Here is a 200278-nt window from a genome sequence, read left to right on the forward strand (position 1 = left end):
GTACGACGAGACCCGCGAGCCGGGTCTGAGCCCCTCACCGTTGTTCGACGAGCAGATGATGAGCGGTCGCGACTTCACGGACACGTCGGCCTGACGTGCCCCGGCGCAACCACCGCAAGGATCGGCCCGAGCGGCCGGACCTGTCCCGGTTGCTCGACGTCGGCGTCCGGATCGACAGCTACCTCGGGCAGCGCTGGAACGTGCGGTCGGTGCGCGGCAACAGCAACGGCCGGGTGTATGTGTGTCCGGGCTGTCAGCAGCAGTTGAGCAGTGCCCTCGCGCATGTGGTGGTGTGGCCGGCCGAAGGGCTCGGTGATCTCACCGACCGGCGGCACTGGCACACGCCGTGCTGGACGGCGCGGGACCGACGTCCACCGAAGGGATCGTGGCGCTGAGCAGTCCCCGGTGTTGAGCATCGTGATGGCGAGGGCGATGAAGGCCGGTGTTCTGCGGTCCATGCGCCGAGGATGGCCTGTTGCCTACTGGTACACGGTGAACGCCACCCGAAAGTCCGCAGAAATCGCGGGTCGAGGCGTGCGCGCTGCGGACGCTCAGTGGGACGTGTGCTCGACGAGTTCGACCAGCACGCCACCGGCGTCCTTCGGATGGATGAAGTTGATCCGCGATCCGGCTGTGCCACGGCGTGGCTCGTCGTAGAGCAACCGAAGCCCCTTGTCCCGCAAGGCTTTCGAGACAGCTTCGACGTCCTTGACGGTGTAGGCCATCTGCTGGATACCCGGGCCGGAACGATCCAGGAACCTGCCGATGCTGGAGTCGGGGGACAATGGCGCGAGCAGCTGGATGTGCGCGTGCGGCGCCTGAGGGTCGCCGACGGTCATCATCGCTTCGCGGACGCCCTGTTCCTCGTTGGTTTCCTCGTGCGCGAGGGTCATCCCGTAGGTGTCTCGGTAGAACTCGATCGCGGCGTCGAGGTCGGGCACCGCGATCCCGACGTGGTCGATGGCTTCGAACAGATGCGACGGCAGCGAATTCATGGCTCCAGACTATGGTGGAAGTCACGGCTCGGAGGCCTGATTGCGCCGAGCCGGCAAGGGCGCAGCTGACGCGAACGCCTCATCCATCAACGTCGCTGGAAGTGAACTCGAATGACTGCTGTTGACGACGCTCGTACGCCGGTCCTCGTCGCCGGTGCCCGTACCCCCATGGGGCGGCTGCTCGGCTCGTTGAAGGATTTCTCCGGATCCGACCTGGGCGGTTTAGCGATCAAGGGTGCGCTGGACAAGGCCGGTGTGTCCGGTGACCAGGTGCAGTACGTGATCATGGGCCAGGTCCTGACCGCCGGAGCCGGTCAGATGCCGGCCCGTCAGGCCGCGGCCAAGGGTGGCATCCCGCTGACCGTGCCCTCGCTGACGATCAACAAGGTCTGCCTGTCGGGTGTCGACGCCATCGCGCTCGCAGCACAGCTGATCCGTGCGGGCGAGTTCGACACCGTCGTCGCGGGCGGCCAGGAGTCCATGAGCCAGGCGCCCCATTTGCTGATCAAGAGCCGCGAGGGCTTCAAGTACGGCGACGTCGCGATGAAGGACCACATGGCCTACGACGGTCTGTGGGATGTGCTGACCGACCAGGCGATGGGCAACCTGACCGAGTCGGCCAACACCGCCGACCAGGAGTTCTCCCGCGCCGAGCAGGACGCGTTCTCCGCGCGCAGCCACCAGCTCGCCGCCAAGGCCTGGAAGGACGGCTTGTTCGACGACGAGGTCGTCACCGTCTCGATCCCGCAGCGCAAGGGCGACCCGATCGAGTTCAAGAACGACGAAGGTGTTCGCGCCGACACCACCGAGGACTCACTGTCCAAGCTGCGTCCGGCGTTCAGCAAGGACGGCACGATCACGGCCGGATCGGCCTCGCAGATCTCGGACGGCGCGTGCGCCGTCGTCGTGATGAGCAAGGCGAAGGCCCAGGAGCTCGGTGTGAAGTGGCTGGCCGAGATCGGTGCTCACGGCGTCGTCGCCGGTCCCGACTCCACCCTGCAGGCGCAGCCCGCCAACGCGATCAAGGTCGCGTGTGAGAAGGAGGGCATCGCGCCGTCCGACCTCGACCTCATCGAGATCAACGAGGCGTTCGCCGCGGTCGGTCTCGCGTCCACCAAGCAGCTCGGTCTGGACGCCGACAAGGTCAACGTCAACGGCGGCGCGATCGCCATGGGTCACCCGATCGGCATGTCCGGCGCGCGTATCTACCTGCACCTGGCGCTCGAACTCGCCCGTCGGGGCGGTGGCGTCGGTGTGGCCGCCCTCTGTGGCGGCGGCGGACAGGGCGACGCCCTGCTCGTCCGCGTCCCGGAGGCCTGAGTTTCGCTGCGGGACAAGAGGATTCGTCGATGAGTCGTCGTCAGGTCGACGTCCCTTCGTTGGTGGAGGCGGCCCGGGGTGGATCTCCCCGGGCCGTCGCCCGTCTCATCACGCTGGTGGAGAACGCCGACCCGCGATTGCGGGAAGTGATGGCGGCACTCGCACCGCACACCGGCAAGGCGCGGATCATCGGTCTGACCGGCTCGCCGGGAGTGGGCAAGTCGACCACCACCAACGCGCTGGTGCGGGCGTTCCGGATCCGCGGGCAGCGGGTCGGGGTGCTGGCCGTCGATCCCAGTTCGCCGTTCTCCGGCGGTGCGCTGCTCGGCGACCGCATCCGCCTGGTCGACCACGCACTCGACCCCGACGTCTACATGCGTTCGATGGCCAGCCGGGGTCATCTGGGCGGGTTGTCCTGGGCGACACCGCAGGCGCTGCGGGTGCTCGATGCTGCCGGTTGCGACGTGATCTTCGTCGAGACGGTGGGCGTCGGGCAGAGCGAGGTCGAGGTCGCGGGCCTCGCCGACAGCGTGTTGGTGTTGCTCGCACCTGGCATGGGCGACGGGGTGCAGGCCGCGAAGGCGGGAATTCTGGAGATCGGCGACGTGTTTGTCGTCAACAAGGCCGACCGGGAGGGTGCCGATGCGACGGTGCGCGACCTGCGCCACATGATCAGCCTCGGCGACCGCACCGAGCCGGGTTTGTGGCGTCCGTCGGTGGAGAAGCTGGTGGCCGAGAAGGGCACCGGAGTCGACGATGTCATGGCCGCGCTCGACAAGCACCTCGCGTGGTCGAAGGAAAGCGGAGAATTGGGGCGGCGTCGCACCGCGCGGGCGCGTTCGGAGATCGAGCAGATCGCCCTACGTCTGGTGCGGGCGCGGATGGCGCGGCCTGGCGAGGGCGGCGATCTCGACGACCTCGCCCAGCAGGTGGTGGCCGGCACGACCGACCCCTACGTCGCAGCCGATCGATTGATTGAGAACTTATGACTGACAACGGAATTCGTATGACCATCAAGCCAATGATCCTCGTGGTCGCAGCGCAGTACGCCGAGGTGATGGAGGGGGAGTTCTCCCGCTACAAGCGTGACTATGAGGTGGTGGTCGTGCCGACCCTCGCCGACGGGTTGCGGCAGGCACAGCGGGCGATCGCGTTCAACGGACAGATCGCACTCGTCGCCGCGGAGTCCTCTCTCGCCGACACCCCGGGGCTCGTCGCGCTCGACTGCATCCACGCGCTCAGCCCGACGGTGAAGCGCGTGCTGCTGCTCGGTTGGGGCGAGTTCCGACACACCCGCACGGTGGTGCGCGAGGCTATGGCCGCCGGACGCTTGGACACGCCGTTGACCGTGCCGCGCGGCGTGCGCGACGAGGAGTTTCACACCGCGGTCACCGAGTTGCTGTCCGACTGGGCATGGACCTCCGCCGGCCCCGTGGTCGCGGCCGTCGAACTCGTCTCGCCGCCCGACATTGCGGCGCTCGGTCGGTTGCGTGACTTCTTCGATCGTCAAGGCGTGCCGACCCGCACCTCCAGTCCCGACAGCGAGGTCGGGCTCGAGATCATCGAACAGCTGCGCAGCACCGGCCACGAGGGTGAGATCGATTACCCGCTGGTGAGCTCACCGTTCGGCGGGCTGTCTCAGAATCCCACCATCGCGCAGGTCTCGACCTACTTCACCGACACCTCGACCGACCTGTCCGCCGAGGTGTTCGACCTGGTGATCGTCGGCGGCGGCCCGGCCGGGCTGGCCGCCTCGGTCTACGGTGCGTCCGAAGGTTTGCGCACGGTCGTCCTCGACTCCGATGCCATTGGCGGACAAGCGGGTTCGAGCTCGATGATCCGCAACTACCTCGGCTTTCCGCGTGGCATTTCCGGCATGCGGCTGGCGCAGCGGGCCCGCACCCAGGCATCGCGCTTCGGCGCCGACCTCCGGTCGGGTTGCCGGGTCAACGGCGTCGAGCTCGGCACCGACGGATCTCCGCACGTGCTGCTCACCCCGCAGGGACGCGTGCGTGCGCGGGCCCTGCTGGTGGCCTCGGGAGTGAAGTATCGCCGGATGGGTGTGCCTTCGATCGACGATCTCGTCGGGCTCGGTGTCCACTACGGGGCGGCCACGTCGGCGGCGCGCGAGTGCGCCGGCGGTCACGTGGTCGTGGTGGGCGGTGGCAACTCGGCCGGTCAGGCCGCGGTGCATCTTGCGAAGTTCGCCCGCGTGGTCACCATCGTGGTGCGTCGCGCCGACCTGACCGAGACGATGTCCGACTACCTCATCCGTGAGATCGAGGCCAACCCGCGCATCAAGGTCGCCGGCAACGCCGAGGTCGTCGATGCCGGGGGATCGGGCCACCTGGAGTGGCTGCGCATTCGCAACAACGTCACCGGCGAGGAGTTCACCAAGGAGGCTTGCGGGCTGTTCATCCTGATCGGGGCGCACCCCTGCACCGACTTCCTGCCCGACGAGGTGGCTCGCGACGGCGCCGGTTATGTGCTCACCGGACGCGACGTGCCGATGGATACCTGGCGAAACGGCTGCCCGCCGGCGCCACTGGAGACCACCGTTGCGGGTGTGTACGCCGTCGGTGACATCCGATCCGGTTCGATGAAGCGGGTCGCGTCGGCCAGCGGAGAGGGCGCGGCTGCGGTGCCGTTGGTGCACGAGTACATCGCGACGGTGTCCGAGGGATCGATCTCCGGCGACACTTCTGTCGATGACACTGCCGACATGGTCGGCGCGGTCGGAACGGTCGGAACGGTCGGAACCACCGCCTGACCAGAGCACGGTGTGCGCGTGCCGGCAGCAGCCGCGAGGTTCTGCCGGCACGCGCACAGGTCCGGTGCTGCTGTTCGCGCCGGCCAACAACGGCACGCTCAGCGCCATGCTGAAGAACGCGCTCAACGAACTCGACCTCGACGACGCCGCCGTGCACGACACCCTGACTCGCACGCTCGTAGCGCTGGAGCAGGCGGCGCGCAAGGTGGTCGCCGCGTGAGCCCGCCTAGAGTGAAGGGATGCTCTTCGCCTTCTCCGTCGCACCGTCCACCACCGACGACCCGAACGGTTCGGTGAGCCGCGCCGTCGCAGACGCGCTCGCGGTCGTTCGCGACTGCGGCCTTCCCTATGAACTCGGGTCGATGTTCACCACCATCGAGGGGGAGTGGGACGAATGCATGGACGTGATCAAGCGTGCCACTGAAGCCGTCATGGCCACCAGCCCACGAGTTGGTCTCGTCGTCAAGGCCGACCTCCGGCCCGGCCACACCGGCCAGATCACCGCAAAGGTCGCCCGCGTGCAGCAGCATTGGGCGGGCGACGGATGAGCCTTTCGGAGTACCAGATCCGGCGTCCCCGAATGACGGACGCGGACGCGCTGGGCCGGGCACACGTCCAGATCTGGCGCGAGGCGTATCGAGGGCTGATGACACACGAGGCTCTCGCGGCGCTCGATCCAGGCACGCGTGCCGACCGCTGGCGCAGGATCATCGAGACCACGCCGCCGCAGCGTCGCACGTTCGTGGCCGAGCACCGGGGCACTGCAGAGCTGGTCGGCTTCATTACGGTCGACGAATCCCGCGACGAGGATCCGCCCACGCCGTTGGAACTGTGGGCGCTCAACGTGGTTTCGGCACACCACGGCACCGGCGTCGCTCAGGCTCTGGTTGATCGGGCGCTGGGGCGCAGGGCCGCGCATCTCTGGGTGGTCGACGGCAACCACCGCGCGCAGGCGTTCTATCGCCGCAACGGTTTCCGCGACGACGGCGGCCGCAAACGCGATGACGACCTCGGGGTCGACCTGATCAGGATGTCGCGTATGTGAGGCAGTTCACCCAGAACCCACTACAGACGTAGAAGGCGCCTTAGCATCGGATCATGAAGGTGGATCCGAAGTTCGCGGTCCGATGGTCGTTCGAGCATGCGCTGCCTCGCAACCTCGTGCGCGTCGCGGCCAAGCGCGGGGATCTGCAAGCGCGCCTGTTCTTCGCTGCCGAGCGGCACGAGACGGCCGCACTCGCCGACATCTTCGCCGAGGTGCAGGCCAGTGGGCCGATGGTTCCGACGCGGCTGGGCTACATCACCGCCGATCACGCTGCGGTTCGAGAAGTGTTGTCCTCCAACGATGTCCGCACCGGCTTTCCGCTGAACACCGAGACCCGCACCGGGCGCCTCCTCGACTGGGCGAAGATCGACTTCCTGCACCCACTGCGTCCGCCCTCCTTACTGGCGACTGAGCCGCCGGACCACACGCGCTACCGCAAGCTGGTCACCCGCGTCTTCACGGCCCGCGCCGTCGAAGCCCTCCGCACCCAGGTGCAGCAGATCGCCGACGATCTCCTCGACGATCTCGAGGGTCGACCCGAGGTAGACCTCGCTCAGGATTACTGCGCCAAGTTGCCGGTGATCGTCATCTCGCAGATCCTCGGCGTGCCGGCGCAGGATCACGACTACGTACTGAAGCTCGGCACCGGGGCCGCTCCCAGTCTGGACTTCGGGCTTTCCTGGCGGGCTACCCAGGATGTCGAGGCGGCTCTGCAGGAGTTCGACGCCTGGCTCGACCAGCACATCGAAAGATTGCGCAGCAGTCCCGGCAGCGACCTCATGAGCCAACTCGTCGCCGTCCGCGACGAACAAGGGGCCCTCAACGACATTGAGCTGAAGTCGACGGCCGGCCTCGTCCTCGCTGCGGGTTTCGAGACGACCGTCAATCTCATGGGCAACGCCATTGCCCTCTTCGAGGACAACCCGGCCGAGTTGAGGCGACTGCGCGAGGAGCCGCAGCTGTGGCCCAACGCTGTCGACGAGGTGCTCCGGATCGATCCCCCAGTGCTGCTTACCGGGAGAAGTACGTTGCGCGACAGCGAGATTGCGGGAGCCAGAACTCGACCCAACCAGCTGATCACGGCGGTGCTCGCCGGAGCCAATCGTGACCCGAAGGTGTTCGTCGACCCCGACACGTTCGATGTCGCGCGCGAGAATGCTCGCGATCACCTCTCCTTCTCCGCCGGTCGGCACTTCTGTCTCGGCGCGGCGCTCGCACGGATGGAGGCCGAAGTCGGTCTTCGCTCGCTCTACGAGCGTTACCCTGGCCTCCGCCTCCTGTCGGGACGGGAGCGGCGCACGACTCGAGTCTTACGCGGATTCGAGCATCTGCCGGCAAAAATCGGGGCGGCACAACGGAGTTCGAACTCGCTCAGCGCGACACCTGTGTGATGACGACACGAGCGTGACCCAGCCGTGATCGACTTCCAACCGGTTGGCGGAGACGAAGGTGCCTGCGTCGTCGTGACCACGCACGACCCGCAGGCCGTCGCAGTGGCGGACGTCGAGATCCACCTTGACGACGGACGGATGGAGTGGATCCGCGGGATGCCCATCTGATCGGCACCTGTGGATCGGTCACAATGGGCGCATGTCCAACAATCCGCTCAACGCTGCCGCTCTGCGCGGCGCGGTCGACCTGTCCGCTCTCGCCAAGCCTGCTCGCCCGGCGGCACCGCCCGCCGGCGCCCCGACCTCGGCAGCGGGCGGCTCGTACGTCGTCGAGGTCGATGACCGTAGCTTCAACGACGCCGCCCAGCGCTCGATGCAGGTGCCTGTTCTGCTCGCGCTGTGGTCCTCGAGCCAGCCGCAGAGCCGTGCGCACGTCGACGCGCTCGCTGCGATCGTGAACAGCTACGGCGGACGGTTGCTGCTCGCGGTCGCCGACATCACGCAGGCCCTGCAACTGCGTCAGGCCCTGCAGGTGCAACAGGTACCGATGGTGCTCGCGATCATCGGGGGTCAGCCGCTGCCGTTGTACGTGGGGGAGCAGTCCGACGAGAACGTCCGCGCGGTGCTCGACCAGGTGTTGCAGGCTGCCCAGCAGAACGGCATCACCGGTCGCGTCCAGGGCGCTGCAGATGCTCCCGAGCCGGACGATGCCGAGGAAGAGCACCTGAACGAATATCACGAGAAGGCGTACGAGGCCATCGAGACCGGTGACTATGACGCCGCTATCGCCGCCTATCAGGCTGCGCTGCAGGCGAATCCGGACGACGAGGACGCTCGCCTGGGAATGGGTCAAGTGACCCTGCTGAAGCGCACCGAGGGTGTCGATCTGCAGCAGGCACGGGCTGCTGCCGCCGACGCTCCGACCGACGTCGCCAAGCAGACCACGGTCGCCGATCTCGACGTCCTCGGAGGTCACATCGAGGACGCGTTCGCTCGGTTGATCGACCTGGTGAAGGCCACCTCCGGCGACGAGCGCAACCAGGCCCGCGAACATCTCATCGGCCTCTTCGATGTCGTCGGTGCGACCGACCCGCGGGTGAAGAAGGCGCGCACGTCGTTGATGTCGGCTTTGTACTGATCGAGCCCGAGACCCGTGCCCACGTTTCGGCTGCCCGACCCCGACCGACGCTGGTCGCAGGTCAGCCTGGACGCGGGCCCGGTCGGGGGGCCGTGCCGGTTCGTCGACGGAGGGTGGGAGCGCACGGTCTCGCCCGACGGAATCCAGCGGTTGGAGTTCGCCTTCGGCGTCGGACGCCGCGGCAGGAGGGTGCTCCATCCGGACTACGACGTCGTCGAGACCGACTTCGGTCCGCGTTCGGTGTGGCATCGCAGCGACTACCGGGAACCAGGTTGGTTGAGCGCACCCGCGACACCCGGACGGCTGACGACGCTCGAACTCCCCAGCGCCCTCGCCGCCCCTCTCGCGGTGCGAATGTGGACACCGTCCGGACTGCGGTCTCGTGACCCGGCGCCGGTGCTGTGGTGCCACGACGGCTCGGGCTATCTCGACCACGCCCGGATCGACCGATGGGCGGGGTCGCATATCGCCGCAGGCACCCTTCCCGCATTTCGGATCGTGCTCGCCGACGCACCCCGCCGGATGCAGTGGTACTCCGGTTCGCCCGGTTACCTGCGGACGGTTCGACGCGCGCTCGGCGCGCTGCAGGAACGCTTTCCCAGCGACGCGCCGGTAGCCGTCGCCGGCGCCAGTCTCGGCGGGCTCACCTCGATGCTCGTGGGCATGCGTGATCCCCGCGTCGGTGTGGTGTTCAGCCAGTCCGGATCGTTCTTCGACGCACGGATCGACAAGAGCGACAACGCATTCCGCTGGTTCGACCGCATCACGAGGGAGGTCGCCGGCATCAGCGCGACCACCGTCCGCAACGATCTGCACATCGGGATGGTCTGCGGTGCCCGTGAAGGCAACGAACGGCTCAACACGCGACTCGCCCTCGGGCTGATGAACAGCGGTTGGGACGTGGCGTACGAGAGGTTCAACGACCTGCACAACTGGACCGCTTGGCGCGACAGTCTCGACCCGATGCTGCCGAACCTCTTGCGCGAGGCGTGGAGTGCGGTTGGATGACACACGTGTCAGGTGAACGCGTCGAACTCCAGGTCCCCGGCACCGAGGAGTCACTCGGTGTGATCCGCCATGGCCACTTCGGTCGTCCCGTGCTCGTCTTCCCGAGTGAGGCCGGCCGGGCGGAGGACTTCGCGAACAACGGCATGGTCGCGGCCGTGCAGGACCTCGTCGATGCCGGGCGGGTCAGCTTCTTCTGTGTGGACTCCCTCGACGGGTGGAGTTGGTCGGCCGACGAGCACCCCACCGAGGAACGTGCGCTTCGCCACCAGGTGTACAACCGGTGGTTGGAGCAGGCTGTGCTGCCCTACATCGAGCAGCAGCTCGGCACACGGCTGCCGATGATCACCGTCGGTGTCTCGATGGGCGCCTTCCACGCGGTGCACTTCGCACTGACGCACGCGCAGGCGGTCAGCCTCGGCATCGGACTCTCGGGCAACTACGACGTCACCACCTGGCACGGGTGGGGCGAAACCGGTGACGCGACGTACTTCGCGAACCCGATGCATTACGTCGCCGGTATGGAAGGTGAGCATCTCGACTGGATCCGGCAGCACGCGTCCGTGCTCCTGGTCGTCGGGGAGGGCCCCTTCGAATGGCACCCGACCCGGTCCCTTCCCTCAACCCGTGAATTCGCCGAACTGTTGGAACGCAAGGAAATTCCCCACGAGCTTGATGTATGGGGCCACGACAGCGCCCACGACTGGCCCTGGTGGCAGAAGCAGTTGGCCCATCACCTGCCCCGCTTCTGCTGACCACCGCCTCGACGAAGGAGACATCGAATGTCCGAACACCTCATCGGTCTGCTGCTCGGCGCGGAAGAGGACTGGCCCCAGGCGTTCGAGGAACTCGTGCGCCGGGTCGGCCCGATCACCGCACCCGACGGGACGACGCACGACATCCGCACGGAGCGAATGACGATCGAGCCGTTCAACCTGCGCGATCGTCCGCGCACCGACCTCGTCATCGACCGGCTCGCGCACTGGTACTACCACCCGCGCGAGTGGCTGAAGAAGGTCGCGCTGATGGACGACGTCTACCTGATGAACAGTCCGTTCACCTTCCAGGCGATGGAGAAGCACGCGGCGTACTGCGCGTTGATGCGCATGGGGATGAACGTGCCCGAGACCGTCCTGGTGCCGTACAAGAACCCGCTCGACAACGTCCGTTGGGCGTACACGTCCAGCAAGTACAACCGGTCCTTCGACCTCGACTCGGTTGCTGCCGAACTCGGTTACCCGATGTTCATGAAGCCGTTCGACGGCGGTGCCTGGCGCGGTGTGTCGATGATCCGTGACGAACGCGATCTGCACGCGGCGTACGACGAGTCCGGCGAGATGCTGATGCACCTGCAGAAGGCCGTCGACGGTTACGAGGTGTTTGCCCGGGCGCTCACCATCGGGCCGGAGACGATGGTGATGAAGTTCCGGCCGGACGAGCCGATGCACAACCGCTACGAAGTCGCCTACGACTTCCTCTCGCCGGAGGTCGGCGCCGAGGCCCGCACGATCGCGCAGACGGTCAACGCGTTCTTCCGCTGGGAGTTCAACAGCTGCGAGATGTTGGTCAAGGACGCAGTCGTGTACCCGATCGACTACGCCAACGCCTGCCCGGACGTCGCGATCACCTCGCTGCACTACTACTTCCCGTGGGCGATCAAGTCGCTGCTGAAGTGGTCGATCTTCTGCATGGTCACCGGGCGCAAGGCGAAGACACTGGTCGACACCGAGCCGTGGTTCGAGGTCGCCGACAAGGATGTTCCGTACAAGGCGAAGTTGGAGCGCTACCAGCAACTGGCCGACGAGCACTTCGAGACCGAGAAGTACCGCGAATTCTGCGAGCAGAGCCTCGGCCACGTCGATGAGATGGTGCTCGACTGGGTGCTCTCGGACGACTTCGACCGGCTGCTGGTCGAGACGGTCAAGTCGACCTACCCGCCGCACGAGCACGAGAAGTTCCTCGGCCACTTCCGCGGGCTGACCGGTCTGTGGGCCAAGGACGAGGCCAAGATCCTCGGCTGATCTTCGCGAGCCCACTGATCGGGACCGAATCTACTGAGCCCACTCGGTGGGTTCGGCCGAGAAGTAGTAGGTTCGCGGGCGCTCCCGTCAGTCGGTGTCGGCGACGATGAGTGCTTGGTCGAGATTACGCAGGATCGTGGTGACGGCCATCGCATTCGACATCGTGCTGGTGTCGAGCCACAGCCCGAGGCGGCCGGTCTGGTGCTCGAGGACGTTCCAGTGATCGAGCGTGGTGAGACCGTCGTCAGGAATGCTCTGGTCGCGCACGGGTGATCGCTCCCCAACGACGTCAGCACAGGGATGCAGTACGACCAGATGGACCGGTTCGGGTTCGGCGAGCTCGAGGAAGTCGTCGAGACGGTCACCGATGATGTCGTCGGCGATCACCGCGTCGAATCCCGCGGACCGGTAGACGTCGGCGAGGGTCAGGGCTCCGGCGTACCGCAGCAGCAGCTGCTCGATCGCTTCGATGCTCGGTGGCTCCGTGATCACTTCCTTGCCGCTGACCACGGTGTCGCCGATCAGGTCGCCGCCGACGAACACCGCTTTGGGCAGTGCCTTCGCCAGCGCCCGTCCGACGGTGGTCTTGCCGGCACCGGGGATGCCGGTGATGACGAACAGGCGTCCTTGCTCACTCACGTTTCCAACCATTCCAGTACCGAAAGTCCTCAGGCTCGCGGGGGTGACCCGCGAGTTCTGCGGACTTTCGCTCAGGAGCCGAGGGCGGCATCGACGATCTGCTTGGCCTCGTCCTGCACCCGCTTGAGGTGGTCGGCACCCTTGAACGACTCGGCGTAGATCTTGTAGACGTCCTCGGTGCCCGACGGACGCGCGGCGAACCACGAGCTCTCGGTGACGACCTTGAGTCCTCCGATCGCCGCACCGTTGCCCGGGGCCTCGGTCAACTTTGCGGTGATCGGCTCTCCTGCAACGGAATCCGCAGGGACGTCGTCGGGGGAGAGGGCCCCGAGCTTCGCCTTCTGCTCACGATCGGCCGGTGCGTCGATGCGCTCGTAGGCAGGTGCGCCGAATTTCTCGGTGAGCTCGGCGTAGTGCACGCTGGGGCTCTTGCCGGTGACAGCCTGGATCTCCGAGGCGAGCAGCGCCAGCAGGATGCCGTCCTTGTCGGTGGTCCAGACGGTGCCGTCCATGCGCAGGAAGGACGCACCGGCGGATTCCTCGCCACCGAAGCCGACGGAGCCGTCGAGCAGGCCGGGCACGAACCACTTGAAGCCGACCGGCACCTCCCACAGGGTGGCACCGATCGACTCGACGACGCGGTCGATCATGGACGACGACACGAGGGTCTTGCCGACCCGGTCGCTCTTCCAGTTCGGCCGCGCTCCGCCGTAGAGGTACTGGATCGCGACGGCCAGGTAGTGGTTCGGGTTCATCAGCCCGGCGTCCGGAGTGACGATGCCGTGCCGGTCGGAGTCGGCATCGTTGCCGGTGGCGATGTCGTACGTGTCGCGTTGGGCGATGAGGGACGCCATCGCGTAGGGGGAGGAGCAGTCCATGCGGATCTTGCCGTCCCAGTCGAGCGTCATGAACGGCCAGGCCGGGTCGACGTCCGGGTTGACGACGGTCAGGTCGAGACCGTGGCGTTCGGCGATCTCGGACCAGTACGCGACCGACGCGCCGCCGAGCGGGTCGGCGCCGATCCGGATGCCGGCCTTGCGGATCGCTTCGATGTCGATGACGTTGGGCAGGTCGTCGACGTAGGTGCCGAGGAAGTCGTATCCCTTTGCGGCAGAACGGGCGTCGGCTGTGCGGCGCACACCGTCGAGGCCGGCCTTCAGGTAGTCGTTGGCGGCTGCGGCGATGACCTTGGTGGCATCACTGTCGGCGGGTCCACCATGCGGCGGGTTGTACTTGAAGCCGCCGTCGGCGGGCGGGTTGTGCGAGGGCGTCACCACGATGCCGTCGGCCAGACCCGGGCCTGTGGTGCGACCGCCGTTGGCGCGCAGGATCGCGTGGGAGACAGCGGGGGTCGGAGTGAAACCGTCGCGGTCGTCCACCAGCACCTCGACGTCGTTCGCGACGAGCACCTCGAGCGCCGTCGCCCACGCGGGTTCGGACAGACCGTGGGTGTCACGGCCGATGAACAGCGGCCCGTCGTAGCCCTTGTCTCGGCGGTAGTCGGCGATCGCCTGTGTGGTCGCGAGGATGTGCGCCTCGTTGAACGCACCCTTCAGCGACGACCCGCGGTGCCCGGAGGTGCCGAACACCACCTGCTGGTCGACGTTCTCCGGGTCAGGCGACACGTCGTAGTACGCCCGGACCAGAGCGTCGATGTCGGTCAGATCCGAGGACTGGGCAACCTGGCCCGCGCGTTCGTGGCTCATGCCTTCAGTCTGTCAGCCGTGCGCCCGTGTGTGCGGGCGCACGGCCGACGTCGTCAGGCCGATCAACCGAGGCGGACGTGTCCTGCCGGCAGCGGACGCGGCCGAGACCGAACCGAAGCCGCCACCGTGGTACCCGAACAGCGGCTGCGTGCCGCCGGCGGGACAGGTGCATTGAAACCCCGGGGTTATGGCCGGGTGTGCCGGCTATCCGACATCGGTGGACTTCACGGACGTCGTCCCGGAGTCGTCGAGGTTGTTGCCCTCGGTGGGTTCGGGTTGGGAGATCTGGTCGACCTGGACGGACTCGGAGTCGTCGCCCGAACCGACTACGGCTCCGGCCACCAGCTGCGCGCCCTCGTCCGCTGTCGTCACCGGTTGTGTGTCATCGGCCACGGTGCGCTGTTCGGTGGCGTCGTCGGCGTCCGCCGCGGGAGCCACGAACCACAGCGTCGACAGCGGCGGGAGGGTGATCGTCGCCGAGTAGGGCAGGCCGTCGAACGGTTCTTCGGTCGCCTCGACGGCACCGAGGTTGCCGCGCCCGCCGCCGCCGTAGTGAGCGGCATCAGTGTTGAGCACCTCGCGCCAGATCCCCTTGCGGGGCAACCCGACTCGCTTGTCGGCGTGCTCGACGCCGGAGAAATTGGTGATCGCCAGCAGGACGTCACGCTCCTGCTCGACACCGCGTCCCAGACGCAGGTAGGAGTAGGTGTTGCCCGACTCGTCGTCGGCATTGACCCAACGGAAACCCTCGCCCTTGTTGTCCTGGCCCCAGAGCGCTTCGTGCTCCTTGTAGACGCGGTTGAGGTCCTTCACCAGGGCGTGCACGCCCCAGTGAGCAGGCTGGTCAAGCAGCCACCAGTCGAGGCTGCGGCCGTCGGCCCACTCCGACTCCTGTGCGAACTCCGAACCCATGAACAGCAGTTGCTTGCCGGGGTGGGCCCACATGTGGCCGAGCAGTGCCCGCAGGTTCGCCAACTGCTGCCAGCGATCACCGGGCATCTTGCGCAGCAGCGAGCCCTTGCCGTGCACGACCTCGTCGTGGCTGATCGGCAGCACGAACTGCTCGCTGAACGCGTACACCAGACCGAAGGTCAGCTTGTGGTGGTGATGACCGCGGTTGATCGGGGCCTCGGCGAAGTAGTCGAGGGTGTCGTGCATCCAGCCCATGTTCCACTTGAACCCGAAGCCGAGGCCGTCGGCGCTGGTCGGCTTGGTGACGCCGGGCCAGGAGGTCGACTCCTCGGCGATCATCACCGTGCCCGGCACACGCCGGTACGCGGTCGCGTTCGTCTCCTGCAGCAGTTGGACTGCTTCGAGGTTCTCGCGGCCGCCGTACTTGTTCGGGATCCACTCGCCGGGATTGCGCGAGTAGTCGAGGTAGAGCATCGAAGCCACACCGTCGACGCGCAGACCGTCGGCGTGGAACTCCTGCAACCAGAAGATTGCGTTGGCGACCAGGAAGTTGCGCACCTGCGGGCGACCGAAGTCGAAGATGTAGGAGCCCCACTCGTTGTGCCAGCCCTTGCGGGGGTCGGGGTGCTCGTACAGCGCGGTGCCGTCGAACTTCGCCAACGCCCACTCGTCGGTCGCGAAGTGACCTGGCACCCAGTCGAGGATCACGCCGATTCCGTTGCGGTGCAACGAGTCCACCAGGTATTTGAAGTCGTCGGGCGAGCCGAAGCGGGAGTTCACGGCGTAGTAACCGGTCACGTGGTAGCCCCACGACGGCGGGTACGGGTGCTCCATCACCGGCATGAACTCGACGTGCGTGAAGCCGAGGTCCTTGACGTAGTTGACAAGGTGCTCGGCCATGTCGCGGTAGCTCATGCCCTGACGCCATGAACCCAGGTGCACCTCGTAGATGCTCATCGGGCCGTCGTGCGGGTCGTTCTCGAGGCGGTGCTCGAGCCACTGTTCGTCCTGCCACTCGTAGTGCGAGTCGACGACGATGGACGCCGTCGCCGGAGCGGTCTCGGCCTGCTGCGCCATCGGGTCGGACTTGCTGCGCCAGACGCGGTCGGCGCACAGCACGGAGAACTTGTACCGGGTACCCGCACCGACACCGGGGACGAAGATCTCCCAGACACCGGTGCCGCCGAGTCGACGCATCGGATGGGCGTAACCGTCCCACTGGTTGAAGTCGCCGATCACCCTGACACCCAACGCATTCGGGGCCCACACGGCGAACGAGGTACCGGTGACCTTCCCGGCCGGACCGTCGTAGGTGCGAACGTGGGCACCGAGGATGTTCCAGAGTTCCTCGTGACGGCCTTCGCCGAGCAGGTGCAGGTCCATCTCACCCAGCGTGGGCAGGAAGCGGAACGAGTCGTCGGCGACGTGCTCGACGCCGTCCTCGTAGGTGGTGACGATGCGGTAGTCGGGTTCCTGGTCGCCGTCGATGCGCGCCGACCAGATGCCGTCGGTGTCGTGCTCCATCGGGACGCGCGAACCGTCCTCGAGTTGTACCTCGACGGTCCTCGCGAGCGGACGCAGCGCCCGGACGTACACACCGTTCTCATCGCGCTGACCACCCAGGATGCTGTGCGGGTCGGTGTGCACGCCACGCAGCACCGCCGCTGCGGCGTCGGGGTCGAGGCGCGGCGGGGCCGGCCGATCGACGGTATCGGTATCGGAGTTCACAGCAGTCTCCTCGCTGTTGATGACGGACGCGGTGCCGTCGGCGGGCGCGGCCGAGTCGGTGGAGTTGTCTGCGAGCAGACGGTCGAGCGCGCCTACCGGGATCGGCAACCAGGTCGGACGGTTCTGTGCTTCGTAGAGCACCTCGTACGCGGCCTTGTCGGCCTCGAAGACGGTGACGAGCGGCGCGTGATCGGCCAGGCGGACACCGGACGCTTCTTCATAGCCGGCCAGGAACGCGTCCCGGCAGGCGGCGGCCCAGTCGGCCCGGTCACCGTCGACGGAGGCGGCGGCGTAGTCGAACGAACGAAGCATCCCCGCGACATCGCGCAGCGGGCAGTCGAGGTTGTTGCGGTCGCGCAGCGGACGTAGTGGCTCGCCCTCGAAGTCGAGCAGCACCCATCCGCGGTTCGGTACGTCGAGCACCTGGCCCAGGTGGTAGTCGCCGTGAATACGTTGCAGCGCAGGCCAGTTCGCGTCCTTCGCGCTGTCGAGCAGTTGCTCGAAGCGAGCACGGTGCCGGTTGATGTCGGAGTGCACGCGCGCCGCGACGTCGAACCGGCGGCGCGTCTCGGCGACGACCGATTCAGCCCGCGCCGGAGTGACCGTCGCGGTCGGCATCGCATCGGCGAGCACGGTGTGCACCTCGGCGGTCGCGACGCCCAGAGCCCGGGCGTTCGCCGACCAGTCGGTGCCTGCCTCGGCGGCCTCGAGTGCCTCGCGCCACGCGTCCCGCACGTCGGGCAGGAATTCCTGCACGAACGCCAGGTGGCCGGCGGCGTGGCCGGTGCCGATCGTGTTGTCCGGCCACTGGCCGGTGAGATAGCCGATGGTCGCGGGCACCCGATTCGAGCCCTCGGCGGAGATCGCCGATTGCAACACGACGTCCGGGTTGAGGCCGTCCTGCAGCACGCGGAACAGCTTCACGATGACGGTGCGTCGATCGCCGGCGCGGTCCTCGGTGTCGATGATCATCGAGGTGTTCGACTGCTCACCCGACAACACCTTGGTGCGGACCACGGTCGGCATCCTGCGGCCGCGAGTACCGCTGCCCTGCACCCGAACCGACGCGGGCAAGACACCCTGCGGACGATCCTGCGTGCCCTCCTCGAACTGCACATCGGCGTGCCGGCCGCCGGTCACGATCGTTTCCAGCAGCGCGGTGACGAACACCGGGTCGTTGCAGCCGTCATACACCCAGCGCGTGCCCAGGGTCGAGTGTTCGGTGGTGCCGACCAGTGCGCGCTCTGCACCCTCCAGTGGGGCGCCACGGTAGGTCAGCGGCACCTGGAACAGGGTCGGCTGGGCACCGGAGGTGTCGAGCACCAGCGACACCTCGACCCCGACCTCGCCGGCAGGATCGTCGAAGCGATAGCTCCCGATCACCGACAACGCAGGCGTGCCGGATTTGCCTGTGTACCAGCGCTGCTCGCCGATCCAGGCCTCGATGAGTTCGTTCTTCGACGGCTCGAGGGTCGCCTTGTGCAAGATGGCCATCAGGTATCAGTTCACTCGCTTCCGACAGGGCGCAGCGACAACCAGAAGAAGTCGCGTGAGCCCAGGGTGAAGGTGGCGTTGCCGTCCTCGCCGACGACCGGGAAGTGCGCGCCGCCGAAGAGGTCACGCAGTCGGGCCCCGGCGAACTCCGAGCCCAACTGGATGGTGACCCACTGCGGACTGGACGACAGGTTGTTCAGGCAGAGCACCGAACGGATGGAGATCTGGTCGTCCGGGTCGTCCTCGGCAGCGATCGTGCGGGTGAACGCCAGCACCGTGTCGTTGTCGGTCTCGCGGACCACGAAATCGCCCAGACCGAACACCGGGTACTGCGCGCGGATGGCGAGCATCTCGCGCACCCAGTGCAGCAGCGAGGACGAGTGCGCCATCTGCGCCTCGACGTTGACATTGTTGTAGTGGTAGACCAGCGAGCTGATCACCGGCAGGTACAACTTGCCCGGGTCGGCGGTGGAGAAGCCGGCGTTGCGGTCGGGCGACCACTGCATCGGGGTGCGGACGGCATCGCGGTCGTCCAACCAGATGTTGTCACCCATACCGATCTCGTCGCCGTAGTACAGGCATGGCGAGCCCGGCAAGGACAGCAGCAGTGCGTGGATGAGTTCGATCTCGGCGCGGCTGTTGTCGAGCAGCGAGGCGAGCCGTCGCCGGATGCCGACGTTGGCGCGCATCCGCGGGTCGGGGGCGTACCAGCCGTACATCGCGGCCCGCTCCTCCGGCGTCACCATCTCCAGCGTCAACTCGTCGTGGTTGCGCAGGAAGGTGCCCCACTGCGTCCCCTTGGGGATGGGTGGAGTCTCGGCCAGCACGTTGATGATCGGCGTGGCCTTCTCCTCCCGCAGCGAGTAGTACAGCCGCGGCATCACGGGGAAGTGGAAGCACATGTGGCACTCGGGTGCTTCCTCGGTGCCGAAGTAGTCGACGACCTCGTGCGGCATCTGGTTCGCCTCGGCGAGCAGCACGCGTCCGGGGTACTCGGTGTCGACCATCTTGCGCAGTTCGGCGAGGAACTCGTGGGTCTTCGGGTGGTTCTCGCCGTTGTGGCCCTCCTCCTCGAACAGGTAGGGCACCGCGTCCAGTCGGAACCCGTCGATGCCGAGGTCCATCCAGAACCGGACGATGTCGAACATCTCCTCTTGCACCTTCGGGTTCTCGAAGTTGAGATCCGGCTGGTGGGAGAAAAAGCGGTGCCAGAAGAACTGGCGGCGCACCGGGTCGAAGGTCCAGTTCGACACCTCGGTGTCGACGAAGATGATCCGTGCCTCGGTGTACTTGTCGTCGGTGTCGGCCCACACGTAGTAGTCGCCGTACGGACCTTCGGGGTCGCTGCGTGAGGCCTGGAACCACGGGTGCTGGTCGCTGGTGTGGTTCATCACGAAGTCGGTGATGATGCGGATGCCACGGGCGTGCGCCTGCGAGACCAACTCGGTGAACTCCGGCAGCGTGCCGAACTCGGGCAGGATCGCCTTGTAGTCGGCGATGTCATAGCCGCCGTCGCGCAACGGCGAGGCGTAGAACGGCGGCAGCCACAGGCAGTCGACACCCAGCCACTGCAGGTAGTCGAGGCGGTTGAGGAGACCGGTGAAGTCGCCCGATCCGCTGCCGGTGGAGTCGCCGAAGCCGCGCACGAGCACCTCGTAGAAGACCGCCTTGCGGAACCACTGCGGGTCGTGCTTGAGGCCGGGCTGCTGCAGGTTGAATCCCTGGACGCTCATCGTGCTCAGTACCTCCGCAGCTCGATGATGTGGACGGGTTCGGCGTCGACGCCGAGGCGGACGAAGTTGTGCTCACCCCAGTGCCAGTGCGCGTCGGTGATCAGGTCGTGCGCCGTGAACGCCTCGCCCTCGTGCAGTCCCAGCGCCTCGAGGTCGAGGTGCACCCAGGACTCGCGGGTGGAGTGCGGGTCGAGGTTGGCGACCACGATCACGACGTCGTCGCCGCGCTTCTTGGAGAAGACCATCAGCGAGGAGTCGTCGACCTTGTGGAAGGTGATGTTGCGCAGCCACAGCAGGCTCGGGTGATCGCGGCGGATCTGGTTGAGCCGGGTCAGGTAGGGCGCGAGGGTCTGCCCTTCCTTGGCGCCGCCGGGCTCATAGTCCTCCCAGTGACGGTTCTTGAACTCGTACTTCTCGTTGTCGATCTGTTCCTCGGCGCCCGGACGTGCGACGTGTTCGATCAACTCGTACCCGGCGTAGATGCCGTACGTCGGCACCAACGTCGCGGCGAGCGCGGCCCGCAGTTTCCAGGCGGTCGGACCGCCGAACTGCATGTACGGGGTGAGGATGTCGTGGGTCGTCGGCCAGAACGACGGACGCATGTAGGCCGCCGCGTCGCCGGCAAGCTCCTCGACGTACTCCTGCAATTCCTCGGGTTCGTTGCGCCAGGCGTAGTAGGTGTAGCTCTGCTGGAAGCCGATCTTGCCGAGCGTGTGCATCATGGCCGGACGCGTGAACGCCTCGGCCAGCCAGATGACGTCCGGGTGGTCCTTGGCGACGTCGTCGATCAGCCACTGCCAGAACTCGACCGGCTTGGTGTGCGGGTTGTCGACCCTGAAGATCTTGACCCTGTGGTCGATCCACACCTGCATGACGCGGCGGATCTCCGCGTAGATGCCCTCGGGGTCGTTGTCGAAGTTGAGCGGGTAGATGTCCTGGTACTTCTTCGGCGGGTTCTCGGCGAACGCGATCGTGCCGTCGGCGCGCGTGGTGAACCACTCCGGGTGCTCGGTGACCCATGGGTGGTCGGGGGCGCACTGCAACGCAAGGTCGAGCGCGACCTCCATGCCCTGCCGCTCCGCTTCGGCGACGAACGCGTCGAAGTCCTCCCACGTACCCAGGTCGGGGTTGAGGGCGTCGTGCCCGCCGTCCTTGCTGCCGATGGCGTACGGCGAGCCGGGGTCGTCCGGACCGGCGGTCAGGGTGTTGTTCGGGCCCTTGCGGTTGATCGACCCGATGGGGTGGACGGGTGTCAGGTAGAGGACGTCGAAGCCCATCGCGGCGATCGCCGGCAGGCGCTTCATCGCGGTGCGGAAGGTGCCGGTGCGCCACTTGCCGGTGGCCTCGTCGAACTCCGCGCCCTCCGAGCGCGGGAAGATCTCGTACCAGGCGCCGGCCAGAGCGCGCTCCCGCTCCACCCACCAGGCGAATTCGCGACTGGGGGAGACGGCGTCGCGCAACGGGGTGCGGTGCATTGCCTCGACGACTGCCGGGTCGGTGCCCGCGGCCAGACGCTCGCCGGGCTCCTTGGACTCGTCGCGCAAGGTGGTGACGGCGTCCTGCAGGAGGGTGCGGTCGGCGTCGTCATGGTCGAGCTTCACGGCGCGTTCCAGCACGCGCGCACCTTCCTCGAGCATCAACTCGACGTCGACGCCGGCTGCGACCTTGATCGTCGCGTCGTGTTCCCAGGTGCCGTACGGGTCGCTCCAACCCTCGACCCGGTAGCTCCACCAGCCGGGGCGGTCGGCGCTGATCGTGCGGACCCAGTGGTCGAGACCGGGGTTGGTGCAGCGCATCGGAAGCAGGGTGGTCTGCCCGTCGGGATCGGTGATCGCGACGGACGCGTTGACGGCGTCGTGGCCTTCGCGGAAGACCGTCGCCTCGACGTCGAATTCCTCGCCGACGACGGATTTGGCGGGGAACGCTCCGCCCTCGACGGCGGGTTTGATCCCGATGACCGGAATGCGGCCGATAGGGGACTGGGGCTGGGTTGTGGTGGGTGCCGAAGTCACCGTCCGAACCTATCGGAAAGGCCCTTCACCAGTGCTGGTGAAGGGCCCCTCCATTCGGCCTGTTCGGGCCGTCTGCTCAGTGCGTGGACTCAGACGTTCCAGATCCGCTCGCGGTAGTCGCGCATCGAACGGTCGCTGGAGAAGAACCCGGTGCGCGCGACGTTGAGGATCGCCATCCGCGTCCACGCGTCGGAGTCGCGGTACGCCTCGTCCACCCGAGCTTGGGCGTCCAGGTAGGACTGGTAGTCGGCCAGTGCCATGAACGGGTCCTGGGTGAGCAGGTTGTCGACGAACTGCGCCGCGAGCCGGCGGCCGCCGCCGGTGAAGTGGCCACTCGCCAGCAGGTCGATCGTGGCGCGCAGGTTCTCGTTCGACTGGTAGTAGGACTCCGGGTCGTAGCCCTTCGCCCGCAGCTCCTCGACCTGCGGCTCGTCCATGCCGAACAGGAAGAAGTTGTCGTCGCCGACGAGTTCGCGGATCTCGACGTTCGCGCCGTCGTCCGTGCCGATCGTCAGCGCGCCGTTGAGGGCGAACTTCATGTTGCCGGTGCCGGACGCCTCCTTGCCCGCGAGCGAGATCTGCTCGGACAGGTCGGCGGCCGGGATGAGCTTCTCGGCGAGCGTGACGTTGTAGTTCGCCGGGAAGGCGACCGACATGAAGTTCTTGACCCGCTCGTCGGCGTTGATGGTCTGTGCGACGGAGTTGATCAGGAAGATCGTCTCCTTCGCGATGTGGTAGCCCGGCGCCGCCTTCGCACCGAACACGAACGTGCGCGGGACGACGGTCTCGGTCGAGACCCGTCCGGAAATGATGCCGTCGTACATCGAGACGATGTGCAGCAGCTTGAGCGACTGACGCTTGTACTCGTGCAGACGCTTGACCATCACGTCGAGCATCGCGTCGCGGGGCAGGTCGAGACCGTCGCGCGCCTTCAACAGGTTGTACAGGCGCTCCTTGTTGGCCTGCTTGACCTGCGCGAACTGCTGACGGAAGTTCGGGTCGTCGGCGAACGGCTCGAGCTTCTTGAACTGCTCGAGGTCGGTCACCCAACCGTCACCGATCGCGTCGGTGACCAGGTCGGACAGCTTGCGGTTGGCGAGGAATACGAAGCGGCGCGGTGTGACACCGTTGGTGACATTGGTGAACTTGTCCGGCCAGTAAGCGGAGAAGTCGGGGAGCACCTTGTCGCGCAGCAACTGGGAGTGGAGTTCGGCGACACCGTTCACCTTCGAGGAGCCGATGGTGGCCAGGTAGGCCATCCGCACCGAACGCTCGGGGTGCTCGCTGATGATCGACATGCGACGAGTGCGCATCTCGTCGCCGGGGAAGGCTTCGGCGACTTCCTCGAGGAAGTTCTTGTTGATGCGGTAGATGATCTCCAGGTGGCGCGGCAGCAGCTTGCCCATGAGCTCCACCGACCAGACCTCGAGGGCCTCGGGCAGCAGGGTGTGGCAGGTGTAGGCGAAGCACTGCCGGGTGATGTCCCACGCGTCGTCCCAGTCGAATCCCTTGATGTCGACCAGAATCCGCATCAGCTCGGGGATCGCGATGACCGGATGGGTGTCGTTGAGCTGGAAGACGATCCGCTCGGGCAGGTGATGCAGGTCGAAGTCCTGCGGCAGCGTGTTCTCGATGAAGTCGTGCAGCGAGCACGCGACGAAGAAGTACTGCTGCTGCAGGCGCAACTCCTTACCCTGCGGGGTGGAGTCCTCGGGGTAGAGCACCTTGGAGATGTTCTCGGCGAAGGTCTGCGAGCGCACCGCCTCGGCGTAGTCGCCGGAGTTGAAGATCTGCAGGTCGAACGCCTGGGTGGCCTTCGCGCTCCACAGACGCAGGGTGTTGACCGTGTGGTTGCGGAAACCCGGAACCATCTGGTGGTAGGGGATACCGAGGACGTTCCAGCCCGGGATCCAGCGCGAGCGCTCGCGGCCCTGGTCGTCGGTGTACTGCTCGGTGCGGCCGCCGAAGTCGACGCGTACCTGGCGCTCGGGGTGCGGGAACTCCCACGGGCTGCCGAGCGAGAGCCAGGAGTCTGGCACCTCGACCTGACGGTTGTCCTCGAAGGTCTGGCGGAAGATGCCGTACTCGTAACGGATTCCGTAACCGATGCACGGCACGTCCATCGTGGCGAGCGAGTCGATGAAGCAGGCTGCGAGCCGGCCGAGACCACCGTTGCCGAGGCCGGGCTCGATCTCTTGTGCACGCAGGTCGGCGATGTCGATGCCGCACTCACGCAGTGCTTCCGCGGCGATGTCCTGCAGGTCGGTGGCGAGCAGGGCGTTGCTCAACTGTCGACCGAGCAGGTACTCCGCCGACAGGTAGCCGACGGTCTTGGTGCCACCCTCGCGGCGCTTGGCTCCGGTGTCGAGCCAATCGGCCATCATGTACTTACGCACCGTCTTGGCCAGCGCGATGTACTGGTCGTTGATCGTCGAACGCGACAGCAGGACGCCCTGACCGAAGTTCAGTTCCCGCAGAAAGTGGTTGACGAAGCGCTCCACCGTGGGAGTCGGTGACTGCACCGCACCGGTGGCGATGTCGCTCAGCACCGGCAGGGTCGGACCCACCCGGTGCACGTCGGTGGTGGGCGACTCGTCGCTCGCGTACTCGTTCTTGCTGACGTCGGTCATGACAGGTGCTGCTCCATCGATCGGCTCCGGTGAACGGCGTACCGCTCGCTGCTCGCACGCGTGCCGGGGCACACGCAACGCGTCCGCAGCATAGCGACGGCGACTGAACTTCCCACAGCCCGAAACCGTGCGTCGGCAGGTGATTCTCGTCTCGCGGACATCGGCGGATTCGGCGCGTTACCGCGGTCTTCGTACGATGGCTCGGTGTTCCTGCCCCTCAGCTACCTGCTCGGCGCTGCGCTACTCGCGCTCGCCGGGTACGGCGCCTTCCTGACCGCTCGCGGACGTGCGATCGACAACGCACTGTTCTATCTGCTGTGCGCGGTCGAGGTGCTGATGATCCTTGCGCTCGTGCTCGGGTTGGTCACCTGGAACGAGGCCGATGCGCAGATGAACAAGGGTGTGTTCGCCGCCTATCTGATCGGGATGGTCATCGCCACTCCGATCGCCGGGTTCTGGGCCTTCGCTGATCGTGAAACCCGTTGGGGCACTGGCGTTCTCGTGGTTGCAGCGACCGGGTTGCTGGTCATGACCGTGCGGCTCGTTCAGTTGTGGGGCGGTTATGCCGCGTAGTCGCACGAACGCCGGCCCGGGACGCATCCTGGTCGCCGTCTACGGCGTCTTCGCGCTGGCAGCCACGGGGCGCTCGATCATGCAGGTGGCCCAGAGTTGGCCCGACCCGCCGCTTCCTTACCTGCTGTCGGCGCTCGCGGCAGTCGTCTACGTCATTGCGACTGTCGCGCTGGCGATGGGCGACCGGTTGCGTCTCGCGCTGGCGACGATCGGGTTCGAGTTGTTGGGTGTGCTCGCCGTCGGTACGTGGAGCTACCTGGACGCGGACCGTTTCCATGACAAGACCGTGTGGTCACATTTCGGACAGGGTTACGGCTACGTCCCACTGATCCTCCCCATCCTCGGCCTGCTCTGGCTGGGTTCCTCCACGCGCTCCTCCATACGCTCGGCCGGCGGGTCGCGGTCAGTTTGAGCCGTTCTCGAACCGCCCGGTTGAGCCTGGAGCATGACGAAGGCTTGTACTGAGCTGTCGCTTCACCGCTGGTTGAGCCATGCGCCCGACGGAGGTTTGTGCTGAGCTGTCGCTTCACCGCTGGTTGAGCCATGCGCCCGACGAAGGAGGGCGCATGCGCCGAAACCCGGTGACCATGATCGGATTCCTGACCACCCGGGACTGATTCATGAAGCGTCGTGCACGGAGTCTGGGTAGGTGATGTAGGTGCGGCCGGTGCGGGAGGTCCAGGTACAGACTCCGTCGTCGCTCATGTGGTAGTCCCAGTGCTTCTTCGTCTTCGCGTCGTGATGGTGACGACAGAGCGCGGCGAGGTTGTGCCCGACGGTCGGCCCCTGCGGCCATTCGATGACGTGGTCGATGTCGCACCTGATGGCGGTCCTGGTGCACATGGGGAACCGGCAGGTTTGGTCGCGTTGCTGCACGAACTCCCTGATCCTGGGCGTGGGCTCGTACGCCGTCGTCGAGGTTTCACAGGTGACTCCGGTGTCGGCGTCGACCAGTGCTCGGGTGAGGCGGCGACCGAACTGGTCGATCAACGCGTCGAGCACCTCGGGTGGGATGAACCCGATCCCGGCGATGCGTGCCCACCCGGTGGTGTAGCAGTGGTCCGATTTCCTTGCTGTTGAGCCGGATTCGGGACCGGAAGCGCCGGAAGCGCCGGAAGCGCTGGGGGTACTGGGGGTGTTGGTGGGCTGGTCGGTGGTGTTCGGGCCGCGTGGGGACGTGGCGGACTGTCCGGGTGGTGGTGATCCGTCGTCCGGGGACGCCTCGGGCTCGTGTTCCACGTCGTCGGTGGCACGTTTGGTGGCCGTCGCAGCCTGTTCCTCGCGTTCCTCGCGTTCCTCGCGTTCCTCGCGTTCCTCGCGTTCCTCGCGTTCCTCGCGTTCCTCGCGTTCCTCGCGTTCCTCGCGTTCCTCGCGTATGACAGGGACCTGGATGACGACCTGGTAGGAGATGTCGGCGCCTTGTGTGACGAGGTCGTGCAACGCGCCGAGGCGCAGTTGTCCGAGTGTCGGCTTCGATTCGTCGGGGTCGTCACCCTCGGGTGGGTTCTTGGCGCGTTGATCAGCCAGTTGGTCGACGGCTCCGTAGATGCGGGCGATCTGGTCGGCCGGGCCGATGGCGCACAACTCGGCCATGCCCGGGATGTCGCAGGGGCGAACCCAGACACCGGTGGCGTCTTTGGCTTCCTTCTGGCGGGTCTTCTTCGCGGCTTCTTTTTCCCATTGGGTCACCAGTGCGCGCGCGGCGCTCTTCACTTTGAGGTAACCCCAGGTGTCGAAGCCTTTGGTGTCGAGTAGGTGTTGCTCGACCCGGCGGGAGGTTTCGGGTGAGGCGTTCACCAGCTCGGAGGCAACGAGGCTGACTTTCCAGTACGGGATCGAACCCTCGACCGCCGCAGCCAGCAGCCCGGGTGTTTTGGTGCACGCGTCGATGGAGTTGCTCATTTTGCTCGACGCGGTGCGGGGAGCCATCTGACACGCAGCCGCCAGGTCGGTGTCGGCGAACGACGCCTGATGACCGAGCGCGTGCTCGACCTTCGCCGTGACCCCGGTGTCGGAATCGACCAGTTCTTCATCGATCGCTGCGTACCTGGCCATGGCCATGGCTTGGACGGCTTGGGAGATCGATGCCAACTGCGTGGAACCGGTCACTGCTTTCTCGAGCATGCGATGGTTATCGACGTCGACGGGTCGGGCGGTGGCGATGTCGCCGGCGTTGTGGACGGCGTCTGCGTGCAGTCTGTGGAACGCGACCTGCGACATCTGAACCGCGAACTCCAGGACCTCCGACGGCGACCCCAATGCATCGACCAGTTGCTTCAACAAACGCTGCTTGCGTGCCGAGATCGATTCCAGCAGAACGAATTCCACCGGAGACTCCGGTTCGTAGAACTCGTAGCTGATGCCCATGAAGAAACTCTAGGCGGGACCACCGACAACCTCCGTCGGCCGGTTTGCGTAGGGCGCACGGGACAGAACTTTGCCAAGTTCTTACCTGTGGAGATCTTCCGTCCCAGGGCAGGAGGTCGCACGATGCAAGGGCTGTTCTTGCTTCTGGAGGTTCTGATGACGGCTCGATTCATGCGCACCGTTGCGCCCCTTGTTGCGGCGTCTGCTGCGTGCGGACTGTTGGTCGGCTGTGGGGGTGGATCCCCGGAGGCGGAGTCCAGCCCGCCGTCGTCGACGACCACCTCCGCCGCGTCGCCGACGACCTCGAAGACCACGTCGACATCGGCGACGCCCACCAGTCAGACCAGCAACGCGACCTACGCCGGCGCGCCCGGTGTGCCCGAAGCTGCGAAGCACAAGACGGACGCCGGCGCGATTGCGTTCGCGACGTACTACAACGACCTAATCAATGACCTCGGCCTGAAGCCGATGAAGGCAGTCCTTGACCCGCTTGCGAATGACACATGCAAGACGTGCCGCGGGCACGAGGAGACAATCGACTCAAACGTCGCCAAGAAGAATCGTTTCGACGGGACGCAATTCATTCTCAAGCGAGCCTATAAGCGGTCGGATGGAACCATTGGGCTCGTCGTCGACCTACCAGCGGTCAACATTGTGGATTCAAGCGGCGCGATTGCGCAGGAGTTCCCCAAGGAACCGAGACAGTCCCGGGTCTTCCATCTCGGATGGAGCAAGTCGGGCTGGCGGGTCAACGAGATTCAATACGATCTGACGGTCACATCATGAGGAGCATCGCACGGGTCCTCACCGTCAGCGCCGTCGTGCTCGGCACACACGCCTACGCCGCACTCGACCCGCTGCCGGCAAGCGCAAACGGACCTGGGTGTCGTAACTGTGCTGTCACGGGAGGGGGAGCGGCCGTTGGCTTGTCTCGTCAAGAGGCCGCCTCGTTACCTCCCAAGAAGAAGGCGACATTCGTCGAGGCAGGCAAGAAGGTGACCAAGGAAGTGCCATACCAGTACGTCACGCTCCTTGCCTGCGGGAACAACAGCCCGGTCGGTCAGACCGAGATCGGGTGCACAGTGGCGTACGAAACCTGCCAGGGCGCAAACGTCGAAGGGCCCTACACGCGGATCTACCGCAAACTGTTGAGCCCCGACGCAGCTAGCTCGAACGTGTGGGAGAACGTCGGCACGACGTGCTTCCCGACGGCGGTCCCGAATGCGGTGCAACGTCCGCGCTTGACGTTGGCGATGATTCGCAGCCAGTGGGAGCGCACCCAGTTCGCGAAGCCGACCGTCTCGATGCAGCCGATCGGTGGGAAGACGCTCGTGACGTTGCCGACGTTCTTCCAGTTGGTCTATCCAGCAACGGGATTCCAGCCGAACGAGATCAACACCGTGAACCTGCTCGGCCATCAGGTGCGGATCAAGCCGACGTTCAAGCACAACGTGTTCAGCTACGGCGACGGCGGTTCGAGTGGTCCGACGCAGTCCGGTGGCGGTGTGTACCCGGACGGCGACATCAAGCATGCATACGACAAGTCGGGCACCTACGTGACCAGTGTCTCGACGACCTACGGCGGCCAGTACTCGGTCGACGGCGGCGAGTGGGCGGACATCCCGGGATCGGTGACCGTGGCCGGACCGAGTTCGCAGATCCAAGTCGTGACGACGAAGAATCAGTTGGTGAACAACTAGGCCGTCCGCCCGGGTTCGCGTGAATCTGACGTGGTCTCGATCGCGGCGCTCGCCCTGGGGGCTCGCACCTACTCGACCGGCGTGTGGTGAATCAGTAGGCCGTCCGCCCGGGTTCGCGTGAATCTGACGTGGTCTCGATCGCGGCGCTCGCCCTGGGGGCTCGCACCTACTCGACCGGCGTGACCCGGGTCTCGCACCTCGAGCGACCCGCTTCGGAGGGTGCTGCTCAGCGGGAGGGTGCCTTGAAGATCGCCAAGGACGCAGCGCGCATCGGGTAGCCGGCGCTGTGCTCGATCGTCGTCGACGGGATGTCCGCCGGGTTGTCGATCGCGCTGTCCCACAACAGTTCCCATGCGTGCCCACTCGAGCTCGACGGTAGCGAGATGGTGGCGTGGTCGCAGCTGCCGTGCAGCACCAGCAGCAGGTTGTCGTCACCGATGTTGTCGCCGTCGAAGAGTGCCTGCACTGTCCGCGTCGATCCGTCTGCCCAGGCATCCGAGGTCATCGCGGCGCCGTCCTGATCGAACCACCGCAGCACCGGCGACGAGCCGGTGTCGTGGTCGGGCAGGAACTCACGTTGACGCAGTACCGGGTGCGCGGCACGCAGGGAGGTCAGATAGGCGGTCGTGTCGATCAGATCGCGCTGCCAGGGCTCGAATCCCCAGTCGAACCAACTGATCTCGTTGTCCTGGCAGTAGGCGTTGTTGTTGCCGCCCTGCCCGCGTCCGAACTCGTCGCCGCCGAGCAGCATCGGCACTCCCGCACTCAACAGCAGCGTTCCGAGCATATTGCGGACGACCCGTCGGCGCAGCTTCTCGGTCTCCTCGTTCGCGGCCGCATGCCCCTCCACCCCGAAGTTCCACGAGAGGTTGTGTTCCGAACCGTCGCGGTTGCCCTCGCCGTTTGCGCCGTTGTGCTTGGAGTTGTACGCCGTCAGGTCAGCGAGTGGGAAGCCGTCGTGAGCGGTCACGTAGTTGACCGATGCGATGGGGGAGCGGGAGCCGAAGGTGTCCTGCGAACCGCCGATGCGCATGGCGAGTTCAGCGACGCCGTGCCCGGGGTGGCCTGCGGCATCAGCGGCGAGGTCACGCAGCCAGAAGGTGCGGACCGCGTCCCGGAACTTGTCGTTCCAGTCGGCCATCGGGTGCGGGAACTGACCCGTGCGCCAGCCGTGCGAACCGATGTCCCATGGCTCGGCGATCAGCTTCACCCGGCTGAGCACCGGGTCGGTGCGCAGGGCCATCAGGAACGGGTGGTCGGGGTGGAAGGAGTCGTCCCGCTCACGCCCGAGCGCGACCGCGAGATCGAATCGGAACCCGTCGACATGCATTTCGGTGACCCAATAACGCAGCGAGTCCAGCACCATCCGCAGCGGCGTCTCGTGCGTCATGTCGATCGTGTTACCGCACCCGGTGACGTCGACGTCGTGACCACGCGAATCGAGACGGTAATAGTTCGACTGGTCGAGACCACGCCACGAGAGGGTGGCCCCGGTCGAAGCTCCCTGCTCGGCGGTGTGGTTGTAGACGACGTCCAGGATCACCTCGATACCCGCGCGGTGCAGCAGTTTGACCATGCCCTTGAACTCATCGATCGCACCCTGCGGATCGGACGCGTACGCGTACCCGGCGTGCGGGGCGAAGAACCCGAGCGTGTTGTAACCCCAATAGTTCGACAGCCCGAGTTTGACCAGGTGCGGCTCGCTGGTTGAGGCGTGGATCGGCAACAGCTCGATCGCGGTCACGCCCAGCCGCTGCAGATGGTTGATCGTCGCCGGGTGCGCGACTCCCGCGTAGGTGCCCCGAAGTTCCTGCGGCACATCAGGATTCAGCATCGTCAAGCCGCGCACATGTGCTTCGTAGATCACCGTGCGATCCCAGGGCGTGAACAACTGAGAGTCGCCGTCCCAGTCGAAGTGGTCGTCCACGATCACATTGCGCGGCATGTCCGGTGCGCTGTCGCGGTCGTCCCGCACTGATCCGTCGCCGCTGAACGCCGCGTCCACTTCGTGCCCGAAAACGGTCGGATTCCAACGGACTTCTCCGTCGACCGCGCGGCCGTACGGGTCGAGCAACAACTTCGAGGGGTTGTAGCGCAGACCCTCCTCGGGTCGCCACGGACCCTCCGCCCGGTACGCGTAACGCGTCCCAGGCCCGACCCCGGCCACTGCACCGCACCAGACGCCGCCGCGGTGCCGGGTGAGCGGCACGCGTGACTCGGTGCCCGACTCGTCGAAAAGACACAGATCGACCCGCCAAGCGCGGTCCGCCACGACGGCGAACTCGGCGCCGTCGGCTGTGAGAGTGACCCCCGGGGCTGCTGGTGCATCGAGTGAACGTGGGACTGAAGCGACCGGTCGGGTGGGCATGAGGGAAAGCCTACGGTCGACTACCGTGGCGACCATGACTGATCCCACAGCACTGCCGAACTTCCCGACGTCCGGAAACCAGAACGGCAACCCGTCCGAGCCCCAGGCTCAGGAGGGTCAGCCCACGTTTGCCGGCCCGAACGACGAGTCGCCCGCGCGTGACCGCGTCGTCGAGGCACTGCGCTCGGTCGGCCTCAACCCCGAGGTCGACGAGGACGGCGACGTCAGCTACCTCCTGCCCGCAGGCGAGGACGCCCCTGAGGGCACCCCCGAGCAGCAGCTGTTCGTGCGCGCGATCGACGGCGAGCCGGCCATGATCCGCGTCTTCGGCCAGTGGCAGATCGGCGACGACGTCCCGGCCGACCTCAACAAGCGTCTGCTCGCGGCGAACGACATCACGCTGAGCCTGAACATCATCAAGGCCGGCATCGCCAACGGCAACCTCGTCGTCACCGGCGAGCACCTCATCACTCCCGAGTCCGACCTGCCGATGTTGCTGCAGTCGACCACCCAGATGGTGGTTCACGCGGTGCAGATGTGGCACCAGGCCGCCACCAGCGATGGTCCGCACGCGGCGACCGGCGGCGAGGGCGACGGCCTGAACGGTCAGGCCCGATGACCGCGTACGGGGAGTTCGTCTCCACGCAGGTCGACGGCGGCATCGCGGTGCTGCGTATCGACCGCCCGAAGATGAACGCCCTGAACGAGGAGATCCAGGAAGGTCTCGCGGCGGCCTCGCTCGCGTTGACCAAGGACAACTCGGTCCGTGGTGTCGTGGTGTACGGCGGCGAAAAGGTCTTCGCCGCGGGCGCCGACATCAAGGAGATGCGCACGGCTTCGTACGCCGACATGGTCAAGCGGGCCGGACGCCTGCAGGATTGCTTCGCGTCGATCGCCGCCATCCCGGTGCCGACCGTGGCGGCGATCGCCGGCTACGCCCTCGGAGGAGGATGTGAACTGTCCATGGCGTGCGACTTCCGGGTTGCGACGAACGACGCCAAGCTCGGTCAGCCGGAGATCCTCCTCGGACTGATCCCGGGTGCGGGCGGGACGCAGCGTCTGACCCGTCTGGTCGGTCCGGCGAAGGCCAAGGACCTCGTCTTCACCGGCCGCATGATCGACGCCCAGGAGGCGCTCGCGATCGGCCTCGTCGACGAACTCTGCGAGCCCGGTGACGTGCTCGGTGCGGCCAAGGTCAAGCTGAAGCCGTTCGTGAACGGTCCGGCGATCGCACTGCGCGCCGCCAAGGCTTCGATCGACCAGGGCCTCGAGGTCGACCTGCAGACCGCGTTGCGCATCGAGAGCGCGCACTTCGCCGGTCTGTTCGCGACCAAGGACCGGCAGATCGGCATGGACTCGTTCGTCGAGAACGGTCCGGGCAAGGCGCAGTTCACCGGCGAGTGACGCCGGACGCAGCGACGCTGCAGCAAAGGCTCCACGAAGGGTGGTGCCGCACCCGCCGCACGGCGAGGTTCGGCACTACCCTTCGACATGTTCGGGTGAGAAAGGAATCCCAAATGACGATCAAGCAGTGGAACATCCCCTCCGACTGGCAGGAGCCGTTCGTGGCGAAGCTGACGGAGCGCGGAGCGTCCGGAACGGTCGTCAACACGGCCCTCGAGGCGATCGACGACAAGTGCAAGGCCACGGGCGAGGAGCCGCTCGCGCTGTTCGGTGAACCGCGCGCCTACGCCGAGAGCGTGATCCTGCCCGACACCAAGGCCGCGTCCCGATCGCGCACCAAGGCAATCGCTTTGGCCCTGCTCGGACTTCTCGGCATGTTCCTCACGCTGTGGGGCTGGGCCGCGATGCAGAAGGACACCGACAAGCTGATCGGCATGTCGCCCGTCGTCATCTTCGTGATCGGCGCGCTGCTGTGCCTGGGTGCCGCGATCGCGGATGCCCTGCTCGGTGCCAAGGCCGACGTCGTCCACGGCGCGCCGCAGAAGGGTTCGGCGCTGCTGCTCAACAAGCTCGGGCCGTGGATCATCGTCGCTCTCACGCTGGTGGGCATGCTGCTCATCTGGGTACGCAACAACTGAACGATCTGACGCAACCCCGATAGTTACCTGCGGGTAACACGGGGTTAGGCTGAAACCAGTCCCATGCGGTTGCCCGTGTCTGCGGCACCGCCCAACACGACAGAAGGACGCGCATGAACATCGTCGTATGCGTCAAGTACGTGCCGGACGCCCAGGGCGACCGCACGTTCGAGGACGACAACACCACCGACCGCGACGGCGTCGACGGTCTCCTCTCGGAGCTCGACGAATACGCGGTCGAGCAGGCGTTGCGCATCGTCGAGGCCGGTGAAGGTGAAGTCACCGCTCTCACCGTGGGTCCCGAGGGTGCCGCCGAGGCGCTGAAGAAGGCGCTGCAGATGGGCGCCCACAAGGGTGTTCACGTGCTGGACGACGCGATCGCCGGTTCGGACGCAATCGCCACCTCGCTGGTGCTGGCCGAGGCCGTCAAGAAGATCGGCTCGCCCGACATCGTGATGACCGGTGTGTCCTCGACCGACGGCGTGATGGCCGTGGTCCCGGCGATGCTGGCCGAGCGACTGGGCCTGCCCCAGGTCACCCAGCTGTCCGAACTGTCGGTCGCCGACGGCAAGGTCACCGGCCGCCGTGACGGCGACATCGCGTCCGAGAACCTCGAGGCATCGCTGCCCGCCGTCGTCGGCGTCACCGACCAGACGGACGAGGCGCGTTACCCCTCGTTCAAGGGCATCATGGCCGCCAAGAAGAAGCCCGTCGAGACATGGTCGCTGGCCGACCTCGGCGTCGACGCGGGACAGGTGGGCCTGGAGAACTCGTGGACCAAGGTCGTCGGCGCCGACAAGCGTCCGCCGCGTGAGCAGGGCACCGTTGTCACCGACGAAGGTGATGGCGGCAAGAAGCTCGCCGAGTTCCTGTCCGCCCAGAAGTTCGTCTGATCAGTCACGAGACAAGGAGATTCGTCATGGCTGAAGTTCTCGTCCTGGTCGACCACACCGATGGCACCGTCAAGAAGACCACCGCGGAGTTGCTGACGATCGCACGTCAGATCGGCACCCCGTCGGCCGTGTTCGTCGGCAGCAACGTCGAGGCCGCACGTCCGCGTCTGGCTCAGTTCGGCGCTGAGAAGGTGTACGTCATCGACAACGCCGACGTGCAGGACTACCTCGTCGCACCGCTCGCCGAGGCCCTCGCCGCCGTCGTCGAGCAGGCGTCCCCGGCTGCTGTGCTGCTGCCCTCGACCCCGCACAACAAGGAAGCCGCCGCGCGACTGGCGATCAAGACCGGTTCGGGTCTGATCACCGATGCGGCTGCTGTTGAGGTCGACGGCGACACCGTCACCGCAACACAGTCGGTGTTCGCCGGCTCCTACACCACCAGGTCGCAGGTGACCAAGGGCTTGCCGATCATCACCGTGAAGCCGAACATCCTGCCGCCGACCGCGTCGCAGGCCGGTGCGGCCGTGGTGAACGTCGACGTCCAGGTGTCCGACGCCGCCAAGGGCGCGAAGATCACCGACCGTCAGCCGAAGCAGAAGTCGGGTCGTCCCGAACTCACCGAGGCCGCGATCGTGGTCTCCGGTGGTCGTGGCACCGGCGGTGACTTCGGTCCGGTCGAGGGGTTCGCCGACTCCCTCGGCGCTGCCGTGGGTGCCTCGCGCGCCGCGGTCGACGCCGGTTGGTACCCGCACTCCAACCAGGTGGGTCAGACCGGTAAGCAGGTCAGCCCGCAGTTGTACGTCGCTGCCGGCATCTCCGGTGCGATTCAGCACCGCGCGGGCATGCAGACCTCGAAGACGATCGTCGCGGTCAACAAGGACGAGGAAGCGCCGATCTTCGAACTCGTCGACTTCGGCGTCGTCGGCGACCTGTTCCAGGTGCTGCCGCAGGCCACCGAAGCGGTCAAGCAGTCCAAGAACTGACGCGCAGGTCGAAGCGCCCGTCCCGGAAACGGGGCGGGCGTTTTCGCGTCACCCGACGCCGGATACGGTCGCGTCATGGTCGACATCGAACGGCGCGGCGGACTCATCCTCACCAATCACCGGCTCGAGGTCCCGCTCGATCACGACGACCAGTCGGGTGCCACCATCGAGATTTTCGCCCGGGAGATTGCCCTACCGGACGCGGCCGACAAGCCCTATCTCGTCTTCCTTCAGGGAGGACCGGGTGGCGAGAGTCCGCGGCCGAGCACAGACCCCGTCGGTCCAGGCTTCGTCGAACGCGCGGTCCGTGACTACCGACTGCTGCTGCTCGATCAGCGCGGCACCGGATTGTCGACTCCTGTGGATGGCCTCGAAGGGATGAGCGCGCAGGAGCAGGCCGACTACTTGGTCAACTTCCGTGCCGACTCGATCGTGCGCGACTGTGAGGTGCTGCGCGAGCACCTGTTGGTCGAGCAGTGGAGCCTGCTGGGGCAGTCGTTCGGTGGGTTCTGCTCGCTGCACTACCTCAGCCGTTCTCCGGACAGCCTGCGGGAGGTCTTCTTCACCGGGGGCATCCCGCCGGTCGGCATGCCGGTCGACGAGGTCTATGCCGCGACCTACGAGCGCACCGCGGAACTGGTCGAACGTCATTACGCCAGGTTCCCCGGCGACCGTGACGCAGTGCGCCGGGTCGTCGAGCTCTGCGACGTCGGGGCGGTGAAGCTGCCGGACGGAACATCGTTGTCGGCCAGGCGTTTTCGGCAGATCGGTAACGGGCTCGGCATGTCATACGGCTCGGAGCAACTGCACTACCTGCTCGAGCGTGACCCGCGATCACCGATGTTCGGGGCCGTCGCTTCGGCCATGCTCCCGTTCCCGTCCTGGACGCCCATCTACACCGTGTTGCACGAGGCCTGTTATGCCGACGGGGGAGTCACCGGCTGGTCGTGCGAGCGGGTGATGCCGTCGTCCTACCGGGACGACACCACCATGCTGACCGCCGAGCACCCGTTCCCCTGGCTGTTGGACGAGGTGTCCGGACTGCGACCACTGAAGGAGGCGGCCGATCTGCTCGCCGCCCATGAGTGGCCGCAGCTGTACGACGCCGACGCATTGGCGCGCACCGACGTCCCCTGCGCGGCTGCAATCTACTACGACGATCCCTACGTACTGCGCGAACACTCAACTGCCACAGCGCAATTGCTGCCGCGGATGCATCCGTGGATCACGAACGAATATCTGCACGACGGGTTGCGCGCCGACGGCAGAGTGTTGGATCGACTGATCGAGCTGGTGAAGAAGGGGTGAGCCTCAGCCCGTCGCAGTGCTGCTCGACGGCACCGGGCCAGACGACGAGGCAGACGACGAAGGTGACTTCGACGCACTCGCCCGCGGCTTCAGCGTCCAGGTCGCGGTGACCTTCCGGTCACTCGGTTCAGGCATGTACAGCAGTTTCCAGCCCGCCACCTCGGAGCCCTTCGGCGTCCAGAAGACCAGGGTGTAGCGCTTCGGCTTGTCCGTCTCCACGAGGTCGCTGGTGAGGTTTTCGCCGTCGCTGCCGAGTTCGTTGTAGCGGCAGAGATTGCCCTTGTCGTCGATCAGCTGGAACTGATTGCGTTCGATGTAGCCGACCGACCCCTTGGCGGCGACGTAGAGGCTCACCACGACTCCACGTACATCGTTCGGCTGGTTCGGTCCGGGTTTCAACTCCCGGCTCCAGGGTGTGCTTGGCGTGATCGTCAAGGAGATCGGGTCGTCACCGGTGGTGAACGGCTTGTAGAACTCCTGATCCTTCGCACCGGCGAGCTTGATGCCGGACCGGTTCGTCGAGCAGGTGTTGACGGTGGCAGGCGACGGCGCGGATCCGTTCCCGGACCAGGACGCGATCGCTTTGGGCGATCCCGGTTTGTCGACGTAGTGGACGGCGTAGTCGGAGAGGTTGGCCTCCGCAGGGACGATGAACGCGACGACGCCCGAGACCACCTTCGACTCATCGACCTGGCTCACCTGAAGGGCACCACGCAGCGGGTTGGTTGCCGGCTGGGCGCATCGCTGACCGTCAGGATCTGCCAGGACGAACGATTCGGGGTGCAGGGCGAACACCCCGTTGGTCTGGACGCGGGCGCTGACCTTGATCTGAGCGATCCGATATCCGTCGGTGGGTGACGCGGTGGTGCTCATCGCCGGCTCGGAGACCTGCGTGCGGAGGGCGCCGCTGGATTCGACCGCGACCGGAGCGTCGAATGCCGACGTCTTGCCGCCGAGGCTCGGAGCCTCACCCGAGGAACAGGCGGCCGCAGGCATTGAGTCCTGGTCGGTGGTCCCTGATTCCTTCGAATCGTCCGACCGGAACGTGCATGCGGACATCGTCAGGGCAGTGGTCAGGCTCAACGCGAGCAGGCGGGGGCGGACGGTCATTGGGCATGTTCCTCGGCTGTTCCGGTCGGGGTGCGTCAAGTCTTGCAAATGGGCGGGCGTGCGCGGGAGTCGGACCACCCCGGGATCGGACGTAAACTCGTGCGGGTGAGCCAGAACGTCTACGCCGACCACGCCGCGACGACGAACGTCCGCCCGGAGGTCGTCGAAGCGGTGGCCGCCCAACTCAGTGTGGTCGGCAACGCCTCCTCGTTGCACTCCGCCGGGCGGGCAGCCCGTCGCGTGGTGGAGGAGGCCCGGGAACAGATCGCGGAGGCCATGGGGGCTGCCCCGTCCGAGGTCGTGTTCACCTCAGGTGGCACCGAGAGCAACAACCTCGCCGTCAAGGGTTCGTTCTGGCATGCCACCGAATCCGATCCGCAGCGCACGACGTTGATCATCGGCACCACCGAGCATCACGCCCTTCTCGACCCGGTCGAGTTCCTCGTCGATCGGGGAGCGGATGTCGTCTGGTTGGAGGTCGATCGTGAAGCGGTGCCCAGTCCTGATGGTCTGCGGGCCCTGCTCGAGCAGCACGCGGAGTCCACGGCTCTGGTGTCGGCGATGTGGGTCAACAACGAGGTGGGAGCCATCGCGCCCGTTCCCGAGCTGGCCTCGGTCGCAAGGGAATTCGGCGTCCGATTCCATACCGACGCGGTGCAGGCGGTAGGGCACGTTCCGGTCGATTTCGCTTCCAGCGGCGTCGACATGCTCAGCCTCTCGGGCCACAAGTTCGGCGCACCTCAGGGCGTCGGTGCCTTGCTCGCACGACGTGACGTCAAGCTCACGCCATTGACGCACGGCGGGGGACAGGAACGTCAATTGCGTTCCGGCACGCTCGACGTGGCGAATGTCCGCGGTCTCGCCGTTGCCCTCACCGCGGCCGTCGCGGAACTCGATGTCGAGGCGAAGCGGCTCGCCGGCCTGCGCGATCGACTGGTCGAAGGCGCGCTGTCGCTCGACCTGGGCATCGCTGTCAGCGGACCGTATGCGCCCGGCGACACCGACCGACGCCTTGCCGGCAACGTCCACCTGCGCGTACCTGATTGCGACGGCGACTCGCTGCTCTATCTGCTGGACGCTGCGGGCATCGAATGCTCGACCGGGTCGGCGTGTCAGGCGGGTGTTCCACAGCCGAGCCACGTCCTGCTCGCGATGGGATTCCCGGAAGCCGAGGCCCGTGGGGCGCTGCGGCTCACGTTCGGCCACACCAGCACCGACGCGGACGTCGACGCGATCCTTGCGTCACTGCCGGCGGCCGTCGACCGCGCCCGACGTGCGCACCACTCCGGACGGGTGCGCTGATGCGGGTCGTCGCAGCGATGAGCGGTGGTGTCGACTCTGCGGTCTGTGCCGCGCGAATGCTCGATGCCGGCCATGACGTCGTCGGCGTCCACCTCGCTCTGTCACAGTCCGCTGCGACCTTGCGGGAGTCGGCTCGTGGCTGCTGCACGATCGAGGACGCGGGCGACGCAAGAAGGGTGGCCGACAAGCTCGGCATCCCGTTCTACGTGTGGGACATGGCCGACCGGTTCCGTGAGGACGTCGTCGAGGACTTCGTCTCGGAGTACCGCGCCGGTCGCACACCCAACCCCTGCCTGCGGTGCAACGAGCGGATCAAGTTCGCTGCCCTGCTCGACAAGGCCCTCGCGCTCGGGTTCGACGCCGTGGCAACCGGTCACTACGCGCGCATCGTGGACGGGCCGAACGGACGCGAACTGCACCGGGCGGTCGACATGGCCAAGGACCAGTCGTATGTGCTCGGGGTTCTGGACGCCGACCAACTCGCGCACTCCTTCTTCCCGCTGGGCGACACCACCAAGCCGGACATCCGCAAGGAAGCGGCCGAGCGCGGCTTCTCCGTGGCCAAGAAGCCGGACAGCCACGACATCTGCTTCATCGCCGACGGTGACACCCAGGGTTGGCTGACCTCGCGCCTCGGCGCCGCGACCGGACCGATCGTGGACGAGTCCGGCGAGGTCGTCGGTGAGCACGATGGTGCTTTCGCTTACACGGTGGGCCAGCGTCGCGGGCTCGGCCTGAAGGTGCCGCGAGCAGACGGCGCCAAGCGCTATGTCACCCAGGTCGACCCGTCGTCCAACACCGTGTTCGTCGGCACCGAGGATCTTCTCGGCGTCGACGAGATCCATGGCAGCCACACCCGCTGGCCCGGCCCCGCACCGATCGGTGAGGTCAGGCTCGGTGCCCAACTGCGCGCTCACGGAGAGGAATTCGCAGCAACAGTGCGAGCCGAGGGGGATGAGATCGTGGTCCGGTTGGACGAACGAACCCGTGGTGTGGCCCCCGGACAGTCCGTCGTGCTGTACGAAGGCACACGCGTCGTCGGGTCGGCGACGATCACCCGTACGGGCAGATCGACCCGCTGACAAGGTAATTGCGCCGATGTGGGATCCGCACACCGGTTGAGTACGTCGGTACCCTTGGCGCGAACATCCGTCGGAGGGGGAGCAGGACAATGCCGAGGAAGTCGATTCTCACCATGGCCGTGACCGCGGCTGTGCTGTTGGCCGGTTGTGGTGGTGACGACGGCGGGCCGACCGTCGTGCCCAACTCCGGCTCGCCCTCGACTTCGAGTGAGTCCAGCACCTCCACAGCTGCCTCGTCCGCCTCGTCGTCATCGAGCAGTTCGACGCCCAGTTCGACGCCCAGTTCGACGCCCAGTTCGACGTCGTCGGCGCCGGCCGAGCTAGCGGTCGGCGACTGCTTGATGTACAGCACCTACGAGAAGGTGGACTGTTCCCGGCCGCACGACATGGAGGTCAGCGCGCTCGTGCCGAACAAGGAGTACGCGAACGACCTGGTGAAGCGGAACGCCCTGCGCAGCTACACCTGCCTCACCGAGGCGGCGAAGTACACCGGCGGTCCGGGATACGGCACGCGCTTCCTGAGCCAAGGCATCTCGGCGTCGAAGGATCCGAAGTCTGCCGAGCGCATCGCCTGTGTCGTGATGCTCTACAACGAGACCGATACCGGGATCGAGAAGGTGTCCAGATCGGTCAAGAACGCGGTCAAGACCGACGGGTTCGAGAAGTATCAGTTGTGCACCTCGCTGCCACCGAGCGGCGACAAGGTGAAGATGGTGCCGTGCTCCCAACCGCACGTCGCGGAGTCGATCGGCGGATTCATCACCGGCAAGTTCGGTGACGCCTACCCGGGCCTGGACAAGCACAACGCGAACATGCTCAAGCAGTGCCGCCCGTACGCCCAGCGTTACCTGGGCGCCCAGCGACGAGACATCGTCGCCTCGCAGAACAGTTCACCGGCTTCCGGTTGGAAGCGTGGACAACCGATCACCGCCTGCTTCGTCGAAACCGTCGGCGGTGTCAAGGTCACCAAGTCGATGAAGGGCATCGGCAACAAGCCCCTGGGGAGTCTGAAGTGATGCGTATGCGAACTCATGCAAGGGCGGGCCTGGCTGCTGCCGCGATGTTGACTCTGTCCGCCTGCGGCGGAGGGGACGCACCGACGATCGGAACGGGACCCGGCACGAGCGGTAACGGTGGTTCGCCGACTTCTGCGACCTCGACGGCGCCGTCGTCGCCCGCGTCGCCGACGGCGTCGTCACCCACCTCGTCCTCGCCCACGTCGTCCTCGCCGACCTCCGAACCGCGCACGTTCGCCGCCGGTGATTGCCTGGAGTCGAGTCGTGACCCGAAGAAGGTCGACTGTTCGCAGCCGCACAAGCTCGAGGTCACCGCAGTGGTGCCGAACTCCGAGCACACCGGTGACCTGGTCAAAAGGGCAGCGTTGCGCAACTACACCTGCCAGGGCGAGGCACCGAAGTACACCGGTGGCCCGGCATTCGGCACGATCCTCATCTCCGACCAGGTGGGCACGTCGGCCGACCCGAAGTCGGGCGAGCAGTTCGTCTGCCTGGTGGCCAAGACGACCGCAGACGATTCGGGATACGAGTCGGTCCAGGGAAGTCTGAAGGGGATCGTCACCAAGGAGGGTCTGGCGAAGTACGCCTTCTGCACCACCGACAAGGCGAGCGGCGATCCGGGCAAGATCGTCCCGTGCACTCAGCCGCACGTCTCGGAGTCGTTCGGCGGGTTCCAGAACACCCCGTTCGGCCCGTACCCGGGTGAGGACAAGATGAAGAAGACCGCCCTCGACAAGTGTCGGCAGATGGGTAAGGACTTCCTGGGCTCCACCCGCGGCGACATCGTGATCTCGCAGAACAGCTCCGGCCCGAACCCGTGGGCCAAGGGCACACAGTTGACCGCCTGCTTCGTGCAGACGGACGGCACGAAGGTCACCAAGACGATGAAGGGCATCGGCAACAAGCCACTGTCGTCGCTGAAGTAGCCTCGTTCGCGTGACCAACTCCCCGGCGTTCAGCGCCATCGGCAGCATGCCGGGCACCGACGTCCGGGAGACGGTCCGCGTGGTGCGAGACCTGTTCGACGGCAACGGTATTCCGTTCCTGCCGGAGCTTCCCGCACGCGGCCCGGGTGCCGACATGATCGGACGTTCTGCGGCGCGACTCGCCGGCCTCGGTGTCGATCTGCAACCGTCCGGCTGGCGACTCACCGATGCGAACGGTCTCGACGCCCGTCGCGCCCAGGCCTTTCTTCGCGAGGACCTCGATGAGTTGGCGGAGGCGTTCGACGGGTACGAGGGCCCCCTGAAAGTGCAGTGGAGCGGACCCTGGACGCTCGCCGCCTCGGTATCGTTGCCGCGCGGCGAACGAGTGCTCACCGACCGCGGTGCCACGCGGGACCTGCGCGAATCCCTGTCCGAGGGCGTCCGTAGCGCGCTCGCCACGGTTCGGCGTCTGGTCCCCGGCGCGCAGTTGATCCTGCAGTGGGACGAGCCGTCGTTGCCTGCCGTGCTGGCCGGGGCGCTGCCGACCGCGTCCGGTTACGGCAGGGTGCGTCCGGTCGACCAGTCGGTGGTCGTGGACGGGCTGTCGGCTCTCGTCGCTTCGATCGAGGACGTCGCCGCCCAGGTGCTGCATTGCTGCGCGCCCGGAGTCCCGGTGCCGTTGCTGCGCCGAGTCCACGGGCTCGATCTTGCCGTGGACACGTCCCTGGTCAAGCCCAGGCAGTGGGACGGGGTCGCCGAACTGGTCGAGTCCGGACGTCGGTTGTGGGCGGGTGCCGTGCCCGCCGACGGTTCGGTCACCAGGCCCGAGCAGATCAGCGATCCGCTGGTGCGCACGTGGCGCTCGGTCGGGCTCACCGGAGCTGACCTGCGCACGACGGTCCTCACGCCCGCCTGCGGGCTCGCCGGCTCGAGCCCGGAGGCGGTTCGGGCGTTGTTCAAGGTACTGGCGCAGGCAGCTGAACGGCTCGGCGAGGAGTCGGAGAGCCTGTCGGGGTCCTGAGGCAGGATTGGGCTGTGCAGAACGAGACCGACGTACCCGAGGCCGCCCGCCACGAATGGACCGAACTGGTCGAGCAGGTCAACGACCACCAGTTCGCCTACTACGTCAAGGACGCACCGACCGTCAGCGACGCCGACTACGACCGGCTGCTGCAGCGGATCGAAGCGCTGGAAGAACAGCACCCGGTCTTGCGCTCGCCTGACAGCCCCACGCAGCGGGTCGGCGGCACGTTCAGCACCGAGTTCGCCCCGGTCAAGCATCTCGAGCGGATGCTCAGCCTCGACAACGTCTTCTCCGAGGATGAACTTCGCGAATGGCTCGCGCGCGCCGAACGCGAAGCCGGCGGCGATATCAACTTCCTGTGCGAACTCAAGATCGACGGCCTGGCGATCAACCTGCTCTACGAGGACGGCGCGCTCACCCGGGCGACCACCCGCGGCGATGGCACCACGGGTGAGGATGTCACGCTCAACGCCCGCACGATCGATGGAATCCCGTTGCGGCTGAAGGAAAACGGTGACGCGCCGATGCCGAAGGTGGTCGAGGTGCGTGGCGAGGTGTTCCTCCCGGTGCAGGCATTCCAGCAGCTCAACGCCGACCTCGTCGAGCAGGGCAAGCCGCCGTACGCGAACCCGCGCAACACCGCAGCGGGCTCCCTGCGTCAGAAGAATCCGAAGGTCACCGCGTCCCGGCCGCTGCAGATGTTGGTCCACGGCATCGGCCATCGCGAAGGCTTCACGATCGAGCGGCAGAGTCAGGCGTACGACCTGCTGCGAGCCTGGGGGCTGCCGGTCACCGAACGTTCGAAGGTGGTTGCGACGCCGGACGAGGTCGTGCAGTTCGTCGAGTACTACGGCAAGCACCGCCACGATGTCGAACACGAACTCGACGGCATCGTCGTGAAGGTCGATGAGGTGCCGGCGCAGCGCGCGCTGGGCAACACCTCCCGAGCTCCTCGCTGGGCGATCGCCTACAAGTACCCGCCGGAGGAGGTCAACACCAAGCTGCTCGACATCCGGGTGAATGTGGGTCGCACCGGCCGGGTGACCCCGTACGGCGTCATGGAGCCGGTCAAGGTCGCCGGGTCGACCGTCGAGATGGCGACGCTGCACAACGCCTTCGAGGTGAAGCGCAAGGGCGTGCTGATCGGCGACACGATCGTGCTGCGCAAGGCCGGAGACGTCATCCCGGAGATCCTCGGCCCGGTCGTCGACCTTCGCGACGGGTCGGAGCGCGAGTTCGAGATGCCCACCGAATGTCCTTCGTGCGGAACGACATTGGCGTACGAGAAGGAGGGCGACAAGGACATCCGCTGCCCCAACTCCCGCATGTGCCCGTCCCAACTGCGCGAGCGGATGTTCTCCCTCGGGTCGCGTGGTGCGTTCGACATCGAGGCGATGGGTTGGGAGGCCGCGATCGCGTTGACCGACCCGGAGCACGGGCGTCCCGACGACGCGTCCGACGAACCCAGCAAGCCGGTGCTGTCGTCCGAAGCAGGCCTGTTCGACCTGTCGGTCGACGACCTCGCCGACGTGCAGGTGTGGCGCCGCCGCAAGAAGGCCGGGGTCGAGCAGCCGGCAGCCAAGGAGCCGTTCTTTTTCACCAAGGCGACGAAGGCGAAACCGGCCGCGCCGCGAGCGACAACCGACAAGCTGTTCCAGGAGTTGGAGAAGGCCAAGCAGCAGCCGCTGTGGCGGGTGCTGGTCGCATTGTCGATCCGGCACGTTGGGCCGACTGCCGCGCGGGCGCTCGCGACCGAGTTCGGATCGCTCGAGGCGATCCGGGATGCGGACGTCGAAGCGCTGTCGTCGACGGAGGGCGTGGGTCCTGTCATCGCCGAAGCGGTTCGTGAGTGGTTCGACGGCGAGGGCAGCGACTGGCATCGCGAGATCGTCGACCGCTGGGCGGCAGCTGGGGTGCGGATGGCCGACGAGCGCGACGAGTCGATCAAGCGGACGCTCGAAGGGCTCACGGTCGTGGTCACCGGTTCGCTCGACGGGTTCACCCGCGACGGCGCCAAAGAGGCGATCATCGCTCGCGGTGGCAAGGCTGCGGGGTCGGTGAGCAAGAAGACCGACTACGTCGTCATCGGTGCCAACGCCGGGTCGAAGGCGGCGAAGGCGGAGGAACTCGGCGTGCCGATCCTCGACGAGGACGGCTTCCGCGAACTTCTCGAGAACGGTCCGGCACCCGCCGATGCAACACCTGATGCCGAGCCCGATGGAGAACCCGATGGCGACTGACATTCGGTTCGACGACGCGCTGCAGCACATCGACCTCGCGCTCGATGGCATGTGCGTGACGCTCAAGCAACTCGGTGACGACCTGGTCAACCAGCGGCCCGATCTGCCCGGCGCCAACTCGCCCTACGTCATCGCGGCGCACTGCTGCGGCGTCATGGAGTACTGGGGCGCGCTCGCCCTCGCCGGCCGCTCGACCGATCGCGACCGCGACGCCGAGTTCGCTGCGTCGGGCACGGTCGCCGAGGCGGTCGCGCTGGTGCGACGCCAACGCGCCCAGCTCGAGCGCGACCTCACCGATTTCGACGGCGCGGCGGGGTCGGTCGCCGAACTGCGCCGCGACCGGTACACGCCGGCCCAGCTGGCCGCCGTGCGCACCCAGGGCGGCGTGCTGCTGCACATCTACGAAGAGCTCGCCCAACACCGCGGCCACCTCGACATCACCGCCGACCTCCTGGCCGCCGGTCGATGACCCGTCCGGTGCTGCGCACCGAGCGCATCGAGTTGCGTCCGATGCGTCCGGAACACCTGCCGTTGCTGCACCACCTCGACTCCGATCCGGAGGTGATGCGCTACCTGCTCGGCCGCGCACGCAGCCCGCAGGAGACCGACGACTTCTAGGGCCCGCGCCGCGCCGACACCACGGGCGAATCGGTCGGCCTGGGCTGGTGGGTCGGCCTCGACGTCACCGGCGAGTTCCTGGGGTGGTGGGACATCGGCCGCAGCTCCAGCGACCCGGCCGAGCCGGTCGACACCGTCTCGGCGTCGATGGGGTGGCGGGTGCCACGCGCCCGATCGCGCCAGGGATTCGCGTCCGAGGCGGCCCGCGAGCTGCTGCGCCACGGGTTCGAATCAGTTGGCCTGCAACGGGTTACGGCCGAGACGATGGCGATCAACGCCGGTTCGCGTGGCGCGACGCGCGCCATCGGCATGCGTCATCTCAGCACCGAAGTCCGCGAGTGGCCCGACCCGATCCCCGGATGGGAGCAGGGTGAGGTGATCTACGGGATCACCGCGCAGCAGTGGCGCAACTACACCCTCTGAACGATCGACACGCGTGAGGCGACCCGGGTCACGAGTCGTAGTAGCCGAGATTGCACACGAGGTAGAGGTTCTGAACCTGTGAGCTCATCGGCAAGCCTGCGGTTGCCCCCGGTGGGCGGTGCGCGTTCTGGTAGTTGGACCAGGCTCGGAGCTGATCGCGGTACGCCCGGCATTCGGCAGCACTGCTCTGTTCGCTTGGGGCGTCCGGAAGGGCTGGTCCATCGACGGCGAACCCATTCGCGTCACGGCGTGCACACGGATCGATGACCAGGTCGCCGACCGGTCCGGGGTAGGTCTGACAGCCTGCTGCCGGGCGGCTGGTGGCAGGGGTCGTCCGTGAGCTTGGGGTGACTCTCACTGTGCTCTGAGTCGCGGTCGGCGACGGCCGGCGGGTCGAGGTAGACGAACTCGGGCGCAGCGTCGACGTGGAACTTGAGCGGCTGTCCGAGTGCACCGACGTTTGCGTTGCCGAACTGGTGCCTGAGCTGGTTACGGTCGACGGCGGCGACGGTTGATTCTGCGCAGCAGTGGAGGACGGGACGGAACTCACGCTTCCTTGCTGTGGCGCTGGTGTTGAGCACCCCACAACGATGAACACCGACGCGAGGGCAACAGCTGACCGCGGCCCGAACCTGCGAATCCCCTTGATACTCACGTCAAGAGCCTAGTCCGGGTGTGGGCGGCGACTCGCCCGGCTTCATGTCCAACGGAGGCATTGGACGACACGACGACCAGCGCATTGTGCGAGACGGTCAGCGCTCGATGGCTACACGTCGGCTGTCATCTGCGGTCGGTGCTCGTGACAGGCTCGCGGGGTGCTGCACTTCACCGACTACGACACCCGGCTGGCGGCGTACGCCGCGGTCGTCGACGACAACGACCGGATCCTGCTGAGCTATTGGAACGGGGAAGGCCGGTTCACGCCGTCCTGGACGATGCCGGGCGGCGGGGTGGAGTTCGATGAGGACATCCCGACGGCGATCGTGCGGGAGGTCTACGAGGAGACCGGGTTCGCGGTCGAGCTGGGGGAGTTGCTGCTGGTCGACACCTGGTTCCGCGAGGAGGGCGAGCGCGGGCGCCCCTTCAAGGCCGTGCGCGTCGTGCACCATGCCCGCATCACCGGCGGCAGCCTCGGCACCGTCGAAGAGGGGGGCAGCACCGACGAAGCCCGGTGGTTCCCGATCGCCGAGGTTGCGGGTTTGGAGCGGACGGCGCTGGTCGACGTCGTGATCACCGCGCTACGCGGCGGCCGGCCCGACTGAGACAGCCGCGCCGGCCACCCGCGAAGCATTGGCGCGCCGACTCAGGTGATCGTCACGTGACCGCGACCGTCCTGCTGGCGTGCCGCGACGATGCTGTCGCGGCCGGCCTGGCCCTGCTCGAGCACCACGGAGAGTTCGTCGGCGCCGATGATCGTCAGCGGCACGATGTCGACCGGCCCGTCGGCCGTCGCCACCTGAGCGGCGCGCCCGGCGGCAGGGATGCCGATGAGTGCGCCCGCGGTGCCGTGCTCGGTGAGCAGGGCATCGGGGATGTCGGTGCCGTCGAGCGGCAACTCCATCGACGCGACGCCGTACTGCCTCAGGTGGCCGCTGATGCCCTGCGTGTTGGCGACGTTCTGGGCGAAGTTCTCGATTGCGGCGAACATCCAACTGCCGCGAAGGTCTTCGAACTGCGCGCCCACCAGGGCCGGCGACTCGATGTAGACCTCGCAACCGAATCCGGGTCCGGTGCCGTCGGGGGACCGGTCGGCGAGACCGTCGGAGGCGATGATCACCGTGTTCGGCGTGCGCACCACGCGGTAGGCCTGGCGGGTGTTGGGCCAGGCCGGGGCCCCTTGGAACATCGGGTTGATCAGGTAGGTGATGACGTCATGGTCGACGTCGCCGATCTGAGCCCAGTAGTCGTCGATCTCGCGGTGACTCCCGTCGTGGTCAAGGTCCCCAGCGGCGTCTGCCGCATTCGCTTGCTGCGCCCCTGCATGGTCGTCCTTCTTCTTCCGGCCGAACAGGCCCATGAGCATGCCTCTCTCGTTACGGGTTGTTATCCGTTGTGTGCGACCCGAGCCTAGGTCGGCTCGATCGAGCATCGGGCCTACGCTGCGGTGGTGACTTCTCCCGACGACGACGCAGCATCGGGGGTCGACGGTTCCCAGCGGATCGATCCCGATGACCTCGCCGCGGCGCTTCGGGTGCTCGAGCACCTGCCCGGCCTGCCCGCGGGACACCCCGACATCGAGGCGGTCAAGCGCGCCTCGCAGCGGATGTTCAACCGGGTGCGCAAGGCCCGACGTGCCGCCGCGCGACAGGAACGGCAGGCGCCGCTACGAGCAGCCGACGAGGAAGTGCTCGCGGCGACGGCAACGGGTTCACCGATGCGCATCGACGACGAGACGAACGGCATCCTGCTGCAAGCCGACGAGCCGGGAAGCGTTGCAGGACAACTGAATTTCCCGCGGGGTTGTTACATCTGTCACGCGAAGTACACGCAGGTCGACGCGTTCTACCACTGGCTGTGTCCTGCCTGCGCGGCGAAGTCGCACGCCAAGCGCGACCCCCACACCGACCTTCGCGGCAAGCGTGCCCTACTGACCGGGGGGCGGGCCAAGATCGGCATGTACATCGCGCTCATGCTGTTGCGCGACGGCGCCGACCTGACCATCACCACCCGGTTCCCTAAGGACGCCGTCCGCCGGTTTCGGGCGATGCCCGACGCGGACGACTGGATCGACCGGCTCACCGTCGTCGGCATCGACCTGCGCGACCCGGCCCAGGTCGCCGCGCTCGCGCAGGAAATCGCTGCCGCCGGCCCGCTCGACATCCTGATCAACAATGCAGCACAGACGGTGCGGCGCAGCCCCGGCGCCTACTCCCACCTGGTCAACGCCGAAACCCTTCCGCTGCAAGACGATTCGCGGCTGCCGACACAGATCACCTTCGACCGCACGAGCCAGGCGCACCCCGCGCAACTGGTCAGCTCCCTGGCCACGGACGCGGTCGCGCACCACGGCAACGACGACACCCATCACGAGGCTGCGGCGCTCGCCGCCGCGGAGTCGGCACGGGTGCTCTCGGCCGGAAGCGCCAGCCTCGAGGCCTATCTCGCGGGCACGGCGGTCGACGCCGGGGGTCTGCTGCCCGATCTGGCCACGAGCAACTCGTGGACCGACACCGTCGACCAGGTCGAACCGCTGGAACTGCTCGAGGTTCAACTGTGCAATTCGGTCGCACCGTTCATTCTCGTGTCGCGGCTTCGGCCGGCGATGCGGGCCGCGGTGGAGGCGGGCGCGCGCCGTGCCTATGTCGTCAACGTCTCCGCGATGGAAGGACAGTTCGGGCGTCGCTACAAGGGCGCTGGCCACCCGCACACCAACATGGCCAAAGCCGCGCTCAACATGCTCACCCGCACCAGTGCGCGAGAGATGTTCGACACCGACCAGATCCTGATGACCGCCGTCGACACCGGCTGGATCACCGACGAGCGCCCGCACGACCAGAAATTGCGCATTGCCGGTGAGGGTTGGCATGCGCCGCTCGACCTGGTCGACGGCGCCGCTCGGGTGTACGACCCGATCGTGCAGGGGGAGCGGGGCACCGATCTTTACGGCGTGTTCTTGAAGGACTTCGAGCCACACGACTGGTGATGCGCCTTTGTGGAGCCTGGAGGCCGACCTGAGCACGCAAGACAGCGCCCTAGACTGATGCCATGCCTTCGCTGTCCCGCGACGAGGTCGCGCACGTCGCCATGCTTGCCCGCATTCAGTTGTCCGACGCCGAGCTCGACAAGCTCGCCGGCCAACTCGAACAGATCGTCGGGTTCGTCGGGCAGGTGAACGACATCGCGGCCGACGACATCCCGCCGATGTCGCACCCGCTGCCGCTCACCAATGTCACCCGTCCCGACGAGGTGCGCCCGAGCCTGACCCAGCAAGAGGCGCTCTCCGGTGCGCCCGCGTCCGACCTCGGCCGCTTCGAGGTGCCGCGCATCCTTGACGAGGACTGAGCGAGCGCTCCACCCGAGATCACCGACCTGCCCAGACCGTCACGATTGGTTCTGACTTGACCGACATCATCACCTCGACCGCGGCCGAACTCGCCGCCGCGCTCGCCCGCAAAGAGCTCAGCGCAGTCGAGGTCACCCAGGCCCACCTCGACCGCATTGCCGCCGTCGACGGCGACGTGCACGCCTTCTTGAACATCGACGCCGAGGGTGCGCTCGACGCCGCCCGCACCATCGACGAGCGCCGCGCCGGTGGCGCCGAACTCCCGACCCTCGCCGGGGTGCCGATCGCCGTCAAGGACGTCGTCGCCACCAAGGGTCAGCCGACGACCGCCGGATCGAAGATCCTTGAGGGCTGGATCCCGCCGTACGACGCCACGCTGGTGTCGCGGTTGCGGGCGGTCGGCATGCCGATCCTCGGCAAGACCAACATGGACGAGTTCGCGATGGGTTCCTCCACCGAACACTCCGCCTACGGCCCGACCCGCAACCCCTGGGACCTCGACCGTATCCCCGGCGGTTCGGGTGGTGGCTCCGCGGCCGCCGTCGCTGCTTTCGAGGCGCCGCTGGCGATCGGCACCGACACCGGCGGATCGATCCGTCAACCCGCGTCCGTCACGGGCACCGTCGGCACCAAGCCGACCTACGGCGGCGTGTCCCGCTACGGCCTCATCGCGCTGGCGAGTTCGCTGGACCAGGCCGGCCCCTGCACCCGTTCGGTGCTCGACGCGGCGCTGCTGCACGAGGTCATCGGTGGCCACGACCCGCTGGACTCGACTTCGATCGACGCACCGGTCCCGCCGGTCGTCGAGGCCGCCCGCCGCGGTGAGGTAAAGGGGATGCGTGTCGGCATCATCAAGGAGATCTCCGCAGACGGTTTCGCGCCGCAGGTGAAGGCGCGCTTCGAGGAGTCGGTGAAGCTGCTCGAAGAAGCCGGCGCCGAGATCGTCGAGGTTTCCTGTCCCTCGTTCGAGAAGGGCTTGGCCGCGTACTACCTGATCCTGCCGAGCGAGGCGAGTTCGAACCTCGCTAAGTTCGACGCGATGCGGTATGGCCTGCGCGTCCCGCCGAACGGCGTCGACAACCCGAGCGCCGAGCAGGTCATGGCGGCCAGCCGCGACGCCGGCTTCGGCGACGAGGTCAAGCGCCGCATCATCCTGGGCACCTACGCGCTCAGTTCCGGCTACTACGACGCGTACTACGGCCAGGCGCAGAAGGTGCGCACGCTGATCGCGCGCGACTTCGCCGCCGCGTTCGAGAAGGCGGACGTGCTGGTCACCCCGACGGCGCCGACCGTGGCGTTCAAGATGGGGGAGAAGCTGGACGACCCGATGGCGATGTACCTCAACGACGTCGCCACCATCCCCGCGAACCTTGCCGGGATCCCGGGCATGTCCATCCCGAACGGCCTCGCCGAGGACGGCCTGCCCAGCGGGTTCCAGATCCTCGCGCCGGCGACCAAGGACGAGCGTTTGTACGAAGTCGGCGCCGCATTGGAGCGAATGCTGTTGTCGCAGTGGGGCGCTCCGATTCTCACGAAGGCGCCGGCACTCGGCGGAAAGGCGGCGAACTGATGAGCGCCCACGTCGATGACGTCGTCGACTACGACGAGGCGATCGCCACGTACGACCCGGTGATGGGTCTCGAGGTGCACGTCGAACTGAACACCAACACCAAGATGTTCTGCGGCTGCGCGACCGGGTTCGGCGCCGAGCCGAACACCCAGGTCTGCCCGGTCTGCCTCGGTCTGCCCGGCGCCCTGCCCGTGGTGAACGAGAAGGGCGTCGAGTCAGCCATCCGCATCGGCCTGGCGCTCAACTGCGAGATTGCGCAGTGGTGCCGCTTCGCCCGGAAGAACTACTTCTACCCGGACATGCCGAAGAACTTCCAGACCAGCCAGTACGACGAGCCCATCGCGTTCAACGGTTACCTCGACGTCGAGTTGGAGGACGGCACCGTCTTCCGGGTGGAGATCGAGCGCGCCCACATGGAGGAAGACACCGGCAAGGCGCTGCACGTCGGCGGTTCGACCGGCCGCATCCAAGGTGCTGAGTACTCGCTCATCGACTACAACCGGGCCGGTATCCCGCTGATCGAGATCGTCACCAAGCCGATCACCGGCGCCGGTGAGCGTGCGCCGGAGATTGCCAAGGCGTACGTCTCGACGCTGCGTGACCTGATCAAGGCACTCGGGGTCAGCGACGTCCGGATGGAGCAGGGGTCGATGCGCTGCGACGCCAACGTCTCGCTGATGCCCAAGGACGCGGATAAGTTCGGCACTCGCACCGAGACCAAGAACGTCAACTCGTTGCGTTCGGTCGAGCGTGCGGTGCGTTACGAGATCAGCCGGCACGCAGCGGTGCTCAACTCCGGCGGATCGATCCTGCAGGAGACCCGCCACTGGCACGAGGACACCGCAGTCACCACGTCCGGTCGACCGAAGTCGGACGCGGAGGACTACCGGTACTTCCCCGAGCCCGACCTCGTACCGGTCGCGCCGACTCGCGAGAGTGTCGAGCAGTTGCGCACCACCCTGCCCGAGCCGCCGGCCCAGCGTCGCAAGCGTTTGCAGAAGGACTGGGGCTACAGCGATCTGGAGATGCGCGACGTGTTGAACGCCGGCGCCGTCGAACTGATCGAGGAGACTGTCGCCGCCGGTGCGTCACCCGCCGCCGCCCGCAAGTGGTGGACCGGCGATCTCGCACGTCGCGCGAACAACGAGGGCAAGGCCGTCTCCGACTTCGGCGTCACCCCAGCTCACATCGCCGAGCTCGACTCGATGATCAAGGCCGGACGTCTGAACGACTCGATGGCCCGCCAGGTCATGGAGGGCGTCATCGCAGGCGAGGGTTCGCCGACCCAGGTCGCCGACGCCCGCGGACTCGAACTCGTTCAGGACGACAGCGCTCTCGAAGCCGCCGTCGACAAGGTCATCGAAGCCAACCCGGACGTGGCGCAGAAGGTGCGCGACGGCAAGGTGCAGGCTGCCGGTGCGCTCATCGGTCAGGTGATGAAGGAGATGAGGGGTCAGGCCGACGCCGCCAAAGCGCGCGAGCTGATCATCTCCAAGCTCAGCTGAACGCCGATTGCATTGTTGCGCCCGGACTCTCGCGGTCCGGGCGCAACGCGTTTCAGCGAACGCTTCGCGCGATAGCGTCGGGCCGTGACCGAGAAGAGCGCAGCCCGCACTGTCGTCAGCGTTGCCCAGCAGGACTGGGCCGACCAACTGACCGACCTCGACGGAGTCGAGTTGGTCGTCTGGGACATGAAGGACGCGCCACCGCGGGACGACATCGAACTGGTCGTGCCGCCGTACATGTCCAACCCGAAGCGACTCGAGCACCTGTGTGAGCTGCCGAGCCTGAAGGCTGTGCAACTGGCGACTGCTGGGTTCGAGCACGCCCTGCAGTACCTACCGTCCGGCGTCGCTCTTGCCAACGGCCGAGGCATTCACGACACGTCCACCGCCGAACTGGCGATCGGGCTGGCCATCGCCTCGCAACGGGCGATCCCGGACGCCGTCCGCGCGCAGCAGTCGGGGCAGTGGCTGCGGCTCGCCGACCGACCCTCCCTGGCCGACCGGAAGGCGTTGGTGATCGGCTACGGCTCCATCGGACGGATGCTCGTCTCCCGCCTGCAGGTGCTGGAGGTCGACTGCACCGTCGTGGCGTCCAGGGCGCGGGCCGGCGACGACCTGGTGGATCGGGTGTACGGCATCGACGAGATCGATCAGCTGCTACCGGCGGCCGAGATCGTCTTCCTGATCCTGCCCATGACCGACGCCACCCGGCACCTCGTCGACGACGAGTTCCTTGCCGCACTCCCCGACGACGCGCTCGTCGTCAATGTCGCCCGCGGGGGCATCGTCGACACCGACGCCCTGCAGCGTGCCTGCGCAGCCGGCCACGTCCGAGCAGCGATGGACGTCACCGATCCGGAACCCTTGCCTGCGGATCACCCCCTGTGGACGACGCCCGGCGTGCTGATCACACCGCATGTGGGCGGTGCGACGACGGCGTTCACGCCACGGTTGATTCGGCTGCTGCGCAGGGAGATTTCTCACTTCATTGCCACAGGTGAACTCAGCAACGTCGTGGTCGTCGGCGACTGAGACCGTGCAGAACGACCGACGCGACCACGTGCTGCGCGTGGTGACAGCAGTGGGCTGGATCGCACTCGTGCAGGCACTTCTCTTCGCCGGGTTCGTCCTCCTGCAATCGACGCCACAGACGCCGTCACTCGTCGTGGTCTCGCCGAGACACACCTGGGCCGGGTACGTCGCCAACCAGATCAACACCGTCGACGGACACCCCGTCCGGGCTTATCTCGGTGGCACCGAGGCCGATGCCTTGGCGGACCTTCGGGCTGACCGTACCCAAGGCGTCCTGCTGGTCGATCCGACCAAGCCGCAGGACTCGCTGACCGTGAGTTCGGCACAGGGGGTCGAGGCGACCGCAGCAGTGCGTGTGGTCGCCGAGGCGGTGCAGCGGGCGTCATCACGCACTGTCGTCACAGCCGACATCACGGCGCCGTCGAGGGAGGACCACGCGGGACGGCACGGGTACCACCTGGCACTCTCCTGGTTGTTCTGCGGACTCGCCTTCACTCTTGCCGTTCGGCGCGGGCACGAGTCCGTTCACGGACAGCTGAGGGGCGTCGCGATCACCCTGGTCGCGGGAGCCCCGGTGGTTGCTGTCTCGGTAGGAATCGCAGCACTGACGATTCCGGCGTGGGTTCAGGACGCGCTTCGCCTGTTCGTCATCGGTACCGCAACCTTCGCTGTTTCGGCACTGCTTGCCCGGGCAGCGCTCGCCCTCGCGGGTCCCGCCGGCCTGGTCGGGTGGGCACTCGCGCTGACGTTCGTCGCCGCCAGTCCGAGCCGAGCGGGTGCCGAAGGGTTCGGACGCGCCGATGTGCTCTGGCAGCCGATCGGGCCGTGGACACCTCCGGGGCTCGCAGTTTCCGGCGTCCGGCAGGTCGTCCAGCTCGGCGAATCATTGTCCGCATCGCACTGGGCGGGCTTCGTCTGGTGGGCGGCGCTCGCAGTTCTGCTCTGCGTGATCGGCTCTGCGAACCGTCCGGGTGCCCACCGGCACGGACGCAGTGACATGCTCTAGCCATGACCACGGACCGCACTCTGATCCTGATCCGTCATGCCAAGGCCGAACCCCACGGTTCGACCACCGACCACGAACGCTGCCTCACCGAGCGTGGCGTCCTGGACGCCCGGGCGGTCGGCGAGTGGCTTCGCGAGAAGTCCCTCAGCCCCGACTTCGTGTGGTGTTCCACATCGACCCGGACGCGCGAGACCTGGGCTGCGATCGTCGAGGCCTCCGGCGTCGGACCGATCGTCGACCATGAACAACGCATCTACGACGCCTCGCCGCGAACGCTGCTGGAGGTGCTGCGCGAGACCCCCGAGAACGCGCACTGCGTCGCTCTGGTCGGCCACGCGCCGGGCGTGCCGGCGATCGCCGCCGCGCTGACCGAGGCAAACGCCGCCGTCGACTTCGTCGACCACTTCGCCACCAGCGCGGTCGCCGTCCTCCGCATCGAGGGGGAGTGGGCCGACCTCGCCCCGGGCGCCACCGAACTCGCACAGGTCTTCGTCGGGCGCGGGTGACCAGCGTCACCCGATCACTATGTGAGACGACCGTCTCACATAGTTGACGGTCGTCCAGGTCGCGGACGAAGATCGACACATGGCACGGATTCTCGTACTTCCCAAGCGCGTCAGCTGACTCCGGTCGGTCGACGCGCTCACCCTCACTGCCTTCGGGCCGGAGGGTTTTTTTCATGTCCGAGTCCGAAATGACCGAACACACGCAGAAGGTGGTTGCCGTGACAGACACCACGATCCGACCCGCCGTTCGACCGGGACAGCCTGTTCCGTCGCCGGCCCAGGTAGCGGCTCGCGTCCCGCAGGGCGTCCAGGAGATCGCTGATGTGACGGGCGCCCAGGCCCTCGTCCTGGCACTCGAAGCGGTCGGTGTCGACACCGTCTTCGGCATCCCGGGCGGAGCGATCCTGCCCGCGTACGACCCGCTGCTGGACTCGGTGAAGGTGCGCCACATTCTGGTGCGTCACGAGCAGGGCGCCGGCCACGCCGCGCAGGGTTACGCGTCCGCAACCGGTCGCGTCGGTGTCTGCATGGCGACCAGCGGGCCCGGTGCCACCAACCTGGTCACCCCGATCGCGGACGCCTACATGGACTCGGTCCCGATGGTCGCGATCACCGGTCAGGTCAACTCGGCGGTGATCGGTACGGACGCCTTCCAGGAAGCCGACATCCGTGGCATCACGATGCCGATCAGCAAGCACAACTACCTGGTGACGGACGCGGACGAGATCCCGCGGGCGATTGCCGAGGCCTTCCACGTCGCCAGCAGCGGCCGCCCCGGTCCGGTGCTCGTCGACATCACCAAGGACGCCCTGACGGCCAAGACCACCTTCCGTTGGCCGCCGGTCGTCGACCTGCCCGGTTACCGTCCGGTGACCAAGCCGCACCACAAACAGATTCGCGCCGCGATCGAGTTGATCCGGGCCGCCAAGCGTCCGGTCTTCTACGTCGGCGGCGGTGTGATCCGCGGCGGCGCAGCCAAAGAGTTGCGAGAACTGGTGGAGCTCACCGGAATTCCGCTGGTGACCACGCTCATGGCTCGCGGCGCTGTGCCCGACAGTCATGACCTGCATCTGGGAATGCCCGGCATGCACGGATCCGTCTCCGCGGTGACCGCGCTGCAGAAGTCAGATCTGCTGATCACCCTCGGCGCCCGCTTCGACGACCGCGTCACTGGTCTTCTGGAGTCGTTCGCGCCCGAGGCGAAGGTCATCCACGCCGACATCGACCCGGCCGAGATCTCCAAGAACCGAGTGGCCGATGTGCCGATCGTGGGCGACTGCAAGGAAGTCATCAACGACCTGCTCGAGATGCTCAAGGCAGTCGACGGACCGATCGGTGATTACGACGCCTGGCGCGAGCGCACCACCACGTGGAAGCGCGATTTCCCGCTCGGCTTCATCGAGCCGGACGAGGACGGCGCCCTGGCGCCGCAGTACGTCATCGAGCGTCTGGGTGCGATCGCCGGCCCTGAGGCGACCTACGTCGCCGGTGTCGGTCAGCACCAGATGTGGGCGGCGCAGTTCGTGCAGTACGAGCGCCCCAACTCATGGCTCAACTCCGGGGGCCTGGGCACGATGGGCTTCGCGGTGCCGGGCGCGATGGGTGCGAAGGTCGCCGAACCGGAGCGCACGGTGTGGGCGATCGACGGTGACGGCTGCTTCCAGATGACCAACCAGGAGCTGGCCACCTGCGTGATCAACAAGATCCCGATCAAGGTCGCGATCATCAACAACAGTTCCCTCGGCATGGTGCGCCAGTGGCAGACGCTGTTCTACGGCGAGCGATACTCCAACACCGACCTGCACACTGCCATCGGTTCGCGGGTGCCCGACTTCGTGAAGCTCGCGGATGCCTACGGCTGCGTCGGCCTTCGCTGCGAGCGTCCCGAGGACGTCGACACCGTCATCCAGCAGGCGATGGAGATCAACGACGTTCCCGTGGTGATCGACTTCGTCGTCGAGCGGGACGCGATGGTGTGGCCGATGGTGCCCGCCGGCGTGAGCAACGACATGGTGACGATAGCGCGCAGCATGGCGCCGGTCTTCGACCGTGAGGAAGAGGGCGAATGATGTTCGGCGGCAACCTGATTCGAGGAGAGCACTGATGGCGCGCCACACACTCTCGGTGCTGGTCGAGAACAAACCGGGTGTGCTCGCGCGCATCGCCGGGTTGATCTCCCGACGCGGCTACAACATCGACTCGCTCGCGGTCGGGCCGACCGAGTTCGAGGAGATCTCCCGGATGACCGTCGTGGTCGATGTGGAGGAGCAGGCGCTGGAGCAGGTGACCAAGCAGCTCAACAAGCTCATCGAGGTGCTCAAGGTCGTCGAACTGGAACAGGCGGCCTCCGTGCAGCGCGAACTGGTGTTGATCAAGGTGCGCAGCGACGCCGCCACCCGTAGCCAGATCCTCGATATCACCCAGATGTTCCGGTGCAACGTCGTCGACGTCACCACCGACTCGGTGGTGCTGGAGGCGACCGGCACGCCGGAGAAGCTCGGCGCACTGCTGGGCGTGCTCGAACCCTACGGCGTCCGCGAGCTCGTGCAATCCGGTCTGGTGGCCGTCGGACGCGGTGGACGGTCGATCACCGACCGTGCCCGCAAGGCCGGCTGAGTTTCCGAAACCCCAAGAACTTCAATCGAATTCGCAACAAGAGGAGAACCAGAAGTGGCTGACATGTTCTACGACGAAGACGCTGACCTGTCGGTGATCCAGGGCCGCAAGGTCGCTGTCATCGGTTACGGCAGCCAGGGGCACGCACACGCCCTCAACCTGCGCGACTCGGGAGTGCAGGTCGTCGTCGGCCTGCGCGACGGCTCGAGCTCCGCGGCGAAGGCACAGGCCGAGGGCCTGACCGTCCTGCCGGTCGCCGAAGCCGTGAAGCAGTCCGACTTCATCGTGATCCTCGCCCCCGACCAGGTGCAGCGCCGTCTGTACGCGCAGGAGATCCAGCCGAACCTCGCCGAGGGTGCGGCGCTGCTGTTCAGCCACGGCTTCAACATCCGCTTCGACTACATCAAGCCCGGCGCCGACAACGACGTCCTCATGGTCGCCCCGAAGGGACCGGGGCACCTGGTGCGTCGTGAGTACGTCGACGGCCGCGGTGTGCCGGTGCTCCTGGCGGTCGAGCAGGACGCGTCCGGCAAGGCGTGGGACCTCGCCAAGTCGTACGCGGCGGCGATCGGCGGCCTGCGTGCCGGCGGCATCAAGACCACGTTCACCGAAGAGACCGAGACCGACCTGTTCGGTGAGCAGGCAGTTCTCTGCGGTGGCGCCTCGCAGCTGGTGCAGTACGGCTTCGAGACCCTCATCGAGGCCGGTTACCAGCCCGAGGTCGCCTACTTCGAGTGCCTGCACGAGCTCAAGCTCATCGTCGACCTCATGGTCGAGGGCGGCATCGCCAAGCAGCGCTGGTCGATCTCCGACACGGCCGAGTACGGCGACTACGTCTCGGGTCCGCGCGTCATCGACCCGCGGGTGAAGGAGAACATGAAGGAGGTCCTTGCGGACATCCAGAACGGTGCCTTCGCCAAGCGCTTCATCGACGACCAGGATGCCGGCGCGCCGGAGTTCAAGCAGCTGCGCGAGAAGGGTGCTCAGCACCCGATCGAGGCCACGGGCAAGAAGCTGCGCGGCTTGATGAGCTGGATCAAGGACGGCTCGTCCGACTCCGACTACGTCGAGGGCTCGGCCGCACGCTGATCAGCACGGCATGCACTGACGGTCCACGTCGTGAAAGCGGGCTTCCCACCATCGAACCCGTGAGTAGCATCGGTTCTCGTCCCACCGTCGATCACGGTGGACGAGGCTGACCGGCCCGGCGAGCGCGCAACCCCGCACCGCCCGGACCTCGCACTACGTGCATTGACACCGCTGCCCCCGCGGGCAGGCGATATTCCGAGGGTTGATGAGAATGACCGAAGAGCAGATGGACGCACGCCGCGCACTCCAGGAGTCGATGGACCTGCGCGACTGATCCGAGAATCTCTCGTGAGGACCGCCCCTCGCCCCACACGGGCGAGGGGCGGTTCTCGTTGCACTCCAACTATCGGAATATGAGACACGCGTACCACCATGCAAGACGCCGATCTAGCATGTGGGCATGAGTGAGACGGGCAGCCGGAACGCCACTGCGGACACCATCGACCTGGCCGTCATCGGCGGGGACGGCATCGGCCCTGAGGTCGTGGCCGAAGGTCTCAAGGTGCTCGACGCGGTCTCCGAGGCCAAGGTGGCCCGCACCGAGTACGACCTGGGCGCGCGCCGCTGGCACGCGACGGGGGAAACGCTGCCGGATTCCGTGCTGGAGGAACTGCTCGGCCACGACGCGATCCTGCTCGGTGCCATCGGCGACCCGAGCGTGCCGAGTGGAGTGCTCGAACGCCAGTTGCTGCTGCGCATCCGCTTCGAACTGGACCACCACGTCAACCTGCGTCCGGCCAAGCTGTTCCCCGGCGTCAAGAGTCCCCTGGACGTGAATTCCGTTGCGCCGCAGGGCATCGACTTCGTCGTCGTCCGCGAGGGCACGGAAGGTCCGTACACCGGTAACGGCGGCGCCTTGCGCGTCGGCACACCCAACGAACTGGCCACCGAGGTGAGCGTCAACACCCGTTTCGGCGCTGAGCGCGTCGTGCGCGATGCGTTCGCGCGGGCGCAGGCTCGTGAGCGCAAGAAGCTGACCCTGCTGCACAAGCACAACGTGCTGTCGTACGCCGGGCACATGTGGCGCCGCACGGTCGAGGAGGTCGGTGCCGAGTTCCCCGACGTCACCCACGACTACGCCCATATCGATGCAGCGATGATCTACCTGGTGCAGGACCCGTCCCGGTTCGACGTCATCGTCACCGACAATCTGTTCGGCGACATCGTCACCGACCTCGCGGCGGCCGTCACCGGCGGTATCGGGCTGGCGGCGTCCGGCAACATCAACCCCGACCGCAGCACCCCCTCGATGTTCGAGCCGGTGCACGGTTCGGCGCCCGACATCGCCGGCCAGGGCAAGGCCGACCCGACGGCGACGATCCTGTCGGTCGCGATGCTGTTGGAGCACCTCGGTCGCACGGACGAAGCGAGGCGCATCGAGCACGCGGTCGCGGCCGATCTCGCCTCGCGAGGAGACCAGGTGCGCTCGACCGCGCAGATCGGCGACACGATCACCGCGTCGCTCGCCTGAGGCCGATCGTCCGCGATGCTGGCGGCGGCGTAATCTGAGTCACACCCACACGTCTTCTCCGCCGGCCCATCACAGCGCGGCGAACCTGCAGGAGGATCCTCGATGTCCTTGTCGTTCAGTTCCAACCCCCGTCAGGACCGGGCGAGCGTCGCCGATCGTGCTGCGATCCTGGCGAACCCCGGCTTCGGCGACCACTTCAGCGACCACATGGTGCTGGCGAAGTGGAGCCAGGACGAGGGCTGGCACGACGCCGAAGTGACCGCGTTCGGCCCGATCCAGATGAGCCCGGCTGCTGCGGTGCTGCACTACGCGCAGGAGATCTTCGAGGGCATGAAGGCCTACCGGCACGCCGACGGCTCGGTCTGGACCTTCCGTCCCGAGGCCAACGCTGCCCGATTCGCCCGCAGCGCAAAGCGATTGGCGTTGCCGGTGCTCCCGGAGGAAGACTTCGTCGACTCGCTCAAGGCGTTGGTGCAGGCCGACGTCGACTGGGTGCCAGAGGCGGCGGACGGCGCGGAGACCTCGCTGTACCTACGTCCGTTCATGTTCGCGTCCGAGGCCTTCCTCGGGGTTCGCCCCTCGAAGGAGGTCACCTACTGCGTGATCGCCTCGCCTGCCGGGTCGTACTTTCCCGGTGGCGTGAAGCCGGTGTCGTTGTGGATCTCCAACGACTACGCGCGCGCCGGCGAGGGGGGCACGGGCGCCGCCAAGTGCGGCGGCAACTACGCATCCTCCCTGGCCGGTCAGTTGGAGGGCATCGCCGCCGGATGCGACCAGGCGGTCTTCCTCGACTCCTCGACGCATACCTATATCGAGGAACTCGGCGGCATGAACCTGTTCTTCGTCTACAAGGACGGCCGCATCGTCACTCCGGAACTGACCGGCACCATCCTCGAGGGAGTGACGCGCAGTTCGATCCTCGAACTGGCCAAGGACCTCGGCCTCGAACCCCAGGAGCGTCGCATCCCGATCCAGGAGTGGAAGGACGGCGCCGAGTCCGGCGAGATCACCGAGATCTTCGCCTGTGGCACCGCTGCCGTGATCACTCCTGTCGGCGAACTCAAGTGGGACGGTGGCTCGTGCGACCACCGCGTCGAGGGGCACAGGGACGAGATCGCGATGAAGATCCGCAAGACACTGCTCGACATCCAGTACGGACGCACCGAGGACACGCACGGCTGGATGACCCGTCTCGCCTGAGTACCCACGTCGGTCGAACCGGTCACAGATCATGCATCTGTGGCCGGTTCGCGCGTCTCGTACGGGAAGGTGGGCGACCGCATCGCGAGACGGCGGACCCACGGCGTGGACACCGCTGCCTGGACGTCGGCATGATGTCTGCATGGCAGTCATGGGACACGCGGTCACCTCCGCCCTCATTATTTGCTAGCGCGTCGAGCCCGGCTCGACGCGCAACCTCCCGTTACCCCGGGAGGTTTTTCGTTTGCCGGGCCACCCGCACCCGGAAGCGAAGCGGAGAGCCGGGGCTCGGCCAGACCACCAAGCCGAACGCACCGACGAGGACCGATGATGAGCGCCTTCCACGTCTACGACACCACCCTGCGGGACGGTGCCCAACAGGAGGGTCTGAACCTCTCCGTCGCCGACAAGCTCACGATCGCCGGGCTGCTCGATGACCTGGGTGTCGGGTTCATCGAGGGCGGGTGGCCGGGGGCGAACCCGAAGGACACCGAGTTCTTCAAGCTGGCCGCAGCCGGCGAGGTGCTGTTGAGGAACGCTCTGCTGGCGGCGTTCGGGTCGACCCGGCGGGCACACGGCAACGCTGCCGACGACCCTCAGGTGCGGGCGCTGCTCGATGCTCGGACGCCGGTCGTCACCATCGTCGCCAAGTCGCACGTACGGCACGTTCAGGATGCGCTGCGCACCTCGCTCGAGGAGAACCTCGCAATGATCCGCGACACGGTGGCGGTGCTCGTCGGTGAGGGTCGGCGAGTGTTCGTCGACGCCGAGCACTTCTTCGACGGTTACCTCGCCGATCCCGCATACGCATCCGACGTCGTCTGCTGTGCGACGGACGCCGGAGCCGAGGTGGTGGCGCTGTGCGACACCAACGGTGGGATGCTGCCCAGCCAGGTGTTCGAGGTCGTCCAGAAAGTGCAGGACGCCACCGGCGCACAGCTCGGCATTCACTGCCACAACGACACCGGCTGCGCCGTCGCCAATTCGATCGCAGCAGTCCAGGCCGGGGCGATGCACGTGCAGGGCACGGTCAACGGGTACGGCGAACGCACCGGCAACGCCGACCTGATCACGGTGGCGAGCAACGTCCAACTCAAGCTCGGGCGCGAGGTGATCGACCCCGACCGGCTCCGGAACGCGCTGCACCTCAGCCACGCGATAAGTGAGATCACCAACATCGCACCGCAGGGGCGCCAGCCGTACGTCGGAGCGTCCGCGTTCGCGCACAAAGCCGGACTGCACGCGTCCGCGCTGCGGGTCGACCCCGATCTCTACCAACACATCGACCCGGCGCTCGTCGGCAACTCGATGCGCACCCTGGTCTCCGACATGGCCGGGCGGGCGAGCATCGAGCTGAAGGGCAAGGAACTCGGGTACGACCTGTCCGGCAGGCCTGACGTACTGGCTCGAGTCGTCGAACGGGTGAAGGCGCAGGAACAGGAAGGGTGGACCTTCGACGCCGCCGACGCCACCTTCGAGCTGCTGCTGCGCGAGGAAGCGTCCGGCGAGCGGGTGCAGTACTTCGACACCGAGTCGTGGCGGTGCATCATCGACTCGTCGCCCGGTGACCTGCCCGCGCTGGCCGAAGCGACGGTGAAGATCCACGCTGCGGGGGAGCGGCACGTGGCGACGGGGGAGGGGAACGGTCCCGTCAACGCGCTGGATCACGGTCTGCGAGAAGCACTTTCGGCTACCTACCCCGAACTGGCGTCCTTCGAGTTGATCGACTTCCGGGTGCGCATCCTGGACGCGGCCACCGGTACGGACGCCACCACGCGCGTCCTCATCGAGACCCGCGACGCCGACCGCACCTGGACGACCATCGGCGTCGCTCCAAACATCGTCCATGCCAGCTGGCTCGCTCTTGTCGACTCCTTCAGCTACGGCTTGCTCAAGCGCGGGGTTGAGCCGAGGTAACTCGAAATGCACCAGGTGACTGCGTATACGGCGTTCCCTCCTGCACTTCCCGTCACCTCGATGCCGGCTGTGGGCAGCCGTGGTCTGGAACAACGGTCGGACGTGGGTCGATCTCCCGGTTACGATTCGACGATTGCGCGCACGGGTGCGCACCAAAGGGAAGCAGGAACCTCCAGCACCGCGAGCAGGCGCTGACGCAGGGGACGGGCGCGGTCGGCGAACGCTCGCTGCTGGCGGACGTACTCGGCCTTCCCTTCAGGGGTCTCGACGGCTACCGGGGTGTGGCCGAGGGACGTGACGTCGTATGGGGAGGCTCGCATGTCGAGCAGGCGGATCTCGCGGGCGAGGTCGAAGCAGTCCATCACCAGTTCGCTCGGCACGAGCGGGCTGAGTTTGAAGGCCCATTTATAGAGGTCCATGCCCGCGTGCAGGCAACCTGGTTGTTCGAAGTTCGCCTGTGAATTACGTTCGAGCACAGCCGAGTTGCGAGGAACGGCGTCCGGGGTGAAGAAGCGGTAGGCGTCGAAGTGGGTGCACCGCAGATCGTGCGAATCGACCACGTCGTCGGTGCCGGCATGCCCCAGACGAAGGGGCAGTTGTGCGTGGCGCACCTCGTCCGCGGGCGTGCGGTAGGCCATCGCCCACTCGTGCATCCCGAAGCACGACAACTGCATCGGACGCTCCGATGTCACCGACAGCAGCCGGCGAGCCAACTCGAGTACCTCGCCCTTGCGCTCGATGAACGCGGGCACGTCGACGGACGCGCCCCCGTCGTCCACTCGGTAGAACGCCCAGTCGGACCGTTCCTGAGCTCCGCCCAGGACGACTCCGGCGCCCGGGTGCCACACACGCAGGTGCGAGGGCTTTAACGGGTAGTACTGGAAGAGGAAGTCGTCGATGGGGTGCTTCAGACCGCGATCGCGGCGGTGAATGTGTGCGGCAACGGAGGCGTCGACCCGCCGCTCGTGGGCGAGCGAGCGGGCTCGCCAGTCGTCCTGCGAGAGCACCTGCGCCACGCGAGCACGGTAGTCGGGTGCAAACGCAGCGGGAAATCGGAGCCGGGAAACGTCCGACGTGGCAGAGTGAGCCAGATCACACCCCGCTAGGAGAGCACCCCCATGAAGCGTTCCATCGCACTGTCAGCAGTACTCGCCGTCGCCGGATTCACTGCCGCACCGGCCGCATCCGCCGGAGCAGACAATCCGCACGCGTCGTCCGGAGCCTATGTGGCACTGGGGGATTCGCTCGCGGCCGGCTACCAGCCGGGGCTCGGCGACAACAAGACCGGAGGCTACGTCGGCGGCGTGTACGCCAACCTGCGGGACAAGTACCGCGGCGCCAAACTCGTCAACCTTGCCTGCAGCGGTGAAACCAGCACGGGCATGATCGCCGACGGCCGGTGCACCTACCCGGACGGCCAAAGCCAGTTGGAGGCTGCCGTCGATCTGATCCGGTTCCAGAAGGGCAAGGTCCGGCTGATCACGCTCAACATCGGTGCCAATGACGTCCAGCGGTGTGTGAAGGGCGGTGCTGTCGACATGCCGTGCGTCCAGGCCGGACTCACCGCCGTCGCTCGCAACCTGCCGCAGATCACCACCGCCGTCCGGGCCGCGGCCGGCGCCCAGACCCAGATCGTCGTCCTCAACTACTACAACCCGTTCCTCGCGGCCTGGGCCGCCGGCAACCCGCAACTCGCGCAACTGTCGACCATGTTGCAGGGGCAGCTCAACGCTTCGATCTCGTACGCGGCCAAGGCCGCCGACGCGAAGGTCGCCGATGTCGCGACGGCGTTCCGCAGCACCGACTGGACCCCGACGGCCTCCGGTGTGCCGACGAATGTCGCGGCGATCTGTGCGCTGACGTGGATGTGCAGCAAGACCGACATCCACGCCAACGACGCCGGCTACGCGTTGATGGCCTCGACGGTCAACCCGCTGGTGGTGGGCCCGATCCGTCCGGCGACGGCGTCAGTAGGCTGAGGGGGTGCGAATCTGCCGATACACAGATGGTGAAGACCCCTACTTCGGACTCGTCGACGGGGCGGGCGAGAAGATCGCCCAGATCAGCGGCGACCCGCTCTACACCAAGATCGAACTGACCGGAGTCACGACGACGGTCGACCGGGTGCGCCTGCTTGCACCGGTCATCCCACGGTCGAAGGTGATCGGCATCGGCCGCAACTACGCGGCCCACGCACAGGAGATGGGCGCCGAGCCGCCGAAGGAACCGATGATGTTCCTCATCCCCAACACCGCCGTCATCGGCCCGGACGACCCGGTGGTCATGCCGCCGCAGTCCGAACGGGTCGACTATGAGGGCGAAGTGGCCGTGGTCATCGGACGCATGTGCCGCGACGTGTCGCCCGAAGAGGCTGCGAAGTCGATCTTCGGCTACACCTGCGCCAACGACGTCACCGCGCGCGATCTGCAGAAGTCGGACGGTCAGTGGGCCCGGGCCAAGGGGTTCGACACGTTCTGCCCGATCGGACCGTGGATCGAGACCGACCTCGACCTGTCGGATCTGCGGGTCCGCACCCGGCTGGACGGCGAGACCGTGCAGGACGGTACGACGGCCGACATGATCCACGACGTCCCGACGCTGATCTCGTACGCATCGCAGGCGTTCACGCTCCTGCCCGGTGACGTGATCCTGACCGGCACGCCGGAAGGTATCGGTCCGGTGCAGCCTGGTCAGCGCGTCGAGGTCGAGGTGCAGGACATCGGCACGCTCGCCAACCCCTACGTGCGTCACTGAGCCGTCGGCCCGTGGTCATGCTGTGACCATTTGCACGTCGACCTGATTCGGCACTGTCCGCGCCCGGCCCTAACCTGGTTCGGTGTCTGGCGCACCCATCGGGATCTTCGACAGCGGCTACGGCGGTTTGACCGTCGCGCGCGCTGTGCTCGATCAGTTGCCGCACGAATCGATCGCCTACCTCGGCGACACCGCGCGGGCACCCTACGGACCGCGTCCGATCGCGCAGACCCGTGAGTACGCGCTGCAGTGTCTCGACCGGCTGGTTGCGCACGGGGTGAAGGCGCTCGTCATCGCCTGCAACACCGCGTCCGCCGCCGTGCTGCACGACGCGCGCGAACGCTACGACGTGCCGTTGGTGGAGGTGATCCGCCCCGCGGTCCGCCGCGCCGTGAGCGCCACTCGCACCGGCAGGGTCGGTGTGATCTCCACGAAGGGCACCCACCAGTCCGGTGCCTACCTGGACGCGTTCGCCGCGGCGCCCCATCTGCAGGTGCGCTCGCAGCCGTGCCCGCGGTTCGTGGAGTTCGTCGAGGCCGGCATCACCGGTGGTCCCGAACTGCTCGAGGTCGCTCGCGGATACCTCGAACCACTGCAACAGGACGGCGTCGACACCGTCGTCCTGGGCTGCACCCACTACCCGTTGCTGACCGGTGTCATCTCGTACGTCATGGGTGACGGGGTGACTCTGGTGTCGTCCGCCGAGGAGACCGCCAAGGACGTCTACCGCGTGCTGGCCGATCGCGACCTGCTCGCGCCGGCATCGGACGGCATGCCCGGCCTGTCGTTCACCACGACCGGAGACCCTGAGGAGTTCCGCCGCTTGTCCAAGAGGTTCCTGGGGTTGCCGCCCGAGTTCGACGACGTGTTCGAGAACAACTTCCATCAGGTGGGAGTGACCGGATGAGGCTCACCATCATCGGCTGCTCCGGTTCCTTCGCCGGCCCGGACTCTCCGGCGTCCAGCTACCTGGTGCAGTCCGAGCACGAGGGACGCACCTGGAACCTCGTGCTCGACATGGGCCCTGGTTCGCTCGGCGCGCTACAGCGGCACATCGAACTCGACGCGATCGACGCCATCGTGATCAGTCATCTGCACCCTGACCACTGCCTCGACCTGACCGGACTCTTCGTCGTCACCAAGTACCACCCGACACGTGGCCCCCTGCCGCGCGTGCCGGTCTACGGCCCGCAGGACACCGCCGCGCGCATGTCCCGCGCGAACGGGGTGACGCTCTGCGAGGCAGCCGACCCGCACGGCATGGACAGCGAATTCGATTTCCGCACATTGGTTTCGCTGGACGCGTTCCAGGTCGGCCCGTTCACGATCACTCCGCACCGGGTCAATCACCCGGTGGAGGCGTTCGGCTTCCGCGTCGAGGCCGACGGCAAGGTGTTGGCCTATACCGGCGACACCGACAGCACCCCTGATCTGCTGCCCCTGCTGCGTGACGCCGACCTCGTGCTTGCCGACTCGGCGTTCTGCGAGGAGCGCGATGAGGTACGCGACATCCACCTCACCGGACGGCGCGCGGCCGAAGCTGCCGTGGCCGCAACCGGAGTCCAACGCCTGATGCTGACCCACATCCCGGCCTGGAACGACCCGGAGGTCTGTCGCGCCGAGGCAGCGCAGGTCTGGCTCTCGAAGGTCGAGCTTGCCGTCTCCGACGAGGTCCACGACATCTGAACTGCCTTGCGTCGCGGCCGGGTTCGGGCTTGGCTGAACACATGGTCCGTTACCCGAAACCCCTGCAGGCCGGCGACACGATCGCTGTGACAGCGCCGTCCGCCGGGTGCGAACCTCGCCACCAAGGTCGGCTCGACTTCGCGCTGAAGTGGTTGCGGGACAAGGGTTTCGAGGTCATCGAGGGCAATTGTCTGCGTGGTGGCACGCAGGTCAGCGCACCCGTCGCGGAGCGCGCCGCAGAACTCAACGCCTTCCTCACCGACGCCTCGATCAGCGCGGTCGTGCCGCCGTGGGGAGGGGAGACGTCCATCGACCTGATCGACCTGCTCGACTACGACGCGATCCGTGCCGCCGAACCGACTTGGCTGGTCGGCTTCAGCGACACGAGTACGCAATTGCTCGCCGTGACGTTGCGCACCGGGCTGGCCACCCTGCACGGGCACAATCTGATGGACACTCCGTACGACCTGCCGCAGGGATTGGCGCCGTGGTGGGTCGCGGCGGCGACGCCTGCCGGCGGCACGTTCACTCAGCACGCCGCGACCCACCGGCGTCCGCCTGGTTTCGACGACTGGGAGAAGGACCCGACTCCCACGACGATGCCGCTGAACGTGCCGACCTCGTGGAAGGTGCTGCACGGTCCCTCGTCCTTGGAGATCAGCGGACGGTTGATCGGCGGCTGTGTCGAGGTGTTGTCGCCGCTGGCCGGAACGGCGTACGGCGACGTGCGGGCGTTCGGCGAGCAGCACGCGTCCGATGGTCTGCTGGTCTATCTGGAGGTCTGCGAACAGGGCGCCTACGACGTCGCCCGCGCGCTGCACGGGATGCGACTGGCCGGCTGGTTCGACAACGCCAACGCCGTGCTGCTGGGGCGCACCTCGGCTCGGGACGCGCAGTACATGAGCCAGCACGACGCCGCCATCGACGCACTCGCCCGACTCGACATCCCGATCATCGCCGACATGGACTTCGGCCACGTGCCGCCGTACATGTCGTTCGTTAACGGCGGGCTGGCGACCGTCACGGTGGACGCCGGCCGACGGAAGATCTCGCAGACGCTGCGGTGAACGCGTGATCCGCGCGGCGTTGCATGCCGTTGGGTGTCCGATGGCTTGCGTCCTAGTCTGGAGCGCATGACCGACGCCACTCCTCAGACCCGACACGACGGCCGCGCGAACGACCAACTCCGCGACATCAAGATCACCCGCAACTGGCTCGACCACGCCGAGGGCAGCGTGCTCATCGAGTTCGGCAAGACCCGGGTGCTCTGCGCCGCATCGTTCACCGAAGGTGTGCCGCGTTGGCTCAAGGGCCGTGGAACCGGGTGGGTCACCGCCGAGTACGAAATGCTGCCGCGCTCGACGAACACCCGCAGTGACCGCGAATCGCGCAAGGGCAAGGTCGGCGGCCGCACACACGAGATCTCCCGGCTGATCGGACGCTCGCTGCGGGCGATCATCGACACGAAAGCGTTGGGGGAGAACACGATCGTGCTCGACTGCGACGTCCTCCAGGCGGACGGTGGTACCCGCACCGCAGCCATCACCGGGGCGTACGTGGCCGTGCAGGACGCGATCGAGGACGCCCGGGCGAAGGGCCTGATCGCCAAGAACGCGCAGCCGCTCACCGGATCCATCGCCGCCATCAGCGTCGGCGTGGTGAAGGGCGTTCCGGTCCTCGACCTGGACTACCCGGAGGACTCCACCGCCGAGACGGACATGAACGTCGTGATGACCGGTGCCGGTGGCTTCGTCGAGGTGCAGGGCACTGCCGAGGGTGCACCCTTCGACCGCGACGAACTGAACGCGCTGCTCGATCTCGCCGCCAAGGGCATCGGCGACCTCACCCGTCTGCAGCAGGAAGCGCTGGACACGCCCGCCCGCGAGCGTTCACGATGAGCGACCTGGTCCTCGCGACCCGCAACGCCGGCAAGATCGCCGACCTGCAGGGGCTCATCGACTCCGAGCCCGCGCTGGACGGGCTGCGCGTGGTGGGAGTGGGAGATTTCCCCGAACTCGAGGACGTTCCGGAGACCGGGCTGACCTTCATCGAGAATGCCACCCTGAAGGCCAAGTACGCGACCGAGAAGTTGAATCTGCCTGCGGTTGCTGATGATTCAGGAATCTCGGTGGACGTGCTCGGCGGCTGTCCAGGTGTGTTCAGCGCGCGCTGGGCAGGACGTCACGGCGACGACCAGGCCAACATCGACCTGCTGCTCGCGCAGACCGCCGACGTGCCGATCGACAAGCTGATCGCTCGCTTCGAGTGTTCGGTGGTGCTCGCGATGCCGGACGGTGCGTTGCACTCTGCCACCGGGGTCGTCGACGGACGGCTCACCAGAGAGCAGCGCGGCACCAACGGGTTCGGGTACGACCCGATCTTCGAACTGCCTGACGGCCGTACGTTCGCCGAGTACACCGCAACCGAGAAGCACGCCGCCTCTCACCGCGGCCAGGCCTTCCGTGCGCTGGTGCCCACCCTCGTCCGGCTGTTCACCTGAGACGATCGCGCAGCGGGTGCGCGACCGCAGCGTGACGCGGCGCTACGCCGACGACTGGGAGCGGACGGTTTCCAGCTCTTCAACCAGATCTCATCGCTTGGCGCGTATGTCCTGGCCGCGTCCACGCTGCCGTTCATCGCTCGCAAGCGAGTCTGCGTCGGGGACCGAAAGTGCGCGAGGGGGGACTCGAACCCCCACACCCGAAGGCGCCAGGACCTAAACCTGGTGCGTCTGCCAATTCCGCCACTCGCGCAAGCGCACCAAGACTAGATCACCGGAATCCCTGCGTGGATTCCGCGCAGGTAGGAACATGCGTCGATCCAGGAGGTGCGCGGATTTCTGCAGGACGCGGCTCAGGCCAGCTTGAGGGCCTTCTTCAGGGACGCGACGTGGCCGGTGGCCTTGATGTTGTACTTCGCCAGTTCGACCTTGCCCTCGGGGTCGACGACGATCGTGGAGCGGATGACGCCCACGACGGTCTTGCCGTAGAGCTTCTTCTCGCCGTAGGCGCCGTACGCCTCGAGCACCGACTTGTCCTCGTCCGACAGCAGCGGGTAGGTCAGCGACTCCTGCTCCACGAACTTCTCCAGCTTGGCGACAGGGTCGGGGGAGATGCCGACGACGTCGTAGCCGGCCTCGGCCAGGCCGGCGAGGCTGTCGCGGAAGTCGCAGGCCTCCTTGGTGCAGCCGGGGGTCATCGCGGCCGGGTAGAAGAAGATCACCAGGTGGCGTCCGCGGTAGTCCGACAGTGACACCGATCCGCCTTCACTGGACGGCAGGGTGAAGTCGGGTGCGGGATCCGACATTGCGAGACGAGTCATGGGGTCCTCCGAACGTACTGGCGGGTCTGTCTGCGTTATCGTCTCAGGCAGTCCACGAACCTCAAGGAGTAACCCCATGGCCGACAAGCCGGCACCGAAGAACGCCAAGGAGATCGAGGCCGAACTCCAGGCGTCCCGTCAGCGCTTGGCAAGCACCATCGACGAACTCGCCTTCCGCGCGCAGCCCAAGGAGGTTGCCAAGCGTCAGGTCGAGGGACTCAAGCTGAAGGCCAACGACATGACCCGCACCTCCGACGGCGACGTCGCCGAGGACAAGGTCGGCAAGATGGTCGGCGGAGCCGGAGCGTTCCTGCTCGTGCTCGGCCTGCTGCGCCGTCTCCGTGGCTGAGGAGCACAAGCACAACCTTCCGATTCGGATGCTGCACGACCGTCTGCTCGTCAAGGCGGACGGTGAGGGCGGCGAACGGCGGTCCGGTGGCGGCATCGTCATCCCGGCCACCGCGGCGATGGGCAAGCGACTGGCCTGGGCCGAGGTCGTAGCCGTCGGGCAACACGTCCGGCAGGTGCAGCTGGGTGACCGGGTGCTGTACGACCCGGACGAGAAGGCCGAGGTCGAACTGCAGAGCCGCACGTACATCCTGCTTCGCGAACGCGACCTGCACGCGGTTGCGGCCCAGCGGGTGGACGACGGATCGACCGGTCTCTATCTGTGAAAAAATGACTGCGGGGCAACCGAATCGGTTGCCCCGCAGTCATTTCGGTTCAGGAACCGAGCACCTCGGAACGCGCGTCGATGAACGCCTGGACGCAGGTGCGCACGTCGTCCTCCGAATGGGCGGCGGACAGCTGGACGCGGATCCGGGCCTTGCCCTTCGGGACGACCGGGTAGCTGAATGCGATCACGTAGACGCCACGCTGCAACATCGCATCGGCGACCTGTGCGGCCTGGCGCGCTCCGTCCTCGCCGGGGAACATCACCGGGGTGATGGGGTGCGAGCCGGGAAGCAACTCGAAACCGGCGTCGGTCATCAGCTCACGGAACAGCTCGGTGTTGCGGCGCAGCTGCGCGCGTCCTTCGCCGGATGAGCGAGCCAGCTCCAGTGCCCTGCGCGACCCGGCGACCACCGAGGGTGCGACGGCGTTGGAGAAGAGGTACGGACGAGACCGCTGGCGCAGCAGGTCGACGATCTCCTGGTGTGCGGCGACGTAGCCACCGGAAGCGCCACCGAGGGCCTTGCCGAGGGTGCCGGTGACGATGTCGACGCGGTCGATCACGCCGCAGTGCTCGTGCGTGCCGCGTCCGCCTTTGCCGACGAAACCCACGGCGTGCGAGTCGTCCACCATGACCATCGCGCCGAACTCCTCGGCCAGGTCGCAGATCTGTTCCAGCGGCGCGTAGTAGCCGTCCATGGAGAAGACGCCGTCTGTGACGATGATCACGCGGCGCGCGTCCGCGTCCTTCGCCGCCTGCAGCTGGGTGCGCAGATCGTCCATGTCGGCGTTCTGGTAACGGAACCGCTTGGCCTTCGACAGGCGGATGCCGTCGATCAACGAGGCGTGGTTGAGCTCGTCGGAGATGATCGCGTCCTGCGCCTCGAACAACACCTCGAAGATGCCGCCGTTGGCGTCGAAGCAGGAGGAGTAGAGGATCGCGTCGTCGGTGCCGCAGAAGTCGGCCAGTTCGCGTTCGAGGTCGCGGTGCTGGGTCTGGGTGCCGCAGATGAAACGCACGCTGGCCATGCCGAAACCCCACTCGTCCAACGCTTTTCGCGCCTCAGCGACAACGTCGGGGTGGTCGGCGAGACCGAGGTAGTTGTTCGCGCAGAAATTCAGTGCCTCGCCGGCCGTGGTGGCGACGTGGGAGGACTGCGGGGTGGTCAGTTCGCGCTCGCGCTTGGTGAGTCCGGCGTCGTCGATCTCACGCAACGACGCGCTCAGCTGGTCCTTGATGGCGTACATCTCAGCTCCAATCCATGATGACCTTGCCGCAGTTGCCCGATCGGGCAACTGCGAACGCGTCCTGCCATTGTTCGGCGGGGAAACGGTGGGTGATGACCGACTGTACGGCGCGCTTGAGTTCCGGGGAGGTCGAGAGCATCGCGCTCATCGCGTACCACGTGTCGTACATCTCGCGGCCGTAGATGCCCTTGATCGTGAGCATGTGTGTGATGACCCGGCCCCAGTTGACAGCGAAGTCGTCACCGGGTAAGCCGAGCATCGCGATGCGTCCGCCGTGGTTCATGTTGTCGATCATCTCGGCCATTGCCTGCGCGTTGCCCGACATCTCAAGGCCGACGTCGAAGCCCTCGCGCATGCCCAGTTCGCTCTGGACGTCGGCGATCCGTTGCTGCGCCACGTTGACGACCCGGTCGGCGCCGACGCCGCGGGCCAGTTCGAGGCGGTAGTCGGAGACGTCGGTGACCACGACGTGCCGTGCGCCGACGTGCTTGGCGATCGCGGCCGCCATCACGCCGATGGGTCCGGCGCCGGTGATGAGGACGTCCTCGCCGACCATCGGGAAGGACAGTGCAGTGTGGGTGGCGTTGCCAAACGGGTCGAAGACAGCACCGAGGTCGGGATCGATGTCGGCCGGCTGCACCCACACATTGGACGCCGGGATCACGACGTAGTCGGCGAACACGCCGTCGCGATTGACACCAACGCTGTTGGTACGGATGCAGACCTGTCGCCGGCCGGCGCGGCAGTTGCGACACTCGTTGCAGACCACGTGGCCCTCACCGGACGCACGCTGCCCGACGGTCACGCTGTCGACGCCGGGACCGATCCCGACGACCTCGCCGTAGAACTCGTGGCCGATGACCAGCGGCGGTTTGACGATCGAGGACGCCCAGTCGTCCCACTGCTGCAGGTGCAGGTCGGTGCCGCACAAACCTGCTCGCAGCACCCGGATCTTCACCTCGCCGGGGCCGACGGTGGGTTCTGGAACGTCGATGAGTTCAAGTCCGGGGGCTGCCGATGTCTTGGCCAATGCACGCACGTTCGGCCATCTTGCCAGGAAGTGTGATGAAGACAACAGCGGCGCGTCGTGGGTGTCCACGCACACTTGCGGCGTGCGCGAATAACGACGAAGGCCAGGCAGATTGCCTGGCCTTCGTGACTGGTGCGCCATCAGGGACTCGAACCCCAAACCCGCTGATTAAGAGTCAGCTGCTCTGCCAATTGAGCTAATGGCGCAACGAGGAACAACATTACCCCACGGCCCGGGCCAGTGTGAAATCGGTTGAGCGCGGCCGGTTGCAAGCGCGCGCTCGCCGTGTCGCGACCAAGTGCCACCGGGCGCGAATGCCCGCGCGGCCCCGATTCTCGGTAGGTTCCCTGGTAGTAACTGTCTGCCTCGGAGGACCTGAAACCCATGACCGTCCTGCACGACGAAGTGATTGACCGGCCGTTCGACGAACCCCCGGAGTCACCCGCCAAGCCCGACTGGAAGGTCGCGTTCTCCCGCGCCCGCTCGAAGTTCTCCCAGGACGGCGGCACCGACGCCGCGGCGGCACTCACCTACTACGCGATGCAGTCGCTGTTCCCCGGCCTCATCGCGGTCATCTCGCTGCTGAACATCTTCGGCAACGGCAAGGAGACGACGCGCAAACTGGTCGAGTCGATCGGCCGGATCATCGGCAAGAGCCCCGAGGATCTCAGCGCTGTCACGAGCTTCATCGACAACGTGCAGGCGACCCCCGGCGGTGGCGTCGCCCTGATCGTCGGTATCGGTGGTGCGCTGTGGTCGGCGTCCGGTTATGTCGGTGCGTTCAGTCGTGCGCTCAACCGGATCTACGCGGTCGAGGAGGGGCGCTCCTTCCTCAAGCTCAAGGGCACCCTGCTGCTGGTGACTGCCATCGAGATCGTGCTCATCGTGCTGGTCATGCTGTCGCTCGTGCTCAGCGGTGGCGTTGCCAAGGAGGTCGGCAGTGCGATCGGCCTCGGTGACACCGCAGTGATGGTCTGGGACCTCGTGAAGTGGCCGTTCGTGGCGCTCGTGGTGATCGGCATCATCTCGATGCTCTACCGCACCACCCCGAACGTGCGACGTGCCAAGGGCAACCGGCTGTTCAGCTCCGGTGCGGTGGTCGGCTTCGTCGTCTGGGTGCTCGCGTCGCTGGCGCTCGTCGCCTACATCGGCTTCACCCAGGGCGCCAGCTACCAGAAGACCTACGGTGCCTTCGCCGCCGCGATCATCCTGCTGCTGTGGCTGTGGATCACCAACATCGCGCTGCTGTTCGGTGCCGAGCTCGACGCCGAACTCCTGCGCACCCGCCAGTTGAAGTCGGGCCTGCCCGCGGAGCGCCTCATCCTGCTGCCCGCCCGCGACACCGACGGCATCGACAAGAAGATCGAGAAGGACGAGAAGCAGGTCGCCGACGCGATCGAGCTGCGAGTGAACTCCGGAGGAAGCATGGACGCCTACACCGGCCGTGACAATGCCGAGACCGCCACCGCGCGCGACTTCGGGCTGGCGATGGGTCCGAGCCAGCACGGCAAGGTGGGCAACGGCTCGGCGCCGGTCGACCGTGAGCCGGCTACCGTCCTGACGCGACCCACGCGCACCCGTGAGTCGATGCCGACCGACCCGAACGACGCCGCCGTCTACGTCCAGAACTCACGTGACGCCCGTCGCGAGGAAGCGTTGATCGCCGCCGCGCAGGAGCGCAAGGTGCGTGAACGTAAGACCGCGCAGGAGGCGAAGGTCAAGAAGAAGCAGGCCGAGAAGGAGAAGGAGCGGCGCGAACTGGAGAAGGCGCACAAGGACGCCTTGCCGTTGGCCAAGGAGTGGGAGGCGGTGGACGCCGTGCGCGCGCAGTTCGCCCCGCGTCCGAGTGCCGAGCGCGACCGCATCCTGGCCGAGCGCGAGTCCCGTCGTCAGGCTTTCAAGGTGGAGCAGGCGGAGGCGAACGCAGCCAGGGCGCAGGAGGCACGCGAGAAGAGGGCGTTCGAACCGACCGCCGAGAGCAAGGCGTTCGTTCCGGGTGAGGCGGAAGGGCCGCAGGGTGCGCCCCCGGCGCCGAGCGTGCTGGAACAGCAGGTCGCCACGGAGCGGGAGAAGCGACGCAACGACTGGTACGCCGCTCGCGGACTCTGACCGCGACAGGCACGAAGAAGGCCCGGTGACGATTCGTCACCGGGCCTTCTCATATGGGGTGAGTGACGGGACTTGAACCCGCGACCACCGCGACCACAACGCGGTGCTCTACCAGCTGAGCTACACCCACCATGCAGATGCCGCCTACGTGAGGCAGCGCGGACTATCCTACCTGCTCTCGGACAGTGCTTCTGACCAACCCCGGCTCAGCCGGATGTGGTCTCGCTTTCGTTCCCGACGACGTGCTTGGCGGCCAGCGCGCGGGCCGTCTTGGAGTCCGGCCCGGGCTGGGGTACGAACACCGCCTCGCGGTAGTAGCGCAGTTCGGCGATGGACTCGGTGATGTCGGCCAGGGCGCGGTGACCGCCGCCCTTCTTCGGCGCGTTGAAGTACGCGCGGGGATACCAGCGACGCGACAACTCCTTGATCGATGACACGTCGATGAGGCGGTAGTGCAGGTGGGCGGTCAGTTCCGGCATGTCGCGGGCCAGGAACGCGCGGTCCGTGGCCACGGAGTTGCCGCCGAGCGGCCACTTGCCGGCTTCCGGGGCGTGCTGGCGGATGTACTCCAGCACCTGCTGCTCGGCTTCGGCCATCGTCACGCCTTGGTCGAGTTCGTCGAGCAGCCCACTGCTGGTGTGCATGTCGCGGACGAACTCGTTCATCTGCTCGAGCGCGGTCGGCTCGGGCTTGATGAGGACGTCGATGCCGTCACCGATCTGGTTCAGCTCGAAGTCGGTGATCAGTACCGCGACCTCGATCAGGGCGTCCGCCTCGAGGTCGAGGCCGGTCATCTCGCAGTCGATCCAGATGATGCGTTCGTTGCTTGTCTTGTCCTCACTCACACCCTGCAGCCTAGAGCCGCACGAAGCCGATCGTCGGTAGGGTCTTCGCCATGGGGATCCTGCCGGACAGTGTCCGGACGCTGTCCAGAGCGGAGCTCGCACACCTCAACGGACGGCGTCCGCTACTGCGTCGCGCCATCTCCTGGACCATCGGGATCGTCTTCTTCGGGCTCTGCCTCGCTGTGGTTCTGGCGAGTCTGCACGCTCAATCCGGGCTGACCGCAACGGTTCTGGGCATCGCGACAGGTTTTGTGGTGCTCGGCATCGTCGTACCGGTCTTCCTGTGGCTCGACCGGTTCGAACCCGAGCCGTGGGGAATGCTGCTGTTCGCGTTCCTGTGGGGGGCGTGCGTCGCGACGGTCGGTGCCGCACTGCTCAACGACATCGGTGGCTACCTGATCGGGGCGACGGCGGAGAACAACGCTCCGGTCGCCGTCTTCGTCGCTCCGCCGGTCGAGGAGGCCCTCAAGGGTCTGGCACTCATCCTGCTGATCGTGTTCCGCCGCAAAGAGATCGACGGCATCGTCGACGGAATGGTCTACGCCGGCCTGTGTGCGGCCGGCTTCGCGTTCGTCGAGGACATTGTCTACCTCGCCAACGGCTATGCCGACTCCGGTGAAGAGGGCCTGTTCGGCACGTTCATCGTCCGGGTGTTGATGAGTCCGTTCGCGCATCCAATGTTCACCATCTGCATCGGGATCGGCGTGGGGATCGCGGCCACATCCCGCGGATTCGCCATGCGCGTCCTGCCGCCGCTCATGGGCTTCGTCTGCGCCGTCATGTTGCACATGGGATGGAACGCGCTCGCGATCCTCGCCGAAGAGGGCTGGCTGCTCACCTACGTCCTGGTGCAGGTGCCGCTGTTCTGTGCATTCGTGGCTCTCTTGGTGATCGCCCGGCGCCGGGAGTCGGCCAGGATCGGCGAGCAACTGTCGGGATACGTCGACAGTTCGTGGCTGTCTCCGCCCGAGGTACGGATGCTCGCGTCCATGTCGGAGCGCCGGTACGCGCGTGCCTGGGCGAAGTCCCACGGTGGCAAAACGCTCGAACTCCAGATGGAGCAGTTCCAGGACATCGCGAGCGAACTGGCCATGCTGCGGGCCCGGATCAACCACGGCGACCACGGACCCGACTCGTTCGCGCGTGAACACAAGCTGCTCGAAGCGCTGTGGATGTTGCGTCGCCCGTTCCTCGGCACACCGCTCTACCGGCATTACGAGTGGACGCCGATCGGTCGCCCGCCGATGCGCACCCCGCTGCGCTGACCGCGTCCATCGGTGGGTCGGTCTAGACTTCCCGCCGTTGCCCCCTTAGCTCAGCTGGATAGAGCAAGGGCCTTCTAATCCCTAGGTCGCAGGTTCGAGTCCTGCAGGGGGCGCCATCCGCAGGTTGGTCCATCGGTGTGGGCGTCCGGGGTCGCAGCGGACTCTAGACTCCTACCCGTGAGTCAAGTCCCTGATCCGTCCCGATTGCCTGCCGCTCTCGACCAACTGCGAGCAGCCGTCGAAGGGACGCACTTCCCGTTGGAGACCCCGCGTGCCGAGCAGGCCCGTGCCGGTCGTGGTGATCTGCTGAATCAGTTGCGCGACTACATCATTCCGCGCGCCAACTCCCTCGACGCGCCCTTGCTGGCGGTCGTCGGTGGGTCCACCGGCGCGGGCAAGTCGACCCTCGTCAACTCGATCGTGGGGGAGACCGTGACGACGCCCGGCGTGCTGCGACCCACCACGCGTGCATCGACGCTCATCCACCACCCCGACGACGCGCACTGGTTCACCACCAAGCGGATCCTGCCCGAGCTGGCCCGGCTGACCGGCGACTCCGCCGGAGCCCACGACCCCAACACGCTGCGACTTGTCGCCAGCGTTTCGGTGCCGCGTGGACTCGCGCTGCTGGATGCGCCCGACATCGACTCGGTCGTGTCCGCGAACCGTGACCTGGCCCGGCAGCTGCTCAGCGCCGCCGACCTCTGGATCTTCGTCACCACCGCCACCCGCTACGCCGACGCCGTGCCGTGGGAGTTGCTGCAGCAGGCGATCCACCGCGGGACGTCGGTAGCGGTCGTGCTCGACCGGGTGCCGATGGACGCGATGGAGGAGGTGCGTGCCGACCTCGCCGGGATGCTGATGGAGCGCGGACTCGGTCAGTCGCCGGTCTTCGCCGTTGCGGAGTCGACGTTGTCCAAGACCGGCATGCTTCCGGTCAGCGAGGTGACTCGCATCCGCGGGTGGCTGAGCTCCCTCGCTGCCGATGCTCACGCCCGCAGCATCGTCATCCGACGCACGCTCGACGGCGCGCTGGACTCCTTGAACGAACGCGGTCGGTCATTGCAGTCGCTGTCGCAGGAACAGCGTTCTGCCGCAGACGAATTGCGTCAGGCTCCGCAGCAGGCGTACTCCGCAGCGCTCGATGGCGTGAAGGAAGGCGTCCAGGACGGTTCGTTGCTGCGTGGCGAGGTGCTCGCGCGTTGGCAGGAGTTCGTCGGCACGGGAGAACTACTGCGCCAGCTCGAAGCAGGCGTCGGGCGCATGCGAGACCGGGTCGTCGGAGCACTGCGTGGACGCGGGCGTGCCGAACCCGCCGAGAACCTCGGCGAGGCGTTGCATTCCGGCGTCGCGGCTCTGCTGGTCAACCACGCGGAGACTGCGGCGATCGCCTCGGCGCGGGCTTGGCGCACCACTCCCGGCGGGGCGCCGATCATCGAGAAGCATCGCGAACTGGGCTCTGCGTCAAAGGGATTCGGAGAGCAGGTGGAGCGTGCGGTTCGCGACTGGCAGGGCGACGTGATGGACATGGTGCGTGAAGAAGCAGGTTCGCGGCGCACCACCGCACGGTTCCTCGCCTTCGGTATCAACGGCATCGCGGTCATGCTCATGCTCATCTCGTTCTCCGCGACCGCCGGCCTGACCGGGGCCGAGGTCGGCATCGCCGGTGGATCGGCGGTGCTCGCGCAGCGACTGCTCGAAGCGATCTTCGGTGATCAGGCGGTGCGCACGCTCAGCGCGAAGGCGCGTCGCCTGCTCCTCGAGCGCACCACAGAACTCTTCGAGGCCGAGGAGCAGCGGTTCGAGAAAGTGCTGTCGGATGAGATCGGCCAGGCGTCCACGGACGACCGGATCGGCCCGGCGCTCGCGGCAGTGAAGGCGGCACGATGAGCCCCGATCTGTTCAAGCGGAAGTCTGGCGGCGTCGTCAGCAACGAGGCGCTGCAGCAGCGTGGCAAGGCGCTGGAGACAGCGATCGAGCACGGCGGTGAGCGACTCCCGGCGTCCAATGTCGCGGTTGTTCGCGACCTGGAGCGCAAGGTCGCCGAACGCAGTGGCATTGCCGGTGGACGCACGGTCGTCGCACTTGCCGGAGCGACCGGAAGCGGCAAGTCCAGCCTGTTCAATGCGCTTGTCGGCGAACCGGTTTCGAGGATCGGTGCACGGCGTCCGACCACCTCTCAGGCCGCCGCTGCGGTCTGGGGGGAGGATCCGTCCGGTCCGCTGCTCGACTGGGTCGGGGTGGGAGCCCGGCACCAGGTGCCGCTCGCCGCACCGACCACCGGGACGCTCGACGGTCTCGTGCTGCTCGATCTTCCCGACTTCGACTCCAACGTCATCGCGCACCGGCACGAGGCCGACCGCGTCCTGAAGCTGTCGGATGTCTTCATCTGGGTCACCGACCCGCAGAAGTACGCCGACGCCGTCCTGCACGACGACTACATCCGCTCGATGGCCGGCCACGCGGCGGTGACGATCGTCGTCCTCAATCAGATCGACCGGCTCAGCCGCGAGGCGGCCAAGGCCTGCATCGCCGACCTGGAGAAGCTGCTGGAGCGTGATGGTCTGAGCGGGGTGAAGGTGCTCGCCACCTCGGCCGCCCAGGGCATCGGCCTGGACGAGCTGCGCACCACCCTGGGAAAGGTCGTCGCCCACCGCAATGCCGCCAACCAGCGGCTGGCGGCCGACCTGCGTGTGCAGGCGGTCGAGTTGCGCAAGCACGTCGCCGACACCGAGCCCGAACTCGGGCGCAAAACGGGTGACGAACTCACCGATGCCCTCGCCAAGGCCGCGGCCGTGCCGGTCATCGGTCAGGCTGTCGAACGCGACTACCGGCAGCGCGCTGCTGCGCACGGCGGGTGGCCGTTCACCCGGTGGGCCAACAAGCTCCGCCCGGCGCCGCTTTCTCGCCTGGGCCTGGACAAGGTCGCCTCGCAGCTGACCCGGTCCGAGGGGCAGCGTGCTCTCGGCCGTTCCTCGCTGCCGCCCGCCTCGCCGGCGGCTCTGGCGGCGGTGGACCTGGCGACTCGCCGGCTCGGTGAGCGGGCCGCCGAGGGGCTCCCGCAGCCTTGGGCGGACGCGGTGTACGACGCCGCTTCGCCGCAGAACGACGACCTACGCGACTCGCTCGACCAGGCGGTGATGGGTACCAAGCTGCGCGATCGCGACCCGGTCTGGTGGACCGTGTTCTCGATGCTGCAGTGGCTCTTCGCGGCGATCGCCCTCGCCGGTCTGCTGTGGCTGCTGCTGCTGGCAGGTCTTGGCTTTGCTCAGATTCAGCTCGATGTGCCCACGTGGGGCTGGATCCCGATCCCGGTGCTCATGCTCGCGGGCGGGCTCCTGCTCGGGCTGTTGCTTGCGGTGCTCTCGCGTTTCCTGGCCGCCAAGGGCGGACGTCGTCGGCGCGCTGCCGCCGAACGCCGCCTGCGCGACGCAGTGTCCGAGGTCGGTGAGATCAAGTTGGTGGCGCCCGTGCGAGCCGTGCTCGCCGAGCACCGGGCGACTCGCGAGGCGCTCGACCAGGCGGCACGCTGAGTTCTCCACAGCCCACGATCGAGGCCGCCGTCGTCCACACCCGGACGGCGGCGGCTTTCGCATCCCCGCGCCCGGGACGAAGGTTCGACCAGGCCGAACGGTCGGCCGGCAATCCTCGAAGGGAAGAACCATGGGCAACCACGCAACTGTCACCATCACCGGCAACCTCACCGCCGACCCGCAGGTGCACGACTTCGACAGCGGATCGCGCAAGGCGAGGTTCGCCGTCGCGTGTACTCCGTCGACCCGTGACAAGGAGACGGGCGGGTACCGCGACCTGTCGACCACGTTCTACGACGTCGACTGCTGGAACCACCTCGCGCAGAACGTCATGAGTTCACTGCACAAGGGCGACCCGGTGATCGTCACCGGTCGAATCAGTGTCGACTCCTGGCAGGGCCAGGACGGCGGCCAGCGGCAGAAGGTCGTCGTCACCGCGTCCACCGTCGGGCATGACCTCAGCCGCGGCACCGCCCAGTTCCGACGTCCCCAGCGGGAGGAGCCAAGCGAGGTCGGACAGGAGCAGATGCAGCGCGAGGGCGTGCCGGCCTGACCACGGGTGCGGCTCTCGATTGGGAGGGCGCCGCGCCCACCGATAGCCTGACGGGCATGGCTGAGTTCATTTACACCATGACCAAGGCGCGCAAAGCCGTCGGCGACAAGGTCATCCTCGACGACGTGAGCATGTCGTTCTTCCCCGGCGCCAAGATTGGCGTCGTCGGCCCGAACGGCGCGGGCAAATCGACCATTTTGAAGATCATGGCCGGACTCGACCAGCCGTCCAACGGCGAGGCTCGCCTGTCGCCCGGTTACAGCGTCGGCATCCTGTTGCAGGAACCGCCGTTGAACGAGGAGAAGGACGTTCGCGGCAACGTCGAAGAAGGCATGGGTCAGATCAAGAAGGATCTCGACCGCTTCAACGAGATCTCCGAGGAGATGGCCCAGCCCGACGCCGACTTCGACTCCCTCATGGAGGAGATGGGCAAGCTCCAGGAGAAGATTGACAACGCCGACGCCTGGGATCTCGACTCCCAGATCGAGCAGGCGATGGACGCCCTGCGCTGCCCGCCGCCGGACGCTGACGTGACCGTGCTCTCCGGTGGTGAGCGTCGCCGCGTGGCACTGTGCAAGCTGCTGCTGTCCAAGCCCGACCTGCTGCTGCTCGACGAGCCCACCAACCACCTCGACGCCGAGTCGGTCACCTGGCTGGAGCAGCACCTTGAGGCCTACCACGGTGCCGTACTCGCCGTGACTCACGATCGGTACTTCCTCGACAACGTTGCGCAGTGGATCTGTGAGGTCGACCGCGGTCGCCTCTACCCCTACGAGGGCAACTACTCCACCTACCTGGAGAAGAAGCAGGAACGCCTGCAGGTGCAGGGCAAGAAGGACGCCAAGCTCGCCAAGCGTCTGAAGAACGAACTCGAGTGGGTTCGCTCGAACGCCAAGGCCCGCCAGACCAAGAGCAAGGCTCGTCTGGCGCGCTACGAGGAGATGGCGGCCGAGGCCGACCGCACTCGCAAGCTCGACTTCGAGGAGATCCAGATCCCGCCGGGCCCGCGGCTGGGTGCCCAGGTGATCGAGGTCAAGAACCTCAAGAAGGGCTTCGGCGACCGCACTCTCATCGACGGACTGTCGTTCACGTTGCCCCGCAACGGAATTGTCGGCGTCATCGGTCCGAACGGTGTCGGAAAGACCACCCTGTTCAAGACGATCGTCGGCCTCGAGGAGCCGGACGGCGGAGAGGTGAAGGTCGGCGACACCGTCAACATCTCCTACGTCGACCAGAGCCGCGGCGGCATCGATTCGGAGAAGACCCTGTGGGAGGTCGTCTCCGACGGGCTCGACCACATCCAGGTCGGTCAGGTCGAGATCCCGTCACGTGCGTACGTGTCGCAGTTCGGTTTCAAGGGCCCCGACCAGCAGAAGAAGGCCGGCGTGCTCTCCGGTGGTGAGCGCAACCGCCTCAACCTGGCGTTGACCCTCAAGCAGGGCGGCAACCTGTTGCTGCTCGACGAGCCGACCAACGACCTGGACGTCGAGACCCTCGGTTCGCTGGAGAACGCGCTGCTCGACTTCCCGGGCTGCGCCGTGGTCATCAGCCACGACCGGTGGTTCCTCGACCGCGTCGCGACGCACATCCTTGCCTACGAAGGCGATGAGGAGAACCCGGCCAAGTGGTACTGGTTCGAGGGCAACTTCGACTCTTACGAGGAGAACAAGATCGAGCGCCTCGGTGCCGAGGCGGCTCGTCCGCACCGCGTCACTTACCGCAAGCTGACCCGCGACTGACCTCGAGTCAGCACAACGAGCGCCCCGGAGCCACACGGTTGCGGGGCGCTCGTTTCGTCCGGGGTAGGTTCGTGGGACTCACGGCGCCGTCAGCGATCGAAGGCGGGCGGCAACTTCCTCGACTCGGCCTCGGGCTTCGACTTGAATGCCTCGCTCACGACCTGTGGGTCGACGTCGGACCGGGCGGCACGTAAGACGTCTGGCTCAAGGACGCAGACGAACTCGATGCCGCTGTCGGCCAAGGCCGCTGCACGCCCGAGCAGGCGCATGCAATCTGGTCGATCGGCGAACACGCGGTGCGCACCATGATCGAACCGTTGGCGGCACCGATGTCGCGGCCCTGGCACGAGTGGCTGCCGTCGGAGCAACTCGACCGACCGTTGGCGCTGCCCGATACCGAGATCGTTCGTCGCACCAGATGACTTACCGGCTGAGTCGGCGGCTCAACCCAGATCGTCGAACGAGGGCGGTAGACGACCGTTCCCGCAACGACGTGTCCTGTCGGTCGTACCCGCTGAGCAGGTAGACCTGGGCCGCCTCGCGTGGAGCCCAGTCGGGGATAGGCCAGGGCGAGTCCGTGTCGCCGGCGAAGACGAACCCTCGGTTGCCGTAAAAGGTCGGTGATCCCTCGAGCACGACCAGCGGCGTCGAGAGCAGCCTTGATCAACGTCGAACCAATGCCGTGCTGCTGATGGGATGGCAGTACGGCGAGCGGCGAGAGCATGAGGATCTCGCGATCCCCGTGTTCGCCACGGACCCAGCAACCGTCGATCATGACGTGGCCGACGATCTGGTCGGCCTCGACGGCGACCAGCGCCATGTCAGGTCGGTACTCGCTGCCGGTGCGGATGCGATCGACCAGGTCGGCCTCGGCATGCGACTCGAATGCCTCGGTCACGACCTTCCGAATCGCGGGGAAGTCGGCTGGGGTCTCGGGTCGGATGATTATTGTCGAACTCCTTTGAGCCAGAATCGCTTCCGAGTCATTGTGATCGGTCCCCCAGAACTTCGTCGGTGGAGGTCGAGCAGTCGATCCTGGTACCAGTCGACGCTGAAGTCGTCGGGTGTCTCCCATGGCACGAGTTGCAGGTAGGCGAGCAGCGCTGCGACATCTTCGAATGTGTAGACGCCGACGTGTTCGGCTCCGTCGATAACAGAGAAGCCGGCGTCCTGCAGTTCTTCTCGGAACTGTGCGAAGTTCACGTGGGGGAGGGCGCCAGTCTGGCCGAACCACCCGCCGATCTCCGCGCACTCGTCGCCGCCGACCTGCTGGGTCAGCACGGTGCCGCTCGGCGCAATCACGCGTGCCAACTCATGAGGCGAGTACGACTCGTGGCGGTTGAGGACCAAGTCGAAACGGTCGTCGGCGAACGGCATTCGCACCGAGTCGACGTCCTCGTCCGGCGCGCCGTACTCGATGACCTCGATGCCGTGCGGGGCGAGATTGCGCTGTGCGACAGAGATGTTCGGCTGCCAACCCTCAGTAGCGGTGGTGTCGGCGGGAAGAAGATCGGCGAACCGGAGGAGGTACTCGCCACCGCCGGTCCCCATGTCGAGCACGTGCTGAGCGTTGCCCAGAGCTTGACGGTACTGAGCGTCGAGATCCCACGGCTCCTGCGACTCGGTCATCCGGTCATCCAAGGAGGAGAAGTCCCAGCCCTCGGGTTGGTCGCGTTCTTCGGCTCGCCAGCGCTCCAGTAGTTGCTCTTCCACGGAGCTTGTCTATCAACCACAGATCTGAGCCGCGAGCGATATTCCGGACGATGGCGTATCCGCCGACCGACCCCGCGGCCGACTTCCATCCCCCTTGTTGTTGGCGAACGTCAAGGCAAGAGAGGTTGTCGGTGGTCCCGCCTAGAGTCTTCTCATGGGCATCAGCTACGAGTTCTACGAACCGGTCTCACCGGTGGAATTACGTTCTGCTGCAATCGCTTTCGGACCCGAAGCAGCGTTTGTTGAACCAGCTTCTGAACGTTTTGGGGTCACCCGCGGAAGTCCTGACGTTCGCGAACCGGATCTCCCGTGAAGCGTTTCACCGGCTCGAATCAGACGCCGTGCGCAACGCCGGGTCCGTCGCCACCGCTCGGCCTGTCGATGTCGATGACATGCGGCTGTTGGAGGAAGCCATCAAAGGCTCCACCCAGTTGGCATCCACCTCACAAGCCGTGCAGGCGATGGCCATGGCTCGGTATGCCGCGATCGATGAAGAGCTGGTCGATTCCGACACCGGTGTCACCGCGAAGGTCGAACACCCGCTCGGTCACCAGGCACCGTTCGCCGACACCGACCTGGCGGCTGCGTGTCAGATGGCGCCCCGCACCGCGTCGAGCAAGATGAGCAACTCCATCGATGCGTGCACCAAAACGCCCGGGCTGCTCGCCGCGGCGGTCGAGGGTTCGATCCCGTACTGGAAAGTCAGCCTCGTTGCCTCCGAGTTGGTGAACGCCTCACCCGAGACGTCCCACCGGGTCGATCAGCACCTGCTCGACACCAAAGGCTTCAACACCTGGGGTTACCTGAAGGTGAAGACCGCGGCGCGGGCACTGGTGACCCAGTGGGAAGAGGAAGCGGCGAAGAAGACCCGCCAGAAGGAAGCCAAAGAAGCCACCGGTGTGTGGGTGCGTCCCTGCGACATGCCGGGCATGGCCGAGTTGTGTGCCGTCGGCCCGGCCGACCAGATCGCCCGCATCTACGGAGCGGTCGACCAGTTGGCTGATCAACGCTCGAAGAACCCGACCGCAAGTGAGGGCAGCGAGACCGGTGAGTCGAGGCCGACGCTCGGACAACTGCGCCTCGGCGCGTTGCACGACCTCGTCACCCAAGGTGCTGACGTGACCTACCAGGTCGTCATCCAAGTCCCTGTCGTGCGCGAGGAACAGGCTGCGACGGCAACGAAACGTGCCACCGACGACGCGGAACGCGAGCCCGAGGCGTCCCCGGATGATGGTTCACCACCACCCGGACAGTCCGCCTCATCCCCGCGAGGTCCTGACCATTCCGGAGCGCCCGCCGACACTGATGGCACCGAATCCAGCTCAACAGCACGCGAAGCGGACCACTGCTACACAATGGGGTGGGCACGGATCGCAGGGATCGGGTTCATCCCACCCGAAGTCCTCGACGCGTTGATCGAGCAGGTCGGTTGCCGCCTGACCCGGGCACTGGTCGACGCCGACACCGGAGTCACCTGCGAGACCTCGACAACCGCCTATGAACCTACGCCGCGGATGAGGGAGTTCGTGCAGCAACGCGACCAGACCTGCCGGTTCCCCATGTGCACCAGGGCCGCCATCAGGTGCGACATCGACCACGTCATCGAATGGCCCCAAGGACCGACTGGCGGTCAGAACCTTGCCGCGCTCTGTCGCCACCATCACGACGCGAAGACCAAGAAGCACTGGGACTACGAGATGAGCGACGACGGAGTCTGTACCTGGACCTCCCGCACGGGCCGCACATATGTCACCTACCCCGACTTCGTGCACGACGCTTCATGAACTCAGCCCGTGCGGTCGGGTAGCCGTTCACGGTCACCGGGTTTCGGCGCATGCGCCCTCCTTCGTCGGGCGCATGGCTCAACCAGCGATTGGCGACAACTCAGCACAAACCTCCGTCGGACACCTGGCTCAGGCAGCGATTCAGCGACGGCTCAGTGCCAGCCTTCGTCCACCCGCAGGGCCCTCTCCGAGCGGCACAATGGGGACGTGCTCACCGTCCACATGCCGCTCATCGAGACCGGCTCGATCCGACTCAGACAATTCGCACCCAAGGATTCGCCGCTGGTCGCGTCAGTGAGCGATGATCCACTGACAGCCGGATCGCCGGCTGATCACCGGTGGCGCAGACGGTGCTCCAGGTTGGCCTTGACCGACGGCCACTCGTGAGCGAGCACCGAGTAGACGACGGTGTCGCGCAGCGCCCCGTTGCGTTCCACCTTGTCGGCGCGCAGGACGCCGTCGAGCCGCGCGCCGAGTCGCTCGATCGCGGTACGGGACTGCTGGTTCGACCAACTGGTCTCGTAGCGCACTGCGGCGCAACTCAGAACGTCGAAAGCGTGCGTCATGAGCAGCAGCTTCGACTCCGGGTTCGTGCCCGAGCCATGGGCCGATTCACGATTCCACGTGTACCCGATCGACAGTCGCGGTACGTCGTGCCGGATGTCGTAGAACGAGGTCATGCCCAGAACCGCGTTGTCCTGCAACCGAACTGCAACGAACGGAACCATTGTTCCGGCATCCCGCATCGCCAACCGTTGCTCGATCATCGGCGCGACACCGTCCGCGGCGGGGGCGGACGTGTACCAGCGGTCCCACATCTGACCGTCCTGCGTCGCCTCCACCAAACCGTCGTGATGATCGAGGGACAACGGTTCGAGCCGTACCAGGCGTCCGGTCAGCGTGACGGGTGACAGATCCATGTCGCCGATTCTCGCAGCGGACTTGACCCTCACGCGACGTCAGCCCCGGAAGGTCGCCGAGCAGCGCTGGGGCGACGCGCGCAGCCGGTCCTTGTGGCGGTTACGAGGCGCGCCGGTTTTGCCTGCTTCGCTGTGGCGTTGCAGGTCGCGCTCCGGTCGTGAGCACGTAGGCTCTGTGCCTCAGTCGGCCTGGTCCATCGGTCGCCGAATGCCCCAGTAGGTGTTGTTGGCTGCGAGCAGGAAGACCAGCAGGCCGACCGCGAGCCACCAGGCCATGGCTGAGAGGTGGAAGCCGAGGCTGTAACCGTCGAGGTAGACGACGCTGCGAACGGCGTCGACTCCTGCACCGTTCGGCAACCACTGACCCATGAAGCGCCACGGCTGGGGAAGGACCTCGTAGTTGAAGGCCCCGCCGGCGGAGGGGTTGCCCAACACAACGAACAGCAGGATCGCGATCCCGACGCCGACAACGCCGAAGACTGCCTCCATACCCATGGTGAAGATCGAGGCGGTCGCCGACAGCAACATCCCGATCGCGGCCAGCTGCCAGTAGTGGCCGGTCAGTGCGCCGAGCCACTGGTCGACGATCAGGGTGCCGAGTAGTCCGGCAAGCACCGCGTAGACCGCGCACAGCGCCAGACGCCACAGCATGCGCCGGAAGTTGCGGGCCTTGCCGCCTCGGCTCAGACCCACTAGTGAAGCCATCAGGTAACCGCCGACCAGCCAGCCGGTGACCAGGTAGAAGCCGGTGATGCCACGGCTGTCTCCGGGTTGCACCGGCGCGATGTCCGTCATCTGTACCGAGCGCCCCTGCTTGGCGGCCACCTGCTGGAAGATGAGCTCGACTGCTGCCGCGTTCGATGATCCGGCGGAGGACGCGACCAGAAGGGTGTCGGTGTTCCCGTCGGGGTTGAACAGGTAGACGCCTTGGCGGCGCCGTTCGGTGAGCATCTTCTTCGCGGTGGCCAGGTCGGTCTCAGCGTAGGCGTACACCGGCTTCCCGGGGATCGCGTTCAGTTGGTTGGCGACGTAGGACTGCCAGTTGTGGTCGGAGATCACGCTGACCTGGAGTCCGTGCGGCTGCTGCTGGTGGAAGGCGCCCACATAGGAGGCGATGAAACCCAGGTGCAGGAGGAAGGCTCCGATGATGAGCCCGAGAGAGGAGATGCCGAAGATGTCGCGCAGACGCTCACGGACCGGTTCGTCGGCGCTCCGTTCGTAGCCCGGACGGGGGCCGTCGGTAAGGGCCGGCGACGACCCCGCCGGCGACGTTTCCTTCGGTGGTGCGTCGCCCGCGTACTGGGTGTCCTCGCCCGGCACCTGCTCGTCCTCGTCGGGGGCCCGGTGTCGGGGGGTCTGGTCAGGGGTGGGGAGCTCAGGCATGGGTGCTCGATTCGTTGCGGGGCAGGCAGGCTTCGATGAGACGTTCGACCCGTTCGTCCATGTCGTCGGCGCGGATGATTCGCCGGTCGCGTGCCCGGTTGGCTTCGAACAGGACACCCGCGAACAGCATGGTGGCTGCCTCGGCGGCTCGTGTGCTTCCGGCTTCAGCAAGTAAGCGGGCCATCGCCGCTTCAAGATCGGCGACGAGGGAGAGCACGGCTTGGCGGTGGGGGCCGGGCTGGCCGAACAGGAGTTCTCGGGCCACGGCGACCGTTGTCGCCGGCTCACGCAGTGCGATGTCGACGAATGGTGCGAGCAGGTGTCGCAGCGCACGTACAGGATCGCCTGGCGGTGCCGACTGGATCGTCGAAGGTACGAAGTCCGACCAGCGGTCGGCGGTGACCATCATCAAGAGTTCGGCCTTCGTGGCGGCGTACGTGAACAAGGTTCCGATAGCGATGCCGGCGTCCTGTGCGACGTGGGCGACGGTCATCCGGTCGTAACCGTGTTCGGCGAGCTGCGCCTGCGCAGCGACGAGGATCGCGGCACGCTTGCGGGACGTCGCTGCTTCACGGCGCCCACCCGGAACTGGGTTACTTCGATGCGGGGCCTGTGTAGTCGACGTCACCTTCTGATCATACGCCAAAAGCAGTAGCGCACTCAGAAATGAGTTCGCTCAGTTTGAGTGATGTTGGAGGAGGAGGCCATGCACCACAGCAGCGGGAACTAGGAACCTCCGCCCGGCCGCAACCGCCGGAGGGGGCCGAGAACCGCCGCGTGGGGATCGTGGGTGCCGGGTCGGCGCCCCTGTCCAGTGCGGTCTTCATGATCCGTGATGGCGGGGTTCGCCCGTACGCCGCCTTGACCCCACACAGGTCGGGCGTTTGCTGCGTGAATCAGGCCTCATCCAAGCAAGCGGCCGGAGCGACCAAGCGTCAATCTCCACCGCAGCACATCCCACCAGCGGACCCTACCCGCTGGTAGGCTCGCCGCGTCCACCGCAAGGAGAAGGAGCCCATGGCAGAGCGCACCCGCACCCCACTGAACGAACGTCCAGGCTTCCACCACGTCGCCGCCGCCACCTGGCTGCTCATCGACATCGGTGCCTTGGTGATCCTGGTGGGCATGCTGGCCATCTTCCAGCCGCAGAAGGGCCTGCTACCCGACCCGGCCTGGCTGACTGACCCGATCGCCGGTTGGGTAATCGGTAACATCCTCGGGATCCTGGCCTACAAAGTCGTCTTGAAGCTGCACCCGGCCGCCATCGCCGCAATCGCGCTGATTGCCGTGGCACTCTCGCCGCTAGTGTTCGTGAAGTACACCGCCATGGGCGCCTTCATCGCCGGCCTCGCGATCGGCATCGCCGCCGGCAGCCTCTACTGGCGCGCGCACAAGGACGCCCCGGCGACGCTGCTCTGATCCCGTATGCCGGCAGTGGGTGCGTGACGCGATCGAGGCAAATGCAGTCCGCTGAGTTGCGTTCGAAATCGAAAAGGCCCGCTGCACCAGAGCGGGTCCTGTCGACTTCGTCAGTCCTGTTTCAGGCGCAACATGCCCTCCTGCGCGACCGTGCATAGCAGCGTCCCGTCGATACCGTAGAGACGACCCATGCCCAAGCCGCGCCCACCGGAGGCCGACGGCGACTCCTGCTGGTAGAGCAGCCATTCGTCGATTCGCCCGGGACGGTGGAACCACATCGAGTGGTCCAGGCTGGCTGCGCGCAGGCGCGGGTCCGACCACACCAAACCGTGCTTGCGAAGCACCGACTCGAGCAGCGTGTAGTCGGAGGCATACGCCATCACGGCGGCGTGGATCAGCGGGTCCTCTGGCAACTGCGTGATCGTCTTCATCCAGACGTTCTGCGCCGCGTACTTCTGTCGGCCCGGTTGGAAGAACAGCGCCCCCTCGACGGTGCGGACATCGATCGAGCGACTGCGCCAGTGGTCGGCCACCGGGTGGTCGATGCCCTCGAGCTCCTGCGGCGTGGTGCGCACCCGGTCGGGTTCAGGCACCGATGGCATCTCCGACTGATGTTCCAGCCCCTCGGCCGGCACCTGGAAGGACAAGGTCGCCGACAGCAACGTCTGACCGTTCTGCATCGCGTACACCCGGCGGACCGAGAACGACCGCCCGTCGCGCAAGTTCTCGACGGCGAAACTGATCGGCTTGAGCGAGTCACCCGGGCGGATGAAGTAGGCGTGCAGGGAGTGGATGGGGCGCTCGTCGAGCCCGGCGTTCGCGCGGATGGAGAGACCCGCGGCCATGACCGACTGAGCCAGCACCTGACCGCCGAATGCACGCTTGTGTGGAGTCTCCTGGCTGCGACCGACGTACAAGTCCATCTCGTGGCTGTGGTTGTCGTCCGGGTCGGTGGACGCGTCCAGCGGGCCGAAGCGCGTGGTTCCCTCGTGCTTGAGGTCGAGTACATCGAGCAGGTCCGCGACGGCGTCGAGGTCAGGGGTGTCGCCGGAAGAAGTCACGCCGACACTCTAGCGACCCACGGGTAGGGCACTTGCGATGATGGACCCATGCCGAAACGTCCGTACTACATCGACGTGCCGTTGCGCTGGTCCGACATGGACGCCAACCGCCACGTCAACAACGTCCAGTACCTCCGCCTGCTGGAGGAGGCGCGTGTGCTCGGCATGCGCGACTGGTTCGGCGATCTCGGCCACGACAAGCAGCCGTTGCTGGTGGCGCGCAGCGAGATCGACTACCTGCAGCAGCTGCCGTACCGCGGTCCGACGATCACCATCGCGATGTGGGTGTCGCGTATCGCGGGTGCCTCGTTCGACCTCGCCTACGAGGTGCTCTCCTGCCGCGACGAAGACGCAACCGTGTATGCCCGCTCGGAGGGAACGCTGGTCACCTTCGACGTCGAGACCCAGCGACCCACCCGCATTTCGCCCGAGATGCGCGCCGACCTGGAGACATTCTTCGGTGATCCGGTGCCGATGAAGCGCCGCACCCGATGACCACGCTCCACTTCGAGGATCAACGATCGGCGGACGACTTCGCGACCTTCATCCGGCGCGCATTGCGTGTGGCCCCCGATGGTGCCCTGCGACTGCAGGCCTCCGGCACGGTGCTGGCGTCCTGGGTCGAGGTTCTGCCCGGACGCAGTCTCACTCATACCGGACTGACCCTGGGCCTGCGGGTGCAGCGGCTCACCCAGCCCGCCGACCTCGACATCGCTGTGGCGCTTGTTTCCGTGCGCGACCGTCTGGCACGCGGTGTCGAGACTGTGTTTTCCGTTCCGCCGCAACAGGTTTCGGCGCCCTGGCTGGGTATCTCCGCGCCTCGATCAGGCTGGGAGCCCGCAGCGACCATCGCCGTCGCGCGCCTGCAGGAGATCGCACGTGAGGGCATCGCCGAGGTCGCCGCGGGCACTCCGGTCGTCGCCGGTGCAGCCGCGGTCGCGAACCTCCGCGAACGCGTGTGGGGACGTGTTCCAGAGGAAGGCATGCCTGCGGGCGCAGCGTTCGCCGCCGACGCGCTCGGCTTCCTCGTCGGTGACGAAGCCTCGTGGCATCGGTGCGGTCGGTGGGGACGCCTCAGCACCCCGGCAGGGTTCGTGCTGACCCGCTGAAACGAAGAATCCGCGCGAACCGACGGGGGTCCGCGCGGATTCCGAGGCGGCCGGTCAGGCGGTGAACCAGACCGCCGTGTCCGTAGGCAGAGTGGTCGTCACGCCAGGCTCGCTGGACACCAGAACCGTTGCGCCAGAAGAGAGTTCGAACGGCTCAGAGCCTAGGTTGACGGCGACGTAGGTCTGCTCGGCGCGGCACTCGACACGGAACATGACGGTGTCGGCGGGGGAGTCGAGCTCCACGATCGAACCCTCACCCAGGTCCCGCTCGCGACGGATACGCAGCAGCGTGCGGTAAAGCTCCAAGGTGGAGTCCTCTACGCCGTCCTGCTGGTCGACGGCCAACGATCCGTAGACCTCCGGCTGCGGCAGCCAGGTCTCACCGGTGGTGTTGAAGCCGAACGCGGGTGAGTCCTTCTCCCAAGCCATCGGGACGCGGCAGCCGTCGCGGCCAAGTTCCTTGCCCCCGGTCCGCGCGAAGGTCGGATCCTGACGGAACTCGTCCGGCATCGAGGTGTGGTCGGGCAGGCCGAGTTCCTCACCCTGGTACAGGTACGAGCCGCCCGGCAGGGCCAGCATCAGCGTCGTCGCGGCGCGCGCCCGGCGCAGACCGACAACCGCGTCCGGCTGCTCGTCATCGGCACCGATCCCGTTCGGACGCGGGCGCCCGATCGGCAGACCTAGGCGACTGGCGTGACGCACGACGTCGTGGTTGGACAGCACCCAGGTGGTCGGTGCGCCGACGCTGTCGTTCGCCGCGTACGACTTCTCGATCACGTCGCGCAGGTCCTCGGCGCGCCAGGCACCCTGCAGGAAGTCGAAGTTGAAGGCCTGGTGGAACTCGTCCGGGCGGACGAAGGCAGCCGCGCGCGAGGGCGGGTCGACCCAGGCCTCGGCACACATGATGCGGTCCTTGGAGTCGTCCCCGGTCGTGTTGTACGAGTCGAGGATCGCGCGCCAGTCGCGGTAGATCTCGTGGACGCCGTCCTGGTCCCACATCGGCGGGTGCTGCTTCTCCATGTCGGTCAGGTCGAGCATGTTCATCGCGCCGGTCCAGTCGGGCAGACCCTCTTGCTTGATGAGGCCGTGCGCCACATCCACCCGGAAGCCGTCGACGCCGATGTCGAGCCAGAACGTCAGGATCGACTCGAACTCCTCGCGCACGCGCGGGTTCTGCCAGTTGAAGTCGGGTTGCTTGGGGTCGAACAGGTGCAGGTACCACTGCCCGGGCTGTCCGTCGGCCTCGGTGACACGGGTCCAGGCCGGCCCACCGAAGACGCTCTGCCAGTTGTTCGGCGGCTCTTCTCCGTTCTCGCCCTTGCCCTCGCGGAACATGTAGAGATCGCGCTCGGGGGAGCCCGGCGCTGCGGCCAACGCGGCCTTGAACCACTCGTGCTCGTCGGACGAGTGGTTCGGCACAAGGTCGACGATGATTCGTAGGCCGAGCGAATGTGCTTGGGTAACAAGGCTCTTCGCGTCATCGAGCGTGCCGAAGATCGGGTCGATGTCGCGGTAGTCGGCGACGTCGTAGCCGGCGTCCGCCTGGGGGGAGGTGTAAAACGGCGACAGCCAGACGGCGTCGATACCCAGATCACGCAGGTAGGGCAGGCGCGAGGTGATCCCCTTCAGGTCGCCGACGCCATCGCCCTTGGCGTCGGCCCAGGAGCGGGGGTAGATCTGGTAGATCACCGCGCTGCGCCACCAAGCGGAATCGGTGGCCCCGCGGTGCAGGGTGGTGCCGGTCTGAGACAGGTCGAGCTTGGCGGAAGTCACGGTCATCAAGTTTGGTCCTCGTGCGGCCCCTGACACAAATCGGGGCCGCTGGTCAGGCCTGGGAAAGGCCGGTGACGTCCGGGCGATCCTCGGGTGCGTTCACCAGGGAGTAGGCGGCCCGCGTGAGGTAATCGCGCAGCAGGTTCTCCAGTGCGGGTTCGAGGTCGAGCGTGTCGACCGCGTTCATCATGTGCAGCAACCAGCGGTCGCGCTGGGCCGGAGTGATCACGAACGGCATGTGCCGCATCCGAAGCCGTGGGTGGCCGCGCTGCTGCGAGTAGGTGGTGGGACCGCCCCAATACTGTTCGAGGAACATGCGCAGTCGCACCTCGGCGGGGCCGAGATCCTCCTCGGGGTACATCGCGCGCAACTCCGGGTCGTCCGCGACACCCCTGTAGAACTCGTGCACGAGCTTGTGGAAGGTGGCTTCGCCACCCATGCGTTCGTAGTACGTCGTCTGCTCGGTCACGCCGCCAGTCTTTCAAACCGCGGTTTGCGATCCCGCAGGGGAGGCAGCACGGCTCAGATACCGGCACCCGCCGAGTACGGCGGCAGCGCAGGACCGCGGATGCCGGCTGCGTCCAAGGCGTTCTTACTGCGCTCGCGCACCTCACGGGACAGCGCGTACTGTTCGCCCGGCACGGTCTTGGCGATGATCCGTAGCGTCACGACGCCACCGCTGACGGACTCGACACCCGCGACCTGCGGTTCCTCGAGCAACACCTCTTTCCACGGGGATTCGTCGTCGATGGTGCGGGTGACGGTGCGCAGTGTGTCGAGAGCCTTCTCCACCGGCTGGTCGTAGGCGATCGGGATGTCGATGAGCGCGACGGCCCAGCCCTGAGACTTGTTGCCAATACGGATGATCTCGCCGTTGCGGACGTACCAGACGACACCGGCCGCGTCGCGCAGCCGGGTCACTCGCAGCGTGACCTCCTCGACCGTGCCGATCGCCTCACCGGTGTCGATCACGTCGCCGACGCCGTACTGGTCCTCCATGATCATGAAGATCCCGGACAGGAAATCCTTCACCAGGCTCTGTGCCCCGAAGCCGAGGGCGACACCACCGATGCCGGCCGAGGTCAGCAGGGGAGCGAGCGGCACGCCCAACTCGGCCATGATCGTCAGCGCGGCGATCGTGAAGATGAGGACTGTCGAGATCGATCGCAACAGTGAACCGACCGTCGCCGCGCGTTGTTTGCGTCGCTCGTTGTCCAGGCCGGTGGCCTGCCGCAGCACCCGCGTCGCGCGTCCGCTCGCCGTGACCCGTTCGGCCGATCGTTGCTCCATCATCGCGGTCACCTTGCGGATCGCGCGGTGCACGACCCAGCGCAGGAACAGCGCGATCACGACGATCCCGGCGATCATCAAGGGAGTGCCGAGGAGCCGGTCCCAGATGCTGACCGGCAGTTGGTCGCTCACGGTGAAGTCGGGCATGTGGCCAAGTTTCGCAGGAGGGCGAGACAAGGTTCCTCCGGCTCCGCCGGGCGTGCGAAACTTGCGGCCATGTCCGACGCCCCGTCCAGCACGCTCATCGACCTCGCCCGCGCCTACGGCGTCGCCACCGACTACTGGGACTGGAAGGGCAACCACGTCCAGGTGTCCGCCCACACCATCAGCACCGTGCTGAGCGTGTTCGACGTGGACGCATCCGATGAACAGTCCGCCCGGGCAGCGCTTGACCAGCGCGAACTCGAGCCGTGGCGCCGCGTCGTCCCACGTGTGATCGTCCTGCGCGAAGGCTGGACGCCGTGGGTCGCGTTGCATACGGCCGACGGGGCGCCCAGCGAGGCAAGGCTGCGGTTGGAGGACGGGCGCACTCGAGAGGTCGCCGTCGTCGAACGGTTCGTCGAACCGCGCGAGATCGACGGCGAGATGGTCGCCGAGACCACGATCGAACTGCCCGGCGACCTGCCGCTCGGTTATCACGAACTGATCGTGTCGGTCGGACAGAAGCCGGTGGACGACGCAGCGCCCGCCGCGGAGTCCGTAGCGACGACCGACGGGGCGAAGGCCACACCCCGCCCGACGCAGGAGCACCGCGCGCCGGTGATCGTGACGCCGGAGAAGGTCAGCCTGCCGGCCGCGCTGGAGAACGACAGCGTGTGGGGTCTGATGACCCAGCTGTACACCGTGCGTTCCGAGCGTTCGTGGGGCATCGGCGACGCCGCCGACCTCGCCGAACTCGGTACCTGGGGCGCTCGCCAGGGTGCCGACTTCGCACTGATCAACCCGGTGCACGCCGCCGAACCGGTCGCGACGATGGAGCCCTCGCCGTACCTGCCGACCTCGCGCCGCTTCGTCAACCCGATGTACATCCGGGTCGAGGAAGTACCGGAGATCGGTTACCTGTCCGCAGCCGAACACCAACTCGTGGAGTGGCACAGCGACGACGCCCGCCGGTTGAACAAGCTCGCTCAGCTCGACCGTGACGGCTCCTGGGAGGCCAAGCGGGCCGCCCTGCGGATGATCTTCCGTACCGAACGCACGCACCGCCGCGCTCGCGAGTTCGAGGAGTTCGTGACCCGCGAGGGCCAGGGCCTCATCGATTTCGCCACCTGGTCGGCCATCGTCGTCGACCGCGGGTTGCCCTGGGAGACATGGCCGCAGGAGCTACGCGACCCACGCAGCGAGGCCGTTGCTGCCGAGCGGGAACGTCTGGCCGACGAGGTCGAGTTCCAGTGCTGGTTGCAGTGGATCGTGCAGAGCCAGTTGACCGATGCCCAGCGGGAACTGCGCGCCGCCGGCATGGGTGTCGGCGTCGTCCACGACCTCGCAGTCGGCGTGCACCCCGGTGGCGCGGACGCCTGGGCGCTCGGAGACGTGCTCGCCCACCAGGTGAGCGTCGGCGCCCCGCCGGACGACTACAACCAGATGGGGCAGGACTGGAGCCAGCCGCCGTGGCGCCCGGACCGCCTGGCCGAACTCGGGTACGCGCCGTTCCGCGACATGCTTCGCACCGTGCTGCGCATGGCAGGCGGCATCCGCGTCGACCACATCCTCGGACTCTTCCGTCTGTGGTGGGTGCCGCGCGGGGAGTCCCCGAAGAACGGCACCTACGTGCGCTACGACCACGAGGCGATGGTCGGCATCCTGGCGCTCGAGGCCCAGCGCGCCGGCGCCGTCGTGATCGGCGAAGACCTCGGCACGGTCGAGGACTGGGTCCGTGACTACCTGCTGGAGCGCGGCCTGCTCGGCACGTCGATCCTGTGGTTCGAGCGCAAGGACGGCTCCGCTCCGCGTGCCCCCGAGACCTATCGGTCGCTGTGCCTGGCGAGCGTCACCACGCACGACCTGCCGCCCACCGCCGGGTACCTGCAGGGAGAGCACATCGCGGTGCGTCACGAACTTGGTCTGCTCACTCGTCCGTTGGAGGAGGAGATCGCCGAGGACGACGCTCAGCGCGAGGCAGTGCTGTCGGAGTTGCGCGAGCGGGGTCTGCTCAAGGAGAAGGCCGGCATCGAGGAGCAGGTCGACGCCCTGCACAAGTACCTCGCATGGGCACCGAGCAAGATGCTCGGAGTCTCGGTGAACGACCTGGTCGGTGACGTGCGCACGATCAACCAGCCGGGTACCGACGAGGAGTACCCGAACTGGCGTCTGCCTCTTGCAGACGGCAACCACAAGCTGGTCACGCTGGACGAGGTGATGATCAGTCGTCGCGCCAAGCGACTGATCCGATGCGTGAACCACCGCGACGCCGAGCCGCAGAACTGACCGCACGAAACGCACGGCCCCGCTCCGATCGGAGCGGGGCCGTGCGTTTCGTGCGATGGATCAGAGCGTAGCGTCGTATGCCTGCGCGGTGAGGGCCCGCTGGACGTCGTCGCGGTGCTCGGTCACCACACGCACCAGACCGGCCGGCGCGGACGCGTTCTCGTCCAGCCATTGCTGAGCTGCACCGAGCAGATCCGGCGAGGTCAGCGACACCGGGAACGCCAGGTTGGCGATGCTCTGACCGATGTGGAACGTTCGGTCTGCCCACATCGAAGTCAGCATGGCGAAGTACTTGTCCGCATAGGGGGCGAGCAGTTGCCGGTCGTGCACCCGCTGCAGACCCTTGCCGATCGCCTCGATCGTTTGGTTGGGCAGACCCGGAGTCTCGACCAGCTTGCTCCACGCCTCGGCCTTCGCCTCGGGGGTGGGCAGCGCCGCCCGCACGAGGGCGGCCCGTTCCTTGCCGCTGGCGGTCGCGTCCTTCTGCTCCTCGGCGGCGATCTCGTCCTCCTGCGCGGCCCCTGCGGCGGCGAGTGACGTGAGCAACGACCAGCGCAGATCCTGGTCGATCGCCAGGCCCTCGAACGACTCCTGACCCGACAGCAGACCTCGCACCAACGCGACATCGTCCTTGGTGGACGCGTACGCGGCGAACGCCTCGGTGAGCTGCAACTGGGCGTCCGAACCAGGAGCTGCCTGGGACGCGGCCTCGCGCAACGTGGCGGTGACGTGCGCACGCACCTCGTCCTGCGCGTCCGGGCTGATGTACAGCTCGGTCAGCTGGCGCAGCACGGTGAGCATCATCCGCAGGATTCCCGAGTGGGTCTCCTTGCCGACGAGCACCTGGAGCACCGAGACGAGGTCGCGGCCACGCAGCTGCGCATCACGCGTCATGTCCCACAGGGCACCCAGCACGAGCGCGCGGGGGAGTGAGTCGAACCCTTCGGGCTGCTCGATCACCGCCGCCATCGACGCGTCGTCCAGGCGGATCTTGGCATAGGCCAGGTCGTCGTCGTTGAGCAGGATCACGCCGGGATGCGTCGTGCCGACGAGTGCGTCGACGCTCGTGCTCGCGCCGTCCACGTCAACCTCGACGCGGTTGGTACGAACCCACGAATCGCCCTGGCGCTCATAGCAACCCACAGCGAGGCGGTGCGGGCGCAGTGTCGGGAGCTCCTCGGTGGCCGTCTGCTCGATGACGAAGGACGAGATCGTGCCGTCGTCGCCCGTCTCCAGCTTCGGAGTGAGGGTGTTGACGCCCGCGGTCTCCAGCCAGAGCGCCGACCACGCCTTCAGGTCGCGGCCGGAGGCGTCCGCAAGTTCTGTCAGCAGGTCGGGCAGGGTCGTGTTGCCCCACGCGTACTTGGCGAAATAGGAGCGCAGACCCTGCACGAACCGGTCGCGGCCGACGTACGCGACGAGTTGCTTCAGCACGGACGCACCCTTGGCGTAGGTGATGCCGTCGAAGTTGGACTCGACGTCCTCGAGGTCGCCGATGTCGGCGACGATCGGGTGGGTGGAGCTCAGCTGGTCCTGGTTGTAGGCCCAGGTCTTCTCCAAGATCGAGAAGGTCGTCCAGGCCTCGTCCCATTCGGTCGCTTCCGCCTGGCAGACGGTGGACGCCCACTCGGCGAACGACTCGTTGAGCCACAGGTCGTTCCACCACTTCATGGTGACCAGGTCGCCGAACCACATGTGCGCGAGTTCGTGCAGGATCGTGAGCGCGCGGCGTTCGATCTTCGCGTCCGAGACCTTCGAACGGAAGATGTAGATCTCGTTGAAGGTCACGCAGCCGGCGTTCTCCATCGCCCCCGCGTTGTATTCGGGGGTGAAGATCTGGTCGTACTTCTCGAACGGGTACTCGCAGTCGAACTCGTTCTCGAAGAACTCGAATCCGCGTTTGGTGCAGTCGAACACGTTGTCGGAGTCGAGGAACTCGCTCAACGACCTGCGGCAGTAGATCGCCAGCGGCACCTCGCCGCGACGGGTCGAGACGCTGTCGCGGACGACGTCGTACGGGCCTGCGACGAGCGCAGTGATGTAGGACGACATGACCGGGGTGGCCCCGAACGACCAGGTTGCGGTCGGGCGCTCGTTGCCGGAAGGGTCGCGCCAGGTGTGCTCGGCGGGCTGCGGTTCGGGGGTCGGCTGGTTGGAGACGATCTGCCAATGGGCGGGCGCGGTGACGGTGAAGCGGAACGTGGCCTTGAGGTCGGGCTGATCCCACACGGCGAACATCCGGCGGCAGTCGGCGACCTCGAACTGGCTGTAGAGGTAGACCTCGTTGTCGACCGGGTCGACGAAACGGTGCAGGCCCTCACCGGTGTTCATGTAGGTGCCGGTGCCTTCGACCCGCAGCCGGTTCTCGCCGGAGCGCACCGTCAACGCGATGCGCGCACCGTCGTAACTGCCGGCGGCGTCGAGCGATTCGCCGTTGAGTTCGAGGCCGGTGACGGTGCCGTCGACGAAGTCGATGAAGGTGTCGCCGTCCTGCTCGGCGGTGAAGACCACCTCGGTGACGGATCCGAACGTTTTCTCCTCGCTCGTCAGATCGAGGGTCACGTCATAGGACGCGACGTCGATCAGTGTCGAGCGGCCCTCGGCCTCGGTACGGGTCAGGTTGGTGGTTGCCACCGATGAACTCCTTCGTGGGGATCCGGACGTGAGCACTTCGTCGGGCGCACGCGGACGACATGCTCCCACGCGGGCGTCCGACGCGTTTGGCAGGATGAGCACGTGACTGACACCGACGCCCCGCAGGGCGGCCGAAAGACGGCCGAGATGTTCTTCGATCCGATGTGCCCGTGGGCCTGGATGACCTCCCGCTGGATGATGCAGGTCGAGCAGGTCCGTGACGTCGACGTCACCTGGTCGGTGATGTCGCTCAGCGTCCTCAACGAGGGCCGCGATCTGCCGCAGAGCTACCGCGAGATGCTCGACCGCGGGTGGCTGCCGGTGCGAACGGTGATCGCCGCCGAACTCTCGGTGCCGCAGGACGAGCGGAACGACGTCCGTAAGAAGCTGTACGACGCGATGGGTCAGCGCATCCACCTCGAAGGCCGCGGACGCGACGAGAAGGACCTGCGTCAGGTCTGCGTCGAGGCGCTCGAGGACGCCGGTCTGCCGGCCGATCTGATCGACCGCGCCGAGAACGTCCCCGGTGACGAGGTCGACCAGGCGTTGCGTGCTTCGCATCAGCGGGCGATCGACCTGGTCGGTGACGAGGTCGGGACGCCGGTCGTGGCGTTCGAGGGCGTCGCGTTCTTCGGCCCGGTGGTCACCCCGGCACCCAAGGGCGAGGCCGCCGGCAAGCTCTGGGACGGCTGCCTGCTGGTCGCCGGCACGCCCGGCTTCTACGAACTCAAGCGCACCCGCGACGCCGACCCCGACTTCAGCTGAAAGAGAGAGAAGCCTCATGCGAGTTCACATCGGTGGCGACCACGCCGCCTACGAGATGCAGCGCGGCCTGGTCGAATGGCTGGTCGAGCAGGGCCACGAGGTCGTCGACCACGGTCCGGCGCAGTACGACGAGCATGACAACTACCCGGTCTATGTGCTGCGCGCCGCCGAAGGTGTCGCCGCAGACCCGGGATCGTTGGGCATCGTGCTCGGCGGGTCCGGCAACGGCGAGCAGATGGCGGCCAACAAGGTGAAGGGCATCCGCGCGGCGCTGTGCTACTCGACGGAGTTGGCGCAGCTCGCCCGTGAGCACAACGACGCTCAGATCATCTCGTTGGGTGGACGCTTCCATACCCAGGAACAGGCCCAGGCGATGGTGAAAGTGTTCCTCGAGACGCCGTACGCCGGAGTTGCCCGTCATCAGCGGCGCTTGGACATGGTGACTGCGTATGAGAACAGTGGAGAGTTGCCCGCCGAGGACTAGCCCGACACACCCGCACGGGTGCTTGGCGGGAGGGCAGGGTACGCCCCTCGCGGCTCGATGGGGGAGAAACGGGTATGGATTTGTCCAACTTCATTTCCCTATACATCGCCGGACGGTTAGCGTTGCGGCATGGGAATCGAGCAATCGCTGTCACCGGGACTGTCGTCCCGGCCGATGCGCTGGCTCCTGCGTCGGCAGCGGACGGCGGCACCCACCTTCGACCTGCCACGCTCGGCCTGGATCATCACCGCCGCAATCGTCACGATCGCGACTTTCCTGGTGTTGTTGTTCGAGGTTCGTCCCGACTACAGCTACGGCCTCTTCCTCCCGCCGGTGCTCGCGAGCGGTCTGATGCTCAGTGGCCGGCTCATGGGGGTCGCGCTCGCTTATTGCTGTCTGGCGTTCGTCCTGGTCGCCTTCATCCGCACCCCCGACCTCACCGAGCGTGCGGCCACCAGCGCGATCGCGATCGGCGTGACCGCCGCCATCGTGGCGGCCCTGGACCGCACCTGGACGCGCAGCAGCGGCATCTCCCACCAGGTTGCGGCGACCCTGCTCACCGACCTGCGCCAGCGGCACGAGGTGCAGACCCACATGCCCGACCTGCCGCCGGGCTGGAGTCTCGACAGCGCGGTGATGCCCGCTCACGACGAGGCGTTCTGCGGCGACGTTGTGGTCGGTTGCGAGGTCAGCGGAGTCTTCAATGCTGCGGTGCTCGATGTGTCGGGCAAGGGCTCGACCGCCGGATCCCGGGCCGTGTTGCTCGGTGGCGCTGTCTCCGGTCTGCTCGGTGCCCTTGAACCGTCCCGCGTCCTGCCCGCCATCAACGACTACCTGGTCCGTCAGGGCTGGACCGACGGTTTTGCGACCGCGACCCACGTCGCCGTCGACCTCGCCGACGGTGCCTTCTCGCTCGGTTCGGCCGGGCATCCTGCCGCCGTGCAGTTCCACGCCGGCACCGGACGCTGGGAAGCGATGACCACTGAGGCCGGGGTCGTCCTCGGCATCATCGACCACCTCACCGAGCGCGACTATCCCCGGGTGCGCGGGCAATTGCTGCCCGGCGACATCCTGGTGCTGTTCAGTGACGGCGTCGTGGAGCACAAGGACGTCGACATCTCCCAGGGCGTCGACCGCATGCTCGGTCATGCGGAGCGCGAGATAAGTTCCTCGATCGTGGGCTCGGCCAAGCGCATCTGCCAGACCGCCCGGGCCGGCGAGACCGACGACCGCACGGTCGTCGTCCTGCGCCGTAACTGACACCTCTCGCCGACTTCGGTTCGGCGGCCTTTCCGGCCGTCGATTTCGCCCTTGTGTGCGGCAATGCGCGAGTTATCGACAGTTGCGCACGCTATGACCTGCGCGACCGTCGATAACTCGCGCATCTAGTACAGGCGAAGCCCGGACGTCGGGGTAGCCGGATTCGAACCGGCGGCCTTCCGCTCCCAAAGCGGACGCGCTACCAAGCTGCGCCATACCCCGTATCGGTATGTCTGCCGACCGGTTTTTGCTGCGGTCGGCAGAGTAGGTAGGCTAACCCCTCGGTACATCAGACCGGACGTCGGGCCGCCCGACGCGAAGGTCGCCGGTGTTCCGTGCGGGCGTAGCTCAATGGTAGAGCCTCAGTCTTCCAAACTGATTACGCGAGTTCGATTCTCGTCGCCCGCTCCAGTAATGAGCGAGACCGTTCCCAACCCTTTGGAGTGCCTGTAGTGAAGAGCGCCGTCGAGACCCTCAACCCGACCCGGGTCAAGCTGACCGTCGAGGTGCCGTTCGAGGAGCTCAAGCCGAGCCTGGACGCCGCGTACACCGCGATCGGCAACCAGGTTCAGATCCCCGGCTTCCGCAAGGGCAAGGTGCCGGCCCGGATCATCGAGCAGCGCTTCGGCCGCGGTGCGGTCGTCAGCGAGGCGATCAACGAGGCCCTGCCGAACTTCTACGCCCAGGCCATCGAGGAGAACGACCTGCAGCCGCTGGGTCAGCCCGAGGTCGACGTGACCGGCGCTCCGACCGAGGGCGACGACCCGCTGGTCTTCACCGCCGAGGTCGACGTGCTTCCCGAGTTCGACCTGCCCGACTTGTCGGTCATCAAGGTCGAGGTCGACCCGCTGAAGGTCACCGACGAGGACGTCGACGCCGAGGTCGAGGCGCTGCGTGAGCGTTTCGGCACCCTGAAGACCGTCGAGCGCGCCGCCACCAAGGGCGACTTCGTGACGATCGACCTCAAGGCGTCCATCGGTGACGAGGAGATCGACAGCGTCGAGGGCATCTCCTACGAGGTCGGTGCGGGCAACATGCTCGAGGGCATGGACGAGGCACTCGAGGGCCTGAAGGCCGGCGAGTCCAAGGACTTCACCGCGGCGCTGGCCGGTGGCGAGCACGAGGGTCAGGACGCGTCCTGCACCGTGACGCTGCAGGCGGTCAAGGAGCGCGAGCTGCCCGAACTCGACGACGATTTCGCCCAGCTGGCCTCCGAGCACGACACGATGGACGAACTGCGTGAGCAGTTGAGCCAGCAGGCGGAGAACTCCAAGCGTTTCCAGCAGGGTGTGCAGGCGCGTGACAAGGTGCTGGAGCACTTGCTCGAGAATGTCGACATCGCGTTGCCGCAGAGCATCATCGACGCCGAGGTCAACAACCACCTCGAGGGCGAAGGCCGCATGGACGACGACGAGCACCGCGCGGAGGTCGACGAGTCGACCCGCCGGGCGCTGAAGTCACAGATCCTGCTGGACAAGATTGTGGCGCAGGACGACGTCAAGGTCTCCCAGGAGGAACTCATCGAGTACCTCATCATGTCGGCGCAGCAGTACGGCATGGACCCGAACACCTTCGCGCAGGCGCTCGACCAGCAGGGCCAGGTGCCGCAGGTGATGTCCGAGGTCGGTCGGCGCAAGGCGCTGGCGTCCGTCCTGGAGAAGGTCGAGGTTGTCGACACCGACGGCAACACCGTCGACCTGAACCAGGAGATGGAGGTCGAGGACGACTTCGACGGCGAACTCGGCGGCAGCGACGAGGACGACGTCGAGACGGAGACCGAGACCGAGACCGCCGATGTTTCGACCGAGGTCGAGGACGAGGGCACGAAGGACGCCTGATCAGGCTCCGCACGATCCACTGCGCGAACACCGTGTGAAGGCGCACGAGCACCCGCTCGTGCGCCTTCGCCGTCCCCGGGGCGGACCGACCGAAAAATGTGCGGACGGCGGCTCTTGCGCTCAGGGCGAACAAGGGTCCGGGTCGGGACGAAACCGTCGGTGGTGCGCGTTAGGGTCGAGTGGAAGTGGACATCGGTCCCGTAGGAACGACAGAACGAACAGATGGAGTAACGATGACGGAGCGCAGCAACGCGCCGGTCGGCACGCCGGTCGGCATGGCCACCCAGCCGGTCGCCGGCCTCGACGACCAGATCTACAACCGGCTGCTCAAGGAACGCATCATCTTCCTGGGCTCGGACGTTCGCGACGACAACGCGAACGCCATCTGCGCGCAGCTGCTGCTGTTGGCGGCCGAGGACCCGGAGAAGGACATCTGGCTGTACATCAACAGCCCCGGTGGTTCGGTGACCGCAGGTATGGCGATCTACGACACGATGAACTGGATCCCCAACGACGTCGCGACCGTGGCGATGGGCCTGGCTGCCTCCATGGGCCAGTTCCTGCTCTCGGCCGGCACCAAGGGCAAGCGCTACGCCACCCCGCACGCGCGCATCATGATGCACCAACCCTCCGGTGGTATCGGCGGTACGGCCTCCGACATCCGTACCCAGGCCGAACTGCTGCTGGGCATGAAGAAGGAACTCGCCGAACTCATCGCCGAGCACACCGGCCAGTCGGTCGACCAGGTCGAGAAGGACTCCGACCGCGACCGTTGGTTCTCGGCCCGTGAGGCCAAGGAGTACGGCTTCGTCGACCACGTCTTCGAGCGTTCGGTCGACGCCCCGGGTGAGGTGCAGGCATGAGCTACTCGATGAATCCGCTTGGAGCACAGATGAATTCGAACAACCAGGGCGGGCTCTACGTGCCGCCGAGCAACCGCTACATCCTTCCGCAGTTCGAGGAGCGCACCTCGTACGGCATGAAGCGGTCCGACCCGTACAACAAGCTGTTCGAGGACCGCATCATCTTCCTCGGCGTGCAGGTCGACGACGCGTCCGCGGACGACATCATCGCCCAGTTGGTCGTGCTGGAGAGCCAGGACCCCGACCGCGACATCCTCATGTACATCAATAGCCCGGGTGGTTCGTTCACCGCGCTGACCGCGATCTACGACACGATGCAGTACATCCAGCCGGATGTGCAGACCTTCGTGATCGGTCAGGCCGCCTCGGCTGCCGCCGTCCTGCTCGGCGCGGGTGCACCGGGCAAGCGGTTCGCACTGCCGAACGCGCGCATCCTGATCCACCAGCCGGCGATGGAGGGCTCGGGCGGTACGGCCTCCGACCTGGAGATCACCGCCAACGAGATCTTCCGGATGCGTGACTGGCTGGAGCAGACGATCGCCACGCACACCGGCCGTTCCAAGGAGCAGGTCGAGCGTGACATCGAGCGCGACAAGATCCTGACCGCCGCCGAGGCCAAGGAGTACGGCCTCATCGACGAGGTGCTGGCTTCGCGTAAGGCCTCGCTTCAGCCGTGAGCGCCCGGTGATGGTGCGCACGTGACGTGAGGGTCCCGATCCCGGGTGGATCGGGGCCCTCAGCGTTAAGCCCTCGGCGGACACGCGTGACGCGACGCCCGACACCGGGGTTCAATGAAGGTGGATGTCGTAGCCAGCAGGTAGCGTCGTCCGAGTCATGCGAACCAAGGACGCATGACGAGTCGAGCAGGGAGAAGGAAGCGCGTGGCACGTATGGGAGAGAGCAGCGATCTGCTGAAGTGCTCGTTCTGCGGAAAGAGCCAGAAGCAGGTCAAGAAGCTCATCGCCGGACCGGGCGTCTACATCTGCGACGAGTGCATCGACCTGTGCAACGAGATCATCGAGGAAGAGCTGGCCGAGACCAGCGAGCTGGGCCTGGAGAAGCTGCCCAAGCCCAAGGAGATCTTCGAGTTCCTCGAGCAGTACGTCATCGGTCAGACTCCCGCCAAGCGTTCGCTGGCCGTCGCGGTCTACAACCACTACAAGCGCATCCAGGCCGCCGAGCAGGCGCCGAAGAAGGACGCCGACGGTGTCGAGATCGCCAAGAGCAACATCCTGCTGATCGGCCCGACCGGGTGCGGCAAGACCTACCTGGCGCAGACCCTCGCCCGCATGCTCAACGTCCCGTTCGCGATCGCCGACGCCACCGCGCTGACCGAGGCCGGTTATGTCGGTGAAGACGTCGAGAACATTCTGCTGAAGCTGATCCAGGCCGCCGACTTCGATGTGAAGAAGGCCGAGACCGGCATCATCTACATCGACGAGATCGACAAGGTCGCCCGCAAGAGCGAGAACCCCTCGATCACCCGCGACGTCTCCGGCGAGGGCGTGCAGCAGGCGCTGCTGAAGATCCTGGAAGGCACCAGCGCCTCGGTGCCCCCGCAGGGCGGACGCAAGCACCCACACCAGGAGTTCATCCAGATCGACACCACCAATGTGTTGTTCATCGTAGGTGGAGCGTTCGCCGGCCTGGAGAAGATCATCGAGAGCCGCGCCGGCCGGCAGGGCCTGGGCTTCGGCTCCGAACTGCGTCAGGCGTCCGACCCGATGTCCAGCTTCGCCGAGGTGCTGCCCGAGGACTTGATGAAGTTCGGTCTGATTCCCGAGTTCATCGGGCGTCTGCCGGTCATCACCACCGTCGAGCCGATCGACCGCGACGGCCTGGTGTCGATCCTCACTGAGCCGCGCAACGCGTTGGTGAAGCAGTACCAGAAGATGTTCGAGATCGACGGCGTCGAGTTGGAGTTCACCCCGGACGCGATCGAGGCCGTTGCCGAGCAGGCGAACCTGCGGGGCACCGGCGCTCGCGGCCTGCGCGCGATCATGGAAGAGGTGCTCATGCCGGTCATGTTCGACGTCCCCAGTGACGACGACATCGCTCGTGTTGTGGTCACTCGTGAGGTCGTGCTCGACAACGTCCTGCCGACGATCGTGAAGCGCGAGCCCCGCAAGCGCACGCAGCGCAAGGAATCTGCCTGACAGACAACGAAATCGGCCCCCTCGAGATCCATCTCGAGGGGGCCGATCTGTTTGGTCGCGTGGCGGACTCACTCGAAGTAGACGGCCACGCGGCGTCCGCGCGCCTCGAGCACCTCGACGTCCACCTCGTACACCTCACGCAGCACGTCCGGGTCGATGATGAGTTCGGGGGAGCCCTGCGCGAGCACCCGACCGTCGCGCATCGCGATGATCTGGTCGCAGTAGGCGGCGGCGATGTTGATGTCGTGCAGCACAACGACGACGGTCTTGCCGAGGTCGTGCACCAGTGACCGCAGGCGTTGCATCATCGCGACCGCGTGCTTGATGTCGAGGTTGTTCAGTGGCTCGTCGAGCAGGATGTGTGGGGTGTCCTGCGCGAGCACCATTGCGATGAACGCGCGTTGTCGTTGGCCGCCGGACAGCTGGTCGAGGTAGCGGTCGCGCAGGTCGACCAGATCGGCGAAACGGATCGCCTCCTCGACGTGGCGGTGGTCCTCGGGGCGCAGGCGTCCCTTGCAGTGCGGGAAACGTCCGAAGCGGACCAGATCGGCGACGGTCAGCCGCGCGGTGAGGTGGTTTTCCTGCCGCAGGATCGACACGACCTTGCTGATCTCGACGTTGGGGCTGTGCTGCACGTCGAGCCCGCCGACCAGGGCGCGCCCGTCGGTGGGCTTCAGCAGACGCCCGGTCACCGACAGCAGCGTCGATTTGCCCGCTCCGTTCGGACCGACGAGCGCCGTCAGGCGACCGTCCGGGATCGACAAGGACGGGACGTCGAGCACGGTGGCCTCGTCGTAGCGGACGGTGAGGTCGTGGAGCTCGATCACAGGCGGACTCTCCTCATGAGCAGGTAGATGAAGTAGGCGCCGCCGATCAGATTGATCACGACCGACAGCGGCGCGCCGAAGTTGAGGACACGGCTGACCAGCAACTGACCGAACACCGTGGCGCAGATGCCGACCAGCATCGCGCCGAGGATCAACGGACCATGCCCGGGGGAGGCGACGACCTGGCGGGCGATATTGGCGACGATCAGGCCGAGGAAGGTCATCGGTCCGACCAGTGCCGTGGAACTGGCGACCAGCACGGTGATCACCGTGAGCGTCAGGCCGACGACCAAGCGGTAGCGCAGGCCGAGGATGATCGCGCGCTCGGTGCCGAGGTTCAGCAGGTCGAGGTACTTCAGCAGTGGAACGCATGCCGCCACAGCCACGGCGGTGAGGACTGCTGTCACCTTCAGCACCGACTCGTCGGCCGTACTGAAGGAGGCGAACATGATGTCCTGCACGGTCAGGAAGTCGGTGGGGGACAGCATCCGGGAGGCGAAGGACCCCAACGAGGAGAACAACGCGCTGCACACCATCCCGATGAGCACCATCACCACAAGGTTGCGCCCGGAGACATGCAACAGCAGTCCGAAGATAACCACGCCGAACAGGCTCAACGCTGCGGCATTCAGAACAGTCGTGGTGACCGGTGACATGCCGACGAGCGTGTCGGTGCCGAGCATCAGCACGATCAGCGTGCCGAGCAGCACGTACAGCGCATCGAATCCCATCACTCCGGGAGTCAGCAGGGGAGAACCGGCGAGGGTCTGGAAGAGAACGGCCGAGACACCGCACGAGACGCCGGCGATGACCAGGGTCGCGAGCTGGCGACGGCGCAGGTCGAGCGCGTAGGAACTGGCGCTCGGCAGGTCCCAGAACTGGTAGACCGCGACGGCGGCAACGGCGACGGCCGCCAGAACCAGGAGTCCGGTGTGGATCCGACGGCGGCGGGCACGCTCGAACTCGGTGACGATGGGCCGGTCGGCAGGTGCGTGATCGGCAGGGCGCGTGGCGGTCGTGGTCATCGCAGGTCACCTCGCGCAGCCCGCAGGATCAGCACGATGAACACTGCGGCACCGATGATGCCGGCGATGGTTGCGAACGGCACCTCGTACGGGAATCGCACCAAGCGTCCGACCAGGTCGCAGGCCACGACAAAACCGGCGCCGGCCAGCGCGGTGATCGGCAGCACGCGTCGGACGTTGTCGCCGAGCATCATCGAGACGATGTTCGGCACGATCAGGCCGAGGAAGGGGATCGCCCCGACGACGACCACGACGAGCGCGGCCATCATCGAGACCACCACCAGGCCGATGTACAGGACGCTGCGGTACTTGACGCCGAGGTTGGTGGCGACGTCCTCACCCATACCGACGACGGTGAAGCGGTCGGCGAACAAATAGCCGATCGCGCCGACGGCGAGCACCAGGTAGAGCGGTTCGTAGGTGCCTTCGCGCAGCGACGAACCGGCGCCGGTCGTCCAGAGTTCGAGCATCTGCATCAGGTCGGCCTGGTAAGCCAGGTAGGCACCGACCGCGCCGAGGACACCGCCGTACATCATGCCCACGAGCGCGACGGTGAGCGTGTCGGCCCGGCTCAGGGTCTGCAGCAGGAAGAGAAATCCGATGGTGCCGATGATCGCGGTACCGATCGCAAAACCCATCTGCGCCAGCAGGCCGGCGGACGGGACGAGGAGCGCGCTGGCGATGACGCCCAGCACGGCGGCCTCGACGGTGCCCGAGGTACTCGGTGAGACGAAGCGGTTGCCGGTGATTCGCTGCATGATCAGACCCGCGACCGCCATAGCGGCACCTGCCAGCAGCAGCGCGACCAATCGAGGGATGCGCGAGACGCGCAGGATTTCCCACTGCGCGGCGTTCGGGCTGAAGACGTCGAGCGGGCCGACGCCCGCGACGCCGACACCGAGCGACAGTGCGCTCAGGACGACGACCAGGACGCCGGCCACGGACACCGGGGACGGACGCAGCGAACGACCCTCCCCGGACGCCTTCACTGCGGTGGCCGAAGCGCTCACAGCACCTTGGTGAGGTCGTTCGCAGCGGCGATGTAGGACAGCGGCGTGTCCGAGGCGAGGTACCAGGAGAAGCCGTCGACGGTGGAGATCTTCTTGTTCTTTGCGGCGTCGGTCTTGTTGACCAGCCCGGAGTTCAACACGTCGAGCGCGGGCTTGCCGGGCTGGCCGATCGCGCGGCTGCGGTCCAGCACCACGATGCGACTCGGGTTGTACTTCAGGAAGAACTCCTGGTTGATCTCGTCGCCGTGACCACCGTCCTTCTTCAACGGTGCGTTCACCGGCTTGAATCCGAACTCGGACCAGACGGCGCTGAAGCGCGAGCCGGGCCCGTACGCGCCGACCTTCCCGCCGGAGACCTGGACGAACATCGTCGTGCCGCCGGCCTTGGCGGCCTTGGTCTTGACATCACTGATCGACTTGTCCATCGCGGCGAGGTTCGTCCTGGCCTGCGCGGACTTGCCCCAGATGGAGGCGAGCGTCTCGTAGCGGTCGGCGATGACCTCCATGCGCTGCTTCGGGTCATCGGTGCGCACGGACATGTCGATCACATTGGGAGTGATCTTGCTCATTTCCTTCAGCACCTTCGCATTACCCGAACGGCCACCGATGATGATCAGATCGGGCTCGAGTTCGGCGATGCCCTCATAGTCGGGTTCGAACAGCGTGCCGACCGTCTTGACCGACTTCAGCGGCGTCAAGTCGGTGGGTAGTTCACCGTTGGCCTTCGGCAGGGCGGCGATCGGCACACCGAGCTGGGTCAGGCTGCGGGCGACGCTCCAGTCGAGGACGACGACCTTGCCGGGGTTCGCGGCGACCTTCACCGAACGCCCCTGAGCGTCCTTGACGATCACCGTGCCGTTGGCCTTGTCGGCGGAGGTCGCGGAGTTCTGGCCGGTACCGGCGGCAGTCTCGGTCTTCTTCTCGGCGGACGCAGAGCCGCAGGCGGTGAGGACCAGGCCGAGTGCGGCGGTCAGGGCGATGGTGCGGGCTGAGCGTGAAGCGGAGACGAGCACGGGGAAACCTTTCCGAGGCTGCATAAGGTGCCTAAGGTAACTAAGGCGCACCTAATCGTCCAACCCGGGGGTCTACTCGGCCGGTCAGTCGGTCGGGACGTGCGTACGTGCGACGGCGACGAAGGTGGCGGCGATCACGAAGAGTCCGAGCGGCACGAGCCAGCCGGCCGATGGGCGCGGTGCGCCGGTGGCGAGCAACACCAGGGATGCGCCCGCTGCGACGAGAGCGCTCGCTGTGAGGGTACGAGTGGCCCAGCGGTTCAGCACCGGTCTCGCGATCGACGTCTGATCCGCGCCACCGGTCGCCAGCAGGAAGCAGCACTGGAACCCCAGCAGGCACAGCGCCGCGGGCAGGCTCCACCAGGTGTCGGGGGCGAAACCGGCGGAGACCCAGGTCCAGACGGCGGCCAGACCGAGCAGCCCGACGGAGGCGCCGGTGGTCTCGAAGGCGGTGACCCACGCTGCCACGGCGAGAGTGATCAGGGGTATGGGATCGGGTGCTCCGCCGAACGAGGTGACAGCAGCGAACAGCGCGACGAACATCCACGCCGTCAGGTGCGCGATGCGGCGATCCCGGTGCATCGACGCCCATCGGGACAGCAGCCGGCTCATCGGGCAGCCGCCCGCGCGGGAGGTCGCCGAGCCAACCGGCGCATGACATCGTCCAGCGTTCCCGGCCCATGCCACGCGACCACCGGCACTCCGCGACGACGCAGGGCATCGATCTCCATCTGCCGCTCGAGAAGCCGGATCCTCATGGCGATCAGGTGTCCCGGGTCCTGTACTGCGTCGAGTGGTTCGGTCGGCAAAGTGTCGACGACCACGATGGTGAGACCGCGTGCTGCGAGGGTGGCCGCGACGGTCGAGGCGAATTGACCGAGCAGCGGCGACATCATGACGACCGTGGCTCCCGACGGAATGTTCCATCGCAAGCCGGACGCATCTCGATCACCGAGCCGGCCGGGGTTCACGGCGCTGAGCAGATCGAGCACACGGCGATGGTGCTGCAGACCGAGGGACGGCCGCAGATTCAACGGTCGTTCGCTGCCCACCACTCGCAGCCCGACCCGGTCACCCTGGCGCAGGAAGAACTCGCTGATGCCCGCTGCCGCCCGCAGGCCGGTGTCGATCGTGGTCCCTCGCGACCGGTCACCGAAGTCGACCGAAGCGTCGACCACGAGATGGACTTCGGCGTCCTGTTCGGCGTAGTTGGTGCGACTGTGCAACGTGCCCGTGCGAGCGGTCAGCGGCCAGTGCACCGAGCGCAGCCGGTCTCCCGGCCGGAACTCGCGCACGTCGGCGAACTCGGTGCCGGAACCGGGACGACTCGAACGGTGCAGGCCGACGAGGCCGATCGGATGTGGCACCGGGGTGCGACTGTCGAAAGCCTCGGCACGGGGCAGGGCTCTCGCTTCGAGCGGCGGTAGGTGGAGCGCACCGAAGCGGTAGGCGCCCCACGGTGACGAGAACTGAACGTGGACGCCGCCGACCCACACCGGGCCGGTTCGGCTCGGCCACCAGGTCAGCTCGATCCGGTGGACGTCCGCCAGGGCCGATGTCACGGATTTGTCCCAGCGCACCCGTGCCGTCCGGTCCGTCTGGACGGTCCACGACTCCGCGCCGTCCAGACCGCGCGCTTCGACGATCAACCTGGTGCGCTCGGCTTCGGTCGGGGTCGTCCGTTCCAAACCATGCCGGACCGTCGGTCGGGACCTCGGGCGGGTGGCGATGGACCACGTGCTCAACACGATGAAGGGCAGACCGAGGACGAGCAGATCGGCTCGGCGGAACGCGACAGCGGCTGCGAGCAGCACGCCTGCCCACAGGATCAGCTGCAGCAGCAGCGAACTCGGCACCCAGCGGGTGGGCTTGTCCTCAGCCATCGACGCGGGCGGGTGCGACGGTCACGGAAGGCGCCGGAACGCTCGACAGCAATTCGTCGACGATGGTCGACGTGGACAGATTCGACATCCACAGCTCCGGGCGCAGATTGATCCGGTGACCGAGTACGGCGGGGGCGATGGCCTTGACGTCGTCCGGGGTGACGAAGTCCCGGCCGCGGATCACCGCGATCGCACGCGAAACGAGCATGAGCGCCAAAGATCCTCGGGGTGATGCACCGATGAGGACGTGCTGGTGGCTGCGGGTCGACGAAGCGAGGTTCACGCAGTATGCACGGACGGTGTCCTCGACGTGAACCTGCTCGACGGACCGTTGCATGGCGAGCAGGCCGGCCGGGTCGGTGACGGAGTCCAGGACGGTCGCCTCCTGTTGGCGTTTCATCCGCCGGGTGAGGACCCCCAATTCGTCTGCTGCAGAGGGGTATCCGAACGAGACGCGGGTGAGGAACCGGTCGAGTTGTGCCTCGGGCAGGGGATAGGTGCCCTCGTACTCGACGGGGTTCGCGGTCGCGAGGACGTGGAACGGTTCCGGGAGGGGGAAGGTGCGTCCCTCGACAGTCACCTGGCGTTCCTGCATCGCCTCCAACAGCGCAGCCTGCGTCTTGGGTGGCGTTCGGTTGATCTCGTCGGCGAGCAACAGTCCGGTGAAGACGGGGCCGGGTCGGAAGTCGAAGTCGCTTCGGGACTGGTCGAACACGAACGACCCGGTGAGGTCTGACGGCAACAGGTCGGGTGTGAACTGCGCACGGGTGAAGTCGAGACCCAGCGCCTGGGCCAGGCTGCGGGCGGCAAGAGTCTTGCCGAGTCCGGGGTTGTCCTCGAGCAGCACGTGCCCACCGGCGAGGACGGTCGCCAGCACGGTTTCCAGCGGACCACGTTTGCCCACGACCACCTCTTCGACCCGGTCCAGGAGGCGGCCGGCAAGATCCGAGGTCTCGGCGACGGTGAGGTGCTGGGTCATAGTTGCTCGATTCGATCGACGATGGCGTTGAGGTCGGCGCGGGTCAGGCGGGGCGGGGGATCGGACTCCAGGTAGGCGCGCAACTCCTGGGGGAGTTCCTTCGACGAGACGAACTGTGCCCCGGAGGGATTGATCCGATGCTCCACCACAGTGCGCAGTGACCGTTGAAGGTTTCGATCGGCGTGCCCGACCCGGTGAGTCTTGGCGGTGACGTCGCAGCAGAGGTTGTGCAGGGTGAACAGGCGACCCTCGTTGCGGGTGGACGGTTCGTAGCTCTCGTCCCGAGTGTGCAGGTTGTTCGTGATCGACCACCCCTCTCGCACATCGCGGACGTAACCGGTGCAGACGGCGATCACGATGCCGCCCGCGATGAGCGCCGGAAGGTTCGCCGGGGTGTCGAACACACGCAGCACGGCCCAGAAGCTCGCACCGAACACTGCGCCGATCGCGATGCGTTTGAGCCAACGCCGGAACTCGGGCTCATTCACGGGTCCCGACCTCTTCTCGCGCTCCGAACGAGTGCTGGATTCGGTCCAGGGCGTCCTGCGCAGCGAGGCGGTGTTCGTCGGTGAGTGGGTGGTCGGAGAACCGCGCCTCGCGGTAGAGGTCGGCCAGTTCGTCGAGTGCGTCGTCGTCGACATCCAGGTCGGACATCACCCGCTGCATCACATCTGTGGCCGTCTCGGACGGGTGTGCCTGCAGTCCGAGTGCCGCGACCCCCTCCAGGAGGGCCGTCCAGCACGCGATCACCGCGTTCGAGGGGGTGTCGGTGCGCAGCAGCTCCCGGCTCCGGTTGACCGTCTCCTCGATCGCCGCTTTGCTGTCCTGCTCCGGCTCCGGAACGGTGCGCTCCCAGCGCAGTCGCAACAATGCACGTACCCCGAGCAAAAGCAAGCACAACAGCGCGATTGCGGCGGCCACGACGATCGCCTTGATCACCCATTCGGTGAAGGCCAACGGGGTCGAGTCACCGCCACCGGCCATCGGCGGTTTCGGGATGTCGGTGCGCGTCGGCGTCTGTCGGGGCTGCCGCTCCGGGCGACTGCCGGTAGGCGTGCCGATGACCGGGTCACCGGTGGAGACAACCGCAACAGTGGCCAACCCGAAGACCGCGGAGGCGACCAGCACGGGCACCATCCACGGCGCGCGCGCTTCCCGTCGACTCATGCACCGACCCTATGCGTCACGTCCTACGTTGTCCTGCAACTGGATCCTGGGCCGATCTGCGGGCCTGGAACATGAACGCGGACCCCGTCGATGATCAACAGGATCCGCGTTGCACGTCGTTCAGCTCTGCGCGGGTGTCTTCGGCGGCGGCGGGATCAGTTCTGCGTCGCGCACCTCGAACGTTTCGCCGTCCGCGTACTGCAGCGCGGTGATCTTGCCCGCCGCGCGCAGGTCGGCCTCGCCCGCACGGACCCGGTCGGTGATCTCGGCCGGCCCGGCGAAGGTCACCGAACTCACCTCGGCACGCATGCCCATCTTGGCGTCCGACTTCGCCTTACGGACGCCCGCGAGCGCCTGACCGACGGCGCCGAGCACCGTCGGGTCCCCGTCGGTTCGGAGTTCCTCGAGGCTCGGCCACGCCTGCCGGTGCACGCTGCCCTCCTGCCACCACGACCAGACTTCCTCGGTCGAGTAAGGCAGGAACGGGGCGAACAGACGAAGCAGCGTTTTCAGCGTCAGGCGGAGCGTGGCGCGGGCGCTCGCCGCCTCCGCCTCGCCCTGACCGCCGTACGCGCGGTCCTTGACCAACTCGATGTAGTCGTCGCAGAAGGTCCAGAAGAAGGTCTCGGTGACCTCGAGGCTGCGGGTGTAGTCCCAGGTCTCGAAGCCCTTGGTGGCCTGCTCGACGACCTCGCGCAGGTTCGCGAGCACCGACCGGTCGAGTTCGTTGGTGATCGGGGCGTCGTCGGCCACATCGCCCATCGTGAGCGCGAACTTGCTTGCGTTGAGCAGCTTCATCGCCAACCGCCGACCGACCTTCATCTGGCTCTCGTCGTAGGCCGCGTCGACGCCGAGGCGTCCGGCGAGCGCCCAGTAACGGACGGCGTCCGCGCTGTGCTGGCGCAGCACCTCCTCGGGCGTGACCGCGTTGCCCTTCGACTTGCTCATCTTCTTGCGGTCGGGGTCGAGGATCCAGCCGTTGATCGCGGCGCCGGTCCACGGGACCGTGCCGTTCTCGAAGTGGGCGCGGACGACGGTCGCGAACAGCCAGGTGCGGATGATGTCGTGGCCCTGCGGACGCATGTCCATCGGGAAGATCTTCGCGAAGAGTTCCGCGTCGTTGCGCTCACCGGCGTTGCTCGCGACCGGCCACCCCGTCGCGATCTGCGGAGAGAGGGACGAGGTCGCCCAGGTGTCCATGATGTCGGGGTCGCCGACGAATCCGCCTGCCACACCTCGCTGTTCGGCGTCGTACCCGGGCGGGACGTCAGTCTGGGGGTCGACCGGCAAGGTCTCTTCCGCGGCGAGGATCGGGTGGTCGTAGTCGGTCTCGCCCTCTGCATCGAGCGGGTACCAGACCGGGAACGGCACCCCGAAGAAGCGCTGTCGGCTGATCAACCAGTCGCCGTTGAGCCCGCTGATCCAGTTGGTGTAGCGGCTGCGCATGAACGCGGGGTGGAAGTCGATCTCCTGGCCACGCGCGATGAGTTCGTCCTGCAACTCCTTGCTGCGTCCGCCGTTGCGGATGTACCACTGCCGGCTGGTCACGATCTCGAGCGGCTTGTCGCCCTTCTCGAAGAAGTTGGCCTTGCGCTGCGTCTTCACCGGCTCACCGATCAGATCGCCGCTCTCGCGCAGGGCGGTGACGACCGCCTCGCGGGCCGAATGCACCGTTTTGGTCGCGAGCTGCTCGACGTAGAGGGATTCTCCGGCGCCGCCGGTGATCCACTCCGGAGTCTCACCGCTGATACGGCCGTTGCGCGTGATGATCGAACGGATGGGCAGCTGCAGTTCGCGCCACCACATGACGTCGGTGAGGTCACCGAAGGTGCAGCACATCGCGATGCCCGCGCCTTTGTCCGGCTCCGCCGCCTGGTGGGCGAGCACGGGGATCTCGACACCGAACAACGGGGAGGTGACGGTGGTGCCGAAGAGGTCCTGGTACCGCTCGTCGTCCGGGTGGGCGATGAGGGCGACGACGGCAGGGATGAGCTCCGGACGGGTCGTCTCGATCTCGACCGTGCCGCCGTCCGGCTTGTGGAAGCTCACCTTGTGGAACGCGCCGGGGTAGTCGCGTGCTTCCAGCTCGGCCTGGGCGACCGCGGACTGGAAGGTGACGTCCCAGAGTCCGGGCGCCTCAGCCTGATAGGCCTCGTCGCGTTCGACGTTGCGCAGGAAGGCCTGCTGTGCCACGGCGCGTGAACGGTCGTCGATCGTGCGATAGGTCTGGCTCCAGTCGATCGACGCGCCGAGAGTGCGGAACATCGACTCGAACGACTTCTCGTCCTCGGCCGTGAGCTCTTCGCACAGCGGGATGAAGTTGGCACGGCTGATCGGCACCTGGTCGGCGGCCTTGACCGACTTGCCCTCGGCGCCCTGCAACGGCGGGGTGAAGTTCGGGTCGAAGGCGGCACCGTGGTCACCGCGCACGCCGTAGTAGTTCTGGACGCGGCGCTCGGTCGGCAGGCCGTTGTCGTCCCAGCCGATCGGGTAGAAGACCTCCTTGCCGAGCATCCGCTGGTAGCGCGCCATGCAGTCGGTGTGGGTATACCCGAAGACGTGGCCCACGTGCAGGCTGCCGCTCGCCGTCGGCGGGGGTGTGTCGATCGAGAAGACCTGCTCACGTGGCAGCGACAGCGCACGCTCGCGGTCGAACGCATACGTTTCCTGCTCCTGCCATACCGCTCCCCACTTGTCCTCCAAGCCGTCGACGGTGGGCTTGTCGGGGACCCTGGTGGGCGTGGCGTTGGCGTCAGTCATGCGGCCTATGTTCCCATCCGCCCGGGGTGCGTTTCACCCGGGTTTCGAGTGCTCGGCGCCTCGCACCGACCGCCGTGCTCCCTCGTCCATCCCCTTGTACGCCCGCGCTGCGGCGATGCGCTGGTTAGCATGTGGCGCATGAGCATCACCGTGCAGCGTTTCCTCGACACCTACGCCCCCGACTCGGACGTCGAGGTGCCCGGCCGCGCCTTCCTGGAGTACGCGGCGCAGCACGCGCCGCAGGAACTTGTGGAGTTGTGGAGCACCCACGGCCTGGGCTTCTACGGCGAACAGCGCATCGCGCTGGTCGACCCGGCCGAGTGGACGCCGGTGCTGCAGCGCTGGCTGGGCAGCGACGTCCGCAGCATCCCGTTCGCCGTGACCAGCTTCGGTCACGTCTACCACGTGGAGGGCGACGGCCCGGTGCAGTGCCTCGACCCGCACTTCGTGACCAACAACTTCGTCGCGCCCGATGTCGTCGGATTCTTCAACGACCACCTGCCGAGCTCGTCCTCGCACCTGGCCGATCTCGAAGGTCCGCGCGGGGGCGCTCGTTCGCAGTTCGGTGAACTCGACGAAGGACAGATCTACTGCTTCAACCCGCCGCTCAGCCTCGGCGGGCACGTCGGCCCCGACACCCTGGATCTCGCCGACGGCATCGCAAAGCTCACCGAGATCCACGAAGGCACCGCAGCCAACCGCTGACCCTCCGCGAACCTACTGTTTCGCCGAACCCACTGAGTACACCCAATAGGTTCGGCCGGGAAGTAGGACGTTCGCCGGCGGGTTGGAGAAGCTGCCCGATGCAGGCGTAGACTGCGCAGCAGAAGCGTCCGAGCCGTCATCAGCGGCGAGCTTCCGGAAGAACAGAGCGCGAGCTCCCAGTAGACCCGGACGGGACGAGCCCGTCACAGCTCACGAACAAGCGGTCGCAGCATCTGCTGCGGCAAAGCGGGGTGGTACCGCGGTGCTGCCGGACGATTCCGGCGACGTCGTCCTCGATCGATGACCGAGTTGATGATCACGCGAAAGAGACGCACCCGATGGCGTACCCCAAGGTCGACCTCACCGCCGACTCCGGCGAGTCCACCGGCACCACTGCAGCTACCACGGCCGCCGGTGTCTCCTCGACCCCGAACTTCCCGGCGATCGAGCAGGCAGTGCTGCGCTACTGGGACGAGGACGGCACCTTCCGGGCGTCCGTCGAGCAGCGGGACGCGGGCGTCGACGGGGCCAACGAGTTCGTCTTCTACGACGGTCCGCCCTTCGCCAACGGGCTGCCGCACTACGGCCACCTGCTCACCGGCTACGCCAAGGACGTCGTCCCGCGCTTCCAGACCATGCGTGGCAAGAAGGTCGAGCGCCGGTTCGGTTGGGACACCCACGGTCTGCCCGCCGAACTCGAGGCGATGCGCCAGCTGGGTCTGAAAACCAAGGACGAGATCCTGGCGATGGGGGTCGAGAAGTTCAATGCGGCCGCGCGCTCGTCGGTGCTGAAGTACACCGACGAATGGGAGGCCTATGTCAACCGCATGGGCCGCTGGGTCGACTTCGAGAACGACTACAAGACACTCAATTCCACCTTCATGGAATCGGTGCTGTGGGTGTTCAAGCAATTGCACGACAAGGGCCTGGCCTATGAAGGCTTCCGGGTGCTGCCGTACTGCTGGAACGACGAGACCCCGCTGTCGAACCACGAACTGCGCATGGACGACGACGTCTACCAGATGCGCCAGGACCCCGCGGTCACTGTGGGATTCCGTTGCGGCAGCGGTGAACTCGAAGGTGCGTACTTCCTGATCTGGACCACCACGCCGTGGACGCTGCCGAGCAACCTCGCGGTGATGGTGCACCCCGACATCGACTACGTCGTGGTCGAGTCCGACTTCACCGGTAGCACCGAGCGCTACGTCATCGCCGAGGCGCGGGTGCAGAGCTACGCCAAGGAGTTGTTCGGCGACGCCAAGGCCGAGTGGGCCGACAAGGTCGTGCGCCGCCTCAAGGGCCGCGACATGTTCGGCGCCACCTACACGCCGCCGTTCTCCTACTACCTCGGCCACGAGAACTCCTTCCGGGTCGTCGAAGCCGACTTCGTCACCACCACCGACGGAACCGGGCTGGTGCACAGCGCCGGTGCATTCGGCGAGGACGACATGATGGTCACCGACCGGGAGGGCATGGCCCCGGTGATCCCGGTCGGGCCCAACGGCGCGTTCACCTACCCGGTGGCGGAGTACGAAGGCATGCAGGTCTTCGACGCCAACCCGCATGTCATCGACCACCTGCGGGCTGCCACCCGTGGCGACGGCGAGCGTGGCGCGGTCACCGAGGGCACCGTGCTGCTGCGGCGCGAGACCTACGACCACAGCTACCCGCACTGCTGGCGTTGCCGTAACCCGCTGATCTACATGGCGGTGTCGTCGTGGTTCGTGTCAGTCACCTCGATCAAGGAGCAGCTGCTGGCCAATAACCAGCAGATCAACTGGGTGCCCGGCAATGTCAAGGACGGCCAGTTCGGCAAGTGGCTGGAGAACGCCCGCGACTGGTCGATCTCACGAAACCGCTTCTGGGGCAGCCCGATTCCGGTGTGGAAGTCGGACAATCCGGAGTACCCGCGGGTCGACGTCTACGGCTCCTTCGCGCAGTTGGAGGCCGACTTCGGCACCCTGCCGAAGAACACCGACGGCGAACCCGACCTGCACCGTCCGTTCGTCGATGAGCTCACCCGTCCCAACCCCGACGACCCGACCGGGCGGTCCACGATGCGCCGGGTGGAAGACGTGCTGGACGTATGGTTCGACTCCGGTTCGATGCCCTACGGCCAGGTGCACTACCCGTTCGAGAACGCCGACTGGTTCGAGCACCACTACCCGGCCGACTTCATCGTGGAGTACATCGGTCAGACCCGCGGCTGGTTCTACACGCTGCACGTGCTCGCCGGCGCGCTGTTCGACCGTCCGGCGTTCGAGAACGTCATTTGCCACGGCATCGTGCTCGGCTCCGACGGCCAGAAGATGAGCAAGTCGCTGCGCAACTACCCCGACGTCAACGAGGTCTTCGACCGCGACGGCGCGGACGCGATGCGCTGGTTCCTGATGTCCAGCCCGATCCTGCGCGGCGGCAACCTGATCGTCTCCGAGGAGGGCATCCGCGGCGGCGTGCGTCAGGTGATGCTGCCGCTGTGGAGCAGCTGGTACTTCTTCAGCCTGTACGCGAATGCCGCCGGGTACGAGGCGAAGTGGTCAACAGCGTCCACCAACGTGCTGGACCGCTACTTGCTCGCCAAGACCCGCGTGCTGGTGCACCAGGTGCAGGACCAGTTGGACGCGTACGACGTCGCGAGTGCGTGTGACTCGATCGCCGCCTTCGCCGACGTGCTCACCAACTGGTACATCCGTCGTTCCCGTGACCGGTTCTGGTCGGTGGGCAAGGACGCCGACGAAGAGGCCTTCGACACCCTGTACACCGTGCTGGAGACGCTGACCCGCGTCGCCGCGCCGTTGTTGCCGTTCACCGCCGAGCAGGTGTGGCGTGGCCTGACCGGAGGACGTTCGGTGCACCTGACCGACTGGCCGGTCGCGGACGACCTGCCGGCCGACGACGCACTGGTCACCGCGATGGACCGCGTCCGTGCGGTCTGCTCGACCACCTCGAGCCTGCGCAAGGCGGAGAACCTACGCGTACGCCTGCCGCTCGGCGGGCTCACCGTCGTGGTGCCCGACCCCGCGGCCATCGAAGGTTTCGCCGCACTGATCGCGGACGAGGTCAACGTCAAGAAGGTCGACCTGGTCGACCTGGCGGATGCGTCCGAGGAGGACTTCGGTCTCACCCGTCGACTCACCGTCAACGCCCGTGCGGCCGGACCGCGTTTGGGCAAGGACGTTCAGCTCGCGATCAAAGGCAGCAAGAGCGAGGACTGGTCGGTCGCCGACGACGGCACGGTCACCAGCGGTGGTCTGGCCCTCGAAGAGGGCGAATACACGCTCGAAACCGTTGTCTCCCAGGGTGCTTCGCAGGCCAAGGCGCCCGCCATGCTGCCGGGTGGCGGGTTCGTCGTGCTCGACACAGAGGTCTCCGACGCGCTGCGCTCGGAGGGCATCGCCCGCGACGTCGTCCGCGGCGTCCAGCAGGCCCGTCGCGAGGCCGGCCTCGACGTCAGCGACCGGATCAGCGTCGCGATCATCGGTGACGAGCCGGTGTGGCAAGCCGTGCTGGAGCACCAGGGCCTGATCATGGGCGAGACCCTCGCCGTCCAACTCGGTGCGGCCGGCGGTGACCAGGTGTTGCCGAACGCCACCCCGATGACGCTGTCCGACGGACTGAAGGCGAGTGTCGCGCTGAAGAAGGTCGACTCCGGAGCCCGGTCGTGAACCAGGCGCCGGCCGCGGTGATCCGGCAGGCCGGGGGAGAGGACCTGCAGGCGGTCATCGAGGTCGGGCTGCGCACCTGGCCCGCCACCTACGCGCCCATCGCCGGCAAGGACTACGTCGCGATGGGGCTGTCGAAGTGGTGGACCGACGAGGCGACGATCCCCGCGATCCGAGCCGGACGCGTCCTGGTCGCCGAGGTGGACGGCGAGATCGTCGGCATGACCTCGTTCGGCCCACTCGACGGACACTTCATGATCTGGAAGCTGTACGTCGTCCCCGAAGCCCAGGGCGCCGGGCTCGGACACCGCCTGCTCACCGCGGCGATCAATCGCGCGCACAGCGAGGACTACGAGCAGGTCCGTCTGTCCTACCTGGTCGGCAACGATCACGCGGCGACGTTCTACGAGCGTCACGGATTCGTGGAGTACGAGCGCGAACACGGCGGTTCCGGCATCCCGGACTCGATCTGGGTGCGGCTGCAACTGCGCGACCCCAAGATGCGCAACCCCAAGGAGAACGACCGATGACCCCACGTCCTGACGCCGCCCAACTCGAGGCCGCGCGCAAGCTCGAGGTGCACAAGCGGATCCGGGAGATCGAAGCCGAGATCCTCGCGCGTACCCCGGAGAACAATCCGGAGCCCTCGCTCGACCGGGTCGCCGAGTGCGTGACGTTGATGGGGGACCCGCAGCACAACTTCCCGATGATCCATCTGACCGGCACCAATGGCAAGACCACGACGACGCGCATCATCGAGCGGATCCTGCGGGAGATGGGTCTGTCGACCGGACGGTTCACCTCACCGCACCTGCACGACATGCGTGAGCGGATCTCCTTGAACGGCATGCCGATCGAACCGCAGCGGTTGATCGACGTCTACGACGACGCATTGCCCTTCATCGAGATGGTCGACCAGAAGTCGCAGGCCGCGGGTGGCCCGCGGATGACCTACTTCGAGGTCATGGTCGTGCTCGCCTATGCAGCCTTCTCGGATGCGCCGGTCGACGTCGCGATCGTCGAGGTCGGCCTGGGGGGAGTGTGGGACGCCACCAACGTCGCCGACGGGAAGGTGTCGGTGATCACCCCGATCTCCGTCGATCACCAGCGCCTGCTCGGCAACACGGTCGAGGACATCGCCACCGAGAAGCGCGGCATCATCAAGCCCGACTCCATCGCGATCGTCGGACGCCAACTGCCCGAGGCCGACGAACTCATCCGGGAACGAGCCCAGGAGGTCGACGCCGAGCTCGAACGCGACGGCATCTCCTTCGGCATCACCGAACGCGAGACCGCGGTCGGCGGTCAGCAGATCACCGTCCAGGGCCTGGCCGGTCAGTACGCCGACCTGTTCCTGCCGCTGTTCGGGGAGCATCAGGCTCACAACGCAGCCATGGCGATCGCCGCCGTCGAGGCGTTCATCGGCGGCGGGGAACAGCCGCTGGACCGCGACGTGCTGCAGACCGCGCTGGCCGAAGTGAGCTCTCCGGGACGGCTCGAGATCGTCCGCCGCTCACCCACGATCGTGGTCGACGCCGCGCACAACGGCGGCGGCGTGCTCGCGCTGCGCGAGGCGATGAACGACTCGTTCACCTTCACCCGGCTCATCGGACTTGTGGCGATCATGGGCGACAAGGACGCCGAATCGATGCTCGAGCAGTTGGAGCCGGTGCTGGACGAGATCGTGGTGACCCGCAACTCCTCGGCGCGCTCGATGAGCCCGCGCGATCTCGGTGAGCTCGCCACCGAGGTGTTCGGAGCGGACCGGGTGCACGTCGAGCCGCATCTGGTGGCGGCGATCGACAAGGCCGCGAATCTCGCCGACGAACAGGGCGGTGTCGGCGGTGGCGTACTGGCCACCGGCTCCGTCGTGACGGCCGCCGACGTCCGCGCTGCACTCGGGGTGACCGACACGTGAGGGACGTCTTCTTCCACGGCGTCGGGGAGAAGATGACGCGGCGCTTCGCCGCCATCGTGATCGGCTCGCAATCGCTGGTGGTCTTCTTCGGGGCACTCGTGGCCTACGGCATGGCGAAGGCGCAGGACGATTCCTCGCACACCACCTACCTCGTCGTCGGGTGCGTGCTCGCCGTGCTGTGCATCGTCGCCGCCGGCGCGATGCGTCGTCCGTGGGGTGTGACGCTCGGATGGGTCATCGAAGTGGCTACCCTGGCAGCGGCATTCATCGTTCCGATGATGTTCTTCGTCGGTCTGGTCTTCGGTGCTCTGTGGATCACCGCGCTCGTCCAGGGTCGGAAGATGGACCGACTGACCCGTGAATTCTCCGGAGCTTCGTAGTGGACTTCTTCCAAGCCATGGTGCTCGGCATCGTGCAGGGACTCACCGAGTTCCTGCCGATCTCGTCGTCGGCGCACCAGTTGATCGTCAGCCGGTTGTTCTTCGACAACGACGGCGGCGGGGCGGCCTTCACCGCCGTCACACAGCTGGGCACCGAGACGGCCGTGCTCGTCTACTTCTGGCGCGACATCGTCCGCATCATCAAGCAGTGGGCCTTGTCGTTGGTCGGCAAGGTGCCGAGGAGCGACCCTGACGCGCGCATGGGTTGGTGGGTCATCATCGGCACCATCCCGATCAGCGTGCTCGGAGTCCTGCTGAAGGACGTCATCCACGGGCCGGTGCGCAACCTGTGGGTCACCGCGACGATGTTGCTGGTCTTCGCCCTGGTCATCGCGGTCGCCGACTCGACCGCGTCGCAGCGCAAGACGCTGGAGAACCTCAACGCGCGTGACGGTGTCATGTTCGGACTGGCCCAAGCGTGCGCGCTGATCCCGGGTGTCTCCCGCTCGGGCGGAACGATCGCCGGTGGGCTGTTCATGGGGTACCGCCGCGAGGACGCCGCGCGCTACTCGTTCCTGCTCGCCATCCCGGCCGTGCTCGCGTCCGGCTTCTTCGAACTCGCCGACATCGCCGGTAAGCCGAACCCGGACGGATGGTGGCCGATCGTCATCGCGACCGTCATCTCCGGACTCATCGGGTACGCGGTCATCGCCTGGCTGCTGCGCTACATCTCGACCCACGACTTCAAGGCGTTCGTCTTCTACCGGATCATCCTGGCGATCATCCTGTTCGTGCTGCTCGGCTTCGGTGTGATCGACAGCGCCCCGCCGGTGGCGTGACGACGCGGTGTCCTAGGCTCTGCACCGTGAGCGAGCAGATCGAACGCACCCTGGTCATCGTCAAGCCCGACGGCTACCGCCGTGGACTCACCGGGGAGGTGCTGCGGCGCATCGAGGCCAAGGGCTACACCCTCGCCTCCCTGCAGGTGATGACGCCCGATCGCGAGCGACTGGCTCAGCACTACGCCGAGCACGAAGGCAAGCCGTTCTACGAACCGCTGGTCGACTTCATGAGCAGCGGTCCGGCCACCTTCGTGGTCGTCGAGGGTCAGCGCTGTATCGAGGGCTTTCGTACGCTTGCCGGAGCGACCGATCCGACGGCGGCGCTTCCCGGCACCATCCGCGGTGACCTCGGTCGTGATTGGGGCAAGAAGGTGCAGGAGAACATCGTGCACGGCTCGGACTCGCCGGAATCCGCAGAGCGGGAGATCGGCATCTGGTTCGCCTGATCACTTTCGGAGCAACGCACGGGGCCCGTCACCGATCGGTGACGGGCCCCGTGCGTATCCCGGACGTGGGGTGGGTTCAGCCAGCTGCTTGATCACGGGTGGAGGACAGGTCGTCCAGCCCGGCGATCGCCTTCTCCAACAGGGTGGCCAGCTGCTCGCGCTGCGGCCCGGTGAGGCGGGCCAGCACGTCGGACTCCAGCAGGTCGCTTTCGCGGATGACCTGTCGGAAGGTCTCCCACCCGGTCGTGGTCAGCGTGACCAGCACCCGCGTGCGGTTGGTGGGGTCGGGGCTGCGCTCGATGAGCCCGCGCTCGGCCATCTTGTCCAGGCGGTGCGTCATCGACGACGGGGCCACTGCCACCACCTCGGCGAGTTGGGACGGCGTGACGGCGGTGTCGCGCGGCTGCAGGGCGAGGTTGGACAGCACCGACCACTCGCCGCTGGTCAGACCGACCTCGGACAGGCTCACCGCGTACCACTGGGACAGCTTGCGGGTGAGACCCTGAACGGCCGTGATCACCCGCTGGACCTGCTCGTTGCCGCCCGCTTCGACGTACGCCGCGACCTCGGCCTCGTACTCCTGACGAACCGACTTACGTCTCGATTTGGAAGGACTCATCCCCTCAAGTGTGCCACCGCTGCGGCTCTGCTGCGCACGACGTCCGGCCCACCGGGCAGCGATTGTCGGAACCGGGCCAAAAACGGGTCCCCAGCGCGGGTGCTGAAGTACCCCGGTGTTCAGCAGGTGACGCTGGTCGACCTCGACCCGGCCGTCGTCCGCCTGGCCAGCGGGCCTACTGGAACATCCAGGCCACCTTGCGCAGTGTCGGCCTGAAGACCGCCGCCTATCACGTCGATGTGCCGAGCTTCGGGGACTGGGGATTCCACCTCGCCGCGCGCAGCACGCCGCGGGTAGCGGTGCCAGGCGATGCACCTGCGATGAGGTTCGTCGACCCGCGGGTGCTCCTCGCGGTGCAGACCTTCCCGTCCGATCGGGCACAGCTCACGATGCCGCCGTCGACCCGGTTGCACCCGGCCATCCTCGACGCGATCAAGGGGTCGTACCGCGGGTACTGAAGGGGCAACCGGCGCAGCCAATTACGATCAGTTGGTGACCCGACGACTGCTGCCCACCGGGCGTGACCTAGCAGTCGATCTCGGCACCGCCAACACCGTCGTCTACGCACGCGGGAGCGGCGTCGTGCTCGACGAGCCGTCGGTCGTCGCGCTCGAAGTAGGCACCGGACGGCTCATCGCGGCCGGATCCAAGGCCCGCGAGATGCTCGGCCGGACGCCCGGCCACGTCGACGTGATGAGGCCGCTGCGCGACGGGGTGATCAACGACGCCGACGTCGCCGAACGGATGCTGCGCTACTTCATCGCCCAGGTGCACCCGTCCCGACTGCTGCGTCCGCGCATGGTGGTGTGCGTGCCGAGCGAGGTCACGGGGGTCGAACGCCGGGCGCTGGAGGATGCGGCCACCCGTGCCGGCGCCCGCCGGGTCTACGTGATCGAGGAAGCGATGGCGGCTGCGCTCGGCGCCGAACTCCCGGTCGAAGCGGCCAAGGCGAGCATGGTGCTCGACATCGGCGGCGGCACGACGGACGTCGCCGTGATCAGCCTCGGCGGCATCGTCCAGGCCCGCTCGATCCGGGTGGGCGGCGATGAGATCGACGAGGCGATCGTCGCGTTCGTGAAGAACGAGTACTCGTTGCTGCTGGGGGAGCGCAGCAGCGAGGACATCAAGGTCGAGATCGGATCGGCGTTCCCGCTGCGTGAAGAACGCACCATGCGGGTGCGCGGGCGCGACCTGGTGAGCGGCCTGCCCAAGACGGTCACGGTCACCTCCCAGGAGGTGCGGCGGGCGATCGACGTGCCGCTGCTGCAGATCTGCGAACTGGTGCGCGCGACGTTGGACGTCTGCCCGCCCGAACTGGCCGGCGACGTCCTCGATCACGGCATCGTGCTCACCGGCGGCGGGTCACTCCTGCGCGGCATCGACGCGCGATTGCGCCATGAACTCGGCGTACCGGTGCGCGTGGCCGATGAGCCGCTGCGCTCGGTCGCTCGCGGTGCGGGACGATGTGTCGAGGAGTTCGGCACCCTGCAGCGAGTGCTGGTAGACAGCAAGCGGTACTGACTTCTCCGCCCTCGAATCCACTCGTGTCCTGCAACCCGGAAGGAACCCGATGAGCCCCTCCCGCGCCTTCGAACTCGACCGCGCCCACGTCTTCCACTCCTGGTCGGCTCAGCGCAAGATCAACCCGATGGTGGTCGACCGCGCCGAGGGCTCCTACCTGTGGGACGACGAGGGCAAGCGTTACCTGGACTTCACCTCGCAACTGGTGTTCACCAACATCGGTCACCAGCACCCGAAGGTCGTCAAGGCGATCCAGGACCAGGCGGCCAAGCTGTGCACCATCGCGCCGGCGCACGCGAACGCCGAGCGTTCCGAGGCTGCTCGCCTGATCGCCGAGATCGCACCCGGTGACATGAACCACACCTTCTTCACCAATGCCGGCGCGGAGGCGATAGAGCACGCGATCCGGATGGCGCGGCTGCACACCGGACGCATTAAGGTGTTGACCCGCTACCGCAGCTACCACGGGGGCACCCAGACGGCTCTCAACGCCACCGGCGACCCGCGCCGCTGGGCCAGCGACTACGGCAACGCCGGGGTCGTGCACTTCCGCGGTCCGTTCCTGTACCGCTCGCAGTTCCACGCCACCACCGAGCAGGAGGAGTGCGAGCGCGCGCTGGCCCACCTGCGCAGCACCGTCGAGTTGGAGGGTCCGTCCACGATCGCGGCGATCCTGCTGGAGACCATCCCCGGCACCGCCGGCATCATGCCGCCGCCGCCGGGATATCTGCAGGGTGTGCGCGACCTGTGCGACGAGTTCGGCATCGTCTACATCGCCGACGAGGTGATGGCCGGTTTCGGCCGCACCGGCAACTGGCTGGCGCTGGACGACCACGGCGTGGAACCCGACCTCATCACGTTCGCCAAGGGCATCACGTCCGGATACATCCCGCTCGGCGGTGTGATCGTCGGGCCGAAGGTGTTCGAGTCGTTCGCCGAGAAGCCCTATCCGGGTGGCCTGACCTACTCCGGACACCCGTTGGCGTGTGCCACCGCTGTCGCCACGATCAACGCGATGCGCGAGGAGGGGATGGTGCAGAACGCCCGCCGCCTGGGCGACGACATCATCAGGCCGGCCCTGCAGAAGATGGCGGGCGACCATGCCTGCCTCGGCGATGTACGCGGTGTCGGCGCCTTCTGGGCGCTGGAACTGGTGCGGGACAAGGAAACTCGCGAACCCCTCGCACCGTACGGCGGATCGAGCCCGGCGATGGACGCGGTCGTCGCCGAGTGCAAGAAGAACGGTCTGCTGCCCTTCGTCAACTACAACCGGATCCACGTCGTGCCCGCCCTGAACATCCCCGACGACCAACTGCGGGAGGGGCTAACCATTCTCGACGCCGCTCTCGAGGTCGGGGACGCGCAGGCTCAAGGCTGAGATGGCGTTCCGGCCACAGACCCGACGGCGGGTCCTCGCCGTCGGCCTGGCCGGGTGCCTGGCGATCGCCGTCGTCGACCAGGCGGCGCCCTCGGCGACCGCCCCGCTGCGCCGAGCGGCCGCCGAGATCGTCTCTCCGGTACAGGACGTGTTCACCGGCCACGACGACGAGATCGCGCGGCTCACGCGCGAACGGGACGAGGCCCGGCGGTCGTCCGCAGACACGAGATCGAACGCTGCCGACCTCGCCGCGTTACGGACGTTGCGCGGATCGGCGGCGGCCGACGGTCGCACCTTCGTCGCGGCGCAGGTCATCGGGTTCACCCCCGGAGTCACTGTCGGCAGGTTGAAACAGGTCACCATCGATGCCGGGTCGAGCGACGGTGTCCGGACCAACCTCACGGTGATAGCGGCCGGAGGTCTTGTCGGCCGGGTCGTCTCGGTGAGCACCCGTTCGGCGACCGTTCAACTGCTGACCGACCCGTCCAGCGTGGTCGGCGTACGGGTGGGGGACGACCGGCTGCTCGCCTCGCTCGCTTCCACCGCCCCCGCAGGACTGCCCGGCCGTGAAGCAGGACTGCTCACGGTACGGATCGCCGGTCTGACGCCGGCGAAGGTCGGAGACCGGGTCACCACCCTCGGCAGCATCGAGGAGACCCCGTTCGTGCGCGAGGTTCCGGTGGGCACGGTGGTCGCCGTGGATCCCGACCGTGGACAGGGCGGCCCGACCGCGGTCGTCCGACCGGCGGTCGACCCGACGCGCCTCGACCTCGTCGGCGTCGTGTTCCCTGCGGGCAGTGTTCCCGCGCGTCCGGCGATCCGGGGCGGCTCGTGATCCCCAGCCGACTCACCGTCCTGCGGGCGCTGCTGTTGTCGCTCGCCGCGCTGCTCACCGTCACCGTGCTTCCGTCCGGAGGTGTGCCGGCGGATCTGGTGCTCGTCCTCGTCGTCGCAGTGGGCCTGAGTTCCGGCACTCAGGCCGGTGCGCTGTTCGGCCTCGCGGCCGGGCTGACGGTCGACCTGGTGCCACCGGGTTCGGCACCGCTGGGCCTCACCGCCCTGATCCACGCTGCTGTCGGTGCCGGCTGCGGGGTGCTTCAGCGCTCGGTGCGTGCCTCGATCCTGGTGCCGATCGTCACCGTGGCGCTCGCGGCCACCGGGATCCAGTTGCTGCGTCTGCTGACCTCGCTCGTTGCCGGGCAGACGCCGAACCTGACCCATGCATCCGCATTGATCGTCTGTACCGCACTGGCCGGCGCGGTGATCGTGCCACTGGTGATCCGAGCGGAGTCCTACCTGGTCGCAAGAGGTCTGGCGTGAGGTGGCGTCGCGACTCGATCGAGTATCCGCGTGGCTACCGGGCGAACGTCGCAGCGCCGTACACAGCCCGCATCTGGGCGATCCTGGTCATCACCGTGCTCGTGCTCGGCGTGCTCGCAGGACGATTGTTCCAGTTGCAGGTGGTCGACGGCCCCGCGATGAAGCAGGCCGCACAACGGATCAACACGCGCACCGTCGACGCCCCCGCGACCCGTGGCCGCATCCTGGCCGCGGACGGGACACCGCTGGTCACCAATGGTTCCACCTGGGTGCTCACCATGGACCCGACGACCCTCGCCGAGAGTCGGGACGGTGGGCGCGCGGTCCTCACCCGCGTCCAGCGCCTGATCGGCGGTGACGTCGAGGAGATGCTCGGGCGCACCAAGGCGTGCGGCACCAAGGACGCCCCGCCGGCACCGGTATGCTTCTCCGGCAGCCCCGTCGAACCAATACCCGTGCTGAGCAACGTCGACCCCGGGCTGTCGATGACACTGCTCGAGCGTCCGGAGGACTTCCCGGGACTGGCTGTGCGTCAGCAGCAGGTACGCCGGTTCCCGGCACCGTCGGCAGTGAATGCCGCTCAGGTGATCGGCTACCTCGGACGTACCAATGCCGCCGACCTGCAACGTGATTCGTCGCTCAACGCCGCTGACCTGCTCGGCCGCAGCGGACTGGAGTCCAGCTACGACAAGGTGCTGCGCGGCACCTCCGGACGCACCGTGCTGGCTGTCGACGCGCGCGGACTGCCGGTCAGGACGGTCAGCACCACCCCGGCCGTCGGTGGCCAGGACGTCCTGACGCACCTTGACGTGCCGGTGCAACGGGCCGCCGAGTCCGCACTCGCCGAGACGATCGGTCGGTTGCGCACGGCGAAACGACCGGTGACCGGGGGAGCGGCTGTGGTCCTGGACGCGTCCTCCGGGGCTGTGGTTGCGATGGCCAGCAACCCGACGTACGACCCACTCGTGTGGACCGGGGGCATCACCGCGGCGCAGTACCGCAAGCTCAGTGATCCGAAGGCACACAATCCGCTGACCAACCGGGTGATCGGAACTCTGCAACCACCGGCGTCCACGTTCAAGGTGGTCACCATGCCGGCGGCCATCGCGTCCGGCGTCGACCCGAAGGGGCGGTACGAGTGCTCCTCGCAGGTGACGGTCGGCAGCCGGGTCTTCAAGAACTACGAGTCGGCCGCCTTCGGCGCCATCGACATGCCGGCGGCCCTGCAGGTGTCGTGCGACACGGTGTTCTATCGCTGGGCGTTCGCCCGTTGGATCTCCGAGGGAGGTCTGAAGGGCGACGTGAGCAAGACCGGTCCGTACTCGCAGATGGCCAAGCAGTTCGGCTTCGGCCGACGCACGGGCATCGACCTGCCCGGTGAAGTGGCGGGCAATGTCCCCAGCCGCGCGTGGAAGCTCGAGCGTTGGAACACCACGAAGGCATCGATGTGTCGCCGGGCCAAGAGCGGCTACCCCGAGGTCTCTGACACGAAGCAGGCTGAGTACTTCAAGCAGTTGGCGCAGGAGAACTGCTCCTACGGTTATCAATGGCAGGCCGGCGACGCGGTGAACCTCTCGATCGGACAAGGAGACATGCTCGTCACGCCGCTGCAGCTGGCGGTCGGGTATGCAGCCGTCGCGAACGGCGGCACCATCTGGCAGCCGCAGGTCGCCGCGGCCACACGCACCTCGGACGGTTCTGCCGCCTCACGGATCTCGCCGGTCGCCAACGGGCGGCTCGTGTTGTCGGCCGCCGCTCAGACGGTTCTCACCGACGGGTTGCGTCGCGTCGTCACCGAACCGACCGGCACCGCGCACCCGGCGTTCGTCGATTTCCCCGACGACTACCCCATCTCGGGCAAGACCGGCACCGGTGAGGTGTACGGAAAGGACGCCACCGCGTGGTTCGCCTCGTACGGCCCGAAGACCAGGAGCGGCAAGCAGTACGTCGTGGTGGTCATGATCGAACAAGGCGGTCTCGCAGCGCGAGCTGCGGTGCCGGCTGCCCGCCAGATCTGGGACGTGTTGCGCACCCGCCCCTGAGTTCGCGATGTGCAGGGTGGTTCATGGGCTCGGCACGGGCGAGTAGAATGATTCTGCGCATCAGTGAGGGGAAAGCCGGTCCAAGTCCGGCGCTGACCCGCAACCGTAGGTTCCTCGGCAACGAGGAACGAGCCGGAGCTCCTTAGCCGATGTCAGCTCACATCCCCGTCGAGGTCTACGGGCGAGCGCCGAACTTCTTTCGGCGGCCCGCGCCCAGGGCCGTCTGGAAGAAGGAACCATGACTCTCCTCACCACCGCCCGTGCGGGTTTCGCGGGCACCGCGACCCTTGCCGCATTTGCGCTCGCCGTCGCGCCGGCCCACGCCGCCACCACCCCTGATGACGCCGCGTCCGCCTTCGTGGTGGGCCAGCTCGCCGCGAAGGGCAACTACCTGAACGCCGAGTTCGGTGGCGAGAGCTACCCGGATTACGGCCTCACGATCGACGCTCTGCTCGGTGTTGCCGGTACCAGCACCGGCACGGCGCAGATCTCCAAGACCGCCGACTGGTTGGTCGCCAACGGCACCTCGTACTACGGAGCCGGTTCCGAGGCGTATGCCGGGTCCCTTGCCAAGCAGGTCGTGATGCTGCAGGCCACCGGCCGTCCCTCCGGCGCCCTGCTGACCAAGCTCAAGAGCATGCAGACCGCCGCGGGTCGTTTCAGCGACAAGTCCGAGTACGGCGATTACTCCAACACGATCGGCCAGTCGTGGGCCTTGATCGCGCTCAAGCGTTCCGGTGAGACGGTCCCGACCAAGGCGATCGACTTCCTGGTCGCGCAGCAGTGCGCCGACGGTGGCTTCCGTCTCGAACTCGGCGCAGCGAAGTGCACCAGTGACTCCGACGTGACCTCGTTCGCCGTGCAGGCTCTCGCGGCCAACGGCCGCACGACCGCGGTGTCGAAGGCCGCCGGCTACCTGGCCACGCAGCAGGTTGCATCGGGTGGAGTGCGCGGTGGCACCTCGACCGAGAGCCCCAACTCCAACAGCGCCGGACTTGCCGCCGTGGCCTTCACCCTGGCCGGCCGCACCGACAACGCGGCGAAGGCGACCGCCTTCGTGAAGACGCTCCAGTTCGGCTGCTCGGCGCCCGCTGCGCTGCGCGGTGCGATCGCCTACGACAAGCCGGCCTTCGATGCGAAGATCGCCGCCGGCTCCCGCGCGGTGGTCACCGACCAGGAGACGCGCGCGACCCCGCAGGCGATGCTTGCGCTCACCCTCACGCCCTACGTCCGGACCATTGCGGGCGGCTCCGCCGGTGTCGCGGCACTGGACTGCGGAACGAACCCGACCTCGTCTCCCACGGCTACGGCTTCGCCGAGTTCGACCTCGAGCCCCTCGAGCTCGACATCCACCACGACGTCCACCACGACGTCCACCACGACGTCCACCACGACATCCAGCACGACATCCAGCACGACGACGACCTCGGCCGGTACTGCGACCACGTCCTCGACCACGTCGATCGTCACCGGTCCGCCGGTCGTCACCGACGGTCCGACCTCCTCGGACGGTGGAGCGGACCTCGGCGTGCTGGCCGGCGTCGGCGCGTTCTTCGCAAGCATCGGTGCGGGGGCAGTGGCTCATGGCCGTCGTCGTCGCTGATTCCCGTACGCGGGTCTGGGCGCGACTGTTGGCTGCGCTCACGCTCGCATTCGCTCTCGTCGGCGTCGCTCCCGCACATGGGCAGGCAAGCAGCTCGGTGCGGACCGCCGCTGCGAGTTGCTCGGGTGTGACCGTGGTCGTGCAGTACACCGGGGGAGCCAGCACCCGCTGCGCCCCGGGCTCCTACGGCTCCGCGCTCGATGCATTGCGCGCGGCGGGACACACCCCGCAGCGGGCGCAACTGCAGCCCGGCTACTTCCTGTGCCGGATCGACGGCAACCCGACCTCCGACCCGTGCATGCGCACTGCTCCGGCCAGCGCCTACTGGGCCTTCTTCCACGGCCGCGCGGGCTCGGGGTGGACCTACTCCAACACCGGTGTCGCCACGTTCTCGGCTCCGGCCGGCACCTGGATCGGCTTCCGGTTCGGGTCCGGGGGAGCGCCTTCGGTGGTGCCTTCGGCGCCGAAACCGACCGCTACCCCGACGCAGACTCCGCGACCGAGCACCACGGCGCCGCGGCCGTCGACCAGCAGTTCGACGAGCAGGCCGACGAGCAGGCCGACGAGCAGGCCGACAAGCACTGCGCCCCGTACGTCGTCGACCGCGTCACGTCCGACGTCGAGTTCGAAACCGTCGTCTACTGCGGGCCGCCCGGCGGGAACGCAGCCGAGCTCGACAGCGTCCGCGGCCTCGCCGAAGCAGAGCGCTTCGGCGTCCTCGAGGGCTTCGAAGAGCGCTGCGGCACAGTCGAATTCACCCAAGGGATCCACGTCGGCGACGGTGAGTTCGAGTGCCGCTGACAAGACGTCCGCGTCCAGTGCGCAGCCGTCATCGGTTGCCTCGACCCAGCCGTCGGCCACCTCCAGCGTTGATGGCCCGGCGGCGACTGGGCAGCGCACCGAGGTCGCGGCCTCGCAGCGCACGAACTCCGGTGGCGGCGGCGGCACGAACCTCGGCCTGGTGATCGGCGGTGGTGCCACGGTCGCGCTCGCCGGCCTGGCGGGTGTGCTGGCGCTGCGCCGTCGACCGCAGGAGTGAGCACACCGGGTCGGTCGTCGGCCCAGGCTGCCCGGTTCGTACACCCGGGCGCCTGGTGGCTGTGGGCATGCTGCCTCGCGGCAGCGGTCACCCGCACGACCAACCCGGTGCTCCTGCTCCTGGCCCTCACCGTCGTCGTCCTCGTCGTGATCGCGCGCCGTCCGGACGCACCGTGGGCGAGATCGTTCACGATGTACGCCTGGCTGGGACTGTTCGTCATCGTCACCCGCATGGTGCTGTTCGTACTGATCGGATCCAAGACCGGCCCGACGATCCTGGTGACCCTGCCGACGGTCGACCTTCCGTCCTGGGCTGCGGGTATCCAGTTGCTCGGCCCGATCCCGCTGGAAGACCTCATCGCGGCATTGTGTGAGGGCCTGCGCCTGGCGACCATGTTGCTCTGCTTCGGCGCCGCCAACGCGCTCGCCAACCCGCGGCGGCTGCTGCGCGCGCTGCCCGCTGCCGTCCGGGACATAGGGACCGCGGTCGTCATCGCGCTCACCGTCGTCCCGCAACTGGCCGAGAGCGCCAAGCGTGTCGCACGGGCGCGAGAACTTCGCGGGACCTCGGTCAAGGGGGTGCGTGCCCTGCGCGTGATCGCGCTCCCGGTCCTGCAGGACACCCTCGACCGTTCGTTGTTGCTGGCTGCCTCGATGGACTCACGCGGCTTCGGCACCCGCCACTCGGTGAGCCATCGTGACCGCCGCCTCGTCGGAGTGCTGTCGCTCGGCGGGCTGATGGCGGTGTGTGTCGGGCTCTACGGACTGCTCGACGATCGCGGTGACCAGGCCATCCCGCTGTGGGCGACGGTCGCGACCGTGGCCGGCCTCGTGCTCGGCGCGCTCGCGGTCTGGTGGGGCGGACGTCGGGTGCCGCGTTCGGTGTACCGGTCGGATCCGTGGAAGTCCGCCGAGACGATCGTGTCGCTGTGCGGGGTCACCGCTCTGGTCGCGATGATCGTTGCGCTGGAACGAAACCCGCTCGCGACGATCATGCCGCTCGAACCGACCCTCGGCACCCCGCTCGTGCCGCTCACTGCGGTGCTCGGGTTGCTCGTGGCGGCGTTGCCGGCCTTCGTCACCCCGCCGCTGCCGCCCAAACCCAAGCGGGGACCCCGACAGCACCAGCAGATGCAGGAGATCTCATGAGCTTCCCGGCGATCGAGTTCGACCGCGTCACCATCACCTACGCCGACGAACCCACACCCGCAGTACGCGATGTGAGCATCGAACTGGAACAAGGTGAACTCGCGGTGCTCGTCGGACGCACCGGGTCGGGCAAGTCGACGCTGCTCGGCGCGATCAACGGACTCGTGCCGCACTTCACCGGCGGACTGCTCACCGGGCACGTGCGGGTACACGGACGTGATACCCGCGACCATCTGCCGCGGGAGATGGCCGACCTCATCGGGTATGTCGGGCAGGACCCGCTCGCGGGGTTCGTCACCGACACCGTCGAGGAGGAACTCGCCTACGGGATGGAGCAATTCGGCATCCCGCAGCAGGTGATGCGCAAGCGCGTCGAGGAGACGCTCGACCTGCTCGGCATCGCCGACCTGCGGCATCTGGCGCTGCGTGACCTGTCCGGGGGACAGCAACAACGTGTCGCCATCGGCAGCGTGCTGACCCTGCAGCCCCAGGTGCTCGTGCTCGACGAACCGACCTCCGCGCTCGACCCCACCGGAGCCGAGGACGTGCTGGCGACGATCACCCGGCTGGTGCACGACCTGTCGGTCACGGTTGTCATGGCCGAGCACCGCATCGAGCGCGTGCTGCAGTACGCCGACACGCTCATCCACGTCACGCGGGACGGGCTGGTCGAGGTGGGGGAGCCCGCCGAGATCATGCGCACCGCCACGGTCGCGCCGCCCGTCGTCGAACTCGGACGTGACCAGGGCTGGTCACCCTTGCCGCTGTCGGTGCGGGACGCGCGGCGCAAAGCACGCGGACTGCACACCGAACTCGAACAACACGACGACCTGGAGCCACCCGCGAACCTCACCAGCGGTCCGGTCGCCCTGCGTGCCAAGGGAATTCGCGTCACCTACGGCGACTTCACCGCGGTGAACGATGTTGACCTGGAACTGCGTCGAGGCGGCATCACCGCACTCATGGGGCGTAACGGGTGCGGCAAGTCCACGCTGATGTGGGCGCTGCAGGGAGCCACCCGTCCGGCGTCCGGCACGGTGACTGTCGACGCCGACGGAACGTGGGTCGAACCGTCCAAGATCGCTGTGCCGCAACGCCGCTCGCGTGTCGGGTTGGTGCCGCAGAGTGCGAGTGACCTGCTCTATCTCGACACGGTCTGCGCTGAGTGCACTCAGGCGGACGCCGAGAGCGACGCACCGTCGGGCACCTGCGAGCGCCTGCTGCGCGAGATGGTGCCCGACATCGTCCTCGACCGGCACCCGCGCGACCTTTCCGAAGGTCAGCGCCTGGCTCTCGTGCTCGCCGTCCAATTGACCGCCCGACCCTCGGTCGTGCTGCTGGACGAACCCACGCGCGGCCTCGACTACGCCGCCAAGGCGGCCCTGCGCGCGACGCTGCGGACGTGCGCCGATCGTGGCCAGGCCGTACTCGTGTCCAGCCACGATGTCGAGTTCATCGCCGAAACGGCCGACGACGTGATCTTCATGGCCGATGGCGACGTGGTCGCGTCCGGAACGACCTCGGACGTACTGCTCGGCTCGCCTGCGTTCGCGCCTCAGATGGCCAAGATCCTGGCGCCGTTGCCGTTGCTGACCGTCGACCAGGTCAGGCGCGCGCGCTCATGACGGCCACCACCACGCATGTACCCAGCGGTCGCGCGAAGGCGATCCCGTTGCGTCCGCGCTCCGCGCTCGCGATCGCGCTGGTCAGCATCGTGGGCGTGATCGGGTTCGCGTGGCCGTTGTTCATCACGGCCGACTCGACGCTCGCCTCGCACACCAATGATGCTCCGTTGCTGTTCGCACTGATGCTCCCGCTCCTGCTGGCGGTCGTGTTGTCGGAGGTGAGCGAGGGCGGCATCGACTCCAAAGCGATCGCGATGCTCGGTGTGCTGTCGGCCGTCGACGCGATGATGCGGCCGCTCGGCGCCGGCACCGGGGGCATCGAGGTGATGTTCTTCCTGCTGGTGCTGTCCGGACGGGTCTTCGGCGCCGGCTTCGGCTTCGTCCTCGGATGTACGAGCATGTTCGCCTCGGCGATCCTCACCGCGGGCATCGGTCCCTGGCTGCCCTTCCAGATGCTAGGGGCGGGGTGGATCGCGCTCGGCGCCGGTCTGCTGCCACCGCTGCGCGGACGGGCGGAGATCTTCATGCTGATCGGCTACGGAATCATCTCCAGCCTGCTGTACGGCTGGATCCTGAACTTCTATTTCTGGCCCCTCGGCACGACCGGGGAGCCCGCGATCTCGGTCGTTCCCGGTGGTCCGCTGCTGACCAACCTCAAGCACTTCCTGGCGTTCAACCTGGCCACGTCCCTCGGCTGGGACCTCGGCCGCGCGATCACCACGTCCGTCCTGATCGCCCTCACCGGACATCCGATCCTGCTCACCCTGCGTCGCGCGTCCCGCAAGGCAGCGTTCGGTCGACCGACGAGCCTCGCCGATTAGGGCGGGACGCCGGGCCGCTGGTACCTTTGGCAATGCCGTCCAACGGCCGCGGATCCAGAGCGCCCTGGTGAACAAGCCCAGGTGCACCGCGCAACAACATGACGAAAGGTAGTCGCCTCAACATGCCACTCACCACCGCCCGTAAGGCCGAGATCGTTGCCGAGTACGGCAGCGCCGCAGGCGACACCGGTTCGCCCGAGGTGCAGGTCGCACTGCTCACCGAGCGCATTCGTGAGCTCACCGAGCACTCGCGCCAGCACCCGCACGACCACCACAGCCGTCGTGGTCTGCTGCTCCTGGTGGGTCAGCGCAAGCGCATGCTGCGTTACCTCGAGGAGATCGACATCGAGCGTTACCGTTCGCTGATCAAGCGTCTGGGCCTGCGCCGATAATTGAAGACTTGCGTCACGAGGCGATCCACCTGCGGGTGGATCGCCTTGTCGCGTAGGAGGGGACCGGCCGCGAGGTAGGACGTACCGAATGCGTCGCCTCACCCGATCCCCTTGAGAAGAAAGCCCGTTCGCACACAACGACGATGTGCGACGAGATTGAGAAGAACAGGAGGGCCCACATGGAGGGTCCAGAAATCACGTTCGCCGAAGCCACCATCGACAACGGCAAGTTCGGCACTCGTACGGTCCGGTTCGAGACCGGACGCCTCGCCAAGCAGGCCGCTGGAGCAGTGCTCTGCTACCTCGATGACGAGACCACCCTGCTGTCGACCACCGCGGCCGGCAAGCAACCGAAAGACCAGTTCGACTTCTTCCCGCTGACGGTCGACGTCGAAGAGCGCATGTACGCCGCCGGCAAGATCCCCGGCAGCTTCTTCCGTCGCGAGGGTCGTCCCTCGACCGACGCGATCCTCACCTGCCGTCTGATCGACCGCCCGCTGCGTCCGGCCTTCGTCAAGGGTCTGCGCAACGAGGTCCAGGTCGTCATCACGGTGCTGTCGTTGAACCCCGACCACCAGTACGACGTGCTGGCGATCAACGGTGCGTCGGCGTCGACCCAGATCTCCGGTCTGCCGTTCTCCGGCCCGATCGGTGCCACCCGCGTCTCGCTGATCGAGGGTCAGTGGGTTGCGTTCCCCAACTTCTCCGACATCGAACGCTCGACCTTCGACATGGTCGTCGCCGGTCGGGTCGTCGGCGACGACGTCGCGATCATGATGGTCGAGGCCGAGTCGACCGAGTCCACCTGGGACCTGGTGAAGAACCAGGGTGCTCAGGCGCCGACCGAAGAGGTCGTCGCCCAGGGTCTGGAGGCCGCCAAGGGTTTCATTCGCGTGCTCTGTGAGGCGCAGTCGGAGCTTGCTTCGAAGGCTGCCAAGGAGGTGCAGGAGTTCCCGCTGTTCCTGGACTACCAGGACGACGCCTACAAGGCTGTCGAGCAGGCCGGCCTCGCCGACACCGAAGCTGCGATGCAGATCGGTGACAAGCAGGAGCGCGAGCACCGACTCGACGAGATCAAGGACTCGCTGAAGGCCGACCTGGGCGGCGAAGGCCGTCCGTTCGAGGGCCGCGACAAGGAGATCTCCGCTGCGTTCCGTTCGCTGCAGAAGAAGCTCGTCCGCGAGCGCATCCTGCGCGACAAGGTGCGCATCGACGGCCGTGGCCTGAAGGACATCCGTGCGCTCTCGGCCGAGGTCGAGGTGCTCCCGCGCGTTCACGGCTCGGCCATCTTCGAGCGCGGCGAGACCCAGATCATGGGTGTCACCACGTTGAACATGCTGCGCATGGAGCAGCAGCTCGACACCCTTTCGCCGGTGACCCGCAAGCGCTACATGCACAACTACAACTTCCCGCCGTACTCGACCGGTGAGACCGGCCGCGTAGGTTCGCCCAAGCGCCGCGAGATCGGTCACGGCGCCCTGGCAGAGCGTGCGCTCATGCCGGTGCTGCCGACCCGCGAGGAGTTCCCGTACGCCATCCGTCAGGTCTCCGAGGCGCTCAGCTCCAACGGTTCGACCTCGATGGGCTCGGTCTGCGCGTCCACCCTGTCTTTGCTGAACGCCGGTGTGCCGCTGCGCGCCCCGGTCGCCGGCATCGCCATGGGTCTGGTTTCCGCAGAGGTCGACGGCGAGGTGCAGTACGCCGCGCTGACCGACATCCTCGGTGCCGAGGACGCCTTCGGTGACATGGACTTCAAGGTCGCCGGTACCAAGGAGTTCGTCACCGCGATCCAGCTCGACACCAAGCTCGACGGCATCCCCGCCGACGTGCTCGCCGGTGCGCTGACCCAGGCCCGCGACGCGCGCCTGCACATCCTCGACGTGATGAACGAGGCGATCGACGCTCCCGACGAGATGTCGCCGTTCGCTCCGCGCGTCATCGCGGTGAAGGTGCCGGTCGACAAGATCGGTGAGGTCATCGGCCCGAAGGGCAAGATGATCAACCAGATCCAGGAGGACACCGGTGCCGACATCTCCATCGAGGACGACGGCACCGTCTACATCGGTGCGACCGATGGTCCGTCGGCCGAGGCTGCGCGCGCGGCGATCAACGCGATCGCCAACCCGCAGATGCCCGAGGTCGGCGAGCGCTTCCTGGGCACCGTCGTCAAGACGACCACCTTCGGTGCGTTCGTTTCCCTGACGCCGGGCAAGGACGGTCTGCTGCACATCTCCGAGGTGCGCAAGCTCGTCGGTGGCAAGCGCATCGACTCGGTGGACGACGTCCTGAAGATCGGCCAGAAGGTCCAGGTCGAGCTCAAGGAGATCGACCCGCGCGGCAAGCTCTCGCTTGCCGTGGTCGAGGCTGCAGGTTCCTCCGACGACTCGGCCCCGGCCGCTTCGTCCGATGTGCCGGACGCCGCCGCCGGCCCGGTTGCCGACGCTCCGGCGTCCGATGACCGGTCCGAAGCTCAGGTCGACACCCAGGCCGACGAGGTCAAGGGCGACAACCACGCCGACGCCGAGGGCTCCTCGGACGAGTCGGGCGATGGTGAGGGCGAGCGTCGCCGTCGCCGTCGTGGTGGTCGCGGACGTGGCCGCAAGAACGACGAGGGTGACAACAACGGTGACAACAACGAGGGGTCGGACTCCGACTCCGAGTGATCCTCACTCCAGGCGAAGGCCGTCGATCCGAAAGGGTCGGCGGCCTTCGTCGTGCGTGGGCGGCTGCGGTCAGCGGCGGTCGAACACCAGGCGCCAGCCGTCGTCCGTCGTCGCAACCAGGCGTCCGTCCTTGGAGGTGAGGGAGAAGTTTTCCGTGCCCAGCAACGCGTTCATCGCCTCGATCGAGGCGCCCTTGCCGGCCTGTGGGTTGAGGCAGGCGACCGTCGCCATCGCGACGGCGTCCGTCGAATAGCGAGCGCCCGCCTTCTCCACGAGTTTGCCCCTGAACGGTGCACAGCCGTCGCTGCCCTCGATGTTGTTGCCGCTCAGTTGGATTCGCGCGCCGGAGCCGGACGCGTCCTGACTGGGAGAGCCGGGTTCGGTGACCGAGGTGAGCGTCCAGGAGCGACCGGTGAGTCCGGCATTCGACTCCGCAGAGGAGGACCACGCGATGGCGGCAGCAAGGCCGGCTGTGGCGACGGCGACACCGCGGGCCGCGATGCGCTTGTTCCTCGCTCCCATCACGAAACCATTGTCCCCTACGAGTCGGCCGACAGACTTTACGAAGTGCTTACCTGTGGAAATCGGCGACACCCCGCGCAGGTGTCCCATGGTGAAGCCTCCAGTCGAGAGGGGACACCATGGCACGTCACGCAATCCGACTCGGGGCCGTCGCCGCCACGGCGTTGCTCGTCGGCGCCTGCTCGGGCCAACAGGTCAGCGACCGATCCACCGCAGCTTCGTCCGGTTCGACGACGGTGACGAGGACCCACCGCAGCCGCATCTGTCCGGGTCGCAGGTGAAGGCTGTGCTGGCCGACTACGACAAGCGCAACGACGCAGCCATCGACAAGCACCTCGAGGGTGACCCTTCCGGCTGGTCCCGCGCGAACGCCGCCGGCCTCCTGGCGGCCGATGCCTTCGATACGGCCTTCCGTAAGGCGTCCATGGACGCCGGCAAGGTCAAGGGGCCGTCCGTGAGCGGCGCATCGACGCAACCCTCGCAAGCCGATGCCTGGCTCGGCGGAGGAACCGACCAGGACGGTCAAGGACGGTGGATGCTGACGGTTCGCCACCGCGCCGACAAGCACGCGAACAGCAAGGGCGAGTCGTCTGTGGCGTACAGCGCCTGGCAGTCCGGGTCGGGCACCACGGGGTGGAAGTTGTTCGCGACGGCGGGATCGGACGGTGGGTCGAAGCCGCCGAGTCCGGGCGCGGTGACCCCGCTCTCGGGCACGCACAAGCAGGCAGTGGCCAACGCCATCTCGAACTCTCTGTACGCGATCGGCAACGGCAACTCAGCGGACTTCGCCGATGCCTCGCAACTGAAGAGGGTGCGCGAGTTCGGCTTCGTGGGTGGTCAGAAGGACATTCCGGCTACCGACCGGGTGCGGATCAGCTACGACTGTGCAGGCTGGGGCGACCGGGCTCGATCGGATGCGCGCAAGGCCACGCTGGTCGGCACCCAGGCGGTTCGGATGCAACGAACCGGGGCCATGACGCTCGCCATGGTCACCCTCGACTGCGACTGGACGGCTGCGTCCGACAAGTACGAGCTCTGGTTCAGCCCTGAGGTCGCCAAAGTGATGAATGGGTCGACGCAACCCACCCACAGCCTGCGCCGCCCTGCTGTGTTGATGCTGCTGCTCGCAGTTCCCGACAGTGGAAAGCCATCGGTGCTCGGTAGTGGGACGAGGTTCCTGCTGCCCCGCGCGTAGTCGGGCAGGACCTTGGAACAGCAACGACCAGCCCGTGGTTGTCCTATCCATGAAGGCTTTCGGTTTCTTGAGTTTCGGCCACTACGGCTTCTCCGGCTACGAAGCCCGCGAGATGTTGCAGCAGGCCGTGCAGTTGTCGGTCGGTGCCGACAAGATCGGCGTCAACGGCGCGTACTTTCGCGTGCACCACTTCGCCAAGCAGGCGGCGTCCCCGATGCCCCTGCTGAGCGCCATCGCTGCGCGCACCGACAACATCGAGGTGGGCACCGGCGTCGTCGACATGCGCTACGAGAACCCGCTCTACCTCGCGGAGGAAGCGGCGGCCCTGGACCTGCTGTCGGACGGCCGGGTGGCGCTGGGCGTGAGTCGTGGGTCACCCGAACCGGCGCTGCGCGGCTGGGAGGCGTTCGGGTACACCGGTTCCGCCGACCCCCGCGGCGCCGACATCGCGCGTCCGAAGTTCGAACGTTTCATGGACGCCGTACGTGGCGTGCCGGTGGCCGACGCCGACCCGGCCCAGTTCGGTCCCGGCCAGAAGTTGCGCATCGAACCGCACGCACCGGGGCTGGACCGTCGGATCTGGTGGGGAGCGGGTAGCCGTGACACCGCCGAGTGGGCTGCGGCACAGGGCGTGAACCTGATGAGTTCCACCCTGCTCACCGAGGCCACCGGCCAGGCGTTCGGTGACCTGCAGGCGGAGCAGATCGATCGCTACCGCACTGCGTGGAAGGCCGCCGGGCACGACTGGACGCCGCGAGTCTCGGTGAGCCGCAGCGTCTTTCCGTTGATGAACGCGCAGGACCAGATGTACTTCGGTCTGCGATCGGGCGACAGCGCCGACCAGGTCGGTGTGATCGACGGCTTCCGCTCGACGTTCGGCAAGACCTATGCCGCCGAGCCGGACGTGCTCATCGAACAACTGCGCGACGACGCGGCGGTGATGTCGGCCGACACCCTGATGTTGACCATCCCGGCTCAGCTGGGCGTCGAGTACAACCTGCACGTGCTGCGTTCGTTCGCCGAACATGTCGCGCCGGCGCTCGGCTGGAAGCCGAACACCGACGGTCCGGTGCTGGGCGATCCGGTCGGCTGAACGACGCCGGTTCCGGTCGTGATGGCGACCGGAACGCTGAACTTCGGGTGTAGAGGCGTGACGGACTCGCCGGTCCCGGGCAGCCGTTCCAGGCCCTTCAAGTGGTGGGATGAGGGCATGGCTTCATTGGTTCTTGGTCCCGTCCTGCGCTATGTGGGCGAGACGAACGCGACGATCTTCGTCGAGACCGACGAGCATTGCCGGGTGACCGTTCGCAGCGAGGGGCGCGAGTGGTCGTGTCAGACCTTCTCCGCGCACGGACACCACTACGCGATCGTGCTCGTCGACGGCCTCGAGCCGGCCAGCATCCAGGACTATTCGGTCGATCTCGGCGACCAGCAGGTCTGGCCCGAAGCCGACAGCGAGTTCCCGCCGAGCCGGATCGCAACGCTCGACCCCGCCAAGGACGCGTCCTTCCTGTTCGGTTCGTGCCGCACCTCGGTGTCGCACGACAAGGAGGGCACCGACCTGCACGGCGTCGACGCGATGCGTTCGTATGCGTACGAGATGCGGCGCAACCCCGACCACTGGCCCGACTTCGTTCTCTTCCTCGGTGACCAGTTGTACGCCGACGACACCTCGCCGCAGATGCGCGACTTCATCGAGAAGCGGCGAGGCCTCGACGACCCGCCCGGCGAGGAGGTCAAGGACTTCATCGAGTACGCCGAGCTCTACCGCCTCGCCTGGACCGAACCGGCCAACCGGTGGCTGCTGTCCACGCTGTCGAGCGCGATGATCTTCGACGACCACGACGTCCGTGACGACTGGAACACCTCGGCCGCCTGGCACGAGGAGATGAACAAGAAGTCGTGGTGGCACGAGCGCATCGTCGGCGCCCTCGGTTCGTACTGGATCTATCAGCACGCCGGCAACCTCGACCACGAGGCGCTGCAGGACGACAAGATCTGGAAGATCATTGCTGCACACCGCGATTCGAGCGAGCTCGACCTCACGGAGGTCGTCGACGCGTTCGGTGAGGAGGTCGACAAGGACCCCACCACGTACCGCTTCTCGTTCACCCGTGGCCTGGGGGAGTCCCGCGTCATCGTGATCGATTCACGGGCGGCGCGCGACCTGCGTCCGGACCACCGGGCGATGCTCGACGCCGACGAACTCGCCTGGCTCGACGAGCAGATGCGCGGCGACTGCCAGCACCTGTTCATCGGATCGTCCTTGCCGTTCCTGCTCCCGACCGGAATCCACGACCTGGAGTCGATGAACGAGACCTGGGCGCAGGGTGACCGTCCTCGCCTGGCGAAGCTCGGTGAGAAGGTGCGGCAGGCCGTCGACCTCGAGCACTGGGCCGCGTTCGAGAAGTCCTTTCGCGACGTCTCGCAGATGGTGATGCAGGTGGCGCGCGGCGAGCGCGGCAAGGCGCCCGCCACGATCACCTTCCTGTCCGGCGACGTCCACAACTCCTACGTCAACGAGGTCACCAGGACCCGCGAGCCGATCGAGTCCAAGATCGTCCAGGCCGTCTGCTCGCCGATCCGCAACCCGCTGCCGCGCCACGTCCGCATGCTGCAGGGCACGCTCGCGGGCTGGATGGGCGGCCCGATGCGCTCGCTGGTCAACAAGTTCCCCAAGGTCAAGAAGCCCGATTTCGACTGGGAGACCACCCACGGTCCGTGGTTCGACAACAACCTGGCCCGCGTCGAGGTACTCGGTCCGCGGTTGCTGCTCACCTGGGCCCGTGGTGACGTCGAGGGTGACGATTACGACAACCCGGGGCTCGTGCGCGTCGCAACGGTTCTCATCGATTGACACCGTCTTGTCGAGTGGCCGGGCTATGACCTGGTGGCCGGGATATAGCCCGGCCGGTGGTTCATGGCCCGGCCACTCGGCGAAGATGGGGGGATGCATCTGATCGTCACCTGTGCCGTCGGCCTCGAAGACCTCCTGCGCGGCGACCTGCAGCAGGCGGGCGCCCGAGCGGTCGTCAGCGGCGAGGGTGAATTGACAGTCACCGTGGACGAGATCGATGTGGTTCGCTCGAACCCCATGGTCGACAGGGTGGCCATGTCCTGGTCGCCCGGAGTGCCGCTGGAAGATGCTGAAAAGCTTTGCCGCGCGGCCGGATTCGACGGCGACGTCGCGTTCCGGGTCCATGAGAAGGACTCCAGCGTACGGGATGGGATCGTCCGGGCGGTCGGACATCAGACCGGATGGCGCAATGAACCGGGGGACTGGCAGGTCAACCTTGTTCCTGGGACGAATCGAGCCGAGATCGGCCCGCTCGCCTGGGCAGCCCGGTTCGGTGCGATGGAGCGTCTTCCCGCAACCACTCCGCCGTCGGTCGCGGCCGGCGTGCTGCGTTTGGCGAAACTGCAGCCCGGAATGGCGCTGCTCGACCCGTGCGGTGGTGTCGGCACGATCCCCATCGTGGACGCGATCGGACGAGACGGGCGCGGATTGATCGTCGACCTCAGCCCCGAGTCGATCGCATTGGCACGCAACAATATTCGCACGTTCGGTCTGAAGGACCGGGTGTTCGCCGAAGAGGGGGACGCCACCTACCTCGACCTGGCGGACGCGTCCGTCGATCGGGTCGTCTCCGATGTCCCGTTCGGCAAGCGGATCGGTTCGAACCAGGAGAACGACACGTTGTACCCCGGCCTGGTGCGGGAACTGGGTCGAGTGCTGACTCAGGACGGGCGGGCGGTGGTCATCACCGACGACAAGCGCCGGTTCGCCGATGTCGTTGCTCGTGACCGGTCATTGAAGGTCGTCAAGGAAACGGCGCTCCGATACAACGGAGTGACCCCGACAGCGTTCTCGCTCACCAGGGTTCGCGCCCGAGGGCGCTGAGATCCGGTCAGTCGGATGCAGGGGGAAGCATGTCGACGATCCTGTCGGCGATCGCCTTCTGATCCACCGGCCCCCCGGAGGCAGCCGCCAACCCGACGGCGATCCCGAGTGCGTACGAGCTCACCGGCGCCATCGGCCGCACGAAGCGGTGCGCCACCTCCTTGGTGACGTCAAGCACGAGTCCGACATCCAGCAGATCCGGGTCGACACCGATCTCGACGCACACCGCGCGCAGCCATTCCTGCTGCTCCTTGCGGGTGGGTTCGGCGGGCTTGTCGTCAGTCATCAGGATCTCCTTCGATGAAGTAGTCGTTCCAGGAGGCGACCTGGTCCCAGGTGTCGACGTCCTCGCAGACGCGGTTGGGCGCTTCGATCGCGGTGACGTCGATGCCGCCGAAGAGGGCGCGCATCGATTTGTCGGTGGGATCGTGCAGGGCTGACGCGGCCTGCACGAGCGGCTCGGTGCGGTACACACCTGCGACCCATTGGGTATGCCCGCGGCCGTCGGCCAGCACGCAGCCATCGCGATCGCGGCCGGCGAGCAACAGCGGCACGGCCTCCCGCGCCAACGGCAGGTCACAGGCGAGCACCAGCGTCCACGGTGCGCGTTCGCCCTCGAGTTTGCGCAGACCGGTGACCGTTGCGGCAGCCGGTCCGCCGAAGACGGGGTCCTCCCGAATCTGGTGCACGCTCGGCGGCAGGTCGCGAGGCGGGCCGACGACGACGACATTGCGTGCGCTGTCGACCGCCTTCAGCACTCCGTCCAGGAGTGGACCGTCACCGACGTCGAGTGTCGCCTTGTCGACCAGGCCGAGCCGTGATCCACGGCCGCCGGCCAGCACGATCGCGTCGTACGCGTCCGAGTCGAGCATCCTCGCGTTCCCCTTCGTGTGCGAAGTGGACAGTCTTGCAGAGTCCGGGGTGTCACCGCCTAGGGTTGCCGGGTGACTGAGCGCATCAAGGTGGCAGTGATCGGTGCTTCGGGCCGCATGGGTTCCCAGGCGGTGCAGGCGGTGCAGGACGCCGTCGACCTCGAACTCGTGGGCACCTTCGACCAGGGCGACGACCTCGGTGACCTCGGCGGAGCCCAGGTTGCTGTGGAGTTGACCGTTCCGTCGGCGTCAGCGGCGAACATCGCCCGTTGCGTCCGTGAGGGAGTCCATGCCGTGGTCGGCACGACCGGTTGGGACGAGGAGAAGCTCGCCGCGTTGGAGAAGGAGTTGGCGCAGCAACCGGAGGTCGGCGTGCTCATCGCGCCGAACTTCGCCATCGGCGCGCTGCTGATGATGTCGTTCGCCGAGCAGGCGGCCCGGTTCTATGAGTCCGTGGAGGTCGTCGAGACCCATCACCCCGACAAGGTGGACGCGCCGTCCGGCACCGCCGCGCGGACGGCCCGGATCATCGCTGAGGCACGGCGCGAGGCAGGTCTGGGCGACGTCCCGGACGCCACCGAGCACGACCCGGACGGTGCCCGCGGAGCCGTCGTCGACGGCGTCCCGGTGCACGCGCTGCGTCTGCGCGGACGCGTGGCGCATCAGGAGGTCGTGTTCGGCGGAGTCGGTGAGGCGCTGACGATCCGGCACGACTCGTTCGACCGGATCAGCTTCATGCCGGGCGTCCTCACCGGTGTCCGGGAGGTCGGCAAGCACCCGGGTCTGACCGTCGGTCTGGAGAACTTCCTGGGTCTGTGACCCGTCCCGGCCACATGTCGTTCAACTGGATGTTGCTCGACGGGGGTAGCGTCCGCCCATGGGGACACGATGTTCGACGGTCTGCTGAATGCCCTCGGCGACCTCATGGGGTCGCTGTGGATCTACCCGCTGATCGCCGTCATCTCCCTGGTCGATGCGATCGTGCCCATCTTCCCCAGCGAAGCGCCGTTGATCATGGCCGGTGTGTACGCGGGATCGACGGGCTCACCGAACCTGATTCTGATCATGCTCTGCGCGGGCGCCGGGGCGATGGCAGGCGACCACGTCGCGTATTCGATCGGTCGGGCCGCAGCCGGCAAGATCGATCGAATCCCGCAGCACACCCGCCGCGGTAGGGCGATCGCCGGCGCGAAGCGGTTGCTGGATTCCCGTGGTGGCATGGCCCTGGTCATCGGCCGGTTCATTCCCTGGGGACGCATCGCCACCACGGTCGTCTTCGGTGCGATGCGTTATCCACGAGTGCGGTTCGCCATGTTCGACGCGATCGGGGTGACGGCGTGGGCACTGCACGGCACGCTGATGGGCTACATCGGCGGCCACGCCTTCGAGCAGGAACCACTCAAAGGACTCGCGCTCGGCCTCGGTCTGGCGATCGCGGTCTCGGCTCTCATCGAACTGGTCCGCTGGCTGCTCGCTCGGCGCCAACGCAGCGGGTCCCCGGCCGAAGCCGAGGACCCGCAACCGACGGGCAACACCGATCGGATCAGCGCACGAGGATGACCTCGAGGTTGCGAGGCCCGTGCACTCCTTCGACCCGGTTCAACTCGATGTCGGAGGTGGCGCTCGGGCCGCTGATCCAGGTGAGCGGACGCCCTGCTTCCACGGACGCTCGCAGCCGGGTGATCGCCTCCGGCACAGAGGTCACCACCTGATCGGCATGCACGACGCAGATGTGCACGTCCGGCACCAGCGACAGTGCTCGTCGGGCCTGACAGGCGCAGTGGTCCAGCACGATGGTTCCGGTGACCGCGATGCCGACGCTCGACGTGGTCACCACTGCGGCGATGTCGTCGAGTGCCGTCGCCGACAGATCATCGTCGACGGTCGTCTCGATGGACGTGGGTGCTACTTCGGGCGGTAGATCCGGCGGGACGACGACCGTGTGGCAACCGTGTTCGGCCAGCACCGCGTCCACGGCCGCAGCGATGCCGTCGACCGACACCTCACGCACGATCGCCCGGTAGTCGCGCATGTTCTCCACGAACAGATCAAGCATGGCCTCGGTCTCCATCGGCTCCGTGGCAGGAGCGGGAGCCACCGAAACCGTTGCAGCCGAACCCGTTTGCGTCGACCTGATGCGGCCGAGGATCTCTTCGCGTGCGCTGCTCATGCCTGACCTCCACCGGTACGGTCCCACCACTGCCGGAACGTCTCCTTGGGTGGCACGGGCACGTCGCGAGCGCTGCTCCACGAGGACGCGGGCCAGGGGAGTGCCCCCAGGGCTGTCCGGCGACCTAACAACTTCCCACCCAACGTGGATGCCTTCTGTGCCTTCGCCAAGCGGCGGCTGTCGGCGAACATCCATGCCGCTGCCTGCATCGTCCTGGACTCCACGGAATTGTGCCCACGGTGCTCGTCGACGACCTGCGTGCGCAGTTTCACCAACAGGCGCGGGATGTCGATGCGCACCGGGCACACCTCGAAACACGCACCGCAGAGGCTGGACGCGTACGGCAACGACTGGTCGATCGCACTCGATGTACCGCGCAGCTGCGGCGTGAGCACCGCGCCGATGGGTCCGGGGTAGACCGAGCCGTAGGCGTGGCCACCGGCGCGTTCGTACACCGGGCAGACGTTGAGGCAGGCCGAGCAGCGGATGCAGCGCAGCGCCTGCCGTCCGACCTCGTCCGCCAGTACGCGCGTGCGTCCGTTGTCGATCAACACGACGTGCACGTTCTGGGGCCCGTCACCTTCGGCCGGGCCGGTCCACATCGTCGTGTACGGGTTCATCCGTTCACCGGTCGAGGAGCGCGGGAGCAACTGCATGAACGTGCCGAGGTCCTCCCAGGTCGGCAGCACCTTCTCGATGCCGACGACGCTGATCAGGGTCTCGGGCAGGGTCAGGCACATGCGTCCGTTGCCCTCGGACTCCAGTACCACGAGTGTGCCGGTGTCGGCGATCGCGAAGTTTGCTCCGGAGATCGCGACTTTGGCCCGCAGGAACTTCTCCCGCAGGTGCAACCGCGCTGCCTCGGCGAGTTCGCGTGGAGAGTCGGTCATGTCTTCAGGGGCAGGGCGGCCGACCTTGCCCATCTCTTGGCGGAAGATCTCCCGGATCTCGGCGCGGCCGCGGTGGATCGCCGGCACCAGGATGTGCGAAGGACGGTCGTGGCCCAACTGGACGATGAGTTCGGCCAGGTCGGTCTCCCACGCATCGATTCCCGCAGCCTCGAGCGCCTCGTTGAGCTCGATCTCCTGGGTGGCCATCGACTTCACCTTGACGACCTCGTCGACACCCTCGGCGCGAACCAGGTCGAGCACGATGCGGTTGGCCTCTTCGGCATCACGTGCCCAGTGCACGGTCGCACCGCGCTCGGTGAGCTTCTCCTCGAACTGCAGCAAGTAGCTGTCGAGGTTGGCGAGCACCTCGTCCTTCACGTCGGCACCGTTGAGCCGCAACGCTTCCCACTGCGACACCTCCTCGACCACGGACGCTCTCTTGGCACGGATCGTGTGCGTGGCGTGTAGCAGGTTGCGCCGCTGCTGGGTGTTGGCCAGAGCGTCCTTGGCCATGGCCGGGAACTTCGGCATCCCGACGAAGGTCGGCGTGGTCTTCGCAAGGGGGGCGCTCATAAGACATCTCCGTCCGTCGAGGCGAGGATCTCGGCCAGGTGCAGGGTGCGGACGCCGGAACGCTGGCGACCGAGCAACCCACCGATATGGGCGAGGCAGGAATTGTCTCCGGCGACGACCACTTCGGCCTCGGTGTCGCGGATGCGGCGCACCTTGTCGCTGCCCATCGCCACCGACACGTCGGCGTTCTTCATCGCGAACGTGCCGCCGAAGCCGCAGCACTCGTCGGCAGCGGGTAGTTCGACCAGGTCGATGCCTCGAACCTGCCGAAGGAGTTGCAGCGGCTTGTCGCCCACCTTCAGCATGCGCAACGAGTGGCAGGTCGGGTGGTAGGTGACCCGGTGTGGGAAGTACGCACCGACGTCCGTCACGCCGAGCACGTCGACGAGGAACTCCGAGAGTTCGTAGGTCTTGGGCGCGACCTTCGCGACACCGTCGGCGAGCGCGGCGTCGCCCGACCGGGCGGCCAGGTCCGCGTACTGCTCACGCACCGAACCGGTGCACGAACCGCTGACCGACACGACAGCGTCGTAGCCCTCGAACACGTCGACGAACTTGCGGGCCAACGGAATTGCCTCGTCGGCGTAGCCGGTGTTGGTGAACATCTGGCCGCAGCAGGTCTGCTCCGAGGGGAACTCGACGTCCACCCCGAGGCGACGGAGCAGGCGCACCGTCGCCTTCGGGGTTTCGGGCCACATGGTGTCGTTGAAACACGTTGCGAAAAGTGCGACTCGCATCAGGGCAGCATCCACGACAGGACGGTGGCCTGCAGACCGACGAGCATGCACATGAGCGCGAGCAGACCGAGCGACCAGAGCACGACCTTGCGGAAGATGTCCGACTCGCGACCGAGCAGACCCACCGAGGTGGCGGCGATCGTGAGGTTCTGCGGGCTGATCATCTTGCCGACGACACCGCCGGAGGAGTTGGACGCGACCAGCAAGGTCGGGTCGATGCCTGCCTTCTGCCCGGCCGTCTGCTGCAGCGTGGCGAAGAGCGCGTTCGCGCTGGTGTCGGACCCGGTGACTGCGGTGCCCAACCAGCCCAGGATCGGGGACAGGAAGGCGAACGCGGTACCGGTGCCGGCGATCCAGGTGCCGATGGTGATCGTCTGGCCCGACAGGTTCATCACGTACGCCAGCGCCAGCACGGATGCGACGGTGAGGAAGGCGAAGCGCAGCTTGATCGCGCTCTCACCGAACTCCTTGGCCCACTTGCCGAGCGACACCTTGTACACCAGCGCCGTGATCAGCGAGCAGATCAGCAGCAGGGTGCCGGGGGAGGAGAGCCACTGGAAGTTGTAGATCGTGGTGGACGACACCTTGCCGGCGGCGTTGACGATCTCGCCGTGCAGACCGGGCCACTCGATCTTCTGGTCCGTGCCGACCAGGAACTCCTTGATGGGTTCGATCAGCTTGGCTGCGGCGAACACCGCGATGACCAGCAGGTAGGGGAACAGAGCCATTCCGATGCGTCCGGGAGTCAGGTCGCGAGCGCGGGCGTCCATGTCCTCCTTGCTCTCGACTGCGTCGTCCGTGTCCGCGTCGGCGTCATCGGCGAGCGAACCCGATCCGGCCGAACCGGACCCGACCGAGGCCAGCTCCCGCTTGCGGGCGGCGGCGAGGTCGGCGAGCGCCTCGTCGCGTCCCGTCGGCTGCCAGAAGCGCAGCATGATGACGGCGGCCGCGAGCGCGACGAGTGCGGCGATGACGTCCGTCAGTTCCACCGAGATCCAGGTGGCCGAAACCCATTGGGCGACGGCGAACGCGAAGCCGACGACGAGGGCGATCGGCCAGGTCTGCTTCATGCCGCGCTTGCCGTCGACCAGGGCGACCAGCATGAGCGGGACGAACAGGGCCAGGACCGGCGTCTGGTGGCCGACGTACGCGCCGATCTCGTTGTAGTCGATCTTGGTGAGCGTGCCAGCGGTGATGATCGGGGTGCCGACGGCGCCGAACGCGACCGGCGCGGTGTTGGCCAGCAGAGCAACAGCGGCGGCACGCAGCGGCGAGAAGCCGACGGCCATCAGCATGACTCCGGTGATCGCGACGGGCGCTCCGAAGCCGGCGAGGGCTTCGAGCATCGCACCGAAACAGAAGGCGATGATGATCGCCTGGATACGCGGGTCGTCCGAGACGAGGTGGAAGGATGCGCGCAGGTCGTCGAAGCGGCCGCTCACGACGGTGATCTGGTAGAGCACGATCGCGCAGAAGACGATCCACATGATCGGGAAGAGACCGAAGACCGCACCCTCGGACGCGGACAGCAGTGCGAGGTTCACGGGCATCTCGAACGCCAGGACGGCGACGAGGATCGCGACGGCCAGCGCCGCCAGGCCGGCCCAGTGGGCCTTCCATCGCAGTGCGCCGAGCGTGATGAAAACGGTGAGGAGGGGCAGCAGACCCACCAGTGCGGACAGCCAGAGGCTGTCGGCCACCGGCGCCAGCGGTGGGGTGTAGGTGCTCGTCATCTGGGAGCCTTCCGTACGCGACCGAATGGTCAGACCAAGGATGTGATGCACACCATAGCGGCATCACTTCGGTTACCGGCAAGTCATTTCGCCGCTCTCGCGTGTCGTCGGCGCCTGCCGGCTTCGTCCGGGGCACGGCCTACGCTGCTCGGATGCCGGAAGATGACGCACGGCCTTCGGGGGCCAAGACATGGGAAGTGGTCGTCGGCTGGGTGGAGGAACGGATCCTCGACGGTCGGCTGGTTCGTGGATCGATGCTGCCCGCCGAACGCGAGCTGGCCACGCAACTGGGGGTCAGTCGAGCAGCCGTGCGCGAGGGCGTCCGCACCCTGCAGGCCAGCGGGGTGCTGTGTCCCAACGTCGGCGCGGGCGCAACCGGGGGGACGATGGTTGCCGGCGAACCACACGTGGCGCTGACCCGGATGTTGCGCATGCACGTCGCGCTCGCGAACTTTCCCGCCCGCGACGTCACGCAGGTGCGCGTCGTGCTCGAGCGTTTGTCGACCTCACTGGCCTGCGCCCACGCGGACGACGGCGCGCGTGCCCGGATGCGCGAGGCACTGAATGCGATGGACGACGATGAACTGACCCGCGAGGAGTTCAACCGGTTCGACACCCGGTTCCACGTCGCGATCGCGCGTGCCGCGGGCAACCGGCTGGCCACCGACCTGACCGTGGCGATCCGTGAGTCGATGCGGCAACCGATCATGCGCGGCTTCGACGAAGTGGCCGACTGGCACCTGCTGCGCAGTCAGTTGCGCAGTCAGCACCACGCGATCATGTCCGCCATCGACGCGCGGTCCGCCGCCGAGGCAGCCGATCTGGTCGAGCACCACATCTGGTCCGCCTACGAGGCGATGCCCCGGCTGCACTGAACCAGACCCGGGCCTAGCCCCAGCCGATCGCCCGCAGGATCGCCGCGGTCGCTCCAGCAAGCACGATCACCAGCAGGAACGGCGCTCGCAGACACAGTGCGAGGATCGCGACGAGGAGCCCGGCGGCGCGGGCGTCCACGATGGTCGAACCCTGCGGTCCGCCGAATGCCTGCACCGCGACGAGTGCTGCCAGCAGGGCGATCGGCAGGTACTTCATGATCCGGCTGATCAACGGTCCACCGAGCCAGTCGTGCGGGACGAGATAGCCCAGCAGCTTGGTGACCAGCGACAGCGCTCCGGCGAGCAGCACGATCGTCCACAGACTCATCGGCGGTCGTCCTGTGGGTCGATGGTCTTGTCGAGGTGATGCCCGAGCGTGTCCTGCAGGTCCTCGTCCACGATCGCCTCGCCGTCGGACCCCTCGGACGCGTCCGGCAGGGCACCGGCGACAACTGCCGCGAGTGCAGCGATGAGGATCGGCGTCCCCGCCGGTGCGTGTGGCGCCACGATCAGCGCGATCGTTGCGGCGGCCACGGCGGTTAGCCGCGTCCGCAGCGTCGTCAGTCGCGGCCAGAGCAGCGCGATGAAGGCGCCTGCCGCTGCGGCGTCCAGACCCCATTTCTTCGGCTCGCCGAGTGCGTTGCCGAGCAGAGCGCCGGCGAAGGTCATCAGATTCCAGAAGACGAAGACCGCAATACCGGTCCACCAGAAGCCGACCCGGGTGCGCTCGCGATCGGGCTGTGCGATCGCGACGGCAGTCGACTCGTCGATCGTCAGGTGGGCAGCGACCACCGTGCGCCAGCCGCTCGCCTGAAGCAGTCGCGAGACCTGCAAGCCGTAGAACGCGTTGCGCAGCCCGAGCAGCGTGCTGGTGGTGACGGCGGCAACCCCGGTGCCTCCGGACGCGATCACGCCCACGAGCGCGAACTGGGACCCGCCGCTGAACAGCAACAGCGACAGCACCATCGCCTGCCACACATCGAGCCCGGCGGCGACGGCCAGTGCGCCGAAGCTCGTGCCGTACAGGCCGGTGGCAACGCCGATCCAAAGGCCTTGGCGGGCAACGGGTTTCGTATCTGCGGTGAGGTGGGGTCGAAGCGGCCTAATGCTCATGGTCGTGCGCTTGCTCCTCGAGCGGCGCCGAGGAATCGGTGTGCATTTCGATCTCCCGGACGGTGTCGCCCGCGGACGTCACGATGCGGTCGGCGTATCCACCGGACACCACGAAACCTGCGGTCGCGAGGAAACGGACAACAGGCGTGTCGCGCTCCATGATCCGGACGCGGACGTAGCTGCGGTCGTTGGCGGCGAGAGTGTCCATCGCGGCGTTGAGCAGCCGGGACCCGTGACCCTTTCCGCGGTGGTCGGGGTGCACGCCTCCGGCCAGGATCTCCGCTTCACCCTCGTGCGCGCCGTCCTGCATGACGGGGCCGACCGCCACGAACCCGACGATGGTGTCGAGTTCGGTGGCGACCAACAGTCGGTGGACCGGCGATGGGGGAGCAGCGAGCGAGGAGCGCCACGCCTGCTCGAACTCGGCCGCCTCGAAGGCTTGGAGGGTCTCCGGTTCGACGACGTCGGCGAATGCCCGTCGCCAGACCTGCGCCTGCACCTCCCCGACCGCGGGGAGATCGTCGGTCCGTGCCGTTCGCACACTCGCATCGCTCACCCGACCGATTCTCGCAGCCAGGGTGGGATGGTCGCGCGCTGGTCCCACGACCTTGCACCGACGTGATTAGAGTGGCTCTCATGGCGTCGTGGAGTCCGCTGGAGTGGCCGGTCGTCCGGCAGGCGCGTTCGGGCGACCTGTTCGGTCGTGGCCCGGCCGCCACCTCGCCCACCACCCGATCACTGCAGCCCCGCACCGCGACCGCCGACCGCGTCGTCCAGAGCATCTGCCCGTACTGCGCCGTCGGTTGTGGCCAGAAGGTCTACGTCAAGGACGAACGCGTCGTCCAGATCGAGGGCGATCCCGACTCGCCGATCTCGCGGGGACGCTTGTGTCCCAAGGGATCTGCCAGCGAGCAACTGGTCAACTCACCCGACCGACAGACCAAGGTTCTGTACCGCGCGCCGCGCGCGAAGGACTGGTCCGAACTGGACCGCGACACCGCGATCGACATGATCGCCGAACGCTTCATCAATGCCCGCCGACGCGGCTGGCAGGACCACGACGACCAAGGCCGTCCACTGCGGCGAACGATGGGCATCGCCTCGCTCGGCGGAGCCACGTTGGACAACGAGGAGAACTACCTCATCAAGAAGTTGTTCACCGCGGCCGGCGCGATACAGATCGAGAACCAAGCTCGTATTTGACACTCCGCCACGGTTCCCGGTCTGGGAGCTTCGTTCGGGCGCGGCGGCGCCACCCAATCGCTGCAGGACATGGCCAACTCCGATTGCATCGTGCTGCAAGGCGGCAACATGGCCGAAGCACACCCGGTGGGGTTCCAGTGGGTTGCCGAGGCGAAGGCGCGAGGTGCGAGGGTCATCCATGTCGATCCGCGTTTCACGCGTACCGGTGCCGTCGCCGACAAGCACGTACCGATCCGTGCCGGCTCCGATGTCGCCCTGCTCGGTGGGCTGATCAACTATGTGCTCAGCAACGATCTGTGGTTCGAGGAGTACGTGGTCGCCTACACCAACGCCGCGACGCTGGTGAACGAGGAGTTCCGCGACACCGAGGACCTCGGCGGCCTGTTCTCCGGTTTCGACCCCGAAACCGGCAAGTACGACCCGAAGACCTGGGCCTACGAGCAGGGTGAGCCTGACTCCCAGGGAGCGGCGGGCAAGGAGCACGGCGCGCAGGCATCCGCTCGCGCGGCCGGTGATCAGCTCGGTTCCGGTGGCGCAAACACGGGCACGAGCCAGCCGCTTCGTGACGAAACACTCCAGCACCCGCGCACGATCTTCCAGATCCTCAAGCGGCACTACGCCCGCTACACCCCCGAGATGGTGCAGGACGTCTGTGGCATCACGGCCGCCGACTTCGAGTACCTCGCGAAGGCGATCACCGAGAACTCCGGTCGCGAGCGCACGACCTGCTTCGCGTACGCCACCGGCTGGACCCAGCACACGCTCGGCGCCCAGTTCATCCGTTGCGCATCGGTGCTGCAGTTGCTGCTGGGCAACATGGGTCGTCCGGGTGGCGGCATCATGGCGCTGCGCGGTCACGCGAGCATCCAGGGCTCGACCGACATCCCGACGTTGTTCAACCTGTTGCCGGGTTACCTGCCGATGCCGTTCGCGGGCAAGCAGGACACGTTGAACGACTACCTGACCAGCGTTCACAGCAAGTCGGAGAAGGGCTACTGGGCCAACGCCGACGAGTACCTCATCAGCCTGCTCAAAGCGTGGTGGGGCGATGCGGCGACGAAGGAGAACGACTTCGCCTACGACTATCTGCCCCGTCTCGACGGGCCGGCCGGCACCTACCAGACGGTGCAGAACATGCTCGCCGACCAGGTCGACGGCTACTTCATCCTCGGTCAGAACCCTGCGGTCGGCTCGGCCAACGGACGCATGCAGCGGTTCGGGATGGCCCACCTGAAGTGGCTGGTCGTGCGTGACCTGCAGATGATCGAGTCCGCAACCTGGTGGAAGGACGGCCCCGAGATCGCCTCGGGCGAAATGCGCACCGAGGACATCGAGACCGAGGTCTTCTTCATGCCGGCCGCGACCCACGTGGAGAAGGCGGGGTCGTTCACGCAGACCCAGCGCCTGCTGCAGTGGCGTCACCAGGCGGTGCAGCCACCGGGGCAGTCGCAGAGCGAGTTGGAGTTCTTCCACGAACTCGGTGTTCGTATCCGCGCCAGGCTCGCCGACTCGACCGACGAGCGCGACCGCCCGTTGCTCGACCTGACCTGGGACTACCCGAAGGACGCGCACGGCGAGACCGACTCCGAAGCGGTGCTCGCCGAGATCAACGGCCGCTACCTGACGGGCCCGAACGCCGGCAAGCCGATCAACGCCTACACCGAGCTGAAGAATGACGGCTCGACGATCTGCGGCTGCTGGATTTATGCGGGCGTGTACGCCGACGGCATCAACCACGCCGCCGATCGGGTGCCGCACGGCGGTCCCAAGCCCGCGCAGTCCGAGTGGGGCTGGGCCTGGCCGGCGAACCGCCGCATCCTGTACAACCGCGCGTCCGCCGACCCCGACGGCAAGCCGTGGAGCGAACGCAAGAAGTACCTGTGGTGGGACGCCGAGCAGGGCAAGTGGGTCGGCGACGACATCCCGGACTTCCCGGACGACCTCGCGCCGGGCACGCGTCCGGACGCGGGTATCGGTGGGCCACAAGGCCTTTCGGGCGATGACCCGTTCGTCATGCAGGCCGACGGCAAGGGATGGCTGTACGCACCCAACGGTCTGGTCGACGGCCCGATCCCGACGCACTACGAGCCGCCGGAGTCGCCTGTGACCAACGCGCTGTACCCGCAGCAGGACAGCCCGACGCGTCTGATCATCGCGCGCGACGACAACCTGCAGGCGCCGAGCGCCGGTGCGTCGCAGGTGTATCCGTACGTGTTCACGACCTACCGGTTGACCGAGCACCACACCGCGGGCGGCATGAGCCGTTTCCTGTCGTTCCTGTCCGAACTGCAGCCGGAGATGTTCTGCGAGGTCTCACCGCAACTTGCGCAGGAGGTCGGGCTGGAGGCCTACGGCTGGGCGACGATCATCTCCGCGCGCGCGGCGATCGAGGCGCGGGTGCTGGTCACCGACCGGATGACACCGCTGCAGGTCGGTGGTCGTACGGTCCACCAGATCGGGCTGCCCTACCACTGGGGCGTCGGCAACGAGGCGCTGGTCAGCGGTGACGCCGCCAACGACCTCATCGGTCTTGCGCTCGATCCGAACACCCAGATCCAGGGGTCCAAGGCGGGACTGTGCGACATCCGTCCCGGACGTCGGCCGACCGGAGCCGCAGTGATGGACCTGGTGCGTTCCTACCAGGCTCGCTCGGGCACCGACCTGGAGACCGAAAACCTGCGCACCACCGATCGGGTGCACGAGACCGTGAACCCGGATCCGCAGGAGAGCGACCAGGACGAAAGCGCTCAGGCGCAACACGATTCGCAGGGTTCGCAGAAGAGTTCGAACGAGAAGGAGGGCTGAGCTGATGGGACAGTTCTCCGGGCCGACCGATCCCACCGCCGACGCCCACTGGCACACGCACGAGGAGCGCAAAGGCTTCTTCACCGACACCTCGATCTGCATCGGCTGCAAGGCGTGCGAGGTGGCGTGCAAGGAGTGGAATCAGAACCCCGCCGACGGCGACTTCAAGCTGTTGGACTCCTCCTACGACAACACCGGCGAACTGAGTGCTGACACCTGGCGCCACGTCGCGTTCATCGAGCAGGGCAAGGCCGACATCGAGCAGGCCCGCGAGTCGGGTCGACAACTCGTGTCGTTGGGCATGCCGAAGGTCGGCGCACCCGTGGCACCCGAACCCGACCCCACACCTCCGGACACCCCTGAGTTCCGCTGGCTGATGGCGTCCGACGTCTGCAAGCACTGCACCCACGCCGGGTGTCTTGACGTCTGCCCGACGGGTGCTTTGTTCCGCACCGAGTTCGGCACGGTCGTCGTCCAGGACGATGTCTGCAACGGGTGCGGCACGTGTGTCGCCGGGTGTCCGTTCGGTGTCGTCGAACGGCGTAGTGACGGCACGGCCGCTCCGCGCACGCAGCGGGGCAAGCACGTCAAGAACAGCGGCGTCGCGCAGAAATGCACGCTCTGTTACGACCGGCTGCTCGACGACCAGACGCCGGCGTGTGCGAAGACCTGCCCGACCACGTCCATCAAGTTCGGCGATCACGACGACATGGTCGAGACCGCCCAGGAGCGCGTCGCGCAGTTGCACGCCGAGGGCCGCACCGAGGCACGTCTGTACGGTGCGAACGAGAACGACGGCGTCGGCGGCATCGGATCGGTGTTCCTGCTGCTGGACGAACCCGAGGTCTACGGGTTGCCCCCCGATCCGCGGGTGCCGACCGCTGACCTCAACTCGATGTACCGCCGTGCGACTGTGGCGGCTGTCGGCATGATCGCGGCAACGGCGGTCGCGTTCGCGAGGGGCCTATGAGCGACTTCGACAGTTACCGGCCGCCGGAGCCGCCCCGCAAGCGGCGCCGCGACAAGATCGGTGGCGCGGTCCGCATGCGTGCCCGTGGGTGGCGCGACGGCGGCGACGGTGCGCGCGAGATGCTGATGGTGCCCGATGTCGAGTTCACCTCGTACTACGGGCGACCCGTCGTGAAGCCGCCGCCCTGGGGCCACGAGGTGCCGGCCTACCTGTTCCTCGGTGGAGTCGCCGGTGGATCCGGTCTGATCGCCTTCGCCGCTCAGTTGACCGGTCGCGAACTGCTGCGCCGCAACGCACGTCTGGGTGGCTTGGCCGCGATCAGCCTCGGCGGCGCAGCGCTGGTGAAGGACCTCGGTCGTCCCGACCGGTTCTACAACATGCTGCGCACCTTCAAGGTGACCTCGCCGATGAGCATGGGCTCGTGGATCCTCACCGGTTACAGCGTCGGTGCCGGCGTGGCAGCAGTCGCCGAGATCGACCGCCTGACCGCCGACCGATTGCCGTTCGGGCCGCTGCGCCCGGCGCTGCGCTGGGTCGAACCGTTCTCCGGTTTCGAAGCGGCGTTGTTCTCACCGCCGCTTGCCTCGTACACCGCAGTTCTGTTGTCGGACACCGCGAATCCAACCTGGAACGACGCCCGCAAGTACCTTCCGTTCGTGTTCGTCAGTTCGGCGACTCTTGCTGCGTCGGGCTTGGCGATGATCACGACCCCGGCGTCCGAGACCGGTCCGGTGCGCATGTTGGCAGCGCTCGGAGTCGTCGGCGACGTGGTGAACATGAAGGTGTTGGAGCACTCGATGGACCCGACCGTCGTGGAGACGCTGCATCAGGGCAATCCGGGCAAGATGCTGCGGTGGGCCGAACGCCTCGCCGTCGCCGGCGGCGTCGGCGCCCTGATCGGTGGACGACTTCGTTCGATCGCGGTCGTCTCCGGAGCGGCGTTGTTGACCGCGTCGGCGCTGACCCGCTTCGGCGTGTTCGAGGCCGGCATCGAGTCTGCCAAGGACCCGAAGTACACCATCGAGCCGCAGAAGCGCCGCCTCGCCGCCCGTCGGGCCCAGGGCATCACCGACGACTCGATCACGACCGCCCGCTGACCTGACCGTTGCTTCGCCGGTACTCGCCACTGTTGCGTGCGGAACGCGAAACTTCGCGAAGTTTCGCACCTTGACTGCAACTGTTGCGCTCCCGGGACTCGCAACAGTTGCCTCACCTCGGGCGAGGGTCAGGTGGGGGTCAAGCGATGATCTCGATGCCCGCGCCGTCCACGGTGTGCCCGATCACCGGGTGGCCGGGCAACTCGCCGACGACCAACAACCCGCCGGACGTCTGCGCGTCCGCCAGGAACAGCAGGTCGTCCTCACTCACGCCCGAACCGACCGACAGATGCGGACGAACCCAGTCCAGGTTCCGTCGTGTTCCACCCGACACGAACCCGTCGCGCAACGCGTCCAGTGCACCATCGACCGCCGGCACTGCCGCGCGTTCGATCACGGCACCGACACCGGACCCGCGCATCATCTTGTGCAGATGTCCGAGCAACCCGAACCCCGTGACATCGGTGGCGGCTTCGAGACCGGCGTCCACCGCAGCAACCGACGCATCCCGGTTCAGCGTGGTCATCAACTCGATGGCCTGCGCGAAGACCTCGCCGGTGGCCTTGTGCCGGTTGTTCAACAGTCCTACGCCGATCGGCTTGGTCAAGGTGATCGGTAGGCCGGCGCGGGCAGCGTCGTTGCGTAGCAACCGTTTCGGGTCGGCGACGCCGGTGACCGCCATCCCGTACTTCGGTTCCGGATCGTCGACGCTGTGTCCGCCGAGCACCGGGCAGCCGGCTTCGTCCGCGACTGCCAGACCGCCGCGGAGCACCTCGGTCAGCAATTCCATCGGCAGCACGTCGCGTGGCCAACCGACCAGGTTGATGGCAACGACCGGTCGCCCACCCATGGCGTACACGTCCGACAGTGCGTTGGCGGCGGCGATGCGTCCCCAGTCGTACGCGTCGTTGACGACGGGGGTGAAGAAGTCGGCGGTCGAGAGCACCGCGAGGTCGTCGCGCACGCGGACAGCAGCTGCGTCGTCGCCGGCATCGATGCCGACCAGGATGTCATCGCCTCGCCGGCCGACCAGGTCGCGGACGGCGTCCTCGAGCTCGCCGGGCGGGATCTTGCAGGCACACCCGCCGCCATGGGTGTAGTCGGTGAGCCGGTAGTCGTTGCGGTCGATCGCCATGCCGTCACTGTACGGACACCAGGTGTCCGCAGAAGGAGTGACCTGACCCGCGAGTCATGCGGACTTTCGGTTAGGTTGTCCGCGGAGGCGTCAGGGTTCCTGGTGGGCCCCCCGGTCTTCAAAACCGGTGAGTCCGAGTATCTCGGGCTGGCGGGTTCGATTCCCGTCCGCCTCCGCCACACATTTCAGGGTTCGGGGAGGGCGAGTGAGCACGGACGATCCGAGGAGCCGTATCCCGCGCACCGACGCACTCCTCACCTCTCCTGCGGCGCAGGACGCACGGACGTGCCTGGCGGAGGGACGCATCCAACAAGTCGTCCAGGACGTCCTCGCGCGGGCTCGCCGAGGTGATATCGCACCGGAATCGGTCGAGCCCGAGTTGTCGGATCGCCTTACCGCAGAACGACCTTCGCGACTGACTCCGGTCATCAACGCGACCGGGGTCGTCGTCCACACCAATCTCGGCCGAGCCCCGTTGTCCCCGGCAGCCGCCGCTGCGGTGCAGCAGGCGAGCGGTTACGTCGATGTGGAGATGGATCTCGCTGCCGGCGTCCGGTCCAAGCGGGGCACCGCAGCCCGCGACGCACTGCTCGACGCGTGCCCGGTGGCTGAGGCCGCGCTCGTGGTGAACAACGCAGCAGCGGCGCTCGTCCTCGCCACCACGGCCCTCGCTGCCGGCAAGAAGGTCATCCTCAGTCGGGGTGAGTTCATCGAGATCGGAGCCGGGTTCCGGCTGCCCGACCTCATCGAGTCCACCGGTGCGCGTCTTTGTGAGGTCGGCACGACCAACCGCACCTCGGTGGCCGATTACGTCGATGCGATCAGCGAAGAGACCGGGTGCATCCTCAAGGTGCACCCGAGCAACTTCCGGGTCCACGGCTTCACCCGGTCGGCGGACGTGGCCGAACTGCGCTCTGCGGTGAGCGAACTCCCGATCGTCCACGACCTGGGCAGCGGCCTACTGGCGCCGGACCCGACCTTGCCCCACGAACCTGACGCGTCGACTGCTCTGACCGACGGGGCCGACCTCGTCATCGCCAGCGGCGACAAACTGCTCGGGGGGCCGCAGGCAGGCATCCTGCTGGGCAAAGCCGAGCTCGTCGAGCGGCTGGCGAAGCACCCGCTGGCCCGGGCCGTCCGGGTCGACAAACTCACCCTGGCCGCGCTGGAGGCGACCCTCGCCGGGCCGACGCCTCCGGTCAGCCAGTACTTGCACGCGGACGCCGCCCAGCTCAGGAAGCGTGCCGAGGCGATCGCTGGGCCGCTCGGCGTGCAGGTCGTGCCGCACGACGGACGTGTGGGTGGCGGGGGAGCACCCGGAGTTGCGTTGTCGGGGTGGGCGATTCATCTACCGGAGAAGGTCGCTGCACTGCTGCGCACCGGTGACCCGGCGATCCTGACGCGGGTACACGACGGAGCCTGCCTGCTCGATCTGCGATGCGTTCCCGAGCAGGACGACACCCGTGTGCTCGACGCACTTCGGGCCGCGCTCGGTTCCTGATGTACGTCGTCGCCACCGCTGGTCATGTCGACCACGGCAAGAGCGCGCTGGTGCGTGCATTGACCGGCACCGATCCCGACCGCTGGGCGGAGGAGAAGCGCCGCGGTCTCACCATCGACCTCGGATTCGCCTTCACCACAACGGCATCCGGCGCCAAGCTTGCGTTCGTCGATGTGCCCGGTCATCAACGATTCATCGCCAACATGCTCGCCGGCCTCGGTCCGGCGCCGGTGGTGATGTTCGTGGTGGCCGCCGACTCCGGTTGGCAGGCACAGTCCAGTGATCATCGGGACGTGATCGCGGCGCTCGGTATCGATCGCGGCCTGGTCGTCGTGACCAAATCCGACCTGGCCCCGGACTCGGTGCAGGACGTGATCGCCCAGGCCAGAACGGAGTTGGCGAGTACCGGGCTGGAGAACTGCGCCGCAGTGGCCGTCAGCGCGCGCACCGGCGACGGCCTCGACGAACTGCGATCAGCCCTCGCAACACTGATCCACGAACTTCCAGAACCGGATCCGACGTCGCGAGTCAGGTTCTGGGTCGATCGCTCGTTCACCGTGAAGGGCGCCGGCACCGTCGTCACCGGGACATTGCCCGCCGGGGCTGTCGCGCATGGCGACCACCTGGAGCTGCTCGGCAAGAAAACAGGGTCGATGTCGGTCCGCGGCATCGAGAGTTCGGGGGAGTCGCTGGAGCGCGTCGGGCCGGTCAGCCGTGTTGCGCTGAACCTGCGAGGGGTGTCCCACGACGACGTCGGTCGCGGCGACGCGCTCGTCACTCCGGGCGCGTGGCGCGCGATCGACACCATCGACGTCCGACGGGTCAGTGGTGACAGCCTGCGGGAAGCGCCGGAGCATCTGGTCGCGCACGTCGGGACCGCTGCGGTACCCGTCCACGTCCGGCCGCTGGGCGACGATCATGCTCGGCTCGTGCTGGAGCGTCCGCTTCCGCTCACCCTCGGCGACCGGATGGTGCTGCGTGATCCGGGGCGCCGCATCGTCGCGGGAGTACAGATCATCGATCCGGAGCCGATGCCGTTGCGGCGCAGAGGTGCTGCCACGCAGCTCGCCGAAGCGCTCGCCGAACGTCCGACCGATGGCGACTGCGCCACGGAGGTGAAGCGGCGCGCGACGGTGCGTCCGGAACACCTCGGACAGCTCGGCTTCGACGTGTCTGAACCACCGCCGGGCGTGCTGTCCGTCGACGTCTGGTGGGTGGACGCAGCGGCATGGGATCGATGGGCCGAGCGTTTACGGGGGGCCGTCGAGACTGACCGGCGCAGCGACCCACTCAGTGCCGGCCTCACCGTGGCGGCCGCGAAGGATCGTCTCGGTCTTCCCGACGTCGCCCTGCTCGGCCCGCTGGCGCAGAAGTCCGGTCTGACGGTGAGCGCCGGACGGATTTCCGCAGGCGACGCCGGTCTCGGAGCGCTCGAGCCGGCCGTCGCTGCCCTGGAGGCTCACCTGAAGGGCACGCCGTTCGAGGCGCCGACCGCGGAACAGCTCAACGAGTGGGGGCTCGGCGTCCGACAGCTCGCCGCAGCCGAACGGGCGGGCCGGATCATCCGGATCGCAGAGGGTGTCGTGCTGCTGCCCACCGCACCGGCGCTTGCCAGGGGGACCCTCGCGACGCTCGATCAACCCTTCACCGCCAGTCAGGCCCGACAGGTGCTCGGGTCCTCACGGCGCGTCGTGATTCCGCTGCTGGAACTCCTCGACGCCAAGGGTTGGACCTGCCGGGACGCCGACGGCGCACGGCACGTGGTCCGATGAACGATGTGACACCTTCGTGCACAATTGCAATTCGGTGTAATACGGGTCACACTGGACGGTATGTACGGCAACGACTTCGGTGACCCCGGCCAGGCCCTGAACGCAGCCGAGGGCCGCGGTCTGGACGACGTGCTCGACACCGCCACCCAGCGTGGTGACGGCGGTGATTTCGACGACCTGATCGACGCGGACCTTCGCATCGAGCCGCGTGACGCGATGCCGGAGGAGTACCGCCAGACGCTCATCCGCCAGATCGCCCAGCACGCCCACTCGGAGATCATCGGCATGCAGCCGGAGGGCAACTGGATCACCCGCGCTCCGTCGTTGCGGCGCAAGGCGATTCTCATTGCGAAGGTGCAGGACGAGGCTGGTCACGGTTTGTACCTGTACTCCGCAGCCGAGACACTCGGTGTCGATCGCAGCGAGCTGCTCGACAAGCTGCACTCGGGTCGGCAGAAGTACTCCTCGATCTTCAACTACCCGACGGTGTCCTGGGCCGACGTGGGTGCGATCGGCTGGCTGGTCGACGGCGCCGCGATCATGAACCAGGTGCCGCTGTGCCGCTGCTCCTACGGTCCGTACGCCCGCGCGATGATCCGCGTCTGCAAGGAGGAGTCCTTCCATCAGCGCCAGGGCTTCGAGTCGCTGTACACGATGTCGCAGGGCACCGAGCCTCAGAAGGCGATGGTGCAGGATGCTGCGAACCGCTGGTGGTGGCCGGCGCTGATGATGTTCGGGCCGCCTGACACCGGTGAGCATGCCAACGAGGGCCGCACCGCGCAGTCGATGGCCTGGGGCATCAAGCGCTTCGCCAACGACGAACTGCGTCAGAAATTCGTCGACATGACCGTGCCGCAGGCGCAGAAGCTCGGCATCGAACTGCCCGACCCCGACCTGAAGTGGAACGAGGAGCGCGGCCATTACGACTTCGGTCCGATCGACTGGGACGAGTTCTGGCGCGTGCTCAAGGGCGACGGACCATGCAACGAGCAGCGGATGAGCCACCGGGTTACCGCGCACGAAGAGGGTGCGTGGGTGCGTGAGGCCGCCACCGCGTACGCCGACAAGCAGCAGGCACGAACGCAGGGAGCAGTGGCATGACCGATGTCGACAAGCGCGAATGGCCGCTGTACGAGGTGTTCGTCCGCAGCAAGCGCGGCCTGTCACATGTGCACGCCGGTTCGTTGCACGCACCGGACGAGGAGATGGCGCTGCGCAACGCCCGTGACCTCTACACCCGTCGCCAGGAGGGCGTTTCCGTCTGGGTGGTGAAGGCCTGCGACATCAGCGCGTCCAGCCCGGACGAGCGCGACAGCTTCTTCGACCCGGCGGTCGACAAGGTCTACCGGCACCCGACGTTCTACGACGTTCCCAAGGATGTCGAGTACCTGTGATGGAAAAGGTTGCCGTGCAAACGGATTCGACGACCGCTGACTACCTGCTCGGCCTGGCGGATGATGCCTTGATCTACACCCAGCGTCTGGGGGAGTGGGTCTCGCGTGCTCCGCAGATCGAGGAGGACATGGCGCTCGGCAACATCGCGCTCGACCAGCTCGGCCAGGCGCGCGCGCTGCTCACCCGCGCCGGCCAGTTCGACGGCACCGGCCGCGACGAGGACGCTCTGGCCTACCTGCGGGACGAACGCGATTTCCGCAACGTCCACCTCGTCGAGCGCCCTCGCGGCGACTTCGGTTTCGAGATGGCACGGCTGCTCTGGTTCTCCGCCTACCAGTTCGAGTTGTACTCCGCACTCGCGAACAGCACGGACGAAGTCATTGCCGGCGTGGCTCGTAAGGCGATCAAGGAGGTCACCTACCACCGCGACCACGCCACCCAGTGGGTGCTGCGCCTCGGCGACGGCACGCAGGAGTCGCACGAGCGGATGCGGGCCGGTCTCGAAGCGGTAGCTCCGTATGTGGCCGAACTCTTCGACGACTCCGAGTCCGCCTCTGCCGCAGCAGAATCCGGCGTCGGCGTCCTGCCGTCGTCGCTGCGCGAAAAGACAACCGCGTACGTTCGCTCCGTGACCGACGAAGCGACCCTGGAGTACGTCGACTCGGCCCGTTTCGCCGCACGAGGCGGGCGCACCGGTGTGCACTCCGAGGCGATGGGCTACCTGCTGGCCGAGATGCAGCACATCCACCGCTCGCACCCGGACGCCACCACATGGTGATGACGATGTCTCGGATCGAGGAGGTCGAAGCGGCGATTCGCGCCGTACCCGACCCCGAGATCCCGGTGATCAGCCTGGACGACCTCGGAGTCATCCGCTCGTTCGAGACCGACATCGATGCGGGCGTCGTGCACGTCGTGATGACCCCGACCTACTCCGGTTGCCCGGCCATGGAGGCGATGTCGTCGTCCGTCGCATCGGTGATCGCCCGGAGCGGCTTCGAGCCGCAGGTCAAGATCGTGCTGGACCCGCCGTGGACCACCGACTGGATGTCGGAGTCCGGACGAAAGGCATTGCAACAGTTCGGTATCGCACCGCCTGGTCCGGCGGGCCGCCCGGCAGGGCCGGTCGGTCTGAGGATCGCGCGGCGCACCGTCTCATGTCCCGTGTGTGGCAGCGCGCACTCGCAGGTCGTATCCGAATTCGGTTCGACCGCGTGCAAGGCGTTGCGACGTTGTCTGGACTGCAAGGAACCGTTCGAGGAGTTCAAGCCGCTGTGACCGCACTCATCTCCACACCTACCCGCCGTCGTGCCCAGTTCCACGAACTCGAGGTCGTCGACGTCCAACGCCTGACCCCCAACGCCGTCGCGGTGACCTTCGGGGTGCCCGACGAGTTGGCGGACGACTTCACGTTCGCGCCCGGTCAGCACCTGACTCTGCGCCGCACCATCAACGGCGAGGACGCTCGTCGCTCCTACTCGATCTGCATGTCACGCCCGGAAGCGTTGCGTCGCAAGGTGATTCGTGTGGGATCGGCCGAGGTCGACGGGGGACTGATGTCCACCTGGTTGAACCGCGAGGTCAAGGTCGGCGATCGCATCGACGTCATGACCCCGCTGGGTTCGTTCACCTCTGCGCCGTCGGACACCGAGGCGCGGCACCACGTCGCGCTCGCGGCCGGCTCGGGGATCACCCCGATACTGTCACTGCTGACCTCGACGCTCGAGGAGGACGACGACTCCCGCGTGACGCTCGTCTACGGCAACCGCCGCACCGAGTCGATCATGTTCTTGGAGGAACTCGAGGACCTCAAGAACCAGTACCCCGGACGCGTCCACCTGATGCATGTGCTGTCGCGCGAGCCGCAGGATGTCGAGTGGCTCAACGGCCGCATCGATGCCGAGAAGCTCGAGTTGCTGTTCGGTACGGTGCTCCCGGTCGAGACCGTCGATGACTGGTACCTGTGCGGCCCGTTCCAGATGGTCGAGACCGCACGGAAGATGTTGTCCGACAAGGGTGTCAGTGACGACCACGTGCATCACGAGGTCTTCCACGTGGACGACGGCACCACCCCGCAGCAGCGGGTCGAGGTCGACAGGTCCGCACCGGCCGAAGCAGTCGTCACCGTCAACCTGGACGGTCGCACGACGAAGGTCGAGATGCCGTCCAAGGCCGAGACCATCCTGGACGCCACCCTTCGCGCCCGACCCGACGCGCCGTTCTCCTGCACCGGTGGAGTGTGTGGCACCTGCCGCGCGCGCGTCGTCTCGGGCGAGGTCACGATGGACCGCAACTACGCCCTCGAGCCCGACGAGGTGGCTGCCGGCATCATCCTCGCCTGCCAGTCCCACCCCGTCACCGACGAAGTGACCCTCGACTACGACGCCTGACCTAGACACGCTGGTCGAGTAGTGAGGCAGCGCTAGCGACCGAGCGCGATCGAGACCTGGCGACGGTCAACGAGGACTCAGCCGGAACTGGTTGAGCCTCAGCGGTGCCGCGCGGCCCTAGCCTCGCTCGTCCTGCTTCAACGCTGTGTCGATGGTCAGCGCCGCAGCAATGCACAGCGATTTCAACGGCTCGGGCAGGTCGTAGTGGATGTTCACGGCGTAGTTGTCGGCCGTGGTGAACATCGTGGTCAACAGCCCCTCCCAGGTCTTGGTGACCCGGGCGACCTCGGTGCCATGAGCATCCAGCATCGCGAAGTCCCAGGCCCGCCAGTTCTGGGCGTTCAACGAACCGATCTCCTGGCCGTTCGCCTCGATGCCGAACTTGATCTTGCCGAACATGTTGCGCTGCACCAGGCGTCCGATCTCACGACCCTGCGGGTCCTGCACGATCACCGACGACTTCATGACCTTCGCCGGGCGGGTCAGCTGCAGCAGCACCTGTCCCTGGTTGTCGCGAACCTCGAGCTTGTGGGTGAGGAACTGGTCGTAGTTGGTCATCAGCCGGATAGCCTTGCGCATGCCGCTCTGGCCGACCTGCACGACGGCTCCGAGCGTCGAACCGTCGGCCGCGTAGACCGTGTACTCGTTGGTGATCTCGATGACCTTGCGCTTCTGGCTGACAACGAGAGTCTTCTCGGTGAATACGTTACGACCCGCTTCGGCCGGACGATGACCGGCAGGACCGCTCATCTGCCCGCCGAACGACTGGTCGCCGTACCCCTGGGCGATGCTGTCGTTGAACCGGTTGACCGCACCGACGACCCCCTGTTGGCCGGGCTGCTGGACGTAACCCGGCTGCTGGCTCGCACCGGCGGCGTACGGGTCGTGGGGTGCGTTGCCCGGAGCTTGCGCCGGCGGCGGAGTGCCCCAATTCTGGCCAGGCGCAGCCTGATCCGGGGTCTGGGCGTACGGGTCCTGCGCGTTGGGGGCAGCCTGCGCGTACGGGTCGCGGGGTTGTGCCTGGGCGTAAGGGTCGTGAGCCTGCTGGCCGCCCCCCGATGCCGCGTAGGGGTCCGCCGCCGGCGAGGCGCTCGAGTCGTTGCGGTGGCCCGGTAGACGGACCGAACCGGGTGCGGGCGACTCCCCGAAAGCGGGTTGCGACGACTGAGCCGCGGACGACGCATCCGGGTTCGGTTTGGTGAAGTCGGTCCACTCGTTCCCGTCCCAGAAACGCAGTTTGCGCGGGTCCTTGGGGTCCGGCCGCCAGCCCTTGTCAGTCATTGCGTCATCGTCGCACGAGCACCTACGTGCACGGGTGGGTCACACGAAGATCGGGGGAGCATCCGGTGAACCGAACGCCGCCTTCACCAGCCGCCGGTGCAACGGGATGAACGGCAGCCGGGACGCCTCGTCCACATCGACCCACGCGACCTCGGTCACCTCCTCGGACAGCCCCGGCGTACCCGACACCAGCCGAGCCCGGAAGCACACTCCATAGATCTGCGTATGGGCTGACGCGTCACGGGAACGGATCACGATGTCGGGATCGGTGTACACGCCGATCAGCGACTCGACCTCGACCTGGATTCCGGTTTCCTCGTAGGCCTCGCGGATCGCGGCCTCGGCGAACGTCTCGCCCGGATCGATGCCTCCACCGGGAAGACACCACAACGAGTTGTCCTCGCGGCGGGTGACCAGCAGTCGACCGTCCTGCATGACGGCGACCGAGGCGCCGATCTTCGCGCGGGCACCGCGACCGACGCGATCACCGAGCACCAGCGTGGCGCGCGGAACGGCGCGTTCGTAGGTCACCCAGGCGAACCCGTCCTGCGGATCGCGTGATGTTTCGCGCCACTGCTCGGATGTGAGCGTGGGGAAGTAGGTGTCGCCGTCGACCTCGACGTCGATCTCGGTCAGCAGGATGCGATCGGTGAACGGCAGGGCCTGCTCGTAGATCTGAGCTCCGCCGACGATGAACACGTCGTCGTCGCCGACCATCGCGAGCGCGTGGTCGAGGCTGGACGCGGTCTCCACGCCCTCGCCCGACCAGCCGGCCTGTCGGGTGACCACGATCGAACGGCGGCCGGGCAGGACGCCCATCGCGTCGAAGGTCTTGCGCCCCATGATCATCGGGTGACCCATGGTGGTGCGTTTGAAGTACTTCAGGTCATCGGGAAGGTGCCATGGCATGTCGCCGTCGCGGCCGATCACTCCATTGCGCGACCTCGCCGCGATCATGCTGATCGTCATACCGCGATCGGCGCCTTGATGCTCGGGTCGGCGACGTAACCCTCGAGCGAGATGTCGTCCAACTCGAACGCGTCGATCTCTCGGATCTGCGAATTCAACCGCAGGATGGGCAGTTGCTTCGGCCTGCGCGTCAGCTGCTCGCGGGCCTGATCGAGATGGTTCACATATAGGTGGGCATCGCCCAACGTGTGCACGAAGTCGCCGACCCCGAGCCCGGTCACCTGGGCGACCATGTGGGTCAGCAAGGCGTACGAGGCGATGTTGAACGGGACGCCGAGGAAGACGTCCGCCGACCGCTGATACAGCTGACACGACAGCTTGCGTTCGCCGGACTCCTCGGCGGGGGAGACGTAGAACTGGAACATCGTGTGACACGGCGGTAGGGCCATGTCGTCGACCTCGGCGACATTCCACGCGGAGACGATGTGGCGACGAGAGTCGGGGTTGGTGCGGATCGACTCGATCACCTTCGCCAATTGATCGACGTGCTGCCCGGACGGCGTCGGCCAGGACCGCCACTGGTGCCCGTAGACCGGTCCGAGGTCGCCGTTCTCGTCGGCCCACTCGTCCCAGATCGTGATGCGACGCTCCTGCAGCCACTTCACATTGGTGTCGCCGCGCAGGAACCACAACAACTCACCGAAGATCGAGCGCAGGTGCAGCTTCTTGGTGGTGAGCACCGGGAAGCCCTCGTTGAGGTCGAACCGCATCTGGTGACCGAAGACCGAAAGGGTGCCGGTGCCGGTGCGGTCGTCCTTGCGGGCGCCCTCGCGCATGATTCGGTCGAGCAGATCGAGGTATTGCTGCATGACTCGGACGCTATCAGCGGCCTCGGACAGCAACCGACCGCGAGTTGCGCGGGTGTGACCCAGATCACAATAGGCGTCTGTAACGGATTGCGGCCGGTGTCGATGTACCCGGTGATCGCGTTGCCACCCGGACCCCCGAGCGGGTGGCAACGCGATCGCCATTTCCGCCACCGATAGCCTGGGATCCATGACGAGCAACCCCTTCGGACGCATGATCACCGCGATGGTGACCCCGATGAACGACGACGGGTCCATCGACTACGACGGAGTGCAGGCGCTCGCGAAACACCTGGTCGACAACGGCCACGACGGACTGCTGGTCAACGGCACCACCGGTGAGTCGGCGACGACCACGGACGAGGAGAACGTCGCCACCGTCAAGGCCGTCGTCGAAGCGGTCGGTGACCGCGCTCGTATCACCGCCGGCGTCGGCACCAACGACACCGCACACTCCGTCGCAGCAGCAGAGGCCATCGCCGCCGTGGGCGCGCACGCCGTGCTGATCGTCACCCCGTACTACAACAAGCCGACGCAACCCGGCATCATCGAGCACTTCCGAACCGTCTGTGCCGCAACGGGATTGCCCGCCATGGCCTACGACATTCCTGGCCGCACCAGCATGGCGCTCGCGAGCGACACCATCCGTCGTCTGGCGGAGATTCCGGAAATGCGGGCTGTCAAGGACGCGAAGGGCGACCTTTTCGAGGCGTCCAAGCTGATGGCCGAGACCGATCTGCTCTGGTTCTCCGGCGACGACGTGCTCAACCTGGCCTGGTTGGCGATGGGTGCGTCCGGAGTGGTGAGCGTGGTCGGTCACGTGGCGGGCAAGCAGTTCGCGAGAATGATCGCCGCCGTCGGCACGGGCGACCTGGAGACCGCGCGCAGCATCCATACCCAGCTGATCCCGGCGATCGAGGCCCTGATGAACACCAGTCAGGGCGCGATCATGGCCAAGGGTGCGATGAAGGAACTCGGCATCATCGGCAGCGACCACGTGCGCCTGCCGTTGCTGCCCATCACCGACGAACACCGCGACGTGCTGCGTAACGGTCTGACCCAGGCAGGACTTCTGTGAGCCACCCGCACCCCGAACTCGGCGCGCCGCCGCCGCTGCCCAAGAACGGCGTCCGCGTCGTCGCCCTCGGCGGTCTCGGCGAGGTCGGCCGCAACATGACCGTCCTGGAATTCGAAGGACGCCTGCTCGTCGTCGACTGCGGCGTGCTGTTCCCGGACGACCACCCGGGCGTCGACCTGATCCTTCCGGACTTCGACTACCTTCGGAACCGGCTGGACGACATCGAGGCCATCGTGCTCACCCACGGGCACGAGGACCACATCGGAGCCGTCCCGTACCTGCTGCGTCTGAAGCCGGACATCCCGCTGATCGGCTCGACGCTGACGCTTGCGCTCATCGAGGCCAAGCTCAAGGAACACCGCATCACGCCTTACACGATGGCGGTCAAGGAAGGCGGACGGGAGAAGCTCGGTCCGTTCGACTGCGAGTTCGTGGCCGTGAACCACTCGATCCCGGACGCCCTCGCTGTGTTCGTCCGGACGCCCGGCGGCACCCTGCTGATCACCGGCGACTTCAAGATGGACCAGTTGCCGCTCGACGGCCGCATCACCGACCTGCGCGCTTTCGCGCGGCTCGGTGAGGAGGGCGTCGACCTGTTCCTCACCGACTCGACCAACGCCGAGGTGCCGGGCTTCACCACGCCCGAGAAGGACATCACCCCGGCGATCGAGCGGGTCTTCGCAAAGGCCGAGCGGCGCATCATCGTCGCGTGCTTCGCCTCTCACGTGCACCGCGTGCAGCAGATTCTGAACGCCGCCGAGGCGCACGGCCGCAAGGTCGCGATGGTCGGCCGGTCGATGGTGCGCAACATGGGCATCGCCGCCGACCTGGGCTACTTGAAGATCCCGGACGGCATCCTGGTCGACGCGAAGAAGCTCGGTGACCTGCGCGACGACCAGGTGGTGCTCATCTGCACCGGGTCGCAGGGCGAGCCGATGGCGGCGTTGTCGCGGATGGCGAACCGCGACCACCAGATCGACGTCGGTCACGGCGACACCGTCCTGATGGCGAGCTCGCTGATCCCCGGCAACGAGAACGCGATCTACCGGGTGATCAACGGACTGATGCGACTCGGTGCGAACGTGGTGCACAAGGGCAACGCGCTCGTGCACGTCTCCGGTCACGCGAGTGCCGGTGAACTCCTCTACTGCTACAACATCGTCAAGCCCAAGAACGTCATGCCGATCCACGGCGAATGGCGCCACCTGGTGGCCAACGGTGACCTCGCGGTCGCGACCGGCGTGCCCGAGCGCAACGTGCTGCTGGCCGAGGACGGCGTAGTCGTCGACCTCGTCGACGGTCAGGCCTCGATCACCGGTGTCGTGCCGTGTGGATACGTGTACGTCGACGGTTCACTCGTCGGCGCCACCGACGAGACCATGCTGAAGGACCGTCGCATCCTGCGCGACGAGGGCTTCGTCACGATCATCGTCGTGCGCGACTCCTCGACCGGCCAGATCGTCGCCGGCCCCGACATCCGGACGCGTGGCTTCGCCGAGGACACCGACGTCTTCGACAAGGTGGTACCCAAGATCGAGGACGCGCTCGAAGAGGCCCGCCGCAAGGGTGTCAACGACTCCCACCAGCTGCAGCAGGTCATCCGTCGTGCGGTCGGGGGCTTCGTCGGTGGCAAACTGCGCCGCCGGCCGATGATCATCCCGATCGTCATCGACGCCTGACCTGTCCCGCTGGTTGAGCCGTTCGTGAGCCTGCGAGCGACGCGCCGGAACCACCGGGACGAACGGGGCTAGCGAGTCGATGTCACCAGGGCAGCGGCTCGCTCAGATCACGCGGGTCCTGTGGCGCGCTCCATCCCACACCTTCGGTGTGCACGTAATCCATCGCAGGACCGTGCGCGAGGAGCTTGCGAACACCGTTGATCAGGCGGTCGATGTGGTGCGGCTGCGTGGCAAGACCGATGGATGCACGGACGGCGCAGCCGCCGATGACCTGGTCGCAGAGGCGATGAGCGCAGAACTTGCCGTCCCGCACGGCGATGCCGTATTCGTCCGAGAGCACTTGTGAGACCAATGAGCAGTCGTAGCCGTCGACGGTGAACGTCACCACCCCGACGTTAGGACGATCGGAACCCAGTACCGAAACCAGGCGGACGCCATGGATGGACTCCAGGCCGTCACGCAACCGCGTATGGAGGACCTGCTCGTGAGCGGTGATGGCTTCGTGATGCTTGGCCAAGGTCGCGCACGCGGCGGCCAGCGCGATCGCGCCGACTGCGTTCGGGGTGCCGCCCTCGTGGCGGGCGGGGCCGACATTCCATTCGACGGTCCGAGCGGTGACGGTGCGGGTCGCTCCGCCGGCGGGTAGGTACGGCTGGGCGTCGTCCAACCAGTTCGAGCGACCCACCAGTGCGCCGGCGCCGTACGGCGCGTATGCCTTGTGGCCGGAGAGCGCGACCCAGTCGACGCCGAGTTCATCGATGTCGACGCGGTGGTGCGGCGCGAGCTGGGCAGCATCCAGAACGGTGCGCGCACCGAATTCCGCTGCGATGGAGGCTAGTTCGGCGATCGGCCAGATCTCACCGGTGACATTGCAGGCACCGGTGATGACGACGAGCTTGTGGTCGGCCGTGCTGGTCGCGAGTGCACCGGTGAGCAGGTCGAGGGCGTTCTGGGCGCTTGCCGGGATCGGCAGCCGGTGGACGTTGCGTCCCGTCCACGCGAACTGAGCGGCATGGTGGGCCGAGTCCCAGGTGAAGACCTGTGTGCGGCGGGGGAGTGCGTGGGCCAGCAGGCGTAGTGCATCGGTGGTGTTGCGGGTGAAAACGACATGGTCGTGCTCGCGGGCACCGACGAACCTGCCCACCTCGATTCGGGCCTGCTCGAACCACTGAGTCGTCTGTCGGCTGGTGTGGCCGGCACCGCGGTGCACCGACCCGGACACGCGCTGTACGGCGGCGACGGCCGTCTCCACCGAGCGCAGGGCCGGTGCGGTCGCGCCGTGGTCGAAGTTCGCGAAGTCGACGACGGTTCGGTGCACGGTCGGAACCCCGAGTTCGTAATGAGCGGTGAGCGGGATTCCCTGTAGCTGTTCTACCGGCAGCGGCCGGACATTCGCGGGTACGAGGTGAAGCCGGCGGGACTCAACCGCTGGCGGTGCGCAGGTGAGGGTCTTGGTTGCGACGGACATCGGTGCTCCTTCGGTCGTTGGACCGACGAACAGCGGCACCGACCCGAACGGGCGGCGCGGCGGGTACATCGATCCGCGCTTGCCGTAACCCGGTCGGGCTACGGCCCGGTCGTCACCTGGAGCACCCCACCGCGGTGGAGGGTTGCCGCTCAGCAAGCCAGGGCTTGTCGCTGAGTCTCATGACCTGTTCTGGACTATGCCACACGGGGCGGCGTGTGAGCAACCCTCGTCCGAACGTCGCACCGTGTACTGGAACATGCGTACTTCATGGATCCACTGTCGCAACGGTTGACATATTTCGTCCCAGTACAGGCTCAGGTAGGAAGAGCCGACTTGGGCCGCTCCTGAGGAGATCGAACTCGTTGTGTGCCGAGGGTGAGGGGTTTCGAGGAAGGTCGGGAAGACAACAAAATCCACGTTACGCGTGTGCTGCGTGAGATTGATGTGACGGTCGCGTAGCCTCCCGGGGTGGCCACCCGTCAGACCGCATCAAAGTCCACCGCCTCGCGCGGACGTTCGTCGTCCGCGCGTCCGGCGTCCAAGAGCGCTTCCTCCCGGCCCGCTTCCCGTAAATCCACGGGTTCGACAGTCAAAGGCAAGCCGCAGCCGCGCAGCGGCGGACCCTCGCTGCCGATACGCGCCGTCCGCGGCACCTGGATGGGTGTGGCTCACGTCGCCGGCGGCACCGCACGTCGGGTCGGTTCAAGTGCTCGCGATCTCGAACCCGAACTGCGCAGAGACGGAGTCGGATTCACGCTCATCGCCGCAGCGATCATCGTCGCTGCCGTCGAATGGTGGGGCATCGCCGGACTCTTCGGCGACATCGTCCACACCATCACCGCAGGCACGTTCGGTCTGATCTCCCTGGCGCTGCCGGTCGTCCTGCTCGGCCTCGGGGCGCACATCCTGCGCACGCCGAGGGGCCACCACGCCACCAACCGCATCAGCATCGGCCTCGCACTGCTGGCGTTCGCGGTCTGCGGACTCACGAGCATCGCGAAGGGCCTGCCGGACGCGGACCCCCGCGAAGGGCTCGAAACAGCCGGCGGGATGATCGGTTTCCTGGCATCCAGCCCGACGGTTGCCGCTGTCACCACCTGGGGCGCCGTCCCGCTGCTGCTATTGCTCGCGTTCTTCAGCCTGCTGGTGATCACGGCCACCCCGGTGCACCAGATCGGCGACCGTGCGCGACACCTGCTCGACCGGCTGTTCTACGGGCGCATGCTGGAAGAGAACGACGAAGACGGCCCGGTCGACGCCGTCGCGCTCGATCTGCACGGCGAGAACATCGACGGCGGACGCCGCAAGCCGCGCAGTCGCAAGCCGCGTCGCGACGAGAACGGCGACCTGCTCGACGGTGACGAGCCCTACGAGCAAGCAGCGGTCGTCGTCCCCGAGAAGCCCGGGCGCGGCCGTGCGAAGAAGGCCGAACCCGAGGTCTACGACCACGACGAACACGAGTCCGCGGCAAGGCAGCAGGATCCTCCGCAGGACGCACCGACGCCCGCGGGGGAGCAGAAGAACAAGCCGGTCCAGTTGCCGGGTGCACCGCCTGCCAAGCTCGAGGCCCCGCCCACCCAGCCGCTGCCGCAGCGCACCGAACAACTGCTGCTCGCGGGCGACGTGACCTATACGCTCCCCTCCAGCGACCTGCTCGCTGCCGGCCCGCCGCACAAGACTCGTTCGGCTGCCAACGACCGTGTGGTCGACGCTCTCGCCGGGGTGTTCGACCAGTTCGACATCGACGCCCAGGTCACCGGGTTCACCCGTGGCCCGACGGTCACCCGCTACGAGATCGAACTCGGCACCGGCACAAAGGTCGAAAAGGTCACCGCCCTCTCGAAGAACATCGCGTACGCGGTCGCGTCCGCCGACGTCCGGATCCTCAGCCCGATCCCGGGCAAGTCGGCCATCGGTATCGAGATCCCGAACACCGACCGCGAGACGGTCAGCCTCGGTGACGTGCTGCGCAGCAATGCCGCGCGCAGCAACGACCACCCGATGGTCATGGGCGTCGGCAAGGACGTCGAGGGCGGGTACGTCATCGCCAACCTCGCCAAGATGCCGCACATGCTCGTCGCCGGTGCGACCGGTGCCGGTAAGTCCAGCTTCGTGAACTCGATGATCACGTCGATCATGATGCGCGCGACGCCGGACGAGGTGCGCATGGTGCTGGTCGACCCCAAGCGTGTGGAATTGACTGCGTACGAAGGTATTCCGCACCTGATCACGCCCATCATCACGAACCCGAAGAAGGCCGCGGAAGCGCTGCAGTGGGTCGTGCGCGAGATGGACACTCGCTATGACGACCTCGCCGCGTTCGGTTACAAGCACGTGGACGACTTCAACAAGGCCGTCCGCGCGGGCAAGGTGCAGCCGCCACCCGGTTCGGAACGCGTCGTCCAGCCGTACCCGTACCTCCTCGTCGTTGTCGACGAGCTCGCCGACCTGATGATGGTCGCCCCCCGCGATGTCGAGGAATCGATCGTCCGCATCACCCAGCTGGCCCGTGCGGCCGGTATCCACCTGGTGCTGGCGACACAGCGTCCGTCCGTCGACGTGGTCACCGGTCTGATCAAGGCCAACGTGCCCTCGCGTCTGGCGTTCGCGACCTCGTCGCTCGCCGACTCTCGCGTCGTGCTCGACCAGCCCGGTGCCGAGAAGCTCATCGGTCAGGGTGATGCGCTCTTCCTGCCGATGGGCAGCAACAAGGCGATCCGTGTGCAGGGCGCCTGGGTGCCCGAATCCGAGGTCAAGGAGATCGTCAGTCACATCAAGGGTCAGCTGCAGCCGGCCTACCGTGACGACGTCGCCGTGACGGCTCCCAAGAAGGAGATCGACGAGGACATCGGTGACGACCTCGACCTGCTGCTGCAGGCCGCCGAACTGGTCATCAACAGCCAGTTCGGTTCGACCTCGATGCTCCAGCGCAAGCTGCGCGTCGGGTTCGCGAAGGCCGGCCGCCTGATGGACCTGATGGAGAGCCGCGGCATCGTCGGGCCCTCCGAGGGTTCAAAGGCGCGCGACGTGCTGGTCAAGCCCGACGACCTGCCCGCCACCATGGCACGCCTGCGCGGCGACGAGGTGCCCGACGACTCGGCCTACGACCAGGACATGCCGGTCGAGGAGAGCTCGGACGAGGACGCTTGGGCGCTGACGGAGAACGGACGCCAGTGACCCTGGCGGCACAGAACCCGGGGACGGGCTGTTGGCGCATGCTGCGGGTGCACCCGTGTGGGGTGCTGCTCGGAGTCCAGCTGTTCGGGATCCTGCTCTACCCGTTCCTGACCGGTTCGGTACTGGGTCGCACGGTCTTCTCGGTGTTCCAGTTGCTGGTGCTCACCATCGCGGTCGGGGCCGTCCGGATGACGCCGGCCCTCACCCGGTGGGCGTTGATCGTCGGCGTACCGGCTGTGGTGTTCACCGTGCTGACGTTGTTCTGGCCGGACAACGAAGCGTTCATGGTGGGCTCGGACATCACCCACTTCATCTTCTTCTTCTACACGGCCTACGCGCTCATCCGTTACATGTTCGCCGACGACATCGTCGGGAACGACGAACTGTTCGCCACCGGAGCCTGCTTCACCGTCGTCGCGTGGGGATTCGCCTATCTGTACTCGACGGTCCAGTACATCTGGGGTGCAAGCCAATTCGCGTCGCCTCACAACGGCACGCTGTCGTGGATGGAGTTGCTGTTCCTGTCGTTCACCACGATGACCGGCACCGGATTGTCCGACATCACGCCCATCGGGCCGTACGCTCGATCGGCAGTGATGTTGGAGCAGTTGGCGGGCGTGAACTACATCGCCCTGGTGGTCGCTCGACTGATCGGCATCACGCTCACCCGTTTCCGTCGCTGACCGACGACAGCATCCATCGACACCCATCGACACCCATCGACACCCCGGAGGACACGATGACCGACCAGCGCCCCGACCGTCCGTCCGGTGTTCCCGCGTGGGGCGACGACCGGGACTCCACCAGCGAACTGCCCACCGGGCGTGCGCCACAGGTCAACGGCACCGACAATACCCACGAGTTCGGACGATCGGCAGGGGTGGGACACACGACCGACCCGTACGGGCATCGACCCGCAGCAGCTGATCCGTACTCCGGGCCCGCACAGCCGCGGCCGACCTACGGCGCGGGTGGACCGGTCGGTCGCGAACCCGTCCCGGCGGCCCACGGGCACGCCACGGCGGAGAAGCGCTTCGGCGCCTTCCTGCCGGCTCTGGCCGCCGCGGTCACGACCGTCGCAGTTGCGGCTATCGCAGGGCTGATGATCCGCAACGACGTGCGTCCCGGCGGCTCCGTCGTGGTCCGCGATCTGTGGTCGCACGCCACGTTCTTCGACCAGATGTCATGGGCGTACGACGGCAAGCACGCGTCGGCTCTGATCTTCGGACTCGTGCTGGCAGTGCTCGGTCTCGTGGTGTTCATCGGGACGCTGCTCGCGCTGGCCGGGTCGCGTCGCTCGGCTTCACGCGGCGCCTTGTTCTTCGCCGTGTGGGGGCTTGTTGCCGTCGCAGGTTCGATCGCCGGTGTGCTCACCACGTTCGCGGTCAACCGCGACCTCAGCGCTCGAATCACCCAACTGATCGACCTCGGTGCGGGGTTCGGAATCCGCTACGGCTGGATCCCGGCTCTCGTCGCGGTGCTGCTGCGGATCGGTCGCACCAAGAGGTACTGATCAGACGGATTGATCCTGCAGCTGCTGTTCCTGCGCGGCCTCGAACTGCGCCTGCGCTTCGGACAGTTCGGCGTCGATGTCGGCCAGGAACGACTCGATCTCGTCGTACCCGGCGACCGGTCCACCCGCCAGTTGGCCGTCCATGCCCAGCAGGACCGCGGACGGGTACGCCATGCCGAGCGTCCGTGTGGTGATGCCGTTCGGGTCGGTCATCCACTCGACATGCTCGCCGAGGTCGGGCGCGTCCTCGGCCTGCGTACCCGCAGCGATCATCACCACGCGCAGCATCGGCTGCTCGGCTGCCCATGACGGCACGTGCTCCATCGTCCGGATGCACGAACCGCAGCCCAGGCTCACCGACACCAGAAGGACGGGCTTATTCATCGCGATCGAGTGCAGCGCGACCGTTTCGCCGTCGCGGGCGATCAGCGCCCCGTACGGGATCGGCTGACGGACGTAGTCGAACTCTTCGTCGTCCTCGAGCGACTCAGCAACCGGGGTCGTCGCTGCGCTGCCCCCGTGTACGACCAGCCCGGTGAGGGCGACGGCGGCGAGCACGCCGAGCACCCAACCCCATTCGGTTCCACCGAAATCGGTGAAGCGTTCGATCATCGAACCGCCGCGCACGGCGTCCACCAGAGCGAGCGCGGCCGCACCCACCAGCAGGACGTTGCGGACCACGGTGCGTTTGTCGATCTCGCCGAGGCCGAGCTTGCCGAAGCAGCCGCAGGTGACCGGCTCGTCGAACCCGAGGGCGCGGACGACGACCACGAGGTATGCGACGAACAACACCAGAGCGAGCGCGGCCACGACCACGTACAACGGTGAAGGCACGAGCAGCAGCGCTGCGGCGAGCGCGAACTCGGCGTACGGCAGCAGCTGCGGCGCCTTCATGGAGCGCAGTGCGTCCGGCAGCCGCAGGCTGAGGAAGGCGTCCTCGGTCGTGCGCGGGTCACGAACCTTGAACGCGGCACTCACCACCAACGCGAGCACGAGCAGCAGTGCGGCGACGATCCAGGGGGCCGAAGGCATGAGGACGATTCTAGAGCGGGATCAGTGGTCGAGTTCCCCGATCGTCTTCAAGGACGGTGGGCGGGTCTGCTGTTCGTCCCTGGCCACAGCCTCGACGTCCCGCATCACCCGCAGGACATTCCGGCCGGCTACCTTTGCGAGGTCGTCGTCCGACCAACCCAGCTCGGCCAGCGCCACGAACAACGCGGGGTAGGTGGAGACGTCCTCCAGCCCGTCGGGCAGTCGGTCGACACCGTCATAGTCACCACCGACGCCGATGTGATCGACGCCGACCGCCTCGCGCAGGTAGGTGTAGTGGGCGACGACGTCGCCCAGCGTGGCCACCGGCTTCGGGTGCTGCTGCGCCCGCTGTTTGTTGAACTCGGTGAACTTGATGTGGTCCTTGGGGTCCACACCCTCGGCAAGTGCGGCCTCGCGGGACTCGGCCCGCCAGTCGGCGCACGCCTGGGAGACGAAGTCGGGCACGAACGTCGCCATGATCACGCCGTTCTTCTGCTTCAACGTGGTCAGGACGTCGTCGGGTGCGTTGCGTGGACTCGAGCACACGGCGTAGGCGCCGGAGTGCGAGAAGATCACCGGCGCGGTAGACGCGGCGAGCGCATCGCGCATGGTGTCGGCCGACACGTGCGACAGGTCCACCATCATGCCGATTCGGTTCATCTCGCGAACCACCTCGACGCCGAACGCGGTGAGCCCGCCGTGCACCGGCTCGTCGGTCGCGGAGTCGGCCCACGGGTTGTTGTCGTTGTGCGTGAGCGTCATGTAGCGCACGCCCAGGACGTACAACATCCGCAGCGTCGCCAGCGAACTGTCGATCGACTGACCGCCCTCGGCGCCGAGCAACGAGGCGATGCGCCCCGAGGCGAAGACGCGCTCGACCTCGTCGGCGGTGCGGGCGAGCCCGAAATCGTCGGAATAGCGCGCGACCATCTGATGGACCGCGTCGATCTGCTCGAGGGTCGCGGTAACTGCGGTGCCGCCGGGCAGGTTCGACGGCACGAACACCGACCAGAACTGTGCTCCGACGCCGCCCTTGCGCAGCCGGGGGATGTCGGTGTGCCCGCGTCCGCTCAGATCGCCGGCGATGTCGTGCTTGTCGAAGTCGTAGCCGGCTTCCGCACGCGCGTGCCACGGCAGGTCGTTGTGGCCGTCGATCAGCGGGTGTTCGCGCAGCAGTGCGGCGATACGTTCAGCGGTGTTGGACATGGACCCATGCAATCACGGCACCACCCGCGCAGGGTCGCTGGTCGACGCGTCCGGGACAACTACAGTGAGCGTCATGACTTCCCGAAGTGTGGCCGTGGTGACCCTCGGGTGCGCCCGCAACGAGGTCGACTCCGAGGAACTGGCCGGACGCCTGTCCGCGCAGGGCTGGACGCTGGTCGACGATGCCTCCGCCGCCGACGTCGCCGTCATCAACACCTGTGGATTCGTCGAGCAGGCCAAGAAGGACTCGATCGACGCGTTGCTCGAGGCCAACGACCTCAAGCAGACCGGTCGCACCCAGGCCGTGGTGGCGGTCGGTTGCCTGGCCGAGCGGTACGGCAACCAGCTTGCCGAGCAGTTGCCCGAAGCGGACGCGGTCCTCGGGTTCGACAGCTACCAGGACATGTCCTCCCACCTGACCTCGATCCTGGCGGGGGAGCGTCCGGCATCGCACACGCCGGGCGACCGGCGCAAGCTGCTGCCGCTGTCACCGGCGGCGCGTCAGGGTTCGGACGTCGCCGCTCCCGGCCACGGTGACATGCGGCGTCCCTCCGACGTCAGCATCGAGTCGCCGGTCGCGGCACCGCGGGTGATCCGAGCCCGTCTGGACGGACGTCCGTGGGCTCCGCTGAAGATCGCCAGCGGGTGCGATCGCCGGTGCGCGTTCTGTGCGATCCCGATGTTCCGTGGCGCGTTCGTGTCGCGTCGTCCGGCGGACGTACTGGCCGAAGCGCGCTGGCTCGGGCAGCACGACGTCCGCGAGATCTTCCTGGTCAGCGAGAACTCCACCTCCTATGGCAAGGACCTCGGCGACCTGCGTCTGCTCGACACGATGCTGCCCGAACTCGTTGCCGTGGATGGTCTTTCGCGAGTTCGCGTCTCCTACCTGCAGCCGGCCGAAATCAGGCCCGACCTGCTCGATGTGATGACCTCGACGCCCGGCGTCGTCCCGTACTTCGACATCTCCTTCCAGCACGCCAGTGGTCCGTTGCTGCGCAAGATGCGCCGGTTCGGTGACGCCGAGTCGTTCCTGGGCCTGCTGGAGCAGGTGCGGCACCGTTCGCCGGAGGCAGGCGTCCGATCCAATGTGATCGTCGGTTTCCCCGGTGAGACCGAGGACGACGTCAATGTGCTGGCCGACTTCCTGTCGGCGGCCCGGCTCGATGTCACCGGTGTGTTCGGCTACTCCGACGAGGACGGCACCGAGGCCGAGACGTACGACGCGAAGCTGCCGCAGGACGAGATCGACGATCGCGTGGAGCACATCCGCTCGCTGGTCGAAGAACTCAACCACCAGCGTGCCGCCGAGCGCATCGGTCAGAACCTCGAGGTGCTCGTCGAGCAGATCGAGGACGAGGACACCGGCGAGATCGAAATTCGTGGACGGGCTGGACAGCAGGGTCCGGACGTCGACGGCGAAACCGTGCTGACCTGGCCGGACGCCCGCAAACTGCCCTCGATCGGCGACATCGTGACGGTACAGGTGGTCGACACGATCGGCATCGACCTCGTCGCGGAGCCGACCGGATGACCGAACCCACCCCGCGCCGCGGCAAGGACGCCCGGCCGCGCGACTGGCGTGAGTGGCAACCGCTGCGAAGTCCGGACGGCACGCCGATCCGGCTGCACGCGCCCGAGCTTCGACCCGACCCGGCCGACATTCCCAGCCAGGACGTCAGCAACTGGAACATCGCGAACGTCCTGACGATGCTGCGGATCGCGCTCGTGCCGTTGTTCGGATGGTTGCTTCTGACGCAGGACGGCGACAACAACGCCTACCGCTGGGGCGCGTTCGCGGTCTTCGTCGCCGCGTCGATCACCGACCGCATCGACGGTGAGATCGCACGTGCTCGCGGGTTGGTCACCGACTTCGGCAAGATGATGGACCCGATCGCCGACAAGGCCCTCATGGGCATGGCGCTGGTCGGACTCTCGATGATCGATCGGGTGCCGTGGTGGGTGACGATCGTGATCCTGGTGCGCGAGATCGGCGTAACCCTGTTGCGCCTGTGGGTGATCCGGCACGGGGTGCTCCCGGCCAGCCGCGGCGGCAAGCTGAAGACCTTTCTGCAGGCAGTCGCGATCGGATTCTTCGTGCTCCCGTACGGCGGCGCGTTCGTCGTCATCGCCTGGATCGTCATGGCCGCCGCTGTCGTGGTCACCGTCGTGACCGGCGTCGACTACGTCTTCCGCGCGCTCTCACTGCGGCGGACGGCGAAGGCGGCCTGATGCTTCCCAGCGAGACGCAACTGGTCGCCCGCCTGACCGGGCTGGGACAGACGATCGCGGTCGCCGAATCGCTCACTGCCGGAATGGTCGCCGCGACCATCGCCTCCGTCCCGGGCGCCAGCGTGGTGCTGCGCGGGGGCGCGGTCACCTATGCGACCGACACCAAGACGTCGCTGCTCGGCGTCGACGAAGAACTGCTCGCGCGCGGGGGAGCGGTGCAGGCGCAGGTCGCCGAACAAATGGCTTCCGGGGTGCGCACGGTGTTCGGTGCCGACTACGGGCTCGCGACCACCGGGGTCGCCGGGCCCGATCCACAAGACGGCGTCGAGGTCGGTGTCGTGTTCATCGCGATCGCGACGCCGGACGGTGTGATGAGCGACCGCCTTGACCTGGACGGCGATCGCGAACGGATCCGTCGCTCGGCCACCACCGCAGCGCTTCGGCTCGCCCTTGCGCATCTGGGGCACGGGGATGTGGAATGACCGGCCCGGGATGTGAGTTGTCAGTCTCATGGGTTCACCCTGTACACCAGCGTTCGGAATGGCCGCGCACGGTGATGGTGCCTGCGGTTATCGTGGACTCGTTCATCCGTTCGGTTCGTTGAATCAGGAGTCGTCATGATCTTGCTGCGTCAAGAGCTCGGCGACGTTCTGCGTGAGTTGCGCCAGGAGCAGGGACGTACCCTGCGCGAGGTGTCCGCCGACGCCAAGGTCTCGCTCGGCTACCTCAGCGAGATCGAACGCGGCGAGAAGGAAGCATCCTCGGAGTTGCTCGCCCACATCTGTGATGCGCTCGGTATGCCGTTGTCGCAGACTCTTTCGTTGGTCTCGCAGCGTGTTGCCGGTGTCGAGGCGCTGACCGCTCCGGTGCCGCTGCCGGTCAAGACCGACCGCGCCGTCGTCTCCGCCGCCTGAGCTTTTCGTATCGCGTCGCCTTGGTTTCGGCACGCGAGGATTCGCAAGCTCATCCTCGCGTGCTCAACCAGCGGGTGTGGTTGGGGCTCAGGCTTATTTGTCGGCGCCGGAAGCCGGGAACGCGTGCTGGGGCCTGGATTTGTTCGCTGGTTGAGCCATGCGGACGAGGGACGAATCCGCATGCGCCGAAACCTGGTGAGGTGCGCTGGGACTCAGCCGTGGCTCGGATTCCGTTGGCATGACGGGCAATAGGTCAACTGTCTTGCCTGCGGAGCGTCGCCGATCATCCCGATCCGCAGCTTGGCTCCACAACGCGGACACGGCCAGCCCTTGCGCTCGTACGCCTGCGGCACGTGACGGCCTTCGCCGATCGCGTCGTGCAACATCCGGTGGGCGATCTGCAGAACATCGCGGATGACGCCTTCGTCCAATCGATCGACCGGCAGCCACGGGTCGACGCCTCGCTCGAACAGCGGCTCCGTCGTCCAGATGGTGCCGAGTCCGGCGAGATTGCGTTGATCGAGCAACGCTGCGCCGATCGGCCGTCCGCCGTTCGCCCGCAACCGACGTAGTGCCTCATCCTCGTCCCAGTCGGCGCCCAGGATGTCGGGACCCAGGTGCCCGACGAGCCGGTGCTCGTCGCGCGTGCGGACCAGGTCGAGCATCCCCAGTTTGCGTCCGACACAGGCCTTCTCGGCTGTCGCGACGAGCGCTCGAATGTCGTCATGTGCCGCGAACCGAGGACTGACCCGCGGCGTGGGAACCACCCGCCACGAACCGTCCATCCGCAGGTGCGAGTGAAGCGTCCACCCGGAGTCGATGCGGTGCAGGATGTGCTTGCCACGCGGCACGACCTCGATCGTTCGACGACCGCGCAGCTCGACCTCGGGCAGCCGACCCATGCGTAGATCGACGCCGACGAGTTCATCACCGCGCAGCGCCCGGTCGAGTCGGCGCGCGGTGCGCCAGACGGCGTCTCCTTCAGGCATCGGCACTCATCGGCGCAGCCGCAGGCCCTTGGGTGTGGTGTGGAATCCGTTGTCGGTCAACGCCGTTGCCAACGGATGACTCGAACTCAACGCCGCAGTGCCGTCGATCGAGTGGACGCTGAGGTCGGCCAGGCGTCCGCTGCGGACGATCTCGGCCAGTGCCTTGGCGACTGCGTCGGCGTGGGTCGGTGTGTCGTCCCAGGTGAGCACTGACCGTCCGCCGCGCTCGATGTAGGCGATCAGTTGCCCGTCGACGAGAGCGACCAGCGAACCCGACTTACGCCCGGGTTTGTGGCCGGTGTCGCCCTCGCGCGGCGGCCAGGCGAGCGCGGCCCCGTAGGCGTTCGCCGGGTCGGTGGCCGCGAGCACCAACGCAGGAATGGTCTTGACCGGCGCGACGTCCCAAGGGTTACGAGGGGTGACCTCGTTCGCCGGCCGCGCACGCAGTCGATCGATGGCGCCCGTGCCCGCGAACTGGGCGGCCCCAAGACCTTCGACGAAGTACCCGCGTCGCACCTTTCCCCGCTCCTCCGCGGCAGCGAGCACCCGGTAGATCTCGGCGAAACCGCCGGAGATCCCTTCCGCGACAACGCTTCCGCGCGTCACGATGCCGTAGCGGTCCAGCAGGACATCGGTGGTCGCCAACGACCGCTGGGTTGGGTTGAGCTCGAACTGCGGCAGCACCCACCACCTTCCGACCATGGTCGGCGTGGTGATGGGTCGGATGGCGGACGAGGGTCGGGCCAGGCCCGTGCGCAGGCCGGCGCTTCGTCCGTACCGTGACCGGCGCGGACCTGCCGTGCGGCTGCGGTGCGTCGTCCGACCTCCACCCAGCAGGGCTCGCACCGGCGCGAGCGTGTCTCCGGTGATCCGCCCGGCCCAGGCGAGTTGCCACATCGCCTCGGCGATCTGACTCTCGCCGCCCTCGACGGCAGCGCTGACCGCGGAGAAGAAGTGGGCGCCACCACCGGCCATGGCGTCCAGGACGGCGCGCTGCAGGTCGTCGAGTTCGCCCTCGTCGGGTGCCCCGAGAGTTGCGTCGAGCTGGTCGCCGAGGTGCAGACTGATCCACCCGTCGTCACCCGGCAGGGAGCCGTGCCCCTGCCAGATCACTTCGCCGGCCGTCATCAGCTCGTCCAGCATTCCGGCCGTGTAGCGCTCAACCCGTGCAGGCAGGACAAGCGATTCGAGTGCGGAGGCCGGCACCTTCGCGCCGGCCAACTGCTCGACCGCTCGGAGCACGCCGTCGAGCCCGCGTTGGCCGGTGCCGACACCCTGCCAGGGCGGGAGGAAGCGAGCGAAGTCGGTGGCCGCGACGGGCTCGACCTCGGAGCGCAGGGCTGCGAGCGAGCGGCGCTTGATGATGCGCAGCACCTCGGCGTCGCAGAAGTCGGACAGGCCGTCGCCGGTGCCGAGCGGTCGCAGTTCTCCTTCGACGATGCGTCCGCGGTGCACCAATCGCTTGAGCGTGTCGTGCACGACGGCGCGCCCCAGGCCGAACGCCTGGGCGGCGTCGGACGCCGTGAAGGGGCCGTGGGTGCGGGCATACCGGGTGATCAGGTCGGTCAGCGGGTCGTCGGCGGGTTCGAGGAAGGCGGCCGGGACACCGGTCGGCAGGGCAGCGCCGAGGGCGTCCCGCAGCAGCGCAGCGTCCTCGACCGCTGCGAAGCGTTCGGTGTCGCCCCAGCGCACGACGATCAGCCTGCGGTCGGCTACCAGAGCGTCCAGGATCTCGTCGAGGTCGGTCACGTCGGGACGAGTACGCGCGCGAATCTCGTTGCGGGTCAACGGTCCCAGCGCGCGGGCGAGATCGGCGACATCGTCGGCGTGCCGCGCCTGTCGGCTCTTGGTGAGTCGTTGCAGGTCGGCCTCGGTGGTGGCGACGACGTCGCTGTCCAGCAGGTCGCGCAGCGCAGCGCCCTCACCGTGACCGAGCAGGTCGGCCAGCAGTGACGGGTCGAGCGCCAACGCGGCCGCACGCCGTTCGGCCAGCGGGGAGTCGCCCTCGTACAGGAACTGCGCGATGTATCCGAACAGCAGGCTCTTGGCGAACGGGGACGCGGTCGGCGTCTCGACCGTGACCGTGCGCACCGTGCGCGACTGGATATCGCGCATCAGCGCGGTGAGCCCGGGTACGTCGAACACGTCCTGGACGCACTCGCGCACGGCTTCGAGCACGATCGGGAACGACGGGTACTGGCTGGCCACCTCCAGCAACTGAGCCGATCGTTGGCGCTGCTGCCACAACGCCTGCCGGCGTCCCGGGCGCTGCCGGGGAAGCAGCAACGCGCGTGCGGCGCATTCACGGAACCGGGAGGCGAACAACGCCGAGCCGCCGATCTGGTCGGTGACCATGCGCGAGACGTCGTCGGGGTCGAGCACCAGCACGTCGGTCAGATCGTCGTTTTCTCCGTCGCCCATCTCCATGTCGAGCAGGCGAAGCACGATGCCGTCGTCGGCATGCATCGCCTGCACCTCGACGCCGTACCGCTCGCGCATGCGTGCCGCGATGCACAATGCCCAGGGGGCGTGGACGGGTGCGCCGAAGGGAGAGTGGATGACGACCCGCCAGTCGCCGAGTTCGTCCCGGAAGCGTTCCACCACAACCGTTTTGTCCGTCGGCAGGTGGCCGGTGGCCTCCTGCTGTTCGCGGACGTAGGTGATCAGGTTGTCGGTGGCCCAGGTGTCGAGTCCGGCCTGTGTGACTCGCTCGCGGGCGCCTTCGTCGGGCAGCGAACCGACCTCGCGGACGAACTTGCCGACGGCCTGGCCGAGTTCGGCAGGACGTCCGAGCGCGTCTCCGCGCCAGAACGGCAGGCGTCCCGGTTGGCCGGGTGCGGGCGTGACCAACACCTGGTCGTGGGTGATGTCCTCGATCCGCCAACTGCTGGTGCCCAGCGTGAACACATCTCCGACGCGCGACTCGTAGACCATCTCCTCGTCGAGTTCACCGACCCTGCGTCCGGGACCTTCACCGCCGGCGAGGAAGACCCCGTACAGCCCACGGTCGGGAATCGTGCCGCCGCTGATCACGGCGAGTTGCTGCGCACCGCGGCGGGCACTGAGCGTGTCGGTTGTGCGATCCCACACGATGCGTGGCCGCAGTTCGCTGAAGTCGGTGCTCGGGTAGCGTCCGGCCAGCATGTCGAGCACGGCTTCGAGTGCGGTGCGTGGCAACGCCGCGAACGACGCTGAGCGGCGGACGAGTTGCTCGAGATCGTCGACCGGCCAGTCGTCCATCGCGCACATGGCCACGATGTGTTGAGCCAGTACGTCGAGCGGGTTGGCCGGGATCTTGAGTTGCTCGATGGTGCCGGCGCGCATGCCCTCGACGACGACGGCGGTCTGAACGAGGTCGCCGCGGTACTTGGGGAACAGCACCCCGTGGGAGACCGCGCCGACCTGGTGTCCGGCGCGTCCGACACGCTGCAGTCCGCTGGCCACGCTGGGCGGTGACTCGACCTGGATGACGAGGTCGACCGCGCCCATGTCGATGCCGAGTTCGAGGGACGACGTCGCGACCACGGCTGGCAGGCGTCCGGCCTTCAGGGCGTCCTCGATATCGGCCCGTTGTTCCTTGCTCACCGAACCGTGGTGCGCGCGGGCGAGCACCGCCGCCGCGCCGTGACTGCTGCCCGCCTGACCCATCAATTGGGCTGGGGCAGACGAGGATTCATCGTCCAGCGCGATGTCGTTGCGGTCGGCCCAGATCTCGTTGAGGCGGGCGGTCAAGCGTTCTGCCAAGCGCCGTGAGTTGGCGAACACCAGCGTCGAGCGGTGGCTGCTGATCAGGTCGACCATCCGCTCCTCGACGTGCGGCCAGACGGACGCCGAGCGCGTGGGGTCGTCCGGGCCGGTGAGGTCGGAGGGCTGGTTGCCCAGGTCGGCGAGATCGGGCACGGGGACGACGACCTCGAGCTCCCATTCCTTGGTCGACGGCGGCTGCACGATGGTGACCGGACGCCCGCCGGTGAGGTAGCGACCGACTTCCTCGACCGGACGGACCGTCGCCGACAGTCCGATGCGCTGCGCCGGCTTCGGCAGCAGCGCATCCAACCGGTCGAGCGAGACCGCCAGGTGCGCACCGCGTTTGGTGCCCGCCACCGCGTGCACCTCATCGACGATCACCGTCTCGACGCCACGCAGGGATTCACGTGCGGCCGAGGTCAGCAGCAGGAACAACGACTCCGGGGTCGTGATCAGGATGTCGGTCGGACGTCGAGCGAACGCACGGCGGTCGGCCGCTGCAGTGTCTCCGGAGCGCACCGACACGCTCACCTCCGGTTCGGGGAGCCCGAGCCGGGTTGCGGCGTGCTTGATGCCGACCAGCGGTGCCCTCAGGTTGCGTTCGACGTCGACGGCCAACGCCTTCATCGGGGAGATGTACAGCACCCGACAGCGTTCGAGCGGGTCCTCCGGCGGCGGCGTCGCGGCCATCCGATCGATCGCCCACAGGAACGCCGAGAGCGTCTTGCCCGAGCCGGTCGGTGCGACGACGACGGTGTGCTGGCCCGAACTGATCGCATCCCACGCGCCCTCCTGGGCGGCGGTCGGCGCGCTGAACGACCCCTCGAACCACGCACGGGTGGCAGGGGAGAAGCGTTCGGTGATCGGGGAGTTCATCGCCGCTCAGCTTCCCACGCAGCACCGACAGACCGACACTTCCCACCGAGCGGCCGGGCTATGAACTGGTGGTCGGGCTATATCCCGGCCGCTGATTCATAGCCCGGCCACTCGGTGAGTCAGGCCTTCGGGTCGGGGCTGATCCGAAGCGTGTGCAGCGTGGTCGCGAGCATGTCGTAGTGCCCGACCAGCAGGAGGAACTCCACACACTCCCGTTCGGTGAGCGTGGCCCGCAGGCGCGACCACTGTGCGTCGTCGAGGTCACGCTCGGCGAGCAGTGTGTCCGCCGAGTCGATGAGCACGGCTTCGCGTTCGTTCCAGTGGGGCGATGAATTCTGCTGCAGCGCATCGATATCCGCGGCCGTGACGCCGACTCGGACGCCGAGACGCCGGTGGTGCGCCCACTCGTACGCACTCCCGCGGCGGTTCGCGACGCGCAGGATGACCAGTTCGCTCTCGCGGCGCGGGAGCGAACCGAACGGCATCAGGCGGGCCGCGAAGTGCAGCCAGCCCCAGTACAGGCCCTTGGCTCGTCCGAGGGTGGTGAAGATCGCCGGCGGCTTCGTGCCGGTGACCTTGCCGGCGATCCGGCTCATCGCGAACGCCGGCGCACCGAGCTCCTTCAGGGTGCCGGGCGAGATGCGGGCGACCGCCGATTTCGCATCCGTGCTCACGAGGTCACCTTCTTTCGCTGGAGGGTCGTGAGTTCCGCGTTCTCCTCGCGGGCGATCTGCAGGGCGAGGCCGAGTTCGGGAAAGCCGCGCCATTCCATGACCCGCTGGGCAAGCATCCGCGCGGGCAGGATCGCAGCGATCCAGCGAGGTGCACAGATGCGTCGCGAACGGTTCTTGATGCCGCGGTCGAGGGCGTCGATCGCGCTCTTGAGCGGCGCGACACCGAGGATGGTCCCCCCGCCCGTCAGTGTGGTGGCGGCCTTGGTCCCGAACCCACGTGAGGTCATGTCGGTGTCGATCTCGGCGAAGTAGGCGACACCGACCTTCGCGCCGGTGGGCTTGAGCTCGATCCTCAGGGTGTTCCCGAGCGCTTCGACGGCGGCTTTGGACGCGTTGTACGCACCCATCATCGGTGCGTGTGCGGCAGCGGCCAGCGACGCGGTTGCCACGGCGTACCCGCCGGGGTGGCTGATGTGCGGTGCGGCAGCGCGCAGCGTCCAGTAGCAGCCCATCACGTTGACCTCGATGTGCGCGCGCATGACCTCCGGGTCACCGCCGTCGAACGGCAACTGCGAGGCGATGCCGGCGTTCGCGACGACGACGTCGAGTCCACCCCACATGCGGGCGACCTCGTCGATCGTGTCGGTGACCTGGTCCTGGTCGGTGACGTCGACCTCGCGCCAAATCGAGCCAGGACAGCGGGCTGCGGTTTGCTCGAGGATCTCCGCTTCGATGCCGAGGAGCGCGACCTTCGCCCCCTGTGCGGCGAGTCGTTCCGCCAGGGCGGCACCGATGCCTCGCGCTGCTCCGGTGATCAGAACACGTCGACCTTCGTGAGCACTCATTCGGCCACGCTAGTTGATCAAGTGACCCAGTTCACGTGGCCGCGTCCGGGGTATGAGATCAGCGCGGGACGGACGGCTGTTGCTGGGTGATGCAGTGGATCCCGCCGCCGCGGGCAAAGATCTCGCGGGCATCGACCCCGACGACCTCGCGGCCCGGGTACACCCGACGCAGCACGTCGAGCGCGCGGTCGTCGTGCTCGTCGTCGAAGGTGCAGGCGATGACACCCCCGTTGACGACGAGGTGGTTCACGTAGCTGTAGTCGACGGGTCCGTCGTCGTCGAAAAGCGTTGCGGGAGCGGGGATTCGCTCGACCGTCAGAGTTCGCCCGGCGGCGTCGGTGCTGTTCTCCAGGAGCGCGATGATCTCGCGGCTGACCTGGTGATCGGGATGGTCGGGATTCTCCTGGTGGTGCACCAACACCACGCCGGGGCAGGTGAAGGTCGCGACGATGTCGACGTGGCCGCGGGTGCCGAACTCGTCGTAATCGCGGGTGAGCCCACGAGGCAACCAGATGCATGTCGAGGCACCGAGGCAACGAGCCATCTCGGCCTCGATGTCGGCCTTGGACGCCTGCGGGTTGCGACTGGGATCCAGTTGCACCGTCTCGGTCAACAGCACCGTGCCTTCGCCGTCGACGTGGATGCCGCCGCCCTCGTTGACGATCGGCGAATCGACGACCGTGGCGCCGGCCTGCTCGCCGACCCGACGACCGACACCGGCGTCCTTGTCCCAGCTGGCCCACGCCTGCGCGCCCCAACCGTTGAACACCCAGTCGACGGCACCGAGCTCTCCGTGTTCGCCGAGTACGAAGGAGGGGCCGATGTCACGCATCCACGCGTCGTCCAGCTCGGCTTCGTGCACAACAACGTTGTCGTGCAACAGGTCTCGTGCAATGCCGAGGGCGTCGGTCGTGGCGAGCATGTGGACGGGTTCGAACCGGGCGACGGCGTTGGCGACGTTCGCCCAGGTGCGCCGGGCAGCCTCGGCCTCCGCGTCCGTCTCGCCGAGTGTGTATCCCTGGCTGGGGAACGCCATCCAGACGCGATCGTGCGGCGCCCATTCTGCGGGCATTCGCCAGGTCATCGTCACGCGTTCGGGTCGGCGCGGACGTGTTCGGGTTTGATCGGTTCGGCCAGCGACGCGTACGTGTCCGGGCGACGGGTCGACAGGAACGGGAACAGGTCGATCCAGTCCTTGCCCTGGGCCAGGTCGAGATCGGCGACCAGGACGGCCTCGGTGTCGCGCGGTGCTTGGACCAGGACGCGTCCGTAGGGGTCGGCGATGAACGATGAGCCGTAGAAGGTGATCAAACCCTCGCTGCCGGTGCGGTTGGGCACGACGACGAACACTCCGTTGGCGATCGCGTGGCCGACGATGGTGTGTTGCCAGAGCGGCTGGGTGTCGAACTCGGGGTGATCCGGCTCTGATCCGATCGCGGTCGGGTACGCCAGCAACTGCGCTCCACCGAGGGCGTAGGAGCGTGCGACCTCGGGGAACCACTCGTCCCAGCAGGTCGGCATGCCGAGCTTCACCGACGGATCGTCAAGTGTGACCACGGGATAGGCATTGTCCGATGGTCCCGGACGGAAGTACTTGTCCTCGTAGTAGCCCGCGGTGACCGGGATGTGCGTCTTGCGGGTGCGGGCGACGAGTTCGCCGTCGGGGGAAACGAGGATCGCGGTGTTCAGGCCGCGGCCGTCCGCCTCGGGCGCCTTCTCGAAAAGCGAGGCGTGCACATATACGCCGAAGTCCTTCGCCGCCTGCGCCGCGAAAGTGAAGGTCGGGCCGTCGCCGAGGCTTTCTGCGGTCTGGTCCGGCGCACCTTCGGGCAGGGTGTCGGCCGGGTAGCGAGAAAGAGTCAGTTCGGGAAGGAACACGACCTGGGCGCCTGCCTTCGCCGCCTGCTCGATGCCGCCCCGCAACGCCTGCTGCAGTTCGCCTGCGTCCTCGCGCCAGTGGTGCTGCACCAGAGCGACACGCACGGGTGCGGCGGCGGGTTCGTCGACACGGGCGAGGGAGACCGGCACCTCGGATGCTGTGATCAACTGCATGGTCCGAGAGTATGGCCGACGCCTGCCGGAACTTTCACATCAA

Annotated in this window: 183 protein-coding genes, 7 tRNA genes and 2 riboswitches (1 of these 192 running past the window's edge); of the genes, 123 read left to right on the forward strand and 67 right to left on the reverse strand. The window is 67.0% G+C overall.

Annotation, left to right across the window (positions count from 1 at the left end; all coding sequences use genetic code 11):
- Positions 1-94: the 3' portion of a 3-hydroxyacyl-CoA dehydrogenase gene (locus tag EU513_RS04965; RefSeq protein ID WP_129624796.1), read on the forward strand. Its footprint begins 1568 nt before the window's first position; 94 of the gene's 1662 nt are visible here — the last part of the coding sequence; its start codon lies beyond the left edge, outside the window; it ends in the stop codon at positions 92-94.
- A gap of 1 nt (position 95) precedes the next feature.
- On the forward strand, positions 96-395 hold the full coding sequence (locus tag EU513_RS04970) for a hypothetical protein (RefSeq protein ID WP_129624797.1): 300 nt from the start codon (positions 96-98) through the stop codon (positions 393-395).
- Positions 396-551: 156 nt separating this feature from the next.
- On the opposite strand, the gene mce is transcribed toward EU513_RS04970, so the two are convergent.
- Positions 552-995 carry a methylmalonyl-CoA epimerase gene (mce, locus tag EU513_RS04975; RefSeq protein WP_129624798.1) on the reverse strand — a complete coding sequence of 148 codons (444 nt, stop codon included), beginning with the start codon at positions 993-995 and terminating at the stop codon, positions 552-554.
- A gap of 111 nt (positions 996-1106) precedes the next feature.
- On the opposite strand from mce, the gene EU513_RS04980 reads away from it, so the two are divergent.
- The 11 genes from EU513_RS04980 to EU513_RS05025 all read left to right on the forward strand — a co-directional run bounded on the left by EU513_RS04980 (position 1107) and on the right by EU513_RS05025 (position 11685).
- Positions 1107-2315: an acetyl-CoA C-acetyltransferase gene (locus EU513_RS04980; protein WP_129624799.1), complete on the forward strand. Its 1209-nt coding sequence runs from the start codon at positions 1107-1109 to the stop codon at positions 2313-2315.
- Between the two features lie 29 nt (positions 2316-2344).
- Positions 2345-3304, forward strand: coding sequence for a methylmalonyl Co-A mutase-associated GTPase MeaB (gene meaB / locus EU513_RS04985; protein WP_129624800.1), 960 nt, complete (start codon positions 2345-2347; stop codon positions 3302-3304).
- A 17-nt stretch (positions 3305-3321) separates the two neighbouring features.
- Entirely contained in the window at positions 3322-5085 is a 1764-nt protein-coding gene (locus EU513_RS04990) for an NAD(P)/FAD-dependent oxidoreductase (protein WP_129624801.1), read from the forward strand.
- A 64-nt stretch (positions 5086-5149) separates the two neighbouring features.
- Positions 5150-5305, forward strand: a complete 156-nt coding sequence (locus tag EU513_RS15765) for a hypothetical protein (RefSeq protein WP_168990152.1) — start codon at positions 5150-5152, stop codon at positions 5303-5305.
- A 19-nt stretch (positions 5306-5324) separates the two neighbouring features.
- Positions 5325-5633 carry a thiamine-binding protein gene (locus tag EU513_RS04995; protein WP_129624802.1) on the forward strand — a complete coding sequence of 103 codons (309 nt, stop codon included), beginning with the start codon at positions 5325-5327 and terminating at the stop codon, positions 5631-5633.
- Complete coding sequence (locus EU513_RS05000; protein ID WP_129624803.1) at positions 5630-6130, forward strand: GNAT family N-acetyltransferase; 501 nt, start codon at positions 5630-5632, stop codon at positions 6128-6130. The genes EU513_RS04995 and EU513_RS05000 overlap by 4 nt, the downstream gene beginning before the upstream one ends.
- A 53-nt stretch (positions 6131-6183) precedes the next feature.
- Positions 6184-7521, forward strand: coding sequence for a cytochrome P450 (locus EU513_RS05005; protein ID WP_129624804.1), 1338 nt, complete (start codon positions 6184-6186; stop codon positions 7519-7521).
- 199 nt (positions 7522-7720) lie between these two features.
- Positions 7721-8659 (forward strand): tetratricopeptide repeat protein, encoded by a 939-nt coding sequence (locus tag EU513_RS05010; protein WP_129624805.1) that lies wholly within the window; start codon positions 7721-7723, stop codon positions 8657-8659.
- Positions 8660-8674: 15 nt separating this feature from the next.
- Positions 8675-9667 (forward strand): esterase family protein, encoded by a 993-nt coding sequence (locus EU513_RS05015; RefSeq protein WP_129624806.1) that lies wholly within the window; start codon positions 8675-8677, stop codon positions 9665-9667.
- Positions 9664-10419: an esterase family protein gene (locus EU513_RS05020; protein WP_129624807.1), complete on the forward strand. Its 756-nt coding sequence runs from the start codon at positions 9664-9666 to the stop codon at positions 10417-10419. Before EU513_RS05015 ends, EU513_RS05020 begins: the two co-directional genes overlap by 4 nt.
- Positions 10420-10446: 27 nt before the next feature.
- A complete protein-coding gene (locus EU513_RS05025; RefSeq protein WP_129624808.1) occupies positions 10447-11685 on the forward strand; it encodes a RimK family alpha-L-glutamate ligase in 1239 nt (412 codons plus the stop codon).
- An 87-nt stretch (positions 11686-11772) separates the two neighbouring features.
- Here the strand turns inward: EU513_RS05025 and EU513_RS05030 are convergent, their stop codons facing one another.
- The 6 genes from EU513_RS05030 to EU513_RS05055 form a co-directional block, all read right to left on the reverse strand.
- On the reverse strand, positions 11773-12324 hold the full coding sequence (locus EU513_RS05030) for an AAA family ATPase (RefSeq protein WP_168990153.1): 552 nt from the start codon (positions 12322-12324) through the stop codon (positions 11773-11775).
- Between the two features lie 71 nt (positions 12325-12395).
- A complete protein-coding gene (gene pgm, locus EU513_RS05035; RefSeq protein WP_129624810.1) occupies positions 12396-14030 on the reverse strand; it encodes a phosphoglucomutase (alpha-D-glucose-1,6-bisphosphate-dependent) in 1635 nt (544 codons plus the stop codon).
- 204 nt (positions 14031-14234) lie between these two features.
- Complete coding sequence (glgB, locus tag EU513_RS05040) at positions 14235-18164, reverse strand: 1,4-alpha-glucan branching protein GlgB (protein ID WP_129624811.1); 3930 nt, start codon at positions 18162-18164, stop codon at positions 14235-14237.
- 11 nt (positions 18165-18175) lie between these two features.
- Positions 18176-19897, reverse strand: a complete 1722-nt coding sequence (gene treS / locus EU513_RS05045) for a maltose alpha-D-glucosyltransferase (protein ID WP_129624812.1) — start codon at positions 19895-19897, stop codon at positions 18176-18178.
- Positions 19898-19902: 5 nt separating this feature from the next.
- Entirely contained in the window at positions 19903-21909 is a 2007-nt protein-coding gene (locus EU513_RS05050) for an alpha-1,4-glucan--maltose-1-phosphate maltosyltransferase (RefSeq protein ID WP_129624813.1), read from the reverse strand.
- Between the two features lie 89 nt (positions 21910-21998).
- A complete protein-coding gene (locus EU513_RS05055; protein ID WP_129624814.1) occupies positions 21999-24539 on the reverse strand; it encodes a glycogen/starch/alpha-glucan phosphorylase in 2541 nt (846 codons plus the stop codon).
- 204 nt (positions 24540-24743) lie between these two features.
- Here EU513_RS05055 and EU513_RS05060 point away from each other — a divergent pair, with 204 nt between their 5' ends.
- Together EU513_RS05060 and EU513_RS05065 are read left to right on the forward strand one after the other, a co-directional pair.
- Positions 24744-25112: a hypothetical protein gene (locus EU513_RS05060; RefSeq protein WP_129624815.1), complete on the forward strand. Its 369-nt coding sequence runs from the start codon at positions 24744-24746 to the stop codon at positions 25110-25112.
- Complete coding sequence (locus EU513_RS05065; RefSeq protein WP_129624816.1) at positions 25102-25524, forward strand: hypothetical protein; 423 nt, start codon at positions 25102-25104, stop codon at positions 25522-25524. Before EU513_RS05060 ends, EU513_RS05065 begins: the two co-directional genes overlap by 11 nt.
- 206 nt (positions 25525-25730) lie before the next feature.
- On the opposite strand, the gene EU513_RS15770 is transcribed toward EU513_RS05065, so the two are convergent.
- On the reverse strand, positions 25731-27479 hold the full coding sequence (locus tag EU513_RS15770) for an HNH endonuclease signature motif containing protein (RefSeq protein WP_168990154.1): 1749 nt from the start codon (positions 27477-27479) through the stop codon (positions 25731-25733).
- Between the two features lie 123 nt (positions 27480-27602).
- Here EU513_RS15770 and EU513_RS15775 point away from each other — a divergent pair, with 123 nt between their 5' ends.
- Together EU513_RS15775 and EU513_RS05090 are read left to right on the forward strand one after the other, a co-directional pair.
- Entirely contained in the window at positions 27603-28265 is a 663-nt protein-coding gene (locus tag EU513_RS15775; RefSeq protein WP_168990155.1) for a DUF6318 family protein, read from the forward strand.
- Entirely contained in the window at positions 28262-29179 is a 918-nt protein-coding gene (locus tag EU513_RS05090) for a hypothetical protein (protein ID WP_129624821.1), read from the forward strand. The genes EU513_RS15775 and EU513_RS05090 overlap by 4 nt, the downstream gene beginning before the upstream one ends.
- 226 nt (positions 29180-29405) lie before the next feature.
- Here EU513_RS05090 and glgX read toward each other — a convergent pair whose 3' ends face one another.
- Positions 29406-31547, reverse strand: coding sequence for a glycogen debranching protein GlgX (gene glgX / locus EU513_RS05095; protein ID WP_129624822.1), 2142 nt, complete (start codon positions 31545-31547; stop codon positions 29406-29408).
- Between the two features lie 34 nt (positions 31548-31581).
- Here glgX and EU513_RS05100 point away from each other — a divergent pair, with 34 nt between their 5' ends.
- The 6 genes from EU513_RS05100 to EU513_RS05125 all read left to right on the forward strand — a co-directional run bounded on the left by EU513_RS05100 (position 31582) and on the right by EU513_RS05125 (position 36773).
- On the forward strand, positions 31582-32166 hold the full coding sequence (locus EU513_RS05100) for a hypothetical protein (RefSeq protein WP_129624823.1): 585 nt from the start codon (positions 31582-31584) through the stop codon (positions 32164-32166).
- On the forward strand, positions 32163-32951 hold the full coding sequence (locus EU513_RS05105; protein WP_129624824.1) for an enoyl-CoA hydratase/isomerase family protein: 789 nt from the start codon (positions 32163-32165) through the stop codon (positions 32949-32951). Before EU513_RS05100 ends, EU513_RS05105 begins: the two co-directional genes overlap by 4 nt.
- Positions 32952-33064: 113 nt before the next feature.
- Complete coding sequence (locus tag EU513_RS05110; RefSeq protein ID WP_129624825.1) at positions 33065-33589, forward strand: hypothetical protein; 525 nt, start codon at positions 33065-33067, stop codon at positions 33587-33589.
- A gap of 113 nt (positions 33590-33702) precedes the next feature.
- Complete coding sequence (locus EU513_RS05115) at positions 33703-34482, forward strand: electron transfer flavoprotein subunit beta/FixA family protein (RefSeq protein ID WP_129624826.1); 780 nt, start codon at positions 33703-33705, stop codon at positions 34480-34482.
- 26 nt (positions 34483-34508) lie between these two features.
- Entirely contained in the window at positions 34509-35465 is a 957-nt protein-coding gene (locus tag EU513_RS05120) for an electron transfer flavoprotein subunit alpha/FixB family protein (protein ID WP_129624827.1), read from the forward strand.
- Positions 35466-35540: 75 nt separating this feature from the next.
- Positions 35541-36773: an alpha/beta fold hydrolase gene (locus tag EU513_RS05125; protein WP_129624828.1), complete on the forward strand. Its 1233-nt coding sequence runs from the start codon at positions 35541-35543 to the stop codon at positions 36771-36773.
- Between the two features lie 3 nt (positions 36774-36776).
- Here the strand turns inward: EU513_RS05125 and EU513_RS05130 are convergent, their stop codons facing one another.
- Positions 36777-37883: a hypothetical protein gene (locus tag EU513_RS05130; protein ID WP_129624829.1), complete on the reverse strand. Its 1107-nt coding sequence runs from the start codon at positions 37881-37883 to the stop codon at positions 36777-36779.
- A 99-nt stretch (positions 37884-37982) separates the two neighbouring features.
- On the opposite strand from EU513_RS05130, the gene EU513_RS05135 reads away from it, so the two are divergent.
- Positions 37983-39185 (forward strand): cysteine desulfurase family protein, encoded by a 1203-nt coding sequence (locus EU513_RS05135; RefSeq protein WP_370447344.1) that lies wholly within the window; start codon positions 37983-37985, stop codon positions 39183-39185.
- Positions 39185-40267 carry a tRNA 2-thiouridine(34) synthase MnmA gene (gene mnmA, locus EU513_RS05140; protein WP_129624831.1) on the forward strand — a complete coding sequence of 361 codons (1083 nt, stop codon included), beginning with the start codon at positions 39185-39187 and terminating at the stop codon, positions 40265-40267. Before EU513_RS05135 ends, mnmA begins: the two co-directional genes overlap by 1 nt.
- On the opposite strand, the gene EU513_RS15780 is transcribed toward mnmA, so the two are convergent.
- A complete protein-coding gene (locus EU513_RS15780; protein ID WP_168990156.1) occupies positions 40239-40619 on the reverse strand; it encodes a hypothetical protein in 381 nt (126 codons plus the stop codon). The two genes, mnmA and EU513_RS15780, sit on opposite strands and share 29 nt — an antisense overlap.
- On the opposite strand from EU513_RS15780, the gene EU513_RS05145 reads away from it, so the two are divergent.
- On the forward strand, positions 40609-41283 hold the full coding sequence (locus EU513_RS05145; protein ID WP_129624832.1) for a septum formation family protein: 675 nt from the start codon (positions 40609-40611) through the stop codon (positions 41281-41283). The two genes, EU513_RS15780 and EU513_RS05145, sit on opposite strands and share 11 nt — an antisense overlap.
- A gap of 13 nt (positions 41284-41296) precedes the next feature.
- Here the strand turns inward: EU513_RS05145 and EU513_RS16320 are convergent, their stop codons facing one another.
- Entirely contained in the window at positions 41297-41596 is a 300-nt protein-coding gene (locus tag EU513_RS16320) for a hypothetical protein (RefSeq protein WP_240795939.1), read from the reverse strand.
- On the opposite strand from EU513_RS16320, the gene EU513_RS05150 reads away from it, so the two are divergent.
- The 7 genes from EU513_RS05150 (at position 41535) to EU513_RS05180 (ending at position 47776) form a co-directional block, all read left to right on the forward strand.
- Positions 41535-42209 carry a septum formation family protein gene (locus tag EU513_RS05150; protein ID WP_240795937.1) on the forward strand — a complete coding sequence of 225 codons (675 nt, stop codon included), beginning with the start codon at positions 41535-41537 and terminating at the stop codon, positions 42207-42209. The genes EU513_RS16320 and EU513_RS05150 overlap by 62 nt on opposite strands.
- A 10-nt stretch (positions 42210-42219) precedes the next feature.
- The gene (locus EU513_RS05155) at positions 42220-43230 is read left to right on the forward strand and encodes a methionine synthase (protein ID WP_240795926.1); all 1011 of its coding nucleotides are present in this window, start codon (positions 42220-42222) and stop codon (positions 43228-43230) included.
- A gap of 14 nt (positions 43231-43244) precedes the next feature.
- On the forward strand, positions 43245-45473 hold the full coding sequence (ligA, locus tag EU513_RS05160) for an NAD-dependent DNA ligase LigA (protein WP_370447341.1): 2229 nt from the start codon (positions 43245-43247) through the stop codon (positions 45471-45473).
- A complete protein-coding gene (locus EU513_RS05165) occupies positions 45463-45942 on the forward strand; it encodes a DUF664 domain-containing protein (RefSeq protein ID WP_205744677.1) in 480 nt (159 codons plus the stop codon). The genes ligA and EU513_RS05165 overlap by 11 nt, the downstream gene beginning before the upstream one ends.
- Complete coding sequence (locus tag EU513_RS16630) at positions 45939-46091, forward strand: GNAT family N-acetyltransferase (protein ID WP_129624835.1); 153 nt, start codon at positions 45939-45941, stop codon at positions 46089-46091. Before EU513_RS05165 ends, EU513_RS16630 begins: the two co-directional genes overlap by 4 nt.
- Positions 46092-46130: 39 nt before the next feature.
- Positions 46131-46514: a GNAT family N-acetyltransferase gene (locus EU513_RS05175; protein WP_129624836.1), complete on the forward strand. Its 384-nt coding sequence runs from the start codon at positions 46131-46133 to the stop codon at positions 46512-46514.
- Positions 46515-47329: 815 nt separating this feature from the next.
- Complete coding sequence (locus EU513_RS05180; RefSeq protein WP_240795927.1) at positions 47330-47776, forward strand: NUDIX hydrolase; 447 nt, start codon at positions 47330-47332, stop codon at positions 47774-47776.
- Between the two features lie 41 nt (positions 47777-47817).
- Here the strand turns inward: EU513_RS05180 and EU513_RS05185 are convergent, their stop codons facing one another.
- Positions 47818-48537 (reverse strand): hypothetical protein, encoded by a 720-nt coding sequence (locus tag EU513_RS05185; protein ID WP_129624837.1) that lies wholly within the window; start codon positions 48535-48537, stop codon positions 47818-47820.
- An 81-nt stretch (positions 48538-48618) separates the two neighbouring features.
- Between EU513_RS05185 and EU513_RS05190 the strand changes: the two genes are divergently transcribed.
- The 13 genes from EU513_RS05190 to cimA all read left to right on the forward strand — a co-directional run bounded on the left by EU513_RS05190 (position 48619) and on the right by cimA (position 64429).
- On the forward strand, positions 48619-50157 hold the full coding sequence (locus EU513_RS05190; RefSeq protein ID WP_129624838.1) for an SDR family NAD(P)-dependent oxidoreductase: 1539 nt from the start codon (positions 48619-48621) through the stop codon (positions 50155-50157).
- A 62-nt stretch (positions 50158-50219) separates the two neighbouring features.
- Entirely contained in the window at positions 50220-50516 is a 297-nt protein-coding gene (gene gatC / locus EU513_RS05195) for an Asp-tRNA(Asn)/Glu-tRNA(Gln) amidotransferase subunit GatC (protein ID WP_129624839.1), read from the forward strand.
- Between the two features lie 56 nt (positions 50517-50572).
- Complete coding sequence (gene gatA, locus EU513_RS05200; RefSeq protein WP_129624840.1) at positions 50573-52087, forward strand: Asp-tRNA(Asn)/Glu-tRNA(Gln) amidotransferase subunit GatA; 1515 nt, start codon at positions 50573-50575, stop codon at positions 52085-52087.
- Entirely contained in the window at positions 52087-53592 is a 1506-nt protein-coding gene (gene gatB / locus EU513_RS05205; protein WP_129624841.1) for an Asp-tRNA(Asn)/Glu-tRNA(Gln) amidotransferase subunit GatB, read from the forward strand. Before gatA ends, gatB begins: the two co-directional genes overlap by 1 nt.
- An 84-nt stretch (positions 53593-53676) precedes the next feature.
- Positions 53677-54624, forward strand: coding sequence for a 2-hydroxyacid dehydrogenase (locus tag EU513_RS05210; RefSeq protein ID WP_240795928.1), 948 nt, complete (start codon positions 53677-53679; stop codon positions 54622-54624).
- Between the two features lie 4 nt (positions 54625-54628).
- Positions 54629-55630 carry a hypothetical protein gene (locus EU513_RS05215; RefSeq protein WP_129624842.1) on the forward strand — a complete coding sequence of 334 codons (1002 nt, stop codon included), beginning with the start codon at positions 54629-54631 and terminating at the stop codon, positions 55628-55630.
- A gap of 2 nt (positions 55631-55632) precedes the next feature.
- Positions 55633-56136 (forward strand): histidine phosphatase family protein, encoded by a 504-nt coding sequence (locus EU513_RS05220; protein ID WP_129624843.1) that lies wholly within the window; start codon positions 55633-55635, stop codon positions 56134-56136.
- A 173-nt stretch (positions 56137-56309) separates the two neighbouring features.
- The gene (locus EU513_RS05225) at positions 56310-58205 is read left to right on the forward strand and encodes an acetolactate synthase large subunit (protein ID WP_240795929.1); all 1896 of its coding nucleotides are present in this window, start codon (positions 56310-56312) and stop codon (positions 58203-58205) included.
- A 34-nt stretch (positions 58206-58239) separates the two neighbouring features.
- Positions 58240-58752 carry an acetolactate synthase small subunit gene (gene ilvN, locus EU513_RS05230; RefSeq protein ID WP_129624844.1) on the forward strand — a complete coding sequence of 171 codons (513 nt, stop codon included), beginning with the start codon at positions 58240-58242 and terminating at the stop codon, positions 58750-58752.
- A 54-nt stretch (positions 58753-58806) separates the two neighbouring features.
- Positions 58807-59841: a ketol-acid reductoisomerase gene (ilvC, locus tag EU513_RS05235; RefSeq protein WP_129624845.1), complete on the forward strand. Its 1035-nt coding sequence runs from the start codon at positions 58807-58809 to the stop codon at positions 59839-59841.
- Positions 59842-60241: 400 nt separating this feature from the next.
- Entirely contained in the window at positions 60242-61312 is a 1071-nt protein-coding gene (locus EU513_RS05240) for a 3-isopropylmalate dehydrogenase (RefSeq protein WP_129624846.1), read from the forward strand.
- A 102-nt stretch (positions 61313-61414) separates the two neighbouring features.
- A complete protein-coding gene (locus EU513_RS05245; RefSeq protein WP_129624847.1) occupies positions 61415-62512 on the forward strand; it encodes a branched-chain amino acid aminotransferase in 1098 nt (365 codons plus the stop codon).
- Between the two features lie 330 nt (positions 62513-62842).
- The gene (gene cimA / locus EU513_RS05250; RefSeq protein WP_129624848.1) at positions 62843-64429 is read left to right on the forward strand and encodes a citramalate synthase; all 1587 of its coding nucleotides are present in this window, start codon (positions 62843-62845) and stop codon (positions 64427-64429) included.
- Positions 64430-64548: 119 nt separating this feature from the next.
- Here cimA and EU513_RS05255 read toward each other — a convergent pair whose 3' ends face one another.
- On the reverse strand, positions 64549-65445 hold the full coding sequence (locus EU513_RS05255) for a 3-methyladenine DNA glycosylase (RefSeq protein WP_129624849.1): 897 nt from the start codon (positions 65443-65445) through the stop codon (positions 64549-64551).
- 102 nt (positions 65446-65547) lie between these two features.
- Here EU513_RS05255 and EU513_RS05260 point away from each other — a divergent pair, with 102 nt between their 5' ends.
- The 7 genes from EU513_RS05260 (at position 65548) to rdgB (ending at position 71369) form a co-directional block, all read left to right on the forward strand.
- On the forward strand, positions 65548-66408 hold the full coding sequence (locus EU513_RS05260) for a GDSL-type esterase/lipase family protein (RefSeq protein ID WP_129624850.1): 861 nt from the start codon (positions 65548-65550) through the stop codon (positions 66406-66408).
- Positions 66409-66412: 4 nt separating this feature from the next.
- Positions 66413-67183 (forward strand): fumarylacetoacetate hydrolase family protein, encoded by a 771-nt coding sequence (locus EU513_RS05265; protein WP_129624851.1) that lies wholly within the window; start codon positions 66413-66415, stop codon positions 67181-67183.
- 82 nt (positions 67184-67265) lie between these two features.
- Positions 67266-68090: a glutamate racemase gene (gene murI / locus EU513_RS05270; protein ID WP_129624852.1), complete on the forward strand. Its 825-nt coding sequence runs from the start codon at positions 67266-67268 to the stop codon at positions 68088-68090.
- Complete coding sequence (locus EU513_RS05275) at positions 68087-68869, forward strand: MBL fold metallo-hydrolase (RefSeq protein WP_129624853.1); 783 nt, start codon at positions 68087-68089, stop codon at positions 68867-68869. Before murI ends, EU513_RS05275 begins: the two co-directional genes overlap by 4 nt.
- Before the next feature lie 41 nt (positions 68870-68910).
- Positions 68911-69936 (forward strand): S66 peptidase family protein, encoded by a 1026-nt coding sequence (locus EU513_RS05280; RefSeq protein WP_129624854.1) that lies wholly within the window; start codon positions 68911-68913, stop codon positions 69934-69936.
- Positions 69937-70002: 66 nt separating this feature from the next.
- On the forward strand, positions 70003-70767 hold the full coding sequence (gene rph, locus EU513_RS05285) for a ribonuclease PH (protein ID WP_129624855.1): 765 nt from the start codon (positions 70003-70005) through the stop codon (positions 70765-70767).
- Positions 70764-71369: an RdgB/HAM1 family non-canonical purine NTP pyrophosphatase gene (rdgB, locus tag EU513_RS05290; RefSeq protein ID WP_129624856.1), complete on the forward strand. Its 606-nt coding sequence runs from the start codon at positions 70764-70766 to the stop codon at positions 71367-71369. The genes rph and rdgB overlap by 4 nt, the downstream gene beginning before the upstream one ends.
- Before the next feature lie 171 nt (positions 71370-71540).
- Here the strand turns inward: rdgB and EU513_RS05295 are convergent.
- Both EU513_RS05295 and bcp read right to left on the reverse strand, forming a co-directional pair.
- A tRNA-Leu gene (locus EU513_RS05295) sits at positions 71541-71622 on the reverse strand.
- A 100-nt stretch (positions 71623-71722) separates the two neighbouring features.
- Complete coding sequence (gene bcp, locus EU513_RS05300) at positions 71723-72190, reverse strand: thioredoxin-dependent thiol peroxidase (RefSeq protein WP_129624857.1); 468 nt, start codon at positions 72188-72190, stop codon at positions 71723-71725.
- Positions 72191-72266: 76 nt separating this feature from the next.
- Here bcp and EU513_RS05305 point away from each other — a divergent pair, with 76 nt between their 5' ends.
- Together EU513_RS05305 and EU513_RS05310 are read left to right on the forward strand one after the other, a co-directional pair.
- The gene (locus EU513_RS05305; protein ID WP_129624858.1) at positions 72267-72539 is read left to right on the forward strand and encodes a DUF3618 domain-containing protein; all 273 of its coding nucleotides are present in this window, start codon (positions 72267-72269) and stop codon (positions 72537-72539) included.
- Positions 72540-72567: 28 nt separating this feature from the next.
- The gene (locus EU513_RS05310) at positions 72568-72864 is read left to right on the forward strand and encodes a co-chaperone GroES (protein WP_129624966.1); all 297 of its coding nucleotides are present in this window, start codon (positions 72568-72570) and stop codon (positions 72862-72864) included.
- A gap of 49 nt (positions 72865-72913) precedes the next feature.
- On the opposite strand, the gene EU513_RS05315 is transcribed toward EU513_RS05310, so the two are convergent.
- The 3 genes from EU513_RS05315 to EU513_RS05325 all read right to left on the reverse strand — a co-directional run bounded on the left by EU513_RS05315 (position 72914) and on the right by EU513_RS05325 (position 75346).
- Positions 72914-74110, reverse strand: coding sequence for a glycine C-acetyltransferase (locus EU513_RS05315; protein ID WP_129624859.1), 1197 nt, complete (start codon positions 74108-74110; stop codon positions 72914-72916).
- Position 74111: 1 nt separating this feature from the next.
- Positions 74112-75149 carry an L-threonine 3-dehydrogenase gene (tdh, locus tag EU513_RS05320; RefSeq protein WP_129624860.1) on the reverse strand — a complete coding sequence of 346 codons (1038 nt, stop codon included), beginning with the start codon at positions 75147-75149 and terminating at the stop codon, positions 74112-74114.
- 121 nt (positions 75150-75270) lie between these two features.
- A tRNA-Lys gene (locus EU513_RS05325) sits at positions 75271-75346 on the reverse strand.
- 178 nt (positions 75347-75524) lie between these two features.
- Here EU513_RS05325 and EU513_RS05330 point away from each other — a divergent pair.
- On the forward strand, positions 75525-77249 hold the full coding sequence (locus tag EU513_RS05330) for a YihY/virulence factor BrkB family protein (RefSeq protein ID WP_129624861.1): 1725 nt from the start codon (positions 75525-75527) through the stop codon (positions 77247-77249).
- Between the two features lie 54 nt (positions 77250-77303).
- Here the strand turns inward: EU513_RS05330 and EU513_RS05335 are convergent.
- A tRNA-His gene (locus EU513_RS05335) sits at positions 77304-77379 on the reverse strand.
- A 76-nt stretch (positions 77380-77455) separates the two neighbouring features.
- Positions 77456-78103, reverse strand: a complete 648-nt coding sequence (gene orn / locus EU513_RS05340) for an oligoribonuclease (RefSeq protein ID WP_370447345.1) — start codon at positions 78101-78103, stop codon at positions 77456-77458.
- Positions 78104-78144: 41 nt separating this feature from the next.
- On the opposite strand from orn, the gene EU513_RS05345 reads away from it, so the two are divergent.
- From EU513_RS05345 to ettA, 6 genes are all read left to right on the forward strand, one after another.
- On the forward strand, positions 78145-79359 hold the full coding sequence (locus EU513_RS05345) for a PrsW family intramembrane metalloprotease (RefSeq protein ID WP_129624862.1): 1215 nt from the start codon (positions 78145-78147) through the stop codon (positions 79357-79359).
- A 39-nt stretch (positions 79360-79398) separates the two neighbouring features.
- Positions 79399-79475: transfer RNA gene (locus EU513_RS05350), tRNA-Arg, on the forward strand.
- 61 nt (positions 79476-79536) lie between these two features.
- Entirely contained in the window at positions 79537-81249 is a 1713-nt protein-coding gene (locus EU513_RS05355; protein WP_129624863.1) for a dynamin family protein, read from the forward strand.
- The gene (locus EU513_RS05360) at positions 81246-82892 is read left to right on the forward strand and encodes a GTPase family protein (protein ID WP_129624864.1); all 1647 of its coding nucleotides are present in this window, start codon (positions 81246-81248) and stop codon (positions 82890-82892) included. The genes EU513_RS05355 and EU513_RS05360 overlap by 4 nt, the downstream gene beginning before the upstream one ends.
- Before the next feature lie 130 nt (positions 82893-83022).
- Positions 83023-83445 (forward strand): single-stranded DNA-binding protein, encoded by a 423-nt coding sequence (locus EU513_RS05365; protein ID WP_129624865.1) that lies wholly within the window; start codon positions 83023-83025, stop codon positions 83443-83445.
- A 56-nt stretch (positions 83446-83501) separates the two neighbouring features.
- Entirely contained in the window at positions 83502-85184 is a 1683-nt protein-coding gene (ettA, locus tag EU513_RS05370; protein WP_129624866.1) for an energy-dependent translational throttle protein EttA, read from the forward strand.
- A 154-nt stretch (positions 85185-85338) separates the two neighbouring features.
- Here ettA and EU513_RS15785 read toward each other — a convergent pair whose 3' ends face one another.
- Together EU513_RS15785 and EU513_RS05380 are read right to left on the reverse strand one after the other, a co-directional pair.
- Positions 85339-86082 (reverse strand): GNAT family N-acetyltransferase, encoded by a 744-nt coding sequence (locus EU513_RS15785; protein ID WP_168990148.1) that lies wholly within the window; start codon positions 86080-86082, stop codon positions 85339-85341.
- A gap of 47 nt (positions 86083-86129) precedes the next feature.
- On the reverse strand, positions 86130-86897 hold the full coding sequence (locus EU513_RS05380; RefSeq protein WP_240795930.1) for a class I SAM-dependent methyltransferase: 768 nt from the start codon (positions 86895-86897) through the stop codon (positions 86130-86132).
- Positions 86898-87051: 154 nt separating this feature from the next.
- Here EU513_RS05380 and EU513_RS15790 point away from each other — a divergent pair, with 154 nt between their 5' ends.
- Together EU513_RS15790 and EU513_RS05385 are read left to right on the forward strand one after the other, a co-directional pair.
- Entirely contained in the window at positions 87052-87210 is a 159-nt protein-coding gene (locus EU513_RS15790) for a hypothetical protein (protein WP_168990158.1), read from the forward strand.
- A gap of 28 nt (positions 87211-87238) precedes the next feature.
- On the forward strand, positions 87239-88681 hold the full coding sequence (locus EU513_RS05385) for an HNH endonuclease signature motif containing protein (protein ID WP_129624867.1): 1443 nt from the start codon (positions 87239-87241) through the stop codon (positions 88679-88681).
- A 332-nt stretch (positions 88682-89013) separates the two neighbouring features.
- Here EU513_RS05385 and EU513_RS05390 read toward each other — a convergent pair whose 3' ends face one another.
- From EU513_RS05390 to EU513_RS05400, 3 genes are all read right to left on the reverse strand, one after another.
- Positions 89014-89601: a GNAT family N-acetyltransferase gene (locus EU513_RS05390; protein ID WP_129624868.1), complete on the reverse strand. Its 588-nt coding sequence runs from the start codon at positions 89599-89601 to the stop codon at positions 89014-89016.
- Positions 89602-89781: 180 nt separating this feature from the next.
- Complete coding sequence (locus EU513_RS05395; RefSeq protein WP_129624869.1) at positions 89782-90984, reverse strand: DUF3533 domain-containing protein; 1203 nt, start codon at positions 90982-90984, stop codon at positions 89782-89784.
- The gene (locus EU513_RS05400; RefSeq protein ID WP_168990159.1) at positions 90977-91612 is read right to left on the reverse strand and encodes a TetR/AcrR family transcriptional regulator; all 636 of its coding nucleotides are present in this window, start codon (positions 91610-91612) and stop codon (positions 90977-90979) included. The genes EU513_RS05395 and EU513_RS05400 overlap by 8 nt, the downstream gene beginning before the upstream one ends.
- A 389-nt stretch (positions 91613-92001) precedes the next feature.
- Between EU513_RS05400 and EU513_RS05405 the strand changes: the two genes are divergently transcribed.
- Positions 92002-92403: a hypothetical protein gene (locus EU513_RS05405; RefSeq protein ID WP_129624871.1), complete on the forward strand. Its 402-nt coding sequence runs from the start codon at positions 92002-92004 to the stop codon at positions 92401-92403.
- Between the two features lie 110 nt (positions 92404-92513).
- Here the strand turns inward: EU513_RS05405 and EU513_RS05410 are convergent, their stop codons facing one another.
- Positions 92514-93464, reverse strand: a complete 951-nt coding sequence (locus EU513_RS05410; protein ID WP_129624872.1) for an acyl-CoA thioesterase II — start codon at positions 93462-93464, stop codon at positions 92514-92516.
- A gap of 48 nt (positions 93465-93512) precedes the next feature.
- On the opposite strand from EU513_RS05410, the gene EU513_RS05415 reads away from it, so the two are divergent.
- Entirely contained in the window at positions 93513-93959 is a 447-nt protein-coding gene (locus tag EU513_RS05415) for a thioesterase family protein (RefSeq protein WP_129624873.1), read from the forward strand.
- Positions 93956-94573, forward strand: a complete 618-nt coding sequence (locus EU513_RS05420) for a hypothetical protein (protein WP_129624874.1) — start codon at positions 93956-93958, stop codon at positions 94571-94573. The genes EU513_RS05415 and EU513_RS05420 overlap by 4 nt, the downstream gene beginning before the upstream one ends.
- A gap of 54 nt (positions 94574-94627) precedes the next feature.
- Here the strand turns inward: EU513_RS05420 and EU513_RS05425 are convergent, their stop codons facing one another.
- Genes EU513_RS05425 through EU513_RS05435 form a run of 3 tightly spaced genes read right to left on the reverse strand, consistent with a single transcriptional unit; the run spans position 94628 to position 97783 of the window.
- Entirely contained in the window at positions 94628-96352 is a 1725-nt protein-coding gene (locus tag EU513_RS05425) for a glycoside hydrolase family 13 protein (protein WP_129624875.1), read from the reverse strand.
- A 46-nt stretch (positions 96353-96398) separates the two neighbouring features.
- A complete protein-coding gene (locus tag EU513_RS05430; RefSeq protein ID WP_255407419.1) occupies positions 96399-96815 on the reverse strand; it encodes a globin in 417 nt (138 codons plus the stop codon).
- 53 nt (positions 96816-96868) lie between these two features.
- Positions 96869-97783, reverse strand: a complete 915-nt coding sequence (locus EU513_RS05435; RefSeq protein ID WP_129624876.1) for a mechanosensitive ion channel family protein — start codon at positions 97781-97783, stop codon at positions 96869-96871.
- A 69-nt stretch (positions 97784-97852) separates the two neighbouring features.
- Between EU513_RS05435 and malQ the strand changes: the two genes are divergently transcribed.
- Positions 97853-100063, forward strand: coding sequence for a 4-alpha-glucanotransferase (malQ, locus tag EU513_RS05440; protein ID WP_129624877.1), 2211 nt, complete (start codon positions 97853-97855; stop codon positions 100061-100063).
- A 60-nt stretch (positions 100064-100123) separates the two neighbouring features.
- On the opposite strand, the gene pepN is transcribed toward malQ, so the two are convergent.
- Entirely contained in the window at positions 100124-102697 is a 2574-nt protein-coding gene (gene pepN, locus EU513_RS05445; RefSeq protein WP_129624878.1) for an aminopeptidase N, read from the reverse strand.
- Between the two features lie 147 nt (positions 102698-102844).
- On the opposite strand from pepN, the gene EU513_RS05450 reads away from it, so the two are divergent.
- The 3 genes from EU513_RS05450 (at position 102845) to EU513_RS05460 (ending at position 105206) form a co-directional block, all read left to right on the forward strand.
- Positions 102845-103462: a disulfide bond formation protein DsbA gene (locus tag EU513_RS05450; RefSeq protein WP_129624970.1), complete on the forward strand. Its 618-nt coding sequence runs from the start codon at positions 102845-102847 to the stop codon at positions 103460-103462.
- A 16-nt stretch (positions 103463-103478) separates the two neighbouring features.
- Positions 103479-103946 carry a ribose-5-phosphate isomerase gene (locus EU513_RS05455; RefSeq protein WP_129624879.1) on the forward strand — a complete coding sequence of 156 codons (468 nt, stop codon included), beginning with the start codon at positions 103479-103481 and terminating at the stop codon, positions 103944-103946.
- Between the two features lie 129 nt (positions 103947-104075).
- The gene (locus EU513_RS05460) at positions 104076-105206 is read left to right on the forward strand and encodes a PP2C family protein-serine/threonine phosphatase (protein WP_129624880.1); all 1131 of its coding nucleotides are present in this window, start codon (positions 104076-104078) and stop codon (positions 105204-105206) included.
- 148 nt (positions 105207-105354) lie between these two features.
- On the opposite strand, the gene EU513_RS05465 is transcribed toward EU513_RS05460, so the two are convergent.
- A tRNA-Pro gene (locus EU513_RS05465) sits at positions 105355-105428 on the reverse strand.
- 115 nt (positions 105429-105543) lie between these two features.
- On the opposite strand from EU513_RS05465, the gene EU513_RS05470 reads away from it, so the two are divergent.
- The 5 genes from EU513_RS05470 to clpX all read left to right on the forward strand — a co-directional run bounded on the left by EU513_RS05470 (position 105544) and on the right by clpX (position 110063).
- Positions 105544-105617: transfer RNA gene (locus EU513_RS05470), tRNA-Gly, on the forward strand.
- A 41-nt stretch (positions 105618-105658) separates the two neighbouring features.
- The gene (gene tig / locus EU513_RS05475; protein WP_129624881.1) at positions 105659-107044 is read left to right on the forward strand and encodes a trigger factor; all 1386 of its coding nucleotides are present in this window, start codon (positions 105659-105661) and stop codon (positions 107042-107044) included.
- Between the two features lie 275 nt (positions 107045-107319).
- Positions 107320-107907 (forward strand): ATP-dependent Clp protease proteolytic subunit, encoded by a 588-nt coding sequence (locus EU513_RS05480; RefSeq protein WP_129624971.1) that lies wholly within the window; start codon positions 107320-107322, stop codon positions 107905-107907.
- A gap of 29 nt (positions 107908-107936) precedes the next feature.
- Positions 107937-108584 (forward strand): ATP-dependent Clp protease proteolytic subunit, encoded by a 648-nt coding sequence (locus EU513_RS05485; protein ID WP_129624882.1) that lies wholly within the window; start codon positions 107937-107939, stop codon positions 108582-108584.
- 204 nt (positions 108585-108788) lie between these two features.
- Entirely contained in the window at positions 108789-110063 is a 1275-nt protein-coding gene (clpX, locus tag EU513_RS05490) for an ATP-dependent Clp protease ATP-binding subunit ClpX (protein WP_129624883.1), read from the forward strand.
- A gap of 68 nt (positions 110064-110131) precedes the next feature.
- On the opposite strand, the gene EU513_RS05495 is transcribed toward clpX, so the two are convergent.
- The 10 genes from EU513_RS05495 to valS all read right to left on the reverse strand — a co-directional run bounded on the left by EU513_RS05495 (position 110132) and on the right by valS (position 120727).
- Positions 110132-110890 (reverse strand): ABC transporter ATP-binding protein, encoded by a 759-nt coding sequence (locus tag EU513_RS05495; protein ID WP_129624884.1) that lies wholly within the window; start codon positions 110888-110890, stop codon positions 110132-110134.
- Positions 110887-111915, reverse strand: a complete 1029-nt coding sequence (locus EU513_RS05500) for an iron chelate uptake ABC transporter family permease subunit (protein ID WP_129624885.1) — start codon at positions 111913-111915, stop codon at positions 110887-110889. The genes EU513_RS05495 and EU513_RS05500 overlap by 4 nt, the downstream gene beginning before the upstream one ends.
- Entirely contained in the window at positions 111912-112925 is a 1014-nt protein-coding gene (locus EU513_RS05505) for an ABC transporter permease (RefSeq protein WP_129624886.1), read from the reverse strand. Before EU513_RS05505 ends, EU513_RS05500 begins: the two co-directional genes overlap by 4 nt.
- A complete protein-coding gene (locus EU513_RS05510) occupies positions 112922-113938 on the reverse strand; it encodes a siderophore ABC transporter substrate-binding protein (RefSeq protein ID WP_240795931.1) in 1017 nt (338 codons plus the stop codon). Before EU513_RS05510 ends, EU513_RS05505 begins: the two co-directional genes overlap by 4 nt.
- 84 nt (positions 113939-114022) lie before the next feature.
- Positions 114023-114550 carry a hypothetical protein gene (locus EU513_RS05515; RefSeq protein WP_129624888.1) on the reverse strand — a complete coding sequence of 176 codons (528 nt, stop codon included), beginning with the start codon at positions 114548-114550 and terminating at the stop codon, positions 114023-114025.
- Positions 114547-115821, reverse strand: coding sequence for a DUF58 domain-containing protein (locus tag EU513_RS05520; protein ID WP_129624889.1), 1275 nt, complete (start codon positions 115819-115821; stop codon positions 114547-114549). Before EU513_RS05520 ends, EU513_RS05515 begins: the two co-directional genes overlap by 4 nt.
- A complete protein-coding gene (locus tag EU513_RS05525; protein ID WP_129624890.1) occupies positions 115814-116800 on the reverse strand; it encodes a MoxR family ATPase in 987 nt (328 codons plus the stop codon). Before EU513_RS05525 ends, EU513_RS05520 begins: the two co-directional genes overlap by 8 nt.
- Positions 116797-117288: a hypothetical protein gene (locus EU513_RS05530; RefSeq protein WP_129624891.1), complete on the reverse strand. Its 492-nt coding sequence runs from the start codon at positions 117286-117288 to the stop codon at positions 116797-116799. The genes EU513_RS05525 and EU513_RS05530 overlap by 4 nt, the downstream gene beginning before the upstream one ends.
- The gene (locus tag EU513_RS05535) at positions 117281-117967 is read right to left on the reverse strand and encodes a DUF4129 domain-containing protein (RefSeq protein ID WP_129624892.1); all 687 of its coding nucleotides are present in this window, start codon (positions 117965-117967) and stop codon (positions 117281-117283) included. The genes EU513_RS05530 and EU513_RS05535 overlap by 8 nt, the downstream gene beginning before the upstream one ends.
- A gap of 120 nt (positions 117968-118087) precedes the next feature.
- Positions 118088-120727, reverse strand: coding sequence for a valine--tRNA ligase (gene valS, locus EU513_RS05540; RefSeq protein WP_129624893.1), 2640 nt, complete (start codon positions 120725-120727; stop codon positions 118088-118090).
- Positions 120728-120865: 138 nt separating this feature from the next.
- Between valS and EU513_RS05545 the strand changes: the two genes are divergently transcribed.
- The 7 genes from EU513_RS05545 (at position 120866) to ndk (ending at position 128680) form a co-directional block, all read left to right on the forward strand.
- The gene (locus tag EU513_RS05545; RefSeq protein ID WP_168990161.1) at positions 120866-121432 is read left to right on the forward strand and encodes a GAD-like domain-containing protein; all 567 of its coding nucleotides are present in this window, start codon (positions 120866-120868) and stop codon (positions 121430-121432) included.
- A 338-nt stretch (positions 121433-121770) separates the two neighbouring features.
- On the forward strand, positions 121771-125097 hold the full coding sequence (gene ileS / locus EU513_RS05550) for an isoleucine--tRNA ligase (RefSeq protein ID WP_129624895.1): 3327 nt from the start codon (positions 121771-121773) through the stop codon (positions 125095-125097).
- On the forward strand, positions 125094-125624 hold the full coding sequence (locus EU513_RS05555) for a GNAT family N-acetyltransferase (protein ID WP_129624896.1): 531 nt from the start codon (positions 125094-125096) through the stop codon (positions 125622-125624). The genes ileS and EU513_RS05555 overlap by 4 nt, the downstream gene beginning before the upstream one ends.
- A complete protein-coding gene (locus EU513_RS05560; RefSeq protein ID WP_129624897.1) occupies positions 125621-127012 on the forward strand; it encodes a folylpolyglutamate synthase/dihydrofolate synthase family protein in 1392 nt (463 codons plus the stop codon). Before EU513_RS05555 ends, EU513_RS05560 begins: the two co-directional genes overlap by 4 nt.
- Positions 127009-127392, forward strand: a complete 384-nt coding sequence (locus EU513_RS05565; protein WP_239702110.1) for a DUF4233 domain-containing protein — start codon at positions 127009-127011, stop codon at positions 127390-127392. Before EU513_RS05560 ends, EU513_RS05565 begins: the two co-directional genes overlap by 4 nt.
- Complete coding sequence (locus tag EU513_RS05570) at positions 127392-128231, forward strand: undecaprenyl-diphosphate phosphatase (protein ID WP_129624898.1); 840 nt, start codon at positions 127392-127394, stop codon at positions 128229-128231. Before EU513_RS05565 ends, EU513_RS05570 begins: the two co-directional genes overlap by 1 nt.
- Before the next feature lie 26 nt (positions 128232-128257).
- Positions 128258-128680, forward strand: coding sequence for a nucleoside-diphosphate kinase (gene ndk, locus EU513_RS05575; protein ID WP_129624899.1), 423 nt, complete (start codon positions 128258-128260; stop codon positions 128678-128680).
- A gap of 76 nt (positions 128681-128756) precedes the next feature.
- On the opposite strand, the gene EU513_RS05580 is transcribed toward ndk, so the two are convergent.
- Positions 128757-129299, reverse strand: a complete 543-nt coding sequence (locus EU513_RS05580; RefSeq protein WP_129624900.1) for a MarR family winged helix-turn-helix transcriptional regulator — start codon at positions 129297-129299, stop codon at positions 128757-128759.
- Positions 129300-129496: 197 nt separating this feature from the next.
- Here EU513_RS05580 and EU513_RS05585 point away from each other — a divergent pair, with 197 nt between their 5' ends.
- The 7 genes from EU513_RS05585 (at position 129497) to EU513_RS05615 (ending at position 137163) form a co-directional block, all read left to right on the forward strand.
- Positions 129497-129757, forward strand: a complete 261-nt coding sequence (locus EU513_RS05585; protein WP_129624901.1) for a hypothetical protein — start codon at positions 129497-129499, stop codon at positions 129755-129757.
- A gap of 34 nt (positions 129758-129791) precedes the next feature.
- The gene (locus tag EU513_RS05590; RefSeq protein ID WP_281279542.1) at positions 129792-130820 is read left to right on the forward strand and encodes a rod shape-determining protein; all 1029 of its coding nucleotides are present in this window, start codon (positions 129792-129794) and stop codon (positions 130818-130820) included.
- A gap of 49 nt (positions 130821-130869) precedes the next feature.
- Positions 130870-132198: an aspartate aminotransferase family protein gene (locus EU513_RS05595; protein ID WP_129624902.1), complete on the forward strand. Its 1329-nt coding sequence runs from the start codon at positions 130870-130872 to the stop codon at positions 132196-132198.
- Position 132199: 1 nt separating this feature from the next.
- Positions 132200-133033 carry a rod shape-determining protein MreC gene (gene mreC / locus EU513_RS05600; protein ID WP_129624903.1) on the forward strand — a complete coding sequence of 278 codons (834 nt, stop codon included), beginning with the start codon at positions 132200-132202 and terminating at the stop codon, positions 133031-133033.
- Positions 133030-133518 (forward strand): hypothetical protein, encoded by a 489-nt coding sequence (locus EU513_RS05605; protein ID WP_129624904.1) that lies wholly within the window; start codon positions 133030-133032, stop codon positions 133516-133518. The genes mreC and EU513_RS05605 overlap by 4 nt, the downstream gene beginning before the upstream one ends.
- The gene (gene mrdA / locus EU513_RS05610) at positions 133515-135560 is read left to right on the forward strand and encodes a penicillin-binding protein 2 (RefSeq protein WP_240795932.1); all 2046 of its coding nucleotides are present in this window, start codon (positions 133515-133517) and stop codon (positions 135558-135560) included. Before EU513_RS05605 ends, mrdA begins: the two co-directional genes overlap by 4 nt.
- 74 nt (positions 135561-135634) lie before the next feature.
- Positions 135635-135697, forward strand: a riboswitch (cobalamin riboswitch).
- A 101-nt stretch (positions 135698-135798) separates the two neighbouring features.
- Entirely contained in the window at positions 135799-137163 is a 1365-nt protein-coding gene (locus tag EU513_RS05615; protein ID WP_129624905.1) for a prenyltransferase/squalene oxidase repeat-containing protein, read from the forward strand.
- Positions 137164-137526: 363 nt separating this feature from the next.
- Here EU513_RS05615 and EU513_RS05620 read toward each other — a convergent pair whose 3' ends face one another.
- Positions 137527-137934, reverse strand: coding sequence for a hypothetical protein (locus tag EU513_RS05620; protein WP_129624906.1), 408 nt, complete (start codon positions 137932-137934; stop codon positions 137527-137529).
- 10 nt (positions 137935-137944) lie between these two features.
- Between EU513_RS05620 and EU513_RS05625 the strand changes: the two genes are divergently transcribed.
- From EU513_RS05625 to EU513_RS05650, 6 genes are all read left to right on the forward strand, one after another.
- Entirely contained in the window at positions 137945-138202 is a 258-nt protein-coding gene (locus EU513_RS05625; protein WP_129624907.1) for a hypothetical protein, read from the forward strand.
- Positions 138199-139350, forward strand: a complete 1152-nt coding sequence (locus EU513_RS05630; RefSeq protein ID WP_129624908.1) for an energy-coupling factor transporter transmembrane component T — start codon at positions 138199-138201, stop codon at positions 139348-139350. The genes EU513_RS05625 and EU513_RS05630 overlap by 4 nt, the downstream gene beginning before the upstream one ends.
- Complete coding sequence (locus EU513_RS05635; RefSeq protein WP_129624909.1) at positions 139347-140975, forward strand: ABC transporter ATP-binding protein; 1629 nt, start codon at positions 139347-139349, stop codon at positions 140973-140975. The genes EU513_RS05630 and EU513_RS05635 overlap by 4 nt, the downstream gene beginning before the upstream one ends.
- The gene (locus EU513_RS05640) at positions 140972-141796 is read left to right on the forward strand and encodes an ECF transporter S component (protein ID WP_129624910.1); all 825 of its coding nucleotides are present in this window, start codon (positions 140972-140974) and stop codon (positions 141794-141796) included. Before EU513_RS05635 ends, EU513_RS05640 begins: the two co-directional genes overlap by 4 nt.
- Before the next feature lie 122 nt (positions 141797-141918).
- Positions 141919-142188: a 30S ribosomal protein S15 gene (gene rpsO, locus EU513_RS05645; RefSeq protein ID WP_129624911.1), complete on the forward strand. Its 270-nt coding sequence runs from the start codon at positions 141919-141921 to the stop codon at positions 142186-142188.
- 179 nt (positions 142189-142367) lie between these two features.
- Positions 142368-144851, forward strand: coding sequence for a polyribonucleotide nucleotidyltransferase (locus tag EU513_RS05650; RefSeq protein ID WP_129624912.1), 2484 nt, complete (start codon positions 142368-142370; stop codon positions 144849-144851).
- A 69-nt stretch (positions 144852-144920) separates the two neighbouring features.
- Here the strand turns inward: EU513_RS05650 and EU513_RS05655 are convergent, their stop codons facing one another.
- Positions 144921-145373: an META domain-containing protein gene (locus EU513_RS05655; protein ID WP_239702890.1), complete on the reverse strand. Its 453-nt coding sequence runs from the start codon at positions 145371-145373 to the stop codon at positions 144921-144923.
- 88 nt (positions 145374-145461) lie between these two features.
- Between EU513_RS05655 and EU513_RS05660 the strand changes: the two genes are divergently transcribed.
- The 4 genes from EU513_RS05660 (at position 145462) to EU513_RS05675 (ending at position 150469) form a co-directional block, all read left to right on the forward strand.
- A complete protein-coding gene (locus tag EU513_RS05660) occupies positions 145462-146568 on the forward strand; it encodes a hypothetical protein (protein ID WP_129624914.1) in 1107 nt (368 codons plus the stop codon).
- A gap of 49 nt (positions 146569-146617) precedes the next feature.
- A complete protein-coding gene (locus EU513_RS05665) occupies positions 146618-147661 on the forward strand; it encodes an LLM class flavin-dependent oxidoreductase (RefSeq protein ID WP_129624915.1) in 1044 nt (347 codons plus the stop codon).
- A 117-nt stretch (positions 147662-147778) separates the two neighbouring features.
- On the forward strand, positions 147779-149425 hold the full coding sequence (locus tag EU513_RS05670; protein WP_129624916.1) for an alkaline phosphatase D family protein: 1647 nt from the start codon (positions 147779-147781) through the stop codon (positions 149423-149425).
- A 93-nt stretch (positions 149426-149518) separates the two neighbouring features.
- The gene (locus EU513_RS05675; protein ID WP_168990163.1) at positions 149519-150469 is read left to right on the forward strand and encodes a class I SAM-dependent methyltransferase; all 951 of its coding nucleotides are present in this window, start codon (positions 149519-149521) and stop codon (positions 150467-150469) included.
- 7 nt (positions 150470-150476) lie between these two features.
- On the opposite strand, the gene EU513_RS05680 is transcribed toward EU513_RS05675, so the two are convergent.
- Positions 150477-150755 carry a DUF6457 domain-containing protein gene (locus tag EU513_RS05680; protein ID WP_129624918.1) on the reverse strand — a complete coding sequence of 93 codons (279 nt, stop codon included), beginning with the start codon at positions 150753-150755 and terminating at the stop codon, positions 150477-150479.
- The gene (locus EU513_RS05685; protein ID WP_129624919.1) at positions 150748-151341 is read right to left on the reverse strand and encodes a molybdenum cofactor guanylyltransferase; all 594 of its coding nucleotides are present in this window, start codon (positions 151339-151341) and stop codon (positions 150748-150750) included. Before EU513_RS05685 ends, EU513_RS05680 begins: the two co-directional genes overlap by 8 nt.
- 72 nt (positions 151342-151413) lie before the next feature.
- On the opposite strand from EU513_RS05685, the gene dapB reads away from it, so the two are divergent.
- Both dapB and EU513_RS05695 read left to right on the forward strand, forming a co-directional pair.
- Complete coding sequence (gene dapB, locus EU513_RS05690; protein WP_129624920.1) at positions 151414-152160, forward strand: 4-hydroxy-tetrahydrodipicolinate reductase; 747 nt, start codon at positions 151414-151416, stop codon at positions 152158-152160.
- A gap of 69 nt (positions 152161-152229) precedes the next feature.
- Positions 152230-152901 carry a DedA family protein gene (locus tag EU513_RS05695; protein ID WP_129624921.1) on the forward strand — a complete coding sequence of 224 codons (672 nt, stop codon included), beginning with the start codon at positions 152230-152232 and terminating at the stop codon, positions 152899-152901.
- On the opposite strand, the gene EU513_RS05700 is transcribed toward EU513_RS05695, so the two are convergent.
- The 4 genes from EU513_RS05700 to EU513_RS05715 are packed head-to-tail and all read right to left on the reverse strand — an operon-like array spanning position 152885 to position 157444.
- On the reverse strand, positions 152885-153511 hold the full coding sequence (locus EU513_RS05700) for an LUD domain-containing protein (protein ID WP_129624922.1): 627 nt from the start codon (positions 153509-153511) through the stop codon (positions 152885-152887). The genes EU513_RS05695 and EU513_RS05700 overlap by 17 nt on opposite strands.
- Positions 153508-154974 carry a LutB/LldF family L-lactate oxidation iron-sulfur protein gene (locus EU513_RS05705; RefSeq protein ID WP_129624923.1) on the reverse strand — a complete coding sequence of 489 codons (1467 nt, stop codon included), beginning with the start codon at positions 154972-154974 and terminating at the stop codon, positions 153508-153510. The genes EU513_RS05700 and EU513_RS05705 overlap by 4 nt, the downstream gene beginning before the upstream one ends.
- The gene (locus EU513_RS05710; protein ID WP_129624924.1) at positions 154971-155711 is read right to left on the reverse strand and encodes a (Fe-S)-binding protein; all 741 of its coding nucleotides are present in this window, start codon (positions 155709-155711) and stop codon (positions 154971-154973) included. The genes EU513_RS05705 and EU513_RS05710 overlap by 4 nt, the downstream gene beginning before the upstream one ends.
- A complete protein-coding gene (locus tag EU513_RS05715; protein WP_129624925.1) occupies positions 155711-157444 on the reverse strand; it encodes an L-lactate permease in 1734 nt (577 codons plus the stop codon). Before EU513_RS05715 ends, EU513_RS05710 begins: the two co-directional genes overlap by 1 nt.
- A 152-nt stretch (positions 157445-157596) precedes the next feature.
- On the opposite strand from EU513_RS05715, the gene EU513_RS05720 reads away from it, so the two are divergent.
- Positions 157597-158319 (forward strand): FadR/GntR family transcriptional regulator, encoded by a 723-nt coding sequence (locus EU513_RS05720; protein WP_129624926.1) that lies wholly within the window; start codon positions 157597-157599, stop codon positions 158317-158319.
- A 13-nt stretch (positions 158320-158332) separates the two neighbouring features.
- Here the strand turns inward: EU513_RS05720 and EU513_RS05725 are convergent, their stop codons facing one another.
- From EU513_RS05725 to EU513_RS05735, 3 genes are read right to left on the reverse strand one after another with little or no spacing between them, the layout of a single operon-like run.
- The gene (locus EU513_RS05725; RefSeq protein ID WP_129624927.1) at positions 158333-158647 is read right to left on the reverse strand and encodes an AzlD domain-containing protein; all 315 of its coding nucleotides are present in this window, start codon (positions 158645-158647) and stop codon (positions 158333-158335) included.
- On the reverse strand, positions 158644-159432 hold the full coding sequence (locus EU513_RS05730; RefSeq protein WP_129624928.1) for an AzlC family ABC transporter permease: 789 nt from the start codon (positions 159430-159432) through the stop codon (positions 158644-158646). Before EU513_RS05730 ends, EU513_RS05725 begins: the two co-directional genes overlap by 4 nt.
- Positions 159422-159988 (reverse strand): GNAT family N-acetyltransferase, encoded by a 567-nt coding sequence (locus EU513_RS05735; protein WP_239702089.1) that lies wholly within the window; start codon positions 159986-159988, stop codon positions 159422-159424. Before EU513_RS05735 ends, EU513_RS05730 begins: the two co-directional genes overlap by 11 nt.
- Positions 159989-160068: 80 nt before the next feature.
- On the opposite strand from EU513_RS05735, the gene fdh reads away from it, so the two are divergent.
- From fdh to nrfD, 3 genes are read left to right on the forward strand one after another with little or no spacing between them, the layout of a single operon-like run.
- Positions 160069-163440 carry a formate dehydrogenase gene (gene fdh, locus EU513_RS05745; RefSeq protein ID WP_240795933.1) on the forward strand — a complete coding sequence of 1124 codons (3372 nt, stop codon included), beginning with the start codon at positions 160069-160071 and terminating at the stop codon, positions 163438-163440.
- A gap of 4 nt (positions 163441-163444) precedes the next feature.
- Positions 163445-164410, forward strand: coding sequence for a 4Fe-4S dicluster domain-containing protein (locus EU513_RS05750; RefSeq protein WP_205744678.1), 966 nt, complete (start codon positions 163445-163447; stop codon positions 164408-164410).
- Positions 164407-165507 (forward strand): NrfD/PsrC family molybdoenzyme membrane anchor subunit, encoded by a 1101-nt coding sequence (gene nrfD, locus EU513_RS05755; protein ID WP_129624932.1) that lies wholly within the window; start codon positions 164407-164409, stop codon positions 165505-165507. The genes EU513_RS05750 and nrfD overlap by 4 nt, the downstream gene beginning before the upstream one ends.
- A 139-nt stretch (positions 165508-165646) precedes the next feature.
- Here the strand turns inward: nrfD and selD are convergent, their stop codons facing one another.
- Positions 165647-166642 carry a selenide, water dikinase SelD gene (gene selD / locus EU513_RS05760; RefSeq protein WP_129624933.1) on the reverse strand — a complete coding sequence of 332 codons (996 nt, stop codon included), beginning with the start codon at positions 166640-166642 and terminating at the stop codon, positions 165647-165649.
- Positions 166643-166725: 83 nt separating this feature from the next.
- On the opposite strand from selD, the gene EU513_RS05765 reads away from it, so the two are divergent.
- The 8 genes from EU513_RS05765 to paaE all read left to right on the forward strand — a co-directional run bounded on the left by EU513_RS05765 (position 166726) and on the right by paaE (position 173700).
- Positions 166726-166821: transfer RNA gene (locus tag EU513_RS05765), tRNA-Sec, on the forward strand.
- A gap of 26 nt (positions 166822-166847) precedes the next feature.
- Positions 166848-168143 carry an L-seryl-tRNA(Sec) selenium transferase gene (gene selA, locus EU513_RS05770; RefSeq protein WP_129624934.1) on the forward strand — a complete coding sequence of 432 codons (1296 nt, stop codon included), beginning with the start codon at positions 166848-166850 and terminating at the stop codon, positions 168141-168143.
- Entirely contained in the window at positions 168143-169915 is a 1773-nt protein-coding gene (gene selB, locus EU513_RS05775) for a selenocysteine-specific translation elongation factor (protein ID WP_129624935.1), read from the forward strand. Before selA ends, selB begins: the two co-directional genes overlap by 1 nt.
- A 60-nt stretch (positions 169916-169975) precedes the next feature.
- A complete protein-coding gene (gene paaA, locus EU513_RS05780; RefSeq protein ID WP_129624936.1) occupies positions 169976-171016 on the forward strand; it encodes a 1,2-phenylacetyl-CoA epoxidase subunit PaaA in 1041 nt (346 codons plus the stop codon).
- Positions 171013-171309 (forward strand): 1,2-phenylacetyl-CoA epoxidase subunit PaaB, encoded by a 297-nt coding sequence (gene paaB, locus EU513_RS05785; protein WP_129624937.1) that lies wholly within the window; start codon positions 171013-171015, stop codon positions 171307-171309. Before paaA ends, paaB begins: the two co-directional genes overlap by 4 nt.
- The gene (gene paaC / locus EU513_RS05790) at positions 171309-172088 is read left to right on the forward strand and encodes a 1,2-phenylacetyl-CoA epoxidase subunit PaaC (protein WP_129624938.1); all 780 of its coding nucleotides are present in this window, start codon (positions 171309-171311) and stop codon (positions 172086-172088) included. Before paaB ends, paaC begins: the two co-directional genes overlap by 1 nt.
- 5 nt (positions 172089-172093) lie before the next feature.
- A complete protein-coding gene (gene paaD / locus EU513_RS05795) occupies positions 172094-172588 on the forward strand; it encodes a 1,2-phenylacetyl-CoA epoxidase subunit PaaD (RefSeq protein WP_370447342.1) in 495 nt (164 codons plus the stop codon).
- The gene (gene paaE / locus EU513_RS05800) at positions 172585-173700 is read left to right on the forward strand and encodes a 1,2-phenylacetyl-CoA epoxidase subunit PaaE (protein WP_129624940.1); all 1116 of its coding nucleotides are present in this window, start codon (positions 172585-172587) and stop codon (positions 173698-173700) included. The genes paaD and paaE overlap by 4 nt, the downstream gene beginning before the upstream one ends.
- A 117-nt stretch (positions 173701-173817) precedes the next feature.
- On the opposite strand, the gene EU513_RS05805 is transcribed toward paaE, so the two are convergent.
- Genes EU513_RS05805 through EU513_RS05815 form a run of 3 tightly spaced genes read right to left on the reverse strand, consistent with a single transcriptional unit; the run spans position 173818 to position 176759 of the window.
- Entirely contained in the window at positions 173818-174981 is a 1164-nt protein-coding gene (locus EU513_RS05805) for a phospholipid scramblase-related protein (RefSeq protein WP_129624941.1), read from the reverse strand.
- Positions 174982-175020: 39 nt separating this feature from the next.
- Positions 175021-175950 carry a dihydrofolate reductase gene (locus EU513_RS05810; protein WP_129624942.1) on the reverse strand — a complete coding sequence of 310 codons (930 nt, stop codon included), beginning with the start codon at positions 175948-175950 and terminating at the stop codon, positions 175021-175023.
- A complete protein-coding gene (locus tag EU513_RS05815; protein WP_129624943.1) occupies positions 175947-176759 on the reverse strand; it encodes a thymidylate synthase in 813 nt (270 codons plus the stop codon). The genes EU513_RS05810 and EU513_RS05815 overlap by 4 nt, the downstream gene beginning before the upstream one ends.
- A gap of 187 nt (positions 176760-176946) precedes the next feature.
- Here EU513_RS05815 and dapA point away from each other — a divergent pair, with 187 nt between their 5' ends.
- Together dapA and EU513_RS05825 are read left to right on the forward strand one after the other, a co-directional pair.
- A complete protein-coding gene (gene dapA, locus EU513_RS05820) occupies positions 176947-177834 on the forward strand; it encodes a 4-hydroxy-tetrahydrodipicolinate synthase (protein WP_129624944.1) in 888 nt (295 codons plus the stop codon).
- A complete protein-coding gene (locus EU513_RS05825; RefSeq protein WP_129624945.1) occupies positions 177831-179513 on the forward strand; it encodes a ribonuclease J in 1683 nt (560 codons plus the stop codon). Before dapA ends, EU513_RS05825 begins: the two co-directional genes overlap by 4 nt.
- Positions 179514-179595: 82 nt before the next feature.
- Here the strand turns inward: EU513_RS05825 and EU513_RS05830 are convergent, their stop codons facing one another.
- Positions 179596-180981 (reverse strand): aminotransferase class V-fold PLP-dependent enzyme, encoded by a 1386-nt coding sequence (locus EU513_RS05830; RefSeq protein WP_240795934.1) that lies wholly within the window; start codon positions 180979-180981, stop codon positions 179596-179598.
- 70 nt (positions 180982-181051) lie between these two features.
- Positions 181052-181166: riboswitch (SAM riboswitch) on the reverse strand.
- A 472-nt stretch (positions 181167-181638) separates the two neighbouring features.
- Between EU513_RS05830 and EU513_RS05835 the strand changes: the two genes are divergently transcribed.
- The 3 genes from EU513_RS05835 to EU513_RS05845 are packed head-to-tail and all read left to right on the forward strand — an operon-like array spanning position 181639 to position 185671.
- Entirely contained in the window at positions 181639-184158 is a 2520-nt protein-coding gene (locus EU513_RS05835; RefSeq protein WP_129624976.1) for a DNA translocase FtsK, read from the forward strand.
- A gap of 38 nt (positions 184159-184196) precedes the next feature.
- Positions 184197-184841 (forward strand): ion channel, encoded by a 645-nt coding sequence (locus EU513_RS05840; protein ID WP_129624947.1) that lies wholly within the window; start codon positions 184197-184199, stop codon positions 184839-184841.
- Positions 184842-184897: 56 nt separating this feature from the next.
- The gene (locus EU513_RS05845) at positions 184898-185671 is read left to right on the forward strand and encodes a hypothetical protein (RefSeq protein ID WP_129624948.1); all 774 of its coding nucleotides are present in this window, start codon (positions 184898-184900) and stop codon (positions 185669-185671) included.
- Here EU513_RS05845 and EU513_RS05850 read toward each other — a convergent pair whose 3' ends face one another.
- Together EU513_RS05850 and EU513_RS05855 are read right to left on the reverse strand one after the other, a co-directional pair.
- Positions 185672-186703 (reverse strand): MauE/DoxX family redox-associated membrane protein, encoded by a 1032-nt coding sequence (locus tag EU513_RS05850; RefSeq protein WP_129624949.1) that lies wholly within the window; start codon positions 186701-186703, stop codon positions 185672-185674.
- 21 nt (positions 186704-186724) lie between these two features.
- The gene (locus tag EU513_RS05855; protein WP_129624950.1) at positions 186725-187909 is read right to left on the reverse strand and encodes a dipeptidase; all 1185 of its coding nucleotides are present in this window, start codon (positions 187907-187909) and stop codon (positions 186725-186727) included.
- A gap of 73 nt (positions 187910-187982) precedes the next feature.
- On the opposite strand from EU513_RS05855, the gene rimO reads away from it, so the two are divergent.
- The 4 genes from rimO to EU513_RS05875 all read left to right on the forward strand — a co-directional run bounded on the left by rimO (position 187983) and on the right by EU513_RS05875 (position 191052).
- Positions 187983-189440, forward strand: a complete 1458-nt coding sequence (gene rimO, locus EU513_RS05860) for a 30S ribosomal protein S12 methylthiotransferase RimO (protein ID WP_129624951.1) — start codon at positions 187983-187985, stop codon at positions 189438-189440.
- Positions 189437-190138: a CDP-diacylglycerol--glycerol-3-phosphate 3-phosphatidyltransferase gene (gene pgsA / locus EU513_RS05865; protein ID WP_205744679.1), complete on the forward strand. Its 702-nt coding sequence runs from the start codon at positions 189437-189439 to the stop codon at positions 190136-190138. The genes rimO and pgsA overlap by 4 nt, the downstream gene beginning before the upstream one ends.
- Entirely contained in the window at positions 190138-190620 is a 483-nt protein-coding gene (locus EU513_RS05870) for a CinA family protein (protein WP_129624952.1), read from the forward strand. Before pgsA ends, EU513_RS05870 begins: the two co-directional genes overlap by 1 nt.
- A 135-nt stretch (positions 190621-190755) precedes the next feature.
- Positions 190756-191052, forward strand: coding sequence for a helix-turn-helix domain-containing protein (locus EU513_RS05875; RefSeq protein WP_129624953.1), 297 nt, complete (start codon positions 190756-190758; stop codon positions 191050-191052).
- 212 nt (positions 191053-191264) lie between these two features.
- On the opposite strand, the gene EU513_RS05880 is transcribed toward EU513_RS05875, so the two are convergent.
- From EU513_RS05880 to EU513_RS05905, 6 genes are all read right to left on the reverse strand, one after another.
- Entirely contained in the window at positions 191265-192041 is a 777-nt protein-coding gene (locus EU513_RS05880; protein WP_129624954.1) for a DNA-formamidopyrimidine glycosylase family protein, read from the reverse strand.
- Between the two features lie 6 nt (positions 192042-192047).
- Complete coding sequence (locus EU513_RS05885) at positions 192048-196664, reverse strand: ATP-dependent helicase (RefSeq protein WP_129624955.1); 4617 nt, start codon at positions 196662-196664, stop codon at positions 192048-192050.
- Positions 196665-196783: 119 nt separating this feature from the next.
- Complete coding sequence (locus EU513_RS05890; RefSeq protein WP_240795935.1) at positions 196784-197338, reverse strand: carboxymuconolactone decarboxylase family protein; 555 nt, start codon at positions 197336-197338, stop codon at positions 196784-196786.
- Positions 197335-198183 (reverse strand): SDR family NAD(P)-dependent oxidoreductase, encoded by an 849-nt coding sequence (locus tag EU513_RS05895; protein ID WP_129624957.1) that lies wholly within the window; start codon positions 198181-198183, stop codon positions 197335-197337. The genes EU513_RS05890 and EU513_RS05895 overlap by 4 nt, the downstream gene beginning before the upstream one ends.
- 58 nt (positions 198184-198241) lie before the next feature.
- Positions 198242-199267: an agmatine/peptidylarginine deiminase gene (locus EU513_RS05900; protein WP_129624958.1), complete on the reverse strand. Its 1026-nt coding sequence runs from the start codon at positions 199265-199267 to the stop codon at positions 198242-198244.
- A 2-nt stretch (positions 199268-199269) separates the two neighbouring features.
- Positions 199270-200235, reverse strand: a complete 966-nt coding sequence (locus EU513_RS05905) for a nitrilase-related carbon-nitrogen hydrolase (RefSeq protein ID WP_129624959.1) — start codon at positions 200233-200235, stop codon at positions 199270-199272.
- Positions 200236-200278: the final 43 nt, after the last annotated feature.

The sequence above is a fragment of the Yimella sp. RIT 621 genome, from assembly GCF_004146205.1.
Taxonomy (GTDB): domain Bacteria; phylum Actinomycetota; class Actinomycetes; order Actinomycetales; family Dermatophilaceae; genus Yimella; species Yimella lutea.

Excerpts from the sequence above, each read along its gene's own strand:
- mce (WP_129624798.1), bottom strand. The coding sequence starts at position 995 with ATGAATTCGCTGCCGTCGCATCTGTTCGAAGCCATCGACCACGTCGGG.
- EU513_RS04980 (WP_129624799.1), top strand. The coding sequence starts at position 1,107 with ATGACTGCTGTTGACGACGCTCGTACGCCGGTCCTCGTCGCCGGTGCC.
- meaB (WP_129624800.1), top strand. The coding sequence starts at position 2,345 with ATGAGTCGTCGTCAGGTCGACGTCCCTTCGTTGGTGGAGGCGGCCCGG.
- EU513_RS04990 (WP_129624801.1), top strand. The coding sequence starts at position 3,322 with ATGACCATCAAGCCAATGATCCTCGTGGTCGCAGCGCAGTACGCCGAG.
- EU513_RS04995 (WP_129624802.1), top strand. The coding sequence starts at position 5,325 with ATGCTCTTCGCCTTCTCCGTCGCACCGTCCACCACCGACGACCCGAAC.
- EU513_RS05000 (WP_129624803.1), top strand. The coding sequence starts at position 5,630 with ATGAGCCTTTCGGAGTACCAGATCCGGCGTCCCCGAATGACGGACGCG.
- EU513_RS05005 (WP_129624804.1), top strand. The coding sequence starts at position 6,184 with ATGAAGGTGGATCCGAAGTTCGCGGTCCGATGGTCGTTCGAGCATGCG.
- EU513_RS05010 (WP_129624805.1), top strand. The coding sequence starts at position 7,721 with ATGTCCAACAATCCGCTCAACGCTGCCGCTCTGCGCGGCGCGGTCGAC.
- EU513_RS05020 (WP_129624807.1), top strand. The coding sequence starts at position 9,664 with ATGACACACGTGTCAGGTGAACGCGTCGAACTCCAGGTCCCCGGCACC.
- EU513_RS05025 (WP_129624808.1), top strand. The coding sequence starts at position 10,447 with ATGTCCGAACACCTCATCGGTCTGCTGCTCGGCGCGGAAGAGGACTGG.
- pgm (WP_129624810.1), bottom strand. The coding sequence starts at position 14,030 with ATGAGCCACGAACGCGCGGGCCAGGTTGCCCAGTCCTCGGATCTGACC.
- glgB (WP_129624811.1), bottom strand. The coding sequence starts at position 18,164 with ATGGCCATCTTGCACAAGGCGACCCTCGAGCCGTCGAAGAACGAACTC.
- treS (WP_129624812.1), bottom strand. The coding sequence starts at position 19,897 with ATGAGCGTCCAGGGATTCAACCTGCAGCAGCCCGGCCTCAAGCACGAC.
- EU513_RS05055 (WP_129624814.1), bottom strand. The coding sequence starts at position 24,539 with ATGACCGACGTCAGCAAGAACGAGTACGCGAGCGACGAGTCGCCCACC.
- EU513_RS05065 (WP_129624816.1), top strand. The coding sequence starts at position 25,102 with ATGCCGCGTAGTCGCACGAACGCCGGCCCGGGACGCATCCTGGTCGCC.
- EU513_RS15770 (WP_168990154.1), bottom strand. The coding sequence starts at position 27,479 with ATGGGCATCAGCTACGAGTTCTACGAACCGGAGTCTCCGGTGGAATTC.
- EU513_RS15775 (WP_168990155.1), top strand. The coding sequence starts at position 27,603 with ATGCAAGGGCTGTTCTTGCTTCTGGAGGTTCTGATGACGGCTCGATTC.
- EU513_RS05090 (WP_129624821.1), top strand. The coding sequence starts at position 28,262 with ATGAGGAGCATCGCACGGGTCCTCACCGTCAGCGCCGTCGTGCTCGGC.
- glgX (WP_129624822.1), bottom strand. The coding sequence starts at position 31,547 with ATGCCCACCCGACCGGTCGCTTCAGTCCCACGTTCACTCGATGCACCA.
- EU513_RS05100 (WP_129624823.1), top strand. The coding sequence starts at position 31,582 with ATGACTGATCCCACAGCACTGCCGAACTTCCCGACGTCCGGAAACCAG.
- EU513_RS05105 (WP_129624824.1), top strand. The coding sequence starts at position 32,163 with ATGACCGCGTACGGGGAGTTCGTCTCCACGCAGGTCGACGGCGGCATC.
- EU513_RS05110 (WP_129624825.1), top strand. The coding sequence starts at position 33,065 with ATGACGATCAAGCAGTGGAACATCCCCTCCGACTGGCAGGAGCCGTTC.
- EU513_RS05115 (WP_129624826.1), top strand. The coding sequence starts at position 33,703 with ATGAACATCGTCGTATGCGTCAAGTACGTGCCGGACGCCCAGGGCGAC.
- EU513_RS05120 (WP_129624827.1), top strand. The coding sequence starts at position 34,509 with ATGGCTGAAGTTCTCGTCCTGGTCGACCACACCGATGGCACCGTCAAG.
- EU513_RS05125 (WP_129624828.1), top strand. The coding sequence starts at position 35,541 with ATGGTCGACATCGAACGGCGCGGCGGACTCATCCTCACCAATCACCGG.
- EU513_RS05130 (WP_129624829.1), bottom strand. The coding sequence starts at position 37,883 with ATGACCGTCCGCCCCCGCCTGCTCGCGTTGAGCCTGACCACTGCCCTG.
- mnmA (WP_129624831.1), top strand. The coding sequence starts at position 39,185 with ATGCGGGTCGTCGCAGCGATGAGCGGTGGTGTCGACTCTGCGGTCTGT.
- EU513_RS05145 (WP_129624832.1), top strand. The coding sequence starts at position 40,609 with ATGTACAGCACCTACGAGAAGGTGGACTGTTCCCGGCCGCACGACATG.
- EU513_RS05165 (WP_205744677.1), top strand. The coding sequence starts at position 45,463 with ATGGCGACTGACATTCGGTTCGACGACGCGCTGCAGCACATCGACCTC.
- EU513_RS16630 (WP_129624835.1), top strand. The coding sequence starts at position 45,939 with ATGACCCGTCCGGTGCTGCGCACCGAGCGCATCGAGTTGCGTCCGATG.
- EU513_RS05185 (WP_129624837.1), bottom strand. The coding sequence starts at position 48,537 with ATGCTCATGGGCCTGTTCGGCCGGAAGAAGAAGGACGACCATGCAGGG.
- gatC (WP_129624839.1), top strand. The coding sequence starts at position 50,220 with ATGCCTTCGCTGTCCCGCGACGAGGTCGCGCACGTCGCCATGCTTGCC.
- gatB (WP_129624841.1), top strand. The coding sequence starts at position 52,087 with ATGAGCGCCCACGTCGATGACGTCGTCGACTACGACGAGGCGATCGCC.
- EU513_RS05220 (WP_129624843.1), top strand. The coding sequence starts at position 55,633 with ATGACCACGGACCGCACTCTGATCCTGATCCGTCATGCCAAGGCCGAA.
- EU513_RS05225 (WP_240795929.1), top strand. The coding sequence starts at position 56,310 with ATGTCCGAGTCCGAAATGACCGAACACACGCAGAAGGTGGTTGCCGTG.
- ilvN (WP_129624844.1), top strand. The coding sequence starts at position 58,240 with ATGGCGCGCCACACACTCTCGGTGCTGGTCGAGAACAAACCGGGTGTG.
- EU513_RS05240 (WP_129624846.1), top strand. The coding sequence starts at position 60,242 with ATGAGTGAGACGGGCAGCCGGAACGCCACTGCGGACACCATCGACCTG.
- EU513_RS05245 (WP_129624847.1), top strand. The coding sequence starts at position 61,415 with ATGTCCTTGTCGTTCAGTTCCAACCCCCGTCAGGACCGGGCGAGCGTC.
- cimA (WP_129624848.1), top strand. The coding sequence starts at position 62,843 with ATGAGCGCCTTCCACGTCTACGACACCACCCTGCGGGACGGTGCCCAA.
- EU513_RS05260 (WP_129624850.1), top strand. The coding sequence starts at position 65,548 with ATGAAGCGTTCCATCGCACTGTCAGCAGTACTCGCCGTCGCCGGATTC.
- EU513_RS05275 (WP_129624853.1), top strand. The coding sequence starts at position 68,087 with ATGAGGCTCACCATCATCGGCTGCTCCGGTTCCTTCGCCGGCCCGGAC.
- EU513_RS05280 (WP_129624854.1), top strand. The coding sequence starts at position 68,911 with ATGGTCCGTTACCCGAAACCCCTGCAGGCCGGCGACACGATCGCTGTG.
- rph (WP_129624855.1), top strand. The coding sequence starts at position 70,003 with ATGACCGACGCCACTCCTCAGACCCGACACGACGGCCGCGCGAACGAC.
- rdgB (WP_129624856.1), top strand. The coding sequence starts at position 70,764 with ATGAGCGACCTGGTCCTCGCGACCCGCAACGCCGGCAAGATCGCCGAC.
- bcp (WP_129624857.1), bottom strand. The coding sequence starts at position 72,190 with ATGACTCGTCTCGCAATGTCGGATCCCGCACCCGACTTCACCCTGCCG.
- EU513_RS05305 (WP_129624858.1), top strand. The coding sequence starts at position 72,267 with ATGGCCGACAAGCCGGCACCGAAGAACGCCAAGGAGATCGAGGCCGAA.
- EU513_RS05310 (WP_129624966.1), top strand. The coding sequence starts at position 72,568 with ATGCTGCACGACCGTCTGCTCGTCAAGGCGGACGGTGAGGGCGGCGAA.
- EU513_RS05315 (WP_129624859.1), bottom strand. The coding sequence starts at position 74,110 with ATGTACGCCATCAAGGACCAGCTGAGCGCGTCGTTGCGTGAGATCGAC.
- EU513_RS05330 (WP_129624861.1), top strand. The coding sequence starts at position 75,525 with ATGACCGTCCTGCACGACGAAGTGATTGACCGGCCGTTCGACGAACCC.
- EU513_RS05345 (WP_129624862.1), top strand. The coding sequence starts at position 78,145 with ATGGGGATCCTGCCGGACAGTGTCCGGACGCTGTCCAGAGCGGAGCTC.
- EU513_RS05360 (WP_129624864.1), top strand. The coding sequence starts at position 81,246 with ATGAGCCCCGATCTGTTCAAGCGGAAGTCTGGCGGCGTCGTCAGCAAC.
- EU513_RS05365 (WP_129624865.1), top strand. The coding sequence starts at position 83,023 with ATGGGCAACCACGCAACTGTCACCATCACCGGCAACCTCACCGCCGAC.
- ettA (WP_129624866.1), top strand. The coding sequence starts at position 83,502 with ATGGCTGAGTTCATTTACACCATGACCAAGGCGCGCAAAGCCGTCGGC.
- EU513_RS15790 (WP_168990158.1), top strand. The coding sequence starts at position 87,052 with ATGGGCATCAGCTACGAGTTCTACGAACCGGTCTCACCGGTGGAATTA.
- EU513_RS05390 (WP_129624868.1), bottom strand. The coding sequence starts at position 89,601 with ATGGATCTGTCACCCGTCACGCTGACCGGACGCCTGGTACGGCTCGAA.
- EU513_RS05395 (WP_129624869.1), bottom strand. The coding sequence starts at position 90,984 with ATGCCTGAGCTCCCCACCCCTGACCAGACCCCCCGACACCGGGCCCCC.
- EU513_RS05405 (WP_129624871.1), top strand. The coding sequence starts at position 92,002 with ATGGCAGAGCGCACCCGCACCCCACTGAACGAACGTCCAGGCTTCCAC.
- EU513_RS05415 (WP_129624873.1), top strand. The coding sequence starts at position 93,513 with ATGCCGAAACGTCCGTACTACATCGACGTGCCGTTGCGCTGGTCCGAC.
- EU513_RS05420 (WP_129624874.1), top strand. The coding sequence starts at position 93,956 with ATGACCACGCTCCACTTCGAGGATCAACGATCGGCGGACGACTTCGCG.
- EU513_RS05425 (WP_129624875.1), bottom strand. The coding sequence starts at position 96,352 with ATGACCGTGACTTCCGCCAAGCTCGACCTGTCTCAGACCGGCACCACC.
- EU513_RS05435 (WP_129624876.1), bottom strand. The coding sequence starts at position 97,783 with ATGCCCGACTTCACCGTGAGCGACCAACTGCCGGTCAGCATCTGGGAC.
- malQ (WP_129624877.1), top strand. The coding sequence starts at position 97,853 with ATGTCCGACGCCCCGTCCAGCACGCTCATCGACCTCGCCCGCGCCTAC.
- EU513_RS05450 (WP_129624970.1), top strand. The coding sequence starts at position 102,845 with ATGTTCTTCGATCCGATGTGCCCGTGGGCCTGGATGACCTCCCGCTGG.
- EU513_RS05455 (WP_129624879.1), top strand. The coding sequence starts at position 103,479 with ATGCGAGTTCACATCGGTGGCGACCACGCCGCCTACGAGATGCAGCGC.
- EU513_RS05460 (WP_129624880.1), top strand. The coding sequence starts at position 104,076 with ATGGGAATCGAGCAATCGCTGTCACCGGGACTGTCGTCCCGGCCGATG.
- EU513_RS05480 (WP_129624971.1), top strand. The coding sequence starts at position 107,320 with ATGGCCACCCAGCCGGTCGCCGGCCTCGACGACCAGATCTACAACCGG.
- EU513_RS05485 (WP_129624882.1), top strand. The coding sequence starts at position 107,937 with ATGAATTCGAACAACCAGGGCGGGCTCTACGTGCCGCCGAGCAACCGC.
- EU513_RS05500 (WP_129624885.1), bottom strand. The coding sequence starts at position 111,915 with ATGACCACGACCGCCACGCGCCCTGCCGATCACGCACCTGCCGACCGG.
- EU513_RS05515 (WP_129624888.1), bottom strand. The coding sequence starts at position 114,550 with ATGAGCCGGCTGCTGTCCCGATGGGCGTCGATGCACCGGGATCGCCGC.
- EU513_RS05520 (WP_129624889.1), bottom strand. The coding sequence starts at position 115,821 with ATGGCTGAGGACAAGCCCACCCGCTGGGTGCCGAGTTCGCTGCTGCTG.
- EU513_RS05525 (WP_129624890.1), bottom strand. The coding sequence starts at position 116,800 with ATGACCCAGCACCTCACCGTCGCCGAGACCTCGGATCTTGCCGGCCGC.
- EU513_RS05535 (WP_129624892.1), bottom strand. The coding sequence starts at position 117,967 with ATGAGTCGACGGGAAGCGCGCGCGCCGTGGATGGTGCCCGTGCTGGTC.
- valS (WP_129624893.1), bottom strand. The coding sequence starts at position 120,727 with ATGACTGACGCCAACGCCACGCCCACCAGGGTCCCCGACAAGCCCACC.
- EU513_RS05545 (WP_168990161.1), top strand. The coding sequence starts at position 120,866 with ATGAGCATCACCGTGCAGCGTTTCCTCGACACCTACGCCCCCGACTCG.
- ileS (WP_129624895.1), top strand. The coding sequence starts at position 121,771 with ATGGCGTACCCCAAGGTCGACCTCACCGCCGACTCCGGCGAGTCCACC.
- EU513_RS05560 (WP_129624897.1), top strand. The coding sequence starts at position 125,621 with ATGACCCCACGTCCTGACGCCGCCCAACTCGAGGCCGCGCGCAAGCTC.
- EU513_RS05580 (WP_129624900.1), bottom strand. The coding sequence starts at position 129,299 with ATGAGTCCTTCCAAATCGAGACGTAAGTCGGTTCGTCAGGAGTACGAG.
- EU513_RS05595 (WP_129624902.1), top strand. The coding sequence starts at position 130,870 with ATGAGCCCCTCCCGCGCCTTCGAACTCGACCGCGCCCACGTCTTCCAC.
- mreC (WP_129624903.1), top strand. The coding sequence starts at position 132,200 with ATGGCGTTCCGGCCACAGACCCGACGGCGGGTCCTCGCCGTCGGCCTG.
- EU513_RS05615 (WP_129624905.1), top strand. The coding sequence starts at position 135,799 with ATGACTCTCCTCACCACCGCCCGTGCGGGTTTCGCGGGCACCGCGACC.
- EU513_RS05635 (WP_129624909.1), top strand. The coding sequence starts at position 139,347 with ATGAGCTTCCCGGCGATCGAGTTCGACCGCGTCACCATCACCTACGCC.
- EU513_RS05640 (WP_129624910.1), top strand. The coding sequence starts at position 140,972 with ATGACGGCCACCACCACGCATGTACCCAGCGGTCGCGCGAAGGCGATC.
- rpsO (WP_129624911.1), top strand. The coding sequence starts at position 141,919 with ATGCCACTCACCACCGCCCGTAAGGCCGAGATCGTTGCCGAGTACGGC.
- EU513_RS05650 (WP_129624912.1), top strand. The coding sequence starts at position 142,368 with ATGGAGGGTCCAGAAATCACGTTCGCCGAAGCCACCATCGACAACGGC.
- EU513_RS05655 (WP_239702890.1), bottom strand. The coding sequence starts at position 145,373 with ATGGGAGCGAGGAACAAGCGCATCGCGGCCCGCGGTGTCGCCGTCGCC.
- EU513_RS05660 (WP_129624914.1), top strand. The coding sequence starts at position 145,462 with ATGGTGAAGCCTCCAGTCGAGAGGGGACACCATGGCACGTCACGCAAT.
- EU513_RS05665 (WP_129624915.1), top strand. The coding sequence starts at position 146,618 with ATGAAGGCTTTCGGTTTCTTGAGTTTCGGCCACTACGGCTTCTCCGGC.
- EU513_RS05670 (WP_129624916.1), top strand. The coding sequence starts at position 147,779 with ATGGCTTCATTGGTTCTTGGTCCCGTCCTGCGCTATGTGGGCGAGACG.
- EU513_RS05675 (WP_168990163.1), top strand. The coding sequence starts at position 149,519 with ATGCATCTGATCGTCACCTGTGCCGTCGGCCTCGAAGACCTCCTGCGC.
- EU513_RS05680 (WP_129624918.1), bottom strand. The coding sequence starts at position 150,755 with ATGACTGACGACAAGCCCGCCGAACCCACCCGCAAGGAGCAGCAGGAA.
- EU513_RS05685 (WP_129624919.1), bottom strand. The coding sequence starts at position 151,341 with ATGCTCGACTCGGACGCGTACGACGCGATCGTGCTGGCCGGCGGCCGT.
- EU513_RS05695 (WP_129624921.1), top strand. The coding sequence starts at position 152,230 with ATGTTCGACGGTCTGCTGAATGCCCTCGGCGACCTCATGGGGTCGCTG.
- EU513_RS05700 (WP_129624922.1), bottom strand. The coding sequence starts at position 153,511 with ATGAGCAGCGCACGCGAAGAGATCCTCGGCCGCATCAGGTCGACGCAA.
- EU513_RS05705 (WP_129624923.1), bottom strand. The coding sequence starts at position 154,974 with ATGAGCGCCCCCCTTGCGAAGACCACGCCGACCTTCGTCGGGATGCCG.
- EU513_RS05710 (WP_129624924.1), bottom strand. The coding sequence starts at position 155,711 with ATGCGAGTCGCACTTTTCGCAACGTGTTTCAACGACACCATGTGGCCC.
- EU513_RS05715 (WP_129624925.1), bottom strand. The coding sequence starts at position 157,444 with ATGACGAGCACCTACACCCCACCGCTGGCGCCGGTGGCCGACAGCCTC.
- EU513_RS05720 (WP_129624926.1), top strand. The coding sequence starts at position 157,597 with ATGCCGGAAGATGACGCACGGCCTTCGGGGGCCAAGACATGGGAAGTG.
- EU513_RS05725 (WP_129624927.1), bottom strand. The coding sequence starts at position 158,647 with ATGAGTCTGTGGACGATCGTGCTGCTCGCCGGAGCGCTGTCGCTGGTC.
- EU513_RS05730 (WP_129624928.1), bottom strand. The coding sequence starts at position 159,432 with ATGAGCATTAGGCCGCTTCGACCCCACCTCACCGCAGATACGAAACCC.
- EU513_RS05750 (WP_205744678.1), top strand. The coding sequence starts at position 163,445 with ATGGGACAGTTCTCCGGGCCGACCGATCCCACCGCCGACGCCCACTGG.
- nrfD (WP_129624932.1), top strand. The coding sequence starts at position 164,407 with ATGAGCGACTTCGACAGTTACCGGCCGCCGGAGCCGCCCCGCAAGCGG.
- selD (WP_129624933.1), bottom strand. The coding sequence starts at position 166,642 with ATGGCGATCGACCGCAACGACTACCGGCTCACCGACTACACCCATGGC.
- selB (WP_129624935.1), top strand. The coding sequence starts at position 168,143 with ATGTACGTCGTCGCCACCGCTGGTCATGTCGACCACGGCAAGAGCGCG.
- paaA (WP_129624936.1), top strand. The coding sequence starts at position 169,976 with ATGTACGGCAACGACTTCGGTGACCCCGGCCAGGCCCTGAACGCAGCC.
- paaB (WP_129624937.1), top strand. The coding sequence starts at position 171,013 with ATGACCGATGTCGACAAGCGCGAATGGCCGCTGTACGAGGTGTTCGTC.
- paaC (WP_129624938.1), top strand. The coding sequence starts at position 171,309 with ATGGAAAAGGTTGCCGTGCAAACGGATTCGACGACCGCTGACTACCTG.
- paaD (WP_370447342.1), top strand. The coding sequence starts at position 172,094 with ATGTCTCGGATCGAGGAGGTCGAAGCGGCGATTCGCGCCGTACCCGAC.
- EU513_RS05805 (WP_129624941.1), bottom strand. The coding sequence starts at position 174,981 with ATGACTGACAAGGGCTGGCGGCCGGACCCCAAGGACCCGCGCAAACTG.
- EU513_RS05810 (WP_129624942.1), bottom strand. The coding sequence starts at position 175,950 with ATGACGATCAGCATGATCGCGGCGAGGTCGCGCAATGGAGTGATCGGC.
- EU513_RS05815 (WP_129624943.1), bottom strand. The coding sequence starts at position 176,759 with ATGCAGCAATACCTCGATCTGCTCGACCGAATCATGCGCGAGGGCGCC.
- dapA (WP_129624944.1), top strand. The coding sequence starts at position 176,947 with ATGACGAGCAACCCCTTCGGACGCATGATCACCGCGATGGTGACCCCG.
- EU513_RS05830 (WP_240795934.1), bottom strand. The coding sequence starts at position 180,981 with ATGTCCGTCGCAACCAAGACCCTCACCTGCGCACCGCCAGCGGTTGAG.
- EU513_RS05835 (WP_129624976.1), top strand. The coding sequence starts at position 181,639 with ATGGGTGTGGCTCACGTCGCCGGCGGCACCGCACGTCGGGTCGGTTCA.
- EU513_RS05840 (WP_129624947.1), top strand. The coding sequence starts at position 184,197 with ATGCTGCGGGTGCACCCGTGTGGGGTGCTGCTCGGAGTCCAGCTGTTC.
- EU513_RS05845 (WP_129624948.1), top strand. The coding sequence starts at position 184,898 with ATGACCGACCAGCGCCCCGACCGTCCGTCCGGTGTTCCCGCGTGGGGC.
- EU513_RS05850 (WP_129624949.1), bottom strand. The coding sequence starts at position 186,703 with ATGCCTTCGGCCCCCTGGATCGTCGCCGCACTGCTGCTCGTGCTCGCG.
- EU513_RS05855 (WP_129624950.1), bottom strand. The coding sequence starts at position 187,909 with ATGTCCAACACCGCTGAACGTATCGCCGCACTGCTGCGCGAACACCCG.
- rimO (WP_129624951.1), top strand. The coding sequence starts at position 187,983 with ATGACTTCCCGAAGTGTGGCCGTGGTGACCCTCGGGTGCGCCCGCAAC.
- pgsA (WP_205744679.1), top strand. The coding sequence starts at position 189,437 with ATGACCGAACCCACCCCGCGCCGCGGCAAGGACGCCCGGCCGCGCGAC.
- EU513_RS05870 (WP_129624952.1), top strand. The coding sequence starts at position 190,138 with ATGCTTCCCAGCGAGACGCAACTGGTCGCCCGCCTGACCGGGCTGGGA.
- EU513_RS05875 (WP_129624953.1), top strand. The coding sequence starts at position 190,756 with ATGATCTTGCTGCGTCAAGAGCTCGGCGACGTTCTGCGTGAGTTGCGC.
- EU513_RS05880 (WP_129624954.1), bottom strand. The coding sequence starts at position 192,041 with ATGCCTGAAGGAGACGCCGTCTGGCGCACCGCGCGCCGACTCGACCGG.
- EU513_RS05885 (WP_129624955.1), bottom strand. The coding sequence starts at position 196,664 with ATGAACTCCCCGATCACCGAACGCTTCTCCCCTGCCACCCGTGCGTGG.
- EU513_RS05895 (WP_129624957.1), bottom strand. The coding sequence starts at position 198,183 with ATGAGTGCTCACGAAGGTCGACGTGTTCTGATCACCGGAGCAGCGCGA.
- EU513_RS05900 (WP_129624958.1), bottom strand. The coding sequence starts at position 199,267 with ATGACCTGGCGAATGCCCGCAGAATGGGCGCCGCACGATCGCGTCTGG.
- EU513_RS05905 (WP_129624959.1), bottom strand. The coding sequence starts at position 200,235 with ATGCAGTTGATCACAGCATCCGAGGTGCCGGTCTCCCTCGCCCGTGTC.